This is a genomic window from Vibrio sp. SCSIO 43086 (assembly GCF_051132235.1).
Classification (GTDB): Bacteria; Pseudomonadota; Gammaproteobacteria; order Enterobacterales; family Vibrionaceae; genus Vibrio; species Vibrio diabolicus.
On record NZ_CP072677.1, the window covers coordinates 2,125,345 to 2,356,030 of the forward strand.

A 230,686-nucleotide genomic window follows, 5' to 3' on the forward strand; every position below is an offset into this window, starting at 1 on the left:
CTGGAACCACCCGCCCATCTGAGTATCGGTATTACCTCCAGGGAAAGACATCAAATTATGTGGAGAGTACACCTTCTCCATCAGCTCCATACCACCGCCGTAGTAAAACCACGCATACTGCTCAGTTGGTAACATACCGAAAGGCATAGAAGTGAAGTAAAGTGTGTTTGGAACCTTGCCCTTCCAGTAGTAAGACGCCGAGTGGCCCATGTCGTATTGGCCAGACTTAACCATATCAAACACCCCAAAAGGCGCTTTGTGCTTGTTTGCGGAATCAATACGGATTTGCAGACGCCCGTTGGACATCTCCTCTGCCATTTTTGCCATGTTTTTTGTCGCATCACCAAAAATAGGGAAGTTAGGTCCCCAAGTTTCAGCAAGCTTTAAACGATAGACTTTTTCAGCAGCATTTGCAGAAGTCACAACGAATGTCATCGCGGCAACGACAGCGGTTGTTTTGAGCACTCGTTTTAAAGATTTTTGGATTAGACTCATCGTTCACGTCCTTTATCACCAAGGTTATTGTTGTCATCCATTTCATTAGGATTGGCTGTATTCGGTATAAAAGATGTAACAATGTTGTCGAATGCGAAATGGGCATGAACACGGAAGCGAGTAATTCATCAATAAGACATTAGCCTTAGGTATTACGTATAACTACGTAGGACAGCCGTTATGCAATAAGTTTAACCATAATAAAATTAATGAGTTACTTTTCCCTTAACGATGCAAAAAGAAAAATGATACGTACGTACTTCTCTGCCAAAAAATTTACATAGTATTTAAGAAAATGTGACAAAGCACTTATTGGCAGCGTTAAAATCAATACCTAATGGATTATTTTCAATACGAAGATAAAAAAATACCCCGGCATTGGCCGAGGTATTCAATCTAGCACGGTAGCGGTAATTAAACTGCTTTGTAGATAACTTTGTTACCTGCTAACTGCTCTTTTTGAACTAGGTTTTCTTCAAGAAGCTTCTTCAGTGCGCCAGTAGCCCATGATGCCGCTTTAGTATCTTCTTGACCTGCAGCTAAACCAATGCCTTTAGGGTTGATACCTTCAGCATTTGCTACAACGATGTCTAATACTTGTTGTTGCTTAGGAGTAAGGGCAACATCAACTGTTTTCACTGCAGCTACTTTTTTCTCAGCTACTACTTTCTCCGCAACAGCTTTTTCAGCAACAGAAGGTGCTACTGCTTTTTCGGCAACAGGCTTCACTGCTTTAGGTGCTGCAGCTAAGTTTGCTACTGTCGCTTTAATGCGTTTTTGCAGTTTCATCTGCACTTTACGCTTATGAGCAAGTCTCATTGAATATTTCTCCAGTTCACTGCATCTCAGCAGGGATGAAAATTTGAAGCGCGTTTTATACCAAAATTCACAAGCAATTTGTAGGTTTTAGCGGCGAAACGCGATGAAAAATGCGCTCAAAGCATAGAACGTCTACTATTTAATCAGATATTTTATGAACGGATTTATTGAATACTGGGTATAAAAACAGAGGTTTCTTTTATTTCAAATGCAAGTCAATGCACATTTAGTCATCACGCATTTTTGATCAAGTATTCGATGAGGTTATAAGCATGGAAACGCTGCACCTAACAAATTCACATTTCAAACCCGACTCCCCTATCAACAGAATACTTTTGTTGCTCGTTGCACTGATAACCCTGTTTTTGGTTGTCATTTCTCCGGGATGGAAGCAAGCCATGTTGTCGGTCATTTTAATGTCTGCAATTGTTGGTTTCGCCATCTTGATGATCAAAAAAAGCCAAGTCACTTTTACGCTGACAGCTTCTCACTTCCAACAACATCTTTTTAAAGGCGGATGGGTCGTCCGATGGCGAAATATTGAGTCAATAGGGATTTGTAGCTACCAGCAGGAAGGGTGGCATCAGCCGCTACCTTGGATTGGTATTCGTCTAAAACACTACTCACCTTATTTGGATTCGATCTGCCCTCGTATAGCGACAGAAATTCTCCTTAGCCAACGCGCACTACTTTATTTAGGTGCGAAGCAGAATCAGTGTGAAGAAAAGTTTGAAGATATGGTGCTTGATCCTAAGCCATACATAAACAGCAACGGGGTTGAGTATAAAGGCTTGCTGGCGATGCTCGCCAACCGTATGAAATATCAAAGAGGATTTTACGGCTACGATCTGTTTATATCAGCCAGTGACCTAGATCGTGAAGCAGAGGATTTTGTGGGACTGACTCGGCGATACTTAGCTGCCGCCGAGCCAGAATAATGCTTAGTACACGCGCTTTTAGTAAAGCGGCATCTCGTCAGCAACAAACGGGTTAGTTTTACGTTCGTGACCGAAAGTCGATTGAGGGCCGTGACCAGGGACAAACGTGACATCATTGCCTAAAGGCCACAATTTCTCTTTGATAGAGCTAATCAAGGTATTGAAATCACCTTGTGGGAAGTCAGTTCGGCCAATGCTACCGTTAAACAATACGTCGCCCACAAACGCCAATCGCGCTTCTTCACTATAAAGAACAACGTGACCAGGGGTATGACCTGGTGTGTGGAATACCTTTAATACTTGATTACCAAATGTGACAGTGTCACCCTCATTTAACCATTTATGCGGTTCAAAGGCTTCAGTCAATGGGAAACCAAACATTTGGCTTTGCCCTTCTAGACCTTGTAGCCAAAAATTATCCGCTTTATGAGGACCAATGATCTCAGTACCACCAAGCATTGCAGCCAGCGGCTCTGTTCCGCCAACATGATCTAGGTGACCATGAGTTAGCACCAAGTTGACGATCTCGATACCAAGCTCTTTAATGAGCATAGCAAGTTGCTTTTCGTCACCGCCTGGGTCAATAACGATGCCTTTCATCGTTTCATCACACCACACGATAGAACAGTTTTGAGAAAAAGATGTCACTGGGACAACTTGGTATTTCAGAGCCATAGAAAACCTATTACCAAACAAATTTACGTTAAAACTGGCGCAACTATGACACTAACCCCATGCGACTTCAAGGCTTGCTATTGACTTACCAAGAACGCACAGCACCTGTATCGATATGGACAAAGTTACTACTTGGATAATACCCAACACCACCAGCTTTCAAGCTAATTGCTGCATCGCGTACAGTAGACAATTTCACTCCATCAAGACGGAAGTCTATGGCCTTACCTTCCATGTGAAGACTTTTCTTCGCCACTCCGCTAGCCCCTTTACGCAGGGACGCATTGGTCAAAGGCGAACGGTAACCAGAAATTACAATGACTTCTGCATCTGTACCGATCAGCTTTTGAATCTGGCTGATTTGATCGAACAAGCGTCGATCCATCGGATGAACTTCGTTTCGACGGTGATCACGACAAAACTCATTCAGCTTTTTTAGTTCATCATCAAGATAGCGTCTACCATCGAAATAGCATGTTTCGAGGAGCTCTCCAGTATTAAGGTTGTTCATCGCCAACTCACGTGGCTCGTCAGGGAATGAAGCCCATGAAATCGATGGCAAGGCAGATGCCAAAACCACGCCACCAGCGGTCATTTTAAGGAAATCTCGGCGGGAAAAATTACGACTTACCATTTCAAAAAACAATGCTCAACAACTAAACAAGTCGCGGACATTACCCAAACACCTTTGTCACGTCAAATTCATAAATCGCTCCACCCTAATTTTAAGATGTGGTGATTGACGCTTAATTATTGAGCAAACAGAAGATTCTTAGTTTTGTAAATTTTATTTAAAGATTTCAACTACGGTGATCGTATTTATAGATATCATCTCGGTAGTAAAGTGTTCCCTCTTCTAGCCATGCGGTTTGATAAATAATGTGCACTTGGATGCGTTCTCCTAAAGGAACCGACGTGTTAGAGCGACGCGTACTTTCCCGTTTTTTCGCTAGGCGTTCTTCTAGTCCCTGAGTTTTGAATAAGAGCTCCGCCAGCTGGTCAGCATGCTCAACGCGGACACACCCGGAACTGAATGCACGTCTATCTCGTTCGAACAAGTTTTTACTTGGCGTATCATGCAAATAGATAGCTTGGGGGTTTGGCATATTAAACTTATACAATCCCAATGCATTGTGTAAGCCAGATGCCTGTCGCATACGATAAGGAAATGTTCTCGGATTCACCGTCGCCCAATTGATGGTTGTAGGGTCAATAATTTCGTTTGACGTCCAAGACCGGATGATTTGAATGTTATGGTTAATCAAATACATCGGATTACGTTTCACTTTAGGAATGATGTCTTTCACCATTATGGTCCATGGCACATTCCATGTGGGGTTGAGAATGACGGAGTCAAGAGTTCCCGACATGATTGGTGTTTTTCTTGAGGCTCTGCCAACCACAACTTTAGACTCGAACAGCGGTTGACCATCGTGCCAATACGTTACTTCGTATCCAGGTACATTTACAAAGACAACATTATCTCTGTCTTTGGACCAAATCCTTGAACGTTCTGAGTTCAGCGCCAATAGATGCAATCGTTCTTGAGGAGAAAAGTTGATCCACCGAATGGTATTCGGGCCAATCACCCCATCCTCTTTCAAGCCATGAATACGCTGAAACTCTTTCACAGCTAACTCTAATTCTTCATCATACTGTTGGGTCGTGATATCTAAATACGATACATCCACACCAACCACTTCCATACGCTCAATCAGAAGCGGTTTATTTTCTAATTGGTCACCGACACGGGCAAGTCCCGTTTGTTCATAGATTGGATATTGATACTGAGCGTGCTCGGATAAAGAGGAGTAAGCGGAATAAAAAGCTTCGTCCGTTTGTAAAGGAGAGCGAAGGCTTGCTAAGAATTGACTAAGTTTGCCTACCGTAATTTCGTTACTCAGTACGGACAAAGTATCGATGCTAGGAGCAGGTAAAATCACGTGGGCTTTGTTAGCAAATAACCAATTGATACCTTCTTCAGGGAGCTGCTCGAGATAGCTGAGATACATCAACAGTGAATCTGTCATTACCAAATCAAAGTCGAGGTTATCTCCCTGCCATCGAACTTGGTTTATACGATGGAGTTGATTCTCGAATTCGTCCGTGACGCCAGCAAGAGCAACCAGGTTTACTTGAAAAAGAAACTGCTCAATATCGCTTTCATTTTCCCAGTTCAAACGGTAATTAGTACTTTGATAAAGCTGGTCAATCACCTCTGGATAATGGATCATTTTTTCGACAGACAGCTTTTGTACCGCTCCCTCTTGCTCTGTTTGTGCAGAAGCTTCGAGAGAAACGACGGTAGAAAAGCTGAAAAACGGCACCATAAGTGCCGTCATGATTAAAACCCTAGCAAACACTGAAACGATCCTTGCGCTACTTGCCATAATGAAAAGTATGGCAAATATCTCACAGCTTGCAGGTTTAAAATTAAGAATCTGATGTTGAAATTAACATCAAGTTTCTTTATCTATTTGGGTTCAAACAATCTTTGACCAATGGTTATCCCATTGAACACCACTAAAAGAAGCGCTTTTATGTGTCGTTGGCCTTTGCTCAACCACTTTGCCAGCACCAGAGCTGACTCGGAACTCATCGCCATAGACCACAACACCAGAGGCGTCTGGTAACGCACTTAGTTCTACCAATTTCCCTGTAGATTTAGACCATATCCCATAACAACTGCCTGGAGGAGAAGTCGCAAGGATCCATTCATCCGTCGCCGCGATACTCGCGACATAGTAATTAAATCTCGCCCACTCTTCGGGTTCCGCATGCAAAGATTGCATCACGCCTCCACGAGTGTGCATCGCAAGTAAAGCTGGGTATTCATCCGGCTCTCCACGATATTGCTGACCACACAGTACCGTCTCTGCACCATCATGCGCTAAATGACGGATGCTCAACTTATGATCTGGTAAAGAGACTTGACCCAACAGCTCACCTTCTTGTGAAAGGTAACTCAGGCTTGGTCTCATGCTATCAAGATTGAGCGGTTCACGGCCGTTGGTGTGTACGCCACCGACGCCAATCGCTAATGCGCCATCAGGCATCATGATCACTTCATGAGGGCCAAGGCCAAAACCCGTTAACTCATCGATCTTTTGATATTGCTTTTGCACATCATAAACACCGATGATCCCACGGCTTGTGCCCCTTTCTCCTTCTGTCGCAAATAGCAACGTGCCGTCACGGGAGTAAACACCATGACCATAGAAATGGCGATCCGGTTTTGCTAGCTGCAGCTTGATCATCTGCTCAGAGCGATAATCAAACACCATGAAGAAAGTTCCTGGTCGACGACCAAAGACCACAGCGTGACCTTGTGGGTTGGTCGCCACACCATGACCACGCTCAGGAATCGGCAACGAAGATAGCGGTATACCATGCTCATCGGCCACTACCGCTGCGTATTTATCTCGGCCGATGATTGAGCAGCCAATCAACGCTGGTTGACGTGAACGTGTTGAAGCACAACCAAATGGCATCATAGGTGCGGCCGCACCAAAGAGTGCGGCTTTCAGTAAGGTTCGGCGGGTTTGATCAGTCACCATCGGTTGCATTAAATCCTATAACCACGCCAAGCTCGATCGCCACTTCTTCATGGATCAAGTACTTCAATTGCTCTAGCTTGTTGTATTGAGCGAGTACCATGCGGTAGCCTTCTTTACTTTGTAAAGCCGTGAACAAACTCTTATCTTCCGGCCATGTTTCCAACGCCATTTCAAACTGGTGAACAACACGGTCTGCGAGATCTACATGGCCTTGCTCTCTTAGTAGTGCATCTAGACCATTACCGTTGGCAAGATACAGCGCTTCCATTGCTTCAAGGTTTGCTTTTAAGTTTGAAAGCGACGTCTCTGAACGCCAAGATTCAGAAAAGTAAGGACGAGGCTTACCAATCTTCGCTAATGGACGACTCAACTTCTTCATACTGTAGTCAAGCTGATTAGAAAGCAGCGAAATGTACTCGGATTTCCATTCCGTCATCTCTAACGACTTCCAGGGATTTTGTGCCCAAGAATCTGCGATGATCTGCGCTTTGTTCTCCAGGTTTTCAGCAATTGCAATACCTGTCGCACAGGTATTGCTGTTGCTAGATAAGGTCGACGCTTTATCGTAAAGCAGCCATTCTAGTGCACCTAGGCCTTGCACAGTAACACTTTGCGTGGAGATCTTTTCCGCACTCCAAACTTGGTCAGATTTCGTCAGCACAGACATTTTTCGGCCAGTGGTGTTCTTTTTATCTGGCCAAAACTGGACATTCCAACTTTGCTCCAACGCCGTAGCAGGGCCACGCTCTTGACCTTGTAATGCCATCCACGTCAGCATAGTTTGGTGCCATTGCTGTTTTACTTGCGCATCATCTTTCGTCTCTGATGTGCAGTAATCCGCGAAGCTTTGTTCAAGTTCTGTGGTTTGCGCTAAAAACGTCTGCGCAGATTGAAACTCAACTTCGTAGACCGCTTGAGAAATATGACTTGTACTCTCAGGCTTGGCAGAGCGAGAACCGACTGTCGATTGGCAACCAACCAAACTTAACGTTGCGGCAACCGCACTCACTAACAGTGTTTTTTTCATGGTTGGTTCCTTATAAAGAATTCAGAAACGCAATCAATGCATCACGTTCTTTTTTATTCAGTGCTAAGACGTTTTGTTTCGCCGTTTCCGCTTCACCGCCGTGCCACAGTACCGCTTCCATCAGATTACGGGCGCGGCCATCATGCAAGAAGTAAGTATGCCCGTTTACTTCTTCGGTATAACCAATACCCCATAGGGGTGCCGTTCGCCATTCACGGCCGTTTGCTAAGTACTCAGGACGGTTATCGGCTAAACCTTCACCCATATCATGCAGAAGCATGTCTGTATATGGATGGATAAGCTGCTCAGAAAGCGCTGGTAACTCTGGTCGCTTCGCCGTTTTGACAGTGGTCTTATGGCAGCTTTCACAGCCAGCTGCAGCAAAGATTTTCTGACCGAGTTTCACGCTAGGATCGTTCACATTTCGGCGAATAGGTACGGCTAAGTGCTGGCTGTAAAACTCAACGAAGTCGAGAATATTTTCACTCACTTCTGGTTTGCCGCCATTTGGCATGTCGTCACAAATACTTTGTTTCGAGGTACAGTTTTCATTGGGGAATAAATGGCTCGTCAGACCCACATCACCATTGAATGCTGCTGCATTTTGCTGCATTAACGTCGGTTGCCCGGCTTTCCAGCCAAAACGACCAATTGAGAAGTCGCCCTTCTCAATCTCCCAAACCTTGTTTACTTTACCTGAGATGCCGTCTTTATTTGCATCTTGTGCATCAGCCCAAGCCAGTAGCGTTTCGTCAGGAATACTCTCTAACAAACCAAGGCCGATCATTGGCGGTGCCACGCGTGCTGAAAATTCCGTATCAGGGTGCATATCGCCGTAACCTAGATCGGTAATATTCAAATGAGGTTTTCTTAGTGTCACCGTCGTACCGTCTTTAAACTTCACTGGCACATCGGTGTACGTGATTTCGATTTTTCCTTCTGGCGTTTGATCTTGCAGGGCAAAGTCTTGGAGCTGGCCGCCATAAGTCGGCTCAGGTATAACGCCGTCTCTGATGTACGCTGTTTTTTGTTCTGACGTCATCGCAGAGATGCTCAAACGCACTAACATGGACACCGCATGCAAATCATTTTGCTCTGGAGGATGACCACGACCATCTTTGATGTGGCAGTTTTGACAACCATTTGTATTGAAAAGAGGTCCCAAACCATCTCTGGCATCGGTAGACGCTGGCGCTTGTACCCAAGGGTTGCGGAAAAAACTATTGCCCACGCTAAAATCAAGACGTTTACTCATAGGAAGGTTCGCGGCAGGAAGAGAATACGCGTTGGCGCCTTCTTTTTTGACGCTCGTTTGTCCACCAGATTTCACATCATACGCGATAGCAGTAGAAGAAAAGATCACGGCCAAGGCCGAAATTAAGTAAGGCTTCATATCATTGCTCTAAAACACAACAAGAGGGGTGGGATAACAGCGAGTTAAAACGGTAAAGGGCTCAAACGAGCCCTTTCAATTATTTTTTGTACTTTGATTAAAACTCGTGGTCTGCAGTATCAGGGCTTAGGCTATCAATGCCAATGATACCCGCAGCACGTTCAATTGAACCGGTTTGAGCAACCAATGACATGATGGTGTCATTCACTAACGTGTTGCCTTGTGCATTACCCGCTGCAATTAACTGGTCGAAGTGTTGGTTGTTCTTCTCTGCAGACGTAACCAATTTACCAACTTGATTACGCGTAACATCAAACTGCTTCTGGATCTCTTTAGCTGCTTGTTTGTCTTTTTGAGCCACCAGATCAGCAATACTCGGACCAGAAAGCAATGTGCCGTCTTCACGCTTGTAAAGACCTGTGTAAACGTTATAGATGCCCTGCTCGTTGTAGTAATGAGAGTTGTGCGTATTGTCTGAGAAACAATCGTGCTCATCTTCTGTCGAGTTTGCTTCCAACGCCACCTTCATGCGCTCACCAGCAAGCTCACCTAAAGACAATGACCCCATACCGAACAACATTTTACGTAGGCCATTATCCGCAGAATCATTAAGAAGCGTTTCACGGTAGTTGCCTTTCACTTCCGCAGACCACTGTTTTTCCATCCACTCAAGATCTTGAACCAGTAGATCGGCTGCCGCTTTTAGGTACTCACCACGACGGTCACAATGACCATTCGTACACTCAGAACCGACAACGAAGTCCGTGTAAGCGCGCTGACCTGCGCCTGCGTTTGTGCCGTTTAGGTCTTGACCCCAAAGTAAGAATTCAATCGCATGGTAACCAGAGGCCACGTTTGCTTCAGAGCCACCTACTTCGTTGAGATCCGCTAGCAATTCTGGAGTAATTTTTGAAACGTCTAGTTTAGAAGCACCAATCTGTAAACTGGTGTTTGCGATGATGTTTGCAGCAGCGCCTTCGTTACCGAGTTCATATTGGTAATCTGTCGCTACGTAGTCAATTAGGCCTTCATCAAGTGGCCATGCATTTAACTGCCCTTCCCAGTCATCAACAATCGCGTTACCAAAACGGAATACTTCAGATTGTTGGTACGGAACGCGAGAGTCTAGCCACGCTTGTTTTACTTCTTCAAGCTTATCCGCTGATGGCGATTTTAGGAATTCGTCGATTTTTACGTCGAGCGTTTTCGCCGTTGTCACTGAGTCAGCAAAGACTGCATGTGCAACGTCTGCATAATGTTCAACGACTTGTTGTTTCGTTACTTGGGCAGCAACGGTAGAACCACTGGCAATGAGGAGTGATGCAGCAATAGATTGGACTAAAACTGTTTTTGCATTCATCTGAAGCATCCTTGTTGAGCAATTTATTTGTTTTATTCGTAGTGCTAATTATTCTTATTTGCACTATTAGTCACGAGATAATACAAATTTACAATTTATTTTCAACTCTAGATACAAAAAAAGCCTCATCATTGTGAGGCTTTTAACATGCAAAACTGATAATTTAATAAATAAAATCAGAATTTTAGATTGTGCTTACCATGAGAAACTTTTGCTTTTAGGTAGCTTTCATTACCATCTTTAATATGTGCAGAGGTATTGACAACCTCAACAATCTCGATGCCGTATTCTGCTAATTCACGGATTTTCTTAGGGTTGTTGGTCACAAGGCGAATTTTACTTACACCTAATGCTTCGAGCATTTGCGCTGCTTCAGTGAAATCACGAAGGTCATCATCAAAACCCAAATGGTTGTTTGCTTCATAGGTGTTCATACCTTGGCTTTGCAAACGGTACGCATCAATCTTGTTGTATAGACCAATACCACGACCTTCCTGACGTAGGTATAAAATAATACCGCCAGATTCGCCCATGCGTTGAATGGTTTCTTCTAATTGCTCGCCGCAATCACAGCGGGATGAGTGAAAAACATCACCAGTAAGACATTCTGAATGCATACGCACCAAAGGCGTTTCTTGCGTTTGATCCGCTTGCCTAAAGATAACTGCCACATGCTCTTTATCTGTCTTCAGGCCACGAAAAGACAGGATTTCAGCATCGATATTACTTTTAGCCCCGACTTTAAAATCTACTCTGGCACGTACTTCCGCCATATCTATACTCACTCGATTTATTGCTTGATGCGCTTGATGCGTTTTCGTTATTGCATTCATGGGATTCACTCATTGCTCTTCAACTATGGGGATTGATACCGCATTTTTCAATATAGAGATCACAATTGAGAGCAGTTATCCCCTAAAGACAGCCAAAGAGAACAACTCCCCGCGCTGACGAATTGTTATAGTATAACAATTTTGAAAAACTACAATAAAAAACCCCAGACAAATTTTGTCTGGGGTTGATAATGAGTTGTATGTAGGGGTGATGATTTAATGTGTTTGGCTACGTTTCCAAACCGTAAGCTCTATCCATACCGCTTCGAGTTCTTGAATTTCTTCTTCGGTTAATACGGCAAGAGACGATGTAACTTGAGGCAGTTTCGAGGTTTGCAATGCACGAATCTGCGAATAAAAGTCTTTTTTTAACTGTAATATAACTGAATCCACTGCGTGCACCTACTTAGTTCTTTTATTACTTCTCCAGCTCAAATCGTTGATTTTCTTTATACTGGAATCTTCATAAATTCGGAAAAATGATAACATTCTGTTTGTTATCTGCACGATTTATTTCCCATAGTGGAATAGTGGTCACATTATTGACGCTTTATCATTTTGATCGAAAATAGGATAAAAAAGATCAAAAGTAATAGAGGAAAGATCCACAACGCTGCTGTCGAATAATTAAATGGTGGCTGATACAAAACGATATTCCCATATCTCTGAACCAAATAATCTTTTACCTCTTGATCCGTGCTTCCTTCGTTTACCATCGAGTACACTTTCAATCTTAAATCTTTAGCGGCTTGTGCATTAGATTCAACAAGGTTTTGGTTTTGACATTGCGGGCATCGTAAAGCCTTAGCTAATGCATTTGCTCTTTGTTGCAGTTCAACGGAATGAAATTCAAACAGATCAACATGCTGCGTAATTTGCTCTGCTTTGACCCAAGAAGAACACAAAGAAAACAAAACAATAATGAAGTAAGCATATTTAAAGTGAGACATTAAAATACCCCGAAAATAACGAGTTCCATTTGTCTATTGTTAACTTACCTCTATATTTGATCAAAACATTGCCATTTTGATCAATTAAGTAAGTTTCCGGCGTTCCTATTACACCAAGTTCAACCGCCAGTTGCCCATTAGGATCGGATATAACTTCGGTATATGGATTGTGTGAAGAGCTCAAATAGCGTTTAGCCGCGCTTTCTTTATCTCGATAGTTAAGACCAACGATGGGCACACCTTGTCGAGCTAAGTTGAGCAAATCATCATGTTCTTGTTTACAAACCCCGCACCAAGACGCCCAAACATTCAATAGCACATAACCTTGATTTTCTAGTACTGCATCGGTGATTCGATTGCCTGAAATGAGTGAGTAAGCGGTAAAATCTGGGATAGATAACATACGATTTTGTTGTATTTCTACGTTTGGTCTATCGGATAATGCCATTGTCGCGGTGACAAAAAAAATCGCAACTAGCAATATGAGAACGATCAGTTTAAGCGTATTTTTCGATCTCATTACCTTTTCCCCTTAGATTCATCATACTCCCCAAAGCACTTATTACGATTAAAGCGCCACCAAACCATATCCACCATATGCCCGCGCGATATTGCACTTTAATTGCGTAGGCGCTGTTGTCGAGCTTGTCACCCAAAGTGATGTAGTAGTCTCCATGCCATAGTGATCGAATAGCGGGCTCGGTCATATTCATCACGCGTACAGGGTAATGCCGTTTCTCGGGTTGAAAGTTCAACGCCTTACCGCTCTCCAAATAAAGATCAACACTTCCCTGTTCTGCGGTGTAGTTCGGCCCAACTAACCATTCAATTCCATGATAATCAACGGTGATACCCGCTTTTTGATACGAGCTACCTGGCTCTGCCCGTAAGTTGTATTCATACGAATAGTCACTATTAAATACTGCTCCGCTTGCAGCCAACGCAAAGCCAACATGAGCAAGAAACATAGGCATTAATTTGCTCTTGTTTTCTGCACAAAACAGCAATAGCACATGAGAAACCACTACCCACGTCGCTAATACCAGAGTAATCAAAGTCGTTATATGAAGCTCTTTAGTAGCAACAACGAAAATAGCGCTAACCGCAATAACATGAATACCGACAAACCCAATAGTTTTAACGGCATGAGGATTGGCTCCTTTCGTCCACTTCAACACGGGCATAAAGGCGAGAAAGGTCAGAGCAAGTAATGTAAGGGGAAAAACGAGGCTGTTAAAGTAAGGTGCCCCAACGGATATATTACCCAAGCCAAGCAGTTGATAAAGCATTGGGTAAAAGGTACCGAGGAAAACAATCGCCATACAAACAACGAGAAGTCCAATAGCGATGTATACCATGTAGGCACGACTTATTAACGAATCGAGCGTAAAACGAGGAATATGTAGCCCTCGCACAATGAGCACACCAAAAGTGACAACCACCAAAACGCTGAGAACAGCAAGAAGTACTACACCTTTGGTTGGATCAACCGCAAACGCGTGTACTGAGGTTAATACACCTGATCTCACCACAAATGTGCCGAGAATACTCAAACTGAACGCCGCAAAAGCCAATGCGTAGGTGCTCCAAATTGCTCCTTTATTACGCTTCGACAACACACCACTATGCAGTAATGCAGTACCCATTAACCAAGGCAGCAAAGACGCGTTTTCTACCGGGTCCCAAAACCACCACCCGCCCCAACCTAATTCATTGTATGCCCACCAAGCACCGATCAAAATTCCAATTGTTAGCGTACCCCAAGCAAAGAAAGTGGCACTACGGGCAATACCATACCATTCATTTATAGGTCGTTTCGCTAATAACGCAGCTAAAGCGAACGCCAGTATCGCGGCATAACCAACGTAACCCAAATACAACAGCGGCGGATGAATAATAAGCCCGATATCTTGCAACATCGGATTGAGATCTCGTCCCTCCAACGCTAGTGTCTGAGCATACTCAAAAGGATTGGACGTGGTGAGGGTAAACCAAGCGAAAATAGCAATAAGTAAGTTCATGATCCCCAAGCAATCGCCTGTATATTGAGTGCAGACTGGCGACTTGATAGCAATAAAAGACGCCCATAAGCTCAACGTAACGACCCAAAACAACATAGACCCTTGATGGCCGCCCCAAGCAGCTGCAATCTTAAACGCGATAGGTAACTGGCTGTTCGAGTGTGTAACCACATACTCAAGCGCAAAATCATCCTGAATAAAACAGACTATCAAAAGCGCCAAACAAACTAAGGAGGCTAAGCTGATAATATGAGACGTTGCGGTTTGGTGTGGCAACACTCCCTTCTTACTCAGCGTAAAGCAAACCCAATGCAGCAGCGTCGCACATGTCGATGCGACAGCCACCAATATCAACAAAAAGAAACCGAGCTCAGCCTCCATTTTGCCTCCTTACACGATGGTCATTTGACCGGCATAGAGAATGAAAGTACGTAGCATGAGTACACCAACCAAGCTCAACGTTGTGACCACAAAAACGTAACTTCCTCTATGACGAACTTCTGAAGGCGTTAGCCAGTTTAGTGTCAACGGTGTGATCATTCCGATGAGCACCACCCCAACCCAGAACCACTGAGCCCAGAATCCACTCGAAATGGCATTCCAAGCCGCGGCTTCATTTTGCCCGCCACTAAAGATAAGCCCAGTAAAGAATGTCACTAAGACAAACAGCTCAAACAATACCACTGGGCGTTCAAATCCGTGCACCCAAGACACACTAGGGCTGCTGGTCGACTCTTTAAACACCAAGATGCCGAACATCAAACATGCTGCTGCGCCAGATGACAAACTAGAGAATAGGAATAAGATTGGCAGTACTGGATTGTTTAGCATTGGGTAAGTCTTCAATGCAGACAATAAGAAGCCGGTGTATGCCGCAAGCACGATCGCTAAAAAGCCCAAGAACAACTCAATCGCGTTGTTGGCTTTCCCTGCTTTAATCAAGATGCCATCGGCAAAATCCAACAGTTTGCTCGGTAACTTCCCTTCACAAAAGCTGATGATTTGATGGCGGAAGATAACGCCGATCCAAACAAACAGCACTAGCATGTACACTTGGAACAAGACAACGCCCATCGACATCACGGAAGTCGGGTTGTAGTAAATCATGATCTTCCAAAACTCAAGCGGTTTAGTTAAGTGGAAAATCAAAATCACTAAGCCAGAAATAATGCCAAATGGCGCGAGCCAAGCCATTGCTTTTATAATGCCATTGTTTGCGGGATCACCTTCAATCACTTTGCGTTTTAAATAGATAGAAATCATCACCGCACCTGCTGACATCCCAGCAAGGAATAAGTAAATTGCAATAATCCAATCCCAGACTAACGAGTCAAAGTGGAATGCACTTTCGAAGCCGTTCATGATGACACCTCCCCTTTGCTATGCGGAATTTTGTACAGTTTAGGCTGCGTACCTAAATGCGATTTATCGCGATAGACAACATGGCTTTCAATGGCTTTGCTCACCTCGCTAGCTGGGTCATTTAAATCACCAAAGATGAGTGCTTTTGTTGGGCAAGATTCCACGCAAGCTGGCTGCTTACCTTGCGCCAGGTTGGTATCGCGGCAGAAGTTACATTTATCCGCAGAATGATCGACTGGATTAAAGAAGCGCACTTGGTAAGGACAAGCAGCAAGGCAATAACCACATCCGACACATTTCTCTTTGTGTACATCCACAATGCCCGTCGCTTCATCTTTGTATGCTGCGCCTGTTGGGCACACATAGACACATGGTGGATTATCACAGTGCTGACAGGATTCGCGAGTAAACTGGTATTCCACATCTGGGAATTCTCCAATCGGTTCACTGCGATGAATTTTAAGTCGCGTCACGCCTTCAGGGACTTTATTTACTTCGCGACAAGCATCGGTACAAGCGGTACAGCCAATGCAGGCATTTTCATCATGAACCATACCCATGCGCTTCGCTTGTTCACTGTTGCTGGCATAAAGAGAGGAGCTAACAACGGAAGTGCCCGCAACGCCTGTAGTTAAAATCAACGCACCGCTGCTAGCTAAAAAGTTTCTTCTCGAACATTTCATGCTATCTCTCCTCTTCTTTGGCAAGTTCAGGTTCGACGGCAAATTCAGAGTGACAATCCACACACTGCTTAATCAGCTGTTTTCTGTCATAAGACAAAGCTTTGGTTTTTGCGGCATGAACATCATGACAGTTTGAACAAGTGAGATTCTTGGCGTGCACATCGTGCGTCCAATGCTTTTCTCTTAACTTAAGTGGCGCGTGACAATCCACACACTGGCTATTAGCTTTGAGAATCAAGCTTGGGTCAAGGGACACTTTGTCGTGCACCGCTTTCGATTGCGCAGCAGAAAACTTAATCACATCGGGTGCACCTTCACGGTGATCAGGGCCGATGTTGCTGTGACAGTTAGTGCAATTGAGCTGCTTACCTTGACTCAATAACGCTTGCGAATCATGCGATAGATTCAGAGTATCTTTAGCATCCTTATGACATTGAAGACATTTATAGTCTCGGTCACGGATCAACTCGACTTGATGACGCTCAGCTTGAGCACCTTCAACTGGCTCTGAAGAAGTCGCATGGGCGGCGGTGAAAAAACCATAGATGGCAAAGATGAAGAGAAATTTCAGCATTGTCTCTATGGTCAATTTTATATTGCCCATATTTTTCTTTCCTTAGCTCGATAATAATTGATAACTCTTATCAACTATTATTTGAGCAACAATTAATTTCCTCTGAAGATATTTTTACACCTTCAAATGACATCAATTCTTATTTTGGAAAGCCACAACGCTAAACCTGTATTTATAATACCTCTATAATTCCTAAGAGGTAGAATCACATGTTCAAAAAGCGACCTTAATCACCTTATTTTTAGAATGGTTATACCCATAACACGCTGTGATTAAAGGGGATTACAACATACCACTTTAGGGGTATATGAACTTAAACATGATTAAGATCACTAGCATAAATTGATCTAAAACAAGGCCAATTTCGGTCACTATTTCATCTATTCAATTCACTATTAATATTAACGATAGATCTCCGATTCTTATTTGGAATAGCTCCTCACAACGCTGCTAATAAAAACGAATATGGAGATAACACCGTGAGCATAAAACACTGGATGAGCGCACCTATCGCGGTTGCGACCTTATTCGCCAGCCAATTATTTTTGGTTGGTGCTCCTTTGGCGGCAGAGGATACTGGTCTCATAGAGCCTCGCAATGATACCTTTGAACAAAACCATCCTGACCAATATCACTCTTGGAAAGCCACATCGGAAAGCGAGCATATTGAAGATGCCTTAAGTGAAGACCCAAACATGGTGATCTTGTGGGCCGGTTATGGTTTTGCTAAAGACTACAACAAAGCGCGCGGTCACTTTTACGCGCTTGATGATGTGAGGCAAACCCTCAGAACTGGCGCACCAGCAGACGAAAACTCCGGGCCAATGCCGATGGCTTGTTGGAGTTGTAAAAGCCCAGATGTCGCCCGCGTAATTGAAGAGCGCGGTGAAGACGGCTATTTTGAAGGTAAATGGGCGCGCTTGGGCTCAGAAATCGTCAACCCTATCGGTTGTTCCGACTGTCACAATACGGGTTCTGAAGCCTTCAAGAAAGGCGAACCCGCACTGGCACTGACTCGCCCATACGTCGAGCGTGCTTTTGACACCATCGGCAAAAATTTTGACCAACAATCTCGCTTAGATAAACAAGCGTCAGTCTGCGCTCAATGTCATGTCGAGTACTACTTCACAGGTCCGACTAAAGCAGTCAAATTCCCATGGGACATGGGGACCAACGTCGCTGATATGGAGAAATACTACGACGCGTTGAACTTTAAAGATTGGACACACGCCGTATCTAAAGCACCAATGCTTAAGGCGCAACACCCAGGTTTCGAAACTTGGAGAGCGGGTATTCATGGCAAAAACAAAGTGGTGTGTGTGGACTGTCACATGCCTAAAGTAACCAAAGAAGACGGTACGGTATACACCGACCACAAAGTGGGTAACCCGTTTGATCGTTTTGAAGACACCTGTGCGCAATGCCATACTCAAACCAAAGAGCAACTACAAGGCATCGTTTCGACTCGCAAAGCGCAAGTACTGAACATGAAGCTAACCGCCGAGAAACAAATTGTGGCAGCGCACTTTGAAGCTGGTGCAGCATGGGAAGCAGGGGCAACAGAAGAAGAGATGCAACCCATCCTACAAGATATTCGCCATGCCCAATGGCGCTGGGACTACGCGATTGCTTCTCACGGTGTTCACATGCATGCTCCTGAGGTAGCACTTGAAGTACTCGGTACCGCAGTTGATCGCGCCGCTGACGCCCGTACCAAGTTAGTTCGTTTACTGGCAACAAAAGGTATTACTGACCCAGTTCAAATTCCAGATATCTCGACCAAAGCAAAAGCGCAACAAGCACTAGGTATGGATATGGAAAAGATGAACGCAGATAAGAAGCACTTCTTAGAAACGGTGGCACCAGAATGGGATAAAGCAGCTGCTGAGCGCGAAGCAACGTACTGATCAGTATCGATTACACTAGGTTAAATGGATAAAACGAAGGGCGCACGTTGCGCCCTTTTTGTTTGATAGAAGGCAGAGGAAAACAGATTAGCGACGAGGAAGTCTCGGCCTAGGCTGAATATGTGGACGTGTTTTAGGCATCTGCACATTTGGGCGTGTAACTGGGCGCTGAATCTTCGTTTCCGGCAATGCTTTTCTTTGTTGAACCTTTTCTTTCACCGCTTTATCTTGTAAAGCCGTAGGCTCGATGCGCTCGGGGCGGTTCTCCCACTTGGTTTGAATCTCCTGCTTTTGCTCGTCAGGCAGCGATTGCCAATGATCGTCAAGCTGTCGCTTCATGTTATCGATATTGGCGGACATATCGTCGTCTTTCCAATCTTCGACTTTGTCTTTGATGGATAGCTGCTGGTCTTCATCTAAACCATTCCACCACTCTTCCAGTTTCTCTTTGTATTCATCGTCGTTGTCGCAACAACCCGGATAGTAATAAATCCAGTAGTCGTCATGATCGTACCACCAAGGGTCGTAATAATCTGAAGAATAATAAACCGAAGAGGAAGAACCAGAATGATCGGAAGAGCTACAGCCCGCTAATACAGCGCCGCACAGCACCACCAATATTCCGAACGCTTTATTCTTCATTCGTCCCCCACCTTTCTTCTATTACTTATTAGAGTCTACGCCTACAACAGCTCTTTCGCTTTATTGATCGAGTTAATAATTTGTACTCGATCTAAGCTTGGATCGTTCGAGTCGAGTAATAGCACCCAAGTATCAATGGCTTCCTGAAAGCGGAATGACAGAAAATGATCATTGGCAATCAACGACAAAGCCGCTTCATTATGCGGTTCTATCTGCAAAGCTTGTTCTAGAAGCAAACTGACTTCTTGCGTCATTGATTGCTGGTGAATGTAGTATAAGGTCGTTGCTTTCGCAGCAAGTTGCGTGGCACCGACTGGCTCAGTTAGTTGGATGGCGTAATCAAAACAAATCAGTGCGCCATCCAGTTCTCCCTCTAGCAGGTAGCCCTGCCCTAACTGAAACCACAATTCGGCATTGTTTGGGTCTTCACGTAATTGGTCTTGAATTTCCTGCATGATATCGCGAGCAGTCATCATTCGAGAGACTTCAGCTTGAATAGGTTGTGGAGGAGATTGACGCAACAATAAGAAGCTAGCGCTGGTTAACACTAGTACCAAAGCACAAAAACCGAACCATTGTGCCGCTCTTACTCTTGAAGCGCTGAGCGATAATACGACGACGAATAATCCCATCAAAGTGATGGCAATGAAAAACCAAACAGACATAACGCGCTCCCTAGACAAACTGAGTATTAGTGTACTGGTTTAATGCTTGTATTGCGTTGATACAGGTACAAAAAAGCCGAGCAACTGAGGCTCGGCTTTTTACATTAGAATAGTAACGAAAGATTACTCTTCGTTACCTTCCTCTGCATCATCAGCGGCTGGCGCTTCTGGAGTATCTTGCTGCGTATTTTCGTCTGTTGACTCTAACGCTTCTGCTTCTTCACCAGCAGGCAGCTCTTCTTCATCAACTTCTTCAATACGTTGCAAACCAACAACAGATTCGTCTTCCGCAGTACGGATAAGCGTTACACCTTGCGTGTTACGACCAACCTGGCTAACTTCACCTACACGAGTACGTACTAGTGTACCAGCGTCGGTGATCATCATCATTTCATCACCTTCAACAACCTGGATAGCACCAACTACCGGGCCGTTTCGCTCAGAAACTTTGATAGAAACTACACCTTGAGTGCCACGACCTTTTGTCGGGTACTCGCTCAGCGCTGTACGTTTACCATAACCGTTTTCTGTAACCGTTAGGATGTCGCCTTCGTGTGAAGGAACGATAAGTGATACAACCTGGTCATTTTCAGCCAGTTTCATACCACGCACACCAGAGGCGGTACGGCCCATAGGACGAACACCTTTAAACTTGATCTCTGGCTGACCATTCTCATCAAGAACTGGCTTACCATTTTCGTCAAGTACTGGAATTTCTTCTGCTTCTTTAAAGCGAACCACTTTACCCGCTTTAGAGAACAGCATGATTTCGTTTTCGCCGTTAGTGATATCCACACCGATTAACGAATCGTCTTCACGTAGGTTTACTGCAATCAGGCCATTTGAACGAACATTTGCAAATTGGTTCAACGGCGTTTTCTTAACCGTACCGTCACCTGTTGCCATGAAGATGAATTTGTCTTCAGAGAATTCATCAACACGCAGAATCGCGGTAATGCGCTCACCTTCTTCTAGTGGAAGGATGTTCACAATTGGCTTACCACGAGCAGTGCGGCTCGCTAGAGGCAATTGGTAAACTTTCAGACGGTATGTTTTACCGCGAGTAGAGAAACACAAGATGTTATCGTGGGTATTCGCCACTAGAAGACGCTCAATGTGGTCTTCATCTTTCATCTTGGTCGCACTCTTACCTTTACCACCACGGCGCTGTGACTCGTAGTCGCTCAGTACTTGGTACTTAACGTAACCACCATGCGATAGAGTAACCACAACGTCTTCACGCGCGATCAGCTCTTCCATGTCGATATCATGGCTCGCAGCTGTGATTTCTGTACGACGAGCGTCACCAAAGCCGTCGCGAACGGCTTCAAGTTCTTCGCGGATCACTTCCATCAAACGCTCAGTGCTTGCAAGGATATGCATGAGTTCAGCGATTTCTTCTAGAAGTGTTTTGTATTCGCCAAGAATCTTCTCGTGTTCTAGACCTGTTAGTTTGTGTAGACGAAGATCTAGGATAGCTTGTGCTTGTTGCTCAGTCAGGAAGTACTGACCATCGCGGATACCATATTGAGGCTCTAGCCACTCAGGGCGTGCTGCATCAGTACCTGCACGCTCTAGCATTGCTGAAACGTTGCCTAAATCCCAACCACGAGCAATAAGGCCCGCTTTTGCTTCAGCCGGTGTTGGCGCCTTACGGATAAGCTCAATGATTTCATCAATGTTGGCAAGCGCTAGCGCTAAACCTTCAAGGATGTGGGCACGTTCACGCGCTTTACGTAGTTCGAAAATAGTACGACGAGTCACAACTTCACGACGGTGATCAACGAAGCACTTCAACATATCTTTTAGGTTGAATAGCTGTGGCTGGCCATTGTTTAAGGCCACCATGTTGATACCGAAAGTGGTTTGCAACTGAGTCTGAGCGTATAGGTTGTTTAGAACCACTTCGCCCACTGCGTCGCGCTTACATTCAATAACAATACGCATACCGTCTTTATCTGACTCGTCGCGTAGTGCACTGATGCCTTCAACTTTCTTATCTTTAACTAGCTCAGCGATCTTTTCGATCAAGCGAGCTTTGTTTACCTGGTATGGGATCTCAGTGACGATGATGGTTTCTTTACCATTCTTCTCCACTTCGATGTCCGCTTTCGAACGCATGTAGATTTTGCCGCGACCTGTTTTATACGCGTCTACAATGCCTTTACGACCGCTGATCAGCGCCGCCGTTGGGAAATCAGGACCAGGAATGTAATCCATTAGTTCATCAATAGTGATTTCTTCATTATTGATGTATGCAAGACAGCCATCGATCACTTCGCCAAGGTTATGAGGCGGGATGTTGGTTGCCATACCTACTGCGATACCAGAAGCACCGTTAACCAATAGGTTTGGAATTTTAGTTGGAAGAACCGCTGGGATCTGCTCAGTACCGTCATAGTTTGGTACGTAGTCTACGGTCTCTTTGTCTAGGTCAGCCAATAGTTCGTGGGCAATTTTTGCCATTCGAACTTCGGTGTAACGCATTGCCGCAGCAGAGTCGCCATCGATAGAGCCAAAGTTACCTTGACCATCGACCAGCATGTAACGAAGCGAGAACGGTTGAGCCATACGTACGATTGTGTCGTACACAGCACTATCACCGTGTGGGTGATATTTACCGATTACGTCGCCGACAACACGGGCTGATTTTTTATATGGTTTGTTCCAATCGTTGCCTAGTACGTTCATCGCGAATAAAACGCGGCGGTGTACTGGTTTTAGGCCATCACGCACATCTGGAAGAGCACGACCCACGATGACTGACATCGCATAGTCTAGATATGAACCTCTAAGCTCATCTTCAATGTTTACGGGCGTGATCTCTTTAGCTAAATCGCTCATAGAGCCATTATCCCTCTATTATCTGATCGTAATTACGATACGTGTAAGGTGCAAAAATATAACACACAATTCATCACTTCGGCATCACTTTCCCTCTCCTTTTATCAGGTTGTGAGCTTGGTTATGAATCAAATGTCGAGAATTTGCACACTCATCCCATATCTTTCTGATTAGTGGTTATATTTCGGTCAATATTGAGCAAAATCGGACTCTGTACGTATGGAACTTAGTTGAAATCGTTAATCCCAATATATCCACACAACGTCAAAAATGCCGGTTTTAGAGTATTGTCACTGGCACTAGTTCAAGGATGAACCAAAAACATGCAAGCCCTTTCAAAGTTACAGGAGCCTGTTGTTGCCGCACCAGTGAACTCTGTCATTGTCCCTTCACTAAGCACGTCGAGGTTGTTTGGTTATAAAACGTTGGAGTATACTGACGCCCTCTAAAGGACTCAGATTGAATGCAATAAAACCAATTATGACTAAAGCACAAAATGTCGACCCAAGTGAAATTAAGAAATTCGAGGACATGGCTTCTCGATGGTGGGATTTAGAAGGCGAGTTTAAGCCACTTCATCAAATTAACCCACTTCGTTTGAACTATGTACTTGAAAAAGCAAATGGCTTGTTTGGCAAGCGCGCACTTGATGTCGGCTGTGGTGGTGGCATTCTTGCTGAAAGCATGGCGAAAGAAGGCGCTATTGTGACTGGACTTGATATGGGCAAAGAACCTTTAGAAGTCGCGCGACTACATGCATTAGAAACAGGTACTCAACTGACCTACATTCAGAGCACAATAGAAGACCACGCTATAGAAAACGCAGGGACTTACGATGTCGTGACTTGTATGGAGATGCTTGAACACGTTCCAGATCCTCTCTCCGTTATCCGCTCTTGTGCTGCGCTAGTAAAACCTGGTGGTCACGTGTTTTTCTCAACCTTGAACAGAAACATCAAGTCATACTTGTTTGCTATTGTCGGTGCAGAGAAGCTTCTTAAGATTGTTCCTGAGGGGACTCACGAGCACGAGAAGTTTATCAAGCCTGCCGAAATGATGAAGATGATAGACCAAACAGACCTAACAGAAATGGGCATTACAGGCCTGCATTACAACCCTCTTAATGACAGTTACAAACTCGGCCGTAATGTAGATGTAAACTACATCGTTCATACTAAAAAATACTGAACGCCGTTATGTTAAAAAATGCGTTTTGTGATTGACATTTTTTGTAGAAAATGAATCGAAAGCGGTAGCACAAAGTTGCCGCTTTTTTTGTCTTTTTATGCCTAAAATTCGTGCTCTAGATTCCATTTTAACCAACCTATTTTTCGTAGATAAAAACGGCCAAAGATCAAGGAAAATATTTTTGCATGCGGTTATTTCTAAACCGATCTCAAAACCGTGCTTTTAACCATTCAAGTCTGCCCTTTTCTCATCGGTTAGTGTTCACTTACTGATTTTTTTCATTTTGTCAGTTATCCACAAGTCATCCCCGATCTGTACCTTGATAAATCAGTGTAATAGCACTATCTTGTAACCCGCAAACAAATGAACCCCTATATGTTGTGTTTAAGCGACAATATATAGATAGACTTTGATCACAAAGCCGCCGCAAGCTTTACTCATATTGCACATAAACAAACAAAAATACGGCTTTTATCAGTTTTCTTAGGGAAATAAAGCAGAATGAACCAACAACTTACCGTCACCAAGCGTGATGGCCGTAAAGAAAGTATCGATCTGGATAAAATCCACCGCGTTATCACTTGGGCTGCAGAAGGTCTAGATAATGTTTCGGTTTCTCAAGTAGAACTTCGCGCTCACATCCAGTTTTACGACGGCATCACAACGACAGATATTCACGAGACAATCATCAAGTCTGCGGCAGACCTGATCTCTGAAGAGACTCCGGATTACCAATACCTAGCTGCTCGCCTAGCGGTATTCCATCTGCGTAAAAAAGCGTATGGCCAATACGAGCCACCAACGCTTTATGATCACGTGTCTCGCCTCGTCGATATGGGTAAGTACGATCAACATATTCTAGAAGACTACACAAAAGCAGAACTCGACGAACTTGATGCGTACATCGACCATAAACGCGACCTAAACTTCTCATACGCGGCAGTTAAGCAGCTAGAGGGCAAGTACTTCGTACAAAACCGTGTAACGGGCCAAATTTACGAAAGTGCTCAGTTCTTATATATCCTTGTAGCAGCGTGCCTATTTGCGAAATATCCAAAAGCAACGCGTCTTGATTACATCAAGCGTTTCTACGATGCGACATCGACATTTAAGATTTCTCTACCTACGCCAATTATGTCTGGCGTACGTACCCCTACTCGCCAGTTCAGCTCATGTGTTCTGATCGAGTGTGGCGACAGTCTTGATTCTATCAACGCAACAGCAAGCTCGATTGTTCGTTACGTATCTCAGCGCGCTGGTATTGGTATCAACGCTGGTCGTATCCGTGCATTAGGCTCAGAGATTCGCGGTGGTGAAGCGTTCCACACTGGCTGTATCCCGTTCTACAAATACTTCCAAACCGCAGTAAAATGTTGTTCGCAAGGTGGTGTTCGTGGTGGCGCAGCGACTGTATTCTACCCAATGTGGCACGGCGAAGCTCGCTCCCTAATGGTGCTTAAAAACAACCGTGGTGTTGAAGAGAACCGTGTTCGTCACATGGACTACGGTGTACAGCTGAACAAACTGATGTACCAACGTTTGGTTGAGGGTGGCAACATCACACTATTCTCACCTTCAGACGTACCAGGTCTATACGACGCATTCTTCGAAAACCAAGAAGAGTTTGAGCGTCTATACGTGAAGTACGAGAACGATCCTTCAATCAAGAAAGAAACGATTAAAGCGATTGAAATGTTCACTCTGCTAATGCAAGAGCGTGCATCAACAGGTCGTATCTACATTCAGAACGTGGACCACTGTAATACTCACAGCCCATTCGATTCTGAAGTAGCGCCAGTTCGTCAATCGAACCTATGTCTAGAAATCGCACTGCCAACGAAGCCATTAACTAACGTTGAAGATGACTCGGGCGAGATCGCACTATGTACGCTTTCTGCCTTCAACCTTGGTGCTATCAAGTCTCTAGATGATTTCGAAGAGCTATCTGATCTTGTTGTGCGTGCGCTAGATGCACTGCTTGATTATCAAGATTACCCTCTACCAGCGGCATACAAATCGACGATGAACCGTCGTACGCTAGGTGTTGGTGTGATCAACTTCGCTTATTACTTAGCGAAACATGGCGTGAAATACTCTGACGGTAGCGCAAACGGCCTGACTCACCGTACGTTCGAAGCAATGCAGTACTACCTACTTAAAGCATCGGTAGAACTGGCGAAAGAGCAAGGCAAGTGCCCTTCATTCGACGAAACGAACTACGCGAAAGGCTTACTGCCGATTGATACGTACAAGAAAGATATCGACCTAATTTGTGACGAAGCGCTGCACTACGACTGGGACAGCCTACGTAAAGAAATTATGGAGCACGGCCTACGTAACTCAACACTGACTGCGCTAATGCCTTCTGAGACCTCTTCTCAGATTTCAAACGCAACTAACGGTATTGAGCCACCACGTGGTTATGTTTCAGTAAAAGCTTCGAAAGACGGTATTCTGAAGCAAGTTGTACCTGAGTTCACTGAACTTAAAGACAACTATGAACTGCTTTGGAACATCGGTTCGAACGACGGTTACCTACATCTTGTGGGTATTATGCAGAAGTTTGTTGACCAAGCTATCTCTGCTAATACTAACTACGATCCGTCACGCTACGAGACTGGCAAGGTACCAATGAAGAAACTACTTCAAGACCTGCTAACAGCGTACAAGTTTGGTGTGAAAACGCTTTACTACCATAACACTCGTGATGGCGCAAAAGATGAACAGAAAGACGCTGTTCAACCACAAGATGACGATTGTGCTGGCGGCGGTTGTAAGATTTAATCTACCCGCACCCAACACTCCGTAAAGACAGACTATCGATAACCTCCCCTTATGGGGAGGTTTAAAAGGAATTGAGGCATTATGGCTTACAGTACTTTTAACCAAAAAAAGAATGACCAGTTGAAGGAACCAATGTTCCTAGGTCAATCAGTAAACGTTGCACGCTACGACCAACAAAAGTTTGAGATTTTCGAAAAGCTTATCGAGAAACAACTTTCTTTCTTCTGGCGTCCAGAAGAAGTAGACGTATCTAGCGACCGTATCGATTACAACAAACTGCCAGATCACGAGAAGCACATCTTCATCTCTAACTTGAAGTACCAAACGCTTCTAGACTCTATCCAAGGTCGTAGCCCTAACGTGGCACTGCTGCCGCTTGTATCTCTGCCGGAACTAGAGACTTGGATTGAGACTTGGTCTTTCTCTGAAACGATTCACTCTCGTTCTTACACGCACATTATTCGTAACATCGTGAACGACCCTGCTGTGGTATTTGATGATATCGTTGAGAACGAGCACATCCTGAAGCGTGCAAAAGACATCGCGCACTACTACGACGATTTGATTCAAGCGACGAATGATTACCATCGCTACGGTGAAGGTGAGCATGTCCTTAACGGTGAAACAGTTAAGGTTAGTCTGTACGACCTTAAGAAGAAACTGTACATCTGTCTGATGTCTGTGAACGCTCTAGAAGCGATTCGTTTTTACGTAAGTTTCGCATGTTCTTTCGCTTTCGCAGAACGCGAACTAATGGAAGGTAACGCGAAAATCATCAAACTGATTGCACGTGATGAAGCGCTTCACCTGAACGGTACGCAACACATGATCAACCTGCTACGTAACGGTCAGGATGATTTCACTTTCATGCAAATCGCAGAAGAAGCAAAACAAGACTGTTTTGACCTATTCAAAGAAGCGGCTGAGCAAGAAAAAGAGTGGGCAGAGTATCTATTCAAAGATGGCTCTATGATCGGTCTAAACAAAGACATCCTAAGCCAATATGTTGAATACATCACCAACATCCGTATGCAAGCAGTAGGTCTACCTGCAGCTTATCCAGAAGCAACAACCAACCCAATCCCATGGATTAACGCTTGGTTGTCTTCAGATAACGTTCAAGTTGCACCTCAAGAAGCGGAAATTTCTTCTTACCTTGTGGGTCAAATTGACAATGAAGTTCGCGCAGACGACTTCGAAGGATTCGAGCTGTAATGGCAACACTCAAAATCAACAAACTCATCAGTATTGAATCCAACCCTTCCAATACAATTTTGGAAACAATGGAGCAAGCTGGCTTATTACCAGAATACAACTGTCGTGATGGGCACTGTGGCGCTTGTCGCTGCAAGTTGGAATCTGGTGAAGTGGAGTATGTTGGTTTTGCCATGGCTTACACGCAAAGTGATGAGATATTACCTTGTATCTGTAAAGCAAAATCGGATTTGTCACTCAGTGGCGTTAACTACGCGATGAAAGAAAAGCAGCGCGCATAACGTGACTCGACGGTATAAAACGCAAAAGCCAAGGTGATTACCTTGGCTTTTTTGTATCTACGTGTTTTATCTCTCAGGCTGTTATAGGTCTCTGGTTATAAAGCACTACCTGGGAGATGCATCTCTTTAACTTTCTCTAAAAATGCATAATGTGCAAACATCGGTTTACGTTCTAGGTAACGACGCAACAAGTCTAGTGCTGCCGTGCTGATCACTTTAACTTGATCATTGCGCGGATACTTTTTCGAGAGTTTATATAATGCTCCCCACTCGCCTGACGGTGTCGATAAAGCGACGGAAAAAACACCCTCTTCAATATCGCCAGTGACGAGTGATAAATCCGTCCCACACTTCTCTCGCGTCGCTCCTGCCAGAGCAAACGTTTCTGCTAATGGGTCTCCGCTGTTGCTCATCGCTTGAGTCTGGCTTGGTAGTACCCAACCATGTCCAAGTTGCCTTTCAGCGTTTTCATCACTATTTAACCAATAAGTTAAGTATCCACCACTGCTTTTTTCGGAAACCGACACGGTTAACTCTTTATCCACCAACAGCTGGCCGACATTTTCAACCATAGGTAAATCAATACTAACGGTATTGCTTTCAAGATGCTTATTGATCATCTGTACCAACTTCAAACGCTGTTCAAGCTGGTCAGAAGGGCCAAAGAGTTTCACTTCAATAAAAGGTAAGTAAGAGCGATAACCAAGCTCATACCCTTGAGGAAGTTTTAGCTGATCAAGCTTGTCCGAGATGCCGGATTCGGAAAGGCCGAACGTATAGATTCGACTACAACATGAACCTTGCACCTCTGGAAAAGCTCTTCTCAGATCAGGCAAAATTTGCGTCTCTGCCATAAGCTTAAATTCACTTGGCACACCCGGCGTAAAATAAAAAATGGCATCATTAATCAGCATCTTGAAACCACAGGCCGTGCCTATCGGGTTATCCAGAATCTCAGCCGTTTCTGGTAGCATGGCTTGTTTTAAGTTACTGTCTGGCATTGGGATGCCACGTCGAGCATACAAACTTTCTAGATGCTGCAACCACTCTTTGAAAAGCACGAGTTTACACTCAGCAGCTCTCGCTGCGGCGGCCGCACTCATATCATCGGTCGTTGGCCCTAAACCACCATTCACGATCACCACGTCATTGTTGAAGCTCAACATTAAAAACTCTTCAACCAAGCTCGACAGGCTATCACCAACCGTTGAGCGCTTTGTTAAGCCAAATCCATGTTGATAAAACAGGCTAGATAACCATGCCGCATTAGTATCAACAATATCACCGTGGAGCACTTCCTCACCGGTACTAAGCATTGCTATTTTCACAACTGACTCCTGAACATAAGCACGATCCTATTATTCGTTATAGTGCTTATTTTTCTTTTTATTTGGACGAATCTCGACGAGATATATTGGGACTAAATAAGGATCAAGTATTTAAATGGTTGATGTTTTGAGGGATAATTGCGAGCCCGATCATCACACCATCAACTCGGAGACCTTTGTGTCAAAATCATCCATGTTCAAGAAAACTCTAACTGGCCTTTGCTTGACTTCGTCAGCGCTTGCGCACGCAAGTCAGTACGATATGACCAGTCATACGGAGTTTTCTTACACACCTGATTGCTTGTCAGGTTACTGCGAAACGACGACTCTGTACACCTTCGAGTCTCAAAATCGCGGTCTTATGTTTGAACAGAATAATGATGATTCATTAAATCTTGATGCAGGGCTTCAGCCTAAACATCTCATAATCCCTCAAGATAAAGACTGGGATTACCTCATGGGTCAAACATACACCATTCTTGGCCTGAGTATCGCAACCGTTGGTATGATGACTTTCCTTCCAGAAAGTATCACTAAGTGGGACGAAGAAGACCGAGACATGAGTAAGCTGGGTCAAAAATGGAAAGATAATGTCTCTGACGGGCCTGTTTGGGATCGTGATGAACATGTCCTCAACTACATCATGCACCCTTATTTTGGCGGCGTTTACTACACAGCCGCACGCCACGCTGGCTATAACGAGTTTCAGTCATTCTTGTACTCCGCAACCATGTCAACGTTCTTTTGGGAGTACGGAGTAGAGGCATTTGCAGAAGTGCCATCTTGGCAGGATATTTTTATCACACCATTCTTTGGTGCTGTGGTTGGCGAAATGATGCTCACTGCTGAGCAAGATATTGTAGCAAACGGCGGCGAAGTCATGGGCTCTGAAACCGTCGGTGATGTATCACTCTTCTTCCTAAACCCTGTTGGGCATATCCATTATTGGGTAACCGATGCGTGGGGCGGTAGTGCAGAGCTACAATTTAATTCATCACCTTGGTTTGGTAATCAAGACGTCGCAAAATTCGCAATGGACGCAGGTGCCAACTACGATAGCCAATTTTACGGTGTCGAACTAAAAGTAACATTTTAGCCTTGACTTGAGTTGATACTCGGTAGAAAAGCAGCCTTATGATGGCTGCTTTTTTGTGCCCTAAACATCGTTTTAATTATTTGCTTCACGAATTAGTGTCAAAAATTGACTTTCATCAAACATAACCCTCTCCTAGCACCTACACTAAATAAAAGGATTTATTCCAATAACTTAAGTAGCACGTTTATTCGTACTGCGTCCAAACCTTATTCCAGGAGGGGACACTATGAACACCGTATTTATTGTTAATTTTGTCGGACAAGCGTCACCCGCAACTATCAAAGAACTCGCAGCAATTACTCATGAAAATGGCGGTAAATGGCTGATAAGCAAAGTAAACTTTATCGAAGATCAAGTTGCAGGTGTCATCAAAGTAGAGCTTCCAAGAGAAAATGCCGACATCGTTAAAGAGGCGTTCTCTTCATGTCAAACTCTTGTGGTTAGGTTCGTTGACTCGGATCCTCACTCGCATCGTGAAGACACCATCTTTCAGCTTCGCTTAGATGCCAACGATAGAGCAGGTATTGTGAATGAAATTACTCACGTTCTCGATAATCAAGGCATTTCAATTCTAGATATGGATTGCCAACGCGTATTCATTGCAGGCGGCGGTGGGGTAAGCTCCAGCTTATTCAGCGCAAAAATGGCGATTAAATTGCCTAGCGAGCTAGAAATAGAGGACGTGGCTAATGAGTTAGAATCTCTGAGTGAAGACACTCGTGTAATCGTAGAAAGCTAACTGCACACCTTTAACGCTTCCCCAATAAAAAAGAGCAGCAATTCAGCTGCTCTTTGTCGTTCTAATACTCAATACGTTTTATTTCACCGACCACTGAGATAGTGAACGTTTGAAATCAGAGTAGTCAAATTCATTCAGTTTTTGAATGTCACCATTCGAGCGTTCACAGTAAACCGAAGGCATACGTAGACCGTTAAACCAGTTCAGTTTCACCATGGTGTAACCTGCACTATCTAGAATATGCAGACGCTGTCCGATCTCGAGAGGCTGTTCGAAGTTCGCCACGCAAAACTGGTCACCAGCTAAACAAGAGCACGACCCAATCACGTATTCATGTTCACCGTTTTCAGATGCTTCAAGAATGGACGCTGGCTCGTTGTAGATAAGTGTATCCAAACGGTGGGCTTCTGTTGCTGAATCGACAATCGCCGTCTTCTTCACGTTCTCCACGATATCAACCACTGTTACAACAAGATCGGTTGTCTTAGTGATGATCGCTTCACCCGGCTCTAGATACATTTGTACGCCGTGTTTCTCTGAGAATGCTTTAAGCGCTAAACCCAACTTCTCGATGTCGTATCCCGGCCATGTGAAGAACACGCCGCCACCCATGCTTACCCAGTCCAGCTTATCTAGGTACTCGCCAAACTGCTCTGAAATAGCATCGAGTAAGCCGATAAACGCATCCACGTCTTTGTTCTCACAGTTCATGTGGAACATTACGCCATCAATACCATCAAAAATTTCCGGTTTGATGTGATCAGCCTGAACACCAAGACGAGAGAATTGACGAGCTGGGTTTGCTAAGTCTTGCCCTGCGTAGCTCACACCAGGGTTTAGGCGCAAGCCAATCGATGCTTTACCTTCGACAATATGACGATAAGCCGCTAACTGTGACTGAGAGTTAAAGATCATCTTGTCACAGATGTTCGCCACATCGCGAACGTCATCTTCGCTGTAACCCACACTGTATGCGTGTGTCTCACCACCGAACGTTTCGTAGCCAAGCTTCACTTCAAACGGGCCAGAGCTGGTTGTTCCGTCTAGGTAAGGCTTGATGATGTCGAATACACCCCATGTTGAGAAGCACTTCAGTGCTAATACAAGCTTCACACCAGAGATGTCTTTTAGCTGTTTTGCTTTCTCTAGGTTCTCAATCAGCTTGTCTTCATTAATCATGAAGTATGGCGTTTTTAGTTCGTTTTGTTGCATTTTGATACCTTACGTCCCTTCGCCTTAGCAAAGGCACTATAAAATCGAACAAAGCCGACGCAAGTGCATCGGCTCAAACGTACAAATAAGAGTCGCTAAATTCTTACTTCAATTTATGGATAACAGGTTGTCCTGGCTCCAGTTCTTGAACATGCCAATCTAGACCAATAGATGGCATGGTTTCTAGGAATGGGTCAGGATCTAGCTGCTCCATGTTGAACACGCCTTTGTCTGCCCACTTACCACGGAAAAACTGCAAAGCCGCGGTGATCGCAGGTACGCCAGTGGTGTATGAGATAGCTTGGTGTTCAACATCTTCGTATGCAACTTCGTGATCTGCGTTGTTGTAGATAAATACGCTGCGATCTTTACCGTCTTTCTTACCTTGTACCCAAGTACCGATACACGTTAAGCCTGTGTAACCTGGTGCGAGAGATGTTGGGTCCGGCAGTAGCGCTTTCAATACGTGTAGAGGTTGGACTACCGTGCCGTCGTGCAGCGTCAGTGGGTCTGGGCTGAGTAGACCAATGTCACGCATTACATTGAAGTAATTTAGGTAACGGTCACCAAAGCCCATCCAGAATTCGATACGTTTCGCCGGGATGAACTCTTGCATAGATCGAACTTCGTCGTGCGCCATTGAGTACACTTTATGTGAACCACAGTTCGGGAATTCAAACTCAAGCATACGTGAGTGACAAGGTACTTGTTTCCACTCGCCGTTTTCCCAGTAGAAGGAATCACCTTGAATCTCAAGCATGTTCGTTTCTGGGTCAAAGTTAGTTGCGAACTTCTTACCGTGGTCACCTGCGTTTACATCCATTACGTCGATAGTATCGATTTCATCGAACAGATGTTTCACCGCGTATGCAGCAAACACCGATACTACGCCCGGATCGAAACCGGCACCAAGAATACCTGTGATACCCGCCTCTTCAAACTTCTCACGGTAGCCCCACTGCCAATCGTAAGCTTGAGGTACTTGTTGGCCTTCAGAACACAAATCAACCGCAACAGATGTATCAAGGTATGACACTTTAGCTTGGTAACATGCTTCCATAATAGACATGTTCACCCAAGGAGGACCCGCGTTGATCACTAAGTCAGGCTGCACTTCTTTAATTAAAGCAACTAAAGAATCTACGTCGTCCGCGTTTACCGCACGAGCTTCTAGTTTCTTAGTTGAATCTTTCAGATTGTTTTTCTTCTGAATCGATTCGATGATTTTCTCACACTTACCTACGGTACGTGATGCGATTGTGATATCACCCAGAACGTCGTTGTTTTGTGCTGCTTTATGTGCAACTACCCAGCCAACGCCGCCTGCACCAATCTGTAGAATTGCCATAGTTTTCCGTTACCTTTGTTAAACTAGCTCTGCCGCTAGCGTATTGATTTTTGAGAGCAAAGATTCAAAGTCCGCCGTCGTCAGACACGGGTTCAAAATCGTAAATTTCAATGCAGTTTTATCGTCAACAATGGTTTCACCCAATACCGCGATACCGCGTGTTAACGCTTCTAAGCGCAACGTTTTGTTCAGTTCGTCAAGATCCGCTGATTCATGTGTCGCGCGGAATAGAACCGTAGATAGTGATGGTTCAGCCAACAACTCAAAGTGTTTGTTATCTCGAATCATATCCGCAACTTCAAGCGTCTGACCAAGTAAATGATCGTACATATCGCCTAGGGCTTTTGGCCCCACGCTTTGCATCGTCATAAACACTTTTAGCGCATCAAAACGCTTAGTTGTAGCAATAGACTTATCCACCAAGTTCGGTAGTTTCGTCGTGTTCGCGGTTCAAGTAGTCTGCATGATGAAGCAGGAATTTAAAGTTAGACTTGTCATTTACCAACAGCGCGCCACAACTGATGGTTTGGTAAAACAACTTGTGGAAGTCTACGCTGATGGAGTGTGCACGCTCACAACCTTTCAGACGGGCTTTTTGGCTACTTAGAATCAGAGCTCCACCGTATGCACCGTCGACGTGCATCCACATGTCATGTTTCGCTGCCATATCGGCGATAAAGTCTAGGTCATCAATAGCACCGTGATCCGTTGTGCCCGCTGTGCCGACAATTGCAAATGGGATCAAACCTTCTGCTTTTGCCTGATTTAGAACTTCGTCTAACGTAGTGACATCCATCGTTCCATCGGCATTAGCATCGACGGTCATAACCGCTTTTTCACCCAATCCCATCCAAGACGCTGATTTTTGAACCGTGAAGTGGGATTTTTTCGAACATACAATACGCAGCTTGTCTGCGTATTCAGGAAGGCCAAGCTTTTGAATTGAGTGCGCACTGAGTTTGTCAGCAATCCAATCACGCGCAAGCATCAAACCCATTTGATTACTTTGCGTGCCGCCGCTCGTGAAGATACCGTCTGCTTTTTCACCTAACTCGTATTTATCGCATAGCCAGTTCACAACTTTCTGTTCAACATAAGTCGCTGATGAAGCTTGATCCCATGAGTCCATTGATTGGTTCAAAGCCGCAATCATTGCCTCTGCGGCAATAGCAGGCATCAACGGTGGAGTATGAAGGTGAGCGATACAATCTGGATGTTGAGTAAAAATCGCGTTTTTCGCGACCAACTCGGCTGCATCATCAATAACCGTTTTGAGAGGCGCATTTTTATTGTCAAGATCAACAGCATGGATCGCTGCTTCCAATGCTTTTGGATCCATACCTGAGTATGGTGCAGCAACCTGTTCAAACACTGATTTCATTGCTGTCGTAGTGTGATTCATCACCGAAGCAAACTCATTGCTGCCCAACTCTCCAGTGTGGATGAAATGCTTCTTCCATTCATCTTGTGGCTGAGTTTCGATGTGACTACCGCCTGCTGCTAAAATCGCGTCTTCAAATACACGTAAAGCAAAGTCGATTTGCTCAAACGAGATGATAAGAGGAGGAAGGAAGCGAATTACTGCACCTTCACGTCCGCCTTTCTCAACGATCAAGCCACGCTCAAGTGCTGCGCGTTGAATGGAAAGAGTGAGTTCACTATCCGCTTGAGGTTCGCCAAATTTATTGAGCTCACCGTTTGGATTTTTAATCTCCACACCAAGCATCAAGCCTTTGCCACGTACTTCTGCGATACAGTTCACGCGCTTTTGAATGCTTTCAAGACCATAGTGCAAATACTGGCCCGCAATATTGGCATGCTCAACCAGATTGTCACGCTGGATGATTTCTAATGCTTTCGCACCAGAGACCATGGCTAACTGATTGCCACGAAACGTACCTGTGTGTTCGCCCGGCTTCCAAGTATCATGCTGCTTGTTGATAACCAATAGCGACATTGGTAAGCCACCGCCAATAGCTTTTGATAAACACAGGATATCTGGAACAATGCCCGACTCTTCAAATGCGAAATTGTAGCCAGTTTTACCAACACCACACTGGATCTCATCGAAGATCAGTAAGATACCGTGTTCATCACAAATACGACGTAACTCTCGCAGCCAGAATGCTGGCGCAGGAACAACACCACCCTCACCTTGCACTGGCTCAACGATGATCGCAGCAGGCTTCATAATGCCCGATTCATCATCGTTTAAAAGACGATCGATATAGCGAATGCTTGCTTTCGCACCTTCATCACCGCCAAGTCCAAATGGACAACGCAAATTGTATGGGAAAGGCATAAAGTGCACGTCTGACATTAAACCAGTTCGACGCGCTTTCGTACCTAGGTTGCCCATCATGCCCATTGTGCCGTTAGTCATACCATGATATGCGCCACGAAAAGCAAACATGGTGTTACGACCAGTGGTCTGCTTTGCGAGTTTGATCGCGGCTTCAACTGCATCGGCTCCAGACGGACCACAAAATTGGATAACGCTGTTCTCACTTAACTCTTGAGGAAGAAAAGATTTAACAGATTGAATAAACGTCGTTTTTGCTGATGTTGCAATATCTAGCGTCTGATATGGCAGACCCGAATCTAATTGCTCTTTCAGAGCTTGGTTTATTTCAGGATGGTTATACCCCAAAGCTAGAGTGCCCGCCCCCGCAAGGCAGTCTAAAAAGATCTGTCCACGTGTATCTTCAACCAAGCAACCAAAAGCTTGTTTGATTGCGATTGGCAAGCGACGTGGATAAGAACGCACTTCAGATTCATGCTCAGCCTGATCAATCAATACTTGATCTGGCGTTAAGTCATACGTTCCCTCAACGATAGGAACCTGAGACGAAAAAATGTTTGCGATATTGCTATCGACTTCAAAGGCAGTGCTCATACTACATAATCCCTTGAATTATAATAATTCTATATCCTGTATTAATAATCATTGGAATGAAGTTACAGGAGGTGTGTATACCCCTCCGCATTTGTCAGTGCAAAATGACAAATACAGATCATCTGCCACGATATTCGTGACTTTATATGTAAAAGGGATTAATCAAGGTTCCGTAATGCACCCGTTTTGTAAAACAGGACATTTCGGCAGTATGAAGCTGATTAGTGTGTGTTTATTCAAAGGTTTCAATGTTGGGTTTCCCATTAATATGCCGCTTTTACAGCATTAGTATCCCGTCTATCGACAAAAGGCTTTGCCGATACCTACCCTACGCAGTGTCACAATCAGCTTGAATGGTCACTACGCGTATCCCCCAGAGATCAAACGTTGTTAATTACGCTCCGAGATTGCGCGCGAATTTATCACAAAATAAAATCTTCTGGCAACGATTTTTCATATTAGTAACAGTGACGCAAATCACAACAAAGTTCCCCCTAGTGATATTTGTACATTCATACTCATCTACAACGCTTTTCTTCTTTTCTCAAATACCTGTTATTTAAACAAATATCCTTACAATATCAGCGCCATGAACCAAAACGGTTTATGAACATACCACTCTTTAATCGTAGAACATTATTTTCAGTATCCAAGGCATTTAACAGAGCTAGTATTTACGTTACTGCTCAGCCTAAATCGATGAGTCTTTATTCACAGAACAAACTTAAACTAGTCGGATAGATATGGCCATGAAGTGACGTTGCTATGGCTAAAATTAACAAGGAGTTAAGTTAGTAAGCTGAAGGAGCTCAGTGCTTAAAGAAATACATCGCGAAGAAGAAATTTAAGATTTTAAGAAATACAAAAAAGGCCCAGCATTTTGATGCTGGGCCTTAAACCTGGAGCGACACACGAGGTTCGAACTCGTGACCTCAACCTTGGCAAGGTTGCGCTCTACCAACTGAGCTAGTGTCGCATTTAATATGAGATGGTGCCCCGGGCCGGACTTGAACCGGCACAACGCGAACGTCGAGGGATTTTAAATCCCTTGTGTCTACCAATTCCACCACCAGGGCACACAAATATTCTTTGTGATGCCTTTACAGAAAAGTAAAACACCATCTGATACCGCTAACGCCATATCAATAAAATTTGGAGCGACACACGAGGTTCGAACTCGTGACCTCAACCTTGGCAAGGTTGCGCTCTACCAAACTGAGCTAGTGTCGCATTTATTCTCGAAAGCCATTCACTATCAAAAGAATAATGGAGGCGCCTCCCGGAGTCGAACCGAGGTCCACGGATTTGCAATCCGCTGCATAGCCACTCTGCCAAGGCGCCTCATTTGTGAATAAAGCTAAGCTTTTTCACCACCCTACTGAGCTGTTCTCTCTTGGGTACGGGATGCATTCTACGGATTCGAGCGATCGAGTCAACACTATTTTTATTTTTTTAAATCGTTTGACTAGAATTTGTGCGAAAGACGGTAGATTGCTTAGTTTTAATACTAAAAATCGCTTAAATACACTTGTTTATCATAAAACTTTGGCTACGCCTTACACTGCTGGCCGTGCGTTACGTGTATTGAAGCGTTAACAATCAGGAGACTCGCTTCTCTGAGACTCTCCAAGGGCAAAAACAAGACTTAGATCACATATGGAATTCTATCGAAACAGGAACTCAGATAGAAATTTCAAGCATGGCCGTTAGCAAGCATTAAAAAACGTGAGAAGCAAAGAAATGCTGTAGATTATCTTAGATACAAAAAAGCAGGCTATTAAGCCTGCTTTCTAATATCAGAATTTAATGATGCTCTTCATTCAACAGATCATCTTTCGCAGCAGCTAAATATTGAATCATTGACCAGTACGTCAAGAAAGTTGCCACATACAAGGCCGCAAAGCCTAGCCAAACCATCCATTCATCGTAACGCCATATCAACACCCATAAGGCGAACATTTGCGAAACAGTTTTTACTTTGCCAACCCAAGATACCGCAACACTTGCTCGCTTACCGATTTCAGCCATCCATTCTCGCAATGCTGAGATAATGATTTCTCGCGCGATCATCGTTACCGCAGGAATGGTCACCCAAATTGAATGGTAATGTTCCGTGATTAAAATCAATGCCGTTGCCACTAGCACTTTATCAGCAACAGGATCAATAAACGCACCAAAACGAGAAGTTTGGCCAAGTTTACGGGCCAACATACCGTCAAGCCAGTCAGTAAAACCCGCTACCCAAAACACCATTGCTGCTGCAAACGGTGCCCATGAATAAGGTAGATAAAAGACAACCACAAAAACAGGGATTAGGAACAGTCTAAGAAGAGACAGAATGTTCGGGATATTCAAACGCATTTTATTATTCTCTTACACATTGCGGCTTAATGTTGCGCGATTTTCCTTATTGTTTCAATGCTTGGAAAATAATTTCTGCTAAAGAGTGACTTATTCCCGGTACTTTGGCGATTTCTTCGACACTTGCACGTTTAAGTTCTTGTAACCCACCCATGTACTTGAGTAACGCCTGACGTCGTTTAGGGCCGATTCCCTCAATCCCTTCAAGTGCACTAGTACGTCTGGTTTTACCTCGCTTAGCACGATGCCCCGCTATAGCATGGTTATGGCTTTCATCACGAATATGTTGAATAAGGTGCAGCGCTGGAGCATCGCTTGGTAAATGAAACTCGTCCCCATCGACTGTAATCAGCGTTTCTAAACCTGGTTTGCGAGTAACGCCTTTTGCAATACCAATCATGATGGGACGCTTTGGCCAATCTCCCCAATATTGCGAAATGATGTCATGCGCACGATTTAACTGGCCTTTACCACCATCGATAAAGATGATGTCGGGAATTTTCTCTACGTCCAATTGCTTCGAATAACGGCGCTCCAACGCTTGTCCCATTGCAGCGTAATCGTCACCACCGGTAATCCCAGTGATGTTATAGCGACGATACTCCTGCTTAACGGGGCCTTCATTGTTGAACACCACACACGATGCAATCGTACTTTCCCCCATGGTATGGGAGATATCAAAACACTCCATTCGAGCAATAGACTCCAACTTCAATGTTTCGCGAAGCGCATGAAAACGCTGATTAATCGTCATCTTGTGATTGATTTTGGTGGTAATCGCCGTTAGTGCATTCGTGTTCGAAAGCTTGAGATACCTTGCTCTAGAGCCAGTTGGCGAGGTATGGAAATGAACCTTACGACCAGCAACTTCACTTAACGCTTTCTGTATTGGCGCGATATCTTCTGCCAACTCTTGATTCAAAATAATACGAGAAGGAATCGTGCGTGCTTCGTTATGGCTCAAATAGTATTGAGTCAGAAAACTATCGAACACTTCCTGCTGGCTTGTATTTTGTGGGATTTTCGGAAAATGGCTACGGCTACCAAGCACTTTGCCTTGGCGTATCATCAGGATATGGATACACGCGATACCATTCTCCTGAGCAAACCCGAGTACATCCATATCATCCATGCTGTCTTCTGAGACGTACTGCTGCTCTTGAACACGTCTAATCGCTTGGATTTGATCGCGAAATTTAGCGGCATCTTCAAAGCGCAATTGCTGACTGGCAACTTCCATTTTCTCGATCAGTTGTTTGAGTACTTGCTGGTCTTTGCCTTGCAAAAACATGCGCACAAAGCCAACCAACTCTGCGTATTCTTTCATCAGAAATGATGGTATCAACGCATGGCCCTGCACAACGGCCAATTTGGTACATCAAACATGGGCGCGTTCGGTTGGAATAGACAGTGTCTTCACACTGGCGCACAGGAAATATCTTTTGCAGCAAATGCAATGTTTCTCTCACTGCACCAGAATCTGGGTAGGGGCCAAAATATTCACCTTTGCGCTTCTTGGCGCCACGGTGGATAGAAAGCCGTGGGTGCTTATGACCGCTAATAAAGATATAAGGGTAAGACTTATCATCTCGCAGCAACACATTGTATTTCGGCAAATACTGCTTGATGTAGTTATGCTCTAAGATCAGTGCTTCTGTCTCAGTGTGAGTCACTGTGACGTCTATTTTGGCGATATTACTGACAAGCGCGCGAGTTTTCTCACTGTCTACTTTTTTTCGAAAGTAGCTTGAAAGGCGCTTTTTTAGGTCTTTGGCTTTACCTACGTAGATTACAACAGCTTCGGCGTTGTACATTCTGTAAACGCCGGGCTGATGAGTTACTGTCTTGAGAAAGGAAGCCGAATCGAAGGGAGGATTCACGCTAAAGGGTCTCGGTGTCCAGCATTCCGTGGCGAATCGCTAAGTGAGTTAACTCAACGTCACCATTAATGTCCAATTTACTAAAGAGTCGGTAGCGATAGCTGTTGACTGTCTTTGGACTTAAATTAAGTTGCTCAGAAATATCCGTTACCTTTTGGCCTTTGGTGATCATAAGCATGATCTGCAATTCACGTTCGGATAAGTCTTTAAAAGGGTTCTCAGAGGCTGGAGAAAATTGACTCAATGCCATCTGCTGCGCAATCTCTGGTGAGATGTAACGCTGCCCACTATTAACTACACGAATCGCATTCACCATTTCATCAGGGCCAGCACCTTTGGTTAAATAACCAGACGCACCTGCCTGCATCACCTTGGTTGGAAACGGGTTTTCTGTATGAACGGTAAGTACGATGATTTTCACATCAGGATTCACGCGAAGAATTTTTTTAGTGGCTTCCAAGCCACCAATTCCTGGCATGTTCATGTCCATTAAAACGACGTCAGCATGATTACTGCGACACCATTTTACTGCATCTTCACCGCTGTCAGCTTCTCCTGCTACGTTCATTCCACGGACGTCTTCAATAATACGTCGTATCCCTGTGCGAACCAGCTCGTGATCATCTACAAGGAAAACATTTATCAAACTTGTATCTCCACACTTTGTATTGGTTCTGCACCCACATAACCATTATTTGTTAAATGTGGATATCAGTATGACTGCCTATATACTAACGTAATCGACAAAAAATTGCTTTCTATGAATATGTGCTGAAACGCAAACTTTAGCAAGAACTTATTCATAAACCACTCTATTATTTTAGAGCGTGATGAGCAGAACCGAAATCTAAGAAAAGACAATTAACAACATTAAGTACAATAAATCAAGTAACTAGGTTTCATATTGCCCAGAGAAACACGCTATAATTTAAAGTGACACTGTCCCTCTTGCACCAGAGGTTAACTTGTAATCACTAATTCCAGCAAAAATTTGAACCGTTTTCTTTACTGGTTATTTTTACAGTTCTTAATGTTAAACTAGCGTTCTTCAAGTTTTCTAAGGTTTCTCACATTTGAATATCCAACAAGGCTTTCTGCTTACTCGACAGGCACGAGACATCAAAGGTCAAACTCAAATCGAGCTGTGGCTTTCGACAGAAGCAGGTCCTACTCAGTTACTTATTAATGGTGAGAAGCCAGTATTTTTCATCGCTCAGAAACACTCAGAGCAAGCAAAAACACTCGCGCGAGAAAAAAACATACCCGTCGACATCCGCCTTTTGGATCTCAAAACGTTTGAACATACGCCTCTTTCTGCCTGCTATACCAACGTAACCAGAGACGCTCTCACACTTAAAGACACGTTCGCTCAAAATGATATCACCACTTACGAAAGTGATATTCGCCTCGCCGATCGCTACCTCATGGAGCGTTTTATTAAAGGCAGTATTGAGTTTACAGGCAATGTGACTCGTACCAATGGCTACCAACGCGTCCAGAACGCAAAATGCCGTACGGGGCAATATGAGCCGAAGTTAAACGTTGTCTCGTTAGATCTAGAATGCTCTGAGAAAGGCATTCTTTACTCCATCGGATTAGACAGCGTCATGGATTCCCGCGTTATCATGATCGGAGAACCAGAACCTTCGGATACACCGATACAATGGGTCCAGGATGAAAAGGCGCTTCTAGAAGCACTCATCGATTGGTTTAAAAAATTCGACCCCGATGCAATTGTCGGTTGGAATGTCATTGATTTTGACTTTCGTCTGTTACACAAACGAGCAGAATGGCACAACATGAAACTCATGCTTGGCAGAGCAGACCAAGCCAGTTTTTTCAGAAGCTCATCTCAAAGCCAACAAGGGTTTATTTCCATTCCCGGGCGAGTTGTAATGGACGGTATCGATACGTTAAAAACGGCGACTTATCACTTTCGGTCTTGGTCATTAGAGTCTGTATCTCAAGAACTCTTGGGGGAAGGTAAAGAAATCCACAACGTTTCATGACCGTATGGATGAGATCAATCGTATGTACCGCTCCGACAAACCATCGCTGGCTAAATATAACTTACAAGACTGCGTGTTGGGTGAACAAGATTTTCAATCACACTCACCTGCTTGACTTTGCAATTGAACGCTCTCGCCTCACTGGTGTAGAACTGGATCGTGTCGGTGGCTCGGTAGCGGCATTCACTAACTTATACATGCCGCAAATACACCGCGCAGGCTATGTTGCCCCGAACCTACACCCAGAAAATTGGATTGCGAGCCCCGGCGGTTACGTGATGGACTCCATCCCTAACCTATATGATTCCGTTTTAGTGTTGGACTTTAAGAGTCTATACCCATCGATTATTCGCTCTTTCTTGATTGATCCTATGGGTTTGGTTGAGGGGTTATTACTCGATATTGGTAAAGGAGATGATCAGGCAGTACCTGGCTTTCGCGGTGGTCAGTTCCATCGTACGAAACACTTTTTGCCAGAAATGATTGAAAAGCTTTGGGCGGCACGTGATGTCGCAAAAAAGAACAATGAAAAAGCTTTTTCTCAGGCAATCAAAATCATCATGAACTCCTTTTATGGCGTACTGGGCTCATCGGGATGTCGTTTCTTTGATACTCGGTTAGCTTCTAGTATTACCATGCGCGGACATGAAATCATGAAGCAAACTAAGGTGCTGATTGAGGAGCAAGGATATCAAGTGATTTACGGCGATACGGATTCCACATTCGTGTCGTTGAATCGACCATACAGTCAAGTAGAAGCTGACGCTGTTGGAAATCAATTAGTTGATTACATCAACTCTTGGTGGCAAGAACACCTGCGTTCTGAGTACAACCTAACATCTATGTTGGAAATCGAGTATGAAACCCATTATCGCAGATTCCTTATGCCAACGATTCGTGGCGCAGAAACTGGCTCGAAAAAGCGCTATGCGGGTTTAATCGGTGAAGGAAAGCAAGAACGGATTGTATTTAAAGGGTTAGAAAGTGCCCGTACTGACTGGACCTCGTTAGCACAGAAATTTCAAAATACACTCTATAGCATGATTTTCCATGGTGAAGATCCAAGCGACTATGTCCGAGAGATTGTTGAGAAAACTAACAACGGTGAATTTGATGAACAGTTAGTGTATCAAAAGCGACTGCGCAGAAAACTGCATGAGTATCAGAAGAACGTCCCGCCACAAGTGCGTGCAGCTCGTTTAGCGGATGAGATAAATGCCAAGCTTGGCCGCCCATTACAGTATCAAAACAAAGGGCGAATTGAATACATTATAACCGTGAACGGTCCTGAACCTTATGAGTACCTCAATAGCCCGATTGATTATCAACATTACATTGATAAACAACTCAAACCCGTTGCAGATGCGATTCTCCCTTTCATTGGGACGGATTTTGACAGGCTTTCAGCACCACAAATGGGGTTGTTTTAACCGATACGAAACTCTGTTTTCTGGTACTGTTTGACTAACCAATCACCAAACGCATCAATTAGCCCGATAACAGAACGCTTGGGAATACCCCGGCCAGAAAGTAAAATTTCTAGCCGCTCGATCTCAAGCTGCTTTTCAGGATGATAAGTTAAGAATACCTTGCCACATTGTATAGGGTCATCAAACCAACGTTTATCTCGATACATCACCAAAGAGTATGACGCTCTTAGTAACTTTTTAGCAATCACGCGTTGAGCGGCCACCTGCTCTTCTATCGTCTTCGCTTGTACGATTTTTTTGCGATACACCGTAATCCAATCTGCCACATCCATATTCCAGTGCTTAGCAATTTCCCAACTTGGGACGTAATCACCAAAACAGTCTGCTAGATCATCACCATAAACACAGACACAGCAATGCTTAAGCATAAAGCCCCAAGTGAAAATACTGTCTAAATTAGCTACTTCGCTCACTAAGGCAGTACGGACCGATACACCATTAACGTGAGGGTAACTCTGCTGCGCACGCCACTTAATTGTGTTGAGCAAAGTCGCGCGATTGTGCTCAAAGGATGATTGAGTAACGACAACCAGGTCTAAGTTCGACCTTCCTGCGATCGCTGTTTTACGAGCAACACTACCGTATACATAAACGCTGTGTAAGTTTTTGCCCCAATCCACCTTTGAGACAAGCGGTGACTTCCCTAATTAAAGACGCAAACTCTGGTTGAAATGGTTGTTTAGGATCGATAACAGGCAGAGACATGACTTAAAACGTGTTCTCAGATGGTTCAAGAAGTTGGACTATATGTTCTCTTAGCCGACTCACTGAATCAAGTCCATTCAGGTGTTTACTCATGGGAGTAACAACAAATTTCTGCAATGAATTTTAATGCTAGGCGGCTAACTTAGCGCTATAATCACCGAGTTTTGCTTAATAAGTATGAATAGGAATATACAATGCCAAAGGCAAGTGAAATCAAAAAAGGCTTCGCAATCGAGTCTAATGGTAAAACTCTTCTAGTTAAAGACATCGAAGTAACGACTCCTGGCGGTCGTGGCGGCGCTAAAATCTACAAAATGCGTTGCACAGATCTAAACACGGGCGCACGTGTAGATGAGCGTTACAAGTCTGATGACGTTGTTGAAACGGTAGAAATGAACAAACGTGCAGTTGTGTACTCATACGCTGACGGCGATGAGCACATCTTCATGGATAACGAAGACTACTCACAATACACATTCAAGCACAATGAAGTTGAAGACGACATGCTGTTCATCAACGAAGATACACAAGGTATCCACATTATCCTTGTTAACGGTGCTGCTGTGGGTATTGAACTACCATCTTCTGTTGAGCTAGTGATTGAAGAAACTGACCCTTCAATCAAAGGTGCTTCTGCATCTGCTCGTACTAAACCAGCACGCTTCGCTTCAGGTCTTGTCATCCAGGTTCCTGAGTACATTGCAACTGGTGACCGTGTTATCATTAACACAGCTGAACGTAAATACATGAGCCGAGCATAAGCATGTCTGATTTGATTTCTTACGACGACGTCATCGACGCAGCGTACGACATTTTCCTTGAAATGGCTCCAGATAACCTAGAGCCAGCTGACGTGATTCTGTTTACTGCGCAATTTGAAGATCGTGGTGCCGCAGAACTTGTTGAAACTGGTGATGACTGGGTTGAACATGTTGGCTTCGAGATCGACAAAGAAGTATATGCAGAGGTTCGTATCGGCCTAGTAAATGAGGAAAATGACGTTCTTGATGACGTATTTGCTCGTATGCTAATCAGCCGAGACCCTGAACATAAGTTCTGCCATATGCTTTGGAAACGCGATTAACGTTTCTTCATCATGAACAAAAATACCAGCCTAGTGCTGGTATTTTTTTATCTGCTGTTTTTGTTTAGCTGAGATATTTGTTTATCCAAAGCACCCTGCTCTATATCGGCTTTAGATCCTTTTGTTATGTAACAGATAAGAAAAAGGCTTGCCGAATTGGCAAGCCTTTCTGATGTTTTGCTATCGATTAACGATGCTTGTTGCGTGCGCCTTGGTCACCAGCAGTCTTCTTCGGCTTACGACGAGAAGGGTTGTTGCTGCGACCTTTTGGCGTGTTAACACGCTCTTCATGGCGCTTAACTGCGCGACGAATTTTTTGGCTGCGTGCACGCTCACGTTTGCGTGACGTGTTGTCTTTGTTCAGATCAAGCATGGTTTCCTTCTCTGGGCGAAGCTCTACAAGCTCACGCAAGTAGTTTACTTCTTTCAGGTCAAGCTCCATCCAACCGCCACGAGGCAGTTTCTTGTCTAAGAAGATGTCGCCGTAACGAACACGTTTCAGACGACTAACGGTACACTCTTGCGATTCCCATAGTCGACGAACTTCGCGGTTACGACCTTCGTTGATAACAACATAAAACGTGTGGTTCATGCCTTCACCACCCGCGTAAACAACATCTTCGAAGCGAGCTAAACCGTCTTCCAGTTCAACACCTTTTACTAGATTACGAACTTTCTGTTCAGTTACTTCACCGAACACACGTACTAGGTATTCACGTTCAACTTGGCGGCTTGGGTGCATTAAGCGGTTCGCCAGTTCACCATCCGTTGTGAAAAGCAGAAGACCAGAAGTGTTCGCATCCAGACGACCAACTGAAATCCAACGAGAGCCACGAATTTTTGGCAGACGATCAAAAACAGTACGACGACCTTCTGGATCGTGACGAGTACACAGTTCACCCTCGGGTTTGTAGTACGCAAGTACACGACAAATCACTTCTTCTTGAATCTTTGCAGAGACAATGTGACCATCGATACGAACTACGCTGCTCTCGTCTTCAAGTCTTTCACCAAGCTTAGCGACTACACCGTTCACGCTAACGCGACCAGATTTAATTAACGATTCAATCTCACGACGAGAACCGTGACCAGCACGTGCTAATACTTTTTGTAACTTTTCGCTCATTTATCTACCTATGTGTCGTCTTCACAGACGTCTAGACCAGGATTGGTCTGTATTTTGCTAATTACCCATTTCAGTGGGATTTTTCGGTCCGACATTATACGTAACTTTCTCAGTTAATGTAAGCTAAATCGGCGCCATTCTCCACACCCAAAATTCACTTTAAAACATCGAAAATATTTACTCTATTCTGCAACTTTTTTCCTACTTAATACTGATATTGCCCAGCGAGAATCCCACTAATATCGGTCTTCCCGAGCCACTTTAACCGTGCAGTACCTGATAAAATTGTCAGGGTTACAACGATAACCACTTGGGGTGTGTTTACTGTTCGTGTTGCTTTAAAAGCAACGAAGAATAAACAGTCCCAGTTTGCTGCTAAGTAATACCAATCATCGTGGATAAATGAGCACTCATAGCAAGACAAGAAGCATCGGTAAGTCACTATTTACTATTAAAAATGACACTAACGTTATCGTGTATTTTAACTAGCTAGATTGGCTCTGCATTTTCGACGATTGGCATAAATCAGACAAAAAGGAATAGAACAATGTCTATGCTAAATCTAGACCTAAATTGGATTTTTGGGACATCTCAAGATGACGATATGACCGGTACAAAAGGGTCTGAAACAACCGATATTTTCTTCGGCTTCTGTGGTGATGATAAGTTCGTAGGATACGGAGGCAATGATGTCGTCTTCGGGGGCTGGGGAGACGATACCTTGCTCGGTGGCCGAGGAAACGACTTTGTTTCTGGCGGCTTTGGCAACGACTTCCTATCGGGCGGATTAGGAAATGACAAGCTCTTTGGTGGTTGTGGCGATGATACAATTTTTGATTACTCAGGCAACAACTACTTGAGTGGGGGTTGGGGTAACGACACGCTCGTCGTTGGCGATGGTGAATCAGTACTGAGCGGCGGCTGTGGAGACGACACTTTCGTGCTTACAAACCGCCTGGCTATTGGTGTACCGGATCAACCTGTATCCTCCAACGATATTGATATTAAAGCCGATATTGTCGATTTTAATATTTTTCATGACAAACTTGTCTTCGATATGGGCAGAGACACCGACAATGATGGTATTCGAGATACGTTCTTGGATTCAGCGGATGATCTGACTTTATCTTATAATGAGTGTGGCTGGGCAGTATTCTCTAGTGATGAATACAATGTCGAAGTAACATTAAACGGCGTGAGCTCTGCATACATCAACTATGCTGAACAAAATGGTATCGACATTTTCGATTTCGCTTAATCTCAAACAGTTAAGTTCAATGAGATATTCGATATGACAACTAAAATAGGAGGCGCGATGCCTCCTATTTTGTTTGACGGTGGTGTACGTCTATTAGTCGAATTATTCGAATGGTGCCGGGTCACCTGATCCCAAACGCACCACAACAGGTTCACCTTCGCTAAAGTCAATGACGGTCGTAGGTTGTTCACCTAAGTAACCGCCATTAAGAATCACATCAACCGCATGTTCTAGTTTATCGCGAATATCTTCCGGATCAGACTCTGTTACGTCACTGCCAGGTAGGATCAACGACGTAGACATCATCGGTTCACCTAATGCTTCCAACAAATCCAAGGCAATTTGATTGTCTGGAACACGGATACCGATGGTCTTACGTTTCGCGTTCATCAAACGACGCGGCACTTCTTTCGTGCCTTTGAAGATGAAGGTGTAAGGACCTGGTGTGTTGTTTTTCAGTAGTCGGAATGCAGAGTTATCCACTCGCGCATATAGAGAAAGTTCCGACAAATCACGACACAGTAATGTAAAGTTATGCTTATCATCCAGACGACGGATCTGACAGATTCGTTCCAGTGCCTGTTTGTTCTCTAACTGACAGCCAAGTGCGTACCCTGAATCGGTAGGGTACACCACAACGCCGCCGTTACGAATGATTGCTACTGCTTGATTAATCAAGCGAGCCTGTGGGTTTTCTGGGTGAACGTAAAAAAACTGGCTCATTGTAATTCCTCATTATCGAGCCTCTCGGCTCTATATTCTTATGTGGAGCTTGAATGCCGCCTTGTTGTGCTTTATCAAGTGACTTCAAGATTCAAAGTGTTGTTCAGTTCCAACGACAAGGAAAGCCACATTAATACCCAATATACACTTTCCAGTTATTTGATGCTGAAACCCACGCTTTGAGGTTACTTTGATATATCCAACGAAGGATCAATACCCCAATCTTTCCAAACTGGTTCGACGCCTGCGGGCAACCAAAGGTTCCTTCCTAGCTCCATCCAAGGGGATGGGTAGTGAAAATCACTGCCTTGAGACGCTAATAGTTTGTATTGTATAGCATAATCAGCCAAGTTGCGCCTTTCTTGTTGCGCTTGCTGTGGCTGTGCAACTTCCATCGCATCGCCGTTTGCTTCTACAAACGCTGCTAGAAGACGCTTAATCCACTTCGCTGTCAACTTATATCTTCCAGGATGCGCTAATACCGCCAAACCACCAGCCGCATGGATAGCGTCAACCGCATCTTTCATCGAGCACCAATTCGGTGGTACATAACCTGGGTTATTACGCGTTAGGTATTTTTTAAACACCATTTGCATGGTTTTTGCGTAACCATTATCCACCAACCATTTCGCGAAGTGCGCTCTCGTAACAGGCGCATCACCGGCGATCTGCCTTACCTCTTCGAGCACGCCTTCCCGAGTTGCTTTTTGTAGTCGCTCTGCAATCAACTCTGACCTTGTTATGCGATGCTGCTTCTGCTGCTCGATGAGGGCGGATAATTGTTCATTTTCCGGATCGATATTCAAGCCGACAATATGAATGTCTTTGTTTTGCCAGACAGTCGATATCTCAATGCCGTTGATAATTTTGATCGGTAAATTATTGTCTTGAACGTGTTGCTTGGCTAACGCCAAACCGTCAACCGTATCGTGATCAGTGATCGCCAAAACCTCGATATCAAAACTCAGCGCCCTTTCCACTAAATCTTTAGGCTCTAACCGACCGTCCGATGCAGTGGTGTGACTATGTAAATCAATTCTCATATTTTTATCGTTTTAATGCTGTTTTGGGGTTGACTTTTTACTCTTGCACTAGTTAACTAGTACACAAATACAAAGTACGTAATTTAAGGTTCACCATGTTACAAGAATTTAACCAAAACCAAAAAGCGAAAGTTGCGGTTTGTCTTAATAAGACAAACTCATCAGATCTTGCTTGGTGGCGCACTTGGACTAGTTCTTGGTGGGCAAACGTATACTTCTAGTTTATAGAACCAAACGTTGTAAAGCCCGCTACTTAAGCGGGCTTTTTTGTTTTGTTGCTCATTTCACATTCAACTGCCTAAACATTAATCGAATATGGCTAACTCTAGATTGGGAGAACGTTTGCTTTATGCGACTATGTACGGCAGGAAGATTTAGACAGCTACAAGGAGGTCTTGTGAATAAGGCCATAGAAATCAAGAAACTTGGATGCCTAGAAGTATTAAAGACTTCGGTTCCTTACACTCAAGACCCAACACGTTTGTTCCATACCATTTGTGAGAACAAAAGAGATAGCTTGCTTCTCGAATCCGCTGAAATTGATTCGAAACAGAATCTAAAATCACTTTTAATCGTAGATTCAGCGGTTCGCATCGTTTGTTACGGCCACACTGTAAACATGCAGGCGTTAACCAACAACGGTAAAAACCTACTGTCTCACCTAAACCAGAACATCCGTGGTGACGTTGAAAGTAAGTTCGATGGCGAAACGCTGACTTTGGAGTTTAGCCAGCCATGCGACACGTTAGATGAGGACTCTCGACTACGTGAAGCTTCTTCTTTTGACGCGCTACGTTTAGTGCAACACAGCTTCGATATTTCACAGCAAGACAAACACGCTATTTTCCTTGGCGGTCTGTTTGCCTACGACTTAGTCGCAAACTTCGAGCCGCTTGGTAATGCAGAAGCAACCAATCAATGTCCAGATTACGTTTTCTACGTCGCCGAAACACTGCTGGTTGTCGACCATCAAACGGAATCTTGCCAGCTTCAAGCGACGTTGTTTGTTGATGGTTCAGAGAAAACAGCGTTAGAGACTCGTATTGCAGAAATCAGCGCTCAGTGTGCAGCGCCAAAACTACTGCCAAGCGCAAAAAAAAATCGCTGACGTCACGGTAGAACCTAGCGTATCTGATACAGACTTCTGCCAAACTGTTCGCGACTTAAAAGAGTTCGTAGTGAAAGGCGATGTGTTCCAAGTTGTACCATCTCGCCGATTCACTCTACCTTGCCCTTCTCCACTCGCTGCTTACAAAGAACTGAAACAAAGTAACCCAAGCCCTTACATGTTCTACATGCAAGATGAGCTGTTCACTTTGTTTGGCGCATCACCAGAAAGCGCGCTTAAGTACGAAACCGACACTAACCAAATTGAAATCTACCCAATCGCAGGCACTCGTCGCCGCGGTAAGCGCCCTAACGGCGAGATTGATTTCGACCTAGATAGCCGCATCGAACTTGAACTGCGCACCGACATGAAAGAAAACGCAGAACACATGATGTTGGTTGACTTAGCACGTAACGACGTCGCTCGTATTGCTCAAGCTGGCACTCGCCACGTCGCAGACCTACTAAAAGTCGACCGCTACAGCCACGTAATGCACTTAGTATCTCGTGTGGTTGGTCAACTGCGTGAAGACCTAGACGCCCTGCACGCATACCAAGCTTGTATGAACATGGGCACGCTCACTGGCGCACCAAAGATTCGTGCAATGCAGTTGATTCGCGATGTAGAAGGCACACGACGCGGTAGCTACGGCGGTGCTGTGGGTTACCTTACCGGCGAAGGTACACTCGACACATGTATCGTAATTCGCTCAGCTTACGTTGAGAACGGCATTGCTCAAGTTCAAGCAGGCGCAGGCGTTGTGTTCGACTCTGATCCACAAGCGGAAGCAGACGAAACGCGCGGTAAAGCACAAGCGGTAATCTCTGCTATTCAAGCAGCGCATTCTCAACCTACGAACAAGGAGTAGCAGACATGGCGAACATCGTATTCATCGATAACTTTGACTCGTTCACCTACAACCTTGTGGATCAATTCCGCTCGCTAGGTCACTCAGTCAAGATTTACCGAAACAACATCCCAGCAGAAACCATCGAACAAGCGGTAAACGAGCTTGAAAACCCAGTGGTTCTGCTATCGCCAGGCCCTGGTGCACCGTCAGAGGCAGGCTCAATGCCAGAACTTATCCTACGCATGAAAGGCAAAGTTCCGATGATCGGTATTTGTCTTGGTCACCAAGCGATTGTTGAAGCGTACGGCGGCACCGTCGCTGGCGCGGGTGAAATCATTCACGGTAAGGTCTCTATGATGGAGCACCAAAACCATGCGATTTACCAAAACCTACCATCACCACTTGCGATTGCACGCTACCACTCGCTGGTTGCGACCAAGATTCCTGAGAGTCTAACCATCACGGCAGAAGTGGATGACTTGGTGATGTCTGTTGTACATGAAGAAGATAAAGTTTGCGGGTTCCAGTTCCACCCGGAATCTATTATGACGACCTACGGAGCAACACTGTTGGCCAATGCCATTGAATGGGCACTTGAAGAACAAACTTCAGCGAACCCACTCACTGCTTAAAAAGCACTGGCACATAAGAAATTTAGGAGAGGAAATATGGAAGCAATCATCAACCCTATTATTACCAAACTGTACGAGCAAGAATCGCTTACTCAGGAAGAGAGCCAACAGCTATTCGACATCATTATCCGTGGTGAATTAGACCCAATTTTGATGGCATCAGCACTGACTGCACTAAAAATCAAAGGTGAAACGCCAGATGAAATTGCGGGCGCGGCGAAAGCACTGCTAGCAAACGCAAACCCATTCCCTCGCCCAGATTACGATTTCGCAGATATCGTAGGTACGGGCGGTGACGGTCACAACACCATCAACATTTCAACCACTGCGGCGTTTGTTGCAGCTGCTTGTGGTCTAAAAGTCGCGAAACACGGTAACCGCAGCGTTTCAAGCAAATCGGGCTCTTCTGACCTTCTTGATTCATTTGGTATCAACCTAGCTATGAGCGCAGAAGATACGCGCAAAGCGGTAGACGACATCGGTGTTGCTTTCCTATTTGCACCTCAATACCACGGTGGTGTGCGCCATGCGATGCCAGTACGTCAAACCATGAAAACACGTACCATCTTCAACATTCTTGGCCCACTGATTAACCCTGCTCGTCCAAACATCGAATTGATGGGCGTATACAGTGAAGAACTGGTTCGTCCTATCGCAGAAACCATGCTACAAATGGGTATGAAGCGCGCAGCAGTAGTACACGGTAGTGGTTTGGATGAAGTGGCGATTCACGGTGAAACAACGGTTGCAGAAATCAAAGACGGCAAGATCACTGAGTACAAACTAACGCCTGCAGACTTCGGTCTAGAAGCGCACCCGCTAGAAGCGATCAAAGGTGGCGATCCTGAAGAAAACAAAGCGATCATTACCAATATCCTGACGGGTAAAGGTACAGACGCACAATTGGGCGCAGTGGCGGTGAACGTTGCTCTGCTAATGCGTCTATTCGGCCACGAAGATTTAAAAGCCAACACGCAACAAGCGATTGAGGCAATGAATTCGGGCAAGGCGTACCAATTGGTACAACAACTTGCTGCACACGCTTAAGGAATTGAAGAAGATGACTGACTTCAACACTCAGCAAGCTAACAACCTGTCTGAACACGTTTCTAAGAAAGAAGCAGAAATGGCAGAAGTACTGGCGAAAATTGTCCGCGACAAATATCAGTGGGTAGCAGACCGTAAGGTGTCTCAACCGCTAAGCACATTTCAGTCTGATTTGCTGCCATCGGACCGCAGCTTCTACGATACTCTGAGTGGCGAAAAGACGGCATTCATCACCGAATGTAAGAAGGCATCTCCTTCTAAAGGTCTGATTCGTGATCACTTCGACTTGGATTACATTGCATCGGTTTACAACAACCACGCAGATGCAATTTCAGTCCTAACAGACGAAAAGTACTTCCAAGGTAACTTTGACTTTCTTCCTCAAGTACGTGGTCAAGTCAAACAACCGGTTCTGTGCAAAGACTTCATGGTAGACACCTACCAAGTTTACCTGGCGCGTCATTACAGTGCTGATGCTGTCTTGCTAATGCTGTCTGTCCTCAATGACGAAGAATACAAAGCCCTAGAAGAAGCAGCACACAGCCTGAACATGGGTATCCTGACCGAAGTCAGCAACGAAGAAGAGCTTCACCGTGCCGTTGAGCTAGGCGCTCGCGTTATCGGCATCAATAACCGTAACCTTCGCGACCTAAGCACCGATTTGAATCGTACTAAAGAACTGGCACCGACAATTCGCGAATTAGCACCAAACGCTACCGTGATTTCAGAGTCTGGCATTTATACGCATCAACAAGTTCGTGATTTAGCGGAATACGCAGACGGATTCTTGATTGGTAGCTCGCTGATGGCAGAAGACAACCTTGAACTGGCAGTACGCAAAGTGACGCTGGGCGAAAACAAAGTCTGTGGTCTCACTCATCCAGATGATGCAGCGAAAGCATATCAAGCTGGTGCGGTATTTGGTGGCCTGATTTTCGTTGAGAAGTCGAAGCGCGCCGTTGATCTTGAAGGCGCTCGCTTAACCATGAGCGGTGCCCCACTGAACTACGTAGGCGTGTTCCAAAACCACGATATCGATTTTGTTGCTTCTGTCGTGACCTCTTTGGGTTTGAAAGCGGTGCAGTTGCACGGCCAAGAACACCAAGCTTACGTTAACCAGCTAAAAGCAGAGTTGCCAGCGTGTGTTGAAATCTGGAAAGCTTACGGCGTGACTGATGCCAAGCCAGAACTACTTGCAGAAAACATTGACCGCCATTTATTAGATGCGCAAGTTGGCACTCAAACTGGCGGAACTGGTCAAGTGTTCGACTGGTCACTGATCGGCGACCCAAGTCAAATTATGCTAGCAGGCGGACTGTCGCCAGAAAATGCTCAACAAGCAGCGACACTAGGTTGCTTGGGATTAGATTTAAACTCTGGTGTAGAAAGCGCACCAGGCAAAAAAGATTCACTGAAGTTGCTCGCGGCCTTCACCGCCATTCGCAACTACTAAAGCTGTATTTCAGCTAAAAAATTTAAAGCTATTCGTAGCGAAAAATACGAGAAGGAATATAACGATGGCAAAACTGAATGCCTACTTTGGCGAATACGGCGGTCAGTACGTTCCGCAAATTCTAGTTCCAGCACTGGAGCAACTAGAGCAAGCGTTTATCGACGCGCAAGAAGATCCAGAATTCCGCAGCGAATTCATGACGCTTCTTCAAGAGTATGCGGGCCGTCCAACGGCTTTGACTCTAACTCGTAACCTAACCAAAGGTACGAAAACCAAACTGTACCTAAAACGTGAAGATCTGCTTCACGGTGGCGCGCACAAGACCAACCAAGTGTTAGGTCAAGCTCTGCTTGCGAAACGCATGGGTAAAAACGAAATCATCGCAGAAACCGGCGCAGGTCAACACGGCGTAGCAACTGCACTAGCGTGTGCGCTACTTGGTCTGAAATGTCGTGTTTACATGGGTGCAAAAGACGTTGAACGCCAAAGCCCGAACGTATTCCGTATGAAACTCATGGGTGCAGAAGTAATTCCGGTTCACTCAGGTTCAGCAACACTTAAAGACGCATGTAACGAAGCGCTACGCGACTGGTCTGCAACTTATGAAGACGCGCACTACCTACTAGGTACAGCGGCTGGTCCTCACCCATTCCCAACCATCGTGCGTGATTTCCAACGCATGATCGGTGAAGAAACTAAGAATCAGATTTTGGCACGTGAAGGTCGTCTTCCTGACGCAGTTATCGCGTGTGTGGGCGGCGGTTCAAACGCGATTGGTATGTTTGCTGACTTCATCGAAGAAGAAAGCGTTCGCCTCATTGGTGTTGAGCCAGCAGGTAAAGGTATCGATACTGACCAACACGGTGCACCACTTAAACATGGCAAAACGGGCATCTTCTTTGGTATGAAAGCGCCATTGATGCAAGATCTAAACGGCCAAGTTGAGGAGTCTTACTCTGTATCTGCGGGTCTTGATTTCCCTTCAGTTGGTCCACAGCACGCACACCTAAACGCAATTGGCCGTGCAGAATACGACAACGTAACTGACGACGAAGCGCTCGAGGCATTCCAAGAACTGGCTCGCAGCGAAGGGATCATCCCAGCTCTAGAGTCTTCTCACGCTCTAGCTCATGCATTGCGCATGGCTCGTGAGAATCCTGAGAAAGAACAACTATTGGTCGTAAACCTATCTGGTCGTGGTGACAAAGACATCTTCACCGTACACGCCATCCTAGAAGAAAAAGGAGTGATTTAATGAGCCGTTATGAGAAGATGTTTGCGCGCCTAAACGAAAAAAAACAAGGCGCATTTGTACCGTTCGTAACGGTTTGCGATCCAAACGCAGAACAATCTTACAAGATCATGGAAACCCTCGTTGAGTCTGGCGCAGACGCCCTTGAACTTGGTATTCCATTTTCAGATCCACTTGCAGATGGCCCAACCATCCAAGGCGCGAACATTCGTGCGCTAGATTCAGGCGCTACACCAGATATCTGCTTTGAACAAATTGGTAAGATTCGTGCTAAATACCCAGAGCTACCTATTGGCCTTCTGATGTACGCGAACTTAGTTTACTCACGCGGTGTCGAAAACTTCTACGAGCGCTGTGCAAAAGCAGGCATCGATTCTGTTTTGATTGCAGACGTACCAACCAATGAAAGTGCAGAGTTTGTTGCAGCAGCAGAGAAGTTTGGTATTCACCCAATCTTTATCGCGCCACCTACAGCCAGTGACGAAACGCTTAAACAAGTATCAGAGCTTGGCGGTGGATATACTTATCTACTCTCTCGTGCTGGCGTGACAGGCGCAGAGACAAAAGCAAATATGCCTGTTGGTCACATGTTAGATAGATTAAACCAGTTCGATGCACCACCAGCGCTGCTTGGCTTCGGTATTTCTGAACCAGCACAGGTGAAACAAGCAATAGAGTCTGGCGCAGCAGGGGCCATCTCCGGCTCAGCTGTGGTGAAAATCATTGAAGCGAATGTCGAGCAGCCACAAATTATGCTCGATAAACTTGGTGATTTTGTGTCAGCGATGAAAGCTGCCACTCAGAAATAATTTCCATTTGATGTAACGCTATAGCGCCCGCTTAACATTCTGTTTAGCGGGCGTTTTCTTGTATGGCGTTTATACCATATCATTTTTTATTCAACGCCCGCACTTTCCAAACCAATCTAAAGCAGAGCAATCAAAGAGTGATAAACTTTGCCACTTAACCAGCACAAATAATAGCTAGAGCAGGATGCAGTAAGGTTGCACATGGAAGAAGTCAAAGCATTATTAGCCAAATGTCCTGTATTATCAGGGCTGCCCGAGAAAGGACTTAGTGAAGCAGCACAAATAGCTAAAGTTCGCTGTTTCGACGAAAAAGCACTGATTTGCAATAAAGGGGAACCTCAATCTTCTCTTATGGTCATTGCACAGGGTGCCGTACGAATTAATTCGATGAGTTCAAAAGGCAAAGAAGTCACATTAATGATTTTCGAGGCAGGAGGCTGGTTTGGAGACAATGTTTTTTCTCCCGGCATGCCGCGTATTTTTGGCGCAACCGCGCATTCGGGCGTGACCTTACTGGAACTACCTGGTGATAAGTTTCGCCAATTACTCGCCAAATATCCTCAAAGTTACCCTACGATTCTCGACTTACTTAGCCGCCGCTTATGGTCTGCAATTTCTGTTATCGAAGATGATGCGATTAGAGGAATCGAAGAGCGGATTGCAAGAAGGTTGCTGTTGCTTGCTGAATACCAACACAACCAAGCTATCAATACTCAGCCGTGTGTCGTGAGAGTGACTAGAGAGCATATCGCCAACATGATGGGGCTAACTCGTCAAAGTGTTCATAAAGTACTAAAAAACTTAGAGAGTATTGGGATGCTAGAACTGAAATATGGTTCAGTGACCATTACCAATCCAAAACGCTTAGAAGCGCACATAAAACAACTCGAACAATAGAGTAAACAGATAGTTCATGTGTACACGCTAGCGAGAGATTGCCATCTTCTATTCTTGAGTAACGTGCACAACACCACTCGCTCCAGACAAGTGGCGCTGTAACCCAAAGTTCATTGAATTGACTAAGCCACATTCAATTCAGATTTCAATTCACGCTTTAAAATCTTTCCTGTCGCACTCATCGGGAGATGCTCACGAATTTCAACATAACGAGGATATTTAAAAGAGGCTAACTGCTCTTTGCCCCACTTTTGTAATGTTTCCGCGTCAATGTACTCTCCCGGTTTAAGCACAACGTAAGCCTTTATCTCTTCGCCATACTCTTCATTTGGAATCCCTATCACCGCTACCATTGAGATTGCAGGATGAGTCATAAACACTTCTTCAATTTCTCTAGGGTAAACGTTAAATCCACCTCGAATGATCAGATCTTTCATTCTATCGACGATAAATAGATTACCTGAACTGTCAAAACGGCCAACATCACCAGTATGGAACCAGCCATTTTGTAGCGCGGATTCAGTGACTTCCGGGCGGTCAAGGTATCCCTTCATAACATTATGCCCACGCACAACAATCTCACCTTCTTCACCGATCGGTAGCGCATTGCCTTCAATGTCGACAACTTTTACTTCAACGCCTTGAATCGCTTGACCTACCGATCCTGGTATACGTTCCTGATCTAAATGATTAAAACATGCAATAGGACTTGTTTCTGATAACCCGTATCCTTCAAGAATTGGGACATTAAATTGTTCCTCAAAGGATCTAAAGATTTCGGTTGGCAACGGGGCTCCACCGCTGATAGCAACACGTAGTGAGGATGTATCAAATTGGTGCTGGACATGAAGCAAGCCGATATACATCGTTGGCACTCCAGCAAACAACGTCACTTTGTGTTTTTCCATCAGCTCAAGAACATGTTTAGGCTCAAACCTAGGCACTAACACCAAGGTTGCCCCGCCCAAAACACTGGCATTTAAGTGGACGGTTTGACCAAAGGTATGAAATAAAGGCAAAGTTACTAAGTGAATATCATCGGCCTGGCTGCCCATAATGTTTTGTGCCACCAGAGCATTCATTATGATGTTCTGCTGCGTCAGTTCAGCTCCTTTTGGTAAGCCTGTCGTCCCTGATGTATACAAAATAACACAAGTATCATCCGCATTACGCGGTACATAATCTGACAATGGTTCTGCATCCGCTATAAACGCATTGAGAGTTGGCACACCATTCCATTCGTTTTCACTTTGAGATTGAGTCATCACGACCATATTTTCACATATATCAGCCTGCTCAAACGCTTTAACCCCCTCTTTTGCCATTGGCAGTTCTGCTGTCCCTTCAAAACAGAAGTAAAACTTCGCTTTTGAATCTTCTAAGTGATACTTAATTTCTCGCGCTTTCAAAAGCACATTTAATGGGACAGCAACCGCGCCAGCTTTTTGTATCGCATAATAAACAAACGCGAAAAAAGGAATGTTTGGGCATGAGAGCGCAATACGATCGCCCGGAACGACCCCTTTGTTGATTAAAGATGCCGCGATCTTTCCGGTAATCGCATCAAACTGCGCATAAGTTATCTCGACATCACCACATATCAACGCCGTCTTATCTGGTTTACTCGCAGCATTTCTTTGTAATGCAGCAGCAAGATTCATCATAATCGCTTCACCTCTTACTTGTTGATTTTCGTTTTATCGGCTCGGGAGCATTAGCAGAGAGAGCACTCCCCTACACTAAAATGTTGGCACTTAATATTTGTCTCGCCCATTTCTGATTAACATTATGTTTACAATGCAATCAAAACTAAGAATGTAAAACAATTAACATTTCACAAAGCTAATTGGTAAAAGTGTGAGCTTGAAAGAACTTAATTGTTATAAATATCAATCCAAGTCACGCAAGACGCAGACTACGATCGCAAACACAAAACTCATCTCAGTTAACAAAAAATAAACAAGAAAAAGAAATAAACAAAAACAATTACACAGCTAACAGGCATAACAAAAATCAATAGCAAACGTTTGCTATGAACAAAACTTTATCGTTCGTCAATAAAATATCGATTAATCCATCAATAATACCTTGCTGCATATTGCCAATTGTAAACGATAAGTGTAAAAAGCAAGGCGAGATAATTATCCATAAAACCATTTATGGTTAGTGGGTAATTTTAGGATTTTACATTTTATTAGCACAGAGGTTATGGAAGTGTTAAAAGAAAAGAGTTTGCTAAACAACATTGGCGTACAAGTCGTAATCGCCATGATCGTGGGCACAGCCGTTGGTGCCATGATGGGTCATGATGCGACAGTGTTCGCTCCTTTAGGTGCTATCTTTATCAACTTAATCAAAATGTTGGTTATTCCTTTGGTCGCTGTAGCCTTGATTTCTGGCGCAGCTGGTCTTGGGAACAGCCAGTCAGCAGGCAAAGTTGGCATCGTCACTCTAGGCTATTTTGGTTTAACATCCGCCCTAGCCGTTGCGCTTGCACTATTTATGGGTGAAGTATTCCAACCAGGCATGGGGATCGACGTCTCTGGCGTTGAAGGCATGTTCTCAGCAGAATACGCTTCAAAAGGTGAACTACCTACTTTCTGGGCAACCATCACTGGTATGATCCCAACCAACGTTTTCCAATCACTAAATGAAGCAAACATCCTACAGATCCTCGTTTTCTGTATGTTCTTTGGTATTGCAATTTCTAAGCAAGCAAAAGAGCGTCGTGAGCCAATCATTAATGGTGTTAACTGCATCGTTGACGCAATGGTTTGGATGATCAACAAAGTGATGATCATTGCCCCTATCGGCGTGTTCGGTCTGATGGCAGAAGCAGTCGGTACATTCGGTTTTGGCGCACTAATGGTGGTATTCAAACTGTTCGTTGTTTACGTTGCCGCAATCCTAATCTTCGGTTTCGTTGTTTACCCAGCAATGGTGCATATTTTCACCAAGACATCAGCGAAGAAGTTCCTGTCTTCAATGAAAAAACCACAAGCTGTTGCGCTTTCAACGGCCTCTTCTATGGCAACACTGCCTGTCACAATGGACACCTGTGAAAAAGAACTGGGCGTAAAAAATTCAACCGCGTCATTTGTTCTGCCTCTAGGCGCAACGATCAACATGTCAGGTAATGCGATTTACTATGGCTTGGTTGCTATCTTCTTTGCTCAACTGTTCAATATCGATCTAGGTATGGGCGCTTACATTGCAATTATCGTAACGTCTACATTGGGTGCGGTTGGTCAAGCGGGTGTTCCTGGTCCTTCTTTCCTAGTGGTTGCCGTGCTTCTTGCCGCTGGCATTCCAATTGAAGGTTTACCACTGCTATTCGCTCTTGACCGTATTTTCGATATGATTCGTACAGCACTAAACATCACAGGTGATGCAGCATGTGCAGTTATCGTTGATGCGCTAATTGAAGAGGAAGCGGCAGAAGCTGAGCTTAAAAAGCAAGAAGCTTAGTCCTTTCTCGAATGAACTAAAAACCGCTCACTATGAGCGGTTTTTTTTGTCTTTTCTTGCATTACGTAACTATATAAATAGAAACCAATAGCATAAATTTATCAAAATGATATAAACCATTACAAAATATAAAAAACGTCAGAACTAGGTTATATCATGAGTCTTAAGCTGTCTTTGGAGCCCCTCGCCAGTACAGATTTGCCGATCGAGTCAAAACAACAGGCGCTGGTTGACACGGTTCTTCTTACTCTTACACCGCAAGGAAGGTCTTCTCTTTTTCAACAAGTTGCTTTGTATAGAATAAAGCTTCTTAAATCCCTCTTTCCTAAATACGCATCTAAGAGTCTGTCCGTACTGTTTGAATTAATAGATTATCGAGATTTAGTACAGCAGTATCCAACGCCTTTCTCCGAAGAGGCGCTCTTAATTGAACAAATTGCCGCAGATTGTTACCCGCATTGGATGGTTTTCTGGTGTGAATGTGAGATTGCTGCGATCAAGCAAAAGCACCCTTTAAATGAAGCGACAAGACCAACTCAGCTCTCGTTTGACGACCGCGACTATTCAAGCATATTGATCGAAGATATTGCCGAATGCGACCTAAAGGTAACACTGCCAAATCACGCTGCATTAATGCCGATTTCCGAAGCAATCACACTGAGCAATCTTGAGCTCTTCGTCCAAACTGAACAATGGTTTGAGATATTGTCTCTATTATCACTCTCGCAGAAAGGTCAACACTTTGTGCTATTGTTCAAGCAGTCATCTACACCAATCATGGTCTCCTCCGCTTTGGTGCAAAACTGGCACCAAAGAAATACCTGGCTCAGCTATTCATCACCATTTAGTAGTGAGCAATGGCAGTTTTGCCTTCCTGATTATGGCTACATTACTCTTAATCAATTAGGCCTTTGGGGAGGTAACGATCTAACTCGCCAACGGACTCTTATTGAATTTGATGCGCAGTTCCAATCTCACTTGAAAAACACTGAAGCGGTTTGCGAAGTGCTGCGTCTGACAGTGGGTGGCAACATCCAACAAAAACTGTACTTTTTGTATTTGGCACAAAAAGCATTGATGAGTGAGCTATATAAAGCAGGCTATAAGCTCAGCTTTACCATTATTGAACAAATATTTATGTTAAATTTCTATCAATCTATTGATTTAGAGGCCTACTTTCACTCAGGATACCGCGACATTAACGGTGACGGTACCAAGACATACCGCGGTTTCTGGAATTTAGGTATGATGGTTGAAGCATTTCAAGACATACAGTTTCGCGACTACAAACACCGCGTACGAACAAAAAGAATTGATGAAAAGGTGAATGTACATGCTTGATATTCATCTTCACGGCCTTTTTTATCCAAAAGCAATGACGCTATACGCCACTGTACTGGTGGTGTTCGCTTGGTTGTTATATTACTGCTATCGCCTAAAACAGAAGAGTGAAACGATTTTAGGCTCGCATCATGCGCCGTACATTGCTTATTCTAGTTGCATCATCGTTTGGATCAGCAGTAACGCATACTTCCATACCGATTTATTGCCGGAGTTGGGGTCCGCTGGCGGTATTTTTATGGCTAAGTTGGCGAACTTGGCGTCATTCTTTGCCTTTGCATTCGCGTTCTATTTTTCTTGCCAGCTAGCGGCTGATATCAAAAAAACTGCGGTCAAAGCCTGGCAAAAAATCGTCTTTGTGGCACTAGCAACGTACTCGCTTTACATCAACTTAGTACCAAACCTTACTGTCGAAAATGTCACCATTAGCGGTCCAAGCCAGTTCGTGATCGAGTTTGGTCCCCACACCTCATATTTCTTTATTAGTTTGCTGACATTTGTGGTATTAACCCTGCTGAACTTGATTACCATGCGAGCGAACAGCAGCAAACTCACGCTGGCAAAAAGTAACTATATGATCGCTGGCATTTTGGTCTTCATGTTATCAACTGCAGTGATACACCTTGGAATGACTTACTTCCTTGGTGACTTTTCCTTAACCTGGTTACCACCAGCACTTTCAATTAGTGAAATGTTGTTTGTAGGCTATGCCCTGCTTACCTCTCGCTTTTATAGCGCTAAATACCTCACATACTTAACCGTTAGCGCACTGTTTGTCTGTGCCATTTTCGTTCTCCCGCTGGGCGCAATATTTATTCCTATCTCGGAAGATAACCAATGGCTTGTAGCGGTGCCTTTATGCGCACTCATCGGTATCACTTGGCACTTGCTTTACAAACGCGTCAGTCGTTTCGCGTCCTATTTTATTTATGGGAAACGACATACACCCGTTCAACAAATTCTTGGATTAGAAGAAGAGTTTAAACGCTCAATAGATGATGCTATGCGCCAGTTAGCAGCGTTACTGAATATACCAAATAATAAATTGCAGCTCGTCACCAGCAGTTACACCGAAACGTTTTATGAAGATTATCTGCCGTCAAGCAAGTCTGTTCTCGTGCTTGATGAACTGTCTGAAGAAATTGATTATGCCTCCTCGTCTAAAGGCTCAATGCGCAAGCTCTACGAACGTATGCGATCCAGCAATACGGCGCTCGTAATGCCTCTTTTTGGTCGTGGAAAGTCCGTTACGCACTTACTGATTTCTTCACACAAAATGGATAATAAGCTGTTTTCTAATGAAGAAATTTCAGCATTGCAAACCTTATTAGTTCGCATCCAGAGCACCATCGAGGCCGATAGAAAAGTACGCCAAAGCCGTGCGCTCGCTAACTCTATTGCGCATGAAATGCGTAACCCTCTCGCTCAAGTTCAATTACGATTTGAAGCTTTAAAACAGCATATCGAATCAAACGCTGCACTTGAGACGTTAAAGAGTGAGATTGATAAAGGAGAAGCAGCGATTCAGCGTGGTCGCCAACTCATCGACATTATTTTGCGAGAAGTCAGCGACAGCTCACCTGAGCACGAACCCTTAACTATTACGTCTATACATAAAGCTGTCGATCAAGCGGTCAGCCGTTATGGCTTTGAAAACGATCAAATAATTGAAAGGATCAATCTGCCCCAAGAGCACGATTTTGTCGCGAAATTAAACGAAACTCTGTTTAACTTTGTCATTTTCAATTTGATTCGCAATGCTATCTACTATTTTGATTCTTATCCCGATAGTCAAATTGAGATTCGTAGCCAAACGGGGGCCTACGAAAACATTCTGGTCTTCCGAGATAGTGGCCCTGGCATAGATAGCAGTATCTTACACAAGATATTTGACGACTTCTTCTCGTATCAAAAAAGTGGCGGCAGCGGCCTTGGTTTGGGCTACTGTCAACGCGTGATGCGCTCTTTTGGCGGACGAATTGAGTGCCAGTCTGAATTGGGCGAATTTACTGAGTTCTACTTGTATTTCCCGGTCGTCCCAAACGCACCCAAACCAGAGACGTTGAGAACACCGGACTTCAATGGCTGGAAAGTAAATGCACCACATTCTGAACCTCGCACAGCCCAACACGTACAAGTAAGTAACGATGCACCAACAGTGCTCATTGTTGATGACAAAGAGGTGCAGCGTACTTTGGTTCAAATGTACTTAAAAAGGCTGGGAGTCAACAGCTTACAAGCAAATAATGGCGCTTCTGCGGTGGAGCTATTTCAGTCGCACAAGATTGATTTGGTGCTTATGGATGTACAGATGCCAGTGATGAATGGATTTGACGCAAGCCAACGAATTAAGCAAATTGCGTCTTCCGTTCCGATCATCGCACTATCTGGAGAGTCTGGAGCCAAAGAGCTGGAGCTCATTGCGAAACTCATGGATGACAGACTTGAAAAGCCAACCACGTTAAATGCGCTCCAAACCGTCATCAAGCGCTGGTTGCAACATGAGAGTTTTGCTACTTCTAACACTTTCTAATTTGCGAAGATAAAACTGGCACTAGATGTGCATTACTGAAGTAAATCGAATTATCCAGAGGGTCAAGCAAGCTGCAAATGGTTAGCGGATGAGCTTGATAAGGAGATCGCCATGTTACTTCATCGACACACATACTACGGCTTGATTCATCATGGAATCAAAGCACTACTACTCGATCGCTTAGGCCACTATACAGAAGAAGAATACCATCAGTATTTGAGCCTAATGACCGGCAAATCCACTTGCTTTACGATGTCTCTCGAAGAGCTTGAAGCAACCGTTGATAACCTGTTACGTGAAGGCTATTTAGAAGATGTCAAAACGCTTATTTCTCAATATCAACGTGTTGCTTAAATCTTAAATTCTATCAACTCAATTGCCGCTTTATCGCGGCAATTTTTATGCCTTCGATTTACTACTTCATCTTTGCGAAATGTAGCTTGTTGTATCATTCAGTCAGGGGATTACTTCTCTTACCTCTAACCTTGACGGTATTCACATCTTGTCAGATTCCGTTAGACTGTCTTCAATTCACTAATTAGGTAGATTTTGCCACCATGAAGCAAATCCTAGATTTTATCCCACTCATCGTCTTCTTCGCTTTGTACAAGATGTACGACATCTACGCAGCAACAGGAGCGCTGATCGTTGCAACGGCAATTCAGCTTGTCGTCACCTATGCTCTGTATAAAAAAGTCGAGAAAATGCAGCTAATTACGTTCGTTATCGTGACGATATTTGGCAGCATGACCCTTTTCTTCCACGACGACAATTTCATAAAATGGAAAGTCACCATCATTTATGTGATTCTAGCTATCGGTTTAGCAGCGAGTCACGCAATGGGGAAATCGGCCATTAAAGGCATGTTGGGCAAAGAAATTTCACTACCTGATGCTATTTGGGCGAAGATCAACTGGGCTTGGGTCGGCTTCTTCTCATTCTTTGCTGGTCTGAACATTTATATCGCTTACGAGCTACCACTGGATGTTTGGGTCAACTTCAAAGTATTCGGAATGTTGATTGCGACATTTGCCTACATGATTGCGACTGGCTTCTACATTTACAAACACATGCCAAAAGAACAAAAAAATAACTCATCCGATGTGTCGACTGATGATTAAAAACTCAGTTTTGCTATAATCCGCGCACTTCGCAGCGACCTTCGGGTCGCTGTTTTGCTCCATGTATCACTAAACCGATCAAACGGCATACCGGAATCAGACCATTCTTGCTGCTGTAAACCAACTTTCTCTGGTCCGGTGTCTGTGGTTTTTTAAGGACCTTTGGTTCTAGGTATTTACTATGTTGGCGCTTAGTTTGAGCGCCTTTAAGATTTAGGATGTCACAATGAGTCAAGAAATTAGCTCTCCGAAAGGTCAACTACTGCTTCGTACCCTTGCAATGCCTGCCGATACTAATGCCAATGGCGATATTTTTGGTGGTTGGATTATGTCTCAGCTCGACCTAGCAGGTGCGATTCTGGCCAAAGAGATCTCTTCTGGTCGCGTTGTTACCGTTTCAGTGTCCAGCATTACCTTCAAGAAGCCTGTAGGTGTTGGCGATGTCGTTTGCTGCTATGGCGAATGCACTAAGATTGGTCGCACCTCAATGAGTGTCGATCTGGAAGTATGGGTCAAGCCGGTAAAAGCACACGGTGTCGGCGAGCGCTTCATGGTTTGTGATGCGACTTTCAACTACGTAGCCATTGACAGTGAAGGCAAACCACGCCCGGTTCAGAATTAGTCAACCTACAGCGCTAACTGTTAGAAAGGATCTCACATTTTCTGTTGTTCACTTGTGAGAGACACAAAAAAGGCGTTAAATTAACACTTTACCCTACCAATTAAGGAACTATGCTATGTGGTATGTCATCTTTTCTCAGGACGTCGAGAACTCGCTGGAAAAACGCATGAGCGTTCGCCCGCAACACTTGGAGCGCTTACAAAAGCTTCAAGACGAAGGTCGCCTTCTTACTGCTGGCCCTATGCCTGCGATAGACTCTGACAACCCAGGAGAAGCTGGATTTACGGGCTCGACTGTCATCGCTGAGTTCGCCTCTCTAGAAGACGCTAAAGCGTGGGCAGAAGCCGATCCTTACGTAGCGGCTGGTGTTTACGATAATGTAATCGTGAAACCGTTCAAAAAAGTGTTTTAATTTATGAAAAAATTACTGTGTCTTTTCTTGGCATTTGGTGCGTTAGCGGGCTGTTCATCTACCGATGATAATCAACGCCAGCTTGAGCTATTGGCATCAAACCGAGCGGGAGTCTTGTCCGCAGGTCTCCCTTTGGAATACGGTCCACTGCAGATAATGCGTGTCTCATCCAACAAAAATGTTGTTGAGATGATGATGATTTATAACGATGACGCACTCGGTGCAAAGCCGTTAAATCAAGTACTGAATACCAGTATCTATACCTACTGCAGCAACCCAGAAGTTCGCAAGCAAATTGATATGGGCTTGATGTACCGTATTAAAGTGCGTAACTCTCGCGGTCAGTTGATGGCAGATGAGTTGGTTTCCGCGCAAACTTGTACTCAAATGAAATAGTCACAGTGAGTGCGTTGTTTTCGATACGAGCAATTCATCCGCTATTGCGGGATAGTATAACGACGAAAATGAACGGCTAAGAATAGAAAAACGGAGACAACGGTCTCCGTTTTTATTTGCTAAAAAGTTGCCTTACGCCAGCTCAGCACGAAGTTTCTTCGTCGCTGACACGAGGTTCGCCAATGCCGCTTCTGTCTCTGCCCAGTTACGTGTTTTCAGACCACAGTCTGGGTTCACCCACAAACGTTGTACCGGAATCTTTTCTGCCGCTTTCTTGATTAAGCCTTCAATCCACTCTTCCGCCGGAATGTTTGGTGAGTGAATGTCATAAACACCTGGACCGATTTCATTCGGGTAATTGAACTCTTCAAACGCTTTAAGCAGTTCCATATTTGAGCGTGACGTTTCAATGGTAATCACATCCGCATCGAGCGCCGCGACTGAATCAATGATTTCATTGAACTCGCTGTAACACATGTGAGTGTGAATCTGAGTCTCTGGTTTTGCACTCGCTGCCGAGATCTTAAATGCATCCACCGCCCATTCTAAATACGCTTTGTGATCGCGCTTTTTCAACGGCAGACCTTCACGAATCGCAGGCTCATCGATTTGAATGATATTGATGCCTGCATCTTGCAGATCAGAAACCTCATCACGCAGTGCCAGTGCCAGTTGCTGGGCGATTTCTTGACGAGTAATGTCTTCACGCGGGAATGTCCAACATAAAATCGTTACCGGGCCCGTCAGCATACCTTTCATCTGCTTGCTGGTTAGCGATTGTGCGTACGTCGACCATTCCACCGTAATCGGCTTTTCACGCTCAATGTCAGCAACTACAATGGCTGGTTTCACACAGCGAGAGCCATAACTCTGTACCCAACCAAATTTCGTCGTTTGGAAGCCCGCCAAGTTCTCCGCGAAGTATTCCACCATGTCGTTACGTTCTGCTTCACCATGCACAAGCACATCTAGGTCGAGGGCTTCTTGGCGTTTTACGGCATCCGCAATATGTCCTTTTAATGCTTGGATATAGTCGGACTCAGATAACTGGCCAGTGCGATAAGCGCTGCGCTGAACACGAATTTCACCCGTTTGAGGGAAAGAACCGATTGTCGTGGTTGGCAACAGAGGTAATCCCAATACTTCAGCTTGATGCGCAGCACGCTCCGCGTAAGGTGCGCTGCGCTCGGCAAGTGACGCAGTAATACGGTTTAAACGTGCTTGAACTTTTGGCTTATTCACATGCGTTGCCGTTTTACGTGCTTTGATTGGCTGGCTGTAGGTATCACAAGCGAGAATCGCATCTTGATCACCATCGAGTGCGCGGCCAAGCAAGGCGACTTCTGTTACTTTTTGTTTTGCGAACGCAAACCAGCTTTTCACTTCCTCACTGAGTTCTGTTTCCAGTTCCAGATCAACCGGGCTATGTAGCAAAGAGCATGAGCTCGCCACCCAAAGGTTGTCGCCCAGTTTTTCTTTTACTGGCTGTAGGCGTTCAAGTTGCGCACTCAAATCCGAGCGCCACACGTTACGACCGTTGACCACGCCAGCAGACAGCACCCAACCCTCCGGTAGTTTGGCAACCACGTCGTCAAGCTGCTGAGGCGCGGCAGATAAATCGATATGTAAACCATCCACTGGTAGCTTTACAATTTTGTCTAGCGTATCGCTTATAGAGTCAAAGTACGTCGTTAGCAGCACTTTTACATCGCTTCGAATCACTTGGTACGCTAGCTTGAACGCATCAGCCCACTGACTTTCAAGCTCTAGTGACAAAATTGGCTCATCAATCTGAACCCACTCAACACCTTGACTCGCGAGCTTTGCCAAAATAGCTTGGTAAGCCGTAAGCAATCGTGGCAGTAGCGTCAGGCGATCGAACCCTTCTTCTACCTCTTTACCTAAGTAAAGATAACTAACTGGGCCAAGCAAAACTGGCTTCACTTTATGCCCAGCTTGGGTTGCTTCGTTGACTTCTTCAAACAGTTGAGGCCAGCTCACTTCAAATGTATCGTCCTTGCTAAATTCAGGTACGATGTAGTGGTAGTTTGTGTTGAACCATTTAGTCATATCCGATGCTGCAGCGCCCGCACAGCCGCAACCCGCTTGAGATTGACCGCGACCCACTTTGAATAGCGTATCCAAATCAGGGAAACCGTCTGCGTGACGTTTTGGCACGTGACCCAGTAACAACGTGGTCGTCAGTACATGATCGTACCAAGCAAAATCGCCAGCGGTGGTAAAACTCAAGCCAGCATCTGTTTGCGTTTGCCAGTTTTTAGCTCGCAGATCTGCTCCAACCTTTTTAAGCTCTGCTTGATCAATTTCTCCGCGCCAGTATTTTTCCTGAGCGAATTTTAATTCTCGTTTTTCACCGATGCGTGGATAACCTAGTACGTGCGTTGTTGTAGCCATGTCCCTATTCCTTTTTCAATCTTGTTCAATTTGTTTGGGTCAGAGTATCTTTCGTCATAAAAGATGTCTGGATGGCCAAACTATCGCTCTCATCTGCGGTTTGAACAACGTCCATTTATTCAACTTGTTTATTAAAAAAATTCATCATGAGGCGACATGATTCGCAAATAAACACAACAAATAGACGTCTAGACGTTTACATATCCATTTTTTGTCGTTAAGTTATTTATACGATTGCTATTCTGTTCATAGCGAGCAACAAAGGATGAAAGGAATTCATGATAGAGCTAAAACATTTGCGGACACTCACTTCGCTTCGAGACACCGGCTCTCTAACCGCGACCGCGACCGCGTTGCATCTCACTCAATCGGCCTTGTCTCACCAGATCAAAGATTTAGAGTCGCGGATTGGGGGACAATTATTCCTTAGAAAAACTCGTCCGGTGAAGTTCACTTCAGAGGGAGAAATCCTATTGCGTCTTGCAGAAGATATTCTTCCCAAACTCGCAAGAGCAGAAAATGATTTGGCAAGCTTGAAAGAAGACGTCAATGGTCGGTTGCATATGGCAATTGAATGTCACTCATGCTTCCAATGGCTCATGCCTGCTCTTAGGGAATATCAACTTGCCTGGCCTAGCGTAACACTGGATTTTTCATCAGGTTTTGGCTTTGAACCACTTCCTGCACTGTTAGCTGGCGAGTTGGATCTCGTTATCACGTCAGATATTCAACCTCGTTCTGAAGTGCATTATGAACCTTTATTCGACTTTGAAATGCGCTTAATTACCGCGACCAACCACCCATTGGCGGAAAAAGAAGTTATTGATCCGCAAGATCTCGCAGATCAAACCATGCTCTCTTATCCGGTTCAAAAACAAAGGCTAGACGTCGTAAAACACTTCTTGCAGCCAGCGGGGGTAGAACCAGCCAAATGGAAGCAAGCCGACAATACTCTGATGTTAGTGCAAATGGTTTCCGCAGGATTAGGGGTTGCAGCACTGCCAAATTGGGCGATTTCTGAATTTTCTCGCCAAGGGCTTATTACCAGTAAACCTTTTGGCCAAGGCTTATGGCGTCGCTTATTTGCTGCAACGCGTCACTCAGAGAAAGATAAACGTTACTTACAAGCCTTTTTCGCAACCGCAAGGCTACAATGTAAAAGCCACCTTGACGGAATCAAGATGGCTTAGGGATATGGATTAAGAAGGTTTAGCGTTGATATGCTTTAAATTGGTTGGTCAATGGATCGTACTGATAACCAAGCATATCAAGCTTGCCTACTACGGACTCTACATCCATTTCATACACCGATACTAACTCGTCAAAACTGTCGCACTCTAAACGTAGCTTTTCATTGACGATACCTAGCAAAATAATGCTATCCAAATTACCTACATTGCTTAAATCCATCGCGACTCTCCTCTTCGACAAGGTATATAAACAAGCGTAGACGTAATCACGTGAATTTAAAGTGAGCGCGATCCAAAACGTGAGTGCCTTATACTCAAGCAACCTAGAAAGGACTTGAGTACAAGCAGTATTGCTCTGTTTCTCGACTCGAGATTAAGCCGCCAGAGAGAATAAACCTTGTAGGCTCGTCATTGACGCGAGCGCGAGCAACAGGGCGACGCTCAGTTGAACCTTTTCCGGTTTTTTATGTGTGAAGATATGCCAACACCAAACAATGATTGAAGAAATTAGCATGGCTAAAGACAACAAAATTGGTTGTGTTGCGGCGCTCAATGTCGCTTCATTTAACTGGTAAGAAGCAAATAGAGTTGCGATTACCAGCAGCATTCCAGACACAATGCCCGTGACTGGCAAAATGCGGTGAAATGCCTGCAATCTGCTACGAGCGATAGTCAGAAGCAATTGAGAAAATGACGCCCCAAGGAAAAATATCATTATTGCCATCGCAATAGACGCAGGCCAGCTTGGCTGTTCAAATGCTTGAATACTTACATACGCAAAAGCCAAACCATTCGCTAAATGCATCGCCCAAAGAGGGCCTTTTTCACGCGTTTTCTTGGTTTGAACCTGGGAGTAGAAATAGAAAATAGCGAACACGATCATAAATGCTTCAATGCGAAGAGAAGCAACCGCAAGCCACAATAACGCCACTGCTGGCAACATTTTATGAAGACGGCCTCTCTGACCCGGACAAATATCGCCCTTGATGAGAAGCAAAGTCAGTAGCGCTTGCGCGCCAAATAGCATCGGAGGAAAAGTAACCAGCAATTGTTGAATCATGTTAAATGCACGCTTAAAAGTCATTTTGGGGTGGCGATAATAGCAAATCACCTATCGTCAAACCACCGAAAGTCTATCCCCAAATGTACTAGAACAGCGAGACTTTTTATTCAACAAGAAGCGAGATACTTCAACGCATCTTCTTGAGTTAACACGCCTCTGTATTCTTCTTTTTCATCACATAAAACCCACGGGAAGCGAATGCCTGTTTTGATTAGTTCTCGAATAGCAGCAACAGATAAGTGCGCATTGACGAGCACAAACTCCGTGCTCATTATCTGGTTCACCGGACGTTTCCAAATCCAATTTTCTCGCTCAGTCTCTAATTCGGTCCCCATGGAAGGCGTTAGGTGTAAGTTAACTTGCTCTTTGGTAACTAAGCCAACACAGCGCTTTTCGTTAATGACAACCAACGGCGAACTTGGACTTAAATTCATATATTCCACCGCCAACGATAATGGCTCCCCGGGATCAAGGTGCCTGACCTCTTCATGGCTCAGTGATTGCAATACATCATCTTGTTTTGGTTTGACAGCAACACCCGAAAACAAATGTTCGTAACTTTCCGCTTTCTCCATCAAATCGACAGGCCGAGCACGAGAGAACAAAAAGCCTTGCATGTAATCCACACCTATTTCAGCCAATGTTTGAAGCTCCTGTTCTGACTCCACGCCCTCGGCAACCACTTTTACATTCATTTGCTGAGCAAGATCAGTGACCATTTTGACAATGTTATAACTGGTATTACCGTGCTGAATGTTCTTAACGAATTTTCGGTCGATTTTCAGTAAATCAAACTGCCCTTTCTCTAGGTAAGAAAAAGAAGAATACCCTGTACCGAAGTCATCAATCGCAATTTTAATGCCCTCTTTGCGCACTTGCTCTAGCGCTTGCGTATGCTCTTCGTCTTGCTCAAAATACGCTGTTTCCGTCAGCTCAATCGTGACTCGTTTAGGATCGACACCACTGGCTTTAATTAGGTCATGCGAACGCTGAAGAACCTGGAGCGAATCCAATTTAGTATTCAGTGAGCGATTGATGGTTAACCCTATTTCCTCGCCATATATGTCTTGCAAGCGCGGAAAGTGTTTGAGCGCGGCTTGACAAACCTCATCATCTAGAGCCGCAATCAACTCTAAGTCTTCAATAACAGTAATCATCTCTTGAGTGCTATAGGCATCACTTTCATGATAAAAGCGCGCTAAGGCCTCGAACTTAACGACTTTACCAGTTCGGCTATCAATTATTGGTTGAAAATGAACATCCACCAGCCCACTGTCGATTTGCGCTTCCAAAAACGCCTCTAAATGCTGGCGTTTTACTAACTCAGAATGAAGCTCACTATTATAAAAATTAAAATAGCCACCTTCTCCAGAAAGTGAGGACAACATCGCCTGGGCTGCATGCGCTAACGCTTGCTTTGGCCTGTTTGTATCATAGCCGAGGATTGACACTCCCGTTTGTCCCTCAACGATAGTGGTATGCATTTTTGTTCCCATTTCATTCCTAAGCTCAGTGAAGAACCCTTTCATTGCAATTTGAATCAAACGTAAAGGACTTAGCCATTGACAGTGAGGAGTTTGTAAACAGACAACAAACACATCCCTAGAAAGTTGACCCGCTATACTGGTGTAGCGGCTTCGCATAATAAAATCGGCGAAGCCTAGTTGCTGTTCAAGTAAGCATTTTTCAGAAAAATTTGGTCTGAGAGTCATGACGATATTGAGTTCTTTACTCCCACTTTCGTTCGCCAAATTAGCTAATTGCAGTTCGAACTCTTCTCTAGAAGGCAAAAAAGCTGACCAATCATGTTGTTGTTCACAGCGACTTTTCATCCACAACAAGGAAGCCGAAATGTCAGTAGAGAAGCCGAGATAAAGAATCCGTCCAGAATGAAATGTTAGCCGATAGATACAAAGATGATGCGCCTGATTACTACCATTTGCAGTTCTACTCAATAAATTACCGCTCCAGTATCCTTCATCATCAATATGCTGCCAGAGTTGGTCGTAAAACGCCTGACTATGGTGAGATGTGCTAAAGATATAGGTTTTAAGTCCAACCAAATCACGGTTTTGATAACCCATTTGCAATTCAAAGGCACGGTTACAACCTAAGATTCGGGTGTCTTCGTCCGCGACTAAAACCCCTACATTCGGTAAATCAAAAATCGTTTCGAGAATTTTCGCTAACTCTTCGCAGCCAGTGATCGTCAATTGCGGGATGATAGAGCCTTGAACAATACGCTCATTGAGCTTTTCAAAGCTAATTGTGACATGTATTAGGCGAGCTTCATTAAGCATCATGCAACAAGAAAAACGACCTTGCCCACCTAGGAGCTCCACTTCTAAAATTCGTTGCCTTAGTGTTTCCTGTTGCCCCATCAGCATATGCTCAAACAAATCATCTAAGCAGGTGACTGGCGTATTTAACCCAAAAGCATTTGCCATTCCTTGCTGGTCGCATTCGAATTCGCGAGTATCAATCTTGTAAGACCATTCAATCACTGGAGTCGGATTGGATGTCGGTTGCACTTTTTCATGTGCTATTGTTGTTGAGTCACTCATTCCCTAGCCCCCTTTTTAATTAGCCTCATGCTCAGGGTTCGTAGTCAACGTGCCTTATTCCATTTGGGACCTGCTGATCCTCTTGTAAAATAGATTCTGGCAACGTAAGCCAATCGACTTAGAACCTTTTCAGAGCTTGTTCGGCTTTTTGCATTTTCCTATGCATTAATTTGATTATAGGCGTTGTTTTTAATAAGCACACCATTGCTTATTGTTTGTATTAACATTGCGACATTTTTCACGACTCGACCTATAACCATGAGGCTTTCAAGGTGATATTAGACATAAAATCGCCGATATAGCCTTGATATTTTTGCAAACCAAATAAAACTCGATGAACTAAGCTTGAATAGATGAGTTTGGTATAGATACCTGATCCTCAAATCGCTATAATTCGCGCTCCCTGGAACAGAGAGCAAAATATGACCAATAACATCACTCCTATTCATGAGTACAAAAAATACTGGGCAGAGTGTTTTGGTACGGCACCTTTCTTGCCGACCAGTCGCAAAGAAATGGACGCCCTAGGATGGGATAGCTGTGACATTATCATCGTAACCGGTGACGCTTACGTAGATCACCCGAGCTTTGGTATGGCTATCATTGGCCGTCTGCTAGAAGCGCAGGGTTTCCGTGTCGGTATCATTGCTCAACCAGAATGGCAAAACAAAGATGCGTTCATGCAGCTAGGTAAGCCAAATCTGTTCTTCGGGATCACTGCGGGTAACATGGACTCCATGATCAACCGTTACACCGCGGATAAAAAACTTCGTCACGATGACGCGTACACACCAAACAACGAAGGTGGCAAACGCCCAGACCGCGCGACTTTGGTTTACTCTCAGCGTTGTCGTGAAGCCTATAAAGAAGTGCCTATTGTTTTAGGTGGTATCGAAGCCAGCCTACGCCGTGTTGCGCACTACGATTACTGGTCAGACAAAGTTCGCCGTTCGGTACTGTTTGATGCAAAAGCAGACATCCTACTTTTCGGTAACGCAGAACGCGCACTTGTAGAAGTGGCGCATCGCATCGCAAATGGTGAAGACATCAGCACCATGACCAATATTCGTGGTACTGCCGTGAACTTGCCAGCCGCGCCAGAAGGCTACACGGTTATCGATTCTTCTCGCATTGAAAAACCTCGTAAAGAAGCGTTCGTACCAAAGAACCCATACGAAGTAGAAACTCAGTGTGAAACTAAAAAAGATGAGCCAGTTGCACAACCAATCACGATTCGCCCATCACGCCACGATGCTGCGACAACTGCGGTTCGCTTACCTTCGTTCGAAAAGCTAAGAAACGATCGCATTCTTTATGCTCATGCAAGTCGTGTATTGCATTTAGAAACGAACCCGTACTCAGGTCGAGCGTTACTTCAAAGCCATGGTGATCGTGAACTTTGGGTAAACCAAGCCCCAATCCCATTGACGACCGAAGAGATGGACTTTGTGTTTGGTCTGCCTTACGCGCGTGTTCCTCATCCTATGTACGGCAAAGCAAAAATTCCAGCGTATGACATGATCAAAACGTCTGTGAACATCATGCGTGGTTGTTTTGGTGGCTGTTCTTTCTGTTCAATTACCGAGCATGAAGGTCGAATCATTCAAAACCGCTCGAAAGAATCGATCATCAACGAGATTGAAGAAATTCGCGACAAAGTCCCAGGCTTTACAGGCACAATTTCCGATCTTGGTGGCCCAACTGCAAACATGTACCGCCTAGGTTGTAAAGATCCAAAAGCGGAAGCGAACTGTCGTCGTCCATCCTGTGTATTCCCGGGCATCTGTAACAAGTTAAATACAGACCATAAACACACCATCGACCTATACCGCGAAGCGCGTAAAGTAGAAGGCGTGAAGAAAGTGATGGTCGCATCAGGCGTACGCTATGACCTTGCGATTGAATCACCAGAATACGTGAAAGAGCTCGTGACTCACCACGTAGGTGGTTACTTGAAAATTGCACCGGAACATACAGAGAAAGGCCCTCTTGATCTGATGATGAAACCGGGTATGGGCACGTACGATCGCTTTAAAGAGATGTTCGAGAAGTACAGCGCAGAAGCGGGTAAGAAGCAGTACTTAATCCCTTACTTTATCTCTGCGCACCCAGGCACAGAAGACGAAGACATGCTGAACCTTGCTCTGTGGCTGAAGAAAAACAACTTCGAGTGTGACCAAGTACAAAACTTCTACCCTTCGCCAATGTGTAACGCAACGTCGATGTACTACTCAGAGACAAACCCTCTGAAACGAGTGAAGTATAAGAAACGTGAAGATGTACCTGTAGCAAAAGGTGAACGTCAACGTCGCCTACATAAAGCGCTGTTGCGTTACCACGATCCAGCAAACTGGCCAATGATCCGAGAAGCCCTAATCAGCATGGGTAAAAAACATTTGATTGGTGACAAACAAGGCTGTCTCGTTCCTGCGGAAGACATTGAAGCACAAACACCTGCACAACGTCGTAAATCTGGTCGTCACGGGGCAAACCGCTTTGCAACCAAACATACCAAAAACCAACCGGGCTTCGGTGGTCATTTGAACAAACGCTCTGAAGGCGGTTCAAAAGGTAGTCAACGCCCTGCAAGCAACGGCCAACGTCCTAGCGGCAACGGTGCAAACCGCCCAGCAGGTAGCAAGCCACAAGGTCAAGGTCGCCCACAAGGACAAGGCAAACCAGCTGGTCAACGTAAACCAAAGCGTCGTTAATTCTTCAGCACTTAAATACTAGAAAGGGCTCCAGAGGTAACTCTGGAGCCCTTTTGTTTTGTTCGATATTTCTCGCCAATCGTTTTGCCGGAAATGAACCGAGTGAGCTGGCTTGAACTCACTTACTTGATTAAGACAACTTGAACTTACTCAACTCGCAGTGAAGATCACTGGCTTTTACTGTCAGTTCGTTACTGATCGCTACAGAGGATGACATGGTATCCATCACTTCCATCGCCGTATCATTAATCACAACCACATTACGGTTGATCTCTTCCGACACCGAACTTTGCTCTTCTGCCGCTGAAGCGATCTGATTATTCATATCATTAATTACTTCAATAGCTTGGTTGATTTCGGCCAACGCCAACTGCGCTGCTTGTGTTTCTTCATTGGTATCCACCGCTTGCTTCTGGCTTTGCTCCATCAACACGACGATTGATTGCGTTTCTTGCTCCAAACGAGCCAACATTGCACGAATTTCTTCTGTCGAGCCTTGTGTCCGCGTTGCAAGGTTGCGGACTTCATCGGCTACCACAGCAAAACCACGACCCGCTTCACCAGCACGCGCAGCTTCAATCGCAGCGTTCAGAGCCAACAAGTTGGTTTGATCGGCAATGCCACCAATCTCACTCAGAATCCCCTGAATCGCCGTGCTTGAAGCCACCAAATTCTGCGTCTGGTGCTGTGCATCATTCACTTGCGAAGCGAGGTTATCCACTGCGCTTGCAGCATTGTCCATACGCGACATGCCATTCGCGCTATTGCTTTGAACTTGGCTTGCCGCCGCTGCTGCTTGTACCGCAGAATTTGCCACTTCTTGTGCGGTTGCGCTCATCTCATTAATCGCCGTTGCTAGCGAGTTGACTTCGTTCACTTGAACGTTCAGTTGATCTCTCGAAGCCGCCGCGCGAGCTTGGCCTTCACTTGCGTTTTTATCAACTTGGTCTGCCGTCGCCATTACGGTTAAAAGCATTTCCTGAATGCGAGCGAGGAAGGTATTAAACCAGTGCGCCAGTTGGGCAGTTTCGTCCTTACCTTTCACCTCAATGCGGTAAGTTAGGTCGCCCTCGCCTTGCGCTGCGTCTTTAAAACGCTCCACTAAGTTAGTTAACACTTTACCCAACGAGGTCGCGATCATCGTCATCGCAACAATACCAATCAGAGCCGCAATAATCCCTGCCCACACTCCCTTTTCAAGAGCTTCTGCACTTTGTTCTTCACTCCATCGCTCGTAGTCATCCACGTTCTTTTTAAGGAAGCTACTGGGAACCGACACCATAACGATCCAAGGCGCATCGCTGGTTTCAATTGCAGTAATCGCATACTCATCCCCGCCAAACGTCACAAGGCCTGCGCCTTTTTGTTTCGCAATGGATTGAATACGCGCCCATTGAGACGCCAACTCATGAGAGACTTTCTTACCCACTTGATCCGCTTGGCTGCTGTTCGCCAGCGTGATGCCTTTCCACGAAGAAATCAGAATACGGCCTTGTCCATCAAATAAGTCGCTCGCGTAATCTTCACTTTGGCTTTGTAACTCGTTCAATGACAAATCAAAACCGAGAGAACCAATGATCTCGCCACGTAACTTGATTGGTTGGCTAATGGTCGTGATCAGTTCTTGTTTGCCGCGAACCGGATACATGTACGGTTCCATCACGAACGTTTTGCCCGTTTCGTAAGGCATCAAGTGCCAATCGTCTTTACGCTCACCGTTGTTGTTTAATTCAGTATTGCTAAAGCTATCCATCGCCACGACATCAAAACTGTTGTGCGAATTTGGCGAAAAGAATGGCGCTAAGTAGCCTTCGCTATTAAAGCCAAGGCTTTTGTCTTGAATCGTTGGCTCAACCCACGATGGCTTTTCCCATACCATGTAACCAGCAAACACAGCTTTGTTCTGAGCTTCTAGCGACGCAATAAACTGTTTAACAATAATGTCTGGCGTCGCGGTCGTCTCTGCGCTTAATTCGATAATTGAACGCGCTTGCTTTAAGTTCGCCAACACTGGTTCTAACTGGTTGGAAATATTCAGCCCTTGCTGAATCGCCGTATTACTCAGGTCGGTCGTGGTAGCTTCGGTCAGTTGAGATTTTACTTTTGTAGTGATTTGTTCATTCACTTGAGTGAACGCATTGGTTGTCATACCCATTGCAATCAATAGAGTGAAGGCCATTGCCCCACCCGCACTGACAGCAATTCGAGTGCGTATACTGTTAAACATGATCGCCTCACAAATTGATTTTTATCTGGCATTAAGCATTGGAAGGATCATGGATTTTAAACAAGTAAAGTTAATGGAAGGCTTTCATTTATGAACAGAGCAAGAACAGAAAATGTAGTTTTATTAATAAAAATAAAATAATGCAGATTTTCGCTTATACATGAAGCCATTGATTTAATTGAATTGTCTCAAAAAGGAGAATCTAAGCGTTTGTATTTAAAAGCAATAACCATAATTAAAAAAGGGATTTAAGAGAAGTAAGAACTTTTTCTATGAGTGAGTCAGTAAAAATCAGTAATTACTAACAATGTGCTCAAGGTCACATAAATAATTTAGTATCTTCATGTTTTATATAGAGTTAACTGAATCAAATAATCTACCCCATTTATACATCAAGAGAAATTGATAGATATGAACAAAAGATCGTAGATTTACTTGGATAATAAGACGGTATTCAAGCTAGACATTGAAAACCGACACAAAGGTGAGAAAATCATCGTCGACAACTTTTTCACACCTATAGTGAATAATGTTCGTTAAGATCAACATTCGAATTTATCGAGATTGGATAAGAATAAATGAAGCGTGTACTTTTGGTAGAAGATAATCGTGAAATAGCGGGAATGTTGTTTGATTATTTTGAGTGTGCTGGCATGCAGCTGGATTATGCCGACAACGGTGAGCTAGGCTTAAAACTGGCGATGGATAATGCGTTTGACATCATTTTGCTCGACCTCATGCTGCCGCGCATGGATGGCCTAACACTGTGCAACAAGCTACGCGATGCAGGTAATAACACTCCGGTGTTGATGCTGACAGCACTTGATAGCCGAGACGACATGCTCAAAGGCTTCCAACACGGCGCCGACGACTACCTCACCAAACCGTTTGATCTCGATATTCTTGAAGCACGCATGACTGCATTGATTAAACGCTACCGCGGTACGGTTGCATCAACCAAACTCCAGTATGGCGAAGTGTCTATCGATCAAAAAACACATCAAGCCTACCGTCAAGATAAGCTGTTGGCGTTGAATCCAACCACGTACACGATTCTAGAAATGCTGGTGAAAAACGCGCCAGAAGTGGTCACACGTGAGGAGATTGCTTTCCGATTATGGCAAGAAGATGAGCCAAATAACGATGTGTTGCGTAGCCATATTTATCAATTGCGTGGGCAGCTCGACAAACCATTCAAAGAGCACGTTTTGAAAACTATTCCAAAAGTCGGCTTCCGATTGGAGCCCGGGGCATGATTCGCCGCTTATTTAACAATACACAAAGCTTAACCGGACGCCTTGAACTCTTCTTCCTTCTAGTGTCGGTTGTGATTGGCTTGCTATGCTTCGCATTGGTTAGCGGAGCGCTATTATGGTCGGAAGATCGCGTCGGTGAACGACGTATTATGATCGATAAAAAAGAGGCGATTGAGCACTTTCGAAACCATCCTGATAGCGGAATCATCAAACTAGATTTACTGACAACGGCATACAACGACATCAATCTCGTCCCTGAGCTCTATCAACCCTTCATCCAAGATAAAAAGTACTTTCTCGCTGAAGTTGCTGACGAACCAGACACTCGCATGATTTACATGAGCACCTACACGCAAGATGGAGAGGAACATCCTATTATTCTGATCTCTCTGATTGATGAGATAGAAATTACATCTAACGAGTTCATGTTTGTTCTCGTTATGGTGCTGGCGGTTGTCATCGGGTTACTTTTGATTTTTGGCAGCCTATTATCGAGACTTTCTCTGCGTCTCATTGAACCTGTCAGTGCCCTAAAAACACAACTGGACCGCCATCAAGGTGACACTACACAAAAATTTGTTGTCCCTGAAGGCTCTGCAAATGAATTCCAAACGCTCGCAAATCAGCTTAATGAATATCGACATCAAATCAATCAAGTGATTAAACGTGAACAAGCTTTTGCACGATATGCCAGCCATGAACTGAGAACACCGCTCACAGTGATGAAAGGCTCAAGCAGCTTGCTAGCCAGAAGTCCAAGTACATCGTTTCAAGAACGTCAGATTGGCCGTATTCAAGATGCCACTTTGCAGATGTCGACCATGGTTGATGCTTTGTTGGGTTTGGTGCGATATGAACGCAACACAGACGACAGCCCCGTTCGAACCATATCAGAGCAAGAGCTTCACAACATCGTTGCTCTTAGCCAAGCGCAAGCCGATGAAAAATCGCTGGAATTTAATGTACAAATATTGGGGCATCCGCAAACCAAAGCGACCACTGCAGTTCTTAACATTACGTTGAGTAACTTAATTCGCAACGGCATTGCAGCCACGTCAGCGGGAACGATTCATATCACCATGACCGATACCACACTGTCGGTGAGAGATGAAGGCGAAGGCTTCTCTTCCGTGCCAGATGCCGAAGGCCATGGTTTGGGACTCATGATTGTGGACGACTTATGCCGACGCTATGGCTGGCAATTCACTATTGATACACATCCAAATGACGGCTGCGTGGCTACTATCGATCTTTCAACCGAGGTAACTGATGGCGAGTCGCAAGACGAAGAAATGTAGAACACAAGATCTCGATACTTTTGATCTTCATTCAATAACGGGTACACTGTGCCACCTTTTTAAATGGCAAAGGTGACACGGTTTATTCCGTCAGCATCGACATGAAACTCTCAGAAAGTCCTATCACCCAACATAGCTTTAATGGGCGCAAATTTTTCCTTAAACGTGACGACATGCTCCACTCCCACTTTTCTGGGAACAAAGCACGTAAGTTTATGACGTTAATGGAAGAGCAAAATCCCGACATCACCACGTTAATAAGCTTTGGCTCCGCTCAATCTAATGCCATGTACTCGCTAGCGGCTCTCGCCCAGATTAAAGGTTGGGCATTTGAGTTTTATGTTCATCACATTCCATCTTGGCTAAAAAGCTCCCCCATCGGAAACTACCGCGGCGCTCTCGATTTGGGTATGAAAATCACCGCCATGCAAGACATCGGTAGCGAACTCCACCCTAGTGAATACGTCCACCAGGTACGAAGATTAGATGAGTCGACATTGCTTATTCCAGAGGGTGGACGTTCCCACCTCGCTGAAGCTGGCATCAAACAGTTAGCACGAGAAATTCTTGATTGGACGCGATTGAGAGGTAAAGAACAGTTTACCGTCGCCCTGCCATCAGGCACTGGCACGACCGCTTTATATCTTCATAAACATTTAAGCCCACACGGCATAGAAGTGCTAACTTGCCCTTGCGTAGGCAATGCAGATTACTTAACTGAGCAGTTCAACCAGCTTGGTGAAAACAGCCACCCAACCATTTTAACCGTGCGCAACAAACACCATTTTGGTCGCTTGTACGAAGAAGATTACATCACATGGAAAGCGCTCTTTGAGCAAACCGACCTCGAATTTGACCTGTTATACGACCCGTATATGTGGCAATGCCTCACCCCTTGGTTGGAAGAGAACACAGATAAAACGGTGATTTACATTCACCAAGGCGGGTTACTTGGCAACGAGTCGATGTTGCCAAGATATCAACGAGAATTTGAATAGCGTGTTCAGATAAAGTTGTTGTTGATTCCAGTGATTACACTATTTGATGAGCGCCAGAATTTCTTTGAATTCAGGTGCTCGGCAATCTTCGACCATTTCATACAAACACATTTCTAGCCCAGTGAGCACCACACCGTTAGCGGTTAACTTCGCAAGAGCGAGCGCTTTATTGGCAGCGGTTCGGGAAGATACACAATCCGTGACTAATTCAACGCGATAACCGGACTGGCGCAGAGAAACCGCGGTTTGATAGACGCAAATGTGGGATTCAATACCGCAAACCAACCAGGTATCAACTTTCGCGTTCTCCACCGCGACCTTAAACGTCGCCTCTTTGCAACCATCAAACGTGTACTTGGTAATAGGTAAATGCGTGCTTTCAAGCACTTCACGAATCGGCTCCGCGGTTGAGCCCAACCTTTCTGGATTCTGTTCTAGCCACAGAATAGGCAAATCTAGCGCTTTGGCACCCTTTACCAGTTTCGTGATATTTTCAATCAGTGCGTTGCTTTCATGCATTAATGTAGCGAGTTTGCCCTGAACATCCACCACAATCAGGCCCGTGTTTCCTTTCGATAACATTTCCATCTCCTATCTTGTGCGACCACAAACCATACTCAACAAGTTGAGCAACAGTTAATGTATCAGAACCTTTTCATGTTAGAGCAATAAAACCTAGAAAGATGACCTTCGCTCACACATTTGCCCTTAGTTAAGTGTGGTTTGAACTGACTATTTAAATTTCTCTCGAATTAGTTCAATCAAGGCTTTGACTTTATTAGGCAGAAATAAGGCCGAGGGATAAATCAGAGTAAGATGCTGCTTCGGATGCGCAAATTGAGGCAGCACCTCGACCAACAAACCGTCTCTCAGTGCAGGCTTGGAATGAATTTGAGGAATAAACGCGATGCCGTTTCCTGCTATCGCCATCGAGCGCAGCAAGTTGAGGTCATCCGAACGCAACGCGATATGCAGATCTGAATCGAGCAAATCGGCATTGTAACGATTAGTTAAAAGGCGATGCAGCTTAAGATCTTCCACCGTTTTTACTGGCGGATGCGATTCTAGATAGGCTTTTGACGCAACAAAGTGACTACGATAAGGCAAAAGACTGAACTGCACATAGCTGTCATCGGTGACTTTGACCACGCTCGGAAGAAGCTGTAAATCAAACGATTGACGCTTGAGATCGACACTCTCTTGATGGTTTTCAATCTCGACCGAAATCTCCGGATACCGCGTTGTGTACTCGGTGATGATCGCGTTAAACGCGGCAGAGCTCATCAATGCGGAAGGAATGGCTAAACGCACCTTGCCCGTCAGCTCTTGTTGATATTCGTGCATGGCATTTAAACCTTGCTGAATATGGTCAATAGGCTGCCCCACCAACTCAAACAAGCGTTTCCCGTGCTCCGTCAACTCAATGCTGCGTGTTGTGCGGATCAAAAGCTGTACCCCGAGCGATTTCTCTAATTCTTGCAGGCGACGACTCACTTTTGAGCGTTGTAGTTGATTCGCCTCTGCCGCTGCACTTATACCGCCGTGAACCACCGTCTGAGTGAATAGGTAAATATCATCAAAACTAACGTTCATTGTCCTATTTTTAGGTCATTTATGTTCGTATTATCATTCTACTGAATTGTGAGTGACTTCTCTATAATCCGCTATCCAATATGTTTAACGGAACTTGTAATGACGGCTGACCAAAAATTCAAACACTGGATGCGAACTTTGATTGTCCTGTTCATCGTACTATTTTTGTACATTATCATTGCTGACCGCCACGCCCCCTTAACGACCGAAGGACGAGTGCAAGGATACGTTGTCCAAGTCGCGCCCGAGGTATCTGGCAAAGTGACCGACGTTCTCATCGAAAATAATCAGTCCGTTCAAAAAGGCGATGTGTTGTTTACGATTGATGATCGTAAATACAAGATAGCGCTTGAACAGGCGGAGCTGTCTCTGCAATCCGCTTATGAAAAAGAAGCAACGCTGTATTCTCAACGCGAAGCCGCTCTTGCCAATATTGCCCGCGCCCAAGCGACATTTGATAATGCACACCGCGAGTACAACCGCTTACTGACGCTATCGAAGCAGAAAGTCATCTCTCAATCGACACTCGATAATGCCTTTGCCCAAAATCAGGTATCACGTGCAGCGCTTAAAGCGGAAAGACAAAACTTAAAAGTCATTGAGGCGCAATTAGGCGATCAAAAAGGTCAAAGCACCGCCGTTCGAATTGCCAAAAACGGGATCGAAAAGGCGCAACTTGATTTGGCAAATACCGCGGTACTCGCTCCCAGTGATGGTGTTGTGACCAACCTGCAACTAGAAGTTGGCACGATGGCAAACACCAACATGCCATTGCTGACATTTGTACCAACAGGATCACTCTGGGTAGCCGCTGATTTTCGTGAAAAATCCGTCGCGAACGTAGACAAGACTTTCCACGCCTTGGTCACATTTGATGCCAACCCAGGTTCGGTGTACGACTTTGATTTAGCTAGCCGCGATTACGGTGTAGCAGCCGCACAACAAACGCCTAATGGCGCACTAACCAAAGTGGAAGTGAACAACCGCTGGGTACGTGATGCACAGCGTACACGAGTGAACCTAACCAGCAGCGAAGAGTTACCACCAGCACTGTTTGTCGGCTCTCGCGCTACCATTGTTTTGTACCCAGACAACAACATTTTCTGGCAGTGGATGGCGCAAGCACAGGTTCACCTCGCAAGCTGGTTCCACTTCATTTACTAGGCGGCGACAATGAAAACCTTACGAATTTGGTTCGGCTGCTCTTTAGGGCTTGCGCTAAGCATGGCCTTCGGTTGGTCTTACGGATTTTTTGCCATCATGATGCCGCTGTTTATATTGGGCAGAATGGACCACTTTAATCTTTCGGCTTTATTGATCGTGTTTTTCTCTGCGGTGTGGACAACCATACAAGCCACATTTTTGCTGGAATACTTGCAGTTTCATCCAACATTAATGACCGTTGCCGTCGGAATTATGATGCTGTTCAAGTGCATTGCAATGATGAACCAGAAAACCTATTTGTTTGGTTACATGGGGTTGTTGGTGGGTTCAATTGTGTTGAACTTTGCCAGCTATAACTTCATGGATATTGAAGAGTTCAACGTCAACATGTGGGTGATGGCGTTCAGCAATATTTTTGTTTGCGCATTCGCGTATTGGTTGTTCCCGGAGCCAAAATCCCCCGCCGAGCACATTGAGATGTCGACCCCAGTGAAAAGCGATATTGACTACATCAGCCAAGTTGCCATGGGTTGGGTAGTGGCGATGGCGGCATTTATCTCATTCCAAGTAGCGGACTTATATGACTCGCTATCCGCACAAGCTTCCATTTTGATCATCCTAACCCCAATGACTTTAGCGGGCTCGCTCGCCATGGCAAAAATCCGCATCATCGGCACCGCACTAGGCTGCATCGCAGGGATGGCTGTTCAGCTCATATTGGGCAGTTGGTATGGGCATGGGCTACTCTTTTGGCTCGCCTTTACCATTGCTATGGGGCCATTCTGCTTGTGGCTCACCAAGGGGCAAATTAAAGCAGCTATCGCGTTTTCTGCCATGTCTGCCCTATCGGTTCCGCTGACGACCTCGTTGGTGCCAGAACAAAAAGACGCGTTCTTTTCGATCTTGTACCGTTTCAGCTCGATTTTCGTTGCGGTTTTGCTCACCGCGATGGTGATGTGGGTGGTGCATCACTGGATTCGTGTGATGTTGCTAAAGCATCCTGAGATGAGGAACGTGGAGTTGAATTAAGCCTTGGCCGAGGCTGAAAACGGAAAACGGAAAACGGAAAACAAACTATGCCGCTCACTTTACTGCGAGCGGCATTTTTATTTAAAACGGTCATCCTGAACATCGAGGAACGAGCGTGATTCAGGATCTACCCACCGAGTGCTGTAAAGCTTGGAGGTTATCGCCATTTCCCGTCGAGTTGTTACTAGATTCCTAGACTCGCTGGAATGACCCAACTTTGGATACAAACCAAATAGTTGTGTACATGAGTAACGTATATCTCAACAACCGTCATCCTGAACAGCGAGGAACGGGCGTGATTCAGGATCTACCCACCGAGTGCTGTGAAGTTCTAAGGTTATCGCCATTTTCCAGTGAGTTGTAATCAGATTCCTAGTCTCGTTTAGACTCGCTGGAATGACCCAGTCTTGGATACAAACCAAATAATTGGGTATGTGAGTAACGTATCTCCCAACATCCGTCATCCTGAACAACGAGGAACGAGCGTGATTCAGGATCTACCCACTGAGTGCTTTGAAGTGCGAAAGCCTCGCCATTTCCCAGCGAGCTGCAATCAGATTCCTAGTCTCGTTTAAACTCGCTGGAATGACCCAACTTTGGATACAAACCAAATAGTTGTGTACATGAGTAACGTATCTCCCAACATCCGTCATCCTGAACAGCGAGGGACGAGCGTGATTCAGGATCTACTAACCACGTGCTTTGAAGTGCGAAAGTTATCGCCATTTCCTAGCGAGCTGTAATCAGATTCCTAGTCTCGTTTAAACTCGCTGGAATGACCCTAACTTTAGTTTATGGTGTCGAGCCTAAGTCTTAATATCAACCCACCAACTCTTTACGAATGATCTCCGCTCCCGCACTTAGCGCATTGAGCTTAGCGGTTGATACTTCACGAGACAAAGGCGCCATACCGCAGTTGGTACATGGGTAAAGCTTGTCGGCATCAACGTATTTCAATGCCTCTCGCAGTGTGTTCGCCACTTCTTCTGGCGTTTCAATTTCGTTGGTTGCAACGTCAATCGCACCAACCATCACTTTCTTACCGCGAATCAACTCAAGCAACTCAATAGGCACTCGCGAGTTATGACACTCAAGCGAGATAATATCGATATTCGACTGCTGCAATTTAGGGAATACTTCTTCGTATTGTCGCCATTCAGTGCCTAGCGTTTGCTTCCAATCCGTGTTCGCTTTGATGCCGTAGCCATAGCAGATATGCACCGCCGTTTCACATTTCAGCCCTTCAATCGCACGCTCTAAACATGCAATGCCCCACTCGTTCACATCATCGAAAAACACATTGAACGCAGGCTCATCAAACTGAATGATGTCGACACCTGCCGCTTCAAGCTCTTTCGCTTCTTGATTGAGGATCTTCGCAAATTCCCAAGCCAGCTTTTCACGGCTACCGTAATGATCATCATAAAGCGTGTCGATCATCGTCATAGGGCCTGGTAGCGCCCACTTGATCGGTTGCTTAGTTTGCTGACGCAAGAACTTAGCATCTTCAACAAACACGGGCTTTGTGCGGCTTACTGGGCCAACCACAGTCGGAACACTTGCTTCATAACGGTTGCGGATGGTCACCGTTTTACGGTTTTCAAAATCTACACCGCTTAAATGCTCAACAAAGGTCGTCACAAAATGTTGGCGAGTTTGCTCGCCATCACTGACGATATCAACGCCTGCCAGTTCTTGTTCTTGCAAAGCGACACGTAGCGCATCGCGTTTGCCATCAATCAGTTCTTCACCTTGTAGTTTCCACGGTGACCAAAGTTTTTCTGGTTCCGCTAGCCAAGAAGGTTTCGGCAAGCTGCCAGCCGTTGAAGTCGGTAATAGTGTTTTCATCGTCATTCCTTTCTAGATTCTCGTTGTCGGTTACGCGTAGTTTGCAGACCATTGTTCAAGCACAGATTGATAAGGTTTGATGAAATGCTCCTCGGCAAATTTCCCTTGTTCAATCGCCAGTTGGCTGCGCTCTTCTCGGTCGTAAACGATTTGAGTTAGCGAGTGGTCTAGGTTTTTTAGGTTTGGCTGGTAGCAATTACCGGCAACCGCATTGGCATTGTAAATCTCAGGTCGGTAAATCTTCTGGAATGTCTCCATCGTGCTAATCGTACTGATAAGCTCTAGGTTTGAATAATCGTTCAACAAGTCACCGAAGAAGTAGAATGCCAATGGTGCGACACTGTTTGGTGGCATAAAGTAACGCACCTGTAAGCCCATCTTTTTGAAGTACTGCTCCGTCAACGAAGATTCGTTCGGCTGATATTCAAAGCCCAAAACAGGATGTTGATTTTCGGTGCGTCGGTATACCTTGTTGTCCGATACGCTCAAACAAATCACAGGCAGCTTTTTGAAATGCTGTTTGTAAGACTCAGAATTAACGAAAGCTTTAAACAGTTTGCCATGCAAATCACCGAAGTTCGCTGGGATGCTGAACTGTGGCTGGTTTTTGTTGTGGTCCAACAGCAAAACGCTAAAGTCGTAATCACGCACATATGAAGAGAAGTTGTTACCCACAATGCCTTCGATGCGCTCGTTAGTGTTGTGGTCAACAATGTTAGTTTTGAGCACTTCAATTGATGGGAAGGCTTCGCCACTGCCTTGGATATCCATATCAACAGAGATGATTTCAAGCTCAACAGAGTAGCGGTCACCTTGCGCGTTATCCCAATATGCCAACGCATTAAAACGATTGTCGATCATTCGGAGTGCATTGCGCAGATTCTCTCGGCGGTAGTTTCCGCGAGCCAGATTAGCAAAGTTGGTAGTGATTCGCGTGTTGTCTGATGGTTGGTAATTCTCATCAAAGCGAATGCTTTTGATAGCAAATGTGAAATCGTTATTCATCGTGAGTTGGTATCCTATTTCCTTAGATAAAGCAGACTTTTCCTAACTCTGTGCATGGGGACATTTTTGTTTTTTGGTTTTCCCAATCGTTAGGTTGCACAGCACTTACGACGAACAGTTCGTACTAAAAATGACGGTCGCAGTGCCTAACACCAGAGCAGTCCTTTTTTATACTTGCTTCACGAGTTGAGTAATATTGGTATTGTTTCACATTGAACATGAAAGAAATTCATAGTGGGAGTTCCAACCCAGAGGGAACTATCGTAGATACTGTTTTTCATTGACACCAATACACGTAACTTGGCGAGCATATTGCCAATATGTGTAATTAAGAAACTGATAAGGGATTAACAGTACGTAAACCAGTTTTAAGCCTAGAAAACGCATTGTATAAACAAGACGCTACCTGGAATATAGGACAGCGTAGCTTAAATAGCACTTTTTCACACTCCATAATTTATTCAAGCATTCGTTTAATTAAAAGTACCTTACATTTTATATCCTCGGAAACATGATTATTTAATTATTTCTTTTCCTATATTTACCATCTCAAACATAAAGTTTCATTTTTCTGTTTTAAAAGAACATATAACCTCATACACGAATATGACAAATTCATTGACGGACTTTGTCACCCAACTATTACATTAAGCTCGAAACAACCAATAACAAAACAAACATAAACCACTGTTTTAATTTAAATTAAATTCAGTAAGCCGTAATGACCACATAACGAAACTTTACTTAGTTTGGCATAACAAAAACCTCAACAATAACATGGTTAACACTTATAAACTCCACTTCTATCAATAAGGAAATTTAAACATAACATTAGAAAATAAAAATTAAGCAATAACTTAAAAAGGTAAGGCTTAATAACCACATTCTTATTTATTACAGTTGATTAATGAATTTAAAAACCATGAGACATTAATCCCACGAATCTATACTTTTCCTTTTTTTATTAAAAAACAAGATGCAATATTTCACCGCTCAATTATTGAGCACAAATTAATAACCTGTCCATAATTATAAAACACCTATAGAGTTATTGTTAAAACCCAATAATAACCTTTATGGGCTGACTAATAGGAAGTAACAATGGAAAAACAGCACCTTTCCGCGAGTATTATCGCGCTCGCATTACTTGGTTCTCTAGCTCCAGCACATGCTGAAGATACATTAAAAGCTTACACTTCGACCTTGCTACAGCTCGATGATAGCGATGCACGCTCGAAGAAAATCCGCTTAATTTACTCCTTAGAAAATGTCTGGAATCAATCTTTGCTGCCGAATGGAGCTAAGGAAGCCAAGTTGCTTCTAAACGGAGGTTCTGGTTTCGACATGACTAATGTACCGAATAAAGAGCAGATCTATGGTTTTGCCACCGGTGGAGACTACCGTTACACAATCCCAACAGCCTTTAAACTGGCACTGAGTTATTTAAATGGTGCCCCTTTACGTCATATGAGCCATGCTCCAGAAAACACTATTGCAACAGCATCTGTCAGTGAGTCTTTGGACTTTAATCTTGGCTTCAGTGCTTCTGATTCTCCAAATATTAGCGGTGGTATCTCCTGGAGTAACCGCGTAACTTACGATCAACCAGAATTTCAGACGGTGGCTGATTTTGATCAGACCAATGAGAGCATTAATTGGCTTATCGAAAACCAGACTATCCGCCACAATACTCCACCTAAAGACTGGTTATTGTACCGTTGGACCAGCTGTGACATGGGCAACCTAATTGACTATAGCGAATTACCTGTCGTGATGCGCTCTGACTTTAAACCGCAAGTCGGTGTTGTATATCGAAAAAATGATATTCAAGATGGCCTAGATACGTCAGAAGTCAAGCTGGTTGCAGGTTGGCGAAAAACCAATTACTACTTTGGTCGTGACTGGTGTAGCTGGTATACCACTCCAGAAAATACCTGGAAGAAAAATCGTGATAGCAGTCAATGGACAGAGACTAGCCGAGCCGTAACTATCTCTTGGAATAACGCGCTCTACCACTAACTTATTAGCCTGCGGCCACGGAGTGAATAAGTGGCCGCCGTATTTACTAATGAAATAAACGGTAAGACATGACAAGTAATAAAAAACTCTTGACTAGATCGGCGCTAGCACTTGGTGCAGTACTCGCCATATTTCTAATTAATTCAAATAACAAGAATTCCCAGAGCGATTCTGTTGCAAGCTTTGACGAGCAAATCAAGACAGAGAAAACTGAGACAAAAAGTGTAACGCCTCCTGAGAGCGATGCTGCTCAAGAGGTGGTTACCGTTCCAACACCACAGAATGACAATGACGCCACTTCCGACGTCATTCCAGCTACACCTTGGATATCTGCCCCATTAAATGAATTGAGCAATGAACTGTACGATTTTATTGAAGCTGAACAGGTAAGTTATATCAGTACAACCGACTATCCATTCGACGAGCAAAAGCAAGAACAATTGCGAACATTAGCTAAGCAAGGGGTTCCTATCTTGTTTGACAACACGGAATCATCCTATTTGGATAGTTACGGTGTCAGCGAAACCAAAGTGGTTTCAGAGTATTTTGGTACGGCGTCTGAAGGTGATGTCATCATTGCTACCGGAGTACAGAATGAGGATGGCAGCATTCATTATCTGGTTTTGCCTTTGAAGAGCAAAGATCTCAACGATAACAGTAAATTGATTGAGGACACTAAGCTCGCAATCACTCTACTTAAAGAACAAAAGCATGACTTGATAAAAGAGAGACAAGGCGAACATCGCGAATAAAAATAAAGGAAGATAGCGTCTCCTATTCCATGGCTATCTTCCTTAAAATAACTCCAGTCTCAATCAAGAAAAATTCATTTATCTTCCCTCCGGATCCCTATCCGAAATCACCTTGCCATCTTTGATAGTGATGATGCGCTTGGTGCGTTCTGCGAGGGCGTTATCGTGCGTCACGATGATCAAGGTTCTGCCTTCAGCGTGAAGTTGGTTGAACAAGGCTTCAATCTCTGCGCCGGATTTTGAATCCAATGCACCCGTTGGCTCATCCGCTAAGATGATTTGCGGATCGTTGACCAAGGCTCTTGCAATCGCAACTCTCTGCTTTTGACCACCAGAAAGCTGGTTTGGTTTATGGTCTAAACGATCCCCTAGCCCGACTTGCTCTAGCAATTTAGCAGCGCGCTGTCGACGTTCTTTGGCTTTGATGCCAGAGTAAACCAACGGCAGTGCCACGTTATCGAGCGCCGTCGCGTATTCCAATAAGTTAAAGCTTTGGAAGACAAATCCGATCCTCTGGTTACGGATGCCAGCCAGGTCATTCGCACTTAAACTTGCGACGTTTTGACCGCCAAGTTGGTACTCGCCATCGGTGGGCTTATCTAAACAGCCGAGCATGTTCATCAACGTTGACTTACCCGAACCGGACGGGCCAAGAATCGAAAGAAACTCGCCTTGATTAATAGTTAAGTCAACGCCGTCTAGCGCGCGAACTTCCGCCTCCCCGCTTGAGTAGTATTTACAGATGTTGGTCAGCTCAACAAGCGGCTGGTTCGACATGTTCTCTCCAGAGTTATTATTGTTATTCACTTTGTAGCGCCTCCAACGGGCTGACTTTTGCGGCTCGGTTTGCAGGTAACCATGCAGATGCCACACCTATGATCACTAAGGTGAGGATGACAATCGCGACAACGACCCACGACAACTCAGGGACAGGTTTACCCAGTTGTTCATAAAAGGCATTGCCCTCTAAAGGAATGGAACTGATGGCAGACACCAGCGCGTACGTCACGGCTAATCCAAGCGCGCCCCCCATCATCATTGTCAATAAAGACTGTACTAAATAGTGCATACGAATAGCCGTTGGGGTTGCACCGACTGCCATGCGCACGCCGATATCACGCGTAGATCGCTTTACGGTGGCATACATCACATTGGCAATGCCGACGCCAGCAACAGCTAACGTGACGAAGCCGATAATGCCAAGAAAACTCTGCAAACCTATCAGAAACTGCTGCATACTCTTTTGCTTAAGGAACATATCATCGACTTGGACGATCTGCTCATCGCTGACACTTGCCCCGTGTTTACGGGCAATCACTTGCCTGATCGTCTTTGCTAAGGCTTCTCGGTCTACATCCGCTTCTGGCTGCACATTGATGCCACCAATTTCACCGTTGACATGAAATCGCTTCCACGTCGCTAACGGCACAAAGCTGGAATAGTTGATAAGATCCCCCAGTTCTATTTGGGCGCTGTTTTTCTCCAATACGCCCACAACGGTGAACTCCTCATTGCCGATTTTTACCTTTTTCCCCACAGGGTTGACTTGCAATGTGACTGTCGCAAACCAACTAAAGTCCTCATTCGGGTTGAATAAGTCGGCTGCCAGTTCATAACCCAGTACAACGACTTTGCGCGTCTCTTTTTGATCGAGTGGATTTAACCATCGTCCCCCCACCATCGGCACCAAATTGGTCATGGATTGAAACTCGCTCGTGACAGCTAACGGCTCTTGCCACGAGCTTCTGTCACCAACGGTGATACGCTCTTTCCACTTCGCAGTTGGCGCAACACTTTTTACATCGGGTAACGCTCGAACGATCTCTGAATCGTCCATTTTTAATGTCAGAAATTTACCTTGGTGAAAAGCACCATGGTCGACGGTGGCCATCCCTCCGGTCAAATAGATCAAGTTGCCGTTACCATTTTGTGCGGTTTTCAATACGCCCTGACGAATACCCTCACCTACCGCCAACATAGCAGCGATACAGAGGGTCGCCCACGCTACAGCCAGAATGGTCAAACCCAATCTCAGCTTTTCTGCCGCCATTTCTTGGAAAATTTGTCTCATCGGTAACAACATGACTAAGCCCTCGCACTCAAAGCAATGACTGGCGTGAGACGCGATGCGCGCCTTGCTGGGAAATACGACGCCATCAATGCCAAGATAAGCGTCACAAGTAAAGACCAAGCAATGGAATCTGGCGTGATCACAGGTAAACCAATCCATTCCGGTAATGCCATGCTGCTTAAGACAGATACCACTGCATACGAAAACATCAGACCTAATGCCGTGCCCACGGCTACCAAAATAAGCCCTTCAAGAATAAACTGACTGAGTATGGATTTTTGAGTCGCCCCGATCGCCAAACGCACACCGATTTCACGCGTGCGCTCCGTGACGGATAAAAACATGATGTTGGCAACGCCAAGCGCACCGACCGCCATGGTCATCGCGCCGCTCGCTCCGAGAAAAATCTGAATGCCACGCAAAATTCCACTGATGACCGCCGCACCTTCACTAAAATCGGGTAATTCGACCGAGTCTTTATCACTTGGGTCAAAATGAAGCTGCTTGGCGAAAAAGTTCACGATATTTTGTCGAAACGACGGTGCATCCATCCCGTCTCTCGGCTTCATCAATACCATCCAAGGTTTCGCATCCCACAAATCGCGGTACGTTGTTTGAGGAATGAAAACCGTGCGGCTATCGCCGAATGAAATGCCAGCGTCCTCACCGACGGTGACACCAATCACCAAAAACGGAATGCCGTCGACTTTGAGCCTATCCCCGATTTGGATTCCGCCCATTTGCGCAATTTGATCGCCTAACACTGCCACGCGAGTGTGGTTTTTCATATCACTTGGTGACAGGTTTCTCGAACCGGATTGCAGCTTGCGTTGTATTAAAGGAAAGTAAGACGTATCAATACCGCTGACCGTACTCGATAAGTTCTGTCCTTTGAGATTGGTGATATTCGCATCCCATTTGGCGTAAACGCTTGACGCCTGTTGCACGAAGCCTGACTGTTTGATCATGTCGACTTTTTCTTGTGGAATATCAATTTGTCGTCTTGAAGCTAACCCTTGCCACGGTTTACTGGTACTCGACGGAAACACCACTTGCACATTGTTGATCATAAATGAAAACGACTGGGTCTGATGGCGATAAAAGCCTTCGCCAAGTGCGATTAACACCACCACAGAGATCACGCCCCAAGCAATCGCGATAATGGCCAGCACGCTCTTCATGCGGTGCGCCATCAACGTTTGCCAAGTTTGTTGCAATAGACTGCTCATGAATGAAAAGCTCGAGAGATCAACGCCATGGTATCGTCATCGAGTTTCCCTGCGGTTTGCAGTAAGCCGATTCTCTTGCGCCAGTAGCTGTACAAGTTGGTTTGCAGGCTGTTTTTCGCCTCAAACAAGCTGTTGTGTGCGCTGATAACTTCCGACACTTCAAGCAGACCAGCGTCGTAAAGTTTCTCTTTGCTTTGCAACACTCTGGCGCGCGACTCAACCAGCTCGTTCGCTATTAAAACTTGATTCCAATTGATATCGACCTGCGTAAACTGCTGAATAACTCGTTTCTGAATATCAATTTCCACTCTACGCATATCTTGCTTGGCGCTTAAAATGTTCAACGATGCTTCGTCCACTTTCGCTCGCACTGCACCATTGAGGTCAATCGGCAAACTCAAACTAATCCCAGCGTTAAACTCGCCGTTTGAACGATTGTCACCATCGCTGTAGCCCACACTGCCTTTGACGGTCGGGTAGTATCCACCTTTAGCTGAATCTTTCGCGAACTCGCTCGCTTTCACCATCTGCGCCGCCACCAACAGCTCTGGACTGCTGTCTTTCGCCAGCTTTAGCCATTGCTCCTGAGAGTCCACCTGCATCGGCGGCTGAATTAAAGAATCCGTTCGAATTTGGTCGACACTCTCCGGCATTTGATTGATTAACGCCGCAAGCTCTGCTTTTTTCACTTCGAGATCGGCTTTTGCATTGAGGATACTTGCTTGCTCAGAGACTTGATTCGCTCGCATCTCTTCAACATCAACCGACTTCACTTTGCCTGCTCGATAGCGTTTCTCAATGATGTTGAGAAGTTCCTTCCCCTCCTCCAGCTTGGACTGCGCCAATTTGAGGTCGCCCTGTGCGCTTGCCACATCTAGGTAAGCGGTGAGCAGCTTCTGCGCAAGCTCGTTATGCGATTGAGATAGCTCTAACTGTGCTTTGAGATAATTGGCATTCGCTTGATCCAGTTCCGACCACAAACTGCTATCCCAAATAGTTTGAGATAAGGTAGCGCCGTAACTGTTCGAATGGCTTGAGGACTCATTCCAATCCGCTGATGCACTGGCACTTAAACCCGGCAATAACGCACTGCGGCTACTCTGTACGCCAACCTCGCCAAGCTGGACGCCGATTTTCGCTTTTTCGTAATTAGGATCGTTCTGCTTTGCTTGTTGCCAAGCTTGTTCAATAGAAATTGCGTAGGTCGGCAAACTGAGTGTGGCAACCAACAATACAAAGGCGATTTTTGATCGTTGCAGTTTAACCATGCGCCGCTCCCATCATGCTGTTGTCGATAACCTCTTCATCAAGCTCCACGCCGTCAAGCACTTCGACATTGATGCCATCTGACAGACCGAGTTTCACCGGTTGTTTATGAAACCCTTGTTCTGAGCTATCGGGGATCAGAACATTCGGTGCGTCACCATCAAATTGCAGAGCGCGCTCCGGTAGCGTGAGCACGTTTTCAGACTTCTTCAGAATGATTTGAGCCGTCGAAGAAAAACCAGAACGAAGCAACACATCTTGTGGGATCTTGAGTTCTCCCACTTCAACCTCAAAACCGTTATCAAAACTTTTTGCCGAAGCGTTGCCTTCTGGTGAGTTAAGGTTTTCAGATTGAATCGCCACTTTGGTTAGCACACCAGAAATCGCCCCATCAGGATAAGGCGCAACCGTCAACATAACGGGCATTCCCGGAGACAACTGCGCAGCATCATGCTCACTGACGCTACCTTTAAAAATCAGACTGTTCATGTCGGCCAATGACATCATTTCAGTCGCGGCTTGGCTTGATTGAGTCGAGATGATCGGCTCTCCGACCTCAACTTTCTGGTTGAGTACCGTGCCATCAATTGGCGCGTAGATCGTCGACGTTAAACGCGCATCGCCGATCGACGCCTCACCACTGCGGATGAGTTCGAGATTCTGGCGCTTTTGCAATACGTCCGCTTGCGCAGATTTGACTGCCGAGCGCGCACTTACGTATTCGTCGTAGTTACTTGGAATAATGTCCTGCTTGACCAAGCTTTCTAAGTTGGACAGTTTTTGTTTGGCGGATTCCAGATCGGCTTCGCTACGCATGAGTTCTGCCGATGCATCCGTTAATGCTTGGGGGGGTGGGTTTGGACGCACTTTGATCAGCGGCTGGCCTTGCTTCACCTTTTCACCAACTTTCGCGTAAATTTCACCGACGATACCGTCGATTTGTGACTTAATAGACACAGAGTGTGCAGGGACAATTTTACCAACAGCCACCGCTTGTTTTTCAATCGTGCCTTTTTCCACAATCAATGTAGGCAGCAATTCTGGTTGAGCAGCAGATTGGAGATAGAAATACGTACCACCGCCGAGCAGCGCGATGCTCACAGCGGAGACAAGCCAACGTTTCGTCATTATTTATTCCAACAATTATTGGGTAGTCTAATGACTACTCCTAAAACACAAAGTTGAAGGAATAATATCCTGCTTTAATAGCGGTTTGGTTGTCACAGTTGGTATGGTTTTGTCAGTCGCCTCTGACAATCAAAGACTAAAAAACCTCGACGAATCATTCAGCAAAGACGCTGTCTACGATGGCGACTAACAAGCTCTGTAACCGCTCGTTTCAACCGCTATCCATTTCATTCTGAACAATGTGCAAAATGGCGCTGCTCTGTATCCAAGTGAGCAGCTGTTTCTTGAGCGTTTAATATATTCTCTTGATTAGCCCCAAACTCAGCCCCTGTTCCAGGCCAATAATATGTATCTTTATCACGACATAGTGTGAGAATGACAGGATCATTGTGTATATTGGGCTCATCTCCTAGCTCGCCATACATACTGAAAGTAATCTCAGACCCAACGTCTCCACGAAGTTTCTGAATCACTTCTGCTTGAACTTTAAAGAGAACATCTTCCTCGTGTTCAGCAAACTTTTCAAAACCTGTAATTTTCACCACTGCAGAATAGGGCGTTTGAACTATCGCATCTTTGAGTACCTCATTCTGAGAGTACACTCCCTGTGAAGCACAAGCTGATAAGCTTACACAGCCTAGCAAACTTATAAATTTCTTCATATTTAACTTTCCGTTCCTGCTAAGGCAGAGCCTTTTGTATATACAGGTAAAGTACCTTTTGTTTCATCGTAGTTACTCGGTACTACGAACTTGTCCCAGACATCAATAGAGTACTTTGCTATATTGACTTGGTTGCTTTGGTTTCCTCCTAACATGTACAAATGCCTACCATCAGGGCTCTTTCCCACGACAAAAGCAACATGCCCACCACCTTTTCTCGATTTAATCCCTAGAGCTCCATGTATAGGTTCTGAGATGTTTTTACCAAAACCCTTCCACTCCTTTGCTCGATAAGCTTCTTTTACTGGAGTGATTCCGTGTTGTTTAAAAACCCAAGCGGCAAACGAACCACACCAAGCATTTTGACCTCCAGAGTCATCAGTGCCCCAGAACTTAGATGCTGTAAAATACTCTAAAATCCTTGGATTGGCCTTAGTGCCTGAAACTTCTTTTTGTCCAATTTCTCCCAACGCTGTTTTCATCCAAGGTACTTTGGTTACTAGTTTTTGAGCATCATGAGGATCATTTTTCACTGAGCTATAGGTTGGTAATCCATTGAGCTTACGATGAGTTCTACCATTTACATCAATCCGACCATCTGGCTTTACCATATAAAGCAGCTTACGCTGACACACTTTTATTGCCTCTACTGTTTTCGATAAATGAGGGCTCCGCCCTAACGAGCCATCAACAACCAACAGTCGGGTAAACCCTATTCTCTTTTGGTTATCATTTAAAAATTGTTGAACTGCTTTAACATCATTTTTAGAGTTAGTGCCATTTATACCAACAGAACCACGGATTTTTAGTCCCATTCTCATTACCTTTATAGCTAATCATATACTTAAGAAAGTACGCCTTAGCGTGGCAACAATAAAGATGAAATATTTTTTATACGATTAGCCATACGAGGGAAATTAGGTGTTGAAAATATAGATTACAAATAAACTCAGCTCATATCACTAAAAACACCTATCTAGCATCTTTTGGTAACGCTTCAAAGCAGAACAGCCGGATGTTTTTAAACTACACGTATTAGTAGACGATAAACTGTATATGAAAGAACACTTAAATTAACATAACAAACCTATCGCTTATTATTTTCCATTTAAATAATGGTTCTTATTTTTAATATCATTCTATAATTAAAGTGCTCAAATTCTCATGTTGTATTAACTTGAGGTTTAATTTATGAAACTAACTCCTTATTTAACTGCTGTTGTTTCGGTCAGCTGCGCTTTTGGCGCATTCGCAGCCGATGATTCAAAAGCACTTTTAGAAGATGCACTGAGTGCTGCACCACCGACTATTCGCGATAAAGTAACGGTGATGGACTGGAACAATAACGTTCTTCAAAAAGGTTCTAGCCAATACACTTGCTTCCCAACGCCACCTCAATTGGAAGGCACAGCGCCAATGTGTATGGATGGTCCTTGGATGGAATGGGCAGACGCTTGGATGAACAAAAAACCTTTCCAAGCCAAAGCATTAGGTATTTCTTACATGTTAGCGGGTGATGGCGGTGCCAGTAACACCGACCCATTTGCAGAAGGGATGACGGACGATAATCAATGGATTGTGGAAGGACCACACTTGATGATTATTACGCCAGACCAAGCGTTGCTCGACTCTCTACCAACCGATCCAAGTTATGGTGGCCCATACGTGATGTGGAAAGGCACTCCATACGCACACATTATGATTCCCGTTGGAGCGAGAAAATAAAAAGAAAAAATCCGATATTCAGTATTTTGAATATCGGATTTTTATTTCGTTATCGAGCCAACCAAATTCTCGCCAATATTCCTATCGGCGTTGTGATGCCTGTCGTAATAGAGGTCACTTCACCATTTCTTAAAATATAAATGGTTGGAGTCACGCTAATTTTCCATTCACGCATAATATCGCTTGAAGGATCGTTTATGTTTTCAAAACGATATTCTTTTGCCTGCATAAACTGCGCCACGCGCTCATTCGGTCCCGATGAGCCAGAAACGCCAACTACGGCATAGTCATCACTCAGCCAGCTCACGCTTGGGCTTACAAATTTACAAGCGGGACACCAAGTCGCCCAAAAATAAACAACGACAGGTTGTTCATGACTTTGTGCGATTGCATCGAAGTATTCACCATCGCTCAATACGGAGCTCAATGGTGGTGCCTCCTGTTTGGGAATATCTTTGGTGCGATACCAATCCATCGCGATAGAAATAACGGTGACAATGAGCACCATCTGTACGATTTGAACGAGCCAATATCGGACTGTTCTACGCTGCTTTGTCGAACTCATTGAATGGATCCCCCACTCGCTTGTTTCACCGCGCTTAAAACAACATCATCAGTCAGAATCACAGGTAACGGGATACCTTGTGGCGCCGCCGGGCCATAGACGATATTAAACGGCACACCGTAACGCCCATGAGCTCGTAAAAAGTCCGTTACCGAGCCGTCCGGATGCGTCCAATCCCCTTTTAACGTCGCCACATTAGGGCTTTGCAGCAATGAGTAGACAGGATCTTGCCAGATCACGCCGATCTTGTTCGCTTTACACGTGACACACCAATCCGCAGTCACATCAACAAACACCACTCGCCCATTATTGACGTGCTCTTCAATCGCTGAATTAGAAAGCTTCTGCCACGCTAAGTCCTCAGGAAGCGGTGTCGCCCATTGGTCGGCAGTGACACTACCAAGTAACAGGCCACCAGCTATCAACACTAACGATGCGGTCCCCGATACAGCAAGTGCTTTCTCACCATACACTTTCTTAACTCTTGCCATCATTACTACAAAAGCAACCACAGCGATGAGTGCAATCCATAACATCGGTACATGATTTGCCATTAATGAAAGTAGCCAAACGCTGGTTGCCAACATCATTATGCCAAACACGATCTTAACGACATTCATCCATGGACCGGGCTTTGGTAGTTTTAGCGCGATACTTGGAAACACAGCGACTAAGATCCAAGGCAGTGCCATACCCAATGCTAATGCTGTAAAGGTTGCAAATAACGTTAATACGTCCGCGCCCAAGGCAAAAGCAACGGCAGTGCCTAAAAACGGTGCGGAACAAGGTGTCGCAAGCAAAGTGGCGAACATACCTTGAACGTAGTGACCCACTAGAGAGTTATCACCTTTCGATGCGAGCCATGTATTGGTACCCGATGACAGACGGATTTCAAATAACCCCAACATATTGGCACCGAACAAAGCAGTGACTAGTACCATCAATCCTAGGAACCAAGGGCTTTGGAACTGCACGCCCCAACCGATCGCGTTACCTGTAAGCTTCAACACCAAAATGAATCCAGCTATCAGCCAGAACGAAGTGAGAATCCCCAGAGAAGAAGCGATAAACTGGGTACGAATTTGACGGCGCTCTACACCATGCGCAGCCACAATACTGCTGAGCTTCATCCCCAATACAGGCAGCACACACGGCATGATGTTCAAAATCAAACCGCCTAACAGTGCAAATAAGAAAATACTCGCTAAAGAGGTAGTTGGCAGTGACGATGTAACCGCTCCTGCTTGTGCTTGTGTTACCTCTTCGACCAGCAAGTTATCATCTTTGATAGAAACATATAACGATTGTTCATTAAGCTCTACCTCACCCAGCCAGGTATCAACCGAGTAATTTGCTGTGACGATATCACCTTCTTGCTGAAGTCCATCCAACTTGAAGCTGTAGTCACGAATCGCATCACCAACACCATCCACCAACACTTGAGGATTTTGCCAGCCTTGCGTGTTCTTTAGTTTGATTTGTAATTTGGATTGAGTCGCATCCCAATTTGTTTGCGTGACCTCAACAAAAGGCGAAGATTGAGGAACATTGCTCACCGCTTGGGCGTAACTGAACATCACGTCTTCGTCCACTTTCAGCTCAGAGGGTAAGAACGTCAATTGAATTTGGTAGTCCGTCAGCACACAAATCGTAGTACAGGAAGAAAGCGTGAGCACTGCATCAATCGTGACGGGTTTCGACATATCGTCGATATGCAGCGTCATTGGGAACAAAGTGTCGCCTTTGTAACCGAGAGTCTCAATGCCCAATAACTCGAACTTTTGCGGATATGGCCATTGCCAATCAACCTTGCTCAGGTTTTGCGAGTTTTGCCAATCTATCGATGGCGCGACACCACCCTCGCCCGGCGATCGCCAGTAAGTTTTCCAGTCTCCGGTTAACTTGACATCCAAATAACCTGTAAGTGTTTTGGCTTGCGGATCTTGTTGACCCGTTAGTACAAAGCGCGTTTGCACTGGAGGATGTTGCGGGTTGGTCATCCAACCGGTATCGGTAGTTTGTGCTGAAATATTCAGAGAGAACAAACTCAAAGCCAGCGTCATAAAGAACATAGACGCGAACTGAGTCAGTTTGGTAATTTGATTCATAGTAATTCCTAATAATAAAAACAAATGTGCTAAACCGCTGACGTTATTGGTCAGAAAGCACGTTTTTATTCTTGGAATACACAGAAAGTCAGATGGACTCGATACTTACGACCTATCGGCTCCGTCCAATGTTGTGCGCGGATATAAGCGCAGCACATCCAAATAGCCGACGCCAAAAGACCGACAAACAGAACAACAATAAATGCATCGATCTGATGTTGAGAAAATTGAATTAACTTTTCAGACAATTCGCATTTGCTGGTTTCTTTAGCATCAATCGACTTGACGCTCGAACCCTCATCAGTAAGTGAAACAGCAGGCGATACCGTCTCGTACTTCATAGAGCATGACGATGCAAAACCTGAATTTTGCATCAGACACACGACAACCACCCAGCCAATAATCGCTAGTAGCCATTTCACCCGTTTATGTGGTGTGTGATGTCGTTTAGTCAATAAACTCATAAGAATTCAGATAAAGTAGGAACGAAGAAGATAATACGCGAGTCGTCATAAAGCTCAAGTTGTATCCACAAATAACATTAAGAAGCTTCACTCACTAAGCTCTAATCTAGTTTGCCATAAATATATGCCAACTCTGCGACGGTTTTCGCTGAAAACTTTTTCAATAGGTTGGCGCGGTGTACTTCAACCGTGCGCATTGCAATGCAAAGTTCGTCAGCAATTCGAATGTTCCGCTTGCCTGCAATGATCAAACGTAAAATGTCTTTTTCTCTGGGAGTGAGCGATTCATACGCCGATTTTGCCGCCGCCATATCAAGGTTTGCAGCCGACTGCACTTGCCCCTGCAAAATGGCTTGTGCCAACTCATCTCCTTTGACTGGCTTTTGGAAAAAATTGACCGCGCCAGCTTGTAATGCATCGACCGCCATCGGGACATCACCATGTCCGGTCAGGTAAATAACGGCCAAGGGACTGTTGGCTTGATTTAAAACTTGATGGACTTGCTGACCACGAAGATTTGGCATTCGACTATCAAGAATGATACACCCCGCTTGCTGAACGTCCACCTCATCAAGGAAAGACTGCCCATCAGCAAAAGTGGTGACATTGAAGTCATGTTCTTCCAACATAAAAGCGAGCGAGTCACGCACCGATTCATCATCATCGACTACAAAAACAGGTAGCTGCTTTTCACCGCTGCTCATTGAATGCTCCTATGCCTAGTTCAGATTAGTTTTGATATGGAAGCACGAGCTCAACCAAACAGCCATGTGGCGCTGTCGAGCTGATGAGAAACTCGCCACCATGCATTTCCATTACATCACGACAAATGGCTAACCCCAGCCCGAGCCCCTCTTCTTTGCTACTCACAAACGCTTGAGTTGGATTCTCTTGCTGCAACCCTGTGCCGTTGTCCAATACTCGAATGGAAAGTTGATTGACTTGGTAGTCACTATGCAGGGCAATTTTACCTTGATAACCTGACGAGTGATATTTCTCTTGGAACAAAGTGCACGCATCAATCGCGTTACTGATCACATTAACTAAAACCTGTTGAACGCCCACAGCGTCGACAAGTACCGGACGGACGTTCCCTTCTATACTGGTCACAATCGAAATATTTTGCTTCTGCATTCGAAAATGGAGCAACTCAATCGTGTCATCAATGAGTACTTGAAGATCGCACGACGCTTTGTCGACACTGCGCTTGCGGATCAACGTTCTTAAGCGCTGAATAATTGCATCGGCTCGTTCAACTTGCCCCTGTATTTTCTCAAGCACAGGGACAATATCTTCATGAGGGCGTTTTTTGGCCAAGCGAAGTAAACCGCCTTCACTGTAATTGCGAATGGCCGCCAATGGCTGATTGAGCTCATGGGCAAGACTGGTGCCGATTTCACCGACAATCGCGACTCTTTGTGAATGCTCTAACTGTTCACTTTTCTCTTTTAAACGTAACGATGTCTGCTCCAACGCTTGCTTGCTCTTGCTAAATCGATACTCAAGCCAAAAGTGGTAAGCGTTCAATACAATCACAAAAATGAACAGCGCCCACGCCCATTCCTGATGACTACGCAGCCAGCGCAATGCTTCTTGCCACCAAGGCTGCTGCAACGGATGGAGGTCTAGCGCCTGATAAAGTTTGTCGATGCTCAGTAAGCTGACGGGTGACGTCCAACCTGACGCGCCTGCCGCAATAATCGCAGGGTGATCTGGCGGCATAGCAAGCAAGACTTGCGCAATCTGTTTGGCGAGCTGAGCTGAGCCACGCTCTGTTTTGGCAAATGACCAGTTTGGATATAACGGCGTAGAAACAGCGCACGAAGAATGTTCATTTGGCTGTTGATTTAGGACTCGAAAATCACCTTGCTGTAACAGACCTTCATTTTGCATCTGTTCCAATAAACAAGCAGGGATGACAGCGGCTTCCACATTACCATCACGCAATTGATACAGGTTGGCGTCAATAGGAAAGCCGAGGTAACGGACATCAGCAAAGAAATCGTTAGGATTAAGACCCATTTCGACTATCTGGTAACGCAGCGTTAAGTAACCGCCAAAGGCTTTTCCTGATACAGCAGCAACGGGAAGCCCTGAGACATCTTGCAATGTTTGATAGCTTGAACCGGCTCGAACCACCAGCGCCGAACCAATGCCGTAGTTCGAATTTTGCGGCGCTCGGCTGGTTAGCGTTGCCATCCACGATAGCGCGTATTGCCTACCCAATCGCACTGCCTGACCTGGGTTAGTTAAGATGAAATCCATCGTCTGAAACTTCACCGCTTCGCCCATTTCATCCAAGTTAAGGGGATGAAGAACAAAATGCACATCAGAAATTTGCTGATTGAGCCAATCAATGGTCGGTTGCCATCTCTGCTCAGCATAAAGATGACCACGTATCGCTAACACGCCCACTTCGACTTTCTGCTTGGCCTCTGGCTGCACTGCCTTTTGCTCTTGCAGATCTGCTTGTTCAGAAACAGCGCCCTGAGCTAAAGATGCAAAGACAACCAAGCAAAGAATCCAAAACTGAAGCAACCGTGGCGTTTTGTTCATGATTAGTCGAATCGTTCCTTCGAAAATAATGAAGCAAGAATAACAGCTACCTTCCCTAAACCACATTTGTTTTAGATCAAGTTTGGTCTGGGTATGTGGAAATCCACAATATAAGCCTCGCGGTGCATTTCTCACAATGGAATCAGTCAATTCAAATACAACAAAAAAAGCAGGTGAGTTATGGATTCCACCAAACGTCGCTTTCTCAGCGCGGTCACAGCTGGAGCCGCGTTAATTCCAGTCGCGGGTATTGGCACGGCAACCGCGGGAAACATTATTCGAAATAACCAGTCCGCCGATCGAAAAGGACAAGTGGGGAAACGTTATGCCATGGTGGTGGATTTGCGAAAGTGCGTCGGCTGCCAGGCTTGCACCGTGGGTTGCAGCATTGAGAACCAAGCGCCTATCGGCCAGTTCCGGACCACCGTAAAGCAATACGAAGTCACACTGGATGACGGTTCGAAAGCCACGCGAGAAGCAAAGGCCTTTATGCTGCCTCGCCTTTGTAACCACTGCGAAAACCCACCTTGCGTGGCTGTGTGTCCGGTTCAAGCGACCTTTCAGCGCGAAGATGGCATCGTCATGGTGGATAACAGTCGCTGTGTCGCCTGCGCGTATTGCGTACAAGCTTGCCCTTACGATGCTCGTTTTATCAATGAGGACACCCTCACCGCAGATAAATGCACCTTCTGTGCACATCGACTCGAACAAGGCTTATTACCTGCCTGCGTGGAAACCTGTGTTGGCGGTGCGCGTGTGATTGGTGATTTGAATGATCCATCAAGTGAAGTCCGCCGCTTAATTGCGAAGCACCAAGACGACATCAAAGTGCTAAAGCCCAATGAAGAGACCAAGCCACACGTGTTTTACATCGGCATGGATGAACGCTTTACCAGCCATATCGACGGGCAGCCAGCTATTTACGACCCACAAGGAGAGCACGCATGAACATCACCGAAGTGTTAGTCCAACCTCAAGCGATGGCTTGGCTCCCGTGGGCGGTACAGTATTTCTTCTACATCGGTTCGGCTTATGCGGCTGCTATTTTATTCCTAATCGCCCTGTTATTTGAAAAACACACCAGCCACAGACTGCGCGCTGCGCTTGTGCTGACGCTGGCCATCGGCGCCATCGTGGGGCCATTAGCGTTAACTGGTGATTTACACCAACCGGGACGCGCATGGCATTTTTACGCGCACATCACGCCGTGGTCATGGATGTCTTTAGGATCGCTTTTCTTGCCTGTTTTCTCAGGTTTAGCGGTAGTGACTGCATGGCTGTATCTCCGCCAGGATCTGTTCAACTTACGTAATCAGCCAGGGAAAGTACTGCCTCTAATTTCAAAGCTGTCACTGGGTGACTGGGCGCTATCTCGTAGAGCCATGCTTATGGTGTCCGCCATCACGGTACTATCAGGCATAACTATTGCAGTCTACACAGGCGCTGAAATTGCGGTCGTTAAATCGCGCTCTTTATGGCACCAACCCGCGTCACCAATTCTTTGGTTTGTTACTGCATTTATGGGCTCGGTCGGTTTCGCTCTGCTGATTTGGTTACTGCTGCCTAGTCAGTCAAAGACGCTGACATCTGGCGATACTAATTTACTGAAAAAATCAGTGGTTACCAGCGGCGTATTAACGCTGATACTGCTACCGATTTGGGCATCCAACAATTCCGCATTTTCGCTCTATTCTAGCGAACAATGGATGCACAACATTGCCCTGCTCACTTTTGTCGTTTTAGGTTGTGTTTTGCTCGCTTTCATCTTCTTGCGCGATACCAAAAAGTCCGCATCAGCCAGATTTCGTCACGTCATAGGGCTCAGTTTTGTGTCTGCTGCCGCACTGGCAAGTGCATGGCTGATTCGCTGGTTTACCATCATGGAAGTACAAACCATCGCCAAGTTCGATGCAGGGCTGTATCCATACCAACTCACTATGGATGGAAATGGCTGGATAGGCATTATCGGCATGCTCGGATTATGGCTTGCTCTGGCACTGCTCGGCTCAGAGCTGGTTCAGCCAAAACAAGATATCGAAGCAAACGCATCATCACTCACCTTAACTGAACGCTAATCAAAGAGGATTTCATCATGGATAACAAACGCCGTCAGTTTTTGAAATCAGGCATTGCAGTGGGTGGGCTTGGCGCATTCGCTGCGGGTTACGCTACCACAACCAAACATATGGTCGAAGGTACGCTTGAAGGCACCGCAGGAGAAAAAACGCGTGATATTCACCACGGTAACTCGCTTGAACCAGAGTACACGGTCAACAACAAAGGCAACCTGATCCCTAATCCAAATCAGCGCGTTGCGCCATCCATGTGCTTTGGTTGTTGGTCACTGTGCGGATTGCGTGTGCGCATTGACAACCGTAATGACGAGATTTTGCGTATCAGTGGCAACCCATATCACCCACTCTCTCATCAGCAACACATTCCGTTCGAAACGCCAGTCAAAGATGCTTATTTAAGTTTGGCAGGAGAATCGGGCCTTGAAGGTCGTTCCACCGCCTGTGCAAGAGGAAACGGGATGCTAGAAATTCGCAACAGCCCGTACCGAATCACTCAGCCGCTAAAACGTGTTGGAAAACGCGGCGAAGGAAAATGGATTCCGATCAGTTACGAACAACTGATAGAAGAAGTCGTAGAAGGCGGAGATTTATTTGGTGAAGGTCATGTTGATGGCCTACGCGCAATTCGCGATTTAAAAACGCCTGTTGATCCTGAAAGCCCAGAATATGGCCCGAGAGCCAACCAACTGCTAATGACCAATGCCGGTAACGAAGGCCGAGACGACATTTTCAAACGCTTCGCGTTCAATAGCTATGGTACGCGTAACTTTGGGCATCATGGCTCTTACTGCGGCTACGCATTTCGTGCTGGCAGCGGTGCATTTATGAATGATTTGGATAAATTTGCCCATTTAAAACCAGACTTCGATAATGCCGAATACATCATCTTTATTGGTATGTCGCCTGCTCAAGCTGGCAACCCTTTTAAGCGTCAGGCGCGTCAACTCGCCAATGCGCGAACAGAAGGTAACTTGGAATACACCATCATCACACCAAGTTTGCCTGCGGGGTCATCGAGCTTGGCGGCCGGTGACAACAACCGCTGGGTACCAATCAAACCAGGCACCGACTCTGCCCTCGTGCTTGGCATGATCCAGTGGATCATCGAAAACCAACGCTACAACAAAACCTTCTTAGCCCAACCGGGGGCGAACGCAATGAAACGAGCTGGCACCGCGCACTGGTGTAATGCTACGCATCTCGTGATAAGCGATGAGCAGCACCCGAGAAACGGCACGTTTTTACGCGCGTCGGATCTGAATCTGCCATTCGAGGGCGAAGCGTTGTCTGATTCCGACCCGTACGTCATCGTGGATGATCAAAGCGGCGAATTTGGTGTGCATACCCAGACAGGAGAAGCGGCACTGTTTGTCGATAAAACGGTTTCGCTTGCATCAGGCAAAGTGCGCGTAAAATCTTCCCTACAAAGACTCAAAGAAGAGGCGTTTAAATACAGTCTTGAGTTCTACAGCCAACAATGTGAAATCCCTGTCGAACAAATTGTTGAACTAGCAAAGCGCTTCACCAGTCACGGAACAAAAGCGGTGGTCGATACCCACGGTGGCAACATGCACACCAATGGGTTCTATAACTCGTTTACCATCATGATGCTCAATGCGTTGATTGGTAACATAAATATGAAAGGCGGCGCTATGGCCAAAGCGGGTGGCTACCCAACTTCCGCTGCGGGTCCTCGTTACGACTTCACCAAATTTGCTGGCAAAGTCGGCCCGAAAGGCGTCTTTCTGTCGCGCAGTAAATTCCCCTACCACAAAACCAGCGAATACAAACGTCGCGTTGAGGCAGGTGAATCCCCTTACCCAACTCGCGCCCCTTGGTATCCGTTTGCCGCGCCACTGCTGACAGAGCACCTATCTGCGGCTATTGATGGGTATCCATACCGCGTTAAAGCGTGGATCAACCACATGGCGAACCCAATGTATGGTGTACCCGGTTTGAAAACGCTGCTGGAAGATAAGCTTAAAGATCCAAAACAACTCGGTTTGATTGTATCTGTTGATGCGTTCATTAACGAAACCACCGCATTGTCGGATTACATTGTGCCAGACACCGTTACTTACGAAAGCTGGGGTATGGCAACGCCTTGGCACGACGTTCCGGTGAAAACCGTCACCGCTCGCTGGCCGATTGTGGAAGCGCGAACAGAGAAAACCGCCGATGGTCGTTCGATTTGCTTAGAAAACTTTTTGATTGATGTCGCCAAGAAAATGCAACTAGGCGGCTTTGGTGACAACGCGATTCAAGATGCGCAAGGGAATTGGCACGCTCTCCACAGCGCTGAAGATTTCTACTTACGTTCCGCGGCAAACTTGGCTTATGTGAAAGGTGGCGTGCCTGAAGTTTCGGCAGAAGACATTGCATGGTCAGGCTTAGAGCGTTTAATGCCAGCGATGCAAAGAACGCTAACAGCGGATGAGATGAAACGAGTGGCGTTTATTTTTGCTCGCGGCGGACGCTTTGAAAATGCAACCGAAGCGTATCAAGGTGAGCAAATGAAGCACAAATGGACACGACCAGTTGCGATATGGAATGAACGTGTCGGCAGCGCAAGAAACACTATGACGGGGGATTTCTACACGGGTTGCCCAACATGGCATCCACAAAAGCTGGCCGATGGCACACCAATGGAAGACCAGTACCCAAGCTCAGAATGGCCTTTCAGCCTGACGAACTTTAAATCCAACATTCACAGCGCGGTGTCCAACCTATCACCAAGGTTGAACTCGATTAAAGGTGTGAACCCGGTGTACATTCATCCAATCGATGCCGAGCGTGCGGGCATTAAAACGGGTGATGAGTTTGTTATCGAGACTCCATCAGCAAGCACCAAAGCACTTGCGATGATAGTCAGCGGAATTCGCCCTGGCACACTCGGATTTGAACATGGGTTTGGTCATACCGAACTAGGACAACGATCGCACTGGATCGGTGATAAACAGCAACCAGTAAAAACTCGCAGCCAAGATGGCGTTAACATTAACGACATCGGATTAATTGACCCAACCCGAGAAGGGAAAGGCGTCTTGTTAGATTGGGTGGTAGGAGCCGCGGCTCGCCAATCATTACCAGCCAAAATCCGCAAAGCTTAGTAGACAACCAAACCTGAAGAGCTGCCATTTAGCAGCTCTTCACATCCTCTAAATATGTGGAAATCCACAATACCTTTCCTTATTGACAAAGCCGACAATACAGCATCCAAGTCACTATCACAGTAGACACTTGGAGATATTAATAACAATTAAAGTGAGTCAGCATGTCAAAAATACTACCTGTGGTGACGGCCTGTTTGCTGGCAACCACAATGGGCGCAAGCGCCTCGTCTATTCCGGAAAAAGCCAGCGTGTGTAGTGGTTGTCACGGCCAAGATGGCATGGGTCAACCAAACATTGCGCCTATGATTGCCGGTCTGAACGCGAATTATCTCAACACCCAAATAGAACTCTTCCTTAGTGGTGAACGCCAAAATGTGGTCATGCAAGGCATGGCGAAAGAGCTTAGCGATCCTGCCGTTCGTAAAGAAGTCATGGATTACTTTGCTAACCTTCCAAGCTACGAGTTCACTAACCCAGAGCAACGCGGCGACCAAGCCGACATTCGTAACCCGTATCGTAAATTGATCTTCCAAGGTGATTGGGATAGAAACATTCCAGCTTGCGCCACTTGTCATGGAGCCAGCGGAATGGGCGTCGACAAATTCCCTCGCCTCGCAAGCCAACATGCTGATTACTTAAAAACGCAATTGATGGCATGGAAAAACGGCACTCGCAGTGGTGACCCGCTCAATATGATGGGTACTATCGCGAAAAATCTCACTGACGAAGAGATTGAAAACCTTTCCTACTACTTTGCCTCATTACGTTACTAGGAGCAGACATGAAACGTTTCTATTCTTTGTTCGCACTGCCTTTCATTTCTACGCTCGTACTAGCTAACGATCCATTACCGGACCGCCAGAAAGAGCTACCTGCGATAGAAAAAGAAAAGCACGGTGAATACTTAAAACCGCGTGATCTCAGCACAATTCCAAACACCGCATTTGGTGAGCAAGTAAAACGTGGTTATTCCCTATTTGTTAACTCGCAACAAATGCGCGGAAAATACGTTGGTAACGAACAAAACTGTGTGAATTGCCATATGGAAGCAGGACGAAAAGCCAATGCAGCACCGCTGTGGGCGGCGTACATGGCCTACCCGGCTTATCGCAAGAAAAACGATCGCGTAAACAGCTACGCAGACCGTATTCAAGGTTGCTTCGAATATTCCATGAACGGCAAAGCCCCCGCTTACGATTCGCCAGAAATTGTTGCCCTTAGTGCTTACGCCTACTGGTTGGCGATGGGCGGCTTGCTCGACAAACATGGTATGACGGATGAACCAATTCCGGAGCTAGACGCAAAAGCGTTGCAAGTTGGTGGAAAAGCAAAAGACTTCCCGCTGCCAGAAGCCATCGCGCAAGCATTACCAATTGAAGAACGAGGTAATCTCTCTGGACGTGGCTACCCAAAAATCGCCGCCCCTGAGCAAGAACCATCACCAGAGCGAGGGGCATTAGTCTACGAAAAGAACTGCGAAACTTGCCATCGCGCCGACGGTTCAGGCATAAAAGGCACCGACGGCCATTCATACATTCCACCACTTTGGGGCGAATATGCGTATAACTGGGGTGCAGGTATGCACCGTATTAACACCGCGGCCTATTTTATTTACGAAAACATGCCGCTTGGGAAAAGTGTCCAGTTAAGCAAACAAGAAGCGTGGGATGTCGCGGCATACGTCAATAGCCACGAGCGTCCACAAGATCCACGATTTAAAGGCAACGTGGCCGCAAACGCAGAGAGATATCACCAACATCAAGGCTATTACGGAAAAACAATTAGTGGTAAGCAAGTCGGCTCGAATGCTTTCAAGAGCGGTACCGTCGAGTAAAAGACAACCATTCGTCTTAAATACCAGTGCTCCCACCTCCCTGCTCAGGCTCTCTGGGCAGGGTTGTTTTACTCTCCTGAAGCAATCACTGCCCCCTCCAAACCAGCAACGTTAAGTAGTTTCCGGCTTCCAACATACCAATCTTCGCAGTAAAATAATGCGCCAAACGCGACTTTGTTTATATCTTAGAGCTTCCATATACTATGATGCCAAAAGTAAGAAACTCGTAAACTCCTGAATCAAAACAAGCGTGTCTAATGAAAAAAGAGTATTCTTAGGACAAATGAATCCAAAACCTACCCGATGAGTATTCAACCTAATTCCCGTCAGTTAATTTCTTGCGAAGAATGCGGCCTTGTTGTTCGTATTCCCGATATCGATCAAGGGCAAAAAGCTCAATGTCCTCGATGCGCGCATTCTCTGACAAAAGTGAATGCTAAACCCTATCAAAGCGTGATCGCCATTTCATCGGCATGTTTGATCATGTTGGTGTTAAGCATTTCTTTCCCTTTTATGTCGTTCAGTGTGCAAGGGCTATCGCAAGAAATCACCTTACTGCATGCAGCCAAAATGCTGGCTGAATTTCAAAATGTACTTTTAGGTATGTTACTTCTCGCAACGGTCGTCGTATTGCCTGCTATCTATGTCGGTCTCATTCTCTTTCTTCATCTCGAAGCATTAAAAGCGCGTAAACATACGCCATCCAAAAAACAGCAACGAATGGCGAAAGTTTTATGTCGCCTTCTGTTTCGAGTCGAACCCTGGCTGATGGTCGATGTATTCTTGATTGGCGTATTAGTCAGCTTAATTAAAATCGCTTCTCTGGCAGACATTGGAATGGGGACTTCATTCTGGGCGTTCTGCGTTTATACCGTACTGGTAGTCAAATGTATTTCTATGGTTGACAAAAGCTGGCTCTGGGGACACTTCATTCCAGCCATCGTGCTGCCCGATGTAAATGAGGGCGATACGCACCATAACCACAACCATATTGGTTGCCATACGTGTCACCAACTCAACCCAATTGAAGCGAAAAAGCACCAATACTGCATTCGTTGTAAAAGCCCTATTCATAAATACAACCCAGCAGATAATTTACAAAAAGCTTGGGCGCTTTTGTTTGCATCAATCATTTTCTATATCCCCGCGAACCTTTATCCAATGATGTATACCGTAAGCCTTGGACATTCAGAAGGCTCGACTATCATGGAAGGGGTAATACTGCTTTGGCATTTAGGTTCTTACCCTATTGCGATGGTAATTTTCTTTGCTAGCGTATTCATTCCAATGGCGAAAATGCTGGCACTCGCGTGGCTGTATTACAATGCGCAAAAAGCGCGATATCTTCCTCCTGAAGAAAGTATTTCACGCTTAAAGATATACCGCTTAACTGAGTTTATTGGTCGCTGGTCCATGATCGATATCTTTGTCGTTGCCATCTTAGTTGCACTGGTTCAGTTGCAAAACTTAATGGCGATTTATCCAGGCCCTGCTGCGCTCTCTTTCGCGGCAGTGGTCATTTTCACTATGCTTTCTGCAATGATATTTGACTCACGTTTGTTGTGGCAGTTGCCACAAAACGAAGTGCAGGAGCCGATTTCTGACAACTTAAACGAGAAAGCCAAATATGAGTGATGAGAACAACGTAACCGCTCAAATAAAACCGCAAAAGCAGATTTCTGCGATCTGGATTGTACCGATCCTTGCGCTAGCCATGGGAGCGTGGATGCTGTTCCAATACATCAACAGTACAGGCCCACAAATTACTCTCCAACTGCCAACCGCAGATGGGATTGAGGTTGGTAAAACCGAGATCCGAGCACTGAATGTTAAAGTCGGTCTGATTACCGAAGTTACTCTCAGTGAAAACTACGATCACATCATCGCTAAGGCGCAGATGAATAAGGACGCGGAGCGCATGCTGCGAGATGACACGATGTTTTGGGTGGTGAAGCCTCGAATTGGCCGTGATGGCGTTTCAGGTTTAGAGACCTTGCTCTCTGGCGCTTATATCCAACTTCAGCCGGGTAAATCTAAAGTAGAAAAGGAGCACTTTACAGTATTAGATGTACCACCAGTCGCTTCTCCTGATGCAGAAGGTTTACGTCTTGTGTTAACACACCGCGAAGCTGGCAAACTAGGTGTTGGGGACCCGGTTATTTATAAAGGCTTTACCGTTGGTCGTGTAGAGAAAACCAGCTTTGATGTTGATACTCGCAAGGCGCTGTATCAACTCTTTATTTTCAAACCTTATGACAGCTTAGTGCGCACTCGTACTAAGTTTTGGCTAAATTCTGGTGTTGATTTACAGCTCAATGCCGAAGGGTTTGAAGTTAAGTTTGGCTCGCTAGAGAGCATGCTAACGGGTGGCGTTACCTTCGATACCGTTCCAGGTCTTGAGTCCGGCGAACTACTCACAGAAGACATGGTTAACTTCCGCTTATACGATGATATTAAGCAGCTGAGAGAAGGCATGTACGATGACTACATTGAGTTCGTCATGTTATTTGATGAATCGGTACGTGGCTTAAAAGCGAATGCGCCTGTTGAGTACCGCGGTCTTCGTATTGGTACCGTAACGAGAGTACCGATGCGTTTACCAACACCAGAAGAAAACTTCTCTGCGAAAAAAATTCCTGTTTTGGTGCGCGTTGAGCTCGGTCGAGTGTACGGAGATTTAGAATCCCAATCTTTATCAATGTTCAAAGAAAAGTTGAAGGAAGAGTTTGCTCGCGGTCTCCGTGGCACCTTAAAGACTGGTAACTTGTTAACTGGTGCGCTTTATATTGATGCAGACTTTTACCCTAATGATGATCAGTACGTTCCAAGTGAATTTGAAGGTTTAGATGTTTTCCCAACCATGCGTGGTGGTTTTGCCCAAGTCCAGCGCCAAGTCAATGACTTCCTAAATAAGATTAATAGCTTACCAATGGAAGAAACGCTTAACTCTCTCAATTCAACGTTAAAAACGTCGGAAAAGACGTTGGCGTCAGCAGAACGTGTCGCGGACAGTATTGATAAACTTTTAAATCAAAAAGAGACGCAAGAGATCCCAACAGATATTCGCCAAAGCTTGCAGCAGTTGCAAAAAACACTCGATGGTTATGGACCAAACTCAACCATGTACAATGAAATGGAAGCCACGCTCAAAGAACTAGAAAGCGTGATGACAGAGTTTAAACCCGTACTTAAACAGCTAAACGAAAAGCCAAACTCTCTCGTGTTTGGAGAAGATGAAGTCAGTGACCCAATCCCAGTTAAAGGCCAAAACTAATGAAACGAGTATTCTTTTTGTCTATCGCGCTATTTGTCGGTCTAACGGGTTGCAGTAGCGCTCCAGAAACTAAAGGGGCTTTGTACCTTCTACCTAAGGCGGAACCAGTGACTCTGAGCTCTTCTGATATCTCACAGCGCCCTACTTTAGTTGTTCGTCCAGTAAAACTGGCAAGTTATTTAAACGACAGTGGTATCGTTTACCGAACCTCTGAGACTCAAGTTATCCAGGCAAGAAACAATCAATGGGCGCATAGTATTTCCGAGCAAATCACTCAGAGAGTCGTCACAGAACTACGCCACAAACAGACTCATTACTGGCCGACTGAAATGAACAACCTGTTGGATCAAAATGGTGAAGCCAAACTACAGCTTACGTTAAATAAATTTAATGGTAGCTACAAAGGCAATATCGAAATTGAGGGGGAATGGTTACTCATCAATGCTGAAGGTAAGGTAGAAAACAGTGCACCAATACAAATCTCTCAGCCTCTACAGGACGAAGGCTATGGAGCACTTGTCGACGCACTGTCCGTCGGGTTGGAAGAACTGACTTCGGACATTGCCAAAAAAATCTAAGATCGATGTTAATTACAGGGAAGCAAGTTGCTTCCCTTTTTGTACTGCGAGAAGTTTTTCGATCGAAATAGATGTAGATAATCAAGCGAGACAAATTGATCTTAGTCAGACTGCAATCCGTTCTTTGGTGCTACTCTACGGCAAAATATAAAGCCCCATCCTATGACCTTATGTAGAGGTCTTGTTGATAAGGTTCTTGAGTAGCAATGTCGATTAACATTTCCGATTTAACCACCGCCCTAAATAAGGTGGAGCATATTCATAAAGTTCAGCTTGAAAATGTGCATCAGTTCTTTAAAGCAAACGAAGCTTTCTCGGTAAAAACGTTCAGCCAACTTATATCTAGTGACTCACTTGATGAGCGATTTAAAACCATCGACAAGGCCTTCTCTTTGCTTGGTGATGTGAAAACCTACCTTTTAGAAGCGTCTTACTTAGTTAAGTAAAAATAGAAAAGCCCCTGTAACTTAATTACCGGGGCTTTCATTTGTATCGCCGCTAAGTTGTGGAGTTACAACTTGTAGCGATCATCAATAACCGTTGTCTCTGGGAAGGTTTTACCCTCTTCCATCGCTTCCTCAGTCTCTTCTTTTACTTTGGTATCGATCCAGAAATTACCAATATCCATTGGATGAAGCACCCATTCTGTCGCTTTTGTCATGCCATCTTTAGGAATTTTAACCCAGCGCCAATGTGCAACTCGAGAATAAGGCACCATGTATCCAGGAACGATGATATTCGCTTTGCTGACATAGTTTTGGATTTGATGCGATAAATCGTAACGCTTCTCCTGATCAAACTCAGAGTCATAAGCTTCAATCAACTTGTCCAACTCAGGGCTGCTGTAGTTGGTGTGAGCATTCGTTTGTGGTCGATTCGCATTATCCGAGTGTAGATATTCCCAATACGCAGGAATCTCACCAGAACCCATATTCAAGAACGCTAACTGATGCTTTTTCTCAAGAATGTATTTAAACGCAGATGAACCATCAACCAAGTTTAACGTGAACTCAAGACCTGCAAGTTTCGCTTGCTCTTTTAAGTACGCAATACGCGGTGTCCAAGAGTTGTATCCGTAGGTGATAGCAAAGCTCAAGCGTTGGCCCTTGTCATTGACACGAATACCATCTGCGCCAACTTTGTCAAAGCCCGCTTTTTCGAAATGTTTAACCGCCGCATCGGCATCAAACTTAGGCGGTGTATTGTTAGGATCATCGTATTCGCCATGACCAAAGCCGAGTCCATGTGGTTTACGTGAATAATCTCCACGCATGATATTTTCAATCATGCCGTCATAGTCAGTGGCTGCCATAACGCCTTTGCGCACTTCTAGGTTATCCAACATCGGCATCGCGGTGTTCATCCAAAGGCCACCAGCGCCTTGTGGTGCTTCGTTAAAGCCCCAGTACTTTTGGATATAGCCTTTTTTGTACACATCACTATCGGTTTTGTCATGCCAAAAGCTTGGTAGCACCATCTCAAAGTAGTCCAAGTTGCCTTTCTCAAAGTGCTTCATGGCAATATCAGGATCGCGAATCACCTTAATGCGGACTTTTTCTACGTTGTAACGGTTTTTATAGTAGCGGTTGTTATACCCCCACCAATCTTCGCCCACGTGTTTGAATGTCACGCTCTTACCTTTCTTCACTTTATCAATGTAGTAAGGCGCCGCAGTTGGCTCAGATTTAAAGTTGAACTTCCTGACGAAGTTATCAGGCATGCCATCGTTATTTGCGTCCTTTTCTCCTTCAAAGAAGTGTTCCGGACGAGGCTGAAAACCATTACTCGGCATGTTAATCATAACCATGAGCGAATCATGACTTTGAGCTACAGCAAGGTTGACTTTGATCGTGTAGTCGTCAATTTTTTCAACACCAACAACGCTGTTCGTGAAGAAGTCGTTGTACCACGGGTCGATAATGTCTTTTGACGTGTAGTACTTCATCATAAAGACGTAATCATCTGCCGTAATTTTTTCGCCATCTGACCACTCGGCCGTTTCATCAAGCTTAAAGAATACGGTTTTGTTGTCCTCTCCAAATGCCCATGACTTAGCAAGTTGGGGGATCCATTTACCAGTATTTGGATGACGCTGAGCAAGCTTTGGTGAACCATCCATTAAATATTGGCGCAAGCCGGAGTTCGCATCTGGACCAACACTTCGTAATGTCTGAGGAAAGCTCTGAATGTAAGTACGATAAGTACCACCTCGTACCGCTTCTTCAGAGGCGAACAGAGGTTCATTGTTATTTGAAATCCATTCTATATCAGCAGGTAGCTCTGCCGCACTCAGTTGAAAACTGGCAGCGGTCAGTGTTGCAAGTACTGAAAATGGCAGTTTTTTAGTCATGTTTCTTCCTTGTTGTGTTTGCGATTAAGGTCGTAGCAAGGAAGACGGAGTGTGAAAGCTGCAAATAGAAAATACGCAGATAGGAAATAATAGGAGCGTAATATGAAGTGACTTCCTGCCAGCTTCTATATTAATTTCAAAGAGTTTCACTAGGTCATCCTAGACCTTACAACGCAGTGAATGCATCTTCGCCATAGTATTCTTTAGGCTTTTGTAACGCAAGTCATCAATAATACATGGTCGCATTTTCTATGCATCACAGTGAGTTATGTTACAAAAGTGTGATCGATATAGTACCAAGCCCTACTTTCCTCATAATAAACCGTAGAACCTTTATCCGAATAAGATCCCCCCTACACCAATTAAAGCAAGCAAGTAAGCGAGCAGATATAACTGGTAAAAATGAGCAGTTGCTTACTACGGTTGGTATTTTTATTAGATACAAAAAAGGTGAGGCATCACAGCCTCACCTTTCTTTATACAATACAAGACTGTGCTTACATACTAGACAAGCTATCATTGATCGATTTTAACACTGCAGCAGGATCCACAGCTTGAGTAATTGGACGCCCAATAACAAGATAGTCAGAGCCTGACTGAATAGCCTCTACTGGTGTCATGATACGGCGCTGGTCACCTTGCTCAGAGCCAGCAGGTCGGATTCCTGGTGTAACTAACTTAAAGTCTTGACCAAGTTCGCTCTTAAGCAATGAAGACTCTTGAGCTGAACATACGACACCATCTAAACCAGCGTTTTTGGTCAATGTCGCCAGACGAATAACTTGATCCTGAGGCGCAATGTTCAAACCAATACCCGCTAAATCACTTTGTTCCATACTGGTTAGTACCGTTACTCCAATCAGAAGTGGGCGATCTTTACCGTATGGCTCAAGAATTTCACGTGATGCCGTCATCATGCGCTCACCACCGCTTGCATGCACATTCACCATCCAAACCCCTAATTCCGCGGCTGCGCGGACCGCCTTAGAACAGGTATTTGGAATATCGTGAAATTTCAAATCCAGGAAGACTGAGAAACCACGTTTGTGGAGTTCACGTACGAAATCAGGACCAAATAGCGTAAACATTTCCTTGCCAACTTTTAGGCGACATGACGCAGGATCAATTCTATCTACAAACGCTAGTGCGTCTGCTTGGTTATCATAATCCAGTGCGACAATAACTTTTTGGTCGATCATTTCATCTCCTAACTATTTTGGTTCTTATTAAATAAAAAGTTAAAAAAATGCAGCGGACAGAAACTCTGTCAGCTGCATTAAAATTATTCACCATCCAATCCGCGGATTGGCTTGATCGTCCCCCACCCTTTACAGGATGGGCAGTGCCAATAAAGGGAATGAGTAGAAAACCCACACTTCCGGCATCGGTAGTGTGGTTTCACTTTTAACTGTTCACCCACCATCGCTTGTAGCGTCGATAGACTGTCCTTCGCGCGCCCGTCTTCTGCTTCAGCAATATGGTAGTCAATTAATCGATAAAAACCCTTCATGGTTGGATTTTTCAGCAGCTGTTTGGTCAGCAGCTCTTGTGCAGCCCCGACGTTCTCGTGGTGAGCAACCAACTGAGCCAACATTAACTCGGCTGATACGCCTGCTTTCTTATCAATACAAGCTCGCAGAAACTCGACAAGTTCATCTTCCTGGCCCAGATGATGGTAGCACTCTGCAATGGTTGGTAAGACATCGCTGATAAAGTCTTTGTCTTGCTCAAGCACACCCGTCAGGTATTTTATCGTGTGTTTATAATCTTCAGACTCTAGATAAATTCGTCCCAAAGCAATACTCGCTCGAACACACTTTGGGTCTTCTGCTAGGGCTTTTTTAAAGTGCTGTATAGCCTTATTAGTATTACCATCGGCCTGGTCAAGCATGGCAATTTCACACCAAAAATGAGCAATATTCGCACGCATTCTGGAGCGTTTATTACCCAACTTAGCCAATTGATTGGCGTAATAAATTGCTTTTTCCCATTCACGCGTTTGTTGGTAAATGGTTACCAATTGCTGAAGGGCCGCTTCTTTATAATCTGGCTCTTCGACTAACTGTTCGAAGATTTTCTCTGCACGATCGAGAAAACCAGAGACCATGTAATCTTTCGCCAACTGTTGAAGTGCAAGATTCTTTTGATCCAGTGTTAAGCCAGAGCGAGAAATGAGATTTTGGTGAATTCGGATTGCGCGGTCGACTTCGCCACGAGACCGGAACAAATTACCCAACGCAAGGTGAGTATCGATTGTCTCGTTATCAACTTGGAGCAATTCAATAAAGTGATCAACAGCCTTATCTGATTGGTCAGAGAGCAGCAGATTAAGACCCGTCATATACTGACGAGAGATTTGATGAGATTGCTTCTGCTTGTCTTGCTGAGCGCTGCGATGCCCCATATACCAGCCATACGCAGCAGCTATAGGCAATAACAAGAAGAGTAGTTCAAGCATTAAAGTTAAGCCTTATCCTTATGCCTGTTTTTCGATGGCTGGCTTATCAGCAGGCTTGTTTGCATCTGCAGGTTCGTACTTTTTCAGTTTTTTCTTTAAACGACGAACTTGTAGCTGAGTTTTCAGCTGGATACTACCAAAGATAACCCACGCTAAAGCAAAGCCAACCACAAATACCACACCTAATAGTGTAGATAAGTGGAACTCTCCTTTGGCTAGAAGATAGTTAAAAGTCACGAGCTCTTGGTTTTGGGAACCTAACGCCAATGCAATTAAAAAGAGAGCTAAAACAGCAACGATTTTTATAATTTTCATTTACATCACCCTTCTAGGAGTAAGTCGGTAAGATTATGCAGGAAAATGCTTCTTCAGACTACGTATATTAGCAATAATCTATACCCAAGTAACCTCAAGATGCTTAGTTTGTAGACACGCCTAGAAGTTAAAGTTACTTGGGTGTAGAAAGCTGCAAAGAAAACAGCCAGAATCAACAGCTCGCTTCGTAAACTGCTTGGATACATTACAAAAAAGCGGCATACACAAACGTATGCCGCTTTTTTCAAACTAATAAGAGTGCGTTAGCCAATATTTACACGCTCACGAAGCTCTTTACCTGGTTTGAAATGTGGAACGTATTTACCTTCCAATTCCACTTTATCGCCCGTTTTAGGGTTACGACCTACGCGAGGCTCGCGGTAATGAAGAGAAAAACTACCAAAGCCGCGGATCTCGATACGGTCACCGCTCTCTAGCGTAGAGGCCATGTGCTCTAAAATATCTTTTACAGCATCCTCTACCTCTTTCGCTGATAAGTGTGTTTGCTCAGCGCAGAGTCTTTCAATCAGTTCAGACTTAGTCATAGTTGCCCTCTTTGAGTATCTTTATCACTTATTATAGTAAGTAATACTAATTCCAACAAACACTTGCTGACAATTCTAGACAAATTTTATGCAAAATGCGCAATGAAGAAATGCCTTTTATTAAGATAGTTTACCGTCATTAGTATTACTACTTAAATATGCTCAAATATAAAAAAGGAGCCTTGCGGCTCCTTTTTTGCTTAAGCGAGTATATTATTCGCCTTTAGCAGCTTTGAAAGCGTCAGCCATTGCGTTACCGAATGCATTGTCATCTTGCTTATTGATAGATGCCATTGCTTCTTGCTCGTCAGCTTCGTCTTTAGCTTTGATAGATAGGTTGATTACGCGGTTCTTACGGTCTACACCTGTGAACTTCGCTTCAACAACATCACCAGCGCTTAGGATTAGAGAAGCATCTTCTACGCGATCGCGAGATACTTCAGAAGCACGGATGTAACCTTCAACGCCTTCTGCGATTTCAACAGTAGCGCCTTTAGCGTCAACAGCAGTTACAGTAGCGTTAACTAGAACACCTTTCTTGTTGTCAGCAACGTAAGCATTGAATGGGTCGTTTTCCATTTGCTTGATGCCTAGAGAGATGCGCTCACGCTCAGCGTCTACTGCTAGAACAACTGCAGAGATCTCGTCGCCTTTCTTGTACTCACGTACAGCTTCTTCGCCAGCAACATTCCAAGAAATGTCAGATAGGTGAACTAGACCGTCGATGCCGCCTTCTAGACCGATGAAGATACCGAAGTCAGTGATAGACTTGATCTTACCAGTAACTTTGTCGCCTTTAGCTTGTGCTTCAGCGAATGACTGCCATGGGTTAGCTTTACACTGTTTCAGACCTAGAGAGATACGACGACGTTCTTCGTCGATTTCAAGAACCATAACCTCAACTTCGTCGCCAACATTAACAACTTTAGAAGGGTGGATGTTCTTGTTAGTCCAATCCATTTCTGAAACGTGAACTAGACCTTCAACGCCTTCTTCGATTTCAACGAAGCAGCCGTAGTCAGTTAGGTTAGTTACGCGACCAGTTAGTTTGTGACCTTCTGGGTAACGCTTAGCGATTGCTACCCATGGATCTTCGCCTAGTTGCTTAAGACCTAGTGATACGCGAGTACGCTCACGGTCGAACTTAAGAACTTTAACTTGGATCTCGTCACCAACGTTAACGATTTCAGATGGGTGCTTAACGCGCTTCCAAGCCATATCAGTGATATGTAGAAGACCGTCAACGCCACCTAGGTCAACGAACGCACCGTAGTCAGTAAGGTTCTTAACGATACCTTTAACTTCAGAACCTTCTTGTAGAGTTTCTAGAAGCTCGTCACGCTCAACGCTGTTTTCAGATTCGATAACAGCACGACGTGAAACAACTACGTTGTTACGTTTTTGGTCAAGTTTGATAACTTTGAACTCTAGCTCTTTGTTTTCTAGGTGAGCAGTGTCGCGGATTGGACGTACGTCTACTAGAGAGCCAGGAAGGAAAGCACGGATACCGTTTAGTTCAACAGTGAAACCGCCTTTAACTTTACCGTTGATGATACCAACAACAGTTTCAGCTTCTTCGTAAGCTTTCTCAAGTACGATCCAAGCTTCGTGACGCTTAGCTTTCTCACGAGAAAGTTGAGTTTCACCGAAACCATCTTCAACAGCGTCTAGAGCTACGTCTACTTCAGCGCCAACTTCAACTTCAAGTTCGCCAGCAGCGTTCTTGAACTGTTCAGCAGGGATAGCAGATTCAGACTTAAGACCAGCGTCAACAAGAACGAAACCGTTCTCGATAGCTACTACAGTACCTTTAACGATGCTGCCTTGTTGGAATTCTGTTTCGTTTAGAAACTCTTCAAAGAGTTGAGCAAAAGATTCAGTCATTTAGTTAATCTTCAATAAATTAAACGTCCACGGGTATCCTACCGCATGGGGTTATTAAATTCGCCAGTCATCATCCTTGCGACCAACGCTCTTAGTCTAGCCGAGTATCATTACTCAGCTAGCTTCGATTCGATATATTGTAGTGCCTTTTCTACTACTTCGTCGATAGTCATCGACGTAGAATCTAGCACAAGCGCATCCTCAGCAGGGCGTAGTGGCGCCACTGGGCGGTTACGATCTCGGTCGTCACGCTCTTGGATCTCGCTTAAAAGGTCAGCAAATTTAACATCTAACCCTTTCTCTTGCAACTGTTTAAGGCGTCGATTTGCACGCTCTTCTGCGCTCGCATCAAGGAAGATTTTCGCTTGTGCACTTGGGAATACAATTGTGCCCATATCACGACCATCAGCCACTAGGCCCGGAGCGGCCTCAAATGCACGCTGACGACGTAATAATGCTTCACGAACACGTGGCAGAGCCGCAACTTTAGATGCTGCCATACCCGTTTCTTCTTTGCGAAGCTCCCCTGACACATCTTCGCCTTCTAGAACGACCTTAACTAAGTCACCCTCTGCGATAAATTGAACGTCTAGGTGTGTTGCCAGTGGGACAAGTGCGTCTTCTGACTCTGTGTCGACACCGTGGTGAATCGCAGCGAGTGCAAGTACACGATAAATTGCGCCAGAATCTAAGAGTTGGAAACCCAACTTTTTCGCCAGCAACATACATAAAGTGCCTTTACCTGCACCACTAGGTCCATCTACGGTTACAACCGGAGTTTGAGAGGACATGTTCTTCTCCACCTATAGTTTCTTTTCAGCAATTTGCTCGGTTTTCGAGGCGCGCATTATACGGGTAATCGCCCTTTGGAGCGAGGAAAAATGTCGTGTAAAGCATTACACCTAATGCGCAATTGGATTCATCAATAAACATAAGGTTCAACAAAAACGGCGAGAGCTTCCACCCTCGCCGTTTCAAATGTCATGATCTTAGGTTCGATTAAACAATCGGTTTTTGACCACGCTCAGCTAACTTTAAGATCACACTGTCAGCAATTTTGCCCGCGACACCTGCTAGCTTGTCTGCCAGTTTTTTCTTCTGCACATAATGCACAGAAAGTACGGTTTTATCTTTGCATGCCGCAACAACGATATCATCAGATGTACTAATATCATCCACCAAACCAAGCTCTTTCGCTTGTGTACCGAACCAGTGCTCACCTGTAGCTACTTTGTCTAGGTCCAAACTAGGACGACGCTCGCGAATAAAGTCTTTAAACAAGACATGTGTTTCTTCAAGCTCTTGCTTAAACTTATCGCGCGCTTTATCGGTATTCTCACCAAACATCGTTAGCGTGCGTTTATATTCACCCGCGGTTAGTTGTTCGTACTCAATGTCATGTTTCTTCAACAGTTTGTTGAAGTTAGGAATTTGTGCGATAACGCCAATAGAACCCACAATTGCAAATGGTGCAGAAACAATCTTATCTGCTACACATGCCATCATGTAACCGCCACTTGCCGCAACTTTGTCAACAGAGATAGTCAGAGGAAGACCCGCAGCTTTGATTCGGTCCAGTTGAGAAGAGGCAAGGCCGTAGCCATGAACCATACCACCGCCAGATTCTAAACGAAGTAATACTTCATCACCTTCACGTGCGACAGCCAAAATAGCAGTGATCTCTTCACGTAGAGACGCGACTTCTTTTGCATCTATGCTACCGTTAAAATCAAGAACAAATAGGTGTGGTTCACGCTTGCTATCTAATGAACCGTCTTTGCTCGCTTGTTTGATTTCTTTCTCGCGAGATTTGTTCTTCTCTTTTTCTTCTTTTTTGACGGCTTTATCTCGAGCCTTGATGAAAGCATCGTCATGCAAATGATGCTCTAACTGTTCAACAGATTGTTTGTGTTGCTCTGAAAGGTTGGTAATCTCTAACTCCCCTTTCGCCGCACCCGATTTGCCACCAGCCGATTTTGCAATAATGAGCAGAACAATTATCGCAGCAACCACCGTGATAATTTTGGCCAGAAACAGACCATAATCTAATAAAAATTCCAACGAGAGCTCCTTTATCTCATTTCAGATGACGTTAGTATGTTACGCAGAAACATCAGCGAGAAGGCAGCGCGGTTTGTAACCACTTGTTCTGATTGATAGCATACCTAACGAAAGTTCTGGAATTGGTATAACACATGAATTGGTGTATTGTAACCATCTTGTCACGATTACCAAGATTTTCCATTGAGAAACAGGCGTTTTTTAGCGTCAATTAACTATCATGGACCCTCTTACAATAATAAGGATTTATCGCCGTGAACTACTCCGTTTCAGCTGATGCTCTAAAAGGTAAAGTCATTCTTGTTACTGGCGCTGGTAATGGCATCGGCCGTCAAGCCGCGCTTTCTTATGCCGAGCACGGTGCTACTGTTATTCTCTTGGGTAGAAATGTGCAAAACCTTGAATCTATCTATGATGAGATTGAAGCAGCTGGCTACCCACAAGCTGCTATCATTCCTCTGGATCTCAAGGGCGCAACTAAGCAAAATTACATTGATATGGCAGAGACAATCGAAGGACAGTTTGGTCGTTTGGATGGCCTATTACACAACGCAGGTGTCTTGAGTTCGCTGTGTCCATTTGATCAAATCAAAGAGGAAGATTTCGACGATATCATGCAGATCAACGTGAAAGCAGAAGTGTTAATGACTCAAGCACTACTGCCTGTGATGCGTAAATCAGAAGCTGGGCGTATTATCTTTACCTCTTCGACCGTCGGCCACTCTGGTCGCGCTTTCTGGGGGCCATACGCTATCTCTAAATTTGCCGTAGAAGGCATGATGCAAGTTTTGGCTGACGAGCTGAGTGATACGCCGATCCGTGTTAACGCAATTAACCCTGGTGCAACTCGTACTCGCATGCGTGAAAAAGCATACCCGGGTGAAGATGCAAATACTCTCAAAACGCCATTGGATCTCATGCCGCTATATTTGCACTTAATGGATCCAGCGGTTACCGATGTGAATGGTCAGTGCATCGACGCTCAACCGAAGCGTAAATAACGAATTCAGGTTACCTCACATAATCGATTGAAAAGGCAGCAAACGCTGCCTTTTTTCATTTCTCTCTTCATAAAAATCTTGCGACTTTCTGCTATAGAAATATACTGTACATATATACAGGTATTTATTATGCACGATATTATTCAGCACTTAAAAAGCCAGCACCTTGTTTGGCAAGCAAATTTAACGAAAACAGATCCTCAGCAGTTGCAGACTAGTTCCGGTTTTTCTGAATTAGATGATTTGCTCGGCGGAGGCTTTCCACCTCATGGCGTGGTGGAGATGGAATCTATTGGTAGTATTGGTGAATTGCGTTTGCTCGCTCCCTATTTAAAAGCCACTCAGACCAATGGTGTGACCGCATTTATTCAACCACCTGCGTTAGTGAATTCTCTGTTTTTGCACTACATAGGGTTGGATATAAACCAAGTGTGGGTTGTTACTCCAACTCATCCCAAAGATGCTCTTTGGGCTGCAGAGCAATGTCTGAAAAGTGGGGTATGCAGTAATGTTTTGTTATGGCAAGAAGAGCTTGAAATACATCAAGTGAAACGCTTACAGGTAGCGAGTGAACAAGGTACTTGCCCTCTCTTTATGCTTAAAACAGAGACTATCAACCGCTTGTCTTTGCCTGTGTCACTCAGTTTAAAACTGAAAGGCGACGAGCAAGGGATTAATGTTGAAGTGCTGAAAAGGAAAGGAGGCTGGAATAGAGGTAGCGTTAGTATCGGCTTCCAACACCATTACCCGCAACTGGTGAAACCATCATCTGAAACTGTGCACTCGACTGTGGTCAATTTCCCACTGGCGAACCAAGGTTAGTGATATGGCTCTGTGGATTTACTTGCACTTCCCTCGCCTGCAGCTAGACGCACTCTTTGGTGATAACCAAGAACAACCCGTGGTGATTGTCGAAAGCCAACGTTGCCAGATTATTCAATACAACGAGATTGCCGAACAACAAGGTATTAAGCCTGGTATGGGCTTAGGCAGTGCTGCGTCCTTGTGTCGAGATTTACAAGTGCATCCTTATCATCCACAAACCGAATTAAATAAATTACAAGAGGTGGCTCAGTGGTTGTATTTGATCACATCTGACGTTGTATTGATGCCAAACCAAGGTATTTTGCTGCGTGCTACTCCAATGCTCGCTCTGTATGAAGGGTTTGAAAACTATTGGAACAAAGTCAGAGATCACTTATCGGAGCTGAAACTGAGTTTTCAATTCGGATGTGGTTTTTCGCCTTTTGCTGCCAAATTGATGGCATTATCAGGAGCGAACGTCATCAGCGAAGACAAATCTGCCATACAAAAAGCCTTATCACCACTACCGTTAACACTGACAGATTTATCAATCGCTACCGTAGAGAAGTTACAACGTGTAGGCGTCACCACATTGCAAAACCTGCTTGAACTGCCATTGCAAGACATCGCACGACGCTTTGATATCGATTTGGTGAACTACGTTGGTCGACTGACTGGGCAATTTAAACACCCTGTCGACTTTTATCACCCTACCGAATCCTTCCAAGTTTATTTAGAGCTGTTGTTTGAGATCGAAAACGTTCAGTGGATTGAAAAGCCGTTGGCCAAATTACTTCGTCAACTCGAAACCTTTCTTAAATTAAGAGATAAGGTCGCTTTTGAACTGTGTTTAACACTCCACCAGCGTGAGAAACAAGAGCAACACCTTCAACTCACTTCTGCGCAAGGTGATTACCTATGTCAGCGTTGGCAGCAGTTAGCGAGTTTAAGCTTAGAGTCACTCTCGCTCAATGGCCCAGTCACAGGGCTAACGTTAAAAGTCGTCCGTCAAGGTGAGCCTCTTAGTGCATCACGTGATCTCTTTGCTGGGCAAAAAGGGAACATGAATGCTTTAGAACTGCTCTCTTTACTGCAAGCTAAATTGGGGAAAAGTGCTGTGTTAAAACCCAACATCGCTTGTGATCCTAGACCAGAAAAGGCCAGTCAATATCGCCCTGCTGATGCTCCAGATGAAAAGGGGCACGCCATACCATCCATACTACGCCCCGCAATGCAATTACCGACTCCCATTGTATTGCAAGAGCAAGTTTCTTTGGTCCACGGACCTGAGCGAATAGTTTCTGGGTGGTGGGATGGTGATGAGATCATGCGTGATTACTACATTGCACACACCAAGCAAGGCCGCTGGTTATGGATATTTCGCGATCAGCACAAGCACTGGTTTCTTCATGGCTATTTTTGTTAAATCGACAGTAATTTTTGTTGGGTCATTATGAGTTACGCGGAACTATTTTGTCAGTCTAACTTCTCTTTTTTGACTGGGGCTTCTCATGCAGAAGAGCTTGTACTCCAAGCTGCTTTCTATCGCTACCAAGCTCTAGCTATAACGGATGAATGTTCGGTCGCGGGCGTTGTCAAAGCCCATGCGACCATCGAACAACATAAACTCGATATCAAACAAATCGTTGGAAGTATGTTTTGGTTAAATGATGAATGCCAAATCGTACTGCTTTGCCCTTGTCGCAAGGCTTATGCCGAGTTGTGTCGTATCATCACAAACGCAAGAAGACGAAGTGGAAAAGGCAACTATCAACTGTTCGAATGGGATTTGATGTCGATTCGACATTGCTTGATATTGTGGCTGCCCACACATCAAGAGAGTGACCACTATTGGGGACGCTGGCTCAATCAACACCACGCTAATCGTTTGTGGGTAGCGATTCAGCGCCATTTGAGTAACAACGATACTGAGTACATTGCGCACTGCGAGCAGTTAGCACATGAATTTCAATTACCTATAACTGCCTGCGGAGGCGTTCTCATGCATGATGTTGAACGCTTGCCATTACAACATGTACTTACCGCTATAAAGCATGGGTGTAGCGTCGATAAACTCGGTTTTGATCGTATTTCGAATACAGAACGAGCACTTCGTCCTTTTAAAAAACTGGTTCGGGTTTACAAACCAGAATGGCTGGAAGAAAGTACTTACATCGCCGATTTATGCGAGTTTAAGCTCTCCGATTTAAAATACGAATATCCTACCGAACTGATCCCAGATGGTTATACACCCGACTCTTACTTACGTATGTTAGTCGAGCGTGGTAAAAAGCTGCGTTTTCCTGAAGGCGTGCCAGCAGAAGTCAATCAAACCATCGAGAATGAACTTGCGCTTATTCAAGAGCTGAAATACCACTACTACTTCCTTACCATCCACGACATCGTAATGTTCGCGAAACAACAAGGCATTCTTTACCAAGGTCGAGGTTCCGCCGCAAACTCTGTGGTGTGCTATTGCCTGGAAATTACCGCCGTTGACCCTCGACAAATCGCAGTCTTATTCGAACGATTTATCAGTAAAGAACGTAAGGAACCGCCGGATATTGATGTGGACTTTGAACACGAGCGCCGTGAAGAGGTTATCCAATATATTTACAAAAAATATGGCCGTGAGCGTGCAGCACTTGCTGCAACAGTGATCAGCTATCGCTTTAAAAGTGCCGTGCGTGAAGTCGGTAAAGCGCTAGGGATTGAAGAGACCCAATTAGATTTTTTCATTAAGAACGTTAATCGCCGAGATCGCAGCCAAGGCTGGCAAGCTCAAATTATTGAACTTGGCCTACAACCAGAATCTCTCAAAGGGCAGCAGTTTATCCAATTGGTCAACGAGATCATTGGCTTCCCACGCCACTTATCTCAGCACGTGGGTGGCTTTGTAATTTCATCTGGCCCTTTATATGAGTTGGTACCAGTTGAAAATGCCTCGATGGAAGATCGCACTATCATTCAATGGGATAAAGACGATTTAGAAAGCTTGAAGCTACTAAAAGTCGATGTGCTCGCACTCGGCATGTTAAACGCCATCAGAAAGTGCTTTCAACTAGTCGAGAAACATCACCAGCGATCCCTCTCTATTTCCGAGATCACTCGCCGACAAGATGATCCACACGTGTACCGCATGATCCAAAAAGCTGACACGATAGGCGTATTCCAAATAGAATCTCGTGCACAAATGAGCATGCTTCCTCGCCTAAAGCCTGCTTGTTATTACGACTTAGTGATTCAAATTGCGATTGTTCGTCCAGGCCCTATTCAGGGTGATATGGTGCATCCTTTTTTAAAACGGCGTGATCACAAAGAGCCAGTCAGTTATCCATCGGAAGAAGTAAAAAGCGTTCTTGAGCGGACTATGGGCGTCCCTATTTTCCAAGAGCAAGTCATCAAGTTAGCCATGGCAGCCGCTGGGTTTAGCGGTGGCGAGGCCGATCAACTCCGTAGAGCGATGGCATCATGGAAGAAGAATGGCGATCTCGCTAAATTCAGACCAAAACTGATCAATGGTATGCAAGATAGAGGTTATGACTTAGCGTTTGCTGAGCGCATTTTCGATCAGATTTGCGGCTTTGGTGAGTACGGCTTCCCTGAAAGCCATTCAGCGTCTTTCGCCGTGCTGGCATATTGTTCTGCGTGGTTAAAATATTATTACCCAGCAGAATTTTACACTGCACTGTTGAACAGCCAACCAATGGGATTTTATAGCCCATCGCAATTAGTACAAGATGCCCGCCGACATGGAGTCGAAGTATTGCCGGTGTGCGTCAATCATTCAAAATATCAGCATCATCTCGTCTCACGCCCGAATGGCAGGCTAGGCGTGCAACTTGGTTTTCGCTTGGTGAAAGGCTTTAACGCAGAAAGTGCGCAAAGGCTTATTGAGCGCAAACCACTTAATGGTTACCGCTCGATTCAAGAAGTAAAGCAGATATTAAGAAGCCGAAGTGACATTGAATTATTGGCTTCAGCCAATGCATTTCAGATCCTATCGGGGAATCGTTATAACGCACGCTGGGCAGCAATGGATTCCTTATCTGACCTACCATTGTTTCACAAGGTCGAAGAACCCAGTGTTAGCTACCAAACTCAGCCCTCAGAATATGAAAATTTAATTGAGGATTACGCGAGCACGGGACTATCTCTTAGCCGCCACCCGATTAAATTATTAGAAGAAACGGGCAAACTCCCTCATTTTACCCGCATGAGGCAACTGGCAGAGAAACCGCATAGGTCATTGGTCACAGTGGTAGGCGTGGTAACGGGAAGACAATCTCCAGGCACCGCCGCTGGCGTGACATTTTTTACGTTAGAAGATGACACAGGCAACATTAATGTGGTCGTTTGGCAAGCGACAGCACGAGCCCAAAAGCAAGCGTATTTAGGCGCTAAAGTATTAATGGTGAAAGGCATTCTTGAAAGAGAGGGAGAAGTCACGCACGTTATTGCTGGCAAGTTGATTGATTGCACGCACTATTTGAATAATCTACAAAGTAAATCTCGCGACTTTCATTAGTACAGAGATATTAATAAGCGAGGCGTTAAAAAATCAGAGGGAGAGCTGCTCCCCCTCTGATTTCACTATATCTAATCATGCACTTTTAGAAAGCATCTGGCGTAATCGGTCTTGAGCAACTTCAACCAACAGATCTGGTTGGAATTTAGAGATAAAACGATCACAACCTACTTTTTGTACCATGGCTTCATTAAAGCTGCCGCTCAGAGAAGTGTTCAACGTAATAAACAACTTAGACATACGTGGATCTTGGCGCACTTCATGAGTCAGTTTATAACCGTCCATTTCAGGCATTTCAGCATCCGTAATCATCATCAACAGCTCTTTTTCTACGTCTTTCCCTTCATCACACCAGCGTTTTAAAACTGTTAGCGCTTCTAGTCCGTCACGACACTCGATGATATTCATACCCAATTGAGAAAGCGTATCGCGAACTTGATTACGAGCTGTAGATGAATCATCCACAATCAGAACATTACGCCCGACCATTGCTTGGGCAAGTTCTTGATCCAGAATGTCCGCTGAAATCGTGACATCGTAATGCACGATCTCTGCTAAAACTTTTTCAACGTCAATAATTTCGACAATTTGAGAGACATCCCCCTCTTTGATTTGCGTGATAGCTGTGAGGTAATTCGAGCGACCAGACGTGGAAGGAGGCGGCTGAATTTCAGTCCATGCCGTATTAATAATATTTTTAACCGGACCGACTAAGAAGCCCTGCACCGTACGGTTGTACTCTGTCACGATCAAATTTTCTTCTTCCGCTTCACCACGCAAAGCTGGGAAACCTATTGCGCCACGCAAATCAATCACTGGCACCGCTTCACCTCGTAAAGAAGCGACCCCACGAATGTTGTAGTGTGAGCCAGGAAGCTTGGTTAACGGTGGCAACTTGATGACCTCTTTCACTTTGAACACATTAATCGCAAACAATTGGCGACTATTTAAAGTGAACAGCAGAAGCTCTAGTCGGTTTTCACCAACCAAGTTCGTACGCTGGTCAACCGTATTTAACACTCCGGACATACTACTACCTAAATTATGGATAATTCTTATTTTTACTCGAAATCAATACAGACACATCAAGGTTCTAAACCCAAATAACCTTAAGATATTTGTTTTTCGAGCATGGCTTGAAAGTACAACGGTTTCAGCGTATTACTTCCCTTCTATTTGCATCAGACACAAAGTCACTCTACACATTGAAAGCCATTTGGGTTTATTTACTTGAGCTTTTTAGGAAATTACATGAATGGCGCAGATATAGCAATGCAGCACAACTCAAATTCACCTTCTAGTAATAGGCGATCAAAAAGGGTGAGCTGTTAAGCCTCACCCTAAATCATCTAAAAATGTATAGGCTCGACACCTAAGCACTTCATCATGTTTGAAGCAATTAGCCTTCCACAACCTTCATCAATAACTGACCATCGTACAACGCTTGCTTGATCAACGCGGCACCAGGCATTGTTGCTTGCTTATAGAAACGAGATTCCACCAGCTCAAGATCTTGGTGATAAACCGGTAAACTCTGCTCTTCGATACAGCGACGCACCGCAGGATAAAGTACATCTTTTGCTTGGTTAATCACACCACCGATCAAGATCTTCTCAGGGTTAAATAAGTTGATCACAATAGCAATTGCGGAACCTAAGTAGCGTCCAAGCTTTTCAATCACATCAACTGCCAACGGATCACCGTTCGCTGCCGCTTCACAAATGCTCTCAATACTCATTTCTTCTTGTTCAGCAAGAATAGAGTCTTCGCCATCAGCAATTCTTCTTACGACTTCTTCACGAATCGCTTGAGAACTGGCAACGGTTTCCAAACAACCAATGTTGCCACAATGACAACGTTTTCCATTTGGGTCGATTTGAATATGTCCAAGCTCACCAATGTTACCGTGACGGCCTTGCAAAACGCGCCCATCCAGAATGATGCCGGCACCTAAACCATGGTGAATAGAGATAAGAACAGAGTTGTCATTGTCTTGAGAATGGCCGAAAAGCTTTTCTGCTAATGCCCAAGCTCGCGTGTCATTGGCAATGAAAACTGGCAAGCCCGTTGCTTTGTATATCTCTGGTCCAAGAGCAAGATTTTCGACATTGTAATGAGGCATTTGCAGCACGACACCTTGCTCTGAATTCACAAGGCCAGGCAGCGTAATTGCAATACTGGTAACACGGTCAAGTTGATCCGCGTAAGTTTGGAAGAATTCATCAATTTCGTAGAGCAGACGCTCAAGCACATCGTCTTGGTCACGTTCGTGTATCTCGATTTTAGTATCGATCAACACATCGCCACCTAGCTCATGCAGAGCAATAGTTAAATAACCTCGCCCCAAACGCATTGACAGAAATTGCCACCCTTCGTTGTTGACCTGCAAACCGACGGCAGGTCGACCACGACTCGTCGCTTCTTGTACTGTGGTTTCATGAATCAAGTGCGCTTCAATTAATTCTCGAGTGATTTTGGTGATACTGGCAGGAGCAAGCTCACTCTGCTTGGACAAATCAATTCGAGAAATAGGACCTTTTAGGTCAATTAGTTTATATACACGACCAGCATTGACCTGTTTGATATGATCAATATGGCCCGGTTGAGCCATGTACATCTTGCACTCCGAAATTCTATAACGAGACAATTTTTTTACTTTGCGAACTAATTGTGAAGTGAATTAATAAATCCCCGTGACAAGCATCACGTATAAACCTGTTTGTTTGTGTATTCAATCAAATAACGAAGAATCTACTCCTGTTAAATTGTTTGAAAAATAACTTATTTTTATTCACTAAATTATGAAGCAACTCCTGTTACAACAGCGCATTCTCTCCAATAGAGGCTGAAGCCTATGGAATATCTGTCTGTTTTACCGGGATTACTCTTAATGTAAACATTCTGTGCATATACTTATACTCAAGCAGCTTTATGGTGTGGGCTCAGCAACGAGGCAGACTTTGAGAGCGATTGAGGAAAGTAAGGATAGAGTTCAAGTTACCTTTACACATACATTCATCGGAGAATCTATGACTTCCAAACTAAGACGAACAAAAATTGTCACCACGCTTGGTCCTTCAACGGATAAGGACAATGTACTTGAGGAGATCATCAAAGCCGGTGCAAACGTTGTCCGTATGAATTTCTCACATGGAACCAGTGAAGACCACATTCAACGCGCCAAAAAAGTCCGTACTATTGCGGCAAAGCTTGGGCGTCAAGTTGCTATCCTCGGCGACTTGCAAGGCCCTAAAATCCGCGTATCGACCTTTAAAGACGGCCAAGTCATGTTAAATGTGGGCGATAAATTCACATTAGACAGTGATTTACCAAAAGGTGAAGGCAACCAAGAGTCCGTAGGGCTAGATTATAAAGAACTGCCGCAAGATGTGTCACCAAACGACATTCTGTTACTCGATGATGGACGCGTTCAACTGCAAGTCACCAGCGTCGAAGGCAATAAAGTTCATACCCGTGTGATTGTTGGTGGTCCACTATCTAATAATAAAGGGATCAACAAAAAAGGCGGCGGATTGTCAGCCGATGCGCTCACAGAGAAAGATAAAGCCGACATTCTTACCGCCGCAGAAATTCAAGTGGACTACCTTGCTATTTCGTTCCCGCGTAACGGCGAAGACATGCATTACGCTCGACGCCTAGCCAGAGATGCAGGCCTCGAAGCCATGTTGGTGGCTAAAGTCGAACGAGCAGAAACCGTCGCGACTAATGAGTCTATTGACGATATTATTCTCGCATCCGATGTGGTGATGGTTGCGCGTGGCGATCTGGGTGTAGAAATCGGCGATCCTGAACTTATTGGCGTCCAGAAAAAACTGATTCGCCGCGCACGCAGTTTAAACCGCATCGTAATTACTGCGACACAAATGATGGAGTCCATGATTACTAGCCCGATGCCGACGCGTGCTGAAGTGATGGACGTGGCCAATGCGGTTCTAGACGGCACTGACGCCGTGATGCTGTCTGGAGAGACCGCAGCAGGTAAATACCCTGTAGAAACGGTCAAATCCATGGCCGAGGTATGTGTGGGCGCAGAAAAAATGTCTGAGGCAAGCCTATCCACTTATCGCTTAGATCGCACCTTCGAAACCGCTGAAGAAACCATCGCAATGGCAACCATGTACTCTGCGAACCACATGGAAGGAATTAAAGCGATGATCTCGTTAACAGAATCTGGCAGGACTGCGTTGATGATGTCTCGCTTAAGCTCTGGCTTACCAATATTTGCCTTATCACGTAATGAATCAACGCTCAATCGAGCTGCACTATACCGAGGCGTGACACCGGTATATTTCGAGTCAAAAAGTGATGCAGGTTTACCGACAGCTCAAGCTGCGATTGCCAGCCTTAAAGAACAAGGGTTCTTGCACAAGGGTGATTTAGTCATGATCACTCAAGGCGATGTAATGGATGTCGTTGGTTCAACCAACTGCATGAGAATTCTGCAAGCATAACCTTTATACCTAACCCTATTAACCACAGAGATTAGGTACGCACACGAATGAGGCTCCGAAAACGGAGCCTCATTTATTTACACTTCACTTTGTATTTAGCTTATGTCGTTAATACAAAAGGTTATGCACTCTCTCTGCCATCAATTTCAATATTCAGTTGGTCATAGAGTTGAACCAGATTAAACCCCGCCTGAAGTCCGAGTTGATAATCATGCTCTAGTGATTCTTGGTCACTTAACAAAGAAGAAGAACGAAGCCCCTCTTTAGGCGCGATTTGTAAAATGAAAGTATCGTCAGGTGGAGCAGATATAAAGGCCTGAGTGAGCTCAAATGTTTGATAGTGAATCATCAGCATGTCGGCTAAACCTGAGTCAAAATTCTCACCGATTAAATGGCTTAAACGATACAAATTATCAGCACCGAACAACCAACGGCCTCCATTCAATAGCATTTTTCCGGCAAGCTTCGATTGATGGGCGGCATTAATTTTTTGTTGGAAGAACGAAGCCCAATCCAACTTCCATCGATTCACTTTTTGCTGCCATGATTGCTGCACCGAATTAATAGACTCTCGATACCACTCGACAGGCACATCCCCTACTTCACTTTGCGCTCTCGCTTCAATCTCCGAGAACGGTTCTGTTCGGATGACAATAATGTTGCGAGCATTCTGACGCCACGCTTCTTGAACAGGGATAGAAGCCGACACACCACCATCAACAAACTTATTGCCATTAACGTCGACAGGTCCGTGGTACAACTTAGGAATCGCGCATGTTGCTAACATGGTGTTAAACCACGTGTCACCCAAGATTGGTAAATATTGATCCGATAGCGTCTCTACATTTGTTACCGCTGCAAACGCACCTCGTCCTCCTAGTGCACTGCGGCCTAAATCAAGATCGAGCTTGTAAGGGAAATCTTGAATCCGCTCTAACGCCCACTCTAAACCCAAGTACTGCTGCTTTCGAATATAACGAAACAGATTAAAAAATTCGGGAGACGTTGTCAGTTCGGTAATAAAAGCTTTGCCCATACCGTGTTGACGACATAAGTAAGAACATAAATTGAGTGCCCCAGCAGAGGTACCGTAGAATTCATCGAAAGGATCAAAGTTGGAAAGTAAAAATGCGTCTAATACGCCAGCGGTAAAAATCCCTCTCTGTCCGCCACCTTGCGTGACTAAAGCAGTTTTTCCATGCCTGAAATGCTCATAAACTTTGACATCAAGCTCAGTGTGGCTTTCTGTGATTATACCGCTGTTACGTATCATAGGCTCACGCCATTTTGTTAAAACACTTAGTAAAAGTAGTTATCTTAAGCCGTTGTAATCGCAATGATGCCAAACGACAAAAGTACTGCAAAAACAGTCACCACGATGATTAACGCGGATTTTAGATCGTGTTCCATAAACACCTCCTTAATATGTAACAAATTAATAACACCAGTGTGAAATATGTTCAAGATTTGCTTAATTTAGTCGCGCAATTTTGACTAACCCATCACAATTAGCTTAGTCATAATAAGGAGATAGGACATGAACCAAAAACTCAGCTGGCTGGTAGGAAGCATACTGCTCAGCACCGCGGTAAGTGCACAAGCCAATATTATCGTTACTCCATTCATAGGCTATACAGGTGGCGGTCAAGTAGAAGACGAAAGTGGCAATACATACGACCTCGATCCCGCAGTGAACTACGCACTTTCAATCGAGACGCCTTTTGAGAAAGGAAGAATTGGATTATTTTACTCCAACCAATCAACAGAACTTGAAAAGTTATCAAATTCGGCAGACATCCATTACCTGCAATTTCAAAGCAGCATGTACTACCCTGTTGCAGAAAACTGGCAAACCTATATTGGTGTTGGCTTGGGAGCCTCTTACACCGATGTTGATTGGGTAGACAAAAAATACGGATTTTCGGCGAGCGCTTTTGCAGGGCTGGAATATGAGTTTTCAAAGAACTTTGCGTTGACAGCCCAATTGAGATGGTTGGGAACGGTCGTTGATAACGACACCTCTGGAGCCTGCACCCTACCTAATGACGGCTCAAACTGCATCATTAAGTTCGATACCGATTGGATGAACCAATTCCAATCAAATATTGGTTTTAGTTTCCGTTTCTAATTTTTTGTACACTTCACTTCGTAGGACTCGCCACAAAGAGTGCTGGGCGAGTCCTACATAAAGCAGATAGAAAATATCATCTAAACATCATCGCTTAGAAAAGTAACGAAGCATTCTCTAGCGGGGTGCGCAAAAGATAGCCGTACGCCCTAGTTCATCAAAATAGTTTTAAACACCAAGTCGATTATTGGATTCTAGTCATTTGTTCCATACAACCAACCAATCCCCCACACAAAACCATAATCAAACTCAAATTTAACAAGATTAAAACCAGACAACGCACCTGAGTTAACATTTAGATTCTATTGCGCTAAGTATTATTAGAAGTTAGTCTGATTAGTGAAAACAGATAAATATTTCAGTTTTATCAAACACACATCAAAACTTTAAGATTAATAATCTACTTTCTCTCACAGTAACCAGAATATAGCTCTAGAAAATTATAATAAGCTAGAATTAAGGATAGAAAAGCTGATGGATAACAGCGGTCCTTTCTTCCAACGGTTTGCGCAAATATTACTGTGTTACGGAGAGAGCTTCATTCCTCAGGGAGTCGTATAGGAGTCAAATATGAAGCGAGAACAATGGGGATCCCGAGCGGGATTCATCTTAGCAGCAGTCGGGTCTGCTATCGGTTTGGGAAACATTTGGCGTTTTCCATACATGGCCTATGAAAACGGTGGCGGCGCATTTTTTATTCCTTACATTTTCGCCATGATCACGGCCGGTATTCCATTTATGATCCTTGAGTTCAGTATGGGACAAAAGTACCGAGGCTCAGCACCAAAAACGCTAGCGAAAATTCATTCTAAATTTGAATGGCTTGGCTGGTTCCAAGTTGGTGTTGCAGCAGTTATCGCCGTTTACTATGTTGCAGTTATCGGTTGGTCAATTTCTTACTTTGGGTTGTCGTTCACTCAAGGTTGGGGAACCGATACAAACGCATTTTTCTTTAGTGAGTACCTAAAGTTAGGTGATAACTCACCAACAGACTTAGGCAGTATTCAATGGAAAATTGCCTTATCTATGGTGATTGCTTGGGCTATTACTTACACCGCCATTGCCAAAGGCGTGAAATCAGGGATTGAGCGCGCATCTAAAATCATGATGCCAATACTATTTTTGATGGTGATTTTTTTAATCGGACGTATGGTTTTCTTGCCAGGAGCTTTGGATGGCGTTAACTACATGTTTGAACCCGATTTCAGCAAAATTTGGGATGTGAAAGTATGGGCAGCTGCGTACGGTCAGATCTTCTTTACCCTAAGCATCGGCTTCGCGATCATGCTGGCTTACTCTAGTTATCTGCCAGAAAAGTCAGACATCACGAATAACGCGTTTATGACCGTGTTGATCAACTGTGGCTTCTCCATCCTAGCTGGTATTATGATCTTCTCTGTCTTGGGTTACATGGCTCAAGAACAAGGTAAACCGCTAACAGAAGTGGTATCTGCAGGCGTTGGCCTTGCTTTTGTTACTTTACCTGCGGCAATTAACTTATTACCCGCACCATATATTCTTGGTCCTCTGTTCTTCTTTGCACTGGTGGTTGCTGGTCTAAGTTCGCACATTTCTATCATGGAAGCCGTAACATCCGCCATCATCGATAAGCTAAAGTGGAGCCGAAAAAAAGCTGCAAACGTTGTAATCGGAACTGGTTTTGTGGTTTCTATGGCGTTCGCAACAAATGGCGGTCTATTGCTGCTAGACCTAGTAGACCACTTCGCAAACAACGTTGGCATTATGGTAGGCGGCTTGGTTGAGATTGTATTGATGGCGTGGCTATTGAAACGCGTGCCTGAAGTGCGTAATTACGTAAATGAGCGCTCTGATTTCTCTATTGGTCAATGGTTTGAGATCTGTTTACGCTTCGTCACACCGATTATGCTCGCCATTATCTTAGCAACTAAGCTTTATGCTTTATTTACTGAAGGCTACGGTGGTTATGATCTAACTGTAGGCTGGGCACTTATCGCCGCACTATTTATCTTTGGTCTAGTGATTAACGCAGTAAATCGCAAGGAGACAGCGAAATGACAATCAGCGCAATTATTATGATGGTTATTGGTTTAGGTATCACTTGGGGCGGCGCTGCCGTTTGTATCAAGCGAGCCATGGATAAACAATAGCAGTATTGCATTCCAAACATAAAAAACGCCGGTATTTACCGGCGTTTTTTATGTTTCTTTTATTCTAGAAACTGTATTTGATGCCCACGGCACCACCAAGTTGTAAGTCAGCACCTTTGTAAAGATCTAGCTCTGGGTGTATTTGACCATAAAGATCCCAGCCGCGTGATAAATCCCAGTTCACACCGAGAGGTACACGCACGCCAAACTCATCATCCCATTCATACCAACCACCAACGCCAACATACCAAGTCACAGGCATGTTTTGATCGAATGTTCCACGTTTAGCGATGTAATCAAACGCCATACCATCGTTACCGATAATGCCGCGATACTTATTATCTAACTCAACAACAACACTCAACTGTTGATCGACAGCCATACCAACAGACAAGTTTGTTGGCTCATTTGCCGCCATTGCGGTACTAGAAACTAGTCCTGCTAATAAAATTAATTTGCTCTTCATACACGTTATCAATTATTAAAAAAACATCATGCGTTATTCAAACATAGTGGTGTTTCAATATGTCAACGATGAGTAAGCGCGATGTATGAAAAGACTGGCAAAAGTAAAGATGAGTTTAGGATCACACTCAGAAAGCACTTTTAGCAATGATAAAAAAGGAGGCCGAAGCCTCCTTTTATTCATTGTTATGAATGACGGTGATTAGCCGTGGTTACGGATCCACTCATCCATTTCAGTTTTTAGGTTGTCAGACTTAGTACCGAAGATAGCCTGAACACCACCTGCAACAACTACAACACCAGCAGCGCCAAGTTGTTTCAGTTTGTCTTGGTCAACAGCTGCTGTATCTGCAACCGCTACACGTAGGCGAGTGATACATGCGTCTAGACCAGTAATGTTAGCTTTACCACCGAACGCTGCAACCAGTTCACCACCCATGTCAGAGCCAGAAGTTGCTGCCGCACTTTCTGTTTCATCTTCACGACCAGGAGTTTTTAGGTCAAGTGCTGTGATTACGCCACGGAACACTACGTAGTAAATCACTGCGTATACTAGACCAACAGCAATCATTAGACCCATCTTCTGAGCGTTACCAGATAGAACTAGGAAGTCGATCAGACCGTGAGAGAAAGAAGTACCGTGTACAAAGCCTAGAGTGTTAGAAACAATGTATGCAGAACCAGCTAGTAGAGCGTGGATACCGTATAGTAGTGGAGCAACGAATAGGAATGAGAATTCGATAGGCTCAGTAATACCCGTTAGGAATGAAGTCAGTGCAGCTGACGCCATGATACCCATTACTTTTGCGCGGTTTTCTGGTTTAGCACAGTGAGCAATTGCGATTGCTGCAGCTGGTAGACCAAACATCTTGAACATGTAACCACCCGCTAGCTGACCGAAGCCATTACCAGCAGCACGAGATGCTTCATCAGCAACTAGGTAACAAGTTAGTACGCCGTTTTGAGCTTCACCAGCAGCGTTAACACAAGAACCAGCTTCGAAGAAGAACGGTACGTTCCATACGTGGTGTAGGCCGAATGGGATTAGAGAACGCTCTACAACACCGTAGATACCGAATGCTAGTTGTGGGTTTTGGTGCGCAGCCCAATCAGAGAATGCAGAGATTGCACCGCCAATTGGTGGCCAAATTACAGAAAGGATAACACCAAGGATGATCGCTGCAAAACCAGTGATGATAGGCACTGCACGCTTACCAGCGAAGAAGCCAAGATACTCTGGAAGTTGAATTTTGAAGAAACGGTTGAATGCCCAAGCAGCCACACCACCGACAAGGATACCACCTAGTACACCTGTATCGATTTTCTCAACACCCATAACACCCGCCATTACACCTAGCGTTGCCGTCATGATGCCGTAACCAACGATTGCTGCAAGACCAGCAACACCGTCGTTATTAGTGAAGCCTAGAGCTACACCTACTGCAAATAGAAGTGCCATTTGGCCGAATACTGAACCACCAGCTTGTTCCATAAGATTAGAAACGATCTCTGGAATAAAGCTTAGATGGGCAGCACCCACACCTAATAAAATACCTGCAACTGGTAAAACTGATACTGGAAGCATCAGCGCCTTACCAACTTTTTGCAGGTTAGCAAAAAGGTTCTTAAACATGTTTATGCTCCTGATAAATTTATAAGTATTATTTGGGCACTAACGGCACACCCCCGTAGCCTAAAGGTTAGCACCCAATGAAAATGTAACCACAACTGCATTATATTTTCCGGCTCTAAATATATATTGATGACCCTCAAACTTTCCACACAGTTACGAAATTTAGTTTCAAAACAAGTCTTGGATCACACCCAAAAACAGCTGATGAAAAGGTTTGCATTGCAGTTATATTACTGTTTTATAAAGAGTTTATTATTTATATAATTAATTTTAAGGCGTAAATAAAATACGCCCCAATGTTATTTTTAGTAACAAAATTACATTTGTGATTTTTGAATGTTATTAAATCAACATTTTTAGTAAACATTAAACTCATGAGTATATCTGTTGTTTTTATCAACAAAAAAGGAGCATACGCTCCTTTTTTATGCTCTTATTGATTTTTCATCGCAAAAAAAGATTTCGGAAATTTTCGGTGGTTTTTTGTGCCACTTCAGAAAGAGAGCACGATTTGAGTTGCGCAATATAAGAAGCCACCTCGACAACATAAGCAGGTTGATTCTCTTTACCTCGGTGAGGGACTGGAGCCAAGTAAGGAGAATCTGTCTCAATGAGAAGCTTCTCTAGAGGTAGAGTCTTCACCACTTCTTTCAACTCTGTAGCTTGACGGAAAGTGACAATCCCCGAGATAGAAATATAAAACCCCAGCTCAAGTGCAGCTTCAGCAAATGGAAGATCTTCTGTAAAACAGTGGATAACACCACTACATTTCTCCGCTCCACCCTTACGCAAAATATCTAGAGTATCCGCACGTGCGTTTCTGGTATGGATAATTAAAGGTTTGTTAAGCTCCACCGCAAGATCAACGTGTTGCTCAAAACGCTCTTTCTGTAACGCTGCCGTTTCTGGCTTATAATGATAATCCAAGCCTGTTTCACCAATGGCAACGACTTTTTCATTCGATGCGTGGTGACGTAGCACGTCCATCGAAAAGTCGCTTTCAACATCAAGTGGGTGTACACCGCACGAAGCATAAACATTCTCATAAGGCTCAATCATTTCCATCATTTTAGGGAAAGAATCCAGCGTAACTCCCACAGAAAGCAGCTCGGTTACCTTTGCTTGTTTAGCTTTGTTAATAACGTCTTCCACATTGATGTGGAGATCGTCGTAATTCAATTTGTCTAAATGACAATGAGAATCTACGAACATAATGCCTCTCGTGATTCAATTAACCAGTTCATTGATAGTAGCTCAAGGTTTAGACCAGGAAAGGCTTGCACCTGAGCTTTGAGGTCCATCAGCGCCTTCGCTGATGAGTACAAACCGTTGTAGTTGTTCGGCTGAAACTTTATAGCGCCAGGAAGCATTTGTGCTTCTGATACACCAAACTGCGCTTTCTGAGCGTCTGTCAGTAAATACCACGCCCAGTCTAGTGATTGCTCCGAGTGTTTAGCCATTAAAGAAGCACACTCAGAAATGTCTGAGGCAGGAGAAGACATCGCCTTAATAAAAGTGCGCTCAAAAGCCAAGTAAGCATCGAGATCGCCATTATTTAACGCATCCAATGTTTTTATCGGAGAGCCCATATTCAGTTTTAAGGCGTAAGCAGGAACTTGCTGCGCCCCTTGTTCGCGCATCCATTGCATCGCTTGTTCCGTTGACGGCGGCGCAACAACCCAGTGTTGGCAACGGCTACGAATAGTTGGAAGCAGGCGCTCCTGATTGTGGGTAACGAGCAAAAACAAGCACTTTGCCCCGGGCTCTTCTAGCGTTTTTAACAATGCATTCGATGCCGATTCATTCATAGAGTCCGCTGGCTCTATAACAAATAGGCGATAACCATTAAGCTGTGATGATTCCTGAGCAAGACGGTTGCAAGCTCGAACTTGGTCCACCGTTATCGCTTTTCCTTCTTTTTCTGGTTTGATCCAGTGTAAATCTGGATGGTTTTGTGATTGATTTAATTGACAGCTATGACAAAAACCGCACGCTTCACTGGCGTAATTTTGGCAAAGAAGTGCTTGGCTAAAAAACTCGATAAGTTTTTCGATGCCTAAGCCTTGCTCGCTTTGCAATAAAAGCGCACCTGGTATTCTGTCCGACTCTAGCCCTACTTTGAGGTTATCCCATACTGGCTGCAACCATGGATAATCATTTAACATGAGTCACCTAAATTTAAGTTTCACTTATTATTGACGAGCTAACCACTCGTTAAGAGCGTCCCGAATATCACGCGACACGTCTTCGATCGCCTGCTCAGCGTTAATGATAATGATAGAAGGATCAGCATGAGCAATCTCCAAATAACGCTCTCGTGTACGTTCAAAGAAGCTGATATCCATCTTCTCGATACGATCGAGATCACCACGTCCACGCGCACGCTCAAGCCCAACGCGAGGATCGATATCCATATAGAGAGTGAAAGCAGGTTTAAAATCACCAAGCGTTGTGTCTCGAAGGTTTTTCATTAGCGACGCGTCAATTTGACGACCACCACCTTGATAAGCCTGCGACGACATATCGTGGCGGTCACCCACCACCCACTGACCGCTCGCCAAAGCTGGTTTGATCACGTTCTCAACCAACTGGACACGTGCAGCATATAGAAGAAGCAACTCCGTCATGTCTTTAAGTTCTTCGCCTTCATGCTCTTCTTTCACCAGAGCGCGCATCTTTTCTGCTAGCGGCGTGCCTCCTGGCTCACGAGTATTTACGATATTTTCAATACCTGCCGCTTTTAGCGTATCTAAAACGGTTTTAATCGCAGTGCTTTTACCCGCGCCTTCTAGGCCTTCAACGACAATAAAGTTTGCTTTCATCATTTGTTCTTTCTTAGTTCTCTTAAATAGGCTCGAACAGCACGATTGTGCTCTGCAAGGGACTTCGAAAATACGTGTCCGCCCTTTCCACTTGCTACGAAATATAAATAGTTGCTGCTTTCTGGATTCAAAGCCGCTTCAATAGAGGCTTCACCTGCCATCGCGATTGGGGTTGGAGGTAAGCCATTGATGGTATAGGTGTTATATGGTGTCGGCGTGCGCAAATCTTTCTTACGAATATTTCCGTCGTAAGCATCACCCATACCATAAATAACCGTCGGATCCGTTTGTAAACGCATGCGTTTGTTCAATCGGTTGATAAACACAGAAGCGACGCGCTCACGCTCAGAGTCAATGGCCGTCTCTTTCTCGATGATAGACGCCAAAATCAAGGCTTCATATTTGTCTTGCAATGGCAGCTTTTCTTGACGAGCTTCCCAGCTAGCATCCAGTATTTTATTGAGTTTTCGATGCGCTCGTTTTAATAACTGGCTTTCACTTGCACCCGCCGTGTAATGGTAGGTTTCTGCTAAAAACAGTCCTTCAAGCTTTTCTCGCTCAATACCCAACTTTGTTGCCATGTCTTTTTCTGATAGATCGGTTAAGTCATGCTCTAAATAAGGAGCACTTTTCAATTGCTCTACCCACTCAGAAAAGCGGCTGCCTTCAACAAAAGTGATCGCAAACTGGTATTCTTTTCCGGTATTCAGGTGCTCCAATGCTTGCGAAAGCGACATACCAGGCTCTAGTTGATAAGTACCCGCTCGCACTTGCAACAGTTCTGGATATAAGTGAGGTATTAAACGGATGTACTCCGACGTTTCAATTACCTCATCTTCAACTAAGGCACGCATGACATGATGAAAGCTTGTACCACTTTCTACAGTAAACAGCTGAGGTTGTTCCAATAGAATAGGCTTTTCAACGTATTGTTTAGCCTGTGAAATTATATAAAAAACAGCTGCTGCGCCTATCACTGCGATCAGCACAACAAAAGCCAACAGTTTTTTAATCACGTAGTTAAATTCCCTTGCAGTCGTTGAGTCAATTTTCCTATCGGAAATATAGTCTTAGAGTTAGATGCCACTATGCTGCGAATTGGTGCGACACCTAATATTGAGTTACACATGAAAGCCTCATCTGCGCTCAGTAAATCTGGAAGTATAAAACGCCCCTCGATAACTTCAATATGACTTACTTTTAGTAACTCAAGCACCTTACGACGCATTACGCCCGCAACGCCAGATAAGGTCAGCTCCGGTGTAAATACTTTATTACCTTTAACCCAAAAAAGGTTGGCCATTGTAGTTTCAATGACATGGTTTTGCACATTTAACGTTATTGCATCTGCAAACTCGGTATCGTCGATTTCAGCCTTGGCGAGAATCTGCTCTAAACGGTTGTTGTGCTTGTGTCCAGCAAGTAAAGGTTGAATCCCGAGACGAGTCTCACAAACGCCCAAATCCACGCCTTTTTCTTGCCAAGAAGAGTAATGAGAAGGAAACGCAAAATTGGAGATAGTCACGATAGGGCCTTCAATCCCATTAGGACTATACCCTCGCCCACCAATACCACGGCTAACGTGAATTTTCACCCCAGCTTGTGCATCAGATAAAGCCGCTTTGCTTGCCCAAGCATGCACAACTTGCCAGTCAGGGGAAGAGATCTTCAATGCGTCAAGGCAGGACTTCATACGCTCAATGTGTTCTTGCCAGTAAACCAACTCTCCGTTTTGGGTCAGGATGGTGGTAAAACCTCCATCACCGTATTGGAATGAGCGATCACCCAGTTCTACATGCGTTTGTGGAACTCCATTTACCCAAAACATTCGCGTACCTTCAAATTAGCAGACAACAAATAAAACAAAACGGCTCAATGCTAAGCATCGAGCCGTTAGAATACAAGTTTCGCTTATCTAAATAAGGTTAGATAGTGTTACTCAGCGAACTTTTTGAAGATCAAGGAACCGTTTGTACCACCAAAGCCAAACGAGTTACAGATAGCGTATTCCATACCTTCAACTTTGCGCGCAGTGTGCGGCACAAGGTCGATGTCTAGACCTTCTTCTGGATCATCAAGGTTAATCGTTGGTGGAACGATTTGGTCAACCAAAGACATAACCGTGATAATTGCTTCAACAGAGCCTGCTGCACCTAATAGGTGACCAGTCATAGACTTAGTTGATGATACAAGTACTTGCTTCGCACCTTCTTCACCAAGAGCACGTTTCACGCCCTTGATTTCTGCAACGTCGCCAGCAGGAGTAGATGTACCGTGAGCATTCACATAACCTACTTGGGTGCCTGTGATGTTCGCGTCACGCATTGCCGCTTCCATCGCAAGTGCACCACCAGAGCCATCTTCGCTTGGAGAAGTCATGTGGTAAGCATCACCAGACATACCAAAACCAACCAGTTCTGCGTAAATCTTCGCGCCACGTGCTTTCGCGTGTTCGTACTCTTCAAGCACCATCATGCCAGCACCATCGCCTAGAACGAAGCCATCACGGCCTTTATCCCATGGACGAGACGCTTTTTGAGGTTCGTCATTACGAGTAGATAGCGCTTTAGCTGCACCGAAGCCAGCCATGCCAAGAGGCGTAGACGCTTTTTCTGCGCCACCAGCAACCATCGCATCTGCATCGCCGTACGCAATCATTCGTGCAGCATGACCGATGTTATGTAGGCCAGTAGTACATGCTGTAGAAATCGCGATATTTGGACCACGAAGACCACGCATGATAGATAGGTTACCTGCAACCATATTTACGATGGTCGAAGGAACAAAAAATGGGCTAACTTTGCGAGGGCCTTTTTCTACTAATGCAGTGTGACCTGTTTCAATCAGATCTAGACCGCCAATGCCTGAGCCGATAGCAACACCAACTCGAGCCGCATTTTCTTCGGTAATTTGTAAGCCAGAGTTATCAAGAGCTTGAATACCCGCTGCAATGCCGTACTGGATGAAAAGATCCATCTTACGAGCATCTTTTTTAGACATGTACTCTGTGCAATCGAAATCTTTAACAAGACCTGCAAAACGAGTTGAGAAGTTCGTAGCATCAAAGTGCTCGATATTCACGATACCACTTTGACCTTCTAGCAGGGCTTTCCAAGATGATTCTACTGTGTTGCCTACCGGTGACAACATACCCATGCCAGTGACAACTACACGACGCTTGGACACGATATAATTCTCCGGGAATTGAATATTTCTATGAGAGGATAGAAGAAGTTAGAAAGAACACAGGCGGTCTAGGAGACCGCCTGGGAGAGCTAATTACTGAGCGCTGTTTACGTAGTCGATTGCAGCTTGAACAGTAGTGATCTTCTCAGCTTCTTCGTCAGGAATCTCAGTGTCGAATTCCTCTTCTAGAGCCATAACTAGTTCTACAGTGTCTAGAGAATCAGCACCTAGATCGTCAACGAAAGAAGCTTCGTTTTTAACTTCTGCTTCGTCTACACCTAGCTGTTCAACAATGATTTTCTTTACGCGTTCTTCGATGTTGCTCATTTTTCTTTTCCTTTACAGATTTCGCCTAATGCGATGATTCCGTAGTTTATTCGAACTATTGAAAGTTGCAAGGGGGTCCTTGCTGGTCAAACCACAAAATTAGCGAATTTAACCGAATTTCAATACATTTTTGACTTAAATCATGCACAAATCTTGCGCATAAGCATGACAAGTTCATGACAGTTAACTGCAACTATAGGCTATTTTTCACAATGTAAAATAGCTTATTTTGCACAAACTGTCTCATTAAACCATGTACATGCCACCATTTACATGCAAAGTTTCACCAGTAATGTACGCTGCTTCAGGAGAAGCAAGGAAAACTACTGCTGATGCAATTTCACGTGGGTCACCTAAACGACCAGCTGGCACGTTCGACAACGTTGCCGCACGTTGCTCATCATTTAGTGCCTTCGTCATGTCAGTTTCGATGAAACCAGGGGCAACAGTGTTCACTGTTACACCACGAGACGCAACTTCACGAGCCATTGATTTAGTAAAACCAATCACGCCCGCTTTCGCTGCTGCGTAGTTAGTTTGACCTGCGTTACCCATGGTACCAACAACAGAGCCTACGTTGATGATACGACCCGCACGTTTTTTCATCATGCCGCGTAAAACCGCTTTAGACATGCGGTAGATAGGCGTTAGGTTGGTATCGATGATGTCGTTCCACTCATCATCTTTCATACGCATCAATAGGTTGTCACGAGTAATACCAGCGTTATTCACCAGAATATCGATCACACCAAATTCTTCGTTGATCGTTTTTAGTGTCGCTTCGATAGACTCGACATCGGTCACGTTAAGAGCTAGACCTTTACCGTTATCACCAAGATACTCGCTGATAGCAGCAGCGCCACTTTCAGAAGTAGCCGTACCGATAACCGTCGCACCGCGCTCTACAAGAAGTTCCGCGATCGCGCGGCCAATACCACGGCTTGCGCCGGTAACTAGCGCGATCTTACCTTCTAGATTCATCATGTTGTGTTTCCTTTTCTTATCGCAAGTTTTATCGCTTGATGGATTACTTCGCCGCGTCTAGCGACGCAACATCATTCACTGCTGCTGCAGTTAGCGTTTTCACGATACGTTTTGTTAGACCTGTTAAAACCTTACCAGGACCAAGCTCAAGAAGCTGTTCTACCCCTTGCTCGTGCATAAGCTCGACTGTTTCAGTCCAGCGAACTGGGCTATGTAGCTGACGAACAAGCGCATCTTTAATTTTTGCAGGATCTGTCTCAGCGACCACATCAACGTTGTTGATAACTGGAAGCTGTGGTGAGTTAAATTCGATAGACTCAAGAGCTACTGCAAGTTTTTCCGCTGCTGGCTTCATAAGCGCACAGTGTGATGGAACTGAAACAGGAAGAGGAAGCGCACGTTTCGCACCAGCTTCTTTACATAGCGCTCCCGCACGCTCTACTGCGTCTTTGCTACCCGCGATAACTACCTGACCAGGCGAGTTAAAGTTTACTGGAGAGACCACTTCACCTTGCGCTGCGTCTTCACACGCTTTTGCAATCGCATCATCAGCCAAACCGATAATCGCGTACATAGCGCCAGTACCTGCTGGTACTGCCTCTTGCATTAGCTTACCGCGTAATTCAACCAGCTTGATTGCTTCTTTAAAGTCAATGACACCCGCACATACAAGTGCTGAGTATTCACCTAGGCTGTGACCGGCTAGGTTTGCTGGTTGCTCTAAACCGAGCTCCTGCCATACACGCCAGATTGCAACAGATGAAGCTAGCAAAGCTGGTTGAGTGCGGAAAGTCTCGTTTAAATCTTCTGCAGGTCCATTTTGAACAAGCGCCCATAGATCGTAACCTAGTGCGTCAGATGCTTCTGCAAATGTTTGTTTTACTACGTCATATTGTTCGCCTAGTTCTGCAAGCATACCTACAGCTTGAGAACCTTGACCTGGAAATACGATAGCAAACTTGCTCATGTTGTTTTCCTTTAAGCAAAGTAAAAAGAAATAAGATGCACCAAGTGCACCTTAAATTTTGAATTCTCGTGAAACTTAGAACTTCACCAGAGCAGAACCCCAAGTGAAACCGCCACCAAACGCCTCTAGCAATAAAGTCTGCCCGCGTTTAATGCGACCATCGCGCACAGCTTCATCCAGCGCAGACGGTACTGTCGCCGCAGAAGTGTTCCCGTGTCGGTCTAATGTCACTACGACTTGGTCCAAAGACATTGAAAGCTTTTTCGCTGTTGCCGAAATAATTCGATAGTTCGCTTGATGCGGTACTAGCCAGTCTAGTTCAGACTTATGCATGTTGTTGGCTTCAAGCGTATCTTTTACTAGTTTCGATAACTGAGTGACAGCGACTTTGAATACTTCGTTACCTGCCATATGAAGCCATTTGTCAGCATCTTGACCACGCTCAGGTACAGGTAGGCTTAGTAGCTCACCGAATTGACCATCCGAGTATATGTGGGTAGAAATAATACCTGGCTCTTGGCTAGCGCCTACGACAACGGCTCCAGCACCATCACCAAATAGGATAATGGTTGAACGGTCTGTCGGATCACACGTTTTAGACAAAGCATCTGAACCAATAACAAGTACGTTTTTACACATACCCGATTTAATATGTTGGTCTGCAACAGATAATGCGTACACAAAACCAGAACAAGCAGCGGCTAAGTCAAAAGCTGGACAACCTTTAATGCCAAGCTTTGCCTGCACCTGACACGCAGATGAAGGGAAAGTATGGCTACTGCTCGTTGTGGCTACGATAATCAGGTCGATATCGTTTTTATCAATACCCGCCATATCGATAGCGTTTTCAGCTGCGTAGAATGCCATGTCCGCTACAGTCTCATTTTCTGCAGCAATTCGACGCTCTTTAATACCCGTGCGAGCAACGATCCACTCATCACTTGTATCTACCATTTTCTCTAGATCTGCGTTTGTACGCACCTGAGATGGCAGGTAGCTGCCAGTACCTAAAATTTTGCTATACATGAAGACTAATAATGCCTCTCGAGTAAAACCGCTTCCAAACGATCGCTAATACGGCTTGGTACTTGTCGTTTGACCTCGTGTACTGCCTCGCCAAGTGCATTGACAATCGCAGATACATCCGCACTTCCATGGCTTTTTATGACAATGCCGCGCAATCCTAGCAAACTTGCGCCGTTATACTGGTCGGGGTTCAGTGTTTTTAGTTCATTAAATAGCCGAGAAAACAACTTTCTAGCAATCCAACCCTTTATCGTTGACGCCATCATACTGGTTTTAATTTTTTCGATAAAAAGTTGAGCTGTTCCCTCACTGGCTTTTAAGCATACGTTGCCGACAAACCCATCACATACAATGACGTCTGCAACATCATGCAAAATTTGATTACCTTCAATATAACCAACAAAGTTAATCGCGTCGGTCTGAGAAAGCATTTCTGCGCAACGTTTGACTAAATCGTTACCTTTAATCTCTTCTGCGCCAATATTGAGTACAGCAACGCGAGGAGGACAACCTAAGTGTTCTTCTGCTAATGCACTGCCCATTACAGCAAATTGGAACAAACTATCAGCATCGCACGATACATTCGCACCTAGATCTAGCATCCAAGTACGCTTTCCAGTAATCGTCGGTAAAGCTGAAACTAAAGCAGGACGTTCAATACCAGGAAGTAACTTAAGAATGAAACGCGATAGTGCCATTAATGCACCGGTGTTGCCACCACTAACACAAGCATCCGCCTTCTGCTCAGAAACCAAATCGATAGCCATACGCATGGAACTATTTTGGCTATTACGTAGTGCCAATGAAGGTTTTTCTGAGTTCGAGATAACTTTCTCACTATGAAGAATAGTCAAGCGGGAACTGGCCGAGGTACCGAGTTGAGATAATTGAGACGTGATCAGAGATTGATCACCTATAAGAATCACTTTTAGCTCTGGGAAATGAGACAGTGCCTGCACGGCGGCAGGCACTGTTACGCGTGGACCGAAATCCCCGCCCATTGCATCAAGTGCAACGGTAATACTTTGCAAAGGTTCAACCTTACTTGTTGATAACCTTTTGACCACGGTAGTAACCTTCAGCAGTTACGTTGTGGCGTAGGTGAGTTTCACCAGAAGTCGCGTCTACAGATAGAGCAGCTGTAGTTAGCGCATCGTGTGAACGACGCATACCGCGCTTAGAACGAGTTTTACGGTTTTTCTGTACGGCCATTGACCCTACTCCTATACTATTGGGTTAAAAACCTGAAGAAGAATCGGTTACCACACCTATTACTTTTTCAGACTTTTCAAAACGTCGAATGGATTCGGTTTTTCTTCCTCAATTTCTTCAGGAATCTCACCAAAAACCATGTTATTTGAATCAACGCTACAATCCGCTTCATCGTGCATCGCAATTTGAGGTAATGCTAAGATGAACTCGTCTTCAACCAGTTGTATAAGGTCTAATTCACCATATTCATTTAGATCTACCAAATCATAAATTTCTGGTGCTTCCTGTTCCGTTTTCTCACCGTAGTAAGGAGTAGAAAGGAATTCAACTTCGCACTCATGTGCGAATACCTCATTACAACGCTGACACTCTAAATCGACTTCGATGTTAGCTTTACCAGAGATAACAACGAGTCGCTGTTCATCCATCCCAAATGACAATGAGACTTCTGCGTCGCGTTTTACGCCTTCAGTTGTCTCCGCTAAGCGCTTGAAAAGACTAGCTTGGATGATTCCATCGTAATCTAATCGTTTCTGTGCAGCTTTCGCTGGGTCAACCGTTCGCGGTATTTTTACCTTTTGCATAGGGCGCGAATATTATCTTCCAAATCAAAATTAGTCAAAGAAAAAGGCAAAAAAGTTGTACTTTTTTACGCTTAACATACAGAGCATTAGCCAGAATCATTTTTGATCGATTATCCTATCGGAAATGCTCCCACGAATTGTAATTCAAAATGAAAAATTACCAACTGGTTTTAGCTTCAACCTCCCCTTTTCGTAAACAACTGCTTGAAAAGCTTTCACTACCGTTCATTTGTTTATCACCTGATTGCGATGAAACACCGTTTGACCAGGAAACGCCTCTTGAACTGGTGCAAAGATTGGCCCAAGAGAAAGCAACATCTTGCCAGACGGATAAAGCAAGTTTAGTTATCGGCAGTGACCAGGTTTGTGTCATTAATGGTGAAATCGTTGGCAAACCTTTAAATAGAGACAACGCAATAAATCAACTTTTGGCTCAAAGTGGAAAAGTCATCACTTTCTATACTGGTCTTGCGGTACATAACACCGTCACAAACCATACAGAAGTCGGCTTTGATTCTTTCGAAGTACACTTTAGAGATTTGACGCTTGAACAAATCGAACGCTACGTCGACAGGGAAGAACCTTTTTACTGCGCAGGCAGCTTTAAAAGCGAAGGAATGGGAATTTGTTTGTTTAACAAATTAGTGGGGAAAGATCCGAATACACTTGTCGGGCTACCACTGATTGATTTGATTGATATGTTGCATGTTCAGGGACTCGATGTCATTTAATCCAAAGACTATAAAAGGGAGCCACAGGCTCCCTTTTATAGTCCACTAGGAAAACATGGTTACGCGTTTCTTAAACCCGCCAACACTTTTTCTAACTTCGGTTCCATCGGTGCGTTGATTTCCATCCACTCATCATTTGATGGGTGCTGAAACTTGATGTTTGCCGCGTGTAGGAACAAACGATCTAAACCAACTTGACCTGTGTAAGCATCAAAGCGGCGGTCACCGTAGCGATCATCCCAAGCGATTGGGTGGCCCGTGTATTGTGTATGAACTCGGATTTGGTGAGTTCGACCAGTAATCGGACTCGCTTGAATCAATGTTGCTTGTTCAAACTTTTCCAAAATCTTAAAACGCGTTTCAGACGGCTTACCGTTAGGGTTAACACGAACAATACTGTTCACTTCGTTTTTAAGCAGTGGCGCGTTCACAACCTTACAACTGCTTTTCCATTGTCCCATGACAAGAGCTAAGTAAAACTTCTTCACTGTCTTTTCACGAAACTGGGCTTGCAAGTGACGAAGTGCAGAACGCTTCTTAGCAACCAATAAGATACCTGAAGTATCACGGTCAATACGATGCACAAGTTCAAGAAAGCGAGCTTGAGGACGAAGAGCTCTAAGCGCTTCAATCGCGCCAAACTTTAAGCCACTGCCACCATGCACAGCGGTGCCAGATGGTTTGTTTAGAATCAACATATGATCATCTTCGAAGATGATCATATCTTCCAACTCTGCGACTTTGTTTAGTTTCGTACTTGGCGCGACATCGTCATCTTTTTTCTCGACTGTCACCGGTGGAATACGAACGAGATCGCCTGCTTTTAACTTGTACTCTGCTTTTATACGCTTTTTATTTACACGTACTTCGCCCTTACGCACGATTCGGTAAATCATGCTTTTAGGGATGTCTTTTAATTGGTTGCGCAAAAAATTATCAATGCGCTGACCCGCCATATCTTCGTCAATGTCGACGAACTGGACTTTTGTTCTTATTTCGCTCATGGGCGGTATTGTAAACTCAATTTCGCGCGACTTCACATTATTCTTGTCGTAAAAGAAACACTTGGTAGTACGAACTGGTCTAAATTTCGCCAAGCTTTTGTTTAAATTATTAAAACTCTCGATCGAGTTCTCGATTTGTTTTCTGTCTTGATCAGTTTACACATCTCAATTGCTTATGAAACAGCCAGTTATAAATTAGAAATTTTGAGTTTAGCGGCAAATTTTCTATCGTTTGCGTGAAAGCAGATTGCTGATAGCCACGCGCACTGCTATAGTTCACAGCTGCTAAGGAAGGTTTGGTTACATTTTATTCATTACCAATCATTTATCCTCAAGCAATGTGAGTAGATCGTTGAAGGTCGAGTGCAGCATTGGCGTGAGACACATCGAATTCAACACTCTTGCCACCCTACTCCTCGCATATTCACGTTGAGTACCTACCGCCCAAATAGCGGGTCACAAGTCTACGTTTCCAACAGAAACCACAAGAGGCTTGTGATGACTGAAGTGCCCGAGAGCATCCCCTTCCAGCCGGGAGGCTGCAAAATACAAGCCATGGGATCAGGCACCGTGAAAGAGCGAAAAAACAGTGGCAAGTCGACAAGAAAGATATAAAAGAAAAGACAACGAGAATTTTCAATGAAAAGAATGTTAATTAACGCAACTCAAAAAGAAGAGTTGCGTGTCGCTCTGGTTGATGGCCAGCGACTTTTCGATCTTGATATCGAGAGTCCAGGTCATGAATCTAAAAAAGCGAATATCTACAAAGGACGTATCACACGTATCGAACCAAGCTTAGAAGCCGCATTTGTTGATTACGGCGCCGAGCGTCACGGTTTCCTCCCTCTCAAAGAAATTGCCCGCGAATATTTCCCTGAAGGTTACACCTACCAAGGTCGTCCAAGCATCAAAGAAGTGCTAACGGAAGGCCAAGAAGTTATCGTTCAAGTGGAAAAAGAAGAACGTGGAAGCAAGGGCGCAGCTCTTACTACTTTCATTTCTCTTGCTGGTAGTTACCTTGTTCTTATGCCTAACAACCCTCGTGCTGGCGGTATTTCTCGCCGAATCGAAGGTGACGAGCGTACTCAACTAAAAGCCGCATTAAGTACTTTGGAACTGCCTCAGGGCATGGGCCTAATCGTACGTACTGCTGGCGTTGGCAAGAGTGCTGAAGAACTTGAGTGGGATTTGAATGTACTACTTAACCACTGGGGTGCAATCAAAGGTGCAGCGGACTCTAACCCTGCTCCATTCTTAATCCACCAAGAAAGTAACGTTATCGTTCGTGCAATCCGTGACTATTTACGTCGTGATATTGGCGAAATCTTAATTGACAGCAACACCATCTACGAACGTGCAAAAGAGCACATTCAATTGGTGCGCCCTGATTTCCTTAACCGCGTTAAGAAATATGAAGGCGAAGTTCCACTATTCAGCCACTACCAAATCGAAAGCCAAATTGAATCAGCTTTCCAACGTGAAGTGCGTCTGCCATCTGGTGGTTCTATTGTTATTGACCCAACCGAAGCACTAACGTCTATCGATATCAACTCTGCTCGTGCAACCAAGGGCGGCGATATTGAAGAAACAGCTCTAAACACGAACCTAGAAGCAGCCGACGAAATTGCTCGCCAGTTACGTCTACGTGACTTGGGTGGCTTAGTGGTTATCGACTTTATCGATATGACACCTGTTCGCCACCAACGAGAAGTAGAAAACCGTCTACGTGAAGCCGTTCGTCTTGATCGCGCTCGTGTACAAATCGGTCGTATTTCTCGCTTTGGTTTGTTGGAGATGTCACGTCAACGTTTAAGCCCTTCTCTAGCAGAAGCAAGCCACCACATCTGTCCTCGCTGTAGCGGTACTGGAGTCGTTCGCGACAACGAATCTCTAGCACTTTCTGTACTTCGTTTAATCGAAGAGGAAGCACTGAAAGACAATACAGCGCAAGTTCTCGCAGTTGTACCTGTGCCTATCGCTTCTTACTTGTTGAACGAAAAACGTCGTTCAGTTAACCATATCGAACGCATTCAAGAAGTGAAGATTACGGTTGTTCCAAACTCTGACATGGAAACGCCGCACTTCGAAGTTATCCGTGTTCGTGAAGGTGAAGAGTTCGATCTGATTTCTTACCTACTTCCTAAAAAACTGGAAGCAATGAAAGAAGCGGAAGGTAAAGAGCCAGCGGAAGTTGACGTAAAACCTAAACGAATCGAAGAGCCTGTTCTTAAAGGCTTTGCGGCTCCTTCTCAAACGGCACCTGCACCAGCAGCTAAACCTGCCCCTGAGGCGAAGAAGAAAGAACAGAAAGTTGAACAAGAAGAAAAACCTGGACTGTTCAGCCGTTTGTTTAAAGCACTTGGTAGTTTCCTATTCGGCGGTTCTGAAGAAGTAAAAGAAGAACCGAAACCTCAGGAAGAGAAAAAGCCAAATCGCGATAATCGACGCAACAAACGTGATCGCAATGATCGTCGTCGCAATAACAACCAACGCGATAATCGTGAGAACCGCGACAATCGTGATAACCGTGATAACCGACGTCGTCGTAAGCCTCGTGATGAGCAAGCGAATGAGCAAAACGAAGCTCAACAACAAACCAATAAACAGCAAAACCGCAACCAAAAGCGTAAGCCTAAAGCTCAACAAGCAGACAAAGCCCAAGAGCAAAAAGCAAATGCAAAAGTAGCGGAAAAAGGCCTGCAGCTAGCGGCGGAAGCTCGAACTGAAACAAAACCAGAAGAGAGCAAACCAAAGCAACAAAACGCGAAAGCAGAAAAAGTGAAGGAGCGTCGCCAACGTCGCAAACTGAACAAGTCTGTACGCGTTAAAGACCAAGAAGCGGTTGAGAAGAAAGCAGAAGAAACGGCGGTTAAGACTCAAGAAACGGTTGAAACCAAAGTTGAGAAGCCAACAGAAGCAGCGGTAGAAGCACAACAAGACAACAAGCAAGCAGAGTCTAAGCAACGTCGTAACCGTCGTTCGCCACGTCACCTGCGTGCAAGCGGCCAGCGCCGTCGCCGTGGTCGCGATCGCCGTCCTAACCCGTTCCGCCTGCGTAAAGGTGGTGTAGCTTCTCCTGAGATGGCTATGGGTAAAGTAATGCCACGCTACATTCCGAAACCTGCACCTAAGAAAGAAGAGCAAGTTAAGGAAGAAGCAGTAGCAGCAGTACCTACAATGCAAGGTGGCTTTGCTTGTCCAGAGATGGCTATGGGTAAAGTGATTATTCGCCGCGAGCAACCTGTTGTAACAGAAGCGCCAGTTGTTGAATCAAAGGTTCAAGAAACAGTTGAAGCGAAAGTGGAAGCTCCAGTAGTAGAAGCACCTGTTGTGGAAGCAGTAATCGCAGAAAAAGCTGAATCGGCAGTAGTAGAAACAGCTTCGGTAGAGCCTATCGTTGAAACTCCTGCAACTGAACATGCTGAACCGGTTGATGCCATTGTAGAAACGGCGCCAGCTGAAGAGCCTGTCGTTGAAGCGGCAAAAGAGGTTGCAGCCGAAGCGCCAGTAGCTAAACCAGAGCCTAAAGTCGAAGCCATCAAAGTTGCTGCTAAGCTAAACGCTAGCGCACCGATGACGAAAGCACCTGGCCCTCAAGAGCTACGCGAAATCACTGTTGCAGCAGCACCGTTCAAAACCGAACGTTACCAAGCTAAAGGTGCGGGTAGCCAAGTGGCTAAAAACCGCGCATCGGCAGAGATGACAAAGCCTAACTTTAACTAGGCTAAATCATTACGTTCAACTGCTTAACGGCATAAATAAATTAAAGGCTACCATCTGGTAGCCTTTTTTATCTTCATATCTGCCCAATAAATTGTTCATATAAATACCAATTCGTGATCACATTTGTACGCCATTATTCGTATCATTCTTGAACTTAATCACACTTTTCGGTAGCATGCGCCGACTCAAGTTTTCGACACCATTCTGATGCTGCTCTTTTAATACTACGGTTTACACTGCAATGTTTGATTAGAAATCAACCACTCAGTGGCTTGTGCAAATACGAATATGTGTCGGGTTTAACTCATTGCAAAGAGAACTTAAAAACAAACATGTTCGAATTTCCCCAATTTTCTAAGCACTCCGTAAAAAATGATGTGCTATCAGGCTTAACCGTTGCGCTAGCATTGGTTCCTGAAGCTGTCGCATTTGCGTTCGTCGCAGGCGTAGATCCGATGGTCGGTCTTTACGCTGCATTCATCGTTGGTCTTATTACTTCCATTTTCGGTGGTCGTCCCGGCATGATCTCTGGTGCAACAGGTGCCATGGCAGTCGTAATGGTTTCGCTTGTCGCGACTCACGGTGTCCAATACCTATTCGCAGCCATCATGCTCGCTGGTATACTTCAAATTGCCGCTGGTATGTTTAAATTGGGTAAGTTCATCCGTATCGTGCCTCACCCTGTGATGATTGGTTTTGTGAACGGTCTGGCTATTGTTATCTTCCTAGCTCAGTTGGGTCAGTTTAAAGCGCCAGATATCAACGGCATGCTTACTTGGCTACCACAAGACCAAATGCTGCTAATGCTTGGTTTGGTTGCGCTAACTATGGCAATCATTCACTTTCTACCAAAAATCACAACGGCTGTACCCTCTTCACTTGTTGCAATCGTAACGGTGACTGCTTTAGTGGTTGGTTTGGATCTGGAAACTCGCACTGTTGTTGACTTCTTGCGTACAATGTCTGGTGATGAAGCGGCAACACTCGCAGGTTCACTGCCGACCTTCTCTATTCCGGCGGTGCCATTTACGCTAGAAACTCTACAAATCATTCTTCCATACGCGATCATTCTAGCGGCCATTGGTCTAATTGAATCTCTGCTAACGCTGACAGTTTTAGATGAGATGACGAACACTCGTGGTCAATCTAACCGCGAATGTATCGGTCAAGGTATGGCAAACATGACCTGTTCTGTGTTTGGTGCTATGGGTGGTTGTGCAATGATTGGCCAGTCGATGATCAACGTAAACTCAGGTGGTCGCGGTCGTCTATCTGGTATCGTTGCGGCTATCGCTCTATTGATGTTTATCTTATTCGCTTCTTCGTTAATTGAAATGATCCCACTCGCTGCTCTGGTTGGTGTGATGTTCATGGTTGTAATTGGTACATTCGAATGGGCAACATTTAAACTAGCGCGTCGCGTACCGAAGCAAGACTTCTTCGTTATTGTTCTTGTGACCGTTGTTACTGTTCTTACTGACCTAGCCGTTGCCGTAGCGGTTGGTGTTATTGTTTCTGCATTAATGTTTGCATGGCAACACGCTAAGCACATCTATGCCGACACATGCTTAAACGAGGAAGGTTCAAAAGAGTACAAGATTCACGGTCCTATTTTCTTTGGTTCTGCCGCTAACTTCTTGGAGTTGTTTAACGCGCCTGAAGATCCAAAAGATGTGATTGTCGATTTTGCAGACTCTCGCGTGACTGATCACTCTGCAATTGAAGCGATTGAAACACTAGCAGAGCGTTACAATGCTCAAGGTAAAACGCTGCACCTTCGTCACCTAAGCCCAGATTGTCGTAAACTTTTGGACAAAGCTGGCAGCTTGGTTGAAATTAACGTGAAGGAAGACCCAAGCTACAAAGTCGCAACCGACATACTCGCGGGTTAACACGAATAAAAAGGGATGAGCTCAGCTCATCCCTTTTTCTATTGTCTTCAAGCCCGGCGATTATAGCTTCTTCAAAATCGCGTCTGATGCCTCTTCGATTAAATCAAGCACCAGTTCAAAGCCATCTTCTCCACCATAATATGGATCAGGGACTTCGTCGTAACCTGACCCAGAATGACTTAAAAATAACGATACTTTGTGTCGATACTTCAACGGACAAATATCCAATAAATCGGCCAAATTTGCTTTATCCGCGGCTAATATAAGGTCAAACTTGTCAAAGTCATCAATGGTGACTTGGCGCGCTTGCATTCCTTTAAAAGAATAACCTCGCAGCTTTCCTGCTGCCATCGCTCTTGAATCCGGTGGGTTTCCTGCGTGGTAGCCAATTGTACCTGCCGAATCAACCTCTACTTCAACGCCTAGCTTTTGAGCTTTCGCTCTTAACACTGCTTCTCCGGTTGGTGACCGACAAATGTTTCCCATACAAACAACAAGTATTTTCTTCATTTTATTCCCTGAATTATCGGTGGTTTTTCTTCACGATATGTTGGTCTATCATAGCGAGATAAATCAATGAACCCAAATCAGCTTGGGCAAAGCACAAAAAGGAATTGAGGAAGTATTATGTCTATCGAAGAAAATAAAGAAGCACGCCATAAGGCTCGCCAACAAAAAGTCAAAGAACAGGTAGACGCAAAAATTGCTGCTGCTCAAGAGGAAAAAGGTCTGCTACTGATCATTACCGGAAATGGTAAAGGTAAATCGACATCAGGATTCGGTACGATAGCACGCGCAGTGGGTCATGGTTTGAATTGTGCTGTCGCGCAGTTTATTAAAGGTACTTGGGATAATGGTGAGCGCAACCTACTTGAGAAACTCGGCGTTGAATTCCAAGTAATGGCGACCGGCTTTACATGGGAAACTCAAAACAAAGCCGCTGATACCGAAGCAGCGCAAGGCGTATGGCAAGAATGTAAGCGCATGCTCAAAGATGAATCTATCGATGTGGTTCTTTTTGACGAGCTGACGTACATGGTGAGCTACGGCTACATTGATTTAGACGAGGTCGTTGAAGCGCTGAACAACCGCCCTAAAATGCAGTCGGTTGTCATTACTGGTCGTGGCGCTCATCGCACTCTGATTGAAATGGCTGATACCGTTTCTGAAGTGAAGAATGTAAAGCATGCATTTGAGTCAGGCGTCAAAGCGCTGAAAGGTGTCGACTGGTAAAGCTCACCAGCAGAATTAAAAAAGGGTTGGCTAATGCCAACCCTTTTTGCTTTGGCTCGAATCTAATTGAATAGATTCTTTATCAAACCATCGACTGCTTCTTTGGTTTTTTCGTCTTTGATCTTGTCCGTTAGCTTCTCTACGCCACGATCGATTTCTTTCTGAGCTTTCTGCTTCAGAACATCATCAAATACGAGCTTGAATTTAGGATCCGCCCACTTACCAGACACATTGATTGGAATCGTGATATCTTTCAGCTCATCTATATCTTTGCCGCCTTGGCCTTCTAGGCTACCTACGACTGATGTGCTGATAGTAAAGTTAACAGTTTCATTGATGTAGTTTGCGGTGCCTTTACCACGAACACGGAGCAATGGAGACTGAGCTTGCATATTATCCGTTGATACGACACCTTTATTGAGCTTCAATGTCGCCGTCATCGCACTAAAATCTGTTTTCTTAACTTCATTGGTGCCTTCGACTTTTTGCCCTTTAAATTTCGCGTAGTTTTCACGAATCAATTGAGCAACGTTGATGCCATTTACCGCACCGTCTGCAAAATTGATAACAACCGTGCCAGAAAGATTCTTCTTGATACCGGTAGGCGTTAGACTCTTACCGGTAACATTCACATCAATGTTACCCGTCCCTTCAAGCTTGTCGTTATCAGCGACATCAATAAGTAACGGTTGAACTTTCACGCCTTTGATTGACTTTTTCACACTGTAAGTCGCTGGTGACTTGCGTGCATCTAACTTCGCTGTCGCTGAGATTGTGCCTTGGTACAGCTTCGAACTAAATGAAGTAAGCTCAAATACGCCACGATTTACAGTGAAGCTCGTTTTTACCGCTTCCATCTTCGCATTTGCCGCTTTGAATTTGTCGATGGTAATGTCACCCTTTACATCTAACGTTTTCAACGCAGACAAATCAGGCTCAACCTCAGACCCAGCTGGAGCACTCTCGCCACCAGAAGCAGGCTTATTACCTTCGGAATCTTGCTGATCTAATCCTAAGAATTCATCAAGATCGATATGTGGGCTGTGGAGAGCAAATCGTACTTTAGGAATATCGCCAAGTGTCACATCTGCCTTACCATCTAAGGCGATAGCATTCGCTGTTAACTTCTCTAGGACAAAACTCAGGTGGTTTTTCGTTAGGTCGAAAGACAGATCAGACACCAAGTCGACTTTCATCGGTGACTGAGGTAAAGCATCCCCCTCAAAAGTCGATTTAAGAGTTAACTTATCCAACTGCACTTTGCTGATAGCCTTGTCCACGCTAAGTTGACCAGCACCCTGCATATCTAACTTCATACCACCAGCGTCGCCTTTCATGGCATAAGTCAGGTTATTTACTTTATCGAATTCAAACGTATCTAAACCGATCGTTGCCGATTCAATCTTATTGGCAGGGTCAGAGTATGTCGCATCAAAGTTGATGTTCTTTAGCGCGTAGTTTGCCAAACCTTTTTCTAGCTTAAAGTCGGCCTGACCTTTCGCGGTGAACTTTTGGTCATTCATTTCGCCCTTCACGCCAAAATCAGCCGTTGTCCAGTTGTCAAAAGCGAATTCGGAAAGGTTTAATGAGATATCATAAAGTTTGGTGTAACTACCGGCTTGCTTATCCTGCATTTCTAATGAGCCATTAGAAACCGTAACACCAGCAAGATTAATGCTCCAATCAGAGCCAGCAGGCTGCGTTTCACCATTTTGCGTAGGCGCAGTATCGCTCGCTTGCTCTGCTTGTTGTGTTTGGGCTTTCGTCAATGCATCAATATTCTTGCTGCCATCTTTCTTGGTTTCGATATAGAACTCAGCCCCATCAAGCGTGACGTTTCCAATTTCAAGCTGTTGACTAAAAAGTGGCATGACAGAGATATCTACACCAACGGTATCAACTTTGAATAAATTGGGTTTACTAAAGCCTTGTGGGTTTCGCAATTCTGTATGTCCCAACTCAAAGCCGATCGATGGGAAAAATTGCCAACTGATATCTCCTTCAATCACTAGTTCTAAACCGGTTTGCTTTTGCGCTTGCTCAACAATAAGGGGCTTAAACTGGTTAGGATTGACGAAGATGGTTAACGCTAAAATTGCGACCAAAATGACCACAATCGGTATTGCTAGAATTAAGAGCAGTTTCTTCATTTGTTTTTCCTTGCTCGAGTGTTTTTACAATTATAAGCGCAGACTCCGTTTACCGCTGACAGTTCCACAAAAGCGTGAAAAATGTCTGGTTTTAACCTGCAACTGACTAATTTAAAAACAAAAAAAGAAGTGGCACTTAAGGTGCCACTTCTTCTCTTAAAAATAAAGCGATATAGCCGTCTAAAGGCTTAAGCTTTCAAAAGTCTTGCAATGTGAGCTTTTAATACATCGATTGCGATACGGTTTTTACCACCGCGAGGAACAATAATGTCCGCATATTGCTTAGAAGGTTCGATAAACTGCATGAACATCGGACGTACTGTTTGTTGATACTGCTTGAGAACAGATTCCATAGTTCGGCCTCGTTCTTCCACGTCACGCTTAACACGACGAAGCAAACAAATATCTAACGGTGTATCCATAAATACTGTCGCGTGCATCAAATCACGAAGACGAGGGTCAGTAAGAAGAAGGATGCCTTCTAGAATGATCACCTTTTTAGGCGTCATTGTGGTCGTGTTACTTGTTCTTGTGTGTTCAGTGTAGCTGTACTCAGGTACTTCTACTGCTTCACCACGTACCAATTTTTCAAGGTGCTCACACAGTAGGTCGTGGTCCAACGCACTCGGGTGATCGTAGTTCGTCTTTACTCGCTCTTCCATGCTTAGGTGGCTTTGGTCGTTGTAGTAGCAATCTTCCGTGATGACACCGATTTGATGATCGCCTACTTTCGCGCGAAGCTCATTATAAATAGTGCTCGCGATCAGACTTTTTCCAGAAGCAGAAGCGCCAGCAATACCGACGATGACGCATTGATTATTATCAGACATTAGTTTGCACCCGATGATGATTTCTAGTCACATAAAAAGATAAACTGCCTGATTATAGGGAGTTCACCCCATAGTTACTAGTTGGAATTAGGGTTTAGTCATAAGTTTCTGCCTGCTCAGAGGATTAACCTCCGAGCAAACGTTAAAATGTGCAATTATCAACCAACAGGCATAGTAAACTTAGTTCACCATTGTAAAGCTAATCGCATCTGGTTTTGCTTTGCCTTGCCAAAACATCGTGCTACATACGCGATCGGCAAGCTGCTTGTAATACCCTGCATGCTCACTTTCTGGGCGCCTTGCTACTGTTGGCACGCCAGCGTCAATATCTTCTCGCATAGAAATATGAAGCGGAATTTGTCCTAGCAGTGCCAAGCCAAACTCTTGCGACATTTTTTCTGCACCACCCATGCCAAAAATATGCTCTTTCGCGCCACATTGGCTACAAATGTGATAACTCATGTTTTCCACAACACCAATAACCGGGACATGGACTTTGTTAAACATTGCCGCTCCCTTCCTTGCATCGGCAAGGGCTAGGTCTTGCGGTGTAGTGACTAACACACTACCTGTCACCGGAATCTGTTGTGACAACGTCAACTGTATATCACCCGTGCCTGGCGGCATATCAATCACCAAATAATCTAAATCTGGCCAGTCTGTCTCCGTTAATAACTGCGACAACGCTTTTGAAGCCATTGGCCCGCGCCATATTGCCGCTTCTGATTTGTCCACTAGATAGCCGATAGAATGAGTATAGATGCCGTGAGCAAAAATGGGCTCCATCCACTTGCCATCACGAACTTCTGGTTTTGCATCTTCTTGCCCCAACATCATAGGTACAGACGGGCCATAAATATCCGCATCCAACAATCCCACTTTCGCCCCAGATTGAGCAATCGCCAACGCTAAGTTAACCGCAGTCGTTGATTTACCGACCCCACCTTTCGCAGAGCTAACGGCAATGATGTTCTTAACACCTTTAACCGGATTGGCCACTTGAGTTTCTAATGCTTTAACTCCAAGGCGAATATTGAATGGGAATTCAGCCACTTTATCTGCGGTTTGTTGCTGTTTAATCCAGTCATGCAATATGGTTTGAAGCTCATTACTTGCGAATGGCAACGTTATCTCAACAGAACCTTGTGCCGTAATCGAAATTGCGCCATGAATATCTGCCCAATTTTCCACCAACTGTGGATGCTGGAATTGGTTAAACCAGTGACAAAAGTCTTGTTTTGAAGTGAACTGATGCATAAGTCCTCCTTTTAGATGTCATGCTAACACCGTCCTGCCTCAACCAGAACCCCAAAAAAACTAAGGCATTCCGCAGTTTGACACCTTGGAGTTAGTGAGTTCATGGGGTAGTATTATCCATCAAAATTTATTTATACCTATCAAGAAAAGCGAATATTAAGTATGGCAAACGATCCAAGAAACTTTCCGTCAAGGAAAATGCTGGTAACTTGTGCCCTTCCGTACGCTAACGGTTCGATCCACCTTGGTCATATGCTTGAGCATATCCAAGCGGACATTTGGGTTCGTTACCAACGCCTACGCGGCAACACTGTAAACTTCATCTGTGCTGACGATGCTCACGGCACGCCAATCATGCTTAAAGCGCAACAGATGGGTATTACTCCTGAAGAAATGATTGCCGCAGTTAGCGAAGAGCACCAGAAAGACTTTGCTGGCTTTGATATCAGCTTTGATAACTACCACAGCACACACTCAGATGAGAACCGTGAGCTAGCGTCACACATTTATCTTGAGCTGAAGAAAAACGGCTTTATCTCTAGCCGCACAATTTCTCAGTTGTTCGACCCAGAAAAAGAGATGTTCCTACCGGACCGTTTCGTAAAAGGTACGTGTCCAAAATGTAAGTCAGAAGACCAGTACGGTGACAACTGTGACAACTGTGGCGAGACTTACAGCCCAACAGAACTGATCAATCCTAAATCTGCGGTTTCTGGTGCGACGCCAGTAATGAAAGATTCTGAGCACTTCTTCTTCGACCTGCCTCAGTTTGAAAGCATGCTAAAAGAGTGGACTCGCTCTGGCTCGCTACAAGCTGAAACCGCGAACAAGATGCAAGAGTGGTTTGAATCTGGTCTGCAACAGTGGGACATCTCGCGTGATGCGCCTTACTTTGGTTTCGAGATCCCAGGTGAGAAGAACAAGTTCTTCTACGTATGGCTAGACGCGCCTATCGGCTACATGGGTTCTTTCAAAAACCTATGTGACAAGCGCGACGACCTAGACTTCGATGAGTACTGGAAGAAAAACAGCTCAGCAGAACTGTACCACTTCATCGGTAAAGACATCGTTTACTTCCACAGCCTATTCTGGCCAGCAATGCTAGAAGGTTCTGGCTTCCGCAAGCCTAACAACGTATTCGTACACGGTTACGTAACCGTAAACGGCGCGAAAATGTCGAAGTCTAAAGGTACTTTCGTAAAAGCAAGCACTTACCTAGAGCACCTAGACCCTGAGTGTCTACGTTACTACTACGCTGCGAAGCTAAACAGCCGTATCGACGATCTAGATCTTAACCTTGAAGACTTCACTCAGCGTGTAAACGCTGACGTTGTTAACAAGATCGTTAACCTGGCATCTCGTAACGCAGGTTTCATCGCAAAACGTTTTGAAGGCAAACTGTCTGACAACTTTGCAGAGCCTGAACTTTACAACGAATTTGTTGCTGCAGCTGACCGTATCGCTGAGCTTTACGAAACGCGTGAGTTTGGTCGTGCAATCCGTGAAATCACGGCATTGGCAGACAAAGCTAACCAATACGTTGATGAAAAAGCACCGTGGGTTGTAGCAAAAGAAGAAGGCAAAGATCAGGAGCTACAAGACATCTGTTCTGTCGGTATCAACCTGTTCCGTGTACTGATGACTTACCTGAAACCAGTAATGCCTGCGCTAGCTGCACGTACTGAAGCATTCCTAAACCAAGAGCTGACTTGGGAAAACATCGCTGCGCCACTCACAGGCCACGAGATCACTAAGTTCAAAGCACTCTTCAACCGTATCGATCCGAAGAATGTTGAAGCGATGATCGAAGCATCTAAAGAAGATGCGGCGGCAGAAATGGCGGCGAAAGAGAAAGCAGAAGCGGAAAAGAACAAGGCTAGCCAAACTGAGCTAGACAAAGAGCCAATCGCTGAAGAGATTGAGTTCGACGCTTTTGCAGCAGTAGATATGCGTATCGCTCGTATCATCTCTTGTGAAGAAGTGCCAAAAGCAAACAAACTGCTTAAGTTCCAACTGGACATCGGTGGTGAAACTCGTCAAGTGTTCTCTGGCATCAAGTCAGCGTACAAACCTGAAGAGCTAGAAGGCAAACTAACGGTAATGGTAGCAAACCTAAAACCTCGTAAGATGAAGTTTGGTATGTCTGAAGGTATGATCCTAGCAGCGGGCCCTGGTGGTAGCGATCTATGGATCCTTGAGCCACACGAAGGTGCTCAACCAGGGATGCGTGTAATGTAATGCTCTTCGCATAATAGAAAGGCTTAACTATTTCAGTTAAGCCTTTTTTACAACAAGATAAAATTACTTAATGCAACCTATACTCTTCCGGTCCCCAAGTAATGGTCGCGCCACACACAAGGAAAAGTACAAAACTGATGCTTACAACATACGCAAGTATTCTATCAAACGTTGTTGCGTATTTTAGTATTAGTTGGTCATCCACTAGTGATAATTTGACTGGCTTTCCTCGTATCAATACTGATGCGTACATGGGAAATCTAAAACCCCACCCATTTCTGTCCCAACCAATAGGGTCATGACCATCCCGCAACATCTTTTTCTCAATCCGCTTTACCGATACACGAATGAAAAGCAAAGTACTAACTAACCAAGTACATCCGATAATCATATTTGCAATATCAAAATAAGACACGTTGCTCCCTTTATCAGGATTTGGCTTTTCAACTAGACTTGTATTCACCGTTCTACAGAGCCCTGCGCTTAACTGGTTTTCACTCTGTACTCTTCAGGCCCCAACCCCATTACTGCTCCCAAAGCAAGTGCCATCACGAAGCTTATTGTGACAATATACGCAAGCACTCGGTCAAAGACTGTCGCGTACTTTAGAATAAGTTTGTCTTCTACCAGCGATACTTTCGCAGGTTTACCTCGCATCAACACTGAGGCGTACATGGGAAATCTAAAACCCCACCCATTTCTGTCCCAGCCAATTGGATCATGACCATCCTGCAATATTTTTGTCTCAATCCGCTTTGCTGATACACGAATAAAAACCAATGTGCTCAGTAACCATGTCCAACCAACAATCATCACTATAAGATCGAAACAAAACACAATTACTCCTTTAAAACCAATTTACTTTAGAGCTAGTTTCATAGGTTTTTTCTGTAAACCTTGCCCAAACCAATCACCCATTTTTGCAGCCGCATAACCAGCCCCCTAAACCAACACCTATTAATACGACTACTCCAAATGGGCCAGCAGCTAAAGCGATTCCCATTCCAGATGCAATCACTTTGGATGTGGTCCAAACGCCAGCAGCGTTGCTCGCACCAAACCCAGCAACTTCCATTGCCGCTCTTTTTTTCCAATTTTCTCCGTTATTCTTGGCATTTCGAACATTGTTAAAGCGAACACCAGCATCAATCATGATGATCTTTTTACCTACAATACTAGAGCTTTGTTCAAGAACTCGAATTGAGCGGATGTTAGCTATAGATGTTAAATGTAACTAAGTCATATCCCTACCGCTTCGCGCGATATTGACAGCCCTATTCGGGTTGCTCCAAATGTTACCGCGGCTACTTTTAATTCACCCTGCATAATGGGCAAGCTCTTTTGTAAATTTTGCATTCAAAGAACTATGAGCTTCTTTAACTCTATATCCAAGCTTCACAAGCTCCTTTTTCTGCGCACCACTTCGTGACGCTGTCCGTACATCTAGTAAGGCGTTTTGATATTTGAGCAAAGCTTTCCCGAAATTACTCAATCTGACTTACTTTTCATTAACCGCCGTAGCGGCAGCACCTACTGCAGTATACTCATCGATTTTCCCCCCAATAGTATGATTAGTAGCATCTAAAAAAGGCTTAATCTCTTTTTCATAGAGGAGGGCTACCGCTTGTAAGTTTTCATCGCCAAACTCACTTGTTAGATTGGCTACATTTCTTTTGGTTTCTTGTGACCAACTTTTTACAGTATCAAGAGCACAAGCTATATCAGGTCTCTCGCTACGCAACTTAGCTATGTTGATCACAGAGCCTTCGTTCAGTATGAAAGGAGTACCTGCGGGAATAAAACTACCAAATATATGTGGGTTGTCCTTACGAAAATGAAGGTACCTATCCTCATCATTTGTATCGATAGGGAGCGTTATCTTTGAGTGAGTACTGAAGCATAGGTCGAATTTATTAGACAAATTAATTACCTCGAACAATCAACAAAATAGACAACTTATATCATATGAAGTGTCCGAGTATTTTAATTTCTAAACATTGTGACTTGAATCAGACTACAAAAAGTAAGCAATATGTAACTCACAAAGAATAACGCGTACACCAAGCATCGACACCGAATAATCAACCATATTCACAAATTTGGTGAATCCATGCACCAATAACGACCGTCCCAAAAGAACATTTAATATAACTAATTGTTTTAATTTAATTTTTGTTTGGTATCAAAACTGCAGACCTTCCTTGCTAGGTCCAAACACTAACAAGGAGTTGGTTATGTTTGTTTTGATTTCCACATTATTATCTATCGCTATTTTAGCCGGAATATATCACTTATCTTCTAAACGAGAGCAGCAACACGCGCGTAAATATCAGCTGTTAACATTATTGAGAGATGTTGTTCATCTGCTGAGACGCCATCGAGCCGCGACGCACTACTCACTTCAATTTCAACAAAATAACGAACAAGAATTAGAAGTCCTTCATAACGATCTCACCAACAAACTGCATCTTTTGGTCGAAACCTCACGCTTTGAAAATAAACCCATGTATCGCGTGCTCCAGATCAAAGTAGGAAAACTGCTTGAACAATGGAACGATCACAGTGTTGCAAGGAACCAGATGGAGCATGGTAAGTTAATTCGTCATTGCTTGTTCTTGATGGATGAAGTCACGATTGCTTGGTTAGCGGTAGAACAACGAGATGATCTACATAATGAGTACCACATGAACTGGCAAAACATCATGGATAGCTTAGAAACCCTGACTCAATTGAGAATTAGCATTCAAGACTTGGGAGAGCAAGGGGGGAATGAGCGTTTCAAAAATTACGCATCGGTTATGACACGTAAGCTAAATCAATTAGCAGTTATCGCTCCGCTTAGTATCGTTTCTCCTGCTTCCACACGCTCAATACAGACATTAAATAACTATGTGACAGGAAGTCATGTCGATTTAACAGAAGCAGAGCTTTATGGAGTCACATCAGACTTATCGTTGACCATCTTCAATACTTACGACCACGTCCTTTCAGACATCGTTGAAGCATTGTATCTACCGTTGCCCAAACTCTCTGTAGCAAGATAAGCTCTATACAATGCCGTGCCAATTGTCACAACAGGAACGTAACTGGTATCTATAGGTAAAAACAAAAAAACCGCAGACCTTAGGTTCTGCGGTTTTTCATTCATCTAACTTCTCAGCGCTTAGCTGTCATCTTCTGTGAAGTTCGTTGGTAATTGCTTTTTCATCTCGTTCCAGATTAGCGCGCTTTCCATACCATAGTGACGAATCACAACTGGCAGTTGTTCACGCTGACCACTTTCACAAGTTTCTAGCAACTGATGGTAAAACTTCAGCGCTAGCTCACGAGAAGCTGGGTTTGAGAAATAATAGCTACCAACGCGATCATAGAGCTTCTTCAAGCCATTAAAAATCAAACCGTAAATCTGATTCCCTGAATGGAATGCTAGGCGTTGGAACAACATGTAGTCGTAAAAGTTGAACGTTTTAGCAATCAAGATTTCTTGACGCTTCGCTTCATCTTTCTCGTTGTCTTCTTTCACGTTCTGTAAGACTTTCTCAGCATAAGGTGAAGAAGCGATGAAATCGTCCCAAGAAGCAGCATTCATTAAAGCTTCACAAGATTCAATTACATTCTTGATCGTGCGCTCAGAGTTCTCTTTATTTGCTTTAAATGCATAACGCATAAAGATAGGGCTGATGTTGGTACGTGCTGCAAGCAAATCTTCTACAATGTTTGTTGCGTTATCTACGTCCAACGTCATCAACGTATCCAAAATATGCAGACCAGAGGTCTCCATAAATTGGTTTACCTTCGTTGGTTTACCGTGTTGGATTGTTAACCAACCATCACGGGCTAGTCGTTGAAGAACCTCTCGTAAAGTCGTTCGAGTAACACCAATTAGCTCAGACAGCTCGCGTTCAGCAGGTAAAATAGAGCCAGGAGGAAAACGGCCGTTCCAAATGCTCTCGATAATATATTTTTCTGCGAATCCCGCAGGGCTTTTCGCCTTTATGACCATTCTACTTTTTATCCAATATTGATTTCTGAGGGTCGATACTACTCATCATACCACTACTTAACGGTTTGAGAAAATTTACGATCAATAATTGAAACGATTCTACAATATAGAGTTAATACTCTATATGTTGTGTCAATTTAGGATGGTCTGACGTGCGAGTGAAATCGGTAAAATCTGAATTTTCGTTTAATTAAACAGCTCACAAATTGCGGAGAAATAAAGACTACTGCGTCACAATTTTATATTCAAAATATGAAAAATTACTTTGTATATCACAGTTAATATTCTTTCTTAATTTGCCTTTTCTCGTCACTGACCGTCATTTAAAATCCAAGAGGATTTTTTTGAGCCTTTCATGATATAGTAACGCCGTTTTGATCGCGTTATTACATTTAAAAAGTCATTTTAGTCGGTAGCATCACGTTTTGTTATTGACTAATAAATGCCTGAGTGTAGAGTTTGCGGTCGAAAGTGAGCGGTGCTTGAGTTCAGGGGAAGTAACTTGGCAAGACTGCAATAAACAAAGGATTGTTGTTTTACTAAGTTATTGTTTTAAAAGACTAGTTAATAAGTCTCACAAACAGATACTTAAGCACTATTGTAGTGTCTATTCATAATTTTGTTATAAAGAGAATTATCATGCCGATATCGCTCGGAAACGCTTTTATCAAGAACTTTCTTGGTAAAGCGCCTGATTGGTACAAAGTTGCCATTATAGCCTTCTTAATAATTAACCCGATTGTATTCTTCCTAATAAACCCATTTGTTGCTGGGTGGTTGCTGGTTGCTGAATTTATTTTCACGCTTGCAATGGCATTGAAATGCTACCCATTACAACCTGGTGGTTTACTTGCTATTGAAGCCATCGCTATCGGCATGACTAGCCCTGCGCAAGTTAAGCACGAGTTGGTGGCAAATATTGAGGTATTACTGCTGCTGGTATTTATGGTTGCTGGCATCTACTTCATGAAGCATTTATTGCTGTTCATTTTTACCAAAATTTTACTTGGTATTCGCTCCAAAACCCTTCTATCACTTGCGTTTTGCTTTGCCGCTGCATTTTTATCTGCGTTTTTGGATGCTTTGACGGTTATCGCCGTTGTTATCAGTGTTGCGATCGGTTTCTACTCTATCTACCACAAAGTGGCGTCAGGTAACCCGATTGGTGACCATGACCACACACAAGATGACACGATCACTGAGCTAACGCGTGATGACTTAGAAAATTACCGCGCCTTTTTACGCTCATTGTTGATGCACGCTGGTGTAGGTACTGCGCTAGGTGGCGTAACCACTATGGTAGGTGAACCTCAAAACTTAATTATTGCAGACCAGGCGGGTTGGTTATTTGGTGAATTCCTAATCCGTATGTCTCCAGTGACGCTACCCGTATTTTTCTGCGGTCTCATCACTTGTGCTCTAGTCGAAAAGCTTAAAGTGTTTGGCTACGGTGCAAAACTTCCTAACAACGTTCGTCAAATCCTCGTTGACTTTGACAATGAAGAGCGCAAAACGCGTACCAATCAAGACGTTGCAAAGCTATGGGTTCAAGGGCTTATTGCTGTTTGGTTGATCGTGGCATTAGCCTTACACTTGGCGGCAGTAGGCTTAATTGGTCTTTCAGTGATCATCTTAGCGACGGCTTTCACTGGCGTCATTGAAGAGCATTCCATGGGTAAAGCGTTTGAAGAGGCTCTGCCTTTCACTGCACTACTTGCGGTATTTTTCTCGATCGTTGCGGTAATCATCGACCAAGAGTTGTTTAAACCAGTTATCGACGCGGTGCTTGCCGTTGAAGATAAAGGCACTCAGTTAGCTCTGTTCTATGTCGCGAATGGCTTACTATCAATGGTGTCGGATAACGTATTCGTCGGTACGGTTTACATCAATGAAGTAAAAACAGCACTCATTGAAGGTCTCATTACTCGCGAGCAGTTCGACTTACTGGCAGTTGCTATCAACACTGGCACTAACCTACCATCTGTTGCTACGCCAAACGGTCAAGCGGCATTCCTATTCCTACTCACCTCGGCTCTCGCTCCATTAATTCGTCTGTCTTACGGTCGAATGGTTATCATGGCGCTGCCTTACACCATCGTTCTTGCGATTGTCGGTCTAATGGGCATTATGTTCTTCCTAGAGCCTGCAACGGCTTCTTTCTATGATGCAGGCTGGATTTTACCTCATAGTGGTGATCTGACTCCCGTAGTCTCCGGCGGTCACTAAAATTTGAGTTGATTAGGAAACTTATCCACGTTAAAAAGCTCTGAGTATTCAGAGCTTTTTCTATTTCAGACAGGAACAAAAACGTGACTATTTTAAATTCACTTAACCAGTTTTCGAAGGGACGCTTATCGTGGCTGCTGCTTCTGCTATTCGTCGTTTTCTTTGAAGCATGTGCCCTCTATTTTCAGCACGTCATGATGCTTGCACCATGTGTCATGTGTATCTACGAACGAGTCGCGATGATGGGAGTGGGTGTCGCTGCAATCGTTGGTCTTATGGCACCAAATAACCCAGTTTTCCGTTGGCTAGGTTTGATTGGCTGGGGATTAAGCTCTTACAAAGGACTGTTGCTTGCTCAGCAGCACGTTGATTATCAGTTTAACCCATCACCATTCGCGACTTGTGATTTATTCGTAACATTCCCTAGTTGGGCTCCGCTTAATCAGTGGGTTCCTTGGATGTTCGAGGCATACGGCGATTGCTCGAAGATTGTTTGGCAATTCCTCGATTTATCAATGCCACAATGGTTAGTAGTTATTTTCGCGGGCAATTTAATTGCTTTAGCATTAATTGTGATCGCACAATTCTTCCCAGCAAGACGCACTAATCCGATTCGTTAATCCTTCAGAGAAATGATAACGAAAAAAGCCGACCAGATGGTCGGCTTTTTACTGAGTAAACATCGCGGCTATTTAACTTAACCACGTTAACTCAACCACGTGATTGACCACAACACTGCTTGAACTTTTTGCCGCTCTCACAAGGACAAGGATCATTGCGCCCGATACCTTTGAATGGGTTTAGGCTTTGAGCCTTATTGCCTACCATCAACTCATCCGCACCTAACGCCACTTCACCAACCATCAAATCAAGCTGGTCGACCAAGTCTGCAAGAGCTGGAGGCGTTTCAATACCGGCGTCGCGCATCTGTTGCTGCGTTGCCGACTCATCGATAGCCAGCATCAAAGTGGTCAGTAATGCTTGTAGCATACGTTGCAATCCATCATTGAGCTCAACGTCTTGCCATTGTTCTTCAATCATTGGCCAAACAGACATAAAGCCTTCGGCAAAATCAGCAAGTTGTTCAGGTTCTTTGCCTGTTAGCTCTAGCACGGAATATTCGTTTCGTTGAATTCGGTTGTGCTGCTTGTGAATTTGCTCTTCTACTGCTGGTTGAATCGCTTTGAATCCTTCACCTAATAGCGGCTCTAACCACTTTTCAGGAGCGAGTGGTTTTGTCGTCAGATTAGCAGCGAGCACTGCGCCTTCGATAAATAGGCAAGATTCATCGATGTGAATTTCGCCTTTCTCAATCAATGTGTATTGCATGACATCTGGTTTCCCATAAATTTGGCGGCATTATACCTCAGAGCATAAAAGCACGTAACCGGGAGTTGCGAGTTTGACTGTATTGAGTGCTTTGAGTCTTTTAATGACAAACTTAGCTGACATCGCTACAATCGCCCTCCTTTTTATCACCAAACTGTATTAGGCAAACTATGCGAGTTGTACTAGGCCCAATGGAAGGCGTTTTAGACCATTTGATGCGCCAAATCCTGACCGAGATAAACGACTATGACCTATGTGTTACGGAATTTGTTCGAGTCATCGACCAGTTATTGCCCGATCATGTATTTCACCGTTTATGCCCGGAGCTGTTGCAAGGTTCTCAAACCGCATCAGGTGTGCCAGTACATGTGCAATTGTTAGGACAAGAACCAAACTGGATGGCTGAGAACGCAATTAAAGCGGCAAGCCTTGGCGCTAGAGGCATCGATATAAATTTTGGTTGCCCAGCCAAAATGGTCAATAAAAGTAAGGGTGGTGCTGCTCTACTTCAGCATCCTGAGCTAATTCACCGTGTGGTTAAAGCTTGTCGAGAAGCTGTTCCTGAGACCATTCCTGTGACCGCAAAAATTCGTCTTGGCTGGGAGAACCCTGAAGATTGTTTTGAAATTGTCGATGCCATTCAGTCTGCTGGCGCAAATGAATTAACAGTACACGCACGTACTAAACAAGGTGGTTACAAAGCTTCTGAGATAAAATGGGATTACATCAACCAAATTCACGAACGTTTTGATATTCCGCTTATTGCGAATGGCGAAATTTGGAATTACCAGGACGGTCAACGTTGCATTGAAACGACTGGCGTTGACTCTTTGATGGTGTGCCGCGGCGCTTTCAATATCCCTAACTTGGGCAACATGGTAAAACACAACCACCAGCCAATGTCATGGCCCGAGGTGGTTGAGCTACTGATCTACTACTCCAAGTTTGAGATGAAAGGCGACAAAGGCTTGTACTATCCAAACCGCGTAAAACAATGGTTCTCTTACTTACGTCAGGCCTATCCTGAAGCAAAAGATCTATTCAGAGAAATCCGAACGTTTAACAAAGCCGCGCCGATTGTTGAGCATATTCAACGTTATCGTGATGAGTTAAATTCTCAGGTTGCATAAAACCTGAGCATTGCAAAGGGCGAACTGCTCGCCCTTTAAGCGCTTAGATCTTCGTAGCAAATCTTATTTTTGCCTGTACTCTTGGCTTGATATAACTTTTCATCTGCCGCTTTAAATAACTCATCAAAGCTTTCCACTCGGTTCTCTTTACTGAACACCACACCGCCAGAGATCGTAAAACCTTCTTTAGTCACACGTGTCGAGCGTTCGTCTATGGCTTTTTTTACCCGCTCTAAAATTAGCTTAATGCCTTCCGAGTCTTCGTCGTAAATCGCCAACACGAACTCTTCGCCACCAAATCTTGAGGCGACATCTGTGTGGCGAATATTTTCACGTATACATTTTGCAACTAGCTGAATCGCAGAATCGCCGACATCATGACCATAGGTATCATTGATCTTCTTGAAGTTATCAATATCGAACACTGCTAATGCAACCTGTTTTTTCGTCATCTTATTGCGCCACACGGTTTGCATTCCTCGACGGTTCAACAAGCTCGTCATCGGATCTCTGGCGGCGAGATCTTTAAAATAACGTCGCTCACTATGCATATTCACATAGAACAATACGACTGTGCTCAAAACGTAAATAGAGATCGCAACAATAAGGCTGTATTTTTCAAACACCGCTAGGTTCTTAGCTTCATCCCAAAGGTTGTACTCGTAATACATGCTGTGATTCGCACTCAATCGCTCTAACTCGACTGGTTTGATACGTGTACTGTTTGAAGGAATGGATTGTAAATTGGAAACCAAATGAAACTTACCAACAAGACCTAGTGACGAAGCCATCAACGCATTGACATCAAAATCAATGGACAGCACACCTTGATGCCTCCCTTTTTCGTAAACAGGCACCGTCATACTAATGATTTGACCTTCCATCGAATCCAACATCGGCCCAGGTCCGGCCAAGGTGATGTTCACTTTATCTTGTGCGGTTTTTTGCCAAAATGGGCGCGCTTTTAGCGTTGACCAAAGCTCTCTAGTGAAGTTTTTCGCGTACGTGTCAGGAGACGAAATGACGTAACCACGCTTATCGATGTAATGAATACCAACGATATGGGATTCAATATCGTGCAGAAAAGACAATGACGGTGCAAAACCCGCCTTTTGTTCAGCTAGTTGGTTAATCGTTGAACCTTGCTGACATAAGCTTTCATCGCCCACAATCATGTAATCAAGATCAACCGCAGGTAACCCCTCACTGTAGACACTCTCTAGCAACAAGACGTCTATCGGCCAAATATAACAAAGCCCCTTTTTGACTAAAGAATTGTGCTCTTCAGACAATGGGTTAGCGTAATTCGTATAGTTAGTAAAACTATAATCTAAGGCGGTGAGGACTTTAATACCACGGGACATGGCACGATCAATACGTGCATACTCAGAATCAATATAGCGATTGACCGCATCGTAGTAGTTTTTTGTCGTAACAAGCAAAACCACGACAAATAATGCGAGGGGAAAAAAGATGACAAATGAGAGACTAAATCGCCTTTGGTTAACCATTGAGTACCATGTATGTGAAAGGTAGATCGTCTCTTATCAACAATGGGATTACGCTGTCTTATCAACTGGCAATGCGTAGTGCGCATCGCCAGATAATCAGATAACCAACAAATGTGTGCGCATTGTAGGAGACTGTTTATATATTAAAGAAGTTTAATCAATATAGAATGTAGTGTCACTTCAGTTGCCATAATTTGAAGCTCTGTGCAGGTATATTGACAGAAAGATGACCCTTATAATCAATAAGTTCGCGTCCATCAAGCAGTGACGAAAGATGGGTAGCCTCCAAACCAAGTTGCCACAGAGGCAAGTCAATTGAACACTCATCGCCACTTAGATTCATCACAACAACGATCGCTTCACTTCCAAGTACGCGCGCATAAGCCAGCTCGTTGGTATCGCAATGCAGCCATTGAATACTACCAGACTGTAAAGACTTGTACTGTTTACGTATCGAAATCCATTGCTTGTAAATCAACAGCCATGCTGAGTTTTCGATTTCATTCCAAGGGAAACAGCGACGATTATCCGGGTCCAGCCCTCCTTCTAGTCCGACTTCACTCCCATAGTAAATACAAGGTGTACCGACGTATGTCATGAGAAGAGCAAGTGCGATGTTCATTTTACGCTTATCACCATCAACCAGTGTGATAAAACGAGCAGTATCATGACTATCGAGTTGATTTAGCTGCGATAGCTGATTCGAAAATGGAATTTTTGCTCTGGCTTCGTCCAACCATGCTTTAAACTCCAAACCATCAATGTTGATTGGTTCATACATAATATCTTGCTGCGCGATAAAAGCTCGAACTGGATGAGCAAAACCGTAGTAGTTCATCGCCCCATCCTCTTGATCACCTTGCAACCACTGCGTTGCTTCAAAAAAGTGCTCACCTAGCACATAGGCATTCGGATTGACTGACTTCGTCGCATGGCGAAACGCTTCAACATAATGAGCATTGTTTTTCGCTCCCTCTCCTTCGCCAAGCATATGGATAACATCAAACCGCCAGCCATCAACCAAGTACGGTGGCTTCAGCCAATACTTGATGACAGACTCTTCACTTTGGTAGATATAGTCGCGCACATGTTCATTTTCAAAGTTCAGAACCGGTAAGTTACCAATGCCTTTCCAACCAATGTAGTGGTTGGTTTCGCCTTCGAAAAAGTAGTAATCGCGGAACTTTGACTGCGGATTGCCATACGCCCCTTCTCCTTTTTGTTGGATATCAAACCAAGGATGATGCACTGACGTGTGGTTAAACACCGCGTCTAAGACAATCATCATATTCTTACCACGAATCTTCTCACACAGTTCCGCAAACTGAGCATTAGTGCCGAGCATAGGATCAACAGTAAAGTAATCAGTAGTGTCGTATTTGTGGTTACTTGGTGAAGAAAAAATCGGATTGAAGTAAAGCGCTGTTACGCCGAGCTGTTCAAGATAGTCCAACTTTTGTGCCACACCTTTGAGATCGCCGCCAAAAAACTCTCTTGCCCCGGTATTTTGGTGAGAGCCTACCGCGTCTCCCCACGATTTAATGATCGCTTCTGAATCATGCTGAGCATAAGCTTTACGAATGTCAGATTCACTTTTACTAGCAGAAAAACGGTCAGGAAAGATTTGATAGAACACTTGCTCTTGGACCCAGCTTGGTGGTTGATGATTTACATTCAACTTAAAGTGGAACTCTTTGGGTGGAATACGTTTTTGTACGCCTCGTGCATCGAGCCAGTATTGTTGTCCATCTTTGAGAAGCTTAAACACATAATGTGTGACATCTCGATCTCGATTTGGGCGGAACGATGCTTCCCATAGTAACAATTCCCCAGCAGTTCCTACTTGAGTCATGTCGACCAGACATTCTTCATTGTCCGGCTCAAGACGCACATATACGGAATCAAAATCCAATGTCTCGGTTTTCAGTCTGACTGTGACTTGCTCTTGATTAAAAGCTAAACCATCAATAGTTTGACTATGAAAAATAAATGGCAGGTTCATTATGGGCACTCCTCGTCATCGGATATGCCACTATGTTATTGAAGAATTAGAGACAAGAAATCCTCCTTGCGAGTTGACATATCAGCCAATTTTCCCAAGGAGGATCACACTTAGTAGGCGTAGTGACTTGTCGGATACCGTTTAGTTCAACAAGAGACTGTCATCTGCCAGCTCTTCACCACGCACTTTGGAGAACATATCCAACAAGTCTGGTACTTGCATGTTAGCGCGCTGATCTCCAGCCACATCAAGCACAATTTCACCTTGGTGAAGCATTACGGTCCTATCGCCACATGCTAATGCGTCTTTCATCGAATGCGTCACCATCATCACGGTTAAATCGAACTCATCGACAATACGTTTAGTTAAGTCGATAACAAACGCCGCCATACGAGGATCAAGCGCAGCCGTGTGTTCATCAAGCAGTAACAACTTACTCTCCGATAACGTCGCCATCACAAGGCTAACGGCTTGTCGTTGTCCACCGGACAGTAAGCCAATGCTATCGCCCAGACGATCTTCTAAGCCAAGCCCTAGGATGCTAATTCGCTCTTGGAACAGCTTGCGACGTTTAGCTGAAAGCGCCAAACCCCAACTGCGTTTTTTACCACGCATGTACGCTAAAGCCATGTTCTCTTCTATCGTTAGCTCTCCACAGGTTCCGGCCAATGGATCTTGAAACACTCGTGCGCATTGCGTCGCACGCTGGGCTACCGTCTGCTTGGTGACGTCTTTGCCATCAATGATCACCTGACCACCTATCATCGGCGTCTCACCTGTCACCGCACCAAGCAACGTCGATTTTCCTGCGCCATTAGAACCAATCACGGTAAGAAATTGATGCTCTGGAACCTCTAAAGAGACGCCTTTCAATGCACGATTTTCTAAAATCGTCCCTGGGTTGAACGTGACCTGAATGTTATTAAGTTCAATCATAACGCCTCCCCCGAACCATTTTTTGATGCCGCTTGTTTAGCATCGGTAACGCGTTGTTTCGCTCTCATGCTCTGTTTTAATTTTGGAGCAATAAGCGCGACAGCCACCAATACTGCGGTGACAAGGTTGAGGTCTGATGCTTGTAAACCAAACATGCCAGAGCTCAAAGCGAAAGCGACTGCAAGACGATAAAGTACCGAACCGATGATGACAGCAAATACCGCAACCCAAATTTTTCGCCCGGGAATAAGGGTCTGGCCCAAAATCACAGCAGCCAAACCAACCACAATGGTGCCCACGCCAGAGGTCACATCTGCAAAGCTGTTCGTTTGTGCAAACAACGCGCCTGCGAATCCGACAAACCCGTTGGATAAAGCCAAGCCAAAGTAGGTATAAAAACCAGTGCTCGCCCCTTGCGCAGAAACCATACGCGCATTAACGCCCGTGGCTCGTAAACCAAGACCAAAGTCGCTGTTCAGCAGGCGAATGACAAAGAAAGCGGACAGAAGAACTAAGACCCCAACAACCAGAGGGCGAATAAACATCGCATCGCCCAATGCTTCAAACGGAGTGAGAATCGTATCCTCTCCAAGCAACGCCATATTAGGTTTGCCCATAATACGAATATTGATTGAAAATGCCGCGATCATGGTAAGAATGGAAGCTAACAGGTGCAAAATACCACATCGAACAGCCAAAAAAGCGGTTACCCACCCCGTCATACTACCGGCTATCATCGCCATTATTGTCGCAAGCCAAGGATTAATACCTGCGACAATCGCCGTTGCAGCCACCGCAGCTCCCATTGGAAAGCTGCCATCCACACTCAAATCGGGGAAATCGAGAACACGAAACGTAAGATACACACCCAAGGCAACTAGGCCATAAATTAAGCCAATTTCGAGTGCGCCAAAAAAAGCAAATGCAGACATAACTGCTCCTTTCTGCATGTTCAGGCTGACGAATACCAACCTGAACTTAAGACTTCTAACGTATACTCCCATTCTTCTCTAGCAGAATGCTCTACACGAGAAGTCCGGCGAGTATCAATTTTGGGGCAAGCCTCTACCAACCAACGTGACAGGCTTAACCCCAAAAAGCGTTACTTATTGCATGCTTGTCGCACGTTCAACCACAGAACTTGGCAGCTTGATACCGAGCTTAGATGCTGCGCTTTCATTAATTACAAGGTCAGAGCCCGTCGCGACTTTTACATCCAGCTTGCCTGGTTCTTGACCATCAAGAATCGCCGCCACGTAATCCGCGGTTTGTACACCAACCTGGTAGTAGTCAAAACCTAAGCCTGCAATTGCACCCTTTTCGACATACGACGTAGCGCCACCAAAGACAGGTTTCTTCGCTTGATTCGCTGCCACAATCATCCCTTCAATCGCACTTGCAACTGTATTGTCTGTTGGGGCGTAAAGAATGTCTGATTTCGCTGCAATCGCTTGAGTCGCAGACTGAACATCAGCACTTTTTAGTGCGGTCGCTTCAACCACTTGTATGCCTTTTGCTTTTGCGCTTTCTTTTAGTAATTCAACTAAAGTCACGGCATTAGCTTCACCGGGATTAAATACAACCCCGATGCTTTTCACCTGAGGAAGAATTTCTTGGATGAGATCGACATGCTGAGCAACGGGTGAAAGATCAGACAGGCCAGTTACGTTTTTGCCTGGTTGTTCCATCGACTTAACCAATTTCGCACCAACCGGATCTGTTACCGCAGTAAAGACAACAGGAATAGAGCGAGTAGCCGACACCAAGGCTTGTGCCGAAGGCGTCGCGATACCCACTAACACATCAGGATTTTCGCCGACGTACTGACGGGCAATTTGCACTGCAATCGCAGGGTTACCCTGTGCGGTCTTATAATCAAATTCTAGATTTTTGCCTTCTTCGTAGCCTTTCGCTTTTAAACCATCAAGCAATCCTTGACGCGTCGCGTCTAACGCGGGGTGTTCGACAATTTGTGAAACTGCAACGGTTGCAGTGGCGGCCAGTACATTGGCAGAAGAGAAAATAGCAGTAGCAGATAGAACGGCAGTGGCTAATAAACGTTTCGTTTTCATCATAACTCCTTGATGTGACTTCGTCCTTGTTTCGCGAGCATTCAACATGAATATCGACTCGTGAATTCAAATGTTTGAAGGGGGTAATGTTGTGTTCGTATAACTGTGCACTTCTTGCGCATCTTGTTTTTATTATTACTACTAAGTCTTAGTAAAGAAAAGAAAGATTTAACACTAAAGCAACATTTGTGATCGGGGGACTTCTTCATCCGGAAAGAATCTTTGGTAAACAAAGCTTCGCTCGCTTCATCAACGACCGTCAAAGTAGGTAATAGAGGCAGGATCAAAAATGGAGCGGCTAGTGCACACTCCATTTCAAACAATTTAAATTAGAACCAACGCTCTAGTGAGGACTTATCAAGCTGACGAAACGCTCGATTCAGTATTATCGCAAGCTCTTTATAACGAGGGCGAGCTTTAACAGGCTCTAGTGCGAAACCTGTTTCCACAATCTTTTGATGTAGCTCCCGATACCAAGACGCCAGAGAAGGCGGCAATTTCGTGTTGGATCGAGCACCAAGCCACCAAATGCCTTGAAGTGGCAAGCTAATCGCAAACAAGGCAACAACAATGGATTGAGGTAACGCGTGGTAATTATTGAATGCCATTTGAGTGAGTACGCTGATCGCAGCAACGGCTGGCATGACTTTAATGCCAAAGCGAGTCGCCTTAATGATACGCTGTTCCGGAAATATGGCACTTAGCTCTTTACGAACCGGCCAGATCTCCATGTAATTCTGGCCATCTTTCAGGCTATGGATCAATCCGACTTTATTACTCATACCGCTCTCTCACTAAAAAATAGTTGAACATTTCAACTGAAGGTACAAAAAATTGATGAAAGTTAATATTCTTTCAAATTTTTTTTGTTATCATTGCTTATTATCGCTATCCTTTGCAGACCCTCAATCTCATTGTTGCTGTTATTTACAATTTAAGCAACTCCGAGATATCTATCTGCACGGATCGCATCATAGTGATGGATGGGTTCATCACTATTTCTTTATATGGAATTAGAACAATTTTTGACCAGGATTAGTACGCAGCCTTCTGGGTATCGGCTATTCTTGTGATTAATTTTTCATTCTTTAACTGATTTTTTATCAGACGAATAACAGGTAGTCATACATGTCTAAGCTAGTTTTAGTTTTAAACTGCGGTAGTTCTTCTCTTAAATTTGCCGTTGTTGATGCCGAGAACGGCGACGAGCACTTATCAGGTCTTGCTGAGTGTCTTCACCTTCCTGAAGCTCGCATCAAGTGGAAACTTGATGGCAAGCACGAAGCTCAACTAGGCAATGGTGCAGCTCACGAAGAAGCACTAGCGTTTATGGTAGAAACTATTCTTGCTTCTAAGCCAGAGCTTAAAGCTAACCTAGGCGCAATCGGTCACCGTATCGTTCACGGCGGCGAGCAGTTCACTCAATCTGCACTAATCACTGATGAAGTTCTAAAAGGTATTCAAGACGCTGCAACATTTGCACCTCTTCACAACCCTGCTCACATCATCGGTATCGAAGCGGCTAAGAAAAACTTCCCAGAGCTGAAAAACGTTGCTGTATTTGACACTGCGTTCCACCAAACTATGCCTGAAGAGTCTTACCTATACGCTCTTCCATACAACCTATACAAAGAACACGGTATCCGTCGTTACGGCATGCACGGTACTTCTCACTTGTTCATCACTCGTGAAGTTGCTGGCCTACTAAACAAACCAGTTGAAGAAGTAAACATCATCAACTGTCACCTAGGTAACGGCGCATCTGTATGTGCGATCAAGAACGGTCAATCTGTAGACACTTCTATGGGTCTTACTCCACTTGAAGGTCTAGTAATGGGTACTCGCTGTGGCGACATCGACCCTGCGATCATCTTCCACCTACACGACGCTCTAGGTTACTCTGTTGATCAAATCAACACGATGCTAACTAAAGAGTCTGGTCTTCAAGGTCTAACTGAAGTGACTTCTGATTGTCGTTTCGTTGAAGACAACTACGGTGAGAAAGAAGAAGCAACACGCGCAATGGACGTGTTCTGCCACCGTCTAGCTAAGTACGTAGCTGGCTACACTGCTTCAATGGACGGTCGTCTAGACGCAATCACTTTCACTGGCGGTATCGGCGAGAACTCTGGCCCTATCCGTGAAATGGTTCTAAACCGTCTTGGCATCTTCGGTATCGAAGTAGATAGCGAAGCTAACCTTAAAGCTCGCTTCGGCGGCGAAGGCGTTATCACGACTGAAAACAGCCGTATCCCTGCAATGGTTATCTCTACTAACGAAGAGCTAGTCATCGCTGAAGACACTGCACGCCTGACAGGTCTTTAATTGAATTACTGGCTAGCCACTCGGCTAGCCAGATTTTCATTCAAACGAATTTCTTAGGGGCTCAACTCCTATTCTTCGAGCTTCATGGAATAAGAGTTGAGCTTTTATCCCCCAAATAGCTAAAGGTACTCTACGAATGTCTCGTACTATTATGCTTATCCCTACTAGCGCAGGCGTTGGCCTAACAAGCGTTAGCATGGGTGTTCTTCGCGCTATGGAGCGTAAAGGCGTTAAAGTTTCTTTCTACAAGCCAATCTGTCAGCCACGTTCAGGTGGTGATCAGCCAGATCTGACTTCAACTATCGTTGGCCACAACAGCGATATGAAGATCGGTGAACCAATGGCGATGTCTGTTGCTGAAAGCCTAATCGGTAACGACAACATGGACGAGCTGCTAGAAACCGTTGTTGAACGTTACAACCAAATCAACAAAGACGCAGACGTTACGCTAATCGAAGGTCTTGTACCTACTCGTAAGCACCCATTTGCAAACCAAGTAAACGCGGAAATCGCGGCAACACTTGGTGCAGAAATCGTGCTAGTTGCGACTCCAGGTACTGATAACCCTGCGCAACTGAAAGAGCGTATCGAAGTAGCATGTTCTAACTTCGGCGGCACTAAGAACAAAAACATCTCTGGCGTTATCATCAACAAGCTAAACGCTCCTGTTGATGAAGCTGGCCGTACTCGCCCTGACCTATCTGAAATCTTTGACGATGCAGATAGCGCAAAACAAAACGAATTGAAAGTGATGGAAATCTTCAACACTTCTCCAATTCGTGTACTAGGTTGCGTGCCATGGAGCATTGATCTGATTGCGACTCGTGCAATCGACATGGCTAAGCACCTGAAAGCAGATATCATCAACGAAGGTGACATCAACACTCGTCGCATCAAGAGCATCACTTTCTGTGCACGTTCTCTGCCAAACATGATTGAGCATTTCAAACCTGGCTCTCTACTTGTTACTTCTGCAGACCGTCCTGATGTTATCGTTGCTGCTTCTCTTGCTGCAATGAACGGTGTGGATATTGGTGCTGTACTGCTAACTGGCGGTTACGACATCCCTCGCGAAATCGAAGGTCTATGTAAACCAGCGTTCGACACTGGTCTACCTATCTTCAAAGCACAAGGTAACACTTGGCAGACATCTCTAAACCTACAGAGCTTCAGCATCGAAGTACCTGCAGACGATAAAGAGCGTATCGAGTTCATCAACGAGCACGTTGCTGGTCACATCGACGGTAACTGGATCGAGTCAATGACTGAAGGCACTCAGAAGTCTCGCCGTCTAAGCCCACCAGCGTTCCGTTACCAGCTAACTGAACTTGCTCGTAAAGCAGGCAAGCGTATCGTTCTTCCAGAAGGTGACGAACCACGTACTGTTAAAGCGGCAGCAATCTGTGCTGAACGCGGCATTGCAGACTGTGTGCTTCTAGGTAACCCAGATGAAATCCGTCGCGTAGCAGCTCAACAAGGCGTTGAGCTAGGTACTGGCGTAACCATCATCGATGCCGATGCTGTTCGTGAAAACTACGTTGCTCGTCTAGTTGAGCTGCGCGGTGCGAAAGGCATGACTGAAGTTGTGGCTCGTGAGAAGCTACAAGATTCAGTATTCCTAGGCACAATGATGCTTGAGAACGACGAAGTTGACGGCCTAGTTTCTGGTGCTGTTCATACTACGGCGAACACTATCGTTCCTCCGTTCCAAATCATCAAGACTGCACCAAATGCGTCTATCGTATCTTCAGTATTCTTCATGCTTCTGCCTGATCAAGTACTGGTTTACGGTGACTGTGCGATCAACCCAGATCCAACCGCTGAACAGCTTGCTGAAATCGCTATCCAATCTGCTGACTCTGCAGCAGCATTCGGTATCGACCCTCGCGTTGCTATGATCTCTTACTCTACTGGTGAATCTGGTAAGGGTGCAGACGTTGATAAAGTACGTGAGGCAACTCGCATCGCGAAAGAGAAGCGTCCTGATCTAGTGATCGACGGTCCTCTACAGTACGACGCAGCTATCATGGAAAACGTGGCAGCGTCTAAAGCGCCTAACTCTCCAGTAGCAGGTAAAGCGACAGTATTCGTATTCCCAGACCTAAACACGGGTAACACGACTTACAAAGCGGTACAACGTTCAGCTGACCTAGTTTCTATCGGTCCAATGCTGCAAGGTATGCGCAAGCCTGTAAACGACTTGTCTCGTGGCGCGCTAGTAGACGATATCGTGTACACAATCGCTCTAACAGCAATCCAAGCAGACCAAGAAGCTAAATAATCGCTTCTGACATCTAGTTGGACAACTATCCAAAGCCCTCGATTCGTCGAGGGCTTTTTCTATTGTTGGCCACACAGCAAAGAGGCTATGAGCAATAGCACTAATACGCTCTTACGAATACAGCGCCATAAATACCCCAGCCCCAACCACAACACAACCTGTCATCACTGGTGCGATTCGGCGCCAAAGCTTCTTATCCCCTATCGCGATGACCATCCCCATTTTCACAATGGTATTAACCGAAGCGGCAATCAAAATGCCTAACGCAGCAGTGGTCACGCTCAATGTTTGCGTACTTTGACGCCCGAGGGTTAACGAGATCGCATCAACGTCAGTAATCCCTGATAAAGCAGAAAGGATCAACACACCCGCGTTGCCGAACCAGTCAGACAAAGCATGAGCAAGCAGCATAATCACCGCCAACACGAGGCCAAAGAACAGTGCCGACTGCAAAGCAAGAGGGTTCGTTTGCTTATTTGATTGCTCAATCTGCTCAACTTCACTTCTGCGCCAAATCCACCATGCCGGAATGTACAGCGCAACCATCATCGCCATCACAATTGGCCAAAGCAGTTTCACTAATTGTGGATTGATAACGGACAGTACGATAAGTAAACGAGAGAACATGGTTCCGCAGCTCAAAAGAATACCACTAGCGAGTAACGGGCTGATGCTCGCTTGCTCACGAGAAAGATGGGAAAACTGCAATGTTAATGCTGTCGAAGAGCTAAGCCCCGCAAATACAGACGTAAACAAAATACCTCGCTTCGCCCCGCCGATCTTTATCGCAAAATAACCGACAAAAGAGATACTAGCGATCAGCACAACCATCCACCAAATCTCATACGGGTTAAGTGCATTCCAAGGGCCGTAAGATTGATTTGGTAACAGTGGTAACATGACTATCGAGATAAGTAATAAACGCAGTGCTGCGTCTAACTCATACTCTTGCAGTTTTTGTAGTGCTTGATGTAGCTCTCTTTTGTTATCGAGCACCACAGCGGTTATGACGGCCGCTGCTGCAGCTAAAACAGCCTCACCCGACACGGCAAGGTTACCCAGAACAAACACCACCATGATACTAACCACGCCAGTGATGCTCACATCTCCGCTCTTTTTCTGCTGTATAACAAAAGCGATGCAAGTGAGGATGACTAAAGCGATAAGCGCAAAACCAATGAGTAAAGGTGTATAGATGTTGGCGAGAATGCCAACTAAACCACCGAGTAAACCGACTAAAGAAAAAGTACGAATGCCTGCTACACGACTGCCTTCTACGCTATTGCGCATCACCCAGCCACGTTGGGTGCCAACAATTGCCCCCAGTAATAGAGCAATAAGCAGATTCCAAATTAGATGCTCGCCACTGACAAACTCATTGATATCCATGCATCACCCCGTTAAAAAGCGGTTGTTATATCATTAGTTTATTTGAATATGGGTAAGAAGCTGTGACGATGAGAGGATAATCAGAAAATGGCCCCGGTTCCCGGCTTACCATTGCGTCTTATAATTTCATTATTCTTTTACCTGCCACCAAAACGTAATAGAACGAAGCGAGCCTCCCTGTTCAATTTATCAGCATTATTTACATTTCAACTGAACTTTCTTACTAGAACTACGTAACGAAGATGGACTGCTATTAAGCAAACTCACACATAAGTAAGGAATACATATGAACAACTCCATCAACAACTCACTGCTAAAGCTTGGTTTAGCTGCATTTCTGTTCAGTTTTTCTTCATTCAGCTTTTCTGCCCCAAGCATTAAAGGCGTTGATCAAGATATGACCGGAGGAACAGTAACCGCAAAAATGGTTCATGCTGACGACAACGGATGGATGGTCGTCCACCGAACAGACGAATCAATAAAGCCTGGCCCCGTGATCGGCTATGCCCCACTAAAGATGGGACAGAATGAGAACGTGAATGCAATTTTGATGGAACCGGTTGAGTCTGGCGACATGCTGATGCTAATGGTCCACGGAGAAAAAGGGGGAATGAAGACTGGCGTATTTGAATATACACTCGGAGCCAAAGAAGATGGCCCTGTAAAAGTCGACGGAAAATTAGTGATGGACGTCGTGCGCGCTAAGTAAGACGAGCGCACACTTAAAAGTCACTCTCCTACTCCTAGTATTTAGTTGGCATAAAAGTACTTAACGACATTGCTAACCGTTAAGTACTTTTTCATTTCTGATAGAGGCAGCAAACTAGCTAATTATTTCTCTTCCATGAGGAGAGTTTAAGTCTAAATCAGGCCCTTTGGGTACGACTTGCGTCGGGTTAATACCAGTGTGGCTGAAATAATAGTGACGTTTAATATGGTAGAAATCCGTGGTTTCTTCGACGCCTTCGACTTGATACAACTCTTTTAAGTATCCTTGAATATTTTCGTAGTCTGCGATGCGCTGCTTGTTACATTTGAAGTGACCCACATACACGACATCGAAACGGATCAGAGTCGTAAACAAACGCCAATCAGCCTCAGTAATAGTATTCCCCGCTAAATAACGATGCGTCGCTAGGTGCGAATCGATTTTATCTAGCGCAGCGAATAAAGAATCGAATGCTTCTTCATATGCCTCTTGCGTGGTCGCAAAACCACAGCGATACACTCCATTGTTGACGTTTGGATAAACAAAATCGTTCCACTCGTCAATAACATGCTTTAACTGTTCTGGATAATAGTCATCGTGGTTTCCTGTTAACTCATTGAACTCCGAGTTAAACATACGAATAATTTCTGACGACTCATTCGACACGATCGTATTGGTCTTTTTATCCCAAAGCACAGGCACAGTTACACGGCCTGTGTAATCTGGTTTGGCCTGCGTGTAGATTTGGTGCATACGAGTGTGACCAAATAGTGGCTCAGGAAGCCCCATTTGCCAGCCTTGGCTTAACATATCAGGGCAAACAACCGTGACATCAATATGGGGTTCTAAGCCTTTCAGCTTGCGGAAGATGAGCGTTCGGTGTGCCCAAGGACAAGCAAGAGAGACATACAAATGGTATCGACCAGACTCTGGTTTAAACTCCGCATCAGGTTCGTTTTTAACCCAGTTACGGAATCCTGCATCTTCACGCACAAATTTGCCACCATTTGATTTTGTGTCATACCAGACGTCATGCCAAACACCTTCGACCAACTTACCCATGATTGCACTCCTCTCATTCTGTTTATGTCTATATTAGCGTTTCCTATCAAACAGAAAATCACTGAACTTAGGACATCATGTTCAAGAAATTCGAATGTATAAATCAGATGCATAAAAAAAGCGCGACCCGATGAAGGTGTCGCGCTTAAGCCCGTCACAGGCTGAATTTATACACTAACGTGCAAACAAGATACCGCGTGAACGTCGTTACCTTGAATCGTTGGCTTCGTCTTCGCACACTCTTCGGTTGCTTGTGGGCAACGAGTGCGGAACACACAACCCGATGGTGGGCTGATCGGCGAAGGAAGGTCGCCTTCCAGCATTTGGATTTTCTTACTGCGTTCAATGTTCGGGTCCGGAATCGGAACCGCTGACATCAATGCGCGTGTATATGGGTGCTTAGGATCAGCAAACAGCGCCTCCGCCTCACCGAGCTCGACAGCATTACCCAAGTACATGACCAAAACACGATCTGAGATATGTTTAACCACTGACAAGTCATGCGCAATGAATACCAGAGAAAGGCCTAGTTCTTTTTGAATCTCTTTAAGCAGGTTAACAACCTGAGCTTGAATAGATACATCAAGCGCCGATACGGGTTCATCACAGATGATCATCTTAGGCTTAAGGATAAGCGCACGCGCAATACCGATACGCTGGCACTGACCACCCGAGAACTCGTGCGGATAACGGTTGATCACATTTGGTAGTAGACCCACTTTCGCCATCATCTCTTTAACGCGGTCTTTCACTTCCTGCTTAGACAGTTCTGGGTAGAACGTTTCAAGAGGCTCAGCAATAATGTCGCCAACCGTCATACGTGGGTTAAGAGAAGCCAAAGGATCTTGGAAAATCATTTGGATTTCTTTACGCGTTTCACGACGTTGGACGTCTTTCATCTTAGTTAGATCTTGACCCAACCAAACTACTTCGCCATCCGTCGCTTCAACAAGACCGATGATGGAGCGCGCAAACGTCGATTTACCACAACCTGACTCGCCTACTACACCAAGTGTTTCCCCTTCGTATAGTCGAACGTTCACCCCATCAACCGCTTTTAGGCTTGAAGGCTTTGACCACGGCCATGCCGATTTTGACGCAATGCTGAAGTGAACTTTCAGCTCTGAAATGTCCAGAATTAGCTTTTTATCTACTGCGTTCATTTGTTCCAAGCCTCCCATTCAGAAAAACATGCGCGCTGACGGCCATCACCAAATGGAGTCAGAATTGGCGCTTCACGCTTACAACGATCCATCACTCGGTGACAACGCTCTTGATAAGGGCAGCCCGGTGGTAGACGAAGCAAGTTTGGTGGATTACCAGGAATGGTTGGCAGAATTTCACCTTCCGTATCAAGGCGAGGGATCGCTTTCAACAGACCCTCTGCATAAGGGTGGCTTGGATTATAGAAGATTTCGTTTACGTTGCCGTACTCCATCGTACGACCTGCATACATCACCAACACTTTGTCACACGAACCTGCAACAACACCAAGGTCGTGCGTGATCATGATGATCGCCGTGTTGAACTCGTCTTTAAGCTCATTAAGCAGGTCCATGATCTGTGCTTGAACCGTCACATCAAGTGCTGTTGTTGGCTCATCGGCAATAAGCAGTTTAGGACGACATAACAACGCCATCGCGATCATTACACGTTGACGCATACCGCCTGAAAACTCATGCGGGTACATCGTGATACGCTTACGCGCTTCAGGGATTTTCACCGCTTCCAGCATGCGTACTGATTCTTCAAATGCTTCCGCTTTGCCCATGCCTTTATGCAGCATAAGCACTTCCATCAACTGGTCACTTACCTTCATGTAAGGGTTCAGCGATGTCATTGGGTCTTGGAAGATCATTGCGATCTGTTCAGCGCGAACTTTGTTCAGTTCTTTTTCTGGTAAGTTTAGGATTTCTTTGCCTTCAAACTTTGCGCTACCAGAAATAATACCGTTCTTAGCCAACAGGCCCATGATTGCGAATACGGTTTGAGATTTACCTGATCCCGATTCTCCAACGATACCTAAGGTTTCGCCTTGGTTGAGAGAGAAGTTCAAATCGTTTACTGCGGTTACGATACCATCTTGCGTGGTGAATTCGACGCGCAGATCTTTGACATCTAATAAGCTCATCATTGCTTCCTTAATCTTATCTTTTAATTATCTGTCTTTTGGATCCAGCGCATCGCGCAGGCCGTCACCAACGTAGTTGAAGCAGAATAGCGTCACAACCATGAACACGGCTGGGAATGCCAGCTGCCAGATTGCCACTTCCATTGTCTGTGCACCTTCTTGTAGAAGCGCGCCCCAACTTGTCATCGGTTCCTGAACACCAAGACCAAGGAATGATAGGAATGACTCCGTCAGGATCATGCTCGGGATAAGCAGAGTAGAGTAAACCGCTACGATGCCCAGTACGTTCGGCACGATATGACGAGTGATAATTTTCCAGTTGCTAACACCACACACATGTGCAGCTTCAATGAACTCTTTGCTACGTAAGCTGAGTGTCTGACCACGTACGATACGCGCCATATCTAGCCATGCGATAGCACCAATCGCAACGAAGATCAGCATGATGTTACGACCGAAGAATGTTACCAGTACGATTACCAGGAACATAAACGGTACCGCGTATAAAATTTCTAGAATACGCATCATTACGCGGTCAACTTTACCGCCGATGAAACCAGATGCTGCGCCGTAGAGCGTACCAATCAGTACCGCTACAAATGCGCCCATAACACCCACCATCAACGAAATACGACCCCCAATTAGCGTACGCACGTATAAATCACGGCCTAGGCTGTCAGTACCAAACCAATGGTCAGCATTCGGTGCAACGTGCATCGCGTACCAGTCAGTATCATCAAAGGTGTGCGGTGCGATCATTGGCAGAATAATCACCGCCAACGTCATTAGAACAAGAAGGAATAAGCTCACCATTGCCGCTTTGTTGCGCATAAAACGGATACGAGCATCTTGCCAAAGACTGCGACCTTCAATCTCCAAGTTTTCGGAGAACTTCTCAATCGCTTCTAGGTTTTCTTTTTTCGTTAACATAACCAAACGTCCCTGTTAGTAGCGAATTTTCGGGTCAATCATTGCAAGTAGAATATCTACAATCGCGTTGAATAAAATGAATAGGAAACCAATCAGGATGGTTACACCCATTACTAGCGAGTAGTCACGGTTAAACGCAGCATTAACGAATAGCTTACCAATACCTGGTAGACCAAAAATGGTTTCGATAACAACAGAACCGGTGATGATACCTACGAAAGCAGGCCCCATGTAAGAAACAACAGGGAGAAGTGCCGGCTTAAGAGCGTGCTTGATGATAATGTAACGGTAGCTTAGACCTTTAGCACGAGCCGTACGAATAAAGTTACTGTTTAGGGTTTCGATCATCGAACCACGTGTAATACGAGCGAAGGTTGCAACATACAGTAGTGACATACCAATGACAGGAAGCACTAAATACTGCCAGCTACCATCTTGCCAACCGCCCGCAGGGAAGATATTCCAGTGAAGCGAGAATAGATAGATAAGCGCAGGTGCCAATACAAAAGAAGGCATTACCACGCCGAGCATCGCTGTCGACATGATGGTGTAATCAATCCAAGTATTCTGCTTGAGCGCAGCAATGGTACCGACGGTAACCCCCATAATCAGGGTAAAGATAAAGGCGATGAAGCCCACTTTAGCCGAAACCGGTAAGGCAACCGCGATCAGCTCGTTAACCGAGTAATCAAGGTATTTAAATGACGGTCCGAAATCCCCTTGGATAACATTGGTCAAATACGTGGTGTATTGTTCAAATACAGGTTTATCTAAGCCATATTTAGCTTCGATATTTGCCATTACTTCGGGTGGCAATGGACGCTCTGTCGAGAAAGGGTTTCCCGGTGCAAAGCGCATAAGAAAGAAAGATACGGTGATCAAAACCAACATTGTTGGGATCGCCTCAAATATCCTTTTTGCGATGAATTTAAGCATAAACTCACTCTTTCAGTCTGTGACAGTTAAATTAAAGAAGTCGTCCAATTCTTTTGGACTAAAGATAGGCGCTACATGCAATTTCTCACATGTAGAGCCTCATTTTTATAGTTCTATCGAGTTACGAATTACTCTGTGATGTAGAGATCTTTAGAGTAAATCTTGTCTTCCGCGTTATTGACTGGGAAGCCACCAACTTTCGGTGATAGTAGACGTGATTTCACGTACTGGTAGATAGGTGCGATTGGCATATCTTTTGCCATCAACTTCTCTGCTTCTAGGTAAAGCGCTTGACGCTCTTCGTCAGAAGTTGAAGCAAATGCTTTGTTCATGATTGCATCGTACTCTTTGCTGTCGTAGTGAATACCACCAGTAGTGTTATTACTCATCATCAGCGTTAGGAAAGATGAAGCTTCGTTGTAGTCGCCACACCAACCTGCACGAGCAACCTCAAAGTTGCCAGAATCTTTGGTAGATAGGTAAGTTTTCCACTCTTGGTTTTCTAGCGTAACGTCTAGACCAAGCGTCTTCTTCCACATTGAACCCAGTGCAACCGCAAGTTTCTTGTGGTTCTCTGACGTGTTGTATAGAAGGTTAAATTCAAGAGGGTTGTCTGCGCCGTAACCCGCTTCTTCCAATAGACGCGCCGCTTCAGCGTTACGCTCTTCTTGCGTCATTTTGCCGTATGCAGGGATTTCTGGGTTGAAACCCGCCGTGATTTCAGGCGTTAGGAAATAAGCTGGCTTTTGACCCTGTGCTAGGATCGCATCAGTCACGATATTACGGTCAATCGCATAAGAAATCGCTTTACGTACGCGAACATCATCAAACGGCTTTTTCTTCGTGTTGAAGATGTAGTAGTAAGTACACAAGTTACCCGATACAGACACGTCTTCTGGATGCTCTTGCTTCAAACGCTTGAAGTGCTCTGTAGGCAGTTCATTCGTGAAGTCGATTTCACCTGCTAGGAAGCGGTTCATTTCCGCTACTTGGTTTTCGATTGGTAGGAAAGTAACTTGATCAAGCGTCGTGTTTTCGTTGTCCCAGTATTGTTCGTTACGTTTTAGAACTAAACGCTCGTTTACAACCCAGTTGTCAACAACATAAGCACCGTTACCTACAAAGTTCTCAGGCTTCGTCCATTGATCGCCGAACTTTTCAACGGTTGCTTGGTGAACAGGCTTCACTGTTGTGTGGCCCATCATCATCACAAAGTATGGTACAGCAGTGTCTAGCTCAACCACTAACGTGTGGTCGTCAACCGCTTTAACACCCAACTCACTCTTGTCTTTTTTACCCGCAACAATGTCTTTTGCGTTCTTCATCTTGGTGTATTCCATGTACCAAGCGTATGGAGAAGCGGTTGCTGGGTCGACTGCGCGTTGGAAGCTGTATACAAAATCACCTGCAGTAACAGGATCACCGTTAGACCATTTTGCGTCTTCACGTAGGTGGAAAGTGTACGTTTTGTTGTCTTCAGTTTCCCAAGATTTTGCAACACCAGGGATAGTGTTACCGTCCGCATCTTGGTTTACTAGGCCTTCAAGAAGATCGCGAATCACGTGGGATTCTGGAACACCTTGAGATTTATGAGGGTCTATTGTCGCAACTTCTGTACCGTTACCACGCACCAATTCTTGAACAGCAGCAAGTTTTGGCTCTTTAGAATCAGATTTAGCTTCAGGGGCTGGAGCCGGAGCAGGCTCAGCAGCTTGTTTCTCTGCAGGCTTTTCGCCACAACCAGCTAAAGCGAGAGAAAGACCAGCACCAATAAATAAAGCGCGCGTGATTTTATTCTTATACATGCGTAAAACTCCAAATTTTTTCGTTAGCATCCATGACTTCTTTGTAAGGGCCTGGAACGGTCAGAGTTTTAGATTTTTTTAGTGCGTTTTCTGAGCACAAAAGCCTAAAACCTTACAAAGACTGCGGCACACATTAGCAATCATTGAAGTAATTTGCCATAAAAATGTAGCAAAAAAACCAATAATCCTGACTAAACCACACATATCTAGCAGTAAACTCTAATCAAAAAGTATTCACCAGCCAAATGGAGACCAGAAGCGACATTCCACAGACAAAACTTTCGATTAATCTACATTTAAACCATTTGATAGCATCTTATGCTAGATATTTACATATTATTTAACATTTATGACAAATGAAGTCTAACAAATAATTGTTTATATATTGGGCTAAAAACTTTTATTGTGAAGAATATCACCAGAGCGAGTACGGGTTGTGTTGAAGTCAAATGAGCAGAATTATGAAGATAAGTACAAAAAAAGCTAAGTGCCATTGACACTTAGCTTTTTTCACTAGAATGAGGAGTGGGTTCTATTTTTCCCAACGCTGCGCAGCTTGGTGATCAGTATCGCGCGACTCAATCCAACGATCTTCACTCGTCGTGCGTTCTTTCTTCCAAAATGGTGCTTTGGTTTTCAAGTAGTCCATAATGAACTCGCAAGCATCAAATGCTGCTCCGCGGTGTGCACTTGAAACACCAACAAAGACGATTTGATCACCGCTATCCATATCACCAACGCGATGAATCACGCGTACGCCCAATAATGGCCAACGTGATTCAGCTTGATCGCAAATGTCGCTCAAGCTCTTCTCAGTCATGCCTGGGTAGTGTTCCAAGTGCAAACCAACAACATTATCGCCAAGGTTCATATCTCGAACTTTACCAATGAATGTTACGACAGCACCAGCAGCCGTACCTTCGGATAAACGTTGATATTCGTGATCAACGGAAAAGTCTTCAACTTGTACAGAGACGCGTGGGTCCATCTTAACCTCCGGTTACCGGTGGGAAAAATGCAACTTCATCCCCCGCTTTTACTTCGGTATCAAGTGGGACAATAGATTGATTAACAGCAGCAAGTAGCTTTCCTGGCTCTAAAGCCAAATCCCACTTACCATTTTTATCAGCGCCCTCTTCCACGAGATGTGCGCGAATCGCTTCAACCGTTTCAAATTGATCATCTAATTCGACACTGTCGATACCAATCAGCTCACGAGTCTGAGCAAAAAAAAGTACTTTAATCATGATTCCGCCTTGAAGTGTCCAGATTTTCCACCCGTCTTTTCTAGGAGACGAACTTGACCGATAACCATGTCTTTTTGCACCGCTTTACACATATCGTAAATCGTCAGTGCAGCAACAGAAGCCGCCGTGAGCGCTTCCATTTCTACGCCCGTTTTACCTGCAAGCTTACAAACAGATTCAATACGAACTTTGTTTTCTGACTCAATAGCCTCCAACTGAACTTCGACTTTAGAAAGCAACAGAGGATGACAAAGTGGAATCAAATCCCACGTTTTCTTTGCAGCTTGGATACCAGCAATTCGAGCCGTCGCGAACACATCACCTTTATGATGCTGCCCGGAAACAATCAGTTGCAAGGTTTCTGGGGCCATGTGAACAAATGCTTCTGCACGTGCTTCACGAACCGTTTCTGCTTTTGCAGACACGTCGACCATGTTGGCTTCGCCAGACGCGTTGATATGGGTAAATTGAGTCATTGTTTTTCCTTCGCTTTTAGGAAAGGTTATACAGATAGGTGCGGCATGAAGTTACAAGGGCGATGGCTTGCATCTAACTGCTGCTTGATGATCTTCGTCCAGCCAGTGCGGCACGCGCCAGTTGAACCAGGCATTGCGAAGATAACTGTATGGTTAGCAAAACCTGCAATTGCACGCGATTGGATCGTTGACGTACCAATTTCTTCGTAAGACACCATGCGGAATAATTCACCAAAACCTTCTACTTCTTTATCAAACAGAGGCTTCAGCGCTTCTGGCGTGCTGTCACGTGACGTGAACCCTGTACCACCAGTAATCATGATCGCTTGAACATTGTCGTCCGCAATCCACTGAGAAACAATTGCGCGAATTTTGTACATATCATCAATAACAATTTGCTTATCGACAACATTGTGACCCGCTTCTTGAGCGTGTTCAACAAGGTAGCGACCAGAGGTATCGTTTTCTTCGGTACGAGTGTCAGATACCGTTAGAACGGCAATATTTGCAGGTTGAAATTTGCTTTCAGCGTGACCCATGTGTTCACCTATTCTCTTTTAACTTTGATACGTTTGGTATCGATTCTAGAAAAGCGAGGGAAAGCTAGCCTATAAATAAGCTTTCCCTACAAAATTTGAGTTGATTTAGCCGCCGATAGACGCCAGATGTGGCGTCATACCCGTATTACCATCATGCAAGAAGTGGCTCACCGACTTAGTTTGTAACTGCGCTTGGATGCGTTCAATAAGCTCACTTTCTTGCTCATCACGTTCCAGTAGATCACGCAGTTCTACACCGTGATCTCCAAACAAACACAGATGCAGCTTACCCATCGCAGAGACGCGTAGTCGGTTGCAGCTCTCACAAAAGTCTTTTTCATAAGGCATGATCAGGCCAATTTCACCCTTGTAATCTGGATGAACAAACACTTGCGCGGGGCCGTCATTATGAGAGCGCACTTTAAGCAGCCAACCGTTTGCAATCAACTGATTACGAATTGCTACGCCTGACACATGATGCTTATTGAATAAATCATCCATCTCACCCGTTTGCATCAATTCGATGAAGCGCAGTTGGATTGGACGATCTTTTATCCAGTTAAGAAACGCTGGCAGCTCGTGATGGTTCAGATCTTTCATCAACACCACATTAACTTTGACTTGCTCATAACCGACCTCGAACGCACGTTCGATACCATTCATGACTTCAGTAAACTTATTTTCACCCGTGATTTGATGGAACATGCGCGGATCAAGGCTGTCCACGCTGACGTTGATGTGAGTTAAGCCCGCTTCACGCCAGTCTGCGACTTGCTTTGCCATGCGGTAACCATTGGTCGTAGTTGCAACTTTTTGGATACCAGGCGTCGTCGCCACTGAGTGGATAATGTCGGTAAAATCTTTGCGTAAACTTGGTTCACCGCCAGTGATACGCACTTTTGACGTGCCACAATCAGCAAACGCTTTTACGACCCGTTTGATTTCAGGAAGAGATAAAAAAGACGAGTTTTTATTGCCCGAAGGCTTATAGCCATCAGGAAGGCAATAGGTACATTTGAAATTACATACGTCGGTCACAGACAGACGCAAGTAATAGAACTTACGATGAAATTTGTCTTCGAATTGTTGCGCCACGGAACACCTTTCCAAACACGGGAGGCATGGCCATTTCCAATCATGCCCTTGTGACAGTACGCCACTGGCTCAAAACGCTTATCCTCGGACTTAGCAATAGTGAGCTCGGAGTTATGGCAACCAGAGATATGAAACCTCTGATAGCTTTGCGGTGTAAAATACTTAATATTTGTACTGGAATCCAGACTTGAGTGATAAAAAACTCTCTAGAGACACAATTTACCGCTAAGTGAGTACCTTTCGAGCACTCCTTAAGATAAATTGTAGCCGTTTTTTACAAGATTATTAGAAGAACGTAATGAATATCTACACGGATAAAAAAGTGGTCGCTGTTGGCGGTGGTCATGGCTTAGGTCGAATGTTGGCCGCACTACGGGATTTTGGCGGCAATGCAACTGGCATTGTCGCCACAACAGACAATGGTGGCTCAACAGGAAGAATTCGTCACTGCCAAGGTGGAATCGCCTGGGGCGACACACGGAACTGCATTAATCAGCTGATCACAGAACCGTCGATCAGTTCAATGATGTTTGAATATCGCTTCAAAGGTACTGGCGAGCTTGATGGTCATAACCTCGGTAACTTGATGCTTACGGCGCTCGATAACTTATCGGTCAGACCGTTAGATGCCATCAATCTGATTCGAAACATGTTAAAAGTCGACGTTAACATTCTTCCAATGTCTGAACACCCTTCCGATCTTTCCGCGTTATCCGTGGATGGAAAGTGGGTCACGGGAGAAACGAATGTAGACGAGATGGACACCGATTTACGTCGTCTCGATCTATCACCAGAAGTTCCTGCAACTAAAGAAGCAGTGACTGCACTGGCAGAAGCAGACGCTATTATTCTTGGTCCTGGCAGCTTTTTAACCAGCATCATGCCTCCTTTGCTGTTGCCTGAGCTCGGCAAAGCCATTGCCGCCAATGAGAAAGCAAAAGTCATTTTCGTTGCCAACTTGAGCCCGGAGTACGGCCCAGCCGGACGAATGACCATGGCACAAAAATTAGAATGGAGTGAGCGTGCCTGCCAAGGTAGGAAGATAGACGTGGTTCTAGCAGAGGAAACCGAGCAAGAAGTCTTGAGCCAGTGGAATGTAGTGACGGAATCGTTAGCTTCGTCGAACCGAGATTGGCGTCACGACCGAGATAAACTCAAGCTCGCTATTGAAAGCCAGCTAAGGCTTTCGATTTAAAAAAACGCCCTCTAAAGCTAGGGGATAGCTTCAAGTTTACTCGCTGTCAACAATGAAAAAACCCTTCACGTACGTGAAGGGTTTTGTGTAAGAGCCTCATCAGAACAATGCATTACTGCTGCCAATCACGATAAGCGTCGCGTGTTTCGTGCAAAAGATCGAACATCGTTTTTAACTCGTCTGACTCTTCAGCTAACTCACCTGCTTTGGCTTTTTTATCTATCGACATCGCCAATTGACAAAGACGGTCTGCTCCAAAGCTCGCTGCACTGCTTTTTAACGCGTGACTGATTTCTTTTAGGTAACGCAATCGCTCTGTCCCTTGAAACTGAGATAAATTCTCGATGTAGGTATCCATCTCCCCTAAGAAAATATCGAGTAAAACAGGAACATTATCACTGCCAATCTCCATCGACAGTTCATCAATTTTTTGCTGATTTAATACATTCACACTCATACTTTTTGCCGCTCTTCCTTGCCATTCCAAGCCTGTAACTTGCGGTAAATCGTCGACGGACTGACATCAAGGTATCCCGCCGCTCGGGGGATATTGCCATCACACGCTTCAATCGCTTGCTCTATCGCCATTTTTTCTGTCATCCACAACGGCATAATCTCAGACGCAGTCATCACTTTCGGCTCAATGAATTTCGCCACAGAAGACGGACGGTCAAGCGGTTGATTCAGCGGTGGCGGTAACATATCCAACGTGATTTCTTTACCGTTGTTTAGAACAACGATATTGCGCAGCACGTTTTGTAACTGACGAACGTTGCCTGGCCACTCATAGCTATTAAATCGGTCGATTACATCAGGCGCAAAACGCACGAAGCTTTTTCCTTCTTCGTGCGACATATAGCCTAACAGTGAGTATGCAATTTCAATGACATCTTCACCTCGTTCACGTAAAGGTGGCAAATGCAAAGGAATGACATACAAACGATAGTACAAATCTTCACGGAATCGACCTTCTTGTACCTCTTTCCATGGGTCACGGTTAGTTGCACAAACAAAGCGAACATCCACGCTCTTCATTTTTGAAGAGCCCACTTTTTGGAACGTGCCGGTTTGAATAAATCGTAGCAATTTGGTTTGCAAATCTAAATCCATCTCACACAATTCATCAAGGAAAAGTGTGCCACCATCCGCTAATTCCGCTGCACCCTGACGATCATTTGCTGCACCGGTAAAAGCACCTTTCACGTGACCAAACAGTTCACTCTCAATCAAATCTTTTGGAATTGCAGCACAGTTAATCGCAATAAAAGGCTTGTCACCACGCTTGCTTGCCGCATGGATTGCCTCGGCACATACCTCTTTACCCGTACCACTTTCACCAGTGATGAAGATACTCGCTTTACTGCTCGCTGCTGAATCAATCGTGCGGTAAACCTGTTGCATAGTTTGGCTGCTGCCAATAAAGCCTTGATAACTTTGATTGCCCGGGTTATCAGCCTCGTTTTTTAACTTAGTCGCTTTACGAATCGCATTGTTAACCGTGACACGTAAACGGTCTGCTTCACACGGTTTGATCAAAAAGTCTTGAGAGCCATGACGCATTGCTTCTACCGCGGTATCGATAGAACCGTGAGCGGTCATAAAAATAATAGGTACGTCTGGATGACTCTTTTTTACAGCGTGTAAAACGTCCATCCCCGTCATATCTGGCAGACGAAGATCGAGCAGAATAAGATCTGGAATTCTATGGTTGAGACTTTCAATGGCATCCCTACCTGTACCGACAATATTGATATCTATACCAAGCGGTGTCAGGTATGAGCGGTACAGTGCCGCAACAGATGCGGTATCCTCAACCATTAAAAGGTAACGGGATTTAGGACCTTCAGATTTTTGTTGCATAACCTAGCTAATATTTTGTTGTGTTTTAAACAATAATCGCATTACGCTTTGCATTTTGCAAATAACATTAGCTAAATTATGGGTAAGAGAAAGGATTCAAAAATAATATCAATTATTTAAAAAATGGCATAAACCATGCTGATAGTTTAGTGACCCCTCGGGTCACCTAGCCAACTGACGTTGTTAGTGAACGAGATGTTCACAAAACAAGCCAATAGACCCGACTGCCTATTGGCTTCTTTTTTTTTTTGCAAGCAATCTAAAACTCTTGGCTAAGCTAGATCATTAAGCTTATTTTTAACTATTTGCGATGAACTGCGCTCTTAGTTTTTCAATCTCGTCACGCTTTTGCGCCGCCAATTCAAACTCTAAATCTTGCGCGTGCTGATACATTGCCGCCTCAAGTCGACTGATTTCTTTTTCCAACTGTTGAGGAGACATGACCTCGTATATTTGCGAAGGCTCCGCCACTTTCGACAACGGTACCTGTTTAGTATTACGCTGACGTTTAGACTTGGTAATATCGCCCAATTCCATAATATCTTTGATATTTCGTTTGAGCGCTTGCGGCGAAATGCCCATTTCTTCATTGTACGCTTTCTGCTTCTCGCGGCGGCGGTTAGTTTCATCCATCGCCTTTTTCATGGAGTTGGTGATTCGGTCAGCATACAAGATCGCCTTACCTTCAAGATTTCGCGCAGCACGACCAATGGTCTGAATCAGTGAACGCTCGGAGCGCAAGAAGCCCTCTTTATCTGCATCCAATATTGCAACCAGCGAAACTTCAGGCATGTCCAAGCCTTCTCGTAGCAAGTTAATTCCCACCAGCACGTCAAACTCGCCAAGACGAAGATCGCGGATGATCTCCACACGTTCTACGGTATCAATATCTGAGTGTAAGTAACGTACCCTAACATCATGTTCGTGCAAGTACTCGGTGAGATCTTCGGCCATTCGTTTGGTCAATGTTGTCACTAGAACTCGCTCATCTTTAGCAGAACGGAGGCGAATTTCAGACAACAAGTCGTCCACTTGGGTCGCCACTGGGCGAACTTCCAATTCTGGGTCAAGCAAGCCTGTTGGACGAACAACTTGATCCGCCACGTCGCCTGAAGATTTTTCTAGTTCATAATTTCCTGGCGTCGCAGAGACAAAAATCGTCTGCGGTGCTAACGCTTCAAACTCTTCAAACTTGAGCGGACGATTATCCAACGCAGAAGGTAAGCGAAAACCAAACTCCACCAGCGTTTCTTTACGAGAGCGGTCACCTTTATACATGGCACCAATCTGCGGCACCGTCACGTGAGATTCATCGATGATCAACAAACCGTCATGAGGCAAGTAATCAAACAATGTCGGTGGCGGCTCGCCTTCCGAGCGTCCGCTGAGATAGCGAGAATAGTTTTCGATACCTGAGCAAAAACCTAACTCATTCATCATCTCGATATCGAATTGAGTCCGCTGGCTAATACGCTGTTCTTCCAGTAGCTTGTTGTTGTCTAGAAGCTGTTTTTTGCGTACTTCTAATTCAACCTTAATATTTTCAATCGCTTCAAGAATACGATCTCTTGGTGTCACGTAGTGCGTCTTAGGATAAATGGTGTAGCGTGGTAAATCTCGCTGTTTCACCACACCAGTCAATGGATCAAAAACACTGATGCAGTCAATTTCATCATCAAACATTTCGACACGAACTGCGTCTTGGTCAGATTCCGCTGGAAAGATATCAATCACTTCGCCACGAACCCGAAACTGTCCTCGCTCAAATGCCACGTCATTTCTCGAATATTGTAGCTCTGCCAAACGTCGTAGCATGTCCCGTTGATCAATCACGTCACCACGACGTAAATGCAACATCATTTGCAAGTAAGATTCTGGGTCACCCAAACCATAGATAGCAGAAACAGACGCAACGATAATCGCGTCTTTACGTTCCAATAGTGCTTTCGTTGCGGAAAGGCGCATTTGCTCTATGTGAGCGTTAACTGATGCGTCTTTTTCAATGAAAGTATCCGTCGTCGGGACATAAGCTTCAGGCTGGTAGTAATCGTAGTAGGAAACAAAGTATTCCACCGCATTATTGGGAAAGAATGATTTCATCTCGCCATATAATTGCGCTGCGAGCGTTTTGTTTGGAGCAAGTAATATTGCAGGTCTCTGGGCTTGAGCGATAACATTCGCTAGTGTGAACGTTTTACCCGATCCCGTTACCCCCAATAGTGTTTGATGTGCCAGTCCAGCATCGAGCCCCTCAAGCAGCTGCTTGATCGCTCCCGGCTGGTCACCCGATGGCTGATAATCGGAGACCAATTCATAGACTTTACTCATACCCTTCCTCAACTTTACTGCGCTTTGGCTGTATATATATACACCTTAGCCAATGAAATCTACGTCTATTGAAAATTTACCCACCATTGTTAATAAATTTTCTTGTTTGTCTAGAATGCTATAGCCATACAAAACCTACTCTGATATAGTACTTCGCCCTAGCTGAAGAGCCACACCCATTCTTCACATTGCAGTTTCCACAACTTTTCCCCAAAAATTGGCCTAAACAGTCTTTATCCCCAAAAGCTAGATTTTTATCCACCTTGAATACATTTTGCTTAATATCAATAAATCTATGTTTTAATTGCATATTCTCTGTATAACCCTGATTAAAAATTCACTAAACAAAAACCAGGTTGCATATAAAAGATCTTTACTCAGATCTCATCAACATAGTTATCCACAAAATTAGTGGATAAGTAACCTCACCCCTTTACTGACAAGCAGTACAGAAAAGTAAAGCCCTTCCCCCAATATTTTTTGCTAAAAATGTATTTTTTTACTGTTGACAGTAGTTTGGCTGCTCGGTAAGATTCGTTCCGCTTTCAAGCAAAGCAATTCCTCCTTAGCTCAGTTGGTAGAGCGACGGACTGTTAATCCGCAGGTCGCTGGTTCGAGCCCAGCAGGAGGAGCCAAATTCCAGAAAAGTCGTGTCGCAAGACACGGCTTTTTTCGTTTTGAAATCAAAAATTTCTTTCACCATCAATATCTCAAGTGACGACTTAAAATTACTCGCTAAGTGTAATTCCCACCTTCTGAGCAAAAGATTCTTTGAGGAAAGACAGCACCAGCGTCTTTGTAAAATCCATTCAGCAAGCTGTTCAATTTCTTATTGATTCATCAAAATACCTCACATAGACGACTATTTTTCCATCGTGTATGTAAAACCACATCGTTCACTGGTTGTTATTGGTGTCACAAAACACGATAATATCAAGATCGGATTTTAAGAACGTAATAACTATGACCGAATATGTTTTGTTGTTGGTCGGCACTGTGCTGGTGAACAACTTTGTACTGGTGAAGTTTTTGGGCCTATGTCCTTTTATGGGTGTGTCCAAAAAACTGGAAACAGCAATAGGTATGGGCTTAGCGACAACTTTTGTGCTAACGCTCGCGTCAGTGTGTGCGTATTTAGTGGAAAGCTACATTCTTCGTCCACTGGGTATTGAGTACCTTCGAACCATGAGTTTTATTTTGGTGATAGCCGTTGTGGTGCAGTTCACCGAAATGGTTGTGCACAAAACAAGTCCAACACTTTATCGCTTGCTTGGTATTTTCTTACCGTTGATCACTACAAACTGCGCGGTATTAGGCGTCGCGCTTCTTAATATTAATGAGAACCATAACTTTATCGAATCGATTATCTACGGCTTCGGCGCCGCTGTTGGTTTCTCATTGGTGTTGATACTTTTTGCATCCATGCGTGAGCGCATAGCTGCCGCCGACGTACCAGTGCCTTTTAAAGGTGCATCGATTGCAATGATTACAGCGGGTTTAATGTCACTAGCCTTTATGGGCTTTACAGGTTTGGTGAAGTAAACAATGAGTACGATTTTAATTGCGATCATCGCGTTAGCGGTTCTTGCTGCGATTTTCGGCGCGATACTTGGTTTTGCTTCTATTCGCTTCAAAGTCGAGGCAGACCCAATTGTGGATCAAATCGACGCAATCTTACCTCAAACTCAATGCGGTCAATGTGGCTACCCTGGTTGCCGCCCTTATGCTGAAGCGATTGCAAATGGCGACCACATCAACAAATGTCCGCCAGGCGGTCAGGCAACCATCGAAAAGCTCGCCGACTTAATGGGTGTTGAGCCAGAAGAATCTGCGCACGATCTCGACAGCAAAATTCCAACCGTTGCATTTATCCACGAAGATATGTGCATTGGCTGTACTAAGTGTATTCAAGCGTGTCCAGTGGATGCAATTGTAGGCGGTACAAAAGCGGTCCATACCGTAATTAAAGACGAATGTACGGGGTGTGACTTATGTGTTGCACCATGTCCAACTGATTGTATTGAAATGATTCCTGTGGCAACCACCACGGAAAGCTGGAAGTGGCAACTTAACTCCATTCCAGTACTCAACATTACGGATGCTGCCGACGATGCAGCGAACGTGAAAGATTCAATTAAGTAAGGTTTCGCATGTTGTCTTTGATTGAACAAATTCGTACAGGCTCGCTTTGGGATTTCCCTGGTGGTGTGCATCCGGCAGAAAACAAAAAGCAGTCCAACAAAACTGAGCTCGTTCACGCGGCTATCCCATCAGAAATTGTATTACCCCTAAAACAGCACATTGGTAAGGCTGGTAACTTATTGGTTGCCGAAGGTGACCACGTATTAAAAGGTCAGCCATTAACGCAATCCGAAACTGGTTTTACCGTTCCAGTGCATGCTCCTACATCGGGTACGATCACCGCAATTGAGCCTAGAACCGTTGCTCACCCTTCAGGTCTGAGTGAACTCTGTGCGGTCATTACCCCTGATGGTAACGATACATGGTGTGACAGAAAACCCGTCGCGGATTACAAACAAGAAACACCTGACGCACTGATCGATATTATTCGTCTCGCAGGCATTTCAGGTATGGGTGGCGCAGGTTTCCCTACCGCAAAAAAAATCCAATCAGGTTTTGCTCGCACAGAGATTCTTATCGTCAACGCAGCTGAGTGTGAGCCATACATCACATCAGATGACAAGCTCATGCAAGAGCATGCCGAAGAGCTCATCCAAGGTATCGAGATTGTCGAACATATCCTGACACCAAAGCTCACGATTATTGGTATTGAAGATAACAAACCAGAGGCAATTAAAGCGTTAGAAGCTGCGGCTCTAAACAAAGATGTCGTCATTCGCGTTATCCCGACTAAATACCCTTCTGGTGGTGAAAAACAGCTGATCAAAATTTTGACCAATAAAGAAGTACCAAGCGGCGCAATTCCAGCCGATATTGGTATTTTGGTTCAAAATGTCGGTTCTCTTTACTCAATCAAACGCGCAATCATCGATGGTGAACCGATGATAAAACGCGTGGTGACTCTCACCGGTAAAACATTCAAACAACCACGCAATGTTTGGGCATTATTAGGTACACCAGTACAGGCGTTATTGGATGAGTTTGGCTATAAAGCCGATAAGAAGTTACAACGTTTAATCATGGGTGGACCAATGATGGGCTTCACCCTTCCCCACTCTCAAGTGCCGATTACCAAGACAGCAAACTGTATCCTTGCCCCGACTCGTCGTGAGATCTCTCCACACCAACATGAGATGGAATGTATTCGCTGTAGCCAATGTGCTGAAGCTTGCCCTGCTTCACTGCTACCTCAGCAACTGCAATGGCATGCAAAAGCTGAAGAGTATGACAAACTCGAAGAACTAAACTTAAAGGATTGTATCGAGTGCGGTGCTTGCGCGTTTGTGTGTCCAAGTGAAATTCCTCTCGTACAGTACTACCGCCAAGCAAAAGCGGAAATTCGCACCAGAGCACAAGAAGCGGAAGCTGCGGAGCGAGCGAAGCTGCGTTTTGAAGAGAAGAAAGCGCGTATGGAGCGCGAAAAAGCAGAACGTGAAAATCGCTTTAAGAAAGCAGCCGATCAGCGCCGTAAAGACATGAAATCTTCTGGTGGTGATGATGCGATTGCAGCAGCGATCGCACGAGTGAAAGCTCAGAAGACAGAAACAACTGAAAAAGCAGAGCCAGCCGTTAAACCTGCCGTCGCTGCAGCCATTGCCAAAGCGAAAGCAAAACAAGCCGCAGCTGCTAAAGCAGGCTCTAGTGAACCTGATAACTCAGAAATGGCAAAACTGCGCGAAGAACGCAAACGTCTAGCCCGCGAACGTAAAGCACAAAAAGAACAAGGCGAAACGCCAGACAACAACGCTGATGATAAGAAATCGGCAGTTGCAGCAGCCATCGCCCGAGCTAAAGCGAAAAAAGCTCAACAAGAAGAATCAACCGAAACAATAGAAGCTCAAGCATCTGCTGAGAAAACCGAAGATCCGAAGAAAGCCGCCGTTGCTGCTGCCATTGCGCGTGCCAAAGCGCGTAAAGCGAAACAAGCAGACTCAACTGAAACCGAAGAAGCTGAAACGCCTACTGAGAAAACCGACGATCCGAAGAAAGCCGCCGTTGCTGCTGCCATTGCACGCGCTAAGGCCCGAAAAGCGAAACAAGCAGACTCAACTGAAACCGAAGAAGCTGAAGCGCCCGCTGAGCAAACCGACGATCCGAAAAAAGCCGCGGTTGCTGCTGCCATTGCACGCGCTAAGGCCCGAAAAGCGAAACAAGCAGACTCAGCTGAAACGGTAGAAGCTGAAGCGCCTGATGAACAAACTGAAGATCCGAAGAAAGCCGCGGTTGCTGCTGCCATTGCACGCGCTAAGGCCCGAAAAGCGAAACAAGCAGACTCAACTGAAACCGAAGAAGCTGAAGCGCCTACTGAGCAAGCTGCAGACCCGAAAAAAGCCGCGGTTGCTGCTGCCATTGCGCGTGCCAAAGCGCGTAAAGCTAAGCAAGAAGAACCAGCCGAAACGGTAGAAGCTGAAACGCCTGCTGAACAAGCTGAAGATCCGAAAAAAGCGGCTGTCGCTGCGGCTATTGCGCGTGCCAAAGCGCGTAAAGCTAAGCAAGAAGAACAAGCCGAAACGGTAGAAGCTGAAACGCCTGCTGAACAAACTGAAGATCCGAAAAAAGCGGCTGTCGCTGCTGCTATTGCGCGCGCGAAAGCTCGCAAAGCGCAGCAAGAAGCTAATAAAAATAATACTGAGGAGAACGAGTAGTGTCGTTTTTTATTGCCAGTTCACCGCATACCCACAGCCGTCGTAGTACACCTGACTTAATGAAATGGGTGGCACTTTGTGCTCTCCCAGGTTTAGCGGCTCAGACCTACTTCTTTGGGTGGGGAACGCTTATTCAGCTGATTTTTGCCATCGCAGTCGCTGTATCACTTGAAGCCTTAGTTATGGTCTTCCGTAAACGTTCGCCGATGCGAGCACTACGTGATAACAGTGCGATCGTTACTGCTTGGTTATTAGCCGTTGCTATTCCACCATGGTCTCCGTGGTGGATTATGGTGATCGGACTTATTTTCGCGATCGTAATTGCTAAACACCTATATGGTGGCCTTGGTCAAAACTTATTCAATCCTGCCATGGTCGCTTATGTGGTCTTGTTGATCTCATTCCCAGTGCAAATGACGAGTTGGAGTGCCCCGACGTCACTCATACCTGATCACGTAAATTTTGCAGATACACTCTCTTTAATTTTTACGGGCTATGATTACGACGGCTTATCGCTTCAGCAAGTTCGAACGGGGGTTGACGGTGTGACAATGGCGACGCCACTTGATGCATTTAAGACCGGCATTCATACAGGTGCAACCCCAAGCGAAGTACTGTCGCAGCCAATATTCGATGGATTAGCTGGCATTGGTTGGCAATGGGTAAATCTTGCCTACTTACTTGGTGGTTTAGTGATGATCAAAAAACGCATCATCCAATGGTATATCCCCGTAGGTTTCCTAGCGAGCCTGACGCTATTTAGCGTCGTGTTCAGCTTGCTGACCCCAGGGGAAACTGCGTCGCCAATCTTCCACTTGTTATCAGGTGCAACCATGCTTGGCGCATTCTTTATTGCAACCGATCCCGTGTCGGCGTCTACCACCGTTAAAGGACGTTTGATCTTTGGCGCGCTTATTGGTGCTTTGGTCTTTATCATTCGCAGTTGGGGCGGCTTCCCTGATGGTGTTGCATTCGCAGTGTTACTTGCAAATATGTGTGTGCCACTGATCGATTACTACACCAAACCTAGAACTTACGGTCACTGAGGTAAACATGTTAACCGCTATTAGAAAAAATGGTCTGACACTTGCGATCTTTGCCTGTGCAACAACCGGATTAGTCGCCTTTACTCAGTACCTAACAAAAGACCAAATCAAGATACAAGAACAACAACAATTGCTTTCTGTTTTGAATCAAGTCATTCCAGAAAACATGCATGACAACGCACTCACGCAAGCCTGCACTATGGTCACGTCACCAGAACTGGGGACATTGCGTGCGATGCCAGCCTACCTCGCCACGAAGAATGGTGAACCGACAGCAATCGCAATAGAATCCATCGCGCCAGATGGCTACAATGGTGAGATAAAAGTTATTACTGGGATTGACAATCAGGGCAATATTTTGGGGACACGCGTCTTAAGCCATCAAGAAACACCTGGCCTGGGCGACAAAATTGATCTTCGTGTCACCGACTGGATCCTGAGCTTTACGGGCAAACAAGTCACGGAAAGTAACTGGAACTCATGGAAAGTTCGTAAAGATGGTGGTGATTTCGATCAATTTACTGGTGCAACGATCACGCCTAGAGCCGTCGTAAAAGTGGTGCGAAATACCGTTAACTACGTAAACCAGTCTCGTGAAGACATTCTTAGCCAGCCTTTGGGCTGTGAAGGAGAGCAGTAATGAGTGAAAATAAATTGCTGATGAAAAACGGTATGTGGAGCAATAACCCTGCTCTCGTACAACTGCTGGGCTTATGTCCACTGTTAGCGGTTTCTTCCACGATCACCAATGCCTTAGGTCTTGGTATTGCAACCTTATTAGTGCTGGTCGGCTCCAACGTCACGGTTTCTCTTATTCGTAATTACGTACCAAAAGAGATCCGCATTCCTGTGTTCGTGATGATCATTGCCTCTCTCGTTACCTGTGTTCAGTTATTGATGAATGCCTATGCGTATGGTTTATACCTGTCTCTTGGTATCTTTATTCCTCTGATTGTAACGAACTGCATCATTATTGGTCGAGCTGAAGCATATGCTTCAAAAAATGATGTTGCGCCTGCAGCATTAGACGGTTTATGGATGGGGCTTGGTATGACAAGCGTTTTGGTCGTGCTAGGTGCCATGCGTGAGTTAATTGGTAATGGCACGCTATTCGACGGGGCAGATCTGCTATTAGGAGACTGGGCATCCGCTCTCCGCATTCAAATTTTCCAATTTGACAACAGCTTTCTGCTAGCGCTTCTTCCACCCGGTGCATTTATCGGTGTTGGTCTGTTGATAGCGCTTAAAAATGTCATCGATAATTCAGTCCAGGCACGTCAACCAAAAGAAGAAAAACCAACCATAGAACGTGCTCGCGTCACCAACGCATAACAAAATAAGGCTCTGTCATAGGAGCCTTTTTCATAAACCGCAGAGACGGTATTGGAAGTCAGCAATGAACAAAATAAAAAGAATCGAAATTCTTGAGCGATTACGAGAAAACAATCCGAATCCTCAAACTGAGCTTAACTGGAGCTCCCCTTTTGAACTGCTAATCGCGGTATTACTATCAGCGCAAGCAACCGATGTAAGTGTCAATAAAGCCACCGACAAGCTTTTCCCTGTCGCTAATACACCGAAAAGTATTCTCGATTTGGGAGTTGATGGCTTAAAAGAATACATAAAGACCATCGGTTTATTTAACTCAAAAGCAGAAAACACTATCAAGACTTGTAAGATCTTGTTGGAAAAACACAATGGTGAAGTTCCTGAAGATCGTGCAGCGTTAGAAGCGCTACCAGGCGTAGGTCGCAAGACCGCAAACGTCGTGCTCAACACCGCTTTTGGTTGGCCAACCATTGCCGTCGATACGCACATTTATCGCGTGTCGAATCGTACTAAGTTTGCAATGGGCAAAACGGTTGATGATGTCGAGCAAAAGCTATTAAAAGTTGTGCCAAAAGAGTTCAAACTCGATGTGCACCACTGGCTCATTCTTCATGGCCGCTACACGTGCTTGGCGAGAAAGCCTCGCTGCGGTAGCTGCATTATTGAAGATTTGTGCGAATATAAAGAGAAAGTATATCCAGATAGCTAACGCTATTTGAAAATCAAAGCTAGGAGCAAAAAATGTCAAATGGTCGAATTCTCCACACTATGCTTCGCGTAGGTGATCTAGACAAATCCATCAAGTTTTACACTGAAGTTATGGGCATGCAGTTGCTTCGTACGAACGAGAATAAAGAGTACGAATACACACTGGCGTTTCTTGGCTACGGTGACGAATCCCAAGGTGCTGTGATCGAGCTAACTTACAACTGGGGTAAAACTGGATATGACCTAGGTACTGCTTTTGGTCATATCGCCATTGGTGTTGATGATATCTACACAACTTGCGACGCTATCAAAGCGGCGGGTGGTAATGTGACGCGTGAACCAGGTCCAGTAAAAGGCGGAAGCACGCACATTGCATTCGTAAAAGACCCAGATGGTTATATGATTGAGCTTATCCAAAACAAGCAAGCTTCAGCAGGTCTTGAAGGCTAAGCGGCACTTCTAATAATCACTTGTACTGCAAGTTGAACATCGATTACAGGCAGGTCTGCGATCTGCCTGTTCTTTTATAAACAAAACACTTTACTTGATAATAATTATCGTTTAGATTTATTCGCAACTTCGATATGCGGGATTACGATAATGATCAGTGAATGGGAAAAACACACACTTCTAGCCGATACGGCACTTCAACTAGATGACCCTGTTCGCAGCATTCTTCATTACCAGCAAGCCCTAAGCCTGAGTGAAGATATTAGCGAATGTGTGGAAATTGAAGCAGACGAGCGATTATTAATTTCTGTGATTTCTTGTCATAACTTAGCTCAGTTCTGGCGTTGGGCCGGAGACACTGACTATGAACTCAAATACCTTCAGCTGGCTTCAGAGAAAGTCTTAACACTCATCCCACAATGCCCAAATAAAGAATGTGCAAGCTTTATCGACTCAATAGGATGTTGCACTAAAGCATTAATAGACTTCATGAAACGTCATCCTAATCCGGCTATTGCCAAACAGGTTGAAAAAATAGATACCGCAACCAATTGCGAAGTCATTGCCAAATTCCGATTAAACTAACATCCAAATTATACAGCCGGAATCACCGAAAGGTACTTGGCAAAATCCCATTAAAATATTATTAACAACGTCAGTAAATCAAAAACGCCGAAGCTTTGAGCTTCGGCGTTTTTATATGCATTAGACTTGGGTTCGCCCTAGAGATATTACGACTCGGCGGTTTTTGTCTTTTCCTATTGGTGAGCCATTATCTGCAATAGGACGACGCTTGCCGTACCCTTGCACTTGAATTCGATCTTCCGGTAGCCCTAGAGACTGAAAATAATCACGAAGTGACTCTGCACGTCGCTCAGACAAACTTTGGCTCGCACTTTTGCCATCGGTTGAATCGGTGTACGTCGCCACCAGCACGAGATCGATATCTTGATTATGTCGGATATAATCTGCAATTTGTGATAAACGCTTTTTGGAAGCCTTGGTTAACTGATCGCCTTGTCTTTCGTAGTGCAAAATCGTAAAGGCAATGTCTTCAAAACTGTATTTCAATAAATTGGAAATACAGTCGCTAAACGCGTTGTACTTATTTTGAAACAGCACGGATGACAATGCGACTTCAATTCTCTGATCTCGGCTCTGCCAATCCTGATAACTAAAGGTCGGATAACGCCCTTTTTCCAGCTCAGACAAAATGCCCCATGCTGTTTGCCCTCCGACATAACCATCAAACTGTTTAAAAAACTTTAGGTTTGTAATTCGATCGGCGTGTTCACCTGGTCGCCAAGGTGGCGGCATAGAGATGAGACTGACGTTACGTGTTTCTCCCATCGGACGGCGCATTTTTAACTTAAAGTCTAAATTGATTTTTTTATTCGCACGAGATGAAAATACCGCATCTCCAAAACTTGGAATCGGGTGAACAAGTTGGCATTCTAACGGTGTGTTGACCACCATTTCCCATTGAGATTGCTGTGGAGTGGCAACATAACGTTTGCCCATCACAGCAAAACTGCTTGTGCTAAACAACGAAAATACAACGCCACTAGTAATCAGCCATTTCTTCATCTAAGTACTGTCTCTTAAACGGCAGTCTGTTGCCGTCAATTTGAATCAATAAAACCACTTCACCTGGCATGCAAAAACCTCGCCAACGTGCGAAATATCGTGATATTACGATTAACGTTAATCATGGTAACTCAATCACCCGAAATGCGATCGAGCGTATTGATGAGATGCAAAATAGAATTCCGTTTTTCTCCTAAATTGCGGTTTTTCTCGTCGGTATAATCTGCAATAATGCAGCCTTCGTCACACAAAAATAAGCCGACATGACAATAGAAAATGAAGCTCTGACCTTGAAAAAACGCTTTCGTGGTTATTTCCCTGTGGTAGTAGACGTTGAGACCGCAGGTTTCAATGCTCAAACTGATGCACTTTTAGAAATTTGCGCCGTTACGTTAAAAATGGACGAAGATGGCGTGTTGCATCCGGCCTCCACCATTCATTTTCATGTTGAGCCATTTGAGGGCGCTAACTTAGAAAAAGAAGCGCTAGAATTCAATGGTATTCGTGACCCATATAGCCCTCTTCGTGGTGCAGTTTCTGAGCAAGAAGCGTTAAAAGAGATTTATAAACTTATTCGCAAAGAACAAAAAGCCGCAGATTGCTCGCGCGCAATTATGGTTGCCCATAACGCAGCATTCGACTTAGGTTTTGTAAATGCAGCCAATGAGCGCTGTAAACTAAAAAGAGTCCCTTTTCATCCCTTTGCTACTTTTGACACGGCAACATTGAGTGGCCTTGCTTATGGTCAAACGGTTCTCGCGAAAGCATGCAAAACGGCCGGGATGGAATTCGATAATCGTGAAGCACACTCAGCGCTTTACGATACACAAAAAACAGCAGAATTATTCTGCGGCATTGTCAACAAATGGAAGGCCCTCGGCGGTTGGCCGCTTGCTGACGAAGAATAATAAGTAAACACAACATATTAGGAAAAGTATGAATCCTGTCGTTATATCAGTGTGCGTCATGCTCGTGTTAGCATTGATGCGCGTAAACGTGGTGGTTGCCCTCACGTTTAGTGCCATCGTTGGTGGCCTTGTCGCAGGCATGAGCCTTGGAGACACAGTTGCCGCGTTCGAAAGTGGTTTAGGTGGCGGTGCGACCATCGCTCTAAGCTACGCAATGTTAGGTACTTTCGCCGTTGCTATCTCTAAATCTGGCATCACGGACCTACTGGCAAAAAGTGTTATCAAGCGCTTAAATGGTAAAGAAAACTCGGCGTCAACGACCGGGTTAAAGTACGCGGTGTTAGTCGCGCTCGTTCTTGTCACTATGTCATCTCAGAACGTAATTCCGGTCCATATCGCCTTTATTCCAATTTTGATTCCACCTCTTTTGGGCGTATTTGCGAAACTTAAGCTCGATCGACGTTTGGTTGCGTGTGTTCTTACCTTTGGTTTGATCACACCTTACATGATCTTACCTGTTGGTTTCGGCGGTATTTTCTTAAACAACATTCTATTAAAGAACCTACATGACAACGGTTTGGAAAACGTGGTTGCAAGCCAAGTTCCAACTGCAATGTTACTGCCAGGTGCTGGTATGTTGTTTGGTCTATTGCTGGCAATCTTTGTTAGCTACCGTAAACCACGCATCTACGAAGAAACGGAGTTGACTGTCGTTCACGAGACAGATCATGCTATCAATAAAAAGCACATCTTGGTGGCCGCTCTTGGTATTGTCGCCGCATTGGGTGTTCAGCTTTACACTGGCTCAATGATTATTGGTGCTCTAGCTGGCTTTATGGTGTTTACTTTTGGCGGTGTGATTGCCTGGAAAGAAACGCACGATGTCTTCACAAAAGGCGTGCATATGATGGCTATGATTGGTTTCATCATGATCGCTGCCGCAGGTTTTGCTGCGGTAATGAAGCAAACAGGTGGCGTTGAGACATTAGTACAGTCTCTCTCTACCAGCATTGGTGATAATAAGCCGCTTGCAGCACTACTGATGCTGATCGTTGGCCTGCTAGTAACAATGGGCATTGGTTCATCGTTTTCAACCATTCCAATCTTGGCGACAATCTACGTTCCACTCGCGTTGGCATTTGGTTTTTCGCCAATGGCAACAATCGCGCTAGTTGGTACTGCTGCCGCTTTGGGTGATGCAGGCTCTCCTGCTTCTGACTCTACATTAGGCCCTACATCTGGTCTAAATGCCGACGGTCAGCATGAGCACATTTGGGAAACGGTTGTTCCAACCTTTATCCACTACAACATTCCACTGATCATCTTTGGTTGGATTGCTGCAATGGTGCTTTAGTACCGTTGTTTGATGGATATTCTTAGTTACGAAAAAGCCGCTCATTGAGCGGCTTTTTGTTATTTGAAATCGCGATTATTGCGCTGGCATATTGTCAATAATACGCTCACGTATCAGTTTCAAGGTAGGCTCTGTTGACAGATAATCCACGGCAATCGGGAAATAAGCGTCGTTAATTTGAAGAACCAAGCTAGGGTAAGAATCCACGCCTAGGCTCTTTGCAAGACTCAGTTGATCTTGGAACACACCTTCTAAGAAAGAGCCGTCCATATCGTTCTTGAACTGCTGAACATTCAAACCAATTTCTTTAGCTAGCTGCAAGTGAGTCGCTTCTTCATGAGGAGGCATCGCACGTAAATAATACGCATGTTGAATCGCTTCTAGCATCTGCTCATAAGAATCTTGAAAGCCCGCAGCGATAACTGCGCGACAAGATTGGTAAGTGCTTCTTACTGGCGTACAAAGCTTCCAGAAATCGTAGTTAAACTTGGTGCCCAACTGACGCTCAATCTGCTTCCAAATACCTTCGAGTTTTTGTTGCATCTCTGGTGGCATCGGCAAACTAGTATCTGGCGCAAGACCACCCACCACATACTCAAACTGAATAACGCCTGGCAGTTGCTGTTTCAATTTATCAAGCGTCGGTTTGTAACCCCAACACCAACTGCACATTGGGTCATGCACGTAGTAAAGCTTTATGTTCATTCCACTAACCTAAAAAGAAAAAGGAGCCAGTACGGCTCCTTCGTATTCTATCGCTAAATGTGAGTATTTACGAATTACTCAGCTTGATCTTCAGCGCGCGCTGCAGCTTCTTTGATTAGAGGCTGAAGTTCACCTTTTTGGAACATTTCTAGAATGATGTCGCAACCGCCGATAAGCTCGCCTTCAACCCATAGTTGAGGGAATGTTGGCCATTGTGCGTACTTTGGTAGCTCAGCACGGATATCTGGGTTTTGCAGAATGTCTACGTAAGCGAACTTCTCACCACATGCCATTAGAGCCTGTGACGCTTGAGAAGAGAAACCACAGCTTGGCAGTTTCGGTGATCCTTTCATGTACAGCAGGATTGAGTTTTCAGAGATCTGCTGTTTGATTTTGTCGATAGTTTCCATCGCTTCCTCATTCATGGGTTTGAACTTTGTTTATTTGCCACATTCTACTCAATAACGACAGAATAAAAACCATATAATTAATAAGGCTTAACTTTAGGTTGCTTGATGGCGAACAATTCAGCACTTCACAGCCGCTAACCCCTTAAAATATTTTCATATCGGGGTTTTAATAAAGTAAAAACTTGCTAAAATACTTAGCAAGTCAGCCTTAAAGGCTACATAGCTATAAAAAACACTGGAAGCAATCGAAAGGTCATCCTTTCAAATCAATGGAGAATCGAGTAATGGCATTTGAACTACCAGCTCTTCCTTACGCGAAAGACGCACTAGAACCACACATCTCAGCAGAGACTCTAGACTACCACCACGGTAAGCACCACAACACTTACGTTGTTAAGCTAAATGGTCTTATCCCTGGCACTGAGTTCGAAGGCAAAACTCTAGAAGAGATCATCAAGACTTCTACTGGTGGCGTATTCAACAACGCAGCGCAAATCTGGAACCACACGTTCTACTGGCACTGTCTTGCTCCAAACGCAGGCGGCGAGCCAACTGGCGCAGTTGCTGACGCAATCAACGCAGCATTCGGTTCTTTCGAAGAATTCAAAGCGAAGTTTACTGATTCAGCAATCAACAACTTCGGTTCTTCATGGACTTGGCTTGTTAAGAAAGCTGACGGCTCTCTAGAGATCGTTAACACTTCTAACGCTGCTACTCCTCTAACAGAAGAAGGTACAACACCACTTCTAACTGTTGACCTGTGGGAACACGCATACTACATCGATTACCGCAACGTACGTCCTGATTACATGAACGGCTTCTGGGCACTTGTAAACTGGGACTTCGTAGCTGAGAACCTAGCGAAGTAATTTTACTTCCCTCTAAGTTCAATTTAGTCTTATTTTAAAAGCTCGCTGAACCAGCGAGCTTTTTATTTTTCGCTTAAAAACTCCAATTTAATCTCTTCTTTTTCCTAAAGTTCTTCTCAGACACGCCGTTAAAATGGCATCGAGCGAGGAACATCATGCAAATTCATACTTTAGACAAAGCGGCAATTATTAACGAACTTCAGTTCGGCAATGGTATCAACCATGCTGTCCACGAAGGACGTCGTGCCGATTTTGCACTGATTTTGTCGATGTTTTCTAACGATGTACGCGACGTTGTACCTGTAGAGGAAATCAAAGAAGTAGCCACTAGCGATGATATACTCCGCCAACAACTTGAATTGTCAACGCCTCAAGCTCTTCGTTCTGATAGCAGCAGCTATGAGCTAGCAGCACAACAAGCAAAACAATTCCACGGTGCAGGTCTACCCTCAGCGAAACTGAGTCACTACTTGAAACCAGACGCCCTGACCTACTTGCCGGAAGATACGTTTAACCTTCCTGAAGACGTTTATCACAACCTATCCGGTCATGAGCGACGCAAATTGGGCGAGCGCAACAAAAACCTCATCCCAGATGCAGGGCTATACGATCAACTAGTGACGGCTCAACGTCAGTATCAAATTCAACTGCAAGTATAGAGAGCATTGTTCAACCAACAGCTTGCAGTATCCACAGTCAGAAATGTGACGCCTTACAAATTACCGCACAATAGTCCTCATCCAAAAGCGTTAGTTTGAAGTCTTTCACACTGAGCCTTTCTAATTTCAACCATGCTAATAGCACAAACCACTGGTGTATTTTTTTCACACAGGGATACAGTGAAGGTGTTATGGATATTAAAGAATCAATTATTCTCGTCACGTCTGCAGGTTCTGTTATAGGAAGGACTTGTGCTAGTCACTTTGCTCACCTTGGAGCGACGTTGATTCTTTGTGACCAAAACTCTAGCGCTCTAAAATCGAGCTATGAGCAGATTAGTGCCTTCACAGATAAAGTCTATGCGATGAATGTGTGCAGTGATAACACAACGTCCATTAACTTACTGTTTGATCAGATAGAATCGCAGCTGCGTGCGACACCAGACGTGATAGTCAATTGCTGGACGAGCTCTCCCATGCCAGGCTTGATGGCTCCCGAACCTATGAGTACTTACATTGATCACTTGTCTTCTGCAGCACGTTTCCTCTACACCTATGGCCAGGTGGGAGCCGAACGATTTCGCGCTAGAAATAAGAAAGGGGTAATTGTTAACGTCATTTCCCATGACAGCCATGAAGATTTAACGGGAGTCGAAAGCATGGCTGCTTTGGTGTCAGGTTTTACTCACAGTTGGGCAAAAGAGCTCACTCCATTTAATATTCGGGTGGGTGGCGTCATTCCTTCGGTAAACCATACAAGAGAAGAACTTAACGAAAGACACTGGGCCGAGATCCAAGATGAATTGGTTCGCAATACCGCATATATCGTATCAAATGAGTATTTTAGTGGCAGAGTGGTTGCTACAGAAGTATGAATGGACAACGTGTTTGTTGCGTAAACGGATCGCTATTACTCAACTCTTTCAACAAAAAAAGCCCCAGTCAAATGACTGGGGCTTTACTTTTTCCCGGTTAAGGTTTCGTGCTAGCGAAAACCTTACTCACACGACTCTTAATTACGCGTCAGCTTTTTCTTTCTTTGCTTTAGGCGCCGCTTTCGCTGCTTCTTGGTCTGCTTTCTTCTTGATAACTGTTGTACCTTCGAAAGTTTCACCTTCAACGAATGCTTTACCGTAGTAAGAAGCCATTAACACATCTTTAAGTTCGCTAATTAGTGGGTAGCGAGGGTTCGCACCAGTACATTGGTCATCGAACGCTTCAACTGCTAGCTCATCAAGTTTCGCGATAAAGTCTGCTTCAGCTACGCCTGCCGCTTGGATAGACATTGGGATGTCTAGGTTCACTTTTAGCTCATCCAACCATGCTAGTAGACGTTCAATTTTCTGAGCAGTACGGTCACCAGCTTGGCTTAGACCTAAGTGGTCAGCAACTTCAGCGTAACGACGACGTGCTTGTGGGCGGTCGTATTGAGAGAACGCAGTTTGTTTAGTTGGGTTATCGTTCGCGTTGTAACGTACAACGTTAGAGATAAGTAATGCGTTTGCTAGGCCATGTGGAATGTGGAACTCAGCACCTAGTTTGTGCGCCATTGAGTGACAAACACCTAGGAATGCGTTAGCAAATGCCACACCAGCGATAGTTGCTGCGTTGTGTACTTTCTCACGAGCGATTGGGTCGTTAGCGCCGTTCGCGTAGCTTGAAGGTAAGTATTCTTTTAGCATCTTAAGTGCTTGTAGAGCCTGACCATCTGAGTATTCGTTCGCAAGAACAGATACGTAAGCTTCTAGAGCGTGAGTTACTGCATCGTAACCACCAAATGCTGTTAGAGACTTAGGCATGTTCATCACTAGGTTAGCATCAACGATAGCCATGTTTGGCGTGATTTCGTAGTCAGCTAGTGGGTATTTAGCACCAGTCTTGTCGTCAGTAACAACCGCAAATGGTGTAACTTCTGAACCAGTACCTGAAGTTGTAGTGATACATACAAGCTCAGCTTTTTGACCCATTTTAGGGAACTTGTAAATACGTTTACGGATGTCCATAAAGCGCATTGCTAGTTCTTCGAAGTGAGTTTCTGGGTGCTCGTACATTACCCACATGATCTTCGCAGCATCCATTGGTGAACCACCACCTAGCGCTAGGATAACGTCTGGTTGGTAACTAGCCATTTGAGCCGCACCTTTCTCTACTACAGAAAGCGTTGGGTCAGCTTCAACATCGAAGAATGTTTGAACTTCCATGCCTTGAGCTTTCAGTAGGCTTACTACGTCATCTGCGTAACCGTTGTTGAATAGGAAACGGTCAGTTACTAAGAATGCGCGTTTCTTACCTTCTAGGTCGCCTAGAGCAATTGGAAGGCTACCACGACGGAAGTAGATTGACTTAGGTAGTTTATGCCACAACATGTTTTCAGCTCGCTTCGCTACAGTTTTCTTGTTGATTAGGTGTTTAGGACCTACGTTCTCAGAGATAGAGTTACCACCCCATGAACCACAACCTAGAGTTAGAGAAGGCGCAACGTTGAAGTTGTACAAGTCACCGATACCACCGTGAGTAGTCGGGATGTTGATTAGGATACGAGCTGTCTTCATCTTGTCACCGAAGTAACGGATACGGTCAGCGTTAGTATCTTGGTTAGTGTAAAGACCAGATGTGTGGCCGATACCACCAATCTCAACCATAGTTACCGCTTGAGCAACCGCGTCTTCGAAGTTGTCAGCACGGAATAGACCTAGTGTTGGAGATAGTTTCTCGTGAGCGAATGCGTCATCGTGAGACACTTTACCTAGACCTTCACCAACAAGGACTTTCGTGTCTGCTGGAACTTTAACGCCTGCCATTTCAGCGATTGCCGCTGCTGGCTGACCTACGATTTTCGCGTTTAGCGCGCCATCGATAAGAAGAACTTTACGAACTTTTTCTGCTTCTGCTTTGCTTAGTACGTAAGCTTTGTGAGAAGCAAAACGCTCTTTTACTTCGTCGTACACTTCATCAACGACGATTGCAGCCTGCTCAGAAGCACATACTACGCCGTTGTCGAAAGTCTTAGACATCAGGATAGAAGCCACTGCACGTTTGATGTCAGCAGTTTCGTCGATAACAACAGGAACGTTACCTGCACCTACACCGATTGCTGGTTTACCAGAAGAGTAAGCTGCTTTAACCATGCCTGGGCCACCAGTTGCAAGGATAAGAGCAATGTCATCGTGTTTCATAAGAGCGTTAGAAAGCTCAACAGAAGGTTGGTCGATCCAACCGATGATGTCTTTTGGTGCACCCGCTGCTACTGCTGCGTCTAGAACCAGTTTCGCTGCGTCGTTAGTCGAGTTTTTCGCACGTGGGTGTGGTGAGAAGATGATACCGTTACGAGTCTTCAGAGAGATTAGAGATTTGAAGATCGCTGTAGATGTAGGGTTAGTCGTTGGTACGATACCGCAGATGATACCTACAGGTTCAGCGATAGTCATAGTACCTAGGTTGTCATCCTCTTCTAGGATGCCACACGTTTGTTCGTCTTTGTATTTGTTGTAGATAAACTCAGAAGCGAAGTGGTTCTTGATTACTTTATCTTCAACAATACCCATACCAGATTCTTCAACCGCTTGTTGAGCTAGCGGGATACGGGCTTGGTTAGCTGCAAGCGATGCTGCACGGAAGATTTTGTCTACTTGCTCTTGAGAGTAAGTAGCGAACTCTTCTTGCGCTTTCTTAACGCGAGCAATCATTGCATCTAGTTCAGCCATATTAGTTACAGGCATAGGGAATCTCCTAAAATTAACAAATATTAAAAACTTTTTACTAAGGCTATTACTTATCGTTTTTACTGTTTATCAGTCACTTAGAAAACAAACGTCTTAGTAAATTGCTTTCAGGACTGAGTATAATATTTCAGAGTGTGAAAAAAATTGACTTGGATCAGTTCTCACGACCTAAATACCACCAAAGTGGTGCCCCGTCACACCAAAACGACATAACTCACTGATAAACAAATAAATTAACCTTCAATTTTTATTGAACAAAAAAGAAGCAAATAGACAAATAAATAAAAGAAACTACAACAACCTGTAAAAAAGTTTCATTTTTAGCCAACAAAATTACATGTAGGCCCAATTCCTTGTGCTACTGAGAGTATATCGAACCGAATACATCTCTCTACAAACCACCTTAGTTTTTATCAAAAGTGTGCGAATGTTAACGTTTATGTAAAACAGCACGCTTTGACAGCAACTTTATACGCAACAATTCTTTTCCAGATTAGATACAGTTTATTAAAGAATTAGTTTTTCTCACTAAAACAGTAGGAAATGCGTTAGTTTTTTTCATTTCTTCCAACCCAACTTTTGCCTTACATTACGCCCAAATTACCCCTTCGCCTTTTCACTAATGTGAACTTTAATGAGTACGCAACATGCAAACTTTTGAACTTGCTATCTTCTTGCAGTTTTTTCTTGGTTTGGTCGCCGCAGTAAACCCTGTTGGTATCATGCCTGTGTTTGTGTCACTAACCGGACATATGACACCAGACGAAAAGCGCAATACGGCAACCACAGCGAACGTGGCTGTTGCTATCATTCTGATCATTTCGCTCTTTGCTGGCCAGTTACTATTAGATATGTTCAGCATTTCTCTGGATTCGTTTCGTGTTGCAGGTGGGCTACTGCTACTTAGCATCGCGTTCTCTATGATGAGCGGTAAACTGGGGGAAGATAAACAAAACAAACAGGAAAAATCAGAATACGTGAGTCGCGAGCAGATCGGTGTTGTTCCTCTTGCGATGCCGCTAATGGCAGGACCAGGCGCAATCAGTTCGACTATTGTTTACGGTGCACGCTACCCAAGCATGTTTGATACGGTAGGCATCAGCATTACAATTGGCTTGTTCTGTCTATGCTCGTGGCTGTTGTTCCGCTCTGCCCCACTGATCGTGCGATTTTTGGGCCAAACTGGTATCAACGTCATTACCCGTATCATGGGTTTGATATTAGGCGCATTGGGTATTGAGTTTATCGCCAATGGTTTACGCAACTTATTTCCAGGATTAGCCTGAGTTTCTATAAAATTGTATGATAGAGCGATTCAACAATGGATCGCTTTGTCATGACGACTGACTCTCTCAAACATACTCTATATGTCACCATTTTTGGTACTCATACCAAAGCTGGTCGAACCTTCGATATTGCACTCATTATCGCGATTATCAGTTCTCTAATCGTACTGGTCTTAGACTCAATACCATCCGTGCGCGCCGAGTGGGCAAAAGAGCTGAAATACTTGGAGTACACTTTTACCGGTTTATTCACTATTGAGTATTTTCTCCGACTTTACTGCTCTCCAAAACCAGCGGCCTATGCGAAGAGCTTTTATGGCGTCGTTGATTTACTCGCGATTTTACCTACTTACTTAGCACTGTTTTTCCCTTCTGCCTCCTTTATGGGCGTAATAAGAGCACTGCGAGTCATGCGAATATTCCGCATACTCAAGTTGGTCCGCTATCTTCAAGAGTCCAACATCCTCTTACGCTCTCTACTGATGGCGCGCAGAAAGATTTTTATCTTCTTTAGCTCTGTCGCCATTATGGTCACGATCTTTGGGTCGCTGATTTTCGTCATTGAGGGGCCTGAAAACGGATTTACTAGCATTCCGAAAAGTATTTATTGGGCTATTGTGACCATCACAACGGTTGGATATGGTGACTTGGTACCTCAAACAGATCTCGGAAAAGGGCTTGCCTCACTCACCATGTTGTTGGGTTATTCAATTTTGGCGGTCCCTACTGGTATTTTCACAGCAGAGCTTCACCAAGAAATGCAATCGCACAAAGTATTAGTGAAGTGTCCGAACTGTTCTCACGCCGGGCACGACTCTGATGCGACTTACTGTAAACACTGTGGTAGTGAACTGGCCGATCCTGACAAACGCGTTGTTCGTGGAGAAGACGAAGCGTAAAAAAGAGCTCCCTAGGGAGCTCTTTTATTTTGTCATCAAACAAAGGTTGATGTGATTATGCTTTCTCAGAAAGAATAATGCGTAACGTACGACGCAATGGTTCTGCTGCGCCCCAAAGTAGTTGGTCACCAACAGTGAAAGCATTTAGGAAGTCATCACCCATTGCCATCTTACGTAGACGACCTACTGGTACGGACATAGTGCCTGTTACTTTTGCAGGTGTAAGTTCTTGCGCAGTAATGTCACGATCGTTAGGAATCACTTTAACCCAGTCGTTATGAGTGGCGATGATTTCTTCGATTTCGTCCATTGGGACATTTTGCTTAAGCTTGATAGTGAGTGCTTGAGAGTGACAGCGCATCGCACCAATACGGACACAAGTACCATCAATTGGTACAGGCGAGCTTAGTGAGCCCAAAATTTTGTTTGCCTCTGCGCCCGCTTTCCACTCTTCTTTACTCTGACCGTTATCACGTTTCACATCGATCCACGGAATAAGCGAGCCAGCTAGTGGTACACCAAATTTATCGGTAGGGAAAGAACCGCTGCGCATTGTGTCTGCAACTTTTTTATCAATATCTAGGATAGAGCTTGATGGGTTTGCAAGTTCGGAACTTACAGAGTCATTGATAACGCCCATTTGCGAGATCAGTTCACGCATGTTTTGCGCGCCAGCACCAGAAGCGGCTTGGTACGTCATTGCGCTTGTCCACTCAACAAGGCCTTTCTCGAATAAGCCACCTAGACCCATTAGCATTAAACTAACCGTACAGTTACCACCAACAAATGTGTTCGTGCCACCGTGGATGCCTTGTTGGATTTGCTTTAAGTTCACAGGATCAAGCGTGATGATGGAATCTTCCGCCATACGTAACGTAGATGCTGCGTCAATCCAGTAGCCTTTCCAACCGGCTTGACGAAGTGCTGGGTAAACTTTTTCTGTGTAGCTACCACCTTGACATGTAATTACCGCATCAAGCTGTTTTAAGCTTTCAATATCATACGCGTCTTGCAGTAAGCCTGCGTCTTTTCCTAAGTTAGGAGCAGGAATACCAACTTGAGAAGTACTGTAGAATACTGGTTCGATTAGGTCGAAGTCTTTCTCTTCAACCATACGCTGCATAAGGACAGAACCAACCATACCGCGCCAACCAACTAAACCAACTCTCATCGTATTAACTCTCCATGTATTAAAAAACCTACCCCATAGTTAATTTTTCGCATCAAAATCTCAACCCCTATTTTGTAAATAAGCCTATTTTTTAACCTTTTCCTATGA

The 230,686-nt window shown here is 44.7% G+C and carries 195 protein-coding genes, 5 tRNA genes, 5 pseudogenes, 1 riboswitch and 1 other annotated feature (1 of these 207 cut by a window edge); of the genes and pseudogenes, 85 read left to right on the forward strand and 120 right to left on the reverse strand.

Annotation, left to right across the window (positions count from 1 at the left end; translation table 11 throughout):
- Both J8Z23_RS10175 and J8Z23_RS10180 read right to left on the reverse strand, forming a co-directional pair.
- Positions 1 to 495, reverse strand: the 5' portion of a protein-coding gene (locus J8Z23_RS10175) for a TRAP transporter substrate-binding protein (RefSeq protein ID WP_005394734.1). Its footprint begins 597 nt before the window's first position; the window shows 495 of its 1,092 coding nt (coding positions 1–495); its start codon is at positions 493 to 495; the stop codon falls past the left edge of the window.
- Positions 496 to 909: 414 nt separating this feature from the next.
- Positions 910 to 1,314, reverse strand: a complete 405-nt coding sequence (locus J8Z23_RS10180; RefSeq protein WP_005394736.1) for a hypothetical protein — start codon at positions 1,312 to 1,314, stop codon at positions 910 to 912.
- 272 nt (positions 1,315 to 1,586) lie between these two features.
- Here J8Z23_RS10180 and J8Z23_RS10185 point away from each other — a divergent pair, with 272 nt between their 5' ends.
- Complete coding sequence (locus J8Z23_RS10185; RefSeq protein WP_048625698.1) at positions 1,587 to 2,252, forward strand: DUF2982 domain-containing protein; 666 nt, start codon at positions 1,587 to 1,589, stop codon at positions 2,250 to 2,252.
- A gap of 18 nt (positions 2,253 to 2,270) precedes the next feature.
- Here the strand turns inward: J8Z23_RS10185 and J8Z23_RS10190 are convergent, their stop codons facing one another.
- From J8Z23_RS10190 to nrfB, 15 genes are all read right to left on the reverse strand, one after another.
- Complete coding sequence (locus J8Z23_RS10190; RefSeq protein ID WP_258647446.1) at positions 2,271 to 2,927, reverse strand: MBL fold metallo-hydrolase; 657 nt, start codon at positions 2,925 to 2,927, stop codon at positions 2,271 to 2,273.
- Positions 2,928 to 3,012: 85 nt separating this feature from the next.
- Positions 3,013 to 3,561, reverse strand: a complete 549-nt coding sequence (locus tag J8Z23_RS10195; RefSeq protein ID WP_048625700.1) for a DUF882 domain-containing protein — start codon at positions 3,559 to 3,561, stop codon at positions 3,013 to 3,015.
- 166 nt (positions 3,562 to 3,727) lie between these two features.
- Positions 3,728 to 5,269, reverse strand: a complete 1,542-nt coding sequence (locus J8Z23_RS10200; RefSeq protein ID WP_065646586.1) for a L,D-transpeptidase family protein — start codon at positions 5,267 to 5,269, stop codon at positions 3,728 to 3,730.
- Between the two features lie 141 nt (positions 5,270 to 5,410).
- The gene (locus J8Z23_RS10205) at positions 5,411 to 6,493 is read right to left on the reverse strand and encodes a DUF1513 domain-containing protein (protein ID WP_301659635.1); all 1,083 of its coding nucleotides are present in this window, start codon (positions 6,491 to 6,493) and stop codon (positions 5,411 to 5,413) included.
- A complete protein-coding gene (locus tag J8Z23_RS10210; protein ID WP_301659636.1) occupies positions 6,474 to 7,511 on the reverse strand; it encodes an imelysin family protein in 1,038 nt (345 codons plus the stop codon). The genes J8Z23_RS10205 and J8Z23_RS10210 overlap by 20 nt, the downstream gene beginning before the upstream one ends.
- A 10-nt stretch (positions 7,512 to 7,521) precedes the next feature.
- A complete protein-coding gene (locus J8Z23_RS10215) occupies positions 7,522 to 8,904 on the reverse strand; it encodes a di-heme oxidoredictase family protein (protein ID WP_434633370.1) in 1,383 nt (460 codons plus the stop codon).
- Between the two features lie 97 nt (positions 8,905 to 9,001).
- Complete coding sequence (locus J8Z23_RS10220; protein WP_047009973.1) at positions 9,002 to 10,264, reverse strand: imelysin family protein; 1,263 nt, start codon at positions 10,262 to 10,264, stop codon at positions 9,002 to 9,004.
- Between the two features lie 176 nt (positions 10,265 to 10,440).
- Positions 10,441 to 11,097 carry a GTP cyclohydrolase II gene (locus tag J8Z23_RS10225; protein ID WP_005394759.1) on the reverse strand — a complete coding sequence of 219 codons (657 nt, stop codon included), beginning with the start codon at positions 11,095 to 11,097 and terminating at the stop codon, positions 10,441 to 10,443.
- A gap of 216 nt (positions 11,098 to 11,313) precedes the next feature.
- Entirely contained in the window at positions 11,314 to 11,490 is a 177-nt protein-coding gene (locus tag J8Z23_RS10230; RefSeq protein WP_005394761.1) for a hypothetical protein, read from the reverse strand.
- A 146-nt stretch (positions 11,491 to 11,636) separates the two neighbouring features.
- A complete protein-coding gene (gene nrfF, locus J8Z23_RS10235; protein WP_005394762.1) occupies positions 11,637 to 12,047 on the reverse strand; it encodes a heme lyase NrfEFG subunit NrfF in 411 nt (136 codons plus the stop codon).
- Complete coding sequence (locus J8Z23_RS10240; protein WP_041852916.1) at positions 12,034 to 12,567, reverse strand: DsbE family thiol:disulfide interchange protein; 534 nt, start codon at positions 12,565 to 12,567, stop codon at positions 12,034 to 12,036. Before J8Z23_RS10240 ends, nrfF begins: the two co-directional genes overlap by 14 nt.
- Complete coding sequence (locus tag J8Z23_RS10245; RefSeq protein WP_434633374.1) at positions 12,545 to 14,449, reverse strand: heme lyase CcmF/NrfE family subunit; 1,905 nt, start codon at positions 14,447 to 14,449, stop codon at positions 12,545 to 12,547. The genes J8Z23_RS10240 and J8Z23_RS10245 overlap by 23 nt, the downstream gene beginning before the upstream one ends.
- 9 nt (positions 14,450 to 14,458) lie before the next feature.
- On the reverse strand, positions 14,459 to 15,430 hold the full coding sequence (gene nrfD / locus J8Z23_RS10250) for a cytochrome c nitrite reductase subunit NrfD (protein WP_434633376.1): 972 nt from the start codon (positions 15,428 to 15,430) through the stop codon (positions 14,459 to 14,461).
- Positions 15,427 to 16,113 (reverse strand): cytochrome c nitrite reductase Fe-S protein, encoded by a 687-nt coding sequence (gene nrfC / locus J8Z23_RS10255; RefSeq protein WP_012841634.1) that lies wholly within the window; start codon positions 16,111 to 16,113, stop codon positions 15,427 to 15,429. The genes nrfD (J8Z23_RS10250) and nrfC overlap by 4 nt, the downstream gene beginning before the upstream one ends.
- 1 nt (position 16,114) lies before the next feature.
- Positions 16,115 to 16,717: a cytochrome c nitrite reductase pentaheme subunit gene (gene nrfB, locus J8Z23_RS10260; RefSeq protein ID WP_012841633.1), complete on the reverse strand. Its 603-nt coding sequence runs from the start codon at positions 16,715 to 16,717 to the stop codon at positions 16,115 to 16,117.
- A gap of 467 nt (positions 16,718 to 17,184) precedes the next feature.
- Between nrfB and nrfA the strand changes: the two genes are divergently transcribed.
- Entirely contained in the window at positions 17,185 to 18,594 is a 1,410-nt protein-coding gene (gene nrfA, locus J8Z23_RS10265) for an ammonia-forming nitrite reductase cytochrome c552 subunit (protein WP_152812101.1), read from the forward strand.
- A gap of 87 nt (positions 18,595 to 18,681) precedes the next feature.
- Here nrfA and J8Z23_RS10270 read toward each other — a convergent pair whose 3' ends face one another.
- From J8Z23_RS10270 to gyrA, 3 genes are all read right to left on the reverse strand, one after another.
- A complete protein-coding gene (locus tag J8Z23_RS10270) occupies positions 18,682 to 19,236 on the reverse strand; it encodes a hypothetical protein (RefSeq protein WP_301659643.1) in 555 nt (184 codons plus the stop codon).
- Positions 19,237 to 19,277: 41 nt separating this feature from the next.
- Positions 19,278 to 19,901 carry a TPR domain-containing protein gene (locus J8Z23_RS10275; protein WP_006743142.1) on the reverse strand — a complete coding sequence of 208 codons (624 nt, stop codon included), beginning with the start codon at positions 19,899 to 19,901 and terminating at the stop codon, positions 19,278 to 19,280.
- A 123-nt stretch (positions 19,902 to 20,024) separates the two neighbouring features.
- Complete coding sequence (gene gyrA / locus J8Z23_RS10280; RefSeq protein ID WP_085343492.1) at positions 20,025 to 22,745, reverse strand: DNA topoisomerase (ATP-hydrolyzing) subunit A; 2,721 nt, start codon at positions 22,743 to 22,745, stop codon at positions 20,025 to 20,027.
- A gap of 480 nt (positions 22,746 to 23,225) precedes the next feature.
- Here gyrA and ubiG point away from each other — a divergent pair, with 480 nt between their 5' ends.
- The 4 genes from ubiG to yfaE all read left to right on the forward strand — a co-directional run bounded on the left by ubiG (position 23,226) and on the right by yfaE (position 28,213).
- Positions 23,226 to 23,933 carry a bifunctional 2-polyprenyl-6-hydroxyphenol methylase/3-demethylubiquinol 3-O-methyltransferase UbiG gene (gene ubiG, locus J8Z23_RS10285; protein WP_031780424.1) on the forward strand — a complete coding sequence of 236 codons (708 nt, stop codon included), beginning with the start codon at positions 23,226 to 23,228 and terminating at the stop codon, positions 23,931 to 23,933.
- Between the two features lie 501 nt (positions 23,934 to 24,434).
- Positions 24,435 to 26,717 (forward strand): class 1a ribonucleoside-diphosphate reductase subunit alpha, encoded by a 2,283-nt coding sequence (nrdA, locus tag J8Z23_RS10290; RefSeq protein ID WP_434633380.1) that lies wholly within the window; start codon positions 24,435 to 24,437, stop codon positions 26,715 to 26,717.
- Positions 26,718 to 26,798: 81 nt separating this feature from the next.
- Entirely contained in the window at positions 26,799 to 27,932 is a 1,134-nt protein-coding gene (nrdB, locus tag J8Z23_RS10295) for a class Ia ribonucleoside-diphosphate reductase subunit beta (RefSeq protein ID WP_005376818.1), read from the forward strand.
- Positions 27,932 to 28,213 (forward strand): class I ribonucleotide reductase maintenance protein YfaE, encoded by a 282-nt coding sequence (gene yfaE, locus J8Z23_RS10300; protein ID WP_005376817.1) that lies wholly within the window; start codon positions 27,932 to 27,934, stop codon positions 28,211 to 28,213. The genes nrdB and yfaE overlap by 1 nt, the downstream gene beginning before the upstream one ends.
- Before the next feature lie 95 nt (positions 28,214 to 28,308).
- Here yfaE and J8Z23_RS10305 read toward each other — a convergent pair whose 3' ends face one another.
- Positions 28,309 to 29,541, reverse strand: a complete 1,233-nt coding sequence (locus tag J8Z23_RS10305; protein ID WP_053808905.1) for a CinA family nicotinamide mononucleotide deamidase-related protein — start codon at positions 29,539 to 29,541, stop codon at positions 28,309 to 28,311.
- A gap of 193 nt (positions 29,542 to 29,734) precedes the next feature.
- Here J8Z23_RS10305 and J8Z23_RS10310 point away from each other — a divergent pair, with 193 nt between their 5' ends.
- Together J8Z23_RS10310 and J8Z23_RS10315 are read left to right on the forward strand one after the other, a co-directional pair.
- A complete protein-coding gene (locus J8Z23_RS10310) occupies positions 29,735 to 30,637 on the forward strand; it encodes a DUF3943 domain-containing protein (protein ID WP_031780425.1) in 903 nt (300 codons plus the stop codon).
- Positions 30,638 to 30,863: 226 nt separating this feature from the next.
- Complete coding sequence (locus tag J8Z23_RS10315) at positions 30,864 to 31,376, forward strand: glycine cleavage system protein R (RefSeq protein ID WP_005394795.1); 513 nt, start codon at positions 30,864 to 30,866, stop codon at positions 31,374 to 31,376.
- Between the two features lie 78 nt (positions 31,377 to 31,454).
- Here J8Z23_RS10315 and nspC read toward each other — a convergent pair whose 3' ends face one another.
- From nspC to uvrY, 10 genes and pseudogenes are all read right to left on the reverse strand, one after another.
- Positions 31,455 to 32,588, reverse strand: a complete 1,134-nt coding sequence (nspC, locus tag J8Z23_RS10320; RefSeq protein ID WP_048625711.1) for a carboxynorspermidine decarboxylase — start codon at positions 32,586 to 32,588, stop codon at positions 31,455 to 31,457.
- 103 nt (positions 32,589 to 32,691) lie between these two features.
- Positions 32,692 to 33,936 carry a carboxynorspermidine synthase gene (locus J8Z23_RS10325; protein WP_005394799.1) on the reverse strand — a complete coding sequence of 415 codons (1,245 nt, stop codon included), beginning with the start codon at positions 33,934 to 33,936 and terminating at the stop codon, positions 32,692 to 32,694.
- A gap of 18 nt (positions 33,937 to 33,954) precedes the next feature.
- Positions 33,955 to 36,832: pseudogene (locus J8Z23_RS10330) on the reverse strand (pyridoxal phosphate-dependent class III aminotransferase).
- A 900-nt stretch (positions 36,833 to 37,732) separates the two neighbouring features.
- Positions 37,733 to 37,808, reverse strand: a tRNA-Gly gene (locus J8Z23_RS10335).
- 13 nt (positions 37,809 to 37,821) lie between these two features.
- Positions 37,822 to 37,908 (reverse strand) — tRNA-Leu (locus J8Z23_RS10340).
- A gap of 77 nt (positions 37,909 to 37,985) precedes the next feature.
- A tRNA-Gly gene (locus tag J8Z23_RS10345) sits at positions 37,986 to 38,062 on the reverse strand.
- Positions 38,063 to 38,099: 37 nt separating this feature from the next.
- Positions 38,100 to 38,173, reverse strand: a tRNA-Cys gene (locus tag J8Z23_RS10350).
- 462 nt (positions 38,174 to 38,635) lie between these two features.
- Entirely contained in the window at positions 38,636 to 39,193 is a 558-nt protein-coding gene (gene pgsA, locus J8Z23_RS10355; protein WP_005394805.1) for a CDP-diacylglycerol--glycerol-3-phosphate 3-phosphatidyltransferase, read from the reverse strand.
- Between the two features lie 46 nt (positions 39,194 to 39,239).
- Positions 39,240 to 41,073, reverse strand: a pseudogene (gene uvrC / locus J8Z23_RS10360) (excinuclease ABC subunit UvrC).
- A 1-nt stretch (position 41,074) separates the two neighbouring features.
- A complete protein-coding gene (gene uvrY, locus J8Z23_RS10365) occupies positions 41,075 to 41,719 on the reverse strand; it encodes a UvrY/SirA/GacA family response regulator transcription factor (RefSeq protein ID WP_005386783.1) in 645 nt (214 codons plus the stop codon).
- Between the two features lie 427 nt (positions 41,720 to 42,146).
- Here uvrY and J8Z23_RS10370 point away from each other — a divergent pair.
- A pseudogene (locus J8Z23_RS10370) lies at positions 42,147 to 44,512 on the forward strand (DNA polymerase II).
- Here J8Z23_RS10370 and J8Z23_RS10375 read toward each other — a convergent pair.
- Positions 44,509 to 45,277 (reverse strand): annotated as a pseudogene (locus J8Z23_RS10375) (nucleotidyltransferase domain-containing protein). The pseudogenes J8Z23_RS10370 and J8Z23_RS10375 overlap by 4 nt on opposite strands.
- A 194-nt stretch (positions 45,278 to 45,471) precedes the next feature.
- On the opposite strand from J8Z23_RS10375, the gene efpL reads away from it, so the two are divergent.
- Entirely contained in the window at positions 45,472 to 46,038 is a 567-nt protein-coding gene (efpL, locus tag J8Z23_RS10380; RefSeq protein ID WP_005376801.1) for an elongation factor P-like protein EfpL, read from the forward strand.
- A gap of 2 nt (positions 46,039 to 46,040) precedes the next feature.
- The gene (locus J8Z23_RS10385) at positions 46,041 to 46,361 is read left to right on the forward strand and encodes an HI1450 family dsDNA-mimic protein (protein ID WP_005376800.1); all 321 of its coding nucleotides are present in this window, start codon (positions 46,041 to 46,043) and stop codon (positions 46,359 to 46,361) included.
- A gap of 187 nt (positions 46,362 to 46,548) precedes the next feature.
- On the opposite strand, the gene rluB is transcribed toward J8Z23_RS10385, so the two are convergent.
- Positions 46,549 to 47,487: a 23S rRNA pseudouridine(2605) synthase RluB gene (gene rluB / locus J8Z23_RS10390; protein WP_005376798.1), complete on the reverse strand. Its 939-nt coding sequence runs from the start codon at positions 47,485 to 47,487 to the stop codon at positions 46,549 to 46,551.
- A gap of 547 nt (positions 47,488 to 48,034) precedes the next feature.
- On the opposite strand from rluB, the gene J8Z23_RS10395 reads away from it, so the two are divergent.
- Entirely contained in the window at positions 48,035 to 48,745 is a 711-nt protein-coding gene (locus J8Z23_RS10395; RefSeq protein WP_005394815.1) for a calcium-binding protein, read from the forward strand.
- Positions 48,746 to 48,847: 102 nt separating this feature from the next.
- On the opposite strand, the gene J8Z23_RS10400 is transcribed toward J8Z23_RS10395, so the two are convergent.
- Both J8Z23_RS10400 and rnm read right to left on the reverse strand, forming a co-directional pair.
- Positions 48,848 to 49,468 (reverse strand): L-threonylcarbamoyladenylate synthase, encoded by a 621-nt coding sequence (locus J8Z23_RS10400; RefSeq protein WP_005376791.1) that lies wholly within the window; start codon positions 49,466 to 49,468, stop codon positions 48,848 to 48,850.
- 185 nt (positions 49,469 to 49,653) lie between these two features.
- The gene (rnm, locus tag J8Z23_RS10405) at positions 49,654 to 50,511 is read right to left on the reverse strand and encodes an RNase RNM (protein ID WP_005394817.1); all 858 of its coding nucleotides are present in this window, start codon (positions 50,509 to 50,511) and stop codon (positions 49,654 to 49,656) included.
- Between the two features lie 95 nt (positions 50,512 to 50,606).
- Between rnm and J8Z23_RS10410 the strand changes: the two genes are divergently transcribed.
- From J8Z23_RS10410 to J8Z23_RS10445, 8 genes and pseudogenes are all read left to right on the forward strand, one after another.
- On the forward strand, positions 50,607 to 50,732 hold the full coding sequence (locus J8Z23_RS10410) for a trp operon leader peptide (protein ID WP_005394819.1): 126 nt from the start codon (positions 50,607 to 50,609) through the stop codon (positions 50,730 to 50,732).
- Positions 50,679 to 50,782 (forward strand) — a sequence feature (Trp leader region). (Overlaps the previous gene by 54 nt.)
- A 126-nt stretch (positions 50,783 to 50,908) precedes the next feature.
- Positions 50,909 to 52,487, forward strand: a pseudogene (locus J8Z23_RS10415) (anthranilate synthase component 1).
- 5 nt (positions 52,488 to 52,492) lie between these two features.
- Positions 52,493 to 53,101, forward strand: coding sequence for an aminodeoxychorismate/anthranilate synthase component II (locus J8Z23_RS10420; RefSeq protein ID WP_046874475.1), 609 nt, complete (start codon positions 52,493 to 52,495; stop codon positions 53,099 to 53,101).
- Between the two features lie 36 nt (positions 53,102 to 53,137).
- Complete coding sequence (gene trpD, locus J8Z23_RS10425; protein WP_017635721.1) at positions 53,138 to 54,148, forward strand: anthranilate phosphoribosyltransferase; 1,011 nt, start codon at positions 53,138 to 53,140, stop codon at positions 54,146 to 54,148.
- Between the two features lie 13 nt (positions 54,149 to 54,161).
- Complete coding sequence (gene trpCF, locus J8Z23_RS10430; protein ID WP_301659647.1) at positions 54,162 to 55,601, forward strand: bifunctional indole-3-glycerol-phosphate synthase TrpC/phosphoribosylanthranilate isomerase TrpF; 1,440 nt, start codon at positions 54,162 to 54,164, stop codon at positions 55,599 to 55,601.
- Positions 55,602 to 55,665: 64 nt separating this feature from the next.
- The gene (gene trpB, locus J8Z23_RS10435; RefSeq protein ID WP_109169704.1) at positions 55,666 to 56,856 is read left to right on the forward strand and encodes a tryptophan synthase subunit beta; all 1,191 of its coding nucleotides are present in this window, start codon (positions 55,666 to 55,668) and stop codon (positions 56,854 to 56,856) included.
- Positions 56,856 to 57,662 (forward strand): tryptophan synthase subunit alpha, encoded by an 807-nt coding sequence (trpA, locus tag J8Z23_RS10440; protein WP_301659648.1) that lies wholly within the window; start codon positions 56,856 to 56,858, stop codon positions 57,660 to 57,662. Before trpB ends, trpA begins: the two co-directional genes overlap by 1 nt.
- A 201-nt stretch (positions 57,663 to 57,863) precedes the next feature.
- Positions 57,864 to 58,559, forward strand: a complete 696-nt coding sequence (locus J8Z23_RS10445; protein WP_006743300.1) for a Crp/Fnr family transcriptional regulator — start codon at positions 57,864 to 57,866, stop codon at positions 58,557 to 58,559.
- 122 nt (positions 58,560 to 58,681) lie between these two features.
- On the opposite strand, the gene J8Z23_RS10450 is transcribed toward J8Z23_RS10445, so the two are convergent.
- Positions 58,682 to 60,223 carry a long-chain-fatty-acid--CoA ligase gene (locus J8Z23_RS10450; RefSeq protein WP_124008306.1) on the reverse strand — a complete coding sequence of 514 codons (1,542 nt, stop codon included), beginning with the start codon at positions 60,221 to 60,223 and terminating at the stop codon, positions 58,682 to 58,684.
- Positions 60,224 to 60,767: 544 nt separating this feature from the next.
- On the opposite strand from J8Z23_RS10450, the gene J8Z23_RS10455 reads away from it, so the two are divergent.
- From J8Z23_RS10455 to gspS2, 8 genes are all read left to right on the forward strand, one after another.
- On the forward strand, positions 60,768 to 62,027 hold the full coding sequence (locus J8Z23_RS10455) for a dicarboxylate/amino acid:cation symporter (protein WP_012841620.1): 1,260 nt from the start codon (positions 60,768 to 60,770) through the stop codon (positions 62,025 to 62,027).
- Positions 62,028 to 62,183: 156 nt separating this feature from the next.
- Positions 62,184 to 63,368, forward strand: coding sequence for an acyl-homoserine-lactone synthase (locus tag J8Z23_RS10460; RefSeq protein ID WP_434633409.1), 1,185 nt, complete (start codon positions 62,184 to 62,186; stop codon positions 63,366 to 63,368).
- Positions 63,361 to 65,901 (forward strand): quorum-sensing autoinducer 1 sensor kinase/phosphatase LuxN, encoded by a 2,541-nt coding sequence (gene luxN, locus J8Z23_RS10465; protein ID WP_434633411.1) that lies wholly within the window; start codon positions 63,361 to 63,363, stop codon positions 65,899 to 65,901. The genes J8Z23_RS10460 and luxN overlap by 8 nt, the downstream gene beginning before the upstream one ends.
- Positions 65,902 to 66,012: 111 nt before the next feature.
- Positions 66,013 to 66,255 (forward strand): hypothetical protein, encoded by a 243-nt coding sequence (locus J8Z23_RS10470; RefSeq protein WP_005392851.1) that lies wholly within the window; start codon positions 66,013 to 66,015, stop codon positions 66,253 to 66,255.
- 203 nt (positions 66,256 to 66,458) lie between these two features.
- The gene (locus tag J8Z23_RS10475; protein WP_005392849.1) at positions 66,459 to 67,022 is read left to right on the forward strand and encodes a septation protein A; all 564 of its coding nucleotides are present in this window, start codon (positions 66,459 to 66,461) and stop codon (positions 67,020 to 67,022) included.
- Positions 67,023 to 67,248: 226 nt separating this feature from the next.
- A complete protein-coding gene (yciA, locus tag J8Z23_RS10480) occupies positions 67,249 to 67,644 on the forward strand; it encodes an acyl-CoA thioester hydrolase YciA (RefSeq protein WP_012841618.1) in 396 nt (131 codons plus the stop codon).
- A 115-nt stretch (positions 67,645 to 67,759) separates the two neighbouring features.
- Positions 67,760 to 68,056 (forward strand): YciI family protein, encoded by a 297-nt coding sequence (locus J8Z23_RS10485; protein WP_005392847.1) that lies wholly within the window; start codon positions 67,760 to 67,762, stop codon positions 68,054 to 68,056.
- 3 nt (positions 68,057 to 68,059) lie between these two features.
- Positions 68,060 to 68,452, forward strand: coding sequence for a GspS/AspS pilotin family protein (gene gspS2, locus J8Z23_RS10490; RefSeq protein WP_170902981.1), 393 nt, complete (start codon positions 68,060 to 68,062; stop codon positions 68,450 to 68,452).
- A 132-nt stretch (positions 68,453 to 68,584) separates the two neighbouring features.
- On the opposite strand, the gene metE is transcribed toward gspS2, so the two are convergent.
- Positions 68,585 to 70,867 carry a 5-methyltetrahydropteroyltriglutamate--homocysteine S-methyltransferase gene (gene metE, locus J8Z23_RS10495; RefSeq protein WP_434633413.1) on the reverse strand — a complete coding sequence of 761 codons (2,283 nt, stop codon included), beginning with the start codon at positions 70,865 to 70,867 and terminating at the stop codon, positions 68,585 to 68,587.
- A 278-nt stretch (positions 70,868 to 71,145) separates the two neighbouring features.
- Here metE and metR point away from each other — a divergent pair, with 278 nt between their 5' ends.
- The gene (metR, locus tag J8Z23_RS10500) at positions 71,146 to 72,057 is read left to right on the forward strand and encodes an HTH-type transcriptional regulator MetR (RefSeq protein WP_256965501.1); all 912 of its coding nucleotides are present in this window, start codon (positions 71,146 to 71,148) and stop codon (positions 72,055 to 72,057) included.
- Between the two features lie 19 nt (positions 72,058 to 72,076).
- On the opposite strand, the gene J8Z23_RS10505 is transcribed toward metR, so the two are convergent.
- The 3 genes from J8Z23_RS10505 to J8Z23_RS10515 form a co-directional block, all read right to left on the reverse strand.
- Positions 72,077 to 72,277 carry a DUF4250 domain-containing protein gene (locus tag J8Z23_RS10505; RefSeq protein ID WP_005392843.1) on the reverse strand — a complete coding sequence of 67 codons (201 nt, stop codon included), beginning with the start codon at positions 72,275 to 72,277 and terminating at the stop codon, positions 72,077 to 72,079.
- A gap of 153 nt (positions 72,278 to 72,430) precedes the next feature.
- Complete coding sequence (locus J8Z23_RS10510) at positions 72,431 to 73,141, reverse strand: hypothetical protein (RefSeq protein ID WP_065646058.1); 711 nt, start codon at positions 73,139 to 73,141, stop codon at positions 72,431 to 72,433.
- 86 nt (positions 73,142 to 73,227) lie between these two features.
- Positions 73,228 to 75,684 (reverse strand): EAL domain-containing protein, encoded by a 2,457-nt coding sequence (locus J8Z23_RS10515; protein WP_258686124.1) that lies wholly within the window; start codon positions 75,682 to 75,684, stop codon positions 73,228 to 73,230.
- A gap of 422 nt (positions 75,685 to 76,106) precedes the next feature.
- On the opposite strand from J8Z23_RS10515, the gene J8Z23_RS10520 reads away from it, so the two are divergent.
- Positions 76,107 to 78,395: a YgiQ family radical SAM protein gene (locus tag J8Z23_RS10520; protein ID WP_253644754.1), complete on the forward strand. Its 2,289-nt coding sequence runs from the start codon at positions 76,107 to 76,109 to the stop codon at positions 78,393 to 78,395.
- 130 nt (positions 78,396 to 78,525) lie between these two features.
- On the opposite strand, the gene J8Z23_RS10525 is transcribed toward J8Z23_RS10520, so the two are convergent.
- Positions 78,526 to 80,622, reverse strand: a complete 2,097-nt coding sequence (locus J8Z23_RS10525) for a methyl-accepting chemotaxis protein (protein ID WP_301659655.1) — start codon at positions 80,620 to 80,622, stop codon at positions 78,526 to 78,528.
- A gap of 578 nt (positions 80,623 to 81,200) precedes the next feature.
- On the opposite strand from J8Z23_RS10525, the gene J8Z23_RS10530 reads away from it, so the two are divergent.
- From J8Z23_RS10530 to J8Z23_RS10540, 3 genes are all read left to right on the forward strand, one after another.
- Entirely contained in the window at positions 81,201 to 81,878 is a 678-nt protein-coding gene (locus tag J8Z23_RS10530; protein ID WP_048625732.1) for a response regulator transcription factor, read from the forward strand.
- Positions 81,875 to 83,176, forward strand: coding sequence for a sensor histidine kinase (locus J8Z23_RS10535; RefSeq protein ID WP_065646063.1), 1,302 nt, complete (start codon positions 81,875 to 81,877; stop codon positions 83,174 to 83,176). Before J8Z23_RS10530 ends, J8Z23_RS10535 begins: the two co-directional genes overlap by 4 nt.
- A gap of 101 nt (positions 83,177 to 83,277) precedes the next feature.
- Positions 83,278 to 84,174: a 1-aminocyclopropane-1-carboxylate deaminase/D-cysteine desulfhydrase gene (locus J8Z23_RS10540; protein WP_031823130.1), complete on the forward strand. Its 897-nt coding sequence runs from the start codon at positions 83,278 to 83,280 to the stop codon at positions 84,172 to 84,174.
- A 39-nt stretch (positions 84,175 to 84,213) separates the two neighbouring features.
- Here J8Z23_RS10540 and J8Z23_RS10545 read toward each other — a convergent pair whose 3' ends face one another.
- Positions 84,214 to 84,756: an isochorismatase family protein gene (locus J8Z23_RS10545; RefSeq protein WP_167394169.1), complete on the reverse strand. Its 543-nt coding sequence runs from the start codon at positions 84,754 to 84,756 to the stop codon at positions 84,214 to 84,216.
- A 150-nt stretch (positions 84,757 to 84,906) separates the two neighbouring features.
- Positions 84,907 to 85,767 (reverse strand): LysR family transcriptional regulator, encoded by an 861-nt coding sequence (locus J8Z23_RS10550; protein WP_140208613.1) that lies wholly within the window; start codon positions 85,765 to 85,767, stop codon positions 84,907 to 84,909.
- Between the two features lie 99 nt (positions 85,768 to 85,866).
- Between J8Z23_RS10550 and J8Z23_RS10555 the strand changes: the two genes are divergently transcribed.
- Both J8Z23_RS10555 and J8Z23_RS10560 read left to right on the forward strand, forming a co-directional pair.
- The gene (locus J8Z23_RS10555; protein ID WP_301659656.1) at positions 85,867 to 86,931 is read left to right on the forward strand and encodes an HlyD family secretion protein; all 1,065 of its coding nucleotides are present in this window, start codon (positions 85,867 to 85,869) and stop codon (positions 86,929 to 86,931) included.
- A 9-nt stretch (positions 86,932 to 86,940) separates the two neighbouring features.
- The gene (locus tag J8Z23_RS10560; protein ID WP_434633424.1) at positions 86,941 to 87,960 is read left to right on the forward strand and encodes a DUF2955 domain-containing protein; all 1,020 of its coding nucleotides are present in this window, start codon (positions 86,941 to 86,943) and stop codon (positions 87,958 to 87,960) included.
- Positions 87,961 to 88,779: 819 nt separating this feature from the next.
- Here J8Z23_RS10560 and J8Z23_RS10565 read toward each other — a convergent pair.
- On the reverse strand, positions 88,780 to 89,808 hold the full coding sequence (locus J8Z23_RS10565; protein WP_301659658.1) for a methionine synthase: 1,029 nt from the start codon (positions 89,806 to 89,808) through the stop codon (positions 88,780 to 88,782).
- Positions 89,809 to 89,838: 30 nt separating this feature from the next.
- Positions 89,839 to 90,813 carry a DUF1852 domain-containing protein gene (locus J8Z23_RS10570; protein WP_017636059.1) on the reverse strand — a complete coding sequence of 325 codons (975 nt, stop codon included), beginning with the start codon at positions 90,811 to 90,813 and terminating at the stop codon, positions 89,839 to 89,841.
- Positions 90,814 to 91,914: 1,101 nt separating this feature from the next.
- Between J8Z23_RS10570 and J8Z23_RS10575 the strand changes: the two genes are divergently transcribed.
- Complete coding sequence (locus tag J8Z23_RS10575) at positions 91,915 to 92,832, forward strand: leukocidin/hemolysin toxin family protein (RefSeq protein WP_301659659.1); 918 nt, start codon at positions 91,915 to 91,917, stop codon at positions 92,830 to 92,832.
- Positions 92,833 to 92,900: 68 nt separating this feature from the next.
- The gene (locus tag J8Z23_RS10580; RefSeq protein ID WP_434633427.1) at positions 92,901 to 93,584 is read left to right on the forward strand and encodes a topoisomerase I; all 684 of its coding nucleotides are present in this window, start codon (positions 92,901 to 92,903) and stop codon (positions 93,582 to 93,584) included.
- Positions 93,585 to 93,662: 78 nt separating this feature from the next.
- On the opposite strand, the gene J8Z23_RS10585 is transcribed toward J8Z23_RS10580, so the two are convergent.
- From J8Z23_RS10585 to J8Z23_RS10615, 7 genes are all read right to left on the reverse strand, one after another.
- Positions 93,663 to 94,361 (reverse strand): ABC transporter ATP-binding protein, encoded by a 699-nt coding sequence (locus J8Z23_RS10585; protein WP_253651837.1) that lies wholly within the window; start codon positions 94,359 to 94,361, stop codon positions 93,663 to 93,665.
- Positions 94,362 to 94,383: 22 nt separating this feature from the next.
- The gene (locus J8Z23_RS10590) at positions 94,384 to 95,667 is read right to left on the reverse strand and encodes an ABC transporter permease (protein ID WP_258692811.1); all 1,284 of its coding nucleotides are present in this window, start codon (positions 95,665 to 95,667) and stop codon (positions 94,384 to 94,386) included.
- Positions 95,668 to 95,669: 2 nt separating this feature from the next.
- A complete protein-coding gene (locus tag J8Z23_RS10595; protein ID WP_301659660.1) occupies positions 95,670 to 96,884 on the reverse strand; it encodes an ABC transporter permease in 1,215 nt (404 codons plus the stop codon).
- Positions 96,881 to 98,152 carry a TolC family protein gene (locus J8Z23_RS10600; RefSeq protein WP_434633431.1) on the reverse strand — a complete coding sequence of 424 codons (1,272 nt, stop codon included), beginning with the start codon at positions 98,150 to 98,152 and terminating at the stop codon, positions 96,881 to 96,883. Before J8Z23_RS10600 ends, J8Z23_RS10595 begins: the two co-directional genes overlap by 4 nt.
- Positions 98,145 to 99,278, reverse strand: coding sequence for an efflux RND transporter periplasmic adaptor subunit (locus J8Z23_RS10605; protein WP_434633433.1), 1,134 nt, complete (start codon positions 99,276 to 99,278; stop codon positions 98,145 to 98,147). Before J8Z23_RS10605 ends, J8Z23_RS10600 begins: the two co-directional genes overlap by 8 nt.
- A 227-nt stretch (positions 99,279 to 99,505) precedes the next feature.
- Positions 99,506 to 99,940 carry a hypothetical protein gene (locus tag J8Z23_RS10610; RefSeq protein ID WP_052708172.1) on the reverse strand — a complete coding sequence of 145 codons (435 nt, stop codon included), beginning with the start codon at positions 99,938 to 99,940 and terminating at the stop codon, positions 99,506 to 99,508.
- A gap of 2 nt (positions 99,941 to 99,942) precedes the next feature.
- Positions 99,943 to 100,755 carry a TIGR02594 family protein gene (locus tag J8Z23_RS10615; protein WP_046874446.1) on the reverse strand — a complete coding sequence of 271 codons (813 nt, stop codon included), beginning with the start codon at positions 100,753 to 100,755 and terminating at the stop codon, positions 99,943 to 99,945.
- 376 nt (positions 100,756 to 101,131) lie between these two features.
- Here J8Z23_RS10615 and J8Z23_RS10620 point away from each other — a divergent pair, with 376 nt between their 5' ends.
- The gene (locus J8Z23_RS10620; protein ID WP_023585292.1) at positions 101,132 to 101,665 is read left to right on the forward strand and encodes a hypothetical protein; all 534 of its coding nucleotides are present in this window, start codon (positions 101,132 to 101,134) and stop codon (positions 101,663 to 101,665) included.
- Between the two features lie 49 nt (positions 101,666 to 101,714).
- On the opposite strand, the gene J8Z23_RS10625 is transcribed toward J8Z23_RS10620, so the two are convergent.
- The 5 genes from J8Z23_RS10625 to J8Z23_RS10645 form a co-directional block, all read right to left on the reverse strand.
- Entirely contained in the window at positions 101,715 to 102,230 is a 516-nt protein-coding gene (locus J8Z23_RS10625; RefSeq protein ID WP_041852915.1) for a protein disulfide oxidoreductase, read from the reverse strand.
- Positions 102,227 to 104,338, reverse strand: a complete 2,112-nt coding sequence (locus J8Z23_RS10630) for a protein-disulfide reductase DsbD family protein (protein ID WP_253651831.1) — start codon at positions 104,336 to 104,338, stop codon at positions 102,227 to 102,229. Before J8Z23_RS10630 ends, J8Z23_RS10625 begins: the two co-directional genes overlap by 4 nt.
- Before the next feature lie 65 nt (positions 104,339 to 104,403).
- Positions 104,404 to 104,802 carry a hypothetical protein gene (locus J8Z23_RS10635; RefSeq protein WP_145473703.1) on the reverse strand — a complete coding sequence of 133 codons (399 nt, stop codon included), beginning with the start codon at positions 104,800 to 104,802 and terminating at the stop codon, positions 104,404 to 104,406.
- A gap of 101 nt (positions 104,803 to 104,903) precedes the next feature.
- On the reverse strand, positions 104,904 to 105,506 hold the full coding sequence (locus J8Z23_RS10640) for a response regulator transcription factor (RefSeq protein WP_085343528.1): 603 nt from the start codon (positions 105,504 to 105,506) through the stop codon (positions 104,904 to 104,906).
- 25 nt (positions 105,507 to 105,531) lie between these two features.
- On the reverse strand, positions 105,532 to 107,358 hold the full coding sequence (locus J8Z23_RS10645; RefSeq protein ID WP_434633440.1) for a sensor histidine kinase: 1,827 nt from the start codon (positions 107,356 to 107,358) through the stop codon (positions 105,532 to 105,534).
- A 180-nt stretch (positions 107,359 to 107,538) separates the two neighbouring features.
- On the opposite strand from J8Z23_RS10645, the gene dsrO reads away from it, so the two are divergent.
- From dsrO to J8Z23_RS10690, 9 genes are all read left to right on the forward strand, one after another.
- Positions 107,539 to 108,306 carry a sulfate reduction electron transfer complex DsrMKJOP subunit DsrO gene (gene dsrO / locus J8Z23_RS10650; RefSeq protein ID WP_053394878.1) on the forward strand — a complete coding sequence of 256 codons (768 nt, stop codon included), beginning with the start codon at positions 107,539 to 107,541 and terminating at the stop codon, positions 108,304 to 108,306.
- Entirely contained in the window at positions 108,303 to 109,433 is a 1,131-nt protein-coding gene (gene nrfD / locus J8Z23_RS10655) for an NrfD/PsrC family molybdoenzyme membrane anchor subunit (RefSeq protein ID WP_301659665.1), read from the forward strand. Before dsrO ends, nrfD (J8Z23_RS10655) begins: the two co-directional genes overlap by 4 nt.
- 17 nt (positions 109,434 to 109,450) lie before the next feature.
- Positions 109,451 to 112,543 carry a tetrathionate reductase subunit A gene (locus tag J8Z23_RS10660; protein WP_434633445.1) on the forward strand — a complete coding sequence of 1,031 codons (3,093 nt, stop codon included), beginning with the start codon at positions 109,451 to 109,453 and terminating at the stop codon, positions 112,541 to 112,543.
- Between the two features lie 212 nt (positions 112,544 to 112,755).
- Positions 112,756 to 113,319: a c-type cytochrome gene (locus tag J8Z23_RS10665; protein WP_180766580.1), complete on the forward strand. Its 564-nt coding sequence runs from the start codon at positions 112,756 to 112,758 to the stop codon at positions 113,317 to 113,319.
- An 8-nt stretch (positions 113,320 to 113,327) separates the two neighbouring features.
- Positions 113,328 to 114,380, forward strand: a complete 1,053-nt coding sequence (locus J8Z23_RS10670; protein ID WP_301659667.1) for a c-type cytochrome — start codon at positions 113,328 to 113,330, stop codon at positions 114,378 to 114,380.
- Positions 114,381 to 114,683: 303 nt separating this feature from the next.
- Positions 114,684 to 116,015: a paraquat-inducible protein A gene (locus J8Z23_RS10675; RefSeq protein WP_301659668.1), complete on the forward strand. Its 1,332-nt coding sequence runs from the start codon at positions 114,684 to 114,686 to the stop codon at positions 116,013 to 116,015.
- Entirely contained in the window at positions 116,008 to 117,654 is a 1,647-nt protein-coding gene (pqiB, locus tag J8Z23_RS10680) for an intermembrane transport protein PqiB (RefSeq protein WP_301659669.1), read from the forward strand. Before J8Z23_RS10675 ends, pqiB begins: the two co-directional genes overlap by 8 nt.
- On the forward strand, positions 117,654 to 118,232 hold the full coding sequence (locus tag J8Z23_RS10685; protein ID WP_046874433.1) for a PqiC family protein: 579 nt from the start codon (positions 117,654 to 117,656) through the stop codon (positions 118,230 to 118,232). Before pqiB ends, J8Z23_RS10685 begins: the two co-directional genes overlap by 1 nt.
- A 206-nt stretch (positions 118,233 to 118,438) precedes the next feature.
- The gene (locus J8Z23_RS10690; protein ID WP_005397103.1) at positions 118,439 to 118,678 is read left to right on the forward strand and encodes a hypothetical protein; all 240 of its coding nucleotides are present in this window, start codon (positions 118,439 to 118,441) and stop codon (positions 118,676 to 118,678) included.
- A 65-nt stretch (positions 118,679 to 118,743) separates the two neighbouring features.
- Here J8Z23_RS10690 and J8Z23_RS10695 read toward each other — a convergent pair whose 3' ends face one another.
- From J8Z23_RS10695 to sohB, 8 genes are all read right to left on the reverse strand, one after another.
- The gene (locus J8Z23_RS10695) at positions 118,744 to 120,582 is read right to left on the reverse strand and encodes an extracellular solute-binding protein (protein WP_046874432.1); all 1,839 of its coding nucleotides are present in this window, start codon (positions 120,580 to 120,582) and stop codon (positions 118,744 to 118,746) included.
- Positions 120,583 to 121,079: 497 nt separating this feature from the next.
- Positions 121,080 to 121,781, reverse strand: a complete 702-nt coding sequence (gene pyrF, locus J8Z23_RS10700) for an orotidine-5'-phosphate decarboxylase (RefSeq protein ID WP_005397105.1) — start codon at positions 121,779 to 121,781, stop codon at positions 121,080 to 121,082.
- A gap of 83 nt (positions 121,782 to 121,864) precedes the next feature.
- Complete coding sequence (lapB, locus tag J8Z23_RS10705) at positions 121,865 to 123,040, reverse strand: lipopolysaccharide assembly protein LapB (protein ID WP_005376665.1); 1,176 nt, start codon at positions 123,038 to 123,040, stop codon at positions 121,865 to 121,867.
- A gap of 18 nt (positions 123,041 to 123,058) precedes the next feature.
- Positions 123,059 to 123,355, reverse strand: a complete 297-nt coding sequence (locus tag J8Z23_RS10710; RefSeq protein WP_104971944.1) for a LapA family protein — start codon at positions 123,353 to 123,355, stop codon at positions 123,059 to 123,061.
- Between the two features lie 263 nt (positions 123,356 to 123,618).
- Positions 123,619 to 123,900 (reverse strand): integration host factor subunit beta, encoded by a 282-nt coding sequence (ihfB, locus tag J8Z23_RS10715; RefSeq protein ID WP_005385816.1) that lies wholly within the window; start codon positions 123,898 to 123,900, stop codon positions 123,619 to 123,621.
- A gap of 213 nt (positions 123,901 to 124,113) precedes the next feature.
- The gene (rpsA, locus tag J8Z23_RS10720) at positions 124,114 to 125,784 is read right to left on the reverse strand and encodes a 30S ribosomal protein S1 (protein WP_005385817.1); all 1,671 of its coding nucleotides are present in this window, start codon (positions 125,782 to 125,784) and stop codon (positions 124,114 to 124,116) included.
- A 110-nt stretch (positions 125,785 to 125,894) separates the two neighbouring features.
- Positions 125,895 to 126,575, reverse strand: coding sequence for a (d)CMP kinase (gene cmk / locus J8Z23_RS10725; RefSeq protein ID WP_005397113.1), 681 nt, complete (start codon positions 126,573 to 126,575; stop codon positions 125,895 to 125,897).
- 208 nt (positions 126,576 to 126,783) lie between these two features.
- Entirely contained in the window at positions 126,784 to 127,845 is a 1,062-nt protein-coding gene (sohB, locus tag J8Z23_RS10730; RefSeq protein ID WP_012841596.1) for a protease SohB, read from the reverse strand.
- Positions 127,846 to 128,099: 254 nt separating this feature from the next.
- On the opposite strand from sohB, the gene J8Z23_RS10735 reads away from it, so the two are divergent.
- The 4 genes from J8Z23_RS10735 (at position 128,100) to J8Z23_RS10750 (ending at position 134,178) form a co-directional block, all read left to right on the forward strand.
- Complete coding sequence (locus J8Z23_RS10735) at positions 128,100 to 128,846, forward strand: YciK family oxidoreductase (RefSeq protein WP_006743161.1); 747 nt, start codon at positions 128,100 to 128,102, stop codon at positions 128,844 to 128,846.
- Between the two features lie 129 nt (positions 128,847 to 128,975).
- Positions 128,976 to 129,668 carry a translesion DNA synthesis-associated protein ImuA gene (gene imuA, locus J8Z23_RS10740; RefSeq protein WP_085343537.1) on the forward strand — a complete coding sequence of 231 codons (693 nt, stop codon included), beginning with the start codon at positions 128,976 to 128,978 and terminating at the stop codon, positions 129,666 to 129,668.
- Positions 129,669 to 129,672: 4 nt separating this feature from the next.
- Positions 129,673 to 131,076 carry a Y-family DNA polymerase gene (locus J8Z23_RS10745; RefSeq protein WP_301659670.1) on the forward strand — a complete coding sequence of 468 codons (1,404 nt, stop codon included), beginning with the start codon at positions 129,673 to 129,675 and terminating at the stop codon, positions 131,074 to 131,076.
- Positions 131,077 to 131,103: 27 nt separating this feature from the next.
- A complete protein-coding gene (locus tag J8Z23_RS10750) occupies positions 131,104 to 134,178 on the forward strand; it encodes an error-prone DNA polymerase (protein ID WP_301659671.1) in 3,075 nt (1,024 codons plus the stop codon).
- Positions 134,179 to 134,253: 75 nt separating this feature from the next.
- Here the strand turns inward: J8Z23_RS10750 and J8Z23_RS10755 are convergent, their stop codons facing one another.
- Together J8Z23_RS10755 and mlc are read right to left on the reverse strand one after the other, a co-directional pair.
- A complete protein-coding gene (locus J8Z23_RS10755) occupies positions 134,254 to 135,207 on the reverse strand; it encodes a chemotaxis protein CheV (RefSeq protein WP_048625753.1) in 954 nt (317 codons plus the stop codon).
- Positions 135,208 to 135,577: 370 nt separating this feature from the next.
- The gene (mlc, locus tag J8Z23_RS10760) at positions 135,578 to 136,795 is read right to left on the reverse strand and encodes a sugar metabolism global transcriptional regulator Mlc (protein WP_005398213.1); all 1,218 of its coding nucleotides are present in this window, start codon (positions 136,793 to 136,795) and stop codon (positions 135,578 to 135,580) included.
- Between the two features lie 412 nt (positions 136,796 to 137,207).
- Between mlc and pyk the strand changes: the two genes are divergently transcribed.
- Positions 137,208 to 138,650 (forward strand): pyruvate kinase, encoded by a 1,443-nt coding sequence (gene pyk / locus J8Z23_RS10765; RefSeq protein ID WP_005398214.1) that lies wholly within the window; start codon positions 137,208 to 137,210, stop codon positions 138,648 to 138,650.
- Between the two features lie 121 nt (positions 138,651 to 138,771).
- On the opposite strand, the gene J8Z23_RS10770 is transcribed toward pyk, so the two are convergent.
- Together J8Z23_RS10770 and J8Z23_RS10775 are read right to left on the reverse strand one after the other, a co-directional pair.
- The gene (locus J8Z23_RS10770; protein WP_005398215.1) at positions 138,772 to 139,923 is read right to left on the reverse strand and encodes a patatin-like phospholipase family protein; all 1,152 of its coding nucleotides are present in this window, start codon (positions 139,921 to 139,923) and stop codon (positions 138,772 to 138,774) included.
- A 44-nt stretch (positions 139,924 to 139,967) separates the two neighbouring features.
- The gene (locus J8Z23_RS10775) at positions 139,968 to 140,060 is read right to left on the reverse strand and encodes a YnhF family membrane protein (protein ID WP_005372970.1); all 93 of its coding nucleotides are present in this window, start codon (positions 140,058 to 140,060) and stop codon (positions 139,968 to 139,970) included.
- Positions 140,061 to 140,187: 127 nt separating this feature from the next.
- Between J8Z23_RS10775 and J8Z23_RS10780 the strand changes: the two genes are divergently transcribed.
- The 3 genes from J8Z23_RS10780 (at position 140,188) to J8Z23_RS10790 (ending at position 142,907) form a co-directional block, all read left to right on the forward strand.
- The gene (locus J8Z23_RS10780) at positions 140,188 to 140,778 is read left to right on the forward strand and encodes an outer membrane beta-barrel protein (RefSeq protein ID WP_005398217.1); all 591 of its coding nucleotides are present in this window, start codon (positions 140,188 to 140,190) and stop codon (positions 140,776 to 140,778) included.
- Positions 140,779 to 141,348: 570 nt separating this feature from the next.
- Positions 141,349 to 142,815 carry a sodium-dependent transporter gene (locus tag J8Z23_RS10785; protein ID WP_005398219.1) on the forward strand — a complete coding sequence of 489 codons (1,467 nt, stop codon included), beginning with the start codon at positions 141,349 to 141,351 and terminating at the stop codon, positions 142,813 to 142,815.
- Complete coding sequence (locus J8Z23_RS10790; RefSeq protein ID WP_005372963.1) at positions 142,812 to 142,907, forward strand: MetS family NSS transporter small subunit; 96 nt, start codon at positions 142,812 to 142,814, stop codon at positions 142,905 to 142,907. Before J8Z23_RS10785 ends, J8Z23_RS10790 begins: the two co-directional genes overlap by 4 nt.
- 64 nt (positions 142,908 to 142,971) lie before the next feature.
- Here the strand turns inward: J8Z23_RS10790 and J8Z23_RS10795 are convergent, their stop codons facing one another.
- The 15 genes from J8Z23_RS10795 to yceD form a co-directional block, all read right to left on the reverse strand.
- The gene (locus J8Z23_RS10795; RefSeq protein WP_005396996.1) at positions 142,972 to 143,373 is read right to left on the reverse strand and encodes a hypothetical protein; all 402 of its coding nucleotides are present in this window, start codon (positions 143,371 to 143,373) and stop codon (positions 142,972 to 142,974) included.
- A 201-nt stretch (positions 143,374 to 143,574) separates the two neighbouring features.
- Complete coding sequence (ptsG, locus tag J8Z23_RS10800) at positions 143,575 to 145,005, reverse strand: PTS glucose transporter subunit IIBC (RefSeq protein WP_006743155.1); 1,431 nt, start codon at positions 145,003 to 145,005, stop codon at positions 143,575 to 143,577.
- Positions 145,006 to 145,449: 444 nt separating this feature from the next.
- Positions 145,450 to 146,217, reverse strand: coding sequence for a TatD family hydrolase (locus tag J8Z23_RS10805; RefSeq protein ID WP_048625757.1), 768 nt, complete (start codon positions 146,215 to 146,217; stop codon positions 145,450 to 145,452).
- Positions 146,208 to 147,170 (reverse strand): DNA polymerase III subunit delta', encoded by a 963-nt coding sequence (locus tag J8Z23_RS10810; RefSeq protein ID WP_301659672.1) that lies wholly within the window; start codon positions 147,168 to 147,170, stop codon positions 146,208 to 146,210. The genes J8Z23_RS10805 and J8Z23_RS10810 overlap by 10 nt, the downstream gene beginning before the upstream one ends.
- Before the next feature lie 27 nt (positions 147,171 to 147,197).
- Positions 147,198 to 147,830, reverse strand: a complete 633-nt coding sequence (tmk, locus tag J8Z23_RS10815) for a dTMP kinase (protein ID WP_434633463.1) — start codon at positions 147,828 to 147,830, stop codon at positions 147,198 to 147,200.
- Complete coding sequence (gene mltG, locus J8Z23_RS10820) at positions 147,827 to 148,843, reverse strand: endolytic transglycosylase MltG (protein ID WP_395206367.1); 1,017 nt, start codon at positions 148,841 to 148,843, stop codon at positions 147,827 to 147,829. Before mltG ends, tmk begins: the two co-directional genes overlap by 4 nt.
- Positions 148,840 to 149,655: an aminodeoxychorismate lyase gene (gene pabC / locus J8Z23_RS10825; protein ID WP_301659673.1), complete on the reverse strand. Its 816-nt coding sequence runs from the start codon at positions 149,653 to 149,655 to the stop codon at positions 148,840 to 148,842. The genes mltG and pabC overlap by 4 nt, the downstream gene beginning before the upstream one ends.
- Positions 149,656 to 149,762: 107 nt before the next feature.
- Positions 149,763 to 151,013 carry a beta-ketoacyl-ACP synthase II gene (fabF, locus tag J8Z23_RS10830; RefSeq protein ID WP_005396984.1) on the reverse strand — a complete coding sequence of 417 codons (1,251 nt, stop codon included), beginning with the start codon at positions 151,011 to 151,013 and terminating at the stop codon, positions 149,763 to 149,765.
- A 93-nt stretch (positions 151,014 to 151,106) separates the two neighbouring features.
- Complete coding sequence (gene acpP / locus J8Z23_RS10835) at positions 151,107 to 151,340, reverse strand: acyl carrier protein (RefSeq protein ID WP_004406112.1); 234 nt, start codon at positions 151,338 to 151,340, stop codon at positions 151,107 to 151,109.
- Positions 151,341 to 151,586: 246 nt separating this feature from the next.
- Positions 151,587 to 152,321 (reverse strand): 3-oxoacyl-ACP reductase FabG, encoded by a 735-nt coding sequence (fabG, locus tag J8Z23_RS10840; RefSeq protein ID WP_031780596.1) that lies wholly within the window; start codon positions 152,319 to 152,321, stop codon positions 151,587 to 151,589.
- Positions 152,322 to 152,367: 46 nt separating this feature from the next.
- Positions 152,368 to 153,291 carry an ACP S-malonyltransferase gene (gene fabD, locus J8Z23_RS10845; protein WP_012841591.1) on the reverse strand — a complete coding sequence of 308 codons (924 nt, stop codon included), beginning with the start codon at positions 153,289 to 153,291 and terminating at the stop codon, positions 152,368 to 152,370.
- Between the two features lie 75 nt (positions 153,292 to 153,366).
- Entirely contained in the window at positions 153,367 to 154,317 is a 951-nt protein-coding gene (locus J8Z23_RS10850; RefSeq protein WP_005396980.1) for a beta-ketoacyl-ACP synthase III, read from the reverse strand.
- Positions 154,318 to 154,322: 5 nt separating this feature from the next.
- A complete protein-coding gene (plsX, locus tag J8Z23_RS10855) occupies positions 154,323 to 155,348 on the reverse strand; it encodes a phosphate acyltransferase PlsX (RefSeq protein ID WP_225462059.1) in 1,026 nt (341 codons plus the stop codon).
- 10 nt (positions 155,349 to 155,358) lie between these two features.
- Complete coding sequence (gene rpmF, locus J8Z23_RS10860) at positions 155,359 to 155,529, reverse strand: 50S ribosomal protein L32 (protein ID WP_005396978.1); 171 nt, start codon at positions 155,527 to 155,529, stop codon at positions 155,359 to 155,361.
- Positions 155,530 to 155,588: 59 nt separating this feature from the next.
- On the reverse strand, positions 155,589 to 156,113 hold the full coding sequence (gene yceD, locus J8Z23_RS10865; RefSeq protein WP_005396977.1) for a 23S rRNA accumulation protein YceD: 525 nt from the start codon (positions 156,111 to 156,113) through the stop codon (positions 155,589 to 155,591).
- A 149-nt stretch (positions 156,114 to 156,262) separates the two neighbouring features.
- Between yceD and J8Z23_RS10870 the strand changes: the two genes are divergently transcribed.
- Positions 156,263 to 156,844, forward strand: a complete 582-nt coding sequence (locus J8Z23_RS10870) for a Maf family protein (protein ID WP_104971955.1) — start codon at positions 156,263 to 156,265, stop codon at positions 156,842 to 156,844.
- A gap of 59 nt (positions 156,845 to 156,903) precedes the next feature.
- Here the strand turns inward: J8Z23_RS10870 and rluC are convergent, their stop codons facing one another.
- Positions 156,904 to 157,848, reverse strand: a complete 945-nt coding sequence (gene rluC, locus J8Z23_RS10875) for a 23S rRNA pseudouridine(955/2504/2580) synthase RluC (RefSeq protein ID WP_005396975.1) — start codon at positions 157,846 to 157,848, stop codon at positions 156,904 to 156,906.
- Positions 157,849 to 158,487: 639 nt separating this feature from the next.
- On the opposite strand from rluC, the gene rne reads away from it, so the two are divergent.
- On the forward strand, positions 158,488 to 161,571 hold the full coding sequence (gene rne / locus J8Z23_RS10880; protein WP_164666429.1) for a ribonuclease E: 3,084 nt from the start codon (positions 158,488 to 158,490) through the stop codon (positions 161,569 to 161,571).
- A 332-nt stretch (positions 161,572 to 161,903) separates the two neighbouring features.
- Positions 161,904 to 163,463, forward strand: a complete 1,560-nt coding sequence (locus J8Z23_RS10885) for a SulP family inorganic anion transporter (protein WP_005380840.1) — start codon at positions 161,904 to 161,906, stop codon at positions 163,461 to 163,463.
- A 60-nt stretch (positions 163,464 to 163,523) separates the two neighbouring features.
- On the opposite strand, the gene J8Z23_RS10890 is transcribed toward J8Z23_RS10885, so the two are convergent.
- Positions 163,524 to 163,973: a low molecular weight protein-tyrosine-phosphatase gene (locus tag J8Z23_RS10890; protein ID WP_145473674.1), complete on the reverse strand. Its 450-nt coding sequence runs from the start codon at positions 163,971 to 163,973 to the stop codon at positions 163,524 to 163,526.
- 117 nt (positions 163,974 to 164,090) lie between these two features.
- Between J8Z23_RS10890 and cobO the strand changes: the two genes are divergently transcribed.
- Positions 164,091 to 164,696 carry a cob(I)yrinic acid a,c-diamide adenosyltransferase gene (gene cobO / locus J8Z23_RS10895; protein ID WP_005396966.1) on the forward strand — a complete coding sequence of 202 codons (606 nt, stop codon included), beginning with the start codon at positions 164,091 to 164,093 and terminating at the stop codon, positions 164,694 to 164,696.
- Between the two features lie 62 nt (positions 164,697 to 164,758).
- On the opposite strand, the gene J8Z23_RS10900 is transcribed toward cobO, so the two are convergent.
- From J8Z23_RS10900 to apbC, 3 genes are all read right to left on the reverse strand, one after another.
- A complete protein-coding gene (locus J8Z23_RS10900) occupies positions 164,759 to 166,846 on the reverse strand; it encodes an AsmA family protein (protein WP_301659675.1) in 2,088 nt (695 codons plus the stop codon).
- A gap of 188 nt (positions 166,847 to 167,034) precedes the next feature.
- Positions 167,035 to 167,676 carry a uridine kinase gene (gene udk, locus J8Z23_RS10905; protein WP_005396962.1) on the reverse strand — a complete coding sequence of 214 codons (642 nt, stop codon included), beginning with the start codon at positions 167,674 to 167,676 and terminating at the stop codon, positions 167,035 to 167,037.
- Between the two features lie 180 nt (positions 167,677 to 167,856).
- Positions 167,857 to 168,933 (reverse strand): iron-sulfur cluster carrier protein ApbC, encoded by a 1,077-nt coding sequence (gene apbC / locus J8Z23_RS10910; RefSeq protein WP_065646636.1) that lies wholly within the window; start codon positions 168,931 to 168,933, stop codon positions 167,857 to 167,859.
- A 162-nt stretch (positions 168,934 to 169,095) separates the two neighbouring features.
- On the opposite strand from apbC, the gene metG reads away from it, so the two are divergent.
- On the forward strand, positions 169,096 to 171,171 hold the full coding sequence (metG, locus tag J8Z23_RS10915; protein ID WP_301659676.1) for a methionine--tRNA ligase: 2,076 nt from the start codon (positions 169,096 to 169,098) through the stop codon (positions 171,169 to 171,171).
- A 483-nt stretch (positions 171,172 to 171,654) separates the two neighbouring features.
- Here the strand turns inward: metG and J8Z23_RS10920 are convergent, their stop codons facing one another.
- From J8Z23_RS10920 to J8Z23_RS10930, 3 genes are all read right to left on the reverse strand, one after another.
- Complete coding sequence (locus J8Z23_RS10920; protein WP_074191586.1) at positions 171,655 to 172,008, reverse strand: hypothetical protein; 354 nt, start codon at positions 172,006 to 172,008, stop codon at positions 171,655 to 171,657.
- Positions 172,009 to 172,081: 73 nt separating this feature from the next.
- The gene (locus J8Z23_RS10925) at positions 172,082 to 172,324 is read right to left on the reverse strand and encodes a hypothetical protein (RefSeq protein ID WP_434633492.1); all 243 of its coding nucleotides are present in this window, start codon (positions 172,322 to 172,324) and stop codon (positions 172,082 to 172,084) included.
- A gap of 345 nt (positions 172,325 to 172,669) precedes the next feature.
- Positions 172,670 to 173,092 carry a hypothetical protein gene (locus J8Z23_RS10930; protein WP_434633494.1) on the reverse strand — a complete coding sequence of 141 codons (423 nt, stop codon included), beginning with the start codon at positions 173,090 to 173,092 and terminating at the stop codon, positions 172,670 to 172,672.
- Between the two features lie 313 nt (positions 173,093 to 173,405).
- Between J8Z23_RS10930 and J8Z23_RS10935 the strand changes: the two genes are divergently transcribed.
- Positions 173,406 to 174,215 carry a hypothetical protein gene (locus tag J8Z23_RS10935; protein ID WP_046874414.1) on the forward strand — a complete coding sequence of 270 codons (810 nt, stop codon included), beginning with the start codon at positions 173,406 to 173,408 and terminating at the stop codon, positions 174,213 to 174,215.
- Between the two features lie 119 nt (positions 174,216 to 174,334).
- On the opposite strand, the gene fadR is transcribed toward J8Z23_RS10935, so the two are convergent.
- Positions 174,335 to 175,174 carry a fatty acid metabolism transcriptional regulator FadR gene (gene fadR, locus J8Z23_RS10940; protein ID WP_005396954.1) on the reverse strand — a complete coding sequence of 280 codons (840 nt, stop codon included), beginning with the start codon at positions 175,172 to 175,174 and terminating at the stop codon, positions 174,335 to 174,337.
- Between the two features lie 639 nt (positions 175,175 to 175,813).
- Between fadR and nhaB the strand changes: the two genes are divergently transcribed.
- On the forward strand, positions 175,814 to 177,400 hold the full coding sequence (nhaB, locus tag J8Z23_RS10945) for a Na(+)/H(+) antiporter NhaB (RefSeq protein WP_005396952.1): 1,587 nt from the start codon (positions 175,814 to 175,816) through the stop codon (positions 177,398 to 177,400).
- A gap of 83 nt (positions 177,401 to 177,483) precedes the next feature.
- On the forward strand, positions 177,484 to 178,020 hold the full coding sequence (gene dsbB, locus J8Z23_RS10950) for a disulfide bond formation protein DsbB (RefSeq protein WP_005396949.1): 537 nt from the start codon (positions 177,484 to 177,486) through the stop codon (positions 178,018 to 178,020).
- A gap of 91 nt (positions 178,021 to 178,111) precedes the next feature.
- Here dsbB and J8Z23_RS10955 read toward each other — a convergent pair whose 3' ends face one another.
- Positions 178,112 to 178,729, reverse strand: a complete 618-nt coding sequence (locus tag J8Z23_RS10955) for a YecA family protein (protein WP_005396626.1) — start codon at positions 178,727 to 178,729, stop codon at positions 178,112 to 178,114.
- Between the two features lie 170 nt (positions 178,730 to 178,899).
- Between J8Z23_RS10955 and dusC the strand changes: the two genes are divergently transcribed.
- The gene (dusC, locus tag J8Z23_RS10960; RefSeq protein WP_301659678.1) at positions 178,900 to 179,859 is read left to right on the forward strand and encodes a tRNA dihydrouridine(16) synthase DusC; all 960 of its coding nucleotides are present in this window, start codon (positions 178,900 to 178,902) and stop codon (positions 179,857 to 179,859) included.
- A gap of 35 nt (positions 179,860 to 179,894) precedes the next feature.
- Here the strand turns inward: dusC and J8Z23_RS10965 are convergent, their stop codons facing one another.
- The 6 genes from J8Z23_RS10965 to yfbV form a co-directional block, all read right to left on the reverse strand.
- Positions 179,895 to 181,370 (reverse strand): sensor domain-containing diguanylate cyclase, encoded by a 1,476-nt coding sequence (locus J8Z23_RS10965; protein WP_134647358.1) that lies wholly within the window; start codon positions 181,368 to 181,370, stop codon positions 179,895 to 179,897.
- 175 nt (positions 181,371 to 181,545) lie between these two features.
- Positions 181,546 to 183,372: a maltodextrin glucosidase gene (gene malZ / locus J8Z23_RS10970; protein WP_434633498.1), complete on the reverse strand. Its 1,827-nt coding sequence runs from the start codon at positions 183,370 to 183,372 to the stop codon at positions 181,546 to 181,548.
- 141 nt (positions 183,373 to 183,513) lie between these two features.
- On the reverse strand, positions 183,514 to 184,308 hold the full coding sequence (locus tag J8Z23_RS10975) for an ABC transporter ATP-binding protein (protein ID WP_282174355.1): 795 nt from the start codon (positions 184,306 to 184,308) through the stop codon (positions 183,514 to 183,516).
- On the reverse strand, positions 184,305 to 185,240 hold the full coding sequence (locus tag J8Z23_RS10980; RefSeq protein WP_012841584.1) for an ABC transporter permease: 936 nt from the start codon (positions 185,238 to 185,240) through the stop codon (positions 184,305 to 184,307). The genes J8Z23_RS10975 and J8Z23_RS10980 overlap by 4 nt, the downstream gene beginning before the upstream one ends.
- Before the next feature lie 174 nt (positions 185,241 to 185,414).
- Positions 185,415 to 186,380 (reverse strand): ABC transporter substrate-binding protein, encoded by a 966-nt coding sequence (locus J8Z23_RS10985; protein ID WP_012841583.1) that lies wholly within the window; start codon positions 186,378 to 186,380, stop codon positions 185,415 to 185,417.
- Between the two features lie 329 nt (positions 186,381 to 186,709).
- Positions 186,710 to 187,162, reverse strand: a complete 453-nt coding sequence (yfbV, locus tag J8Z23_RS10990; RefSeq protein ID WP_005380809.1) for a terminus macrodomain insulation protein YfbV — start codon at positions 187,160 to 187,162, stop codon at positions 186,710 to 186,712.
- A 346-nt stretch (positions 187,163 to 187,508) separates the two neighbouring features.
- On the opposite strand from yfbV, the gene J8Z23_RS10995 reads away from it, so the two are divergent.
- A complete protein-coding gene (locus J8Z23_RS10995; RefSeq protein WP_005396635.1) occupies positions 187,509 to 188,705 on the forward strand; it encodes an acetate kinase in 1,197 nt (398 codons plus the stop codon).
- Between the two features lie 136 nt (positions 188,706 to 188,841).
- A complete protein-coding gene (gene pta, locus J8Z23_RS11000) occupies positions 188,842 to 190,986 on the forward strand; it encodes a phosphate acetyltransferase (protein ID WP_005396636.1) in 2,145 nt (714 codons plus the stop codon).
- A 111-nt stretch (positions 190,987 to 191,097) separates the two neighbouring features.
- Here pta and J8Z23_RS11005 read toward each other — a convergent pair whose 3' ends face one another.
- A complete protein-coding gene (locus tag J8Z23_RS11005; protein ID WP_301659680.1) occupies positions 191,098 to 192,375 on the reverse strand; it encodes an MgtC/SapB family protein in 1,278 nt (425 codons plus the stop codon).
- A gap of 286 nt (positions 192,376 to 192,661) precedes the next feature.
- Between J8Z23_RS11005 and J8Z23_RS11010 the strand changes: the two genes are divergently transcribed.
- Positions 192,662 to 193,084: a DUF7282 domain-containing protein gene (locus J8Z23_RS11010; RefSeq protein ID WP_256894461.1), complete on the forward strand. Its 423-nt coding sequence runs from the start codon at positions 192,662 to 192,664 to the stop codon at positions 193,082 to 193,084.
- A 114-nt stretch (positions 193,085 to 193,198) separates the two neighbouring features.
- On the opposite strand, the gene J8Z23_RS11015 is transcribed toward J8Z23_RS11010, so the two are convergent.
- From J8Z23_RS11015 to moaA, 11 genes are all read right to left on the reverse strand, one after another.
- The gene (locus J8Z23_RS11015) at positions 193,199 to 194,146 is read right to left on the reverse strand and encodes a glutathione S-transferase family protein (RefSeq protein ID WP_074191594.1); all 948 of its coding nucleotides are present in this window, start codon (positions 194,144 to 194,146) and stop codon (positions 193,199 to 193,201) included.
- Positions 194,147 to 194,313: 167 nt separating this feature from the next.
- On the reverse strand, positions 194,314 to 195,327 hold the full coding sequence (oppF, locus tag J8Z23_RS11020; protein ID WP_434633504.1) for a murein tripeptide/oligopeptide ABC transporter ATP binding protein OppF: 1,014 nt from the start codon (positions 195,325 to 195,327) through the stop codon (positions 194,314 to 194,316).
- On the reverse strand, positions 195,306 to 196,277 hold the full coding sequence (locus J8Z23_RS11025; protein ID WP_005396641.1) for an ABC transporter ATP-binding protein: 972 nt from the start codon (positions 196,275 to 196,277) through the stop codon (positions 195,306 to 195,308). Before J8Z23_RS11025 ends, oppF begins: the two co-directional genes overlap by 22 nt.
- A 27-nt stretch (positions 196,278 to 196,304) precedes the next feature.
- Positions 196,305 to 197,207 carry an oligopeptide ABC transporter permease OppC gene (gene oppC / locus J8Z23_RS11030; RefSeq protein WP_005396642.1) on the reverse strand — a complete coding sequence of 301 codons (903 nt, stop codon included), beginning with the start codon at positions 197,205 to 197,207 and terminating at the stop codon, positions 196,305 to 196,307.
- Positions 197,208 to 197,222: 15 nt separating this feature from the next.
- Entirely contained in the window at positions 197,223 to 198,143 is a 921-nt protein-coding gene (gene oppB / locus J8Z23_RS11035; RefSeq protein WP_006742810.1) for an oligopeptide ABC transporter permease OppB, read from the reverse strand.
- 128 nt (positions 198,144 to 198,271) lie between these two features.
- The gene (locus tag J8Z23_RS11040; protein WP_048625780.1) at positions 198,272 to 199,948 is read right to left on the reverse strand and encodes an ABC transporter substrate-binding protein; all 1,677 of its coding nucleotides are present in this window, start codon (positions 199,946 to 199,948) and stop codon (positions 198,272 to 198,274) included.
- Between the two features lie 532 nt (positions 199,949 to 200,480).
- A complete protein-coding gene (gene moaE / locus J8Z23_RS11045; RefSeq protein WP_048625774.1) occupies positions 200,481 to 200,936 on the reverse strand; it encodes a molybdopterin synthase catalytic subunit MoaE in 456 nt (151 codons plus the stop codon).
- A gap of 1 nt (position 200,937) precedes the next feature.
- Positions 200,938 to 201,195: a molybdopterin synthase sulfur carrier subunit gene (gene moaD, locus J8Z23_RS11050; protein WP_005396646.1), complete on the reverse strand. Its 258-nt coding sequence runs from the start codon at positions 201,193 to 201,195 to the stop codon at positions 200,938 to 200,940.
- A complete protein-coding gene (moaC, locus tag J8Z23_RS11055; protein ID WP_005396647.1) occupies positions 201,192 to 201,671 on the reverse strand; it encodes a cyclic pyranopterin monophosphate synthase MoaC in 480 nt (159 codons plus the stop codon). Before moaC ends, moaD begins: the two co-directional genes overlap by 4 nt.
- Before the next feature lie 26 nt (positions 201,672 to 201,697).
- Entirely contained in the window at positions 201,698 to 202,210 is a 513-nt protein-coding gene (gene moaB, locus J8Z23_RS11060) for a molybdenum cofactor biosynthesis protein B (RefSeq protein WP_005396648.1), read from the reverse strand.
- Between the two features lie 105 nt (positions 202,211 to 202,315).
- The gene (gene moaA / locus J8Z23_RS11065) at positions 202,316 to 203,305 is read right to left on the reverse strand and encodes a GTP 3',8-cyclase MoaA (RefSeq protein ID WP_006742808.1); all 990 of its coding nucleotides are present in this window, start codon (positions 203,303 to 203,305) and stop codon (positions 202,316 to 202,318) included.
- Positions 203,294 to 203,428: riboswitch (molybdenum cofactor riboswitch) on the reverse strand. Its footprint overlaps the gene before it by 12 nt.
- Before the next feature lie 175 nt (positions 203,429 to 203,603).
- On the opposite strand from moaA, the gene J8Z23_RS11070 reads away from it, so the two are divergent.
- Positions 203,604 to 204,500, forward strand: coding sequence for a YvcK family protein (locus tag J8Z23_RS11070; RefSeq protein WP_434633508.1), 897 nt, complete (start codon positions 203,604 to 203,606; stop codon positions 204,498 to 204,500).
- Between the two features lie 112 nt (positions 204,501 to 204,612).
- Here J8Z23_RS11070 and luxU read toward each other — a convergent pair whose 3' ends face one another.
- The 3 genes from luxU to uvrB all read right to left on the reverse strand — a co-directional run bounded on the left by luxU (position 204,613) and on the right by uvrB (position 208,688).
- On the reverse strand, positions 204,613 to 204,957 hold the full coding sequence (gene luxU / locus J8Z23_RS11075; RefSeq protein ID WP_012841577.1) for a quorum-sensing phosphorelay protein LuxU: 345 nt from the start codon (positions 204,955 to 204,957) through the stop codon (positions 204,613 to 204,615).
- Complete coding sequence (gene luxO / locus J8Z23_RS11080) at positions 204,954 to 206,360, reverse strand: quorum-sensing sigma-54 dependent transcriptional regulator LuxO (protein ID WP_005396653.1); 1,407 nt, start codon at positions 206,358 to 206,360, stop codon at positions 204,954 to 204,956. The genes luxU and luxO overlap by 4 nt, the downstream gene beginning before the upstream one ends.
- 297 nt (positions 206,361 to 206,657) lie before the next feature.
- Positions 206,658 to 208,688, reverse strand: a complete 2,031-nt coding sequence (gene uvrB, locus J8Z23_RS11085; RefSeq protein ID WP_046874402.1) for an excinuclease ABC subunit UvrB — start codon at positions 208,686 to 208,688, stop codon at positions 206,658 to 206,660.
- Positions 208,689 to 209,247: 559 nt separating this feature from the next.
- Between uvrB and J8Z23_RS11090 the strand changes: the two genes are divergently transcribed.
- From J8Z23_RS11090 to J8Z23_RS11135, 10 genes are all read left to right on the forward strand, one after another.
- A tRNA-Asn gene (locus J8Z23_RS11090) sits at positions 209,248 to 209,323 on the forward strand.
- Positions 209,324 to 209,651: 328 nt separating this feature from the next.
- Entirely contained in the window at positions 209,652 to 210,230 is a 579-nt protein-coding gene (gene rsxA / locus J8Z23_RS11095; protein WP_005380762.1) for an electron transport complex subunit RsxA, read from the forward strand.
- Positions 210,231 to 210,233: 3 nt separating this feature from the next.
- Entirely contained in the window at positions 210,234 to 210,830 is a 597-nt protein-coding gene (gene rsxB, locus J8Z23_RS11100; protein WP_005396655.1) for an electron transport complex subunit RsxB, read from the forward strand.
- Positions 210,831 to 210,838: 8 nt separating this feature from the next.
- Complete coding sequence (rsxC, locus tag J8Z23_RS11105; protein ID WP_434633520.1) at positions 210,839 to 213,475, forward strand: electron transport complex subunit RsxC; 2,637 nt, start codon at positions 210,839 to 210,841, stop codon at positions 213,473 to 213,475.
- The gene (gene rsxD, locus J8Z23_RS11110) at positions 213,475 to 214,521 is read left to right on the forward strand and encodes an electron transport complex subunit RsxD (RefSeq protein WP_047010069.1); all 1,047 of its coding nucleotides are present in this window, start codon (positions 213,475 to 213,477) and stop codon (positions 214,519 to 214,521) included. Before rsxC ends, rsxD begins: the two co-directional genes overlap by 1 nt.
- A gap of 7 nt (positions 214,522 to 214,528) precedes the next feature.
- On the forward strand, positions 214,529 to 215,161 hold the full coding sequence (gene rsxG / locus J8Z23_RS11115) for an electron transport complex subunit RsxG (RefSeq protein WP_006743364.1): 633 nt from the start codon (positions 214,529 to 214,531) through the stop codon (positions 215,159 to 215,161).
- Positions 215,161 to 215,853, forward strand: coding sequence for an electron transport complex subunit E (locus tag J8Z23_RS11120; protein WP_394623495.1), 693 nt, complete (start codon positions 215,161 to 215,163; stop codon positions 215,851 to 215,853). Before rsxG ends, J8Z23_RS11120 begins: the two co-directional genes overlap by 1 nt.
- Before the next feature lie 64 nt (positions 215,854 to 215,917).
- On the forward strand, positions 215,918 to 216,559 hold the full coding sequence (gene nth / locus J8Z23_RS11125) for an endonuclease III (protein ID WP_005396542.1): 642 nt from the start codon (positions 215,918 to 215,920) through the stop codon (positions 216,557 to 216,559).
- A 32-nt stretch (positions 216,560 to 216,591) separates the two neighbouring features.
- On the forward strand, positions 216,592 to 217,008 hold the full coding sequence (gloA, locus tag J8Z23_RS11130) for a lactoylglutathione lyase (RefSeq protein ID WP_257896850.1): 417 nt from the start codon (positions 216,592 to 216,594) through the stop codon (positions 217,006 to 217,008).
- Between the two features lie 150 nt (positions 217,009 to 217,158).
- Entirely contained in the window at positions 217,159 to 217,593 is a 435-nt protein-coding gene (locus tag J8Z23_RS11135) for a DUF2753 domain-containing protein (protein ID WP_005384886.1), read from the forward strand.
- Between the two features lie 120 nt (positions 217,594 to 217,713).
- Here J8Z23_RS11135 and motY read toward each other — a convergent pair whose 3' ends face one another.
- On the reverse strand, positions 217,714 to 218,595 hold the full coding sequence (gene motY, locus J8Z23_RS11140) for a flagellar protein MotY (RefSeq protein ID WP_257896851.1): 882 nt from the start codon (positions 218,593 to 218,595) through the stop codon (positions 217,714 to 217,716).
- Between the two features lie 263 nt (positions 218,596 to 218,858).
- On the opposite strand from motY, the gene rnt reads away from it, so the two are divergent.
- The gene (gene rnt / locus J8Z23_RS11145) at positions 218,859 to 219,503 is read left to right on the forward strand and encodes a ribonuclease T (RefSeq protein ID WP_005396536.1); all 645 of its coding nucleotides are present in this window, start codon (positions 218,859 to 218,861) and stop codon (positions 219,501 to 219,503) included.
- Positions 219,504 to 219,531: 28 nt separating this feature from the next.
- Positions 219,532 to 220,857 carry a Na+/H+ antiporter family protein gene (locus tag J8Z23_RS11150; protein ID WP_005396535.1) on the forward strand — a complete coding sequence of 442 codons (1,326 nt, stop codon included), beginning with the start codon at positions 219,532 to 219,534 and terminating at the stop codon, positions 220,855 to 220,857.
- Between the two features lie 75 nt (positions 220,858 to 220,932).
- Here J8Z23_RS11150 and J8Z23_RS11155 read toward each other — a convergent pair whose 3' ends face one another.
- Both J8Z23_RS11155 and J8Z23_RS11160 read right to left on the reverse strand, forming a co-directional pair.
- Positions 220,933 to 221,562 (reverse strand): DsbA family protein, encoded by a 630-nt coding sequence (locus tag J8Z23_RS11155; protein ID WP_005396534.1) that lies wholly within the window; start codon positions 221,560 to 221,562, stop codon positions 220,933 to 220,935.
- Between the two features lie 74 nt (positions 221,563 to 221,636).
- A complete protein-coding gene (locus J8Z23_RS11160; RefSeq protein WP_017635833.1) occupies positions 221,637 to 221,972 on the reverse strand; it encodes a Grx4 family monothiol glutaredoxin in 336 nt (111 codons plus the stop codon).
- Positions 221,973 to 222,256: 284 nt separating this feature from the next.
- Between J8Z23_RS11160 and sodB the strand changes: the two genes are divergently transcribed.
- The 3 genes from sodB (at position 222,257) to J8Z23_RS11175 (ending at position 224,375) form a co-directional block, all read left to right on the forward strand.
- The gene (gene sodB, locus J8Z23_RS11165; RefSeq protein ID WP_005396533.1) at positions 222,257 to 222,841 is read left to right on the forward strand and encodes a superoxide dismutase [Fe]; all 585 of its coding nucleotides are present in this window, start codon (positions 222,257 to 222,259) and stop codon (positions 222,839 to 222,841) included.
- A gap of 155 nt (positions 222,842 to 222,996) precedes the next feature.
- A complete protein-coding gene (locus tag J8Z23_RS11170; protein WP_301659702.1) occupies positions 222,997 to 223,500 on the forward strand; it encodes a VC2046/SO_2500 family protein in 504 nt (167 codons plus the stop codon).
- 191 nt (positions 223,501 to 223,691) lie between these two features.
- A complete protein-coding gene (locus tag J8Z23_RS11175) occupies positions 223,692 to 224,375 on the forward strand; it encodes an SDR family oxidoreductase (protein ID WP_012841565.1) in 684 nt (227 codons plus the stop codon).
- Between the two features lie 141 nt (positions 224,376 to 224,516).
- On the opposite strand, the gene adhE is transcribed toward J8Z23_RS11175, so the two are convergent.
- The gene (gene adhE, locus J8Z23_RS11180; RefSeq protein WP_012841564.1) at positions 224,517 to 227,219 is read right to left on the reverse strand and encodes a bifunctional acetaldehyde-CoA/alcohol dehydrogenase; all 2,703 of its coding nucleotides are present in this window, start codon (positions 227,217 to 227,219) and stop codon (positions 224,517 to 224,519) included.
- 650 nt (positions 227,220 to 227,869) lie between these two features.
- Between adhE and J8Z23_RS11185 the strand changes: the two genes are divergently transcribed.
- Both J8Z23_RS11185 and J8Z23_RS11190 read left to right on the forward strand, forming a co-directional pair.
- Positions 227,870 to 228,508, forward strand: coding sequence for a YchE family NAAT transporter (locus J8Z23_RS11185; RefSeq protein WP_005396528.1), 639 nt, complete (start codon positions 227,870 to 227,872; stop codon positions 228,506 to 228,508).
- A 35-nt stretch (positions 228,509 to 228,543) separates the two neighbouring features.
- A complete protein-coding gene (locus tag J8Z23_RS11190; protein ID WP_005396527.1) occupies positions 228,544 to 229,407 on the forward strand; it encodes an ion transporter in 864 nt (287 codons plus the stop codon).
- A 55-nt stretch (positions 229,408 to 229,462) separates the two neighbouring features.
- Here J8Z23_RS11190 and asd read toward each other — a convergent pair whose 3' ends face one another.
- Positions 229,463 to 230,578 carry an aspartate-semialdehyde dehydrogenase gene (asd, locus tag J8Z23_RS11195; RefSeq protein WP_434633531.1) on the reverse strand — a complete coding sequence of 372 codons (1,116 nt, stop codon included), beginning with the start codon at positions 230,576 to 230,578 and terminating at the stop codon, positions 229,463 to 229,465.
- Between the last annotated feature and the right edge of the window lie 108 nt (positions 230,579 to 230,686).

What these genes read in the sequence shown, in the direction of transcription:
- J8Z23_RS10180 (WP_005394736.1), bottom strand. Translation starts at nt 1,314, where the DNA reads ATGAGACTTGCTCATAAGCGTAAAGTGCAGATGAAACTGCAAAAACGC.
- J8Z23_RS10185 (WP_048625698.1), top strand. Translation starts at nt 1,587, where the DNA reads ATGGAAACGCTGCACCTAACAAATTCACATTTCAAACCCGACTCCCCT.
- J8Z23_RS10190 (WP_258647446.1), bottom strand. Translation starts at nt 2,927, where the DNA reads ATGGCTCTGAAATACCAAGTTGTCCCAGTGACATCTTTTTCTCAAAAC.
- J8Z23_RS10195 (WP_048625700.1), bottom strand. Translation starts at nt 3,561, where the DNA reads ATGGTAAGTCGTAATTTTTCCCGCCGAGATTTCCTTAAAATGACCGCT.
- J8Z23_RS10200 (WP_065646586.1), bottom strand. Translation starts at nt 5,269, where the DNA reads ATGACGGCACTTATGGTGCCGTTTTTCAGCTTTTCTACCGTCGTTTCT.
- J8Z23_RS10205 (WP_301659635.1), bottom strand. Translation starts at nt 6,493, where the DNA reads ATGCAACCGATGGTGACTGATCAAACCCGCCGAACCTTACTGAAAGCC.
- J8Z23_RS10210 (WP_301659636.1), bottom strand. Translation starts at nt 7,511, where the DNA reads ATGAAAAAAACACTGTTAGTGAGTGCGGTTGCCGCAACGTTAAGTTTG.
- J8Z23_RS10215 (WP_434633370.1), bottom strand. Translation starts at nt 8,904, where the DNA reads ATGAAGCCTTACTTAATTTCGGCCTTGGCCGTGATCTTTTCTTCTACT.
- J8Z23_RS10220 (WP_047009973.1), bottom strand. Translation starts at nt 10,264, where the DNA reads ATGAATGCAAAAACAGTTTTAGTCCAATCTATTGCTGCATCACTCCTC.
- J8Z23_RS10225 (WP_005394759.1), bottom strand. Translation starts at nt 11,097, where the DNA reads ATGAATGCAATAACGAAAACGCATCAAGCGCATCAAGCAATAAATCGA.
- nrfF (WP_005394762.1), bottom strand. Translation starts at nt 12,047, where the DNA reads ATGTCTCACTTTAAATATGCTTACTTCATTATTGTTTTGTTTTCTTTG.
- J8Z23_RS10240 (WP_041852916.1), bottom strand. Translation starts at nt 12,567, where the DNA reads ATGAGATCGAAAAATACGCTTAAACTGATCGTTCTCATATTGCTAGTT.
- J8Z23_RS10245 (WP_434633374.1), bottom strand. Translation starts at nt 14,449, where the DNA reads ATGGAGGCTGAGCTCGGTTTCTTTTTGTTGATATTGGTGGCTGTCGCA.
- nrfD (WP_434633376.1), bottom strand. Translation starts at nt 15,430, where the DNA reads ATGAACGGCTTCGAAAGTGCATTCCACTTTGACTCGTTAGTCTGGGAT.
- nrfC (WP_012841634.1), bottom strand. Translation starts at nt 16,113, where the DNA reads ATGAAATGTTCGAGAAGAAACTTTTTAGCTAGCAGCGGTGCGTTGATT.
- nrfB (WP_012841633.1), bottom strand. Translation starts at nt 16,717, where the DNA reads ATGGGCAATATAAAATTGACCATAGAGACAATGCTGAAATTTCTCTTC.
- nrfA (WP_152812101.1), top strand. Translation starts at nt 17,185, where the DNA reads ATGAGCGCACCTATCGCGGTTGCGACCTTATTCGCCAGCCAATTATTT.
- J8Z23_RS10270 (WP_301659643.1), bottom strand. Translation starts at nt 19,236, where the DNA reads ATGAAGAATAAAGCGTTCGGAATATTGGTGGTGCTGTGCGGCGCTGTA.
- J8Z23_RS10275 (WP_006743142.1), bottom strand. Translation starts at nt 19,901, where the DNA reads ATGTCTGTTTGGTTTTTCATTGCCATCACTTTGATGGGATTATTCGTC.
- gyrA (WP_085343492.1), bottom strand. Translation starts at nt 22,745, where the DNA reads ATGAGCGATTTAGCTAAAGAGATCACGCCCGTAAACATTGAAGATGAG.
- ubiG (WP_031780424.1), top strand. Translation starts at nt 23,226, where the DNA reads ATGACTAAAGCACAAAATGTCGACCCAAGTGAAATTAAGAAATTCGAG.
- nrdA (WP_434633380.1), top strand. Translation starts at nt 24,435, where the DNA reads ATGAACCAACAACTTACCGTCACCAAGCGTGATGGCCGTAAAGAAAGT.
- nrdB (WP_005376818.1), top strand. Translation starts at nt 26,799, where the DNA reads ATGGCTTACAGTACTTTTAACCAAAAAAAGAATGACCAGTTGAAGGAA.
- yfaE (WP_005376817.1), top strand. Translation starts at nt 27,932, where the DNA reads ATGGCAACACTCAAAATCAACAAACTCATCAGTATTGAATCCAACCCT.
- J8Z23_RS10310 (WP_031780425.1), top strand. Translation starts at nt 29,735, where the DNA reads ATGTTCAAGAAAACTCTAACTGGCCTTTGCTTGACTTCGTCAGCGCTT.
- J8Z23_RS10315 (WP_005394795.1), top strand. Translation starts at nt 30,864, where the DNA reads ATGAACACCGTATTTATTGTTAATTTTGTCGGACAAGCGTCACCCGCA.
- nspC (WP_048625711.1), bottom strand. Translation starts at nt 32,588, where the DNA reads ATGCAACAAAACGAACTAAAAACGCCATACTTCATGATTAATGAAGAC.
- J8Z23_RS10325 (WP_005394799.1), bottom strand. Translation starts at nt 33,936, where the DNA reads ATGGCAATTCTACAGATTGGTGCAGGCGGCGTTGGCTGGGTAGTTGCA.
- pgsA (WP_005394805.1), bottom strand. Translation starts at nt 39,193, where the DNA reads ATGCGTTTGAATATCCCGAACATTCTGTCTCTTCTTAGACTGTTCCTA.
- efpL (WP_005376801.1), top strand. Translation starts at nt 45,472, where the DNA reads ATGCCAAAGGCAAGTGAAATCAAAAAAGGCTTCGCAATCGAGTCTAAT.
- J8Z23_RS10385 (WP_005376800.1), top strand. Translation starts at nt 46,041, where the DNA reads ATGTCTGATTTGATTTCTTACGACGACGTCATCGACGCAGCGTACGAC.
- rluB (WP_005376798.1), bottom strand. Translation starts at nt 47,487, where the DNA reads ATGAGCGAAAAGTTACAAAAAGTATTAGCACGTGCTGGTCACGGTTCT.
- J8Z23_RS10395 (WP_005394815.1), top strand. Translation starts at nt 48,035, where the DNA reads ATGTCTATGCTAAATCTAGACCTAAATTGGATTTTTGGGACATCTCAA.
- J8Z23_RS10400 (WP_005376791.1), bottom strand. Translation starts at nt 49,468, where the DNA reads ATGAGCCAGTTTTTTTACGTTCACCCAGAAAACCCACAGGCTCGCTTG.
- rnm (WP_005394817.1), bottom strand. Translation starts at nt 50,511, where the DNA reads ATGAGAATTGATTTACATAGTCACACCACTGCATCGGACGGTCGGTTA.
- J8Z23_RS10410 (WP_005394819.1), top strand. Translation starts at nt 50,607, where the DNA reads ATGTTACAAGAATTTAACCAAAACCAAAAAGCGAAAGTTGCGGTTTGT.
- J8Z23_RS10420 (WP_046874475.1), top strand. Translation starts at nt 52,493, where the DNA reads ATGGCGAACATCGTATTCATCGATAACTTTGACTCGTTCACCTACAAC.
- trpD (WP_017635721.1), top strand. Translation starts at nt 53,138, where the DNA reads ATGGAAGCAATCATCAACCCTATTATTACCAAACTGTACGAGCAAGAA.
- trpCF (WP_301659647.1), top strand. Translation starts at nt 54,162, where the DNA reads ATGACTGACTTCAACACTCAGCAAGCTAACAACCTGTCTGAACACGTT.
- trpB (WP_109169704.1), top strand. Translation starts at nt 55,666, where the DNA reads ATGGCAAAACTGAATGCCTACTTTGGCGAATACGGCGGTCAGTACGTT.
- trpA (WP_301659648.1), top strand. Translation starts at nt 56,856, where the DNA reads ATGAGCCGTTATGAGAAGATGTTTGCGCGCCTAAACGAAAAAAAACAA.
- J8Z23_RS10445 (WP_006743300.1), top strand. Translation starts at nt 57,864, where the DNA reads ATGGAAGAAGTCAAAGCATTATTAGCCAAATGTCCTGTATTATCAGGG.
- J8Z23_RS10450 (WP_124008306.1), bottom strand. Translation starts at nt 60,223, where the DNA reads ATGATGAATCTTGCTGCTGCATTACAAAGAAATGCTGCGAGTAAACCA.
- J8Z23_RS10455 (WP_012841620.1), top strand. Translation starts at nt 60,768, where the DNA reads ATGGAAGTGTTAAAAGAAAAGAGTTTGCTAAACAACATTGGCGTACAA.
- J8Z23_RS10460 (WP_434633409.1), top strand. Translation starts at nt 62,184, where the DNA reads ATGAGTCTTAAGCTGTCTTTGGAGCCCCTCGCCAGTACAGATTTGCCG.
- luxN (WP_434633411.1), top strand. Translation starts at nt 63,361, where the DNA reads ATGCTTGATATTCATCTTCACGGCCTTTTTTATCCAAAAGCAATGACG.
- J8Z23_RS10470 (WP_005392851.1), top strand. Translation starts at nt 66,013, where the DNA reads ATGTTACTTCATCGACACACATACTACGGCTTGATTCATCATGGAATC.
- J8Z23_RS10475 (WP_005392849.1), top strand. Translation starts at nt 66,459, where the DNA reads ATGAAGCAAATCCTAGATTTTATCCCACTCATCGTCTTCTTCGCTTTG.
- yciA (WP_012841618.1), top strand. Translation starts at nt 67,249, where the DNA reads ATGAGTCAAGAAATTAGCTCTCCGAAAGGTCAACTACTGCTTCGTACC.
- J8Z23_RS10485 (WP_005392847.1), top strand. Translation starts at nt 67,760, where the DNA reads ATGTGGTATGTCATCTTTTCTCAGGACGTCGAGAACTCGCTGGAAAAA.
- gspS2 (WP_170902981.1), top strand. Translation starts at nt 68,060, where the DNA reads ATGAAAAAATTACTGTGTCTTTTCTTGGCATTTGGTGCGTTAGCGGGC.
- metE (WP_434633413.1), bottom strand. Translation starts at nt 70,867, where the DNA reads ATGGCTACAACAACGCACGTACTAGGTTATCCACGCATCGGTGAAAAA.
- metR (WP_256965501.1), top strand. Translation starts at nt 71,146, where the DNA reads ATGATAGAGCTAAAACATTTGCGGACACTCACTTCGCTTCGAGACACC.
- J8Z23_RS10505 (WP_005392843.1), bottom strand. Translation starts at nt 72,277, where the DNA reads ATGGATTTAAGCAATGTAGGTAATTTGGATAGCATTATTTTGCTAGGT.
- J8Z23_RS10510 (WP_065646058.1), bottom strand. Translation starts at nt 73,141, where the DNA reads ATGACTTTTAAGCGTGCATTTAACATGATTCAACAATTGCTGGTTACT.
- J8Z23_RS10515 (WP_258686124.1), bottom strand. Translation starts at nt 75,684, where the DNA reads ATGAGTGACTCAACAACAATAGCACATGAAAAAGTGCAACCGACATCC.
- J8Z23_RS10520 (WP_253644754.1), top strand. Translation starts at nt 76,107, where the DNA reads ATGACCAATAACATCACTCCTATTCATGAGTACAAAAAATACTGGGCA.
- J8Z23_RS10525 (WP_301659655.1), bottom strand. Translation starts at nt 80,622, where the DNA reads ATGTTTAACAGTATACGCACTCGAATTGCTGTCAGTGCGGGTGGGGCA.
- J8Z23_RS10530 (WP_048625732.1), top strand. Translation starts at nt 81,201, where the DNA reads ATGAAGCGTGTACTTTTGGTAGAAGATAATCGTGAAATAGCGGGAATG.
- J8Z23_RS10535 (WP_065646063.1), top strand. Translation starts at nt 81,875, where the DNA reads ATGATTCGCCGCTTATTTAACAATACACAAAGCTTAACCGGACGCCTT.
- J8Z23_RS10540 (WP_031823130.1), top strand. Translation starts at nt 83,278, where the DNA reads ATGAAACTCTCAGAAAGTCCTATCACCCAACATAGCTTTAATGGGCGC.
- J8Z23_RS10545 (WP_167394169.1), bottom strand. Translation starts at nt 84,756, where the DNA reads ATGTTATCGAAAGGAAACACGGGCCTGATTGTGGTGGATGTTCAGGGC.
- J8Z23_RS10550 (WP_140208613.1), bottom strand. Translation starts at nt 85,767, where the DNA reads ATGAACGTTAGTTTTGATGATATTTACCTATTCACTCAGACGGTGGTT.
- J8Z23_RS10555 (WP_301659656.1), top strand. Translation starts at nt 85,867, where the DNA reads ATGACGGCTGACCAAAAATTCAAACACTGGATGCGAACTTTGATTGTC.
- J8Z23_RS10560 (WP_434633424.1), top strand. Translation starts at nt 86,941, where the DNA reads ATGAAAACCTTACGAATTTGGTTCGGCTGCTCTTTAGGGCTTGCGCTA.
- J8Z23_RS10565 (WP_301659658.1), bottom strand. Translation starts at nt 89,808, where the DNA reads ATGAAAACACTATTACCGACTTCAACGGCTGGCAGCTTGCCGAAACCT.
- J8Z23_RS10570 (WP_017636059.1), bottom strand. Translation starts at nt 90,813, where the DNA reads ATGAATAACGATTTCACATTTGCTATCAAAAGCATTCGCTTTGATGAG.
- J8Z23_RS10575 (WP_301659659.1), top strand. Translation starts at nt 91,915, where the DNA reads ATGGAAAAACAGCACCTTTCCGCGAGTATTATCGCGCTCGCATTACTT.
- J8Z23_RS10580 (WP_434633427.1), top strand. Translation starts at nt 92,901, where the DNA reads ATGACAAGTAATAAAAAACTCTTGACTAGATCGGCGCTAGCACTTGGT.
- J8Z23_RS10585 (WP_253651837.1), bottom strand. Translation starts at nt 94,361, where the DNA reads ATGTCGAACCAGCCGCTTGTTGAGCTGACCAACATCTGTAAATACTAC.
- J8Z23_RS10590 (WP_258692811.1), bottom strand. Translation starts at nt 95,667, where the DNA reads ATGTTGTTACCGATGAGACAAATTTTCCAAGAAATGGCGGCAGAAAAG.
- J8Z23_RS10595 (WP_301659660.1), bottom strand. Translation starts at nt 96,884, where the DNA reads ATGAGCAGTCTATTGCAACAAACTTGGCAAACGTTGATGGCGCACCGC.
- J8Z23_RS10600 (WP_434633431.1), bottom strand. Translation starts at nt 98,152, where the DNA reads ATGGTTAAACTGCAACGATCAAAAATCGCCTTTGTATTGTTGGTTGCC.
- J8Z23_RS10605 (WP_434633433.1), bottom strand. Translation starts at nt 99,278, where the DNA reads ATGACGAAACGTTGGCTTGTCTCCGCTGTGAGCATCGCGCTGCTCGGC.
- J8Z23_RS10610 (WP_052708172.1), bottom strand. Translation starts at nt 99,940, where the DNA reads ATGAAGAAATTTATAAGTTTGCTAGGCTGTGTAAGCTTATCAGCTTGT.
- J8Z23_RS10615 (WP_046874446.1), bottom strand. Translation starts at nt 100,755, where the DNA reads ATGGGACTAAAAATCCGTGGTTCTGTTGGTATAAATGGCACTAACTCT.
- J8Z23_RS10620 (WP_023585292.1), top strand. Translation starts at nt 101,132, where the DNA reads ATGAAACTAACTCCTTATTTAACTGCTGTTGTTTCGGTCAGCTGCGCT.
- J8Z23_RS10625 (WP_041852915.1), bottom strand. Translation starts at nt 102,230, where the DNA reads ATGAGTTCGACAAAGCAGCGTAGAACAGTCCGATATTGGCTCGTTCAA.
- J8Z23_RS10630 (WP_253651831.1), bottom strand. Translation starts at nt 104,338, where the DNA reads ATGAATCAAATTACCAAACTGACTCAGTTCGCGTCTATGTTCTTTATG.
- J8Z23_RS10635 (WP_145473703.1), bottom strand. Translation starts at nt 104,802, where the DNA reads ATGAGTTTATTGACTAAACGACATCACACACCACATAAACGGGTGAAA.
- J8Z23_RS10640 (WP_085343528.1), bottom strand. Translation starts at nt 105,506, where the DNA reads ATGAGCAGCGGTGAAAAGCAGCTACCTGTTTTTGTAGTCGATGATGAT.
- J8Z23_RS10645 (WP_434633440.1), bottom strand. Translation starts at nt 107,358, where the DNA reads ATGAACAAAACGCCACGGTTGCTTCAGTTTTGGATTCTTTGCTTGGTT.
- dsrO (WP_053394878.1), top strand. Translation starts at nt 107,539, where the DNA reads ATGGATTCCACCAAACGTCGCTTTCTCAGCGCGGTCACAGCTGGAGCC.
- nrfD (WP_301659665.1), top strand. Translation starts at nt 108,303, where the DNA reads ATGAACATCACCGAAGTGTTAGTCCAACCTCAAGCGATGGCTTGGCTC.
- J8Z23_RS10660 (WP_434633445.1), top strand. Translation starts at nt 109,451, where the DNA reads ATGGATAACAAACGCCGTCAGTTTTTGAAATCAGGCATTGCAGTGGGT.
- J8Z23_RS10665 (WP_180766580.1), top strand. Translation starts at nt 112,756, where the DNA reads ATGGGCGCAAGCGCCTCGTCTATTCCGGAAAAAGCCAGCGTGTGTAGT.
- J8Z23_RS10670 (WP_301659667.1), top strand. Translation starts at nt 113,328, where the DNA reads ATGAAACGTTTCTATTCTTTGTTCGCACTGCCTTTCATTTCTACGCTC.
- J8Z23_RS10675 (WP_301659668.1), top strand. Translation starts at nt 114,684, where the DNA reads ATGAGTATTCAACCTAATTCCCGTCAGTTAATTTCTTGCGAAGAATGC.
- pqiB (WP_301659669.1), top strand. Translation starts at nt 116,008, where the DNA reads ATGAGTGATGAGAACAACGTAACCGCTCAAATAAAACCGCAAAAGCAG.
- J8Z23_RS10685 (WP_046874433.1), top strand. Translation starts at nt 117,654, where the DNA reads ATGAAACGAGTATTCTTTTTGTCTATCGCGCTATTTGTCGGTCTAACG.
- J8Z23_RS10690 (WP_005397103.1), top strand. Translation starts at nt 118,439, where the DNA reads ATGTCGATTAACATTTCCGATTTAACCACCGCCCTAAATAAGGTGGAG.
- J8Z23_RS10695 (WP_046874432.1), bottom strand. Translation starts at nt 120,582, where the DNA reads ATGACTAAAAAACTGCCATTTTCAGTACTTGCAACACTGACCGCTGCC.
- pyrF (WP_005397105.1), bottom strand. Translation starts at nt 121,781, where the DNA reads ATGATCGACCAAAAAGTTATTGTCGCACTGGATTATGATAACCAAGCA.
- lapB (WP_005376665.1), bottom strand. Translation starts at nt 123,040, where the DNA reads ATGCTTGAACTACTCTTCTTGTTATTGCCTATAGCTGCTGCGTATGGC.
- J8Z23_RS10710 (WP_104971944.1), bottom strand. Translation starts at nt 123,355, where the DNA reads ATGAAAATTATAAAAATCGTTGCTGTTTTAGCTCTCTTTTTAATTGCA.
- ihfB (WP_005385816.1), bottom strand. Translation starts at nt 123,900, where the DNA reads ATGACTAAGTCTGAACTGATTGAAAGACTCTGCGCTGAGCAAACACAC.
- rpsA (WP_005385817.1), bottom strand. Translation starts at nt 125,784, where the DNA reads ATGACTGAATCTTTTGCTCAACTCTTTGAAGAGTTTCTAAACGAAACA.
- cmk (WP_005397113.1), bottom strand. Translation starts at nt 126,575, where the DNA reads ATGTCCTCTCAAACTCCGGTTGTAACCGTAGATGGACCTAGTGGTGCA.
- imuA (WP_085343537.1), top strand. Translation starts at nt 128,976, where the DNA reads ATGCACGATATTATTCAGCACTTAAAAAGCCAGCACCTTGTTTGGCAA.
- J8Z23_RS10745 (WP_301659670.1), top strand. Translation starts at nt 129,673, where the DNA reads ATGGCTCTGTGGATTTACTTGCACTTCCCTCGCCTGCAGCTAGACGCA.
- J8Z23_RS10750 (WP_301659671.1), top strand. Translation starts at nt 131,104, where the DNA reads ATGAGTTACGCGGAACTATTTTGTCAGTCTAACTTCTCTTTTTTGACT.
- J8Z23_RS10755 (WP_048625753.1), bottom strand. Translation starts at nt 135,207, where the DNA reads ATGTCCGGAGTGTTAAATACGGTTGACCAGCGTACGAACTTGGTTGGT.
- mlc (WP_005398213.1), bottom strand. Translation starts at nt 136,795, where the DNA reads ATGTACATGGCTCAACCGGGCCATATTGATCATATCAAACAGGTCAAT.
- pyk (WP_005398214.1), top strand. Translation starts at nt 137,208, where the DNA reads ATGACTTCCAAACTAAGACGAACAAAAATTGTCACCACGCTTGGTCCT.
- J8Z23_RS10770 (WP_005398215.1), bottom strand. Translation starts at nt 139,923, where the DNA reads ATGATACGTAACAGCGGTATAATCACAGAAAGCCACACTGAGCTTGAT.
- J8Z23_RS10775 (WP_005372970.1), bottom strand. Translation starts at nt 140,060, where the DNA reads ATGGAACACGATCTAAAATCCGCGTTAATCATCGTGGTGACTGTTTTT.
- J8Z23_RS10780 (WP_005398217.1), top strand. Translation starts at nt 140,188, where the DNA reads ATGAACCAAAAACTCAGCTGGCTGGTAGGAAGCATACTGCTCAGCACC.
- J8Z23_RS10785 (WP_005398219.1), top strand. Translation starts at nt 141,349, where the DNA reads ATGAAGCGAGAACAATGGGGATCCCGAGCGGGATTCATCTTAGCAGCA.
- J8Z23_RS10790 (WP_005372963.1), top strand. Translation starts at nt 142,812, where the DNA reads ATGACAATCAGCGCAATTATTATGATGGTTATTGGTTTAGGTATCACT.
- J8Z23_RS10795 (WP_005396996.1), bottom strand. Translation starts at nt 143,373, where the DNA reads ATGAAGAGCAAATTAATTTTATTAGCAGGACTAGTTTCTAGTACCGCA.
- ptsG (WP_006743155.1), bottom strand. Translation starts at nt 145,005, where the DNA reads ATGTTTAAGAACCTTTTTGCTAACCTGCAAAAAGTTGGTAAGGCGCTG.
- J8Z23_RS10805 (WP_048625757.1), bottom strand. Translation starts at nt 146,217, where the DNA reads ATGTTCGTAGATTCTCATTGTCATTTAGACAAATTGAATTACGACGAT.
- J8Z23_RS10810 (WP_301659672.1), bottom strand. Translation starts at nt 147,170, where the DNA reads ATGTTAAATGATTATCCATGGTTGCAGCCAGTATGGGATAACCTCAAA.
- tmk (WP_434633463.1), bottom strand. Translation starts at nt 147,830, where the DNA reads ATGATGAAAGCAAACTTTATTGTCGTTGAAGGCCTAGAAGGCGCGGGT.
- pabC (WP_301659673.1), bottom strand. Translation starts at nt 149,655, where the DNA reads ATGTTTTGGGTAAATGGAGTTCCACAAACGCATGTAGAACTGGGTGAT.
- acpP (WP_004406112.1), bottom strand. Translation starts at nt 151,340, where the DNA reads ATGAGCAACATCGAAGAACGCGTAAAGAAAATCATTGTTGAACAGCTA.
- fabG (WP_031780596.1), bottom strand. Translation starts at nt 152,321, where the DNA reads ATGAATCTAGAAGGTAAGATCGCGCTAGTTACCGGCGCAAGCCGTGGT.
- fabD (WP_012841591.1), bottom strand. Translation starts at nt 153,291, where the DNA reads ATGAGCAAGTTTGCTATCGTATTTCCAGGTCAAGGTTCTCAAGCTGTA.
- J8Z23_RS10850 (WP_005396980.1), bottom strand. Translation starts at nt 154,317, where the DNA reads ATGTATAGCAAAATTTTAGGTACTGGCAGCTACCTGCCATCTCAGGTG.
- rpmF (WP_005396978.1), bottom strand. Translation starts at nt 155,529, where the DNA reads ATGGCCGTACAGAAAAACCGTAAAACTCGTTCTAAGCGCGGTATGCGT.
- yceD (WP_005396977.1), bottom strand. Translation starts at nt 156,113, where the DNA reads ATGCAAAAGGTAAAAATACCGCGAACGGTTGACCCAGCGAAAGCTGCA.
- J8Z23_RS10870 (WP_104971955.1), top strand. Translation starts at nt 156,263, where the DNA reads ATGAAAAATTACCAACTGGTTTTAGCTTCAACCTCCCCTTTTCGTAAA.
- rluC (WP_005396975.1), bottom strand. Translation starts at nt 157,848, where the DNA reads ATGAGCGAAATAAGAACAAAAGTCCAGTTCGTCGACATTGACGAAGAT.
- rne (WP_164666429.1), top strand. Translation starts at nt 158,488, where the DNA reads ATGAAAAGAATGTTAATTAACGCAACTCAAAAAGAAGAGTTGCGTGTC.
- J8Z23_RS10885 (WP_005380840.1), top strand. Translation starts at nt 161,904, where the DNA reads ATGTTCGAATTTCCCCAATTTTCTAAGCACTCCGTAAAAAATGATGTG.
- J8Z23_RS10890 (WP_145473674.1), bottom strand. Translation starts at nt 163,973, where the DNA reads ATGAAGAAAATACTTGTTGTTTGTATGGGAAACATTTGTCGGTCACCA.
- cobO (WP_005396966.1), top strand. Translation starts at nt 164,091, where the DNA reads ATGTCTATCGAAGAAAATAAAGAAGCACGCCATAAGGCTCGCCAACAA.
- J8Z23_RS10900 (WP_301659675.1), bottom strand. Translation starts at nt 166,846, where the DNA reads ATGAAGAAACTGCTCTTAATTCTAGCAATACCGATTGTGGTCATTTTG.
- udk (WP_005396962.1), bottom strand. Translation starts at nt 167,676, where the DNA reads ATGTCTGATAATAATCAATGCGTCATCGTCGGTATTGCTGGCGCTTCT.
- apbC (WP_065646636.1), bottom strand. Translation starts at nt 168,933, where the DNA reads ATGCATCAGTTCACTTCAAAACAAGACTTTTGTCACTGGTTTAACCAA.
- metG (WP_301659676.1), top strand. Translation starts at nt 169,096, where the DNA reads ATGGCAAACGATCCAAGAAACTTTCCGTCAAGGAAAATGCTGGTAACT.
- J8Z23_RS10925 (WP_434633492.1), bottom strand. Translation starts at nt 172,324, where the DNA reads ATGATTGATGCTGGTGTTCGCTTTAACAATGTTCGAAATGCCAAGAAT.
- J8Z23_RS10935 (WP_046874414.1), top strand. Translation starts at nt 173,406, where the DNA reads ATGTTTGTTTTGATTTCCACATTATTATCTATCGCTATTTTAGCCGGA.
- fadR (WP_005396954.1), bottom strand. Translation starts at nt 175,174, where the DNA reads ATGGTCATAAAGGCGAAAAGCCCTGCGGGATTCGCAGAAAAATATATT.
- nhaB (WP_005396952.1), top strand. Translation starts at nt 175,814, where the DNA reads ATGCCGATATCGCTCGGAAACGCTTTTATCAAGAACTTTCTTGGTAAA.
- J8Z23_RS10955 (WP_005396626.1), bottom strand. Translation starts at nt 178,729, where the DNA reads ATGCAATACACATTGATTGAGAAAGGCGAAATTCACATCGATGAATCT.
- dusC (WP_301659678.1), top strand. Translation starts at nt 178,900, where the DNA reads ATGCGAGTTGTACTAGGCCCAATGGAAGGCGTTTTAGACCATTTGATG.
- J8Z23_RS10965 (WP_134647358.1), bottom strand. Translation starts at nt 181,370, where the DNA reads ATGGTTAACCAAAGGCGATTTAGTCTCTCATTTGTCATCTTTTTTCCC.
- malZ (WP_434633498.1), bottom strand. Translation starts at nt 183,372, where the DNA reads ATGAACCTGCCATTTATTTTTCATAGTCAAACTATTGATGGTTTAGCT.
- J8Z23_RS10975 (WP_282174355.1), bottom strand. Translation starts at nt 184,308, where the DNA reads ATGATTGAACTTAATAACATTCAGGTCACGTTCAACCCAGGGACGATT.
- J8Z23_RS10980 (WP_012841584.1), bottom strand. Translation starts at nt 185,240, where the DNA reads ATGTCTGCATTTGCTTTTTTTGGCGCACTCGAAATTGGCTTAATTTAT.
- J8Z23_RS10985 (WP_012841583.1), bottom strand. Translation starts at nt 186,380, where the DNA reads ATGAAAACGAAACGTTTATTAGCCACTGCCGTTCTATCTGCTACTGCT.
- yfbV (WP_005380809.1), bottom strand. Translation starts at nt 187,162, where the DNA reads ATGAGTAATAAAGTCGGATTGATCCATAGCCTGAAAGATGGCCAGAAT.
- J8Z23_RS10995 (WP_005396635.1), top strand. Translation starts at nt 187,509, where the DNA reads ATGTCTAAGCTAGTTTTAGTTTTAAACTGCGGTAGTTCTTCTCTTAAA.
- pta (WP_005396636.1), top strand. Translation starts at nt 188,842, where the DNA reads ATGTCTCGTACTATTATGCTTATCCCTACTAGCGCAGGCGTTGGCCTA.
- J8Z23_RS11005 (WP_301659680.1), bottom strand. Translation starts at nt 192,375, where the DNA reads ATGGATATCAATGAGTTTGTCAGTGGCGAGCATCTAATTTGGAATCTG.
- J8Z23_RS11010 (WP_256894461.1), top strand. Translation starts at nt 192,662, where the DNA reads ATGAACAACTCCATCAACAACTCACTGCTAAAGCTTGGTTTAGCTGCA.
- J8Z23_RS11015 (WP_074191594.1), bottom strand. Translation starts at nt 194,146, where the DNA reads ATGGGTAAGTTGGTCGAAGGTGTTTGGCATGACGTCTGGTATGACACA.
- oppF (WP_434633504.1), bottom strand. Translation starts at nt 195,327, where the DNA reads ATGGGAGGCTTGGAACAAATGAACGCAGTAGATAAAAAGCTAATTCTG.
- J8Z23_RS11025 (WP_005396641.1), bottom strand. Translation starts at nt 196,277, where the DNA reads ATGAGCTTATTAGATGTCAAAGATCTGCGCGTCGAATTCACCACGCAA.
- oppC (WP_005396642.1), bottom strand. Translation starts at nt 197,207, where the DNA reads ATGTTAACGAAAAAAGAAAACCTAGAAGCGATTGAGAAGTTCTCCGAA.
- oppB (WP_006742810.1), bottom strand. Translation starts at nt 198,143, where the DNA reads ATGCTTAAATTCATCGCAAAAAGGATATTTGAGGCGATCCCAACAATG.
- J8Z23_RS11040 (WP_048625780.1), bottom strand. Translation starts at nt 199,948, where the DNA reads ATGTATAAGAATAAAATCACGCGCGCTTTATTTATTGGTGCTGGTCTT.
- moaE (WP_048625774.1), bottom strand. Translation starts at nt 200,936, where the DNA reads ATGGACCCACGCGTCTCTGTACAAGTTGAAGACTTTTCCGTTGATCAC.
- moaD (WP_005396646.1), bottom strand. Translation starts at nt 201,195, where the DNA reads ATGATTAAAGTACTTTTTTTTGCTCAGACTCGTGAGCTGATTGGTATC.
- moaC (WP_005396647.1), bottom strand. Translation starts at nt 201,671, where the DNA reads ATGACTCAATTTACCCATATCAACGCGTCTGGCGAAGCCAACATGGTC.
- moaB (WP_005396648.1), bottom strand. Translation starts at nt 202,210, where the DNA reads ATGGGTCACGCTGAAAGCAAATTTCAACCTGCAAATATTGCCGTTCTA.
- J8Z23_RS11070 (WP_434633508.1), top strand. Translation starts at nt 203,604, where the DNA reads ATGAATATCTACACGGATAAAAAAGTGGTCGCTGTTGGCGGTGGTCAT.
- luxU (WP_012841577.1), bottom strand. Translation starts at nt 204,957, where the DNA reads ATGAGTGTGAATGTATTAAATCAGCAAAAAATTGATGAACTGTCGATG.
- luxO (WP_005396653.1), bottom strand. Translation starts at nt 206,360, where the DNA reads ATGCAACAAAAATCTGAAGGTCCTAAATCCCGTTACCTTTTAATGGTT.
- uvrB (WP_046874402.1), bottom strand. Translation starts at nt 208,688, where the DNA reads ATGAGTAAAGTCTATGAATTGGTCTCCGATTATCAGCCATCGGGTGAC.
- rsxA (WP_005380762.1), top strand. Translation starts at nt 209,652, where the DNA reads ATGACCGAATATGTTTTGTTGTTGGTCGGCACTGTGCTGGTGAACAAC.
- rsxB (WP_005396655.1), top strand. Translation starts at nt 210,234, where the DNA reads ATGAGTACGATTTTAATTGCGATCATCGCGTTAGCGGTTCTTGCTGCG.
- rsxC (WP_434633520.1), top strand. Translation starts at nt 210,839, where the DNA reads ATGTTGTCTTTGATTGAACAAATTCGTACAGGCTCGCTTTGGGATTTC.
- rsxG (WP_006743364.1), top strand. Translation starts at nt 214,529, where the DNA reads ATGTTAACCGCTATTAGAAAAAATGGTCTGACACTTGCGATCTTTGCC.
- J8Z23_RS11120 (WP_394623495.1), top strand. Translation starts at nt 215,161, where the DNA reads ATGAGTGAAAATAAATTGCTGATGAAAAACGGTATGTGGAGCAATAAC.
- nth (WP_005396542.1), top strand. Translation starts at nt 215,918, where the DNA reads ATGAACAAAATAAAAAGAATCGAAATTCTTGAGCGATTACGAGAAAAC.
- gloA (WP_257896850.1), top strand. Translation starts at nt 216,592, where the DNA reads ATGTCAAATGGTCGAATTCTCCACACTATGCTTCGCGTAGGTGATCTA.
- J8Z23_RS11135 (WP_005384886.1), top strand. Translation starts at nt 217,159, where the DNA reads ATGATCAGTGAATGGGAAAAACACACACTTCTAGCCGATACGGCACTT.
- motY (WP_257896851.1), bottom strand. Translation starts at nt 218,595, where the DNA reads ATGAAGAAATGGCTGATTACTAGTGGCGTTGTATTTTCGTTGTTTAGC.
- rnt (WP_005396536.1), top strand. Translation starts at nt 218,859, where the DNA reads ATGACAATAGAAAATGAAGCTCTGACCTTGAAAAAACGCTTTCGTGGT.
- J8Z23_RS11150 (WP_005396535.1), top strand. Translation starts at nt 219,532, where the DNA reads ATGAATCCTGTCGTTATATCAGTGTGCGTCATGCTCGTGTTAGCATTG.
- J8Z23_RS11155 (WP_005396534.1), bottom strand. Translation starts at nt 221,562, where the DNA reads ATGAACATAAAGCTTTACTACGTGCATGACCCAATGTGCAGTTGGTGT.
- J8Z23_RS11160 (WP_017635833.1), bottom strand. Translation starts at nt 221,972, where the DNA reads ATGGAAACTATCGACAAAATCAAACAGCAGATCTCTGAAAACTCAATC.
- sodB (WP_005396533.1), top strand. Translation starts at nt 222,257, where the DNA reads ATGGCATTTGAACTACCAGCTCTTCCTTACGCGAAAGACGCACTAGAA.
- J8Z23_RS11170 (WP_301659702.1), top strand. Translation starts at nt 222,997, where the DNA reads ATGCAAATTCATACTTTAGACAAAGCGGCAATTATTAACGAACTTCAG.
- J8Z23_RS11175 (WP_012841565.1), top strand. Translation starts at nt 223,692, where the DNA reads ATGGATATTAAAGAATCAATTATTCTCGTCACGTCTGCAGGTTCTGTT.
- adhE (WP_012841564.1), bottom strand. Translation starts at nt 227,219, where the DNA reads ATGCCTGTAACTAATATGGCTGAACTAGATGCAATGATTGCTCGCGTT.
- J8Z23_RS11185 (WP_005396528.1), top strand. Translation starts at nt 227,870, where the DNA reads ATGCAAACTTTTGAACTTGCTATCTTCTTGCAGTTTTTTCTTGGTTTG.
- J8Z23_RS11190 (WP_005396527.1), top strand. Translation starts at nt 228,544, where the DNA reads ATGGATCGCTTTGTCATGACGACTGACTCTCTCAAACATACTCTATAT.
- asd (WP_434633531.1), bottom strand. Translation starts at nt 230,578, where the DNA reads ATGAGAGTTGGTTTAGTTGGTTGGCGCGGTATGGTTGGTTCTGTCCTT.